The organism is Rhizobium sp. BR 250 (genome assembly GCF_047445855.1).
Lineage (GTDB): Bacteria > Pseudomonadota > Alphaproteobacteria > Rhizobiales > Rhizobiaceae > Agrobacterium > Agrobacterium tumefaciens_I.
Genome location: NZ_JARWKW010000004.1, coordinates 1 through 225,922, shown reverse-complemented (window position 1 = coordinate 225,922; position 225,922 = coordinate 1). Strand labels below are relative to the sequence as shown.

The window sequence follows — 225,922 nt, the reverse complement described above, 5'->3', positions numbered from 1 at the left end:
CCGGATTGGAATGGCATCGAACAGCTCATTGGCGACAAGCAGCAGGAAACCCTCCGGCACGTCGTCGAAACTGTCATGCCAGGTCAGCCGATCCGCATGCGCGGCCAGCGTTTCCTTCTGGATGGCGGAAAGGCGGGGGCTGGTCTCCACCAGATGCACTTGCATCGTTTCGTAAAGCGGCGGTGCGATGCGGCGGATGACACGCAGCATGTCCGACATCATGGTGCCGCGGCCGGGGCCGATTTCCACCAGCTGCGTTTGTGCCGGCGCGCCGTGCCGCTGCCAGGCGTGGACGACAAAAACACCGAGCATTTCGCCGAAAAGCTGGCTGACTTCAGGCGCGGTGATAAAGTCACCCGAGCGGCCGAAGGGCTCGCGGCTCTTGTAATAACCGTGCTCAGGGTCGGCGAGGCACAGCGAGAAAAAGTCGGTGACGCTGAGCGGACCGTTGAGCCGGATAAGGGATTTGATGCGTTGCGCGAGCGGCGTGGTCATGGGCGATCATACCGCTCAAGCGCTTTTTGTCGCGCTGCGTGCCCGCAGGATGGCCCAGAGGCCCAAAAGGAACATCGGCGTTGAAAGCACCATGCCCATGGTCAGCCAGTTGCCGGCGAGATAACCGATCTGGGCGTCCGGCTCGCGGAAAAATTCCACGAAGATACGCGACAGCGCATAACCGCACACGAAGATGCCGGTGACGGCGCCGGGCGTCTTCAATGCCCTGAAGGCATAGATGGCGATGGCCAGAAGGATGACGAGCACGAGACCTTCGAGGCCGGCTTCATAAAGTTGGCTCGGGTGCCGCGCAAAGGGACCACCGGTCGGGAAGACGACGGCCCATGGCACATCGGCGATGCGGCCCCACAATTCGCCGTTGATGAAATTGGCGATACGGCCGAACAGCAGGCCGATGGGCGCGACGGCGGCAACGACGTCGAACATGCTCCAGACGGGAATGCCGTTCCTGCGGGCGAAGAGGATCATGGCGATCGTCGTGCCGATCAGGCCGCCATGGAATGACATGCCGCCATTCCAGATTTCGATCGCCCTGATGGGATTGGCGGCGACGGCTGCCATATCGTAAAACAGGATGTAACCGATGCGCCCGCCAAGCACGATGCCGCCGGCTGCCCAAAGGATGAAATCGTCCAGATGCTGCGCCGAGATCGGCGAGGTGTCGTTCGGCCAGAGGCGATCCGTGCGGGCGAGGCGGCGGGCATAAAACCAGCCGAGCATGATGCCCGCGACATAGGCAATGCCGTACCAGTGGATCGCCAGAGGACCGATGGACAGCGCCACCGGATCAATATTGGGGAAAGGCATGATGGCGAGTTGGGTGGGAGCGGCTAACAATCCGTATATTCCGTCATCGTTGCTGGGCGGACAACGGAAGCATCCATTGCCTGAAGGGGGCCGGGCGATGATGCTCACCGGCCTCCTGACGCCAAGGAAAATGGCGATTGCGATGGCGGCGGTCAAGGTGATTCTTCAAGCTGCGACTTTAGATACCGAAGGCCTGCCAAGCTGTTGCGATTTTTCGATTTCGCTTGCAAGGCGGCAGTGGAGTGCCTACCTGAAGGCTAGCAACAGCGGGCCAGACGATGCCCCTGAACCGACGAAGGATGAGCGCCATGAGCACGACAGGCACCAATCGTTTTCTGGATGAATTCGCCAAGCTGATGACCGATGCGGCCGGCGCGGCGCAGGGCGTGCGCAAGGAGGCCGAGGCTGCTTTTCATGCGCAGGCGGATCGCTGGCTGAACAGTCTGGATGTCGTCCGGCGCGAGGAATTCGACGCCGTGCGCGAAATGGCCATTCAGGCGCGGGATGAAAACGACGCGCTGCGCGCCCGCATCGAGGCTCTGGAAGCGAAGCTCTCCGCCGCCAAGGACTGATTTTTTAGCTCTTTTTCTGAGAGGTCCCGGATCGCTTGCGATTCCGGGACCTTTTGTTTTCGGCGCGTTCTGCCCGAAATCACTCCCGGTTGTGAAAAACGGGCCTTCGGCACGAATTTTTCGGGCCTGTGGACACTTCCAAAAAACGCAATCGGCAGAGTCGCTTATGTATCTCGCCTGAGGTGATGGGGGAGAAGATATCCACTGCTCAAAAAGCAAAAATGGCGGGCGAGGGGTGGCAGCAGGACTCGGCCATTATACACTGATTTTAAATGATGATTCGAAAAGACCTGGTAAGCTCCAGACAGGGTGAATGCGTAATTCTGGTGGTGTCGGGCAATCGTCTCAAATGTTTATCCCGGTTTGTATGTGCGTTTTGTGCCCGGCGTTCAAAACAGGACATCCCTACCGGCTGAGAAGGTGCCGCATGAGTCTGATAGAATTTGAAATTGAGCGTCAGTCCAATCCCGTGGACATGATCGAGATTGTCGCCGCCTCCAACGATTGGTCCTTCGAGCGTTCGGGCGAAGACGAGATTGCCATGACGGTGGCTGGTCACTGGGCCGACTATCACGTCTCCTTTTCCTGGATGGAGGAATTCGAGGCGCTGCATCTGGCCTGCGCTTTCGATATCAAGGTGCCGGATCAGCGCGTCAATGAAGTCATTCGTCTGCTGTCGCAGGTCAACGGTCAGGTGCTGATGGGTCATTTCGATCTGTGGCGGCAGGAAGATGTCGTGATCTTCCGCCAGTCCCTGCTTCTGGCGGGCGGTGCAGAGCCGAACAACCAGCAGGTGGAAGTGCTGCTTTCCAGTGCGCTGGAGGCCTGCGAACAATATTATCAGGCATTCCAGTTCGTCGTCTGGTCGGGGCTGGATGCGAAAAGTGCAATCGAAGCGGTCATGTTCGAGACCGTCGGGGAAGCGTAACATGGTGTACAAGGCTTCGGGTCCGCTCGTCCTCGTGGGGGCCGGCAATATGGGCGGCGCCCTGCTTTCGGGCTGGCTGAAAAAGGGCGTTGCCGGATCGCAGGTCATCGTCCTCGATCCACGTCCTTCCGATGCCATGCGCACGACGATTGCGGAAGCCGGCGCTACCCATAGCGAAAGCGTGCCGGCTGGCATCAAGGCCGGCATTCTTTTTGTCGCGGTGAAGCCGCAGATGATGGATGCCGTGCTGCCGTCGCTGAAACCGCTGCTGGGCCCGGAAACGGTCGTCGTTTCCATTGCGGCAGGCACCACCATTGCCACCTTCGTTTCGCATTTCGGTGCGGTTGCTGCTGTCCGTGCCATGCCCAATACACCGGCGATGGTCGGGCGGGGCGTGACGGGCGCCTATGCCAACGATCTGGTGACGCCGGAGCTGAAAGCTATCGTGGACGGGTTGCTGAAGGTCAGCGGACCGGTGGAATGGGTGGAATCCGAAGGCGATATCGACGCCGTGACCGCGGTTTCGGGAAGCGGCCCGGCCTATGTCTTCTATCTGGTGGAATGCATGGCCGAAGCCGGCCGCAAGGCCGGTCTGCCGGCCGATGTCGCCATGCGTCTGGCGCGTGAAACCGTGGCCGGCGCCGGCGAATTGCTGCACCAGTCCTCCGACGAGGCGGCACGCCTGCGCCAGAATGTGACTTCGCCGGGTGGTACCACGGCTGCGGCGCTGTCCGTGCTGATGGCCGAAGACGGCATGCAGCCCCTGTTCGACAGGGCGGTTGCCGCCGCGAAAACACGCGCCGAAGAGCTGGCGGGCTGAAGCCATGAGCGGTGAAATTTCCTATGCCGATTTCGAAAAGGTCGATATCCGCGTCGGCACCATCATTGAGGTCGAGCCCTTTCCCGAAGCGCGCAAGCCGGCCTTCAAGGTGAAGATCGATTTCGGACCCGAGATCGGCGTCAAGAAGTCGTCGGCGCAGATCACGGTGCATTATACGCTGGAAAACCTTGTCGGCCGGCAGGTTCTGGGCGTGGTGAATTTTCCGCCGCGGCAGATCGGCCCTTTCCGTTCCGAGGTGCTGACGCTCGGTTTTGCCGATGCCAATGGCGATATCGTGCTTGCCGCGGTTGAGCGGCCGGTGCCGAACGGCGAGAAAATGTGCTGATAGAGTACGACAGCACGCAGCATAAAGACTAACGCAGACGGACATTTTTCTTCCGTCATACCGGCCTTGAGCCGGCATCCAGCCAGCCCCAAGTCCTTGGGTTGAAAAGAGTCCTGTCGTCTCGCGGACGCGCGTCGGCTGGATTCCGGCTCAGGGCCAGAATGGCGGAAACGGCAAGTCCGCGTCACACTTTTCGCTCCGCTGTTCTAAGCCGGAATTTTGACGATTACCCGCAATCCACCCATCGGGCTTTCATCCAGCGATACGTCACCGCCATGGCTGCGGGCGATGTCGCGGACGATGGAGAGGCCAAGGCCCGTGCCAGACGCATTGAGGTTACGCGCCTCGTCCAGCCGGAAGAAGGGCTTGAACACATCCTCGCGTGAGATTTCCGGAATGCCCGGGCCGTCATCGTCGAAGGTCATGATGATGGAGCGCGGCGCCTTGCGGATATCGACATGGAGATTGCTGGCGTAGCGCCGCGCATTCTCGGCAAGGTTGGCGACGAGCCGGGAAAGCGCATTCGGCCGCGCGATGATTCTCTCGATATTATAAAGCTCGTAACTGAATTTCTTGCCGTGCAGCTCGAAATCATGGCCGATCTTTTCGAGAAGTGCCGGAAGTTCCAGCGTGCCGACATCCTCCTCGACATCGGTGCGGGCAAAGGTCAGATAGGCCTCCAGCATCGATTGCATGTCCTCGACGTCCTTATCGAGCCCTTCGAGGTCGGGATTGTCACCGGCGAGCGCCAGTTGCAGCTTGAAGCGGGTGAGAATGGTGCGCAGATCATGGCTGACGCCATTCAGCATGGCGGTGCGCTGCTCCATCTGCCTCTCGATACGCTCGCGCATCAGGATGAAGGCGAGACCGGCACGCCGCACCTCATCCGCACCGCGCGGGGAATAACCGCTGATCTTCTGGCCCTTGCCGAAATTTTCCGCCGCCTTGGCAAGCGCTTCGATGGGTTTGATCTGCCCGCGCAGGAACAGGATGGAAATGGCGATCAGCACCAGCGACGCGCCGACCATCCAGACGAGGAAAATATGAGTATTGGAAGCATAGGCCGAACTGCGGCGGGTGAAGACCCGCAGCGTCTTGTCTTCCAGCTGGATGCGGACTTCCAACAGCGAGCCGTTGCCATAGGTATCGATCCAGAACGGCCTGCCGATCTGCTGTGTCAACTGATCGGCTAGAATCCTGTCGAGGATTGAAAATAGTGGTTCCGGTTTGGGGGCGGGCAGGTTCGTCTTCGGTTCGATATAGATGCTGAGATCGAGCTTGTCGCGGGCGATGCGGATGACGCGCTGATAATCGTCTTCTTCCGGATCCGTCTGCAGAAGCTCGATGATCGCGGCGATATCGCGCGTGACGGCGGCGGAAAGGCGATCCGTCACCAATTGCCAGTGGCGCTCCATGAAGACAGCCGCAACCACGGCCTGAAGCAAAATCATCGGCAGGATGATGATGAGCAGCGAACGGGTGTAAAGCCCGGTTGGCAGCCAGTGGCGTAGCCACCTGCCGGACATGCGCCAGACCTTGGCCACACTGCTTTTTTTGACCGTGCTGAGAAAATCGAGGCTCGCCATGGCCGTGCGTTGCCCTTCCTTGGTGTTCGTCAGTCCACGCTCAGGCGGTAGCCGATGCCGCGCACCGTTTGCAGATAGACAGGATTGGCAGGATCGTCCTCGATTTTGCGGCGAAGACGGTTGATCTGCACGTCGATGGTTCTTTCACCCACTTCCGATTCAGCCTCCACCAGCTCGTGGCGGGGAATGGTGTCGCCGGCGCGAAGTGCGAAAAGCAGCATGATTTCCTGCTCACGATCCGTCAGCCGGATTGTTTCTGGACCGCGCCGCAATTCCTTTTTCGGAATGGAGAAGCTGTAGGGGCCGAACATGATCTGCTCGATCTTGGGTGTATCGGGCGAGGTGTTGCGCCGCAGGATGTTGTTGATGCGCAGGACAAGTTCGCGTGGATCGAAGGGCTTGGCGAGATAGTCGTCAGCGCCGGCTTCCAGCCCCGCAATACGTGAGTCCGCTTCCGACCGGGCGGTCAGGAGGATGACCGGCACGGATTTGTTCTCGTTCAGCGAGCGGGTCAGCGAAAGCCCGTTTTCGCCCGGCATCATTACGTCGAGGATAAGCAGATCAAAACGGATGCCCACCATTTTGCGCCGGGCTTCGGCCGCATCGGCGGCGACGGAGATGCGGTAGCCCTTGTCCCCAAGGAAGCGCTGCAGAAGGTTGCGAATGCGGGCGTCGTCGTCGACGATCAGGAGATGGGCCGCATCGTCATCCGCCGGCGGGCGTTTTGTCGGAGCTGTTGACATCGTTATTCGCCCTCCACGGTCGTCGGGCTGCGCATCTGCGCCAGGAACTTGCGCACGCAGGCGCGTGCATCCGGCCCAAGCCCTTCCAGCGCGCGGTCGATGCGGCGCGATTGCGGTTCGCTTAGCGCCAGCGCCAGTTCGCGACCCGTCAGCGTCGGATAGAGCCGGCGCTGGCGGCGGTCTTCGGGACCGGCCATCTGGCGGATGTAGCCGTCGTCGATCAATTGCTTCAACACGCGGGCAAGGCTCTGTTTGGTGATCTGCAGGGTGTCGAGCAGATCCGCCACCGTCATGCCGGGCTGCCGGCTGACGAAATAGACCACCCGGTGGTGCGCCCGCCCGTAGTCCAGCTTCGACAGGATGACGTCGGGATCGGAGACGAAGTCGCGATAGGCGAAAAACAGCGCCTCGATCGTGTCGAAGTCGATCTTGCCGTCGTCAACCTTCGGGAGTGCCGGTGTCTGCCTGGCGGCGGCGGTTTTGAGCGATTGCGGTGGCACTGCGGTTCCTTCATATCCTGCGGCTGACATGCGTCGATGCGCCAATATTCTGTAAACATAGCCGAAAATGCGTCCGCTCGGGAGGATGCCGCCGATCATTTTCTGTTGCGGTGGATAATATGCTGCGGGTGCGGGTGCAACTGGAATCCTGAGCGGTCTTTACCGGAAACAGAAAGGGCGCGGAAAACCCGCGCCCTTCATTCGTTTCAGGCCACCCCGATCAATGGGCGAACTGCCTGAAGTGCCTACTGATAGACATAGACGATCCGTCGTGTCGAAGGCTCGACAAGAACCGGCACGTCGTTGATCCGAACATAACGATATTGATAGTCCGGGATTTCGACGAGACGTGTATCCGCCGGCAATACGCTGCCGATGACGACGTCGCCATCATAGGTGACGGTGTCTGCGGGATGCTCGTCAATATAGGTTATCACCGATTGCGGCGGGTTCACCTCGCCGACCTTGCCGAGGTTCGGATCGCCAGGATTGGGCTCTGCCCGCACGCTTGAGGTCTTTTCATAGGTCACGACCGGCACGCTCATGTCCGAGCGGCGCTGTTCGAGAACGACCGGAGACCCTTCATACATGACATTCAGATAGTCCGCCCGTGCCCAGCCACGCATGCCGTTGACTTCGATACGGCACCAGCTGCTGCCTTCCATGCAGCCATCCAGAACCGCGCTGCTGCCGCGGGTGGCCAATCCCAGTTCGGGATAGTCTTCACCGGGGCCCGAGCGAACGGAAACATCCGATGCGGTGGTGGCGACCATGGCGGCGTTCGCGTAACCGGCCATCAAGGCGAAGGCGCCGCCGGCGATCAGCATTTTAAGCGTCTTGTCCATGTGTCTCACTCCTTTCAAGACTGGAGCTACAACGTCGCAGCCACCCGGGCGTTCCACATTTTTCGCCGGAAATTGCCGCTACAGAGCAGCGGCGCTTTGTTACGTCCTTGTTTTTCATTGAGATTTTCAACGCTCTCGGGCGGCGGAAAGCGGGACCTTTTCCGCCGCCATTGTGCCGCCACCGGTCGCGGGCTATAGGAGGCGGAACCTTTCAGACAGGAGATACGGGATATGGGAAAGTTGCAGGCGGGTATTATTCCGGTCACGCCATTCGAGCAGAATTGCACCATCCTGTTCGATCAGGACACCAAGGAGGGAGTCGTCGTCGATCCCGGCGGGGATGTGGACGTCATTCTCCAGGTCGTCGCTGAAAACGGCATCACGCTGAAGGAAATCTGGCTGACGCACGGGCATCTCGACCATGCCGGCGGCGCTGACGAATTGCGCGAAAAGCTTTCCCTGCAGGTGATCGGGCCGCATGAGGATGACCGGCCCCTGCTGGAGCGGATCGAGGTGCAGGCGGAGAAATACGGTATCAGCGGCTTGAAGAACGTCGTGCCGGACAAATGGCTGAAGGATGGCGACAAAGTCTCCTTCGGGGATCACGTCTTCGAGGTCTATCATTGCCCCGGCCACGCGCCCGGCCATGTCATCTATTACAACCGCGACCAGAACTTCGCCCATGTCGGCGACGTGCTGTTTTCAGGCTCGGTGGGGCGCACGGATCTGCCGGGCGGAAACCATGAGCAACTGATGGCCTCCATTCGCGACAAGCTGCTACCGCTCGGCGATGATGTCGGTTTCATCTGCGGCCATGGCCCCGGTGGGCGGCTGGGTGAGGAACGGCTCACCAACCCCTATCTCAAGGGGCTCTGAGTGCCGGGCCTTTGAGGCCTGCGGGAGGCACAAAAAAACCCGGCATTCCTGCCGGGCTTCAACTAGAAAAGAAAGCCGTTATAGGGTCAGCCAGCAATCTGCAGATTGACTGCCTTCGGCCCCTTGCCGCGACGATCCGGTTCCGTGTCGAAGCTCACTTTCTGATTTTCTGAAAGTCCGGACAGGCCAGAAGCCTGTACGGCAGAGATGTGAACAAAGATATCAGCGCCACCATTGTCTGGCTTGATGAAGCCGAAGCCTTTGTCTGTATTGAAGAATTTTACGGTGCCAGTTTCGGCCATGCATCAGGTCCTTTTCGCTCTGCCCGCGTTCAGCTACAGGCAGCATTACAGTTTTGCCCCGCGTGGGCGTTGGCAGGCAGTTTTTGACTATTGAGAAAATGGACCTTCGCAGCGGGAAGTAATGGCGTTCTCATCCAACGTTTTTCGTCCCACCGCCCGAGGTTTATAGCGTCCCCAGTGCGCAAAATTATAGGCCTTCCCATGCTCGCAAATTGCCCGAACCGCAGTAGATTGATGCGTTTATCGAAAATTGGCAAGCAAAAGTTTTTACGGGCTTTTTGTCAGATAAAAAACCTGCGGTAGAATTACCGCCCGCAATCGCATATTTTTTCCGCACAAGCGATTATTGATGAAATAATTACCGGCCCTATCGGGCTTTCCCGGCAAAAATTTGAATGCAGGGCCGGAATTTCCTGCGAAAACAGAAAAATCAGTTCTTTTTGCGTCAGCTCGCTTCAGCCATGGATTTTTGCCGCTTGCGCGTCAATTCCGGCACCAGTTCAACGATCAGTATGGCGACGAAGATGATCAGGCAACCGATGTAGCCCGCGCCGGAAATGGTTTCCTTGAGGAAAATCGAGGCCAGCAAAGCGCCGAAAAGCGCCTCCGAGGACAGGAAAATCGCGGCCTGTGGCGCCGTGGTGTAACGCTGGCCAATCACCTGCAACACGAAGGCAAGGCCGGAGGAGACGAGGCCAACATAGAGAATTTCCGTCAGTGACCCTTCAATGGCAGCCATGCTGATGGGTTCGAATGCGACACCGATCATGCAACTAAGAAGGGAGCAAACCGCGAACTGGGTGCAGGAAAGCGCCAGCGGCCGTCCGCTTTCGGAAACGAAGCGGCCTGCGAGGGTGATCTGGATCGCCCAGAAGAAGGCGCAGACGATGCTGAGGATATCTCCCTTCGTCAGCGTCTCGAAGGCGCCGCCGGAGAGGAGAAATATGCCGCCCAGCATCATCAGCGCGCAGGGCCAGACGACCCAATGGGGATGACGGCGGTAAAGCACGACGGCGATGACGGGCACGAAGATGACGTAAAGCCCGGTCAGGAAGCTGGAATTGGTGACGGTGGTGGTCAGGAGACCGACCTGCTGGGTGGTGGCGCCGCCGAATAGCGCCAAGCCGACGAGGATGAAGCTGCCGATTTCACTGCGGCGCGGCGGCGATTTCAGCGATCGTGTTTCCATGAGCGCGAAGGGCAGCACGGCGATTGCGGCAATGGCGAAACGTAGTCCGACGAACCAGAAGGGGCCGATCGAAGCCATGGCGGAGGATTGCGCGACGAAGCCGCCTCCCCAGATTGCTGCGGCAAGCAGAAGCAGCATATTGGCCTGAACACGCGTCATGATTGGCACCAGCACAACAGGGGCCGGAAATTCATTCAGTCGCGGCCATGGTAATTCGGGGATTTTTTGAAATGTCGGTCTGACGGTTTCCCGGGGTGCTTTAGCAGCAACCTGCCGATGTCGCAAGTCAGGGTAGGGGCTGGCGCTGGTGGTGCCGAGGGCGTCTTTATCGCTGCGGCTTATTTGTAGCGGCGAGCCTCGTCCTTCAGGCTGCGCCGGGTCAGCGTCAGGCCGCCTATGCCGAGGCCGATGAAGGCTGCTGCCGACAGGACGATGAGCAGGATGTGAGGACCCGCCTCCGTCGTTGCCGCCACCTGCGGAATGGCGGATGTATGCAGGGTATCGACCGCCTGAGTGGCGGCATTGGCCGACGTTGCGATGCCGGCTGCCATGGTGACGATGACAAGAAAAGCCGCAATGGCCATCCAGAGGGAAAACAGCGTTCTCTGCGCCCTTAACCTTTCAACGGAAGTCCGGTCGTTGGTAAACATGGCTGTCGCCTCTTGTCCCTGTTCTTAAAGGATAAAAGAGGCTTCGAAATGGACGGCTTGGAGACCGAATTCTGGCGTTCCGCGGTATTTATTGCGGCAATATTGTGGCAAGGGCGATTATAGGGCCGGTTTCATCGCAAGCGGCGTCAGAGGCCACGTTTTCCGAAGGTCCGGGTCTGGCGCAGAGGATGTGTGTCGGCGGGCCGTTCCTCGCGGGGAAATGCCGGTGCAGCGCTTTTTTCAGGCCTTGCGGAAGGGGAGAAATAGGCGTTGCCGAGTTCGGGAAAGCGTGTGTCGAAACTGGTCGGCGCAAGTTCGGGTTTTGCCAGAACATAGCCCTGCATCAGAAAGACACCGAGTTCCTCGCACTGATCCACCTGCCAGCCGGTTTCCAGCCCTTCGAAGACCGGCTCTATTCCTTCTTCGCGAAACTGGCTGACGATGACGCGCAGAAGCGCGGCGCCCGCCGAATTCTGCATGAAATCGCGCACCCAGCCCGCTTCGAATTTCACATAGTCGGGCTTGATGAGCTTGACCCGGTCGATGGCGGAATCGCCGGCGCCATAGTCGTCCAGCGCCACGCGAAAACCGATATCGTGCATATGGTAAGCGAAGTCGGCGACCATCTGGGTGTCGGAGGCTTTTTTCTCCGAGATTTCGCAGACGATGCGGTCCGCCGTCATGCCGGCCTCGTGGGCGGCAAGCCGCATGCGCTCCACCTCCTGCCGCATCTTGGCCGGCGTCTGGAACAGGCCGGGATGGAAGTTGACGAAGATGCGGGCGCGGGAACGGTTGAGCCTGCCGGTGTTGAGAATGTGGATCGTGCGCAGGATGCTGTCGATATTCTCGATGTCTTCAGCCGCGACCAGCGAGAAAAACTCGCCCGGCGTCACCGGCTCGCCATTGCGATGCGGCCGCACCAGACCTTCGAAGGAATCGATGTCGAGCATGCCGCTCGTCGTTCGGCGGAAAATGGGCTGCAGGGCCGATTTCAGATTGAAGGTTTGATAGGCCGTGGACCATGTGCCATCGACCTCGCGGACAAGACTGGAAAAGATGCTTCTGGGCGCCATTTTTCAACCAGCTTTAGAGACACGACCCCTAGGCTCGCAAATGTAGCGTATCAAGCGTTACTTCCGGGTTAAGGAAGGTTTAAATTCTCCATTGCGGCAGATAAGCCGGCTTTTGACCTTGAAACTATGCCGGTCTTTCGACATAGAAAGTGCCGCAGCAGGCAAGTTTTCCAGCCTCTGCTGATGTCAACCCCAATAGGACCGATTAAAAATGGCCTTCCTTGCCGACATTCTCTCCCGCGTAAAGCCATCCGCCACCATCGCCGTTACCCAGAAAGCCCGCGAGCTGAAAGCGCAGGGCCGCGATGTGATTAGCCTTGGCGCCGGCGAGCCGGATTTCGATACGCCCGAAAATATCAAGGAAGCGGCCATTGACGCGATCAAACGCGGCGAGACCAAATACACGCCCATTTCCGGCATTCCGGAACTGCGCAAGGCGGTTGCCGACAAGTTCAAGCGTGAAAACGGCCTCGACTACAAGCCGGAACAGACGATCGTCGGCACCGGCGGCAAGCAGATCCTCTTCAACGCCTTCATGGCGACGCTGAACCCGGGTGATGAGGTCGTCATTCCCGCGCCTTACTGGGTCAGCTATCCGGAAATGGTGGCGATCTGCGGCGGCACGCCGGTTTTCGTTAACGCCACGCTCGAAGACAATTTCAAGCTGACGCCGGAAGCGCTGGAAAAGGCGATCACGCCGAAGACCAAGTGGTTCGTCTTCAACTCGCCTTCCAACCCCTCGGGTGCGGCCTATTCGCATGACGAGCTGAAGGCGCTGACGGATGTGCTGGTCAAGCACCCGCATGTCTGGGTGCTGACGGACGACATGTATGAGCACCTGACCTATGGCGATTTCAAATTCGTCACCCCGGTTGAGGTCGAGCCTTCGCTCTACGACCGCACGCTGACGATGAACGGCGTCTCCAAGGCCTATGCCATGACCGGCTGGCGTATTGGCTATGCCGCCGGCCCGCTGCCGCTGATCAAGGCCATGGACATGATCCAGGGCCAGCAGACCTCGGGCGCAAGCTCGATTGCACAGTGGGCAGCTGTCGAAGCTCTGAACGGCACGCAGGATTTCATTCCGGCCAACAAGAAGATCTTCGAAGGCCGCCGCGATCTCGTCGTTTCCATGCTCAACCAGGCCAAGGGCATCAGCTGCCCGTCGCCGGAAGGCGCGTTCTACGTTTATCCGTCCTGCGCCGGCCTGATCGGTAAGACCGCGCCTTCGGGCAAGGTCATGGAGACGGATGCGGATTTCGTCTCCGAACTTCTGGAAGCCGAAGGCGTTGCCGTCGTGCAGGGATCGGCTTTCGGCCTCGGCCCGAACTTCCGCATTTCCTACGCCACGTCGGAAGCGCTTCTGGAAGAGGCCTGCAAGCGCATCCAGCGCTTCTGCGCCGCTTGCCGCTGATCGGTTTGCGATCTTAAAAGAAAAAGCCCGGCAGCGATGCCGGGCTTTTTTGTTTCAACTAGAGCATCGCGCGTTCAATCGGAATGTAAATAATAATAAAGTATTTTTGGAAAATTACGGCAATTCATTCCTGTCTATGATGAGTTATTTAGGTTTTTGTTTAAGTGGAAATAATATAGTCTTTGGGTGTGGCGTAAGCCAAAAGGAGTTTCATCGGATGATTGATGAATTAATTATAGACGGACTGTCGGATAGAGATTTTTGTAAAGAAATTGAGGATTTACTTAGAAGAGACGAGGCTGATGCGGCTGCCGATCGCCTGAAGTCACTGCTTGGCGCAGTGTGCGGCCCAGATCGTCCGCTTCCGTCACGCTTTCTAACCGTCGACCCAAAAAGCATCGAGTTGATTGGGTGGTTAAATTTGCCAGCAAGCGTTACGAACTACGATCTTGGTGACAGCAAGATTAGTGCGATCGGAATCGATCTAAGCTGGCCAGGGCATATAGGGCGGGAGCCAAACGATGACGGATTGCTTGATCCCGTCGTCGAGACGAACTTCTATACGGACGACATGTGGCCTTTCTCTACTTCAGATCGCGCCGGTCTCCTTTCAGGATACGATCAATACTCATGCGCTTGGCAAGGGGGATTTGAGGGGATCGACGGCACAGTCCAGATCAACGGCATTTCCGACCTCTATGGCGCCGTTTATTTATTGAAGGGGATCACCGAACCGGGATTACAAACCGCAAGAGTGTTGGGGGCGTGCTATATCGTCGTTTTGATATACTTGGCATTGCGGGACTCTGCGTCTCGCGATGTACTGCCGCGGCCAATGGCTGTCATTTTGGGGAGCAATGAGGACTATCCGTATTTCAATGCGCCAGTCTTCGCCGCAAGATAAGCGAACACCCATCTTCGCAGGCATGACAGTCCTGTTTGTCGCAGGATATGAGAGAGTATAGACCGAAGATCGGTCGCTAAAGCCCCAGAAACAGCAGCATGATGAAGGTGGCGAAGAGGATGAAATGCGTCATTCCCTCGATCGCATTGGTCTCGCCGTCGTTGAGATTGATGGCGGCGGCGATGAGGGTGATGAAGACCATGACGGTCTGCACCGGGGTCATGGCCATGATGAAGGGCTGGCCGGTATAAAGCGCGATGCCCTCCATCACCGGCACGGTCAGGATCACCGTCGACAGTGATGCGCCCATGGCGATATTGACCACGGCCTGCATGCGGTTGCGTAGGGCGGATCGGAGCGCGGTAAGGATTTCCGGCGAAGCCGAGATGGTCGCCACCACCACCGCCATCAGTGCCGGCGGTGCGCTCGTGCCCTCGAGGCTTTCGCCAAGGAAGGCCGACATGAATTCCGCCAGCACGCCGATCATCACCACGCCGGCAATGATGAGGCCGATGGAGAGTGGTACGCTGCCTTCGTCTTCCTCCTCCGCATGGCCATCCGATGGCTGACCGGCCGGATGCGGTTTGCGGGGATAGGTGTAGCTGAAGAAATAGCTGTGCGGCCCGACCTGCATCTTGAGGAAAAGCGCATAGAGCGCGATCATCGCGACAATGGTGAAGGCGGAATAGACATGCCAGCTCTGTTGCGGAATGAATTCCGGCACGATCATCGAAATGCCCATGGCGGTGAGGATCATCACGCCGTAGGTCTTGCCGGAATCGTCATTATAAGGCTGCTCACCGTGGCGCAGACCGCCGAGCAGGGCGGCGAGGCCCAGAATGCCGTTGATGTCGATCATCACGGCGGAATAGATCGTATCGCGCACCAGCGTGGGAGAACTGGATTCGCTCATGATGATGGCAAGGATCAGCACTTCGACCGCGACCGCCGAGAGCGTCAGGATCATCGTGCCATAGGGATCGCCGACCTTGGTGGCGAGGATTTCGGCGTGATGGGCAACCCGCATCGAGACGAGAACGATAAGCCCGATGAGCATGATCGCGGCAATCAGCGCCGCCGTCTTTCCGGCTTCGAATATCGCATGTTCCGCCATATAGGCGGCAATTGCCGCCGGTATCGCCAGAAGCAACATGCGCTCCTGCTTCAGAATGGTAGCCGCCATCGATTTCCCTTCCCCGTGACAGGCCTAGGCTGTGACGTATCGTCCCTCAGATCAAGCAGGATTTGCGCTTGAGTGCTTTTGGTAGGATAGTGGTGTCGCAGGACATGCTGCTCATGCCGCGGTGTCCCATCGGGTGCAATGCTTGAAACGCGGTTGTGGTTGCCATGTCGCCTACCGAGACGGAGGACCATGCATGACCAAAGTGGTATATGAAATTGTCGAACATGACGGAGGTTTCGCCTACCGCATGAACGGCGCCTATTCCGAAACATTTCCTACCTATGCCGATGCCGTCGAGGCTGCGCGCATCGTTGCCGCCGAACAGCAGATTGGAGGCGATGACGAGGAAATCAGCTATCAGGACGAGCGCGGCCAGTGGCATGAGGAATATAGCCAGGGTGGCGACCGGCCGGAAGCCGAGGTGGTGGACAAGACGACGCAGCAGGCCAGACCCTTTTGATGAGCGGGGTCGGAATGTCAGGTGAAACCGGCATTGCCCTCCCATTTTCGCCGGCCTGTTCCGCGCAATCGCGTGTGCGGCCGGGCGCCGATGCTTGAGCAGCCCTAGCGCCGTTGCGGCGGGGCGTTCGGATCGGTCTCCTTGAGATGGGCTTTCAGGCCTTCGACCAGGGCGCTGAACACGGCCCGACATCGCGGCGAGGTCTTGAGGTTCTCGTGCATCGCGACCCAGGTGTGCAGCGGAATGTCGATTTTCGGAAGCACATGGACAAGCCGGGGGTCCTTGCGCGCCAGGCCGATCTGGCAGACGCCGATTCCCGCGCTGGCGCGGATCATGGCAAGCTGGGCAAGGTTGCTGTCGGCGCGGATTTCAAAGGAAATGTCTTCAATATCGGGTATTTCCGGATCGAGCGAACGCATCCGCTGGATGGCCGCCCGGATGAATGGCGTCTTGCGGTCGAAACCGACCATGCGGTGGTTGTCCAGTTCATCCATGCTCTCCGGGATGCCGGCTTTTGCCAGATAGTCGCGTGTCGCATGAAATCCCAGACGGAAATTGCCAATATAGCGCATGACGATCGCATCCTGCTGCGGCTCGGTCATGCGGATGGCGATGTCGGCCTCACGCCGCAGCAGGTCTTCCAGCGTATCGGACAGCGAAAGCTCGATTTCCAGCCGGGGGTGAACCTCCTGCATGGCGGTGATGATCGGCGGCAGCATCTCCACCCCGATAATATCCGACGCGCTGATGCGCACGGTGCCTTCGATCTTGCCAACCTCGCCGGAGGCCGCCCGCATGAGGGCCGCGGCCGTCGCCGACAGATTTTCCGCATAGGGCTTGAGCGCAAGCGCGGCCTCCGTCGGCATCAGCCCGTGCGGTGAGCGGATGAACAGCGGAAAGCCGATGGCCTCCTCCAGCGCGCCGATATGGCGCCCCGCCGTCGGCTGGGTGATGCCAAGTTCGCGCGCGGCGGCGGAAAGCGAGCCATCACGCAGCACGCTGAGGAAGGTACGGTAAAAATCCCAGCTGACATTCCGGCTTTTGATCATAAAATTTTGTATGGCCGCTACACCTATTTCGACAATTTCGTATATCGCGCATTGCGCCGATACTCCAGCTCACAAAAAGGAGCGACGGCCATGATATATGAAAACCATGCAAATACAGCAGAGAATAACCGGCCGCTGGCCCTGATCATTGGCGCGAATGGCGGTGTCGGCAGCCACGTCTCGAAGATGCTGCTGCAACGCGGCTGGCGGGTGAGGGCACTGACGCGCCAACCCGTATCGACAGGCGCGTCGGACGGCGTGGAGCGCGTGACGGGCGATGCGATGAACCGGCAGGATGTGGTGGAGGCCGCCAGGGGCGCCACGCTCGTCGTCCATGCGGTCAATCCTCCCGGATATCGCGATTGGGAGAGGCAGGTGCTGCCGATGCTCGACAACACCATCGCCGCTGCCGAAGCCTGCGGGGCGAGGATCGTGTTTCCGGGCAGCGTCTATAATTTCGGGCCGGATGCCTTTCCGCTGCTGACAGAGGACAGTCCGCAGAAACCCTTCACCCGCAAGGGCGCGCTGCGCGTGGAGATGGAGCGGCGGCTGAAAATGGCGTCGATGCGCGGTGTGCCGGTGCTGATTGTCCGTGCCGGGGATTTTTTCGGGCCGGATGCGAAAAATAACTGGTTTTCGCAAATGCTGGTGCGGCCGGGCAAACCGGTGCGCAGCGTCCAGAACCCCGCCGCACCCCATGCCGGGCATCAATGGGCCTATCTGCCTGACGTGGCGGAGACGATCGGACGGTTGCTGGATCGTTCGGGCGAACTTCCTGCTTTTGCCGTCTATCACATGGAGGGTTTCTGGGATTTCGACGGGCTGCAACTGGTCGCGGCAATCGAGCGTGCTGTAGGCCAGCCGGTCAAGATGCGACGACTGTCCTGGCTGGCGATAAGGCTCGCCGCCCCCTTCGTTCCCCTGTTCCGCGAAGTGCTGGAAATGCAATATCTCTGGCAGATGCCGATCCGCATGAGCAACGCCAAGCTTACGGATTTCCTCGGTGTGGAACCGAGGACACCGATCGATGTTGCGGTATCGGCGACATTGGCGAACCTCGGCTGTATCGAACAGGTGCGGGAACCGGCCAGCCTTCACCATCCGGCCGATGCCGGGGGGAGGGTGTGATGGCCACGGCAACGAGTGAACTATCTCGCCAACGCCGCATCTTCGCCGTGGTGTCGGCCGTGGTGCCGGTGCTGATTTTCGCGCAGGTGCTGCTGGCCGGGCTGTCGATCTATTATGACGGGTCGCTGCTTTCGGTGCACAAGGGGCTTGGCATCTTCATCGCCCTTCCCATCCTGTCGCTGGTGGTCCTTGCGCTGCGTTATGACGATCTACGGCCGAACCTTGGCCGTTCGCTGGTGCTGCTCGCCCTCTACTGTCTGCAGGTGGCACTGATAAGTATCGGCCGGGAAACGGGCAATGGCTTGCTGCAGGCGCTGCATGTGCCCAATGCCTTCATCATGGGCGCATTTTCAGATTTTGCCGCGCGGCAGGCACGAAGCCTGCGCTGAAAGAAAACGCCGCATTGCCATGGAGCAATGCGGCGTTTCGGTTTGTCAGGCGAGCGCCGGATAGTCGGTGTAACCTTCGGCTCCGCCGCCATAGAAGGTCGGCTGGTTCGGCTCGTTCAAGGGCGCGTTGTCCTTGAAGCGGCGCACCAGATCCGGATTGGCGATGAAGGCCTTGCCGAAGGCGACGGCATCGACCTTGCCGCTTTCCACGGCTTCGATGGCGCTCTCACGGTCGTAACCATTATTGGCGATCCACAGGCCCTTGCCACCGGCATTGCGATAGGCGGCCTTGAAGGCTGCGTAATCGAACGGCTTGTCGCCCTGCTTGAAATCACGCGGGCCACCCGTGGCACCCTCAACGACGTGGATGAAGGCGAGATTGCGCTTGCCGAGTTCTTCCACCACGTAATTGTAAAGCGGCTGCGGATCGGCCTCGAAAATATCGTTGGCCGGAGTGACGGGGGAGAGGCGGATGCCGGTGCGGCCGGCGCCGATCTCTTCCGCAACCGCATCGACAACTTCCAGCAGGAAGCGGACGCGGTTTTCGATCGAGCCGCCATATTCGTCCGTACGCTGGTTGGTGCTGGATTTCAGGAACTGCTCGATCAGGTAACCATTGGCGGCATGGATTTCGACGCCGTCAAAACCGGCTTCCAGCGCTGCGCGGGCACCGCTGCGGTAATCTTCAAGGATGAGGCCGATATCGTCGATGGTGAGCGCGCGCGGCTCGGAGGTCTCGGCAAAGGCGCCAGTGCCGTCATCATTGATGATATAGGTCTTCGACTTGGCCGGAATGGCGGAAGGAGCGACCGGCTGGCCGCCATGCGGCTGCAGCGAGGTGTGGGAAATGCGGCCCACATGCCAGATCTGCGCAACGATCTTGCCGCCGGCCGAATGTACGCCGTCGGTCACTTGTTTCCAGCCCGCGATCGCTTCCCGCTTGTAGAGGCCCGGAACGTCAGCGTAACCCTGACCCTGCTGGGAGATCGGCGTGCCCTCGGTGACGATCAGCCCGGCCGTGGCGCGTTGCTCGTAATAGGTGGCGTTGAGATTGTTGGGAATTGCCCCCGGCGAGCGGTTGCGGGTGAGGGGAGCCATGACGATACGGTTGGCGAGTGCGATATCGCCGGCCTGTGCCGGTTCGAAAAGACTGGTCATGCGACTTCACTTTCTGGTCGGTTGGCAGAGTTGCGCGGCAGGCGCGCTGTCCTTGTTCGGGTGCCGGAGTGAAACCGCGTTGCGGTTTCCAATCCGGCACCCCGGGGCTCAAAGCTTGGGAGGCTCAGAGATTGGCTTGCAGATAATTGCGGAAGGCGTCGATGGTTTCTTCGTCGCGTTCGAAAAACACCCATTGCCCGACCTTTTTCGACCTGATGAGGCCGGCTGCCTGCAACACCGCCAGATGTGACGAGACGGTGGATTGCGACAGGCCGCTGATCTGAAACTGGTTGGCGCATACGCCCATGCTGAGCGGATGCTCCTGGCAGAAGTGTTTCTCCGGGCACTTCAGCCATTCAAGAAATTTCAGCCTTGCGGGATGCGAAAGGGCCTTGAGGATTTCCTCCGGGTTCATCGATGTTTCTTCAATATCTGACATGTCCGATATTTATATCGGTCATTCTCGATATACAAGTCACGTCTCTGTGAGGATCGCGGGGAGCGGGCAGGCAGCTCCAAAAAAGAAGGCCGCTGGATATTTCCGCGGCCTGATAAGTTTGAAGGTCAAAACCTCCAGAGGGGAACAGCTGCCGCGGGCCTTGGGCGAACGTGACAGCTGACTAAAATATGGGAGCGGCAATAATGCAAAACAAGGTTGCATCATGCGATATTTCGCCAATTCGGAGAAAATTCTTGCGGGTAAAAAAAGAGGGCCGCCGGAAGGATCCAGGGCCCTTTAAGTGTGAAGGTCAAAAACCTCCAGAGGGGAACAGCTGATGCGGTGGAACTGGGAGGAAAAGCCACCGTGTGCATCAGCTGAGAGCGATATGGTGCTTTTTTGTGCACGAAACAACTCTTTTTTGTGCAGGTCAGGCATGCGTGCCGCGCAGCCCTCGATATTTCCGGTATATTTTATGTGCAAAGCTGGAGAAGGGCGCCTGCGCGCCCCTCTCGCTTCTGCCTTTGCAAGGCTTTGAATTTAAAAGATTATCTTTCAACGTCGATTATTTTAACGTCAGAAGTTCCAGTTCCGCGCTTTTGCAACGATGAAGTCGCGGAAGGCTTTCAGCTTTGCAGCGTTTTTCATCTCGTCCGGATAGCAGAAATAGGTATCGAAGGACGGAATGTCTGCGGCGAGCGATAGCTGGATAAGGCCCGGATCGCGGCCGACGATATAATCCGGCAAGCAGGCAATGCCTATCCCCAGCAGGCAGGCGCGCTTGATCGAGGTCTGGCTGTTGATCTGCAGATGCGGCGTGCGCGTATTGTCTGAGGAACGCCCGGCATTTTCCAGCCAGTTGACGTCCAAGAGGTAGTTGGGTGCCGGCTCACCGAAGGAGATGATGCGGTGATTGTCGAGATCCTCGACAGACTGCGGCTCACCATGGCGATTGATGTAGGACGGCGCGGCATAGACGTGCATGTGCACCGTGAACAGCTTGCGCTGGATAAGGTCCGACTGTTGCGGCTGGCGCAAGCGGATGGCGCAATCGGCATGGCGCATGTTCACGTCCAGCTCCTCATTGTCGAGGATGAGCTGGATCGACATTTCCGGATAGAGCTGCAGGAATTCCTGCACCTTGTCCGTCAGCCAGCCCTGGCCGAGACCGACGGTCGTCGTCACGCGCAGCTTGCCGCTCGGCTTTTCCGTCGTTTCGGTGAGCTGCATCTTCACCGTTTCGAGCTTCAGCAGCACGTCATGGGCGGTGCGATACAGCAACTCGCCCTGTTCGGTGAGAATCAGGCCGCGCGCATGGCGATGGAACAGCTTGACGCCGACATCCTGCTCCAGCGCGCTGACCTGACGGCTGATGGCCGACTGGGACAAATGCAGCTTGTCGGCAGCATGGGTGAAAGACCCTGCTTCGGCTGCGGCATGAAAAATGCGCAGTTTATCCCAGTCCAATGGCATTGCCATGCCTATCCTGCCTTTCGGTTATTCCGCTGCGACAGCAAGCGGTTGATGCGCGGTGAGATAACGTTCCGCTTCAAGGGCGGCCATGCAGCCCATGCCGGCGGCGGTGATTGCCTGGCGATAGATATCGTCGGTGACGTCGCCGGCCGCGAAGATGCCTTCCACGTCGGTGGCTGTGGAATCGGGAGCGGTCCACATGTAGCCGTTATCCTTGAGCTTCACCTTGCCCTTGAACAGTTCGACTGCCGGGGCGTGGCCGATGGCGACAAAGACGCCATCGATCGGCATTTCGCTGATCGCGCCCGTTTTGGTGTCGCGCAGCTTCACGCCGGAGACGGAAGGCGGCATTGGCGGCTTTGCCGGTGCGCCGGTGATCTCGGCGACTTCGGTGTTCCAGAGGATCTTGACGTTTTCCTTCGCGAACAGCCGTTCCTGCAGGATTTTCTCCGAGCGGAAGCTGTCGCGGCGGTGCACGATGGTGACCGACTTGGCGATATGGGCGAGGTACAGCGCTTCTTCCACGGCGGAGTTGCCGCCGCCGACCACGATCACATCCTTGTTGCGATAGAAGAAACCATCGCAGGTGGCGCAGGCGGAGACGCCGAAGCCCTGGAAATGCTGCTCACTCTCGATGCCGAGCCACTTGGCCTTGGCGCCGGTGGCGATGATCAGCGTGTCGGCAGTCCAGACCTGACCGGAATCGGTCCTGACCACGAAAGGCCGGACGTTGGTTTCAACTTCGGTGACGAGGTCGCTGACGATTTCCGCGCCCACATGGGTTGCCTGCTTCAGCATCTGGTCCATCAGCCAGGGGCCCTGGATCGGATCGGCGAAGCCTGGATAGTTCTCGACGTCGGTGGTGATCATCAGCTGGCCACCCTGTTCCATGCCGGCAATCAGCACGGGTTTCAGCATTGCGCGGGCCGCGTAGATCGCCGCGGTATAACCGGCGGGACCGGAGCCAATGATCAATACCTTCGTGTGGCGGGCAGACATGAAAACATTCCTTTCAGTAACGGGGTCTTTCGGTCGCAGTGCCTTTCGGCACCCGGGCCCTCCAGCCGCAAGACGGCGGACAGGCCGCAACCCCTTCATTGCCCGGTATTTAAGGTTGTCTAGTGTCTTTATTCAAGGGCAGCCTTGCGTTACCAACAAGGCAGTTGTGGATGCGCGCGCAATTTTGTGACCGGGCAGTGGCATAATGTTGCGAATCCCGTGCCGAATAGTACAAGGAAGTTCTCCAGCTTAACGAGGTACTTCTCCGTGACCAGCGTCGAACTCGATGCCATCGATCTGAAAATCCTGCGCGAATTGCAGCGCGACGGGCGTATGACCAATGTGGAGCTGGCCGAAAGGGTCGGAATTTCCGCGCCGCCCTGCCTTCGGCGTGTCCGCAAGCTGGAAGAGGCGGGTGTGATCGAGGGTTATCACGCCATGTTGAACGCGCCGAAGCTCGGTTTCGACCTCGTTGCCTTCTGCATGATTGGCCTCAAGCGCCAGTCGGACAGCAATCTCAAGGCCTTTGCGGCGGCAACAGCAGGATGGTCGCTGGTGCGGCAGGCCTGGATGGTGTCGGGTGAAAGCGATTTCCTGCTGCACTGTGTGGCGAAGAACCTGACGGAGTTTCAGGATTTCGTCATCGAGGTTCTGACGGCGGATGAGAATGTCGATACGGTGCGCACCATGCTGACCATCCGTCAGGTCAAGCGCGTCGGTCTGGTGGAAATCTAAGCAGCGGACGTCTTGCCGGTTTAGGGGGTATCACCCTCGCCGCAACGCATCATAGACGTCACCGAGACTTGTCGCTTCTTTTTCCAGCGGAAAAGTGCTGCGTACATGCGCCAGCCCGGCACTTGCATGGGCTTTGGCCAGAGCCGGATCGGCCAGATAGATTCCTATCGCATCTCTCAGCGATGTGTAGTCACCCGCATCCACGACGGCCCCGGTCTCGCCCCTGACGATCATTTCCTCATAGGCGCCGGCATTGCTGGCGACGACGGCCGTTTCCGAGGCCATGGCTTCGAGTGGCGTCAGGCCGAAACCTTCGTTGCGGGATGGAGCGACATAAAGCGTCAGCCGCCGGTACCACGGTTTGATGTCGTCAACTTCGCCCTGAAAGACGATGCGGTCGGCAAGGCCGGCCGCGACGACGTCAGCCTTGAGCGCATCACCAAAAGCCTTGTGTTCCGCCGTAACCCGGCCGGAAACCACGGCGGTCCATTGCGGATAGTGGGGCAAAAGCTCGATCATGGCGCGTACGAAGAGGTCGGTGCCCTTCTGGTGGCGCACCCGTCCAAAACAGCCGATCAGATACTGTCCGGGCAGGCCGGTTGCCTCGATCATGTCTTGGGGACCCGTCGCCGGGTGGAACAGCTCGGTATCGACGCCATGCATAACGACGCGATGGGGTACTTCGAGAAACGAACCGGAGCGGGTGCTGGTTGCGACTACCGCATCCATCTTCGAAATCAGAAAGCGTGTATAGCCGGAATGCCGTCTCTGTGCGGCCGAGGTGAAGAGCAGTTTCACCTTCATGCGCAGTACGTCACGCATCAGAATGCCCGGCAGCATTTCCAGATTGCGGCGGGCATGCCAGATGCGCGGGCCGCCGAGCGGGCCGTTCTGCCAGAGACGCCACAGATCACGGAAACGCACATGCGGCAGATGCGGCGGCAGGCCGGGGCCGATGGTAGCCACCTTCTGCCCAAGCCGGTTCTGCACCGGAATGAGCTGAACGATGGTGGAGGTGACGCCGGAGAGCCTGCGCTTGAAGTTCGGCGCAAGCACCTGCACATCTTTCAGACTGACGTGGGACAAGATGGGCTTCCGTCTTTGCGGCTAAAGAATTGATCAGTCAGAAGACGATGCGCCCGCATGGGGCGCATCGCATCGGGGCAATCAGCCCCACTGCACCGCGAGAATTTCGTAACCCTTGGCACCGCCCGGGGCGTTGACTTCGATGCTGTCGCCGACTTCCTTGCCGATCAGGGCGCGGGCAATGGGCGAGGAGATGGAAATGCGGCCGGCCTTCACATCGGCTTCCTGGTCGCCGACGATCTGATAGGTCTTTTCCTCGTCGCTATCTTCATCCACCAGCTTGACGGTGGCGCCGAACTTGATCTTGGAACCGGACATCTTGGAAAGATCGATGACTTCGGCACGCGCGGTCAGGTCTTCCAGTTCCGTGATGCGGCCTTCATTGTGGCTCTGGGCTTCCTTGGCAGCATGGTACTCGGCGTTTTCCGAAAGGTCGCCATGGGCGCGTGCTTCCGCAATCGCCTCGATGATACGGGGGCGTTCCTCCTGCTGGCGCCAGCGCAGCTCCTCCTGAAGCTTGACGAATCCACCCTGAGTCATCGGTACTTTTTCTACCATTTTTTTATCCTTCGCATTCCGGTCGCTTTACTTGCAGACACAAAAAGAAACAGGTTCCGGAGGGGAACTCCGGAACCATGCCAAAATCATAACTGAGCCGACTATATCAGAAGACGACAGCGAAATGCCAGTAAATTTGAGGCGCTGATATTTCTCTTTATATTCAATGTCGTGGTCTTATTTTCTGACGATTGTCAATGGAACATAGGGTAAACATAAGTCACGAAGATGTCGACGTCAGGCAGGCTGGCCATTCTCTCCGTCGCGGCAGGACACGATGCTTCGCACGCATCTCGACGGGATGGTGGCGGACATCACAAGATCCAGAAAGGATATGTTGTCTATGGAATGCTCGAATAGATTGTTGTATATATTAGAGTTTTATTGTGTATTTAGTGTTTATTCCCAATAATATTTATTTACTGAATATTAATTTGTTATTTTAATTAAAATTTTATACGGAATATTGTAATCCTTCTCACCGAATTCTATTCAAAAAACGGACATATTATGCTGGGCGAACTCGACCTTGCGACAGTCATACTGATGCAAAAATGTTCTTACATTGTTGGGTTGATGAGTTTTATCTACCTGAGGATGAGTAATCGCTATTTGCCTGGTCCGGTTGCGCTTGCGGCGGGTTTTGCGTCGATGACGATCGGTTCCACGCTTGCAGGTTACGGAGAATGGAACATCGTGTCGCCGGCCCTGTGGCAGCTCGGCAGCGTTGTGTTCGGTATTGCGGGTTATGCGCTGATCTGGCTCGGTTTGAAGGCGTTGAGCGACGGACGCTTCGTCAACCGCAAAACCACAATCCTTGCCTGTCTCGTTGCCGCCCTGGCGGTTGTCGTCGCGGTACAGGTGGCGGACAATAATGCCTTTCGCGCGGCGCTCTTTAATGGTTGTGCAACTCTGGCCTATCTCGGCGGGGCGGTCGTGCTTTTTGCCGGGTGGCGGAAGGAGCCACTTCTCTCCCGTCTGGCGCTGGGCGCGATTACCGGCATCTCCGGCCTGATTTCGCTGTCGGTGATGAAAAGCGTGCTTTTCCCCGACTATGCCACCATCAATCTGGTCAATGCATTTTTCTTCATCATCATGCTGAATTTCGCCATTGCCCTCTTCGTGATGGTGCTGGTGGCCGAGCGGTCCGAACGGAAATTGCTGCTTCTCGCAAATACCGATCCGCTGACGGGCGTCAAGAATCGACGCTTCTTCTTCCAGACCATGCCGGCGACGCCTGATCCCACCGATGCGGCCATGTTGCTGGATATCGATCACTTCAAGTCGATCAATGACCGTTTTGGCCACGCCGTCGGCGATAGTGTCCTGCAGGAGGTGGCAAAGCGCATCGGCGGCAGCATCCGCGGCGGTGATGTGCTGGCGCGTTACGGCGGCGAGGAATTCATCATCTTCCTGCCGGGCGCCGGGGTTCAGAAGGCCCGCATGATCGGCGAACGCATTCGCAGTGCCATCGCGGTGACCGAGGTGGATTGCGGCGGTTTGCGTGTCGGCGTGACGATCAGCATCGGCGTCGCCGCAAGCGGCGATATGAGCTGCGATTTCCTGACGCTTGCCGAAATGGCGGATCGTGCGCTCTACCGGGCAAAGACCGAAGGCCGCAATTGCGTGCGCGAGGCGCTCGCGGCTTAAATATCTGGCAAACCTGAGATCTTCCCGTTTTCCGACGCTGGAGCCCTGGGCTTAGCCCGTTGGCTCTTTCGTCGTATCCGCAGCGGCGCGATGCCGTAAGGCCTCTTTCAGCAGGATTTCGATCTGCGCATTGATGCTGCGCAATTCGCCACTCGCGGTGTGCCGGATTGCGTTCAATATTGCGGGTTCGATTCTAAGCGGAAAAGCCACCCTTTCCGGGCCTGGCGGACGTCCGACCATGACTTAACCCCGCCCGCTCGAGTTCAGGGGAGTGGCGTAGCTGACAGCGGAGGAGGGTTCTTCAGGAATGCAAAAAGACATTATCGGCCTCGGGTGCAAATGACGCCTTTTTGATACGGGGAATGGATTGCAGCGGGATTACGCAAAACAAAACGCCGCGGGCATGGCGACCCGCGGCGTTTTGCTGTCAATCTTGCGGGGGTTTCCCGCAGAAGGCTTAGTTGAAGTAGCTTTGCAGCGGCTTCACTTCCAGATTGCCGGCCTTCAGTGCCTTGATGGCGAGGGCGGCGGCTTCGGCGCCGGCCATCGTCGTGTAGTAGGGCACCTTCTGCATCAGCGTTGCGCGACGCAGCGATTTCGAGTCGGAAATCGCCTTGTTGCTGTCGGTGGTGTTGATGACCAGCTGGACCTGACGGTTGCGAATGGCGTCCTCGATATGCGGGCGGCCTTCCTGCACCTTGTTGATCTTCTCGGCATTGATGCCCTGTTCGGCGAGGAAACGCTGGGTGCCGCCGGTCGCCAGTACCTTGAAGCCGCTTTCCACCAGAATGCGGATGGCGGAAAGAACGCCTTCCTTGTCCTCGTCACGCACCGAAACGAAGACCGTGCCGGAGCGCGGCAGATCGACGCCGGCGCCGAGCTGGCTCTTGGCGAAGGCAAGCGCGAAATCGGTGTCGAGGCCGATGACTTCGCCGGTCGAGCGCATTTCCGGTCCGAGCAGGATGTCGACGCCGGGGAAGCGCGCGAAGGGGAAGACGGCTTCCTTGACAGCAATGTGCTTCAGGTTGCGCGGATCGGGCTTTTCGCCATAGGCGGCGATTGCCGAACCAAGCTTTTCACCGGCCATGACGCGGGCGGCGATCTTTGCGATCGGCGCACCGATGGTCTTGGCGACGAAAGGCACGGTACGCGAGGCGCGCGGATTGACTTCGAGAACGTAGATCGTGCCGTCCTTGATGGCATATTGAACGTTCATCAGGCCACCGACATTCAGCGCCTTGGCAAGAGCCGTCGTCTGGCGTTCCAGTTCGTCGAGGGTCTCCTTGCTCAGCGAACGAGACGGCAGCGAGCAGGCCGAGTCGCCCGAGTGGATGCCGGCTTCTTCGATGTGTTCCATGATGCCGGAAACGAAGACGTTTTCGCCGTCGCACAGCGCATCGACGTCCACTTCGACGGCGTTGGTCAGGTAGCTGTCGAACAGCAGCGGGTTCTTGCCGAGCAGGGTGTTGATCTGACCGGTTTTGTCGTTCGGGTAACGCTGCTTGATGTCCTCAGGCACGAGACCGGGAACGGTGTCGAGCAGATAGGTCTGGAGCTGGCCTTCCGAATGGATGATCTGCATGGCGCGGCCACCCAGAACATAGGACGGGCGCACGACCAGCGGGAAGCCGATTTCCGAGGCGACGAGGCGGGCCTGCTCGACCGAATAGGCGATGCCGTTGTTCGGCTGGGCAAGATCGAGCTTCATCAGCAGCTTCTGGAAGCGATCACGGTCTTCGGCAAGGTCGATCATGTCAGGCGCGGTGCCGAGGATCGGGATACCGTTCTTTTCAAGTGCTTCGGCCAGCTTCAGCGGGGTCTGGCCGCCGAACTGTACGATGACGCCGACCAGCTCGCCCTTTTCCTGTTCCGCACGCATGATTTCGATCACGTCTTCGGCCGTCAGCGGTTCGAAATAGAGGCGGTCGGAGGTGTCGTAGTCGGTGGAAACGGTTTCCGGGTTGCAGTTGATCATGATGGCTTCGAAGCCGGCATCCTTCAGCGCGAAGGCGGCATGGCAGCAGCAATAATCGAACTCGATGCCCTGACCGATACGGTTCGGACCGCCGCCGAGGATGACGACCTTCTTGCGGTCGGAAACCTGCGCTTCCGAGCGGGCGGCGCCGACGAAGGGAATTTCATAGGTCGAATACATGTAAGCGGTCGGCGAGGCGAATTCGGCCGCACAGGTGTCGATACGCTTGAAGACCGGGCGGACATTCAGGCTGTTGCGCAGCTCGGCCACTTCCTTCGGGCGCTTGGACGTCAGGCTGGCGAGGCGGGCGTCGGAGAAGCCCATGGCCTTCAGCGTGCGCAGGTTTTCGGCATCCTGCGGCAGGCCGTGCTCGCGGATGCGGGCTTCCATGTCGACAATGGCCTTGAACTGGGCGATGAACCACGGATCGATCTTCGAGTTTTCGTGGACTTCCTCTTCGCTCATGCCCATGCGCAGCGCTTGGGCGACCATGCGCAGGCGATCCGGCGTCGGCGTGCCGATGGCGGCGCGGATGGCGTTCTTTGAGCCTTCGCCTTCCTCGTAACCGGGAATTTCGATTTCATCGAGACCGGTGAGGCCGGTTTCCATGCCGCGTAGCGCCTTCTGCAGCGATTCCGCAAAGGTGCGGCCAATCGCCATGACTTCACCGACCGACTTCATGGCCGTGGTGAGGATCGGCGAGGCGCCCGGGAATTTTTCGAAGGCGAAACGCGGGATCTTGGTGACGACGTAGTCGATCGACGGTTCGAACGAAGCAGGCGTCGCGCCGCCGGTGATGTCGTTTTCCAGTTCGTCCAGCGTATAACCGATGGCGAGCTTGGCGGCGATCTTGGCGATCGGGAAGCCGGTTGCCTTGGAGGCCAGAGCGGACGAGCGCGATACGCGCGGGTTCATTTCGATGACAACGAGGCGGCCATCCTTCGGGTTGACGGCGAACTGCACGTTCGAGCCGCCGGTTTCCACGCCGATTTCACGCAGCACCGCAATCGAGGCGTTGCGCATGATCTGGTATTCCTTGTCGGTCAAGGTCAGCGCCGGCGCGACAGTGATCGAGTCACCCGTATGGACACCCATCGGATCGATGTTTTCGATGGAGCAGATGATGATGCAGTTATCCGCCTTGTCGCGGACGACTTCCATCTCATATTCCTTCCAGCCGAGGACCGATTCTTCGACCAGAACTTCGGTGGTCGGCGAGGCGTCGAGACCGCCCGAGACGATGTCGAAGAATTCCGAGCGGTTATAGGCAATGCCGCCGCCGGTGCCGCCGAGCGTGAAGGACGGACGGATGATGGCGGGCAGGCCGACATGGTCGATGGCCTGGGCGGCAATCGCCATGGCATGGGCCATGTAACGCTGCTTGCGGTCGGTTTCGCCGAGGTTCCACTGGTTTTCGAGGTCGTCCAGCGCCTTGTCGAGTTCCGGGCCGGAAAGCTTGCCCTTCAGTTCGGTGCGGGCGACTTCGTGCTTCTTGCGGTCGGCATCCTTGATTTCGGTGGCGTTGGCCAGCATGGATTTCGGCGTTTCGAGGCCGATGCGTGCCATGGCTTCGCGGAAGAGGGCGCGGTCTTCGGCCATGTCGATGGCTTCCGGCTTGGCGCCGATCATTTCCACATTGTAGCGGTCGAGAACGCCCATGCGCTTGAGAGAAAGCGCGGTGTTGAGCGCGGTCTGGCCGCCCATGGTCGGCAGAAGCGCGTCCGGACGCTCCTTGGCGATGATCTTGGCGACGACTTCAGGGGTGATCGGCTCGACATAGGTGGCGTCGGCAAGGCCCGGATCGGTCATGATCGTTGCCGGGTTGGAGTTGACCAGAATGACCCGGTAACCCTCTTCTTTCAGCGCCTTGCAGGCCTGCGTGCCGGAATAGTCGAATTCACATGCCTGACCGATGACGATCGGTCCCGCGCCGATGATGAGGATGGACTTGATATCTTGGCGCTTCGGCATGGGCTCTCTCGTTCCGCTTTTTGGTTGCGCAAAACACCGGCCAGGGTGGAAGATCACCGGCCGGGGAGCGCAATTCAAATGTTTTCAGGCTAGAAGCGGCTTATAGGCAAATGTTTTTGAGAACGGAACCCCATAAATTCCGGAATCGACAGAAACTCTTAACGGGCAGGGACAAGGGCGGCAAAACGAGCCTGTACCACTGCATTATAGGAGCGGCTGACGGGGATTTCCGATCCGTCTCTGGTGATGACATGCAGACGGCCGGCCTGTTTGCGCAGGGAGACGACGTCGGCATCGGCGATCCAGTGCGACCGGTGCACCTGCAAACCCGCCGTCTGGCCGATTTCTTTCAGCGCATCGGAAAAGCGCAGCAGAACGAGTTGCTGCCCGCGCGTGGTGACGATGTGCGTATAATGATCCTGCACCGATAGCCGCAGCAATTCTCCGCGCTTTTGCGGCGGCAGCCGCTCCAGCAAGGGGATGCTGCCTTTCACGTCCCAATCGGCATTTGCATTCGTGCCGGTTTCAGCGTCGGTCACTTTTTCGAAGGACTGGCGGGTCGTGAGATAACTCAACAGGCAAAAGATCGCGCAGAGGGGCAGGGATGAGAGGCTGCTCTTCAGAAACGGCGTGAAACCCATCTCCCTGCCGTAGAAGATTTGATTGGTGATGGTGAGCAGCAGCCCGATCGGCAGCGCCGCCGTCAGCGAGCCGATCATCATGCGCATCAGCAAGTGGCTGATGTGGTCTGCAAGGAGTATATTGGCGATGATTGAAAAGGAAATGGCGAGCATCCAGGCGCCTGCCTGCACGATCGTCCAGTAGAGCAGCCGATCGGCGAAGCTCATGGTCTCGCTGGTGCCGAAAGGTCCGGTCAGGATGAAGATCGCCAATATGGCGAGAAATGTCAGCCATAGCCGCCGCGATTGCAGGATGGCGTGCATTTCACGAAGCGTGGATTGCAGATACGGGTGATCCACGAAGTTTTCCTGCGGTTGGCGCCAATCCGTTTTTCTTGTCCGCATGTTTTGCCGAAATTGCCGGCGATTTCAACCGAGCCGAAACAGCGCCCATGTCATTTCAGCCTTTGTTAGATGCACCGCTTGCCGTGCAGTTCCATGTCGCCACCGTCGTGCCCGCAGCCATTCTCGGTGCCTTCATTTTTCTGCGCCCCAAGGGCACCGCCATCCACCGTCTGCTGGGCAAGATCTGGGTGGTGCTGATGGTTGCGACGTCCGTTTCAACCTTCTTCATCCATGAGCTGCGGATGTTTTACGTCTTCAGTCCGATCCATCTTTTGTCGATTTTCAGCATATATGGCTGTCTGCAATCAGTCTATTTCGCGCGCCGCGGCGATATCAGACGTCATATGCGCATCATGCAGAGCGTTTATCTCGGCGGCATCGTGATTGCCGGCGGCTTCACCTTCGTTCCGGGGCGAATCATGCATGCGGTTGCTTTCGGCGACGGCGAAGCCGGTTTTGCGGTCTTTTCCGCCGGTATTCTCCTTTTTGCCTTCCTGTTTCTGACCGTATTGAGACAGAGACGCAGGACCGCGTGAAAGCTTCGGCTCTTCCCCTCTGCTTTCTTCCGGAACAAGATGTATTATAGTGCCGTTATAAGGCAGCTTGTTAAGGCGGTATCGCCGGGAGAAGAGCATGGAATGGAGAGGGCGCCGCCAGTCGGACAATATCGAGGACCGGCGCGGCATGTCGGCGGGATCGGGGCCAGGCGGTAGCGATCCTTTTTCCCGTGGGGGCATGCGGGTGCCGATCGGGCGTCGCGGTGGCGGCATCGGCATTGGCGGCATTGTGGTCATCCTGCTGATAAGCTGGGTGCTTGGCATCAACCCGCTGACGCTGCTTTCGGGCGGCGATATTTCTCTGGATGGCGGCGGTACGACGCAGCAATCCGGTGGCCAGCAGGCGGGCACGCGTCCGCAAGGCCAATCATCGGACGAGACGACGGCTTTCGTGCGCACCGTGCTGGCCGAGACGGAAGATACATGGAGCGGCATTTTCCAGTCTGCCGGTGAGACCTATCAGAAACCGACACTGGTTCTGTTCTCCGGTCAGGTGTCTTCGGCTTGCGGTTATGCTTCCGCCGCCAGTGGCCCGTTTTATTGCCCGGGTGACCGCAAGGTCTATCTCGACACCAGTTTCTTCAACGAACTGGACAAGCGTTTCGGCGCCGCCGGCGATTTTGCGCAGGCTTACGTGATTGCGCATGAGGTGGGCCACCATATCCAGAACCTCACCGGCGTCCTGCCGGAGTTCAACCGCCGCCGCCAGTCCATGAGCCAGACGGATGCGAACAAGATGTCGGTGCGCGTCGAGCTTCAGGCCGATTGTTATGCCGGTATCTGGGGCAAGTTCACCGAGCAGAAGGGCATTCTCGAAACCGGCGACCTTGAGGAGGCGCTGAACGCCGCCCATCAGATTGGCGACGACACGCTGCAGAAGCAGACGCAGGGCTATGTGGTGCCGGACAGTTTCAACCACGGCACCTCCGCACAGCGCATGGAATGGTTCAAGCGCGGTTTCCAGAGCGGCCGTGTCGAAGATTGCGACACTTTCTCGGCGAATATCTGAGGATTGGACAGGAGAGGGGGCTTTTCAGCCCCCTTTTCATTTAGCGCATCAAAAGCGCCACGGCATACATGCCGAGGGCGAAAACCGTATGGGCCACAAGGTTGAGAAAGCGGACCTTTGTGGGGTTTGGCGTTTTCGACGCCGCCCAGCCGATGCCCAGCCCCGGCTGTAGCAGGAACCAGCCTGCACCGACCGTGACGATGCCGACGATCCACGGCGCGATGAAGGACGGATTGGCAAACCACGTGGCCGGAACGACCAATGCAAGAATGACGCCGTAAAGAATGCCGACGGCGTAGTGCGAAATCCAGCCGAGCGCCAGTTCGTATTCATAAGGTTCAGCTGTGGCGATGCTGTCGTGGAATATCCGGCCCTTCGGTACATGCCAGAACCAGCGGCCGACCGGCGCCCAGTTCGGTGCGGACTGGCCGAAAAACCGGTGCAGTATGATTGCCCAAATATCCATAAAGACGGTGCCGCCAATGCCCATGGCAATGCCGCGCCAAATCAGTTCCAGCATGAATCCCTCCGCATGATCATGATCGATCAAGCTCTAGCGGATTGGCACGATGGCGGGAACAGGCTTTTTCGATCGCAGGGATTGGACAAGAAAAATGGCTGGATTGCTCCGGCCATGAGGGAGGTTGCAACCTCCCCTCCGTCATGCTCTAGCTTGTCCCGAGCATCTGCAACGTATCCGTTGAATGAGAGGTGGTTGGATCCCCGGGACAAGCCCGAGGATGACGTCGAGAGTAGATGGCGGTTGGCCGTGATCTGGTTGCCATAGCGATCCGGCCAATGTCGTTCTTTCCCTTTAAGCAGCCCGCCCATATTCCGCCTGCCGCCGTGTGGCTGATGCAAGCTGGAACTGTGCGAGCAGCTCATTGAGCGCCGCCGCTTCCGAGGCGAGCCCGTGGCTTGCCGCCGTCTGTTCTTCGACCATGGCGGCATTCTGCTGCGTGCCCTGATCGATGGTGTTGATGGCGGTGTTGATTTCCTGAAGCCCGGTCGACTGTTCGCGCGACGAGGTCACGATGGCGTCGATATGGCGGTTGATCTCCTGCACTTCGCGGACGATGGTTTCCAGCGCCTTGCCGGCATTGCCGACGAGATCGACGCCGGACTGCACCTGCGATGTCGAGGCATTAATCAGTGTCTTGATTTCCTTCGCCGCATTGGCCGAGCGCTGGGCAAGTTCGCGCACTTCCTGGGCGACGACGGCAAAGCCCTTGCCGGCCTCACCGGCGCGGGCGGCTTCCACACCGGCATTCAGCGCCAGCAGGTTGGTCTGGAAGGCGATCTCGTCGATGACGCCGATGATGTTGCTGATCTCCGACGACGATTTTTCGATGCCTTCCATGGCGCGCACGGCGTCCTCGACGATGACGCCGGACTGTTCGGCATTGCTACGGGCGCGATCGACCAGACGACCGACCTCTTCGGCACGGCGGGCGGAATCTTTCACCGTCGTGGTGATTTCCTCGAGCGCCGCCGCGGTCTCTTCCACGGAGGCCGCCTGTTGCTCGGTGCGCCGCGCCAGATCGTCGGCGGACTGGCGGATTTCTCCGGCGCCGGCATCGATGGCGCGTGCATTCTGGCCGACGGTGCTGAGGGCGGCATTCAGCTTGGCGACGGAATTGTTGAAATCGTCGCGCAGGCGGTCGATGCGGGCCACGAAAGGCGTGTCGATGCGATAGTTGAGATCGCCATCCGAGAGATGCGCCAGCCCCCTGGCCAGCGAATCGACAGCGAACTGGATGTCCGCAGCGTCCTTTGCCGCCAGCCTTTCGCGCTGGTTGCGTTCCTGTTCGGAAAGCGTGCGGTTTTCTTCGGCATCGCCTTCAAGCCGCAGGCGCTCCATGGCGTTCGATCGGAACACGGCAACCGCCGCGGCCATCGAGCCGATCTGGTCGGTGCGTTCCTGGCCGGGAATGGCGACATCGAGATTGCCGGACGCAAGCCCTTCCATGGCCGAGGTCATCTGCGTGACCGGGCGGACGATAAAACGGGAGAGCACGGTCGCAAGCAGGCCGATCATGATCGCGGCGGCGAGAACGGTGGCGATGGTTGCCGCCAGCCGGAACTGGCCGATCGCGCTGTAGGCGACGTCGGAATCGACGACGAAACCGAGATACCAGTCGACCGAAGGCAGGCCGGCGACCGGAATGAAGCTGGTGATCTTGCCCTTGCCATCGATTTCGGTCTGCGAAATCGCCGAGGAAATCGCCGGTGTGTTGACCTGGAAGAGATCGGCCAGCGGCTTGTCGACGAATTTCGGATCGGGATGAATGAGGATCTTGCCGTCCTTGCTGACGAGAAAGGCATATCCGTCCGTGCCGGCATCCACCGACTTGATCATCTTCACCAGCGAATCCAGCGAAAAATCGCTGCCCGTCACGCCGGCGAGCTTGCCATTGATGGAGACGGGAATGGCGGCGGTGATGATGAGGCCGCCGGTCGATGCATCATTGTAGGGTTCCGTCAGAACCGTCTTGCCGGCTTTTACCGCATCCAGATACCACGGGCGCTTGCGCGGATCATAGCCTTCCGGCAGCGGCGTTTTCGGGAAGGTGGTGAAAGTGCCGGTTTCGGCATTGCCGAAATAGGTCGACATGAACTGCGCCGTCAGGACATCGTTTTCCAGAAAGTGCAGTTTCGCTTCGTCATCCGGAAGTTTGGCCAGCGTCTTTGCCACCGTTTCGGTCAGCATGATGCGGCCATTCAGCCAGTTGGCGATGCTTTGCGCGGCCTGCTTGCCGGAAGAATCGATGTTTTCCGCCACCGCTTCCGTCGTGACCCGGTGCTGGAGACTGTCAATGTAGAAAGAAAAGCCCGCAAAGGCGGCGACAACAAGTGACGACGCAGCAACGAGGATGCGCGTCATGAGGTTGGTTTTCTTGGGCAAGCTACAAATCCTTTGAGCCGGATGTACCCTTCAGGTCATCTCTGACAATGGTTGGGAAAACATGCCTCAAAGGCGGGAATATTCTGCGTCATGCAGCTTATGATTTAGAAGAACTATTCGATATTCTAATGAGTAAAGCGAAATGGTAAAATTCGGCTAAATTTGTCTTGTGTCATACCTTGCGGCGGCCCGGTCGCGCCTGCGCAAATTTTAATCATTGATCCGCAAAGGTTGCGTGCAGGAAGGGAATATTTTATTCATCACCGTGCTGCCGTTGCGCAATTCGCGGGCAACGGCCAAGGTTCAGGTGAATTACAATGTCTTCGTCGGTTGTTGCAGGAACCGTTCCTTCCGGATCGGGGTCGTGGTTTTCGCATTTCAAGGCTACGCTTGTGCTGGGAATTCCACTTATCGGCGCGCAGCTCGCACAGCTTGGCATCCACACCACGGATATGGTCATCGTCGGCCAGCTAGGTGCTGAAAAGCTTGCGGCCATGGTGCTGGCCGGGCAGTTCTTCTTCGTCGTCTTCATTTTCGGCTCGGGATTTTCGGTCGCCGTCGTGCCGATGGTGGCACAGGCCTATGGGCAGGGCGATGCAACATCTGCGCGCCGCTCGCTGCGCATGGGCATGTGGGTGGCGATTGCCTATTGGCTGCTGGCGCTGCCGATCTTCATGAATGCCGAGCGCATTCTGATTGCCCTTGGACAGAATCCCAATGTGGCGGCGCTCACCGGCCACTATCTCGCCATCGCCAAGTTCGGCCTTTTGCCGGCGCTGCTGTTTTATGTGCTGCGCGGGCTTGTCAGCGCCATCGGGCGGGCGGGCATCATTCTTTATGTCACCATCATCATGCTGGTGATGAACGGGATACTGGCTTATGCGCTGGTGTTCGGCCATTTCGGCCTGCCGGTTATGGGCATGAACGGTGCTGCCGTTGTTGCCGTCATCGTCAATGCCTTCAGCTTCATCTTCATCGTCGCTTATGTGCAGACGCGCGAGGAAACCAGGAAATACGAGCTGTTCGTGCGTTTCTGGCGACCTGACTGGCATGCGCTCTTCGAGGTGCTGCGTCTCGGCCTGCCGATCAGCATCACCATTCTTGCCGAAGTGACGCTGTTTGCCGCCGCTTCGATCCTGATGGGGCAGATCGGCACGGTGCAGCTTGCCGCCCACGGTATTGCCCTGCAGCTTGCCTCCATCGCCTTCATGATTCCGCTTGGTCTCTCCCAGGCGGCGACGGTTCGCGTGGGCGTGGCGCGGGGGCAGGGGGATTTTAAAAATCTCGTCCGCGCCTCGATCATGATTTACGCTATCGCCTGCGGCATCGCCATTTGCGGCGGTATCCTGTTTGCGGCGGTACCGGAATTTCTGGCGAAATGGTTCCTCGATCCGAAGTTGCCTGAAGCTGCGGAAGTACTTGCCTATGCCAGCAGTCTCGTGGTGATCGCCGGCATTTTCCAGCTGGTGGACGGTATTCAGGCCGTGACGGCGGGCCTGCTGCGCGGATTGAAGGATGCACGCATTCCGGCGATGCTGGCGCTGATCTCCTATTGGCCGATCGGGCTGGCGCTCGCCTGGACCATGGCTTTCCCGCTGGGCTTTGGCGGGCGCGGCGTCTGGTTCGGCTTTGTTATCGGCCTTTCGACGGCCGCCGTTCTTCTCACCATCCGCTTCGTGCTCTTGGTGAAGCGTGAAATGCAAACGGCCCGCTGAGAAGCGGGCCGCATGTAACTTCCGGATTTAAAAGGTATCAGCGCTCGGCGAGCGCTGCCTCACCCTTCTTTTCACGCAGCAGGTTGACGAAGCGGCGGAAGAGATAGTGGCTGTCCTGCGGGCCGGGCGATGCTTCCGGGTGGTGCTGGACGGAGAAGACCGGCTTGCCGACGATGCGTAGGCCGCAATTGGTGCCATCGAACAGCGAGATGTGGGTCTCTTCGACGCCTTCGGGCAGCGACTTGGTGTCGACCGCAAAACCGTGGTTCATCGAGACGATTTCCACCTTGCCGGTCGTGAAGTCCTTGACCGGGTGGTTGGCGCCGTGATGGCCCTGATGCATCTTCTCGGTCTTTGCGCCAACGGCAAGACCGAGCATCTGGTGACCGAGGCAAATACCGAAGATCGGCAGCTCGCTCTTGATGAGGTTCTGGATGACCGGTACGGCATATTCGCCCGTTGCGGCCGGGTCTCCCGGACCGTTGGAGAGGAAGACGCCATCCGGCTTCAGCGCCAGAATGTCTTCAGCAGAAGTCTGGGCCGGAACCACCGTCACCTTGCAGTCGAGACCGGCAAAGAGGCGCAGGATGTTGCGCTTGACGCCGAAATCGACGCAGACGACGTGGTACTTCGCATCGGCTTCGCCGAGCGTGCCGTAACCCTTGTTCCACACCCACGGTGTTTCCGTCCAGGTGGAGGACTGGCCGGAAGTCGCTTCGATGGCGAGATCGAGACCGACGAGGCCGCTCCAGGCTTTCGCTTCCGCCTTCAGCGCTTCGATGTCGAAGACGCCGTTCGGATCATGGGCGATGACCGCATTCGGCGCACCGTTTTCGCGGATCCAGGCCGTCAGCGCGCGGGTGTCGATGCCGCAAAGGCCGATGACGCCGCGCGCCTTCAGCCAGGCATCAAGATGCTTGGCGGCGCGGAAGTTCGACGGATCGGTGATGTCGGCCTTGAAGATGACGCCGACGGCGCCGCGGCGGGCGGCGGGTGTCAGGTCTTCAATGTCTTCCTCGTTGGTGCCGACATTGCCGATATGCGGGAAGGTGAAGGTGACGATCTGGCCGAGATAGGAAGGGTCCGTCAGGATTTCCTCGTAACCCGTCAGCGCCGTGTTGAAGCAGACTTCGGCCTGAACCTTGCCGGTTGCGCCGATGCCTGTGCCTTCAATGACGGTGCCATCGGCAAGAACAAGCATTGCGGTCGGTTTGCGGGTAGTCCAGGGCGCTGTCTCGGTCATCTCGTTCCGTTTCTGCCGCTTCGCACCCCGCCTCTTGAAAGGCAGGGGGTAAGGGGCCATTTTTGTCGCAGGCTTCGTGACATAAAGGGGCGCGCGATAAAGCTCGCGTTCCGACCCTTCGTTAAAATCTCGTGCAGGTGCCGGAAAATAACGAAAGCAACCCAAGCGGTCAACCGCAGGCCCAAGATTTACGCGGATTTAAGCTGTCGTAGATTCAAGGGCTTATGCAATTGATTTGCTTGAGCGTGTTTGCTCGTTTATGTCGTTGCGAAAAATAAGGCGGAAAGTTTGCCGATCAGGAAGCTGCGGAATGGGCTTTCCCAAGGAGAAGAAAAATGCTGCGCGACGTGTTCGCTAATACTTTGAAAGATGCGCTGAAGGCTCGTGATGCACGCCGCACCTCGACCGTGCGTCTCATCCAGACCGCTATCAAGGATCGCGATATCGCCAATCGCGGCGTGGGCAAGGACCCCGTCAGCGATGAGGATATCATGCAGATTCTGACCAAGATGGTGAAGCAGCGGGAAGAGTCCGCCACCATTTATGAAGGTGCCGGCCGTCCCGAGCTTGCCGCTCAGGAGCGCGAGGAAATCGTCATCATCAAGGAATTCATGCCGGAAGAAATCCCGGCCGAAAAAGTGCGCGAACTCTGCCAGGCCGTCATCACCGAGACCGGTGCCTCCGGCCTGCGCGACATGGGCAAGTGCATGAATGCGCTGAAAGAGCGTTATCCCGGCCAGATCGACTTCGCGAAGGCCTCGGGTGTCGTCAAGGATTTGCTGAAGTAAGTTCAAGCATCCGGCAAAAAGTAAAGGCAGGGCAGATGTGGGCTGCCCTGCCTTTTTTCTGCCGACGAAAGCGCATTCCAGCGGATCAGAATGCGGTCCGTCACAGGCTTTTCGGGGGGACGTGCCTGCGGGCGTCGGCAGATTTAGCGAATATTTATCGCGCTTTCTGTGGTTACATTTTTATATCGCTGACGCGTGCGGCTCAAATTACAAAAACATAATTTTTGGTGATGTTGCACTGCCATAAATTCGCCGGAAGCCGGCGCAATGGCGGCATCGGTTTTCATCTCTGTGACCTGTGAATATCGGGTATTGTCTTTCTTTGGGTTGGTGCTCACGCCTTTCTGCGCTTATATGAAAGACTGGCCTCGAACGGGTAACCCATGCGCTTTTCCAATTCTTTCCTCGATGAGATACGCGACCGCGTGCACATCTCTGATGTGATCGGTCGACGTGTGTCCTGGGACAAGAAGAAGACCAACACGTCGCGGGGAGACTATTGGGCCTGTTGCCCGTTCCACGGTGAAAAAAGCCCGAGCTTCCACTGCGAGGACCGCAAGGGCCGGTATCATTGCTTCGGTTGTGGTGTTTCCGGCGATCATTTCCGGTTTCTGACGGAGCTTGAGGGCCTGAGTTTTCCTGAAGCCGTGCAACAGGTCGCTGATATGGCCGGCATTTCCATGCCGCAGCCCGATCCGCAGGCGGAGAAGCGCGAACGTGAACGCACTTCGCTTCAGGACGTCATGGAAATGGCGACGCTGTTCTTTCAGGATCAGTTGCAGACGGCGCTTGGTGCGCGGGCGCGGGCTTACCTGCGCGATCGCGGGCTGACCGGGCGCACCATCGAGACTTTCCGGCTGGGTTATGCGCCGGATAGCCGCAATGCGCTGAAGGAGCATCTGGCGAGCAAGGGCGTGTCCAAGGAACAGATGGAAGCCTGCGGACTGGTGGTGCACGAAAACGTGCCGGTCTCCTATGACCGGTTTCGCGATCGCATCATGTTCCCGATCCTGTCCTCGCGGGAAAAGGTGATCGCCTTCGGCGGCCGCGCCATGGCGGCGGATGCGGTGGCGAAATATCTGAATTCCAACGAGACCGAACTCTTCCACAAGGGCAATGTTCTTTATAATTTCGCCCGGGCCCGCCGCGCTTCGCAGGCGGCCGGCGGTTCGGTCATCGCGGTTGAAGGTTATATGGATGTCATCGCGCTTTATCAGGCGGGTGTCGAAAATGCCGTCGCGCCGCTCGGCACGGCACTGACCGAAAGCCAGCTCGATCTCCTCTGGAAAATGTCGCCGCAGCCGATCCTCTGCTTCGATGGCGATGGCGCCGGCATCCGCGCCGCCAACCGTGCGGCTGATCTTGCCCTGCCGCATATCAAGCCGGACCGTTCCGTCAGCTTCGCGCTTCTGCCCGATGGCAAGGACCCGGACGATCTCGTGCGGCTGGAAGGGCGTGCGCCTTTCGACCGGGTGCTTTCGGAAGCCAAGCCGCTGGCGGCGATGATCTGGAGCCGCGAGACGGCCGGCGTCACATTCGATACACCGGAAAAGCGCGCGCAGCTTGAAAGCCGGCTGCGGCAGATCGTGGCCGTGATCGGCGACGAGACCGTGCGCCGTTTTTATCAGCAGGATATGCGCGACAGGCTGAACGGATTTTTCCAGCCGCGTTTCCAGTCGGGCGGCTCGCAGGGCGGGAATTTTCGCCGCGAGGGCGGTCAGGGCGCGGGACGCGGTTTCCAGCGTAATGCGCCGGGGCGGGGCGGGGCCATGGCCGCGCCCGCCAGCAGCATTTCCGACCGCCTGGCGCAGTCCGGCCTTGTCCGGGGCTATCAGACCAAGCCTTCGCTGCGTGAAAGCGTTCTTGCCATTACCATCGTCAACCATCCCGAATTGCTGCTCGAGGAATATGACGAGATCGCCGCCATCGATTACGAGAACCGTGATCTGCAACGCCTGTGGTCGACGGTGCTGACCTTTGCTGCGGAAAGTGCGGCGGAGGTATCGCGGGCCGGGCTGATCGAGCGTCTGTCGCAGCAGGGTTTCGAGGCGCTTTTGAAAGTCATGGACCAGCAGGTGCGCAATGCCCGCCTGTGGACCGCGACCGAACAGGCGGCGATGGAGGATGCGCGTGAGGGGTATGTGCAGGCGCTTTCCTTGCATAAGAGGACGAAATCGCTGCTCTGGCAGAAACGTGAACTGGAACGGGAAATAGCCGAGGCGACGGATGATGAGCGCGGCACGCTTCTGGTGCGGGCACTGGCCGAAGTGCAGCTTGAAATCGGCCGCATGGAAAATCAGGAAGCGATCATCGATGGTTTCGGTGTCATGTCCGGCCGGGTGAAGGGGCCTGCCTTCGGCCATGGCTGAGAGGGCTGGCCAAGAATTGAAAGACGTGTGGGGTTGCCTTTTGCGGCAAGCGTCCTAAATAGGGGATAGTCTGGTGATAACCGCAAAATGCGGCCTTTTTTGAGAATTTCCGTGGCTGTCTCGCTCTCAAAGGCTTGACGGGGCGGGAAATAGCGGGAATCACCATTTCAGGAAAAGTAAGGTGGAATGAGCCTTGGCGGATAGAAATTGCATGAGCAAGCATTTCCGGGTGCACTGTCTTTGCATTCTGCCTGAGGCTGCCGTGGTTAATCGGCAATTAAAGATCACTCCGTTAGGTGTCTGACAGTGATTCGCGGCAAACCGCTGGATGCTCAAGGGGCGGACGGCGATGCGGCGGAACAGGTGTTAGCGTCAGGGAAAGCGACGAGATAGATGGCAACCAAAGTCAAAGAAAACGAAGAAGCAGAAAACGAACGCGACGGTGCGACGGACGGCCCGCTTCTCGACCTTTCGGATGACGCGGTCAAGAAAATGATCAAGGCCGCCAAGAAGCGCGGCTATGTGACGATGGACGAGCTGAATTCCGTCCTGCCGTCCGAAGAGGTGACTTCCGAGCAGATCGAAGACACGATGGCGATGCTGTCCGACATGGGCATCAACGTGATCGAGGACGAGGACGCAGAAGAAGCCGCCAGCAGCGACGACGACAGCGATTCCGATGGTGACGATTCCGAGGGCGGCGAACTTGCCCCTTCCAGCGGCACCGCGCTTGCGACCGCCAAGAAGAAAGAACCGACCGACCGTACCGATGACCCGGTGCGCATGTATCTGCGCGAAATGGGTTCCGTCGAGCTTCTGTCGCGCGAAGGCGAAATCGCCATCGCCAAGCGCATCGAGGCTGGCCGCGAAACGATGATTTCGGGCCTGTGCGAAAGCCCGCTGACGTTCCAGGCACTGATCATCTGGCGCGACGAGTTGAACGAAGGCACGACGCTGCTGCGCGAGATCATCGATCTCGAGACGACCTATTCCGGTCCGGAAGCCAAGGCGGCCCCCCAGTTCCAGAGCCCGGAAAAGATCGAGGCTGACCGCAAGGCCGCCGAAGAGAAGGAAAAGACCCGCAAGCTGCGCGCGCCGACCGGCGACGAAGACGTGACTGACGTTGGTGGCGACGGCCTGCCGCCGGAAGAGGAAGAAGAGGACGACGACGAGTCCAACCTTTCGCTTGCCGCGATGGAAGCCGAACTGCGCCCGCAGGTCATGGAAACGCTCGACACTATTGCTGACACCTACAAGAAGCTGCGCAAGCTTCAGGATCAGCAGGTGGAAGCGCGCCTCGCCTGCACGGGCACGCTCTCTTCCGGCCAGGAACGCCGTTACAAGGAACTGAAGGATCAGCTCATCACGGCGGTCAAGTCGCTGTCGCTGAACCAGAACCGCATCGACAGCCTTGTCGAGCAGCTCTACGACATTTCCAAGCGCCTGATGCAGAATGAAGGCCGTCTGCTGCGCCTTGCCGAATCCTATGGCGTCAAGCGCGACAGCTTCCTTGAGCAGTATCACGGTGCGGAACTCGATCCGAACTGGATGAAGTCGATTGCCAATCTGGCCGCCCGCGGCTGGAAGGAATTCGCTCGCGAAGAAAGCAACACGATCCGGGAAATCCGTCAGGAAATCCAGAACCTCTCCACGGAAACCGGCATTTCCATCGCCGAATTCCGCCGCATCGTTTCGATGGTGCAGAAGGGCGAGCGCGAAGCGCGTATCGCCAAGAAGGAGATGGTCGAGGCCAACCTGCGTCTCGTGATCTCGATTGCGAAAAAGTATACCAACCGTGGTCTGCAGTTCCTCGATCTCATTCAGGAAGGCAATATCGGCCTGATGAAGGCGGTCGACAAGTTCGAATATCGCCGTGGTTACAAGTTCTCGACCTATGCCACCTGGTGGATCAGGCAGGCGATCACCCGTTCGATCGCCGACCAGGCCCGCACGATCCGTATTCCGGTTCACATGATCGAAACGATCAACAAGATCGTTCGCACCTCGCGTCAGATGCTGCACGAGATCGGCCGCGAGCCGACCCCGGAAGAGCTGGCCGAGAAGCTGGCCATGCCGCTTGAAAAGGTGCGCAAGGTTCTGAAGATCGCCAAGGAGCCGATCTCGCTCGAAACCCCCGTGGGTGACGAAGAAGATTCGCATCTCGGTGACTTCATCGAGGACAAGAACGCGCTGCTGCCCATCGACGCCGCCATCCAGGCGAACCTGCGCGAGACGACCACCCGCGTTCTGGCTTCGCTGACGCCGCGTGAAGAACGTGTTCTGCGCATGCGTTTCGGCATCGGCATGAACACGGACCATACGCTGGAAGAAGTCGGCCAGCAGTTCTCGGTCACGCGCGAACGTATTCGTCAGATCGAAGCGAAGGCGCTGCGCAAGCTGAAGCACCCGAGCCGCTCCAGAAAGCTCAGAAGCTTCCTCGACAGCTAAGCTCTCCGCTTCCTTTAAAATTGAACCCGGTCAGTCTGCTCTGGCCGGGTTTTTTGTTTCCCGCACTGGCGAACTCTGCGACAAGCCTTATGTGTGAAAGCAGGCATTCCGTCTTGGTCGGAAATGCTCGGGTTCTATTTGGTTCGATAAGATGCAACAGGCTTCGGCAAGCAAATGGCGGCGGGGAGGATGGGCTGTGCCCGTCTCCGTGTTGCTGCATCTTGTCGTCGTTGCGCTGTTCTTTTTCGAATTGCCGGAACGGATAGCGGAACCACAGGAGCCGGAAAGCATCAGCGTCGATCTGGTGCCGCCGCCCGAGGAGAAAAAGGCGGAAGAGGCCCCGCCGCCGGGCGAGGAGAAGGCGAAAGAGGAAAAACCGCAACCTCCGCCACCACCGCCCGCGCCGCCACAGGAAGAGGCGAAACCTTTGCCGCCGCCGCAGGCGACGCTGCCGGCCATCGCCATGCGGCCGGAGGAGACGCAGGCTGACCCCGCAGACAAGCCGGGTAAGACGGAAGAAGCGGAAAAGAGCGAGGCTTCCGAGGAACCGGCAAGCCAGCCTGAAAAGGCGGCTGAGGAGAAGCCCGCGCCACCTGCCGCCAACAGCGATCTTCAGGCTTCCGCGGAGCAGGGGGAGATTGCGGTTTCACCCGTGAAGGAAGAAAAACAGCCGGAACAGCCGCCGGTGCCACAGGCAAAGCCTTCCGAGGAAAAGCCTGCGGAGGTTGCGGAGAAGAAGCCCGCTAAGCTTCCTGCGGCCAAAAACCTGTTGTCTGCCTCCATGCTCTCGCCGGCCCAGAGACGGCAGATGTTCGGCGATCTGCCGCCCCGTCGCCGCATCGTGCAGCTTTGCAGCACTGAAGCTCTGGCCCAAATTCAGGGCGCGGGTTTTTCGGCTAGAGGCATGATCCCCTATTCGGACACGGGCGGCAGGATTTCCGGCAATTCGATCGACGCTTCCGGCGGTGCGTTCAACACGGGCAATGGCTGGCACGATGTTTCTTTCCAGTGCGAAGTCGATCTGGAAAATTACACCGTGACGGAGTTCCGCTTTAAAATCGGCAATGAGGTCAGCCCGGAAGAAGCGAAAAAGCGGGGCTTTACGAGATTTCAATGAGGGTGGGTTTCCTCGATTTTGACGATTGGCGGCCGGTCTGACAACCACCGTTCGTCATCCTCGGGATAGGCCCGAGGATGACATCGAGTATGGGGAGGTCTCCTTGCGGGTAACGCCTCCTATACCCGCTCCGTATTCCCCACCAGGATCCCGATCCCTGCCATCAGCGCATCCTCGTCATAGGGCTTCCTGATCACGGGCACATTGCCGAATTCATCCGGCACCATGCTGCCATCCGCATAACCGGTGGCGAAGAGGAAGGGGACGCCGCGGCGGTGGAGTTCGCGGGCGACGGGGATTGAGGTATCGGAACCGAGATTGATGTCGAGAATGGCCACATCCGGCACATAGCTCTTCAGCTTTTCAATCGCCATGGCCGACGATGTCGCCGTTTCGATTGCCTTGATGCCGTTGTCCTCCAGCATGTTCTCGACATCCATGGCAATCAGCATCTGGTCTTCGACAAGCAATATTTTCAACGGCTCCTCCCGGTTATAACGTCTGGGCTGCGGTGCGGTCCTGTCCCCGTCTTTTGTGTCGGAGGCTGTCGTGGCGGATGAAACATGGCGGGAGGGCAGGAGTATCTCCGCTTCCAGCCCGTCCGGCAAATAGCGTATCGTGCTGCGCCCGCCGAGATCGTAGGGAATGCTGCGGCTGATGAGCGCCGTGCCGAAACCGGCGCGCGACGGTGTCGGCAGCTTGATGGGCAGGGTTTCACGCCACTGAATTTCGCAATCGCGGTTGTCGTTGATCTGCCAGCGCACATGCAATTGCCCACCGGTTTGCGACAGCGCGCCATATTTGGCGGCATTCGTCGCTAGCTCGTGCAGAACCAGAGCCATGACGGAGAAAGCGCGCGAATCGAGCGTGATCTGTGGCCCGGTTAATTCCACCACGGTTTCGGGCGAACGATGCGGCGACAGTTCGGCATCCAGCAGATCGCGCAGCGCGCCGCCGCCTTCGCCGCGAATAATCTGGTCATGGGCAAAGGACAGCGCCTGAATGCGGCCCTTCAGCGCGGTGACATAATCCTGCAGCGTCTTGCCCTCCTGCGAGGGATTGCCGACCAGCGATTTGATGATGGCCAGAACATTCTTTACGCGGTGGTTGAGTTCCTCGTTCAGCATGCGCTGGCGCACTTCGGCGCGCTCCCTTTCGCCCGCCATCAGCTCGCTGTGATGGAGGGCAACCTCGACCAGCGCAATTCTGGCGGCTTCGGCAATTTCCCGGTCGGCTTCAGACCAGGGTTGCGCCTGCAGGCGAACGGTCTCCTTCCAGATCGCAAAACTCTTGCGCGGCGTGAGGCGGTCGCCCATCGGGCCGGTCTCATAGGATTTTTCCGGATTGCCGGCCCAGTTCAGGCTCTGCACGATCTCCTTGCGGAAAAACAGCAGATAGTTGTTTTTCACCTGTGACAGCGGGATGGCGAGCATGCCGGCGGCGGTGCCGGCATAGATCTCCGCTTCCGGTATGGCCTGTGAAAGGGCGTGCGTCGCCCAGACCTTGCCTTCCGATGCGGAGGCGACGAGACGCGCCAGTCTTGGAATGGCGTCATGCGGCGGCGTTGCCCCATGGCCATGCCAGTTGTTGCCGACCCAGAGCCCGACGCCATCACACGGCATCAGATCGGCAAAATCCTGAAAACTATCGACCAGCAATTCTTCAATGTTGGCGTGATGGGCGGCAAGCCGCAGAAAACGGTCGAGCGCGGCGTGGGCGTGGTTGACGGTATCGAGCCGCCGCTTCTGCTTCAGAACCTGCAGATGCATGGAGAAAAATTCTCCGAACATTTCAGCTGCGATCCGAACCGGCATGGTCAGCACACGCGGAGAATAATGGTGGCAGGCGATCAGCCCCCAAAGCGCGCCGTCGACAATCACCGAAATCGACATGGAGGCGGCAACCCCCATGTTGCGGAGATATTCGCAATGAATGGGCGAGACGCTGCGCAGATGCGCGTAAGAGAGGTCGAGCGGCTCGCCGGAGGCATCGAGGGCCGGCAGGACGGGAACGCGTGCGCCGCTGGCATCGGAGATGATGCGCAGCGTGTTCCTTAGATAAAGCGCGCGGGCCTGCTGCGGGATATCGCTGGCGGGGAAATATTGCCCGAGAAAGCTTTCCAGCTCTGGCTGCTTGGCTTCCGATACGACCTTGCCGGCGCCGTCTTCCTCAAAACGGTAGATCATCACCCGGTCGTAACCGAGCGTTGCCTTTATCAGCCGCGTCGTTCTGGAAATCAGGCTTTCGACGCTGTCCGCCTCGCGGATGCGGTCCACCATTTTCCGGGCGGTGCCGAGCGGCTGGGTTTCGCTTCGGGAGGGTTCAAATTCGATGATGGTGGTGGATTTGTAGCGATGGAGCGAAATATCGAAACTGCGGCCATCGCTTGTTTCGGTGTTGGGCAGCATGGCGGGGCGCGCGGTCCTGCCGGTGACGGTCAGCGCGTTGCGAAGATCGTGGACGAGCTTTTTGCCGAGCACATCCTCTGCGGTCCTGCCGTTGATATCGCCGTCAACGCCGAGCAGTTCGCGGCAGTTTTCAGAGTGCCGCAGCACCATGCGCATGGCATTGTCGCAGGCGATGAGACAGCCATGGGTTTGAATATAGCCCGGAATATGGATGGGTTCGCGGTCGCAATTGGTCAGGTCGACATGATAGTCAGTAGGTGCCATGAATCAGTCTTTCGCACCCTGTCTGTCTGTGCCGAGGATAATCTGTTGGTCGAGGGATGGGAAAGCCTGAATAATTCATTCTGATCGTGCCAACCCTTCCCCGTTTTCTGCAACTGTGACGCCGGTTTCCCGTTGTGTTCATAGAACACCGCCGTCACGCGATTGTCGTATCCCTGACGTCATCGGATACAATTTGACATGTTGCAACGTTGTCAAAGTCGATTTTGTTCCAGCTTGTTTGAAGGAAAAATTGTGCCGCAGAAGAAAATAATCATCGCCACCCGGGGGCAGGGTTTTTACGAGTTCACATCGGAGGCTCAGGGCCTTGTCAAACAGGCAGGGCTGGAGGAGGGCCTGCTGACGATCTTCGTTCGCCACACATCCTGCTCGCTGCTCATTCAGGAAAATGCCGACCCCGATGTCCGGCGCGATCTCAAGACATTTTTCTCGCGCCTCGTGCCGCCATCCAGCGATCCTTCCATGCGCTGGGTCGTTCACACGCTCGAAGGTCCGGACGATATGCCCGCCCATATCAAATCGGCGCTGACGACGGTTTCCATTGGCGTGCCGATCAGCGACGGGCGGCTCGTGCTCGGCACATGGCAGGGACTTTATCTTTTCGAACACCGCGACCAGCCGCACCACCGCGAGATCGTGCTGCATATCTCGCCCTGATAGACGGATCCGATCGCCGTCAACCGTGTTAATATCTCTGAACGCCTGCTGAACATTCGGTTCTGTTCATATTCAGGCAGGCGGCTCTAAGGTCTCGTCAATCGCCGGGGGATGTTCCTCTGTCGGCATAGAAACAAACGGAGTGAGTTCATGTTCAGCACCTTCGCAAAAGCCGGCCTGGCTGCCCTCATCGCCCTCGGTGGAATTTCCGTCACTGCGCCGGCGGCTTCCGCAGGCTCGGATGTTCAGTTCAGAGTTCAGGTTCAGGATGGTTATGGTCATCGTCCCGGCTGGGGTCGCCCGGATCGCCCGCGCCGCGGCTGCTCGCCCTGGCTTGCGGAAGAAAAGGCAAGCCGCATGGGCCTTCGCCGCGCCCGCGTGGTGGATGTTTCGCCGCGCCGTGTCGTGGTGGCAGGCTTCAACCGCTATGGCCGTGACCGCGTCGTTTTCGCCAATGAGCGCGGTTGCCCGGTAATCCGCCGCTAATAGCAGCGCCCTTTATTGATCTGCCAATATCCCCGTATGGCAGGTTGATCAAAAATGCCCCTCGCTTCCGCAATGGCAGCGAGGGGCATTTCTTTTTGCAATATGCTTTTGGCGGAACCGAAGATGGGGCAGGAGCGGCACCGGGGTGCCGCCCGCCGCCGATCTTACTGGTCGAGAGCGAAGGTGACGTTGACCAACACGCTGTAGCTGTTCTCGCCCGAAGCGATCGGCACGCTGTCGGCTTCCTTCATCATCGAAGCACGCATCATGCCCGCCGGTACCGGCATCGGGCGCTGCGAGTTTTCGCTGATCTGAATGACACGGCCAAGCTTCACGCCTGCCGCTTCCGTCAGCGTTTTCGCCTTGGCCAGAGCATCGGCAACGGCCAGCTTGCGGGCTTCGGTCACCGTCGCTTCGGGCTTGTCATTGGTGAAGGTGATATCGCCACCCTGGTTGATGCCGAGCTTGACGGAGGTATCGAGGATTGTGCCGAGCTTTTTCAGATCGCGCACCCGCACTGTCAGGCCGTTGGACACCTGATATCCGGTGATCTCAGGCGCGACATAAACGCCGTTCTTGGACTCGTTCTGCTTATAAATCGGTTGCAACGAGAAATTACTCGTCTGCAGGTCGCGGTCTTCGATGGAGGCCTCTTTCAGCGCCTTCAGAACATCGGCGAGCGCCTTGGAATTTTCAGTCAGCGCAGCCGCGGCGGTTTCCGCCTGCTTGACGACGCTGAAGGAAAGAATAGCCATATCGGGCGCGATGGCCGCCTGGCCTTCGCCGGAAACACTGATGGTGGCTTCGCGCAGGCTGGTATCCTGCGCAGATACCTGGGCGGCAAGCGGCATCATGGCCGCTGCGGTCAATGCGGTGAGTGCGAAAAGGCGGGCCGTTTTTGTCTTCATGGTGTTTCCTCTTTGATTGAGTCCCTTTGAAGGGTATTGCCTTAGATTGTGTAGCTAATACGGCGGCACTGCCTTGCGAAAGCATCATTGGCTTGTCGGGCTGTAAAAATTACGTTAGAGCGTGACCCCACCGGATTCGAGCCATTGCGAACCGGTATTTCGGATCATCTTTTCCGAAAAGGGCCTGTAGCTCAATGGTTAGAGCCGGCGGCTCATAACCGCTTGGTTGGGGGTTCGAGTCCCTCCGGGCCCACCATTTTCATCTAAGAGTCACAGCGTAGGTTATTGAAAATCTCAAGTTCGCATCTGGGATACTGCTGATGCGTTGCGAGCGGTTCATCCAGCAAAAATCCGACCAGCCGGTTAGACTGATCGGATCATCCTGCGCGAATCGTCGGCGATGCGGTCAGTTGCAGACCCGCATGCTCTCCGTATGCCAGCCGCCGTCATAGGAATTCGGCACGCGGCGGTCTTCGAACCAGCAGCGCGGCGGGGGCGGTGGTGGCGGTTCGTAGTAGCGGGGGCCGTTATTATTGGCGATGGCGCCGCCGATCAGGCCGCCGATCACGCCTGCGGCGAGGCCACCGGCGATCGCTGCGCCGTCATTGTGGCGGCGGTGTTCGCGGTAGGGCGGCGGGGGTGGGCCGCCGCGGTCGTAACCCCGGTCATAGCGCGGACGATAGGGATAGTCCTGCGCGGCAGCGGTGCCGTAGGATGCGAAGACGCTGCCGGTTGCGACCAGCGCGGCAATGGTGGAAAGAATTATCTTTTTCATCGGGGCTACTCCATAAGCCTGCTTCGGGAGATAGAGGCTCATTATGCCCGGATGATGGCACGGCACGGGTGAATGCCCTGTGAATATTCCGTTTTTCCGGGGTTCACATTCTCTCATACTTTTCAGGCGGACGCCCGGTGCCCGGCGCGGTCTTTCTGCCACGAAAAAACCCGGCGGATGGCCGGGCTTTTGCCGAGATCATCCGGTCAGGATCAGAACTTCACACCGAGACCGACCTTGACGGTGTGCTGGTCGACATCGGTGTTGATGCCGAAGATATCCTTGTCGCCATAGTCGTTATAGCGATATTCCAGCCTGCCGAACACATTGTCGGTGAAGGCATAGTCCAGACCCGCGCCAACGGTGTAACCGTTGAATGTGGTGCTGTCCTTGCCGGCGCCGGGCGCTTCGATGAAGCCGCGGGTGGCGGTCCAGCCGGCGGTGGCATAGATCAGGGCGTGGTCGAAGGCATAACCGACGCGGCCGCGAACGGAGCCCTGCCAGTCGGTGCCGATCTTGATCCCCGCATAATCATTGTCATTCCAGTTGTAATCGACATCGCCCTCGATGCCGAGGACCATATTATTGTCGAACTGGTAATTGTAACCCGCGAAGGCGCCCAGAATGCCGCCATCGAAATTATCGGAGGCCACGGGCCCGCCGGCCGAAAAATCGCCATTCGCCCAGCCCGCGCCGCCTTGAATACCAAGATAGGGGCCAGACCAGGTGAAGACCGGCAGGGTTTCCTGCGCAACCGGTGGTGCGGGCGTTTCGTAGACGGCATCCGCGGCCATTGCGGTGCTGGCCGACAGGGCCAGGAGTGACGTTACGATCAGCGTTTTCATCGTTTTTCTCCCTGAGCTGACTGACATCCATAGCATAGATTAGCTGCTTTTAATATGGGGCGGGGTTCGGCGGTTCCAAGAGGCGCTGTGTCCCTTGGGCGTTGCTGGCTGTCTTGCCCCGGATCGTGGCGCTTTTTACCGCCCCGCCATGCGGTTCTGATGCTGCGAACGCCTTCGGCGGCATTTGGTTCCCTCTGTCGTTTCATCGCGGGTCGGGCGGGGGGCCGGCGGGTGTCACGCTTGGTTGTCTTGACAGCGGGGGGAGCGACCATAGAGTTGTGGTTGACGGCGGCAATGCCGGTGCTTCGTGCCGCACGCCAAACGGTGCAAACCGCCGTTGAGACGATACCCTCGCGACCCTGCCGCAAGTGTGGTCGTTGCGGGCGGCAAGTGCATGGGAGGATGAGATCGCATGGGGTTTTGTTTTAGCGCGGGAGGAACGACGTGATTGTCGGAGCCGTTCTCAGCGCCATTCTTCTTCTCACCCTCATTGCGTTTCCGCGGCATCTGAAATCCGTTGTCATCTGCCTGCTCCTGATCTGGACGACGACCGCCGCCTTTGTCATCTATGACTGGTGGCGCGGCAGCAAGCGGCTTGAACATATCATCGCGACCGCGGATTTTGATGCCTCGTGCCCGGATGCGGCGCTGCCCATTCGTGTCAGCTTCCGCAACGATAATAATGTCGCCGTGCAGCGGCTGACCTATACGCTGGAAGGCTTCGAGCCCGCCTTCCGCGCCTCTGTCACCTTCGATCCCTATCAGGTGAGCGAAAGGCGGATCGAGGCCGGGGAGACATTTTCGGCCTGCCGCTCCTTCCGCCTGCGCGGCAATGAAAGGGCGGAGCCGCAGCGGCTGGAATGGCGCGTCACCGTCGTTTCCGCGGAATTCGACTGAGGGCTTCGCGCGGCTTCCGGCTATCACGGCATTTTGAAAAATTTCCGCGCCGGCGAGTGGTGGCCGAAAAATCCTTGCATCACAGCGGCTTCACGGCGGCAGGCCAGTTCCCATTGGCCGCACCGAAAGGTGTTCGGGCGGCGCCTGACTTGTTTTCGTCGGTTTGCGATGCCATCTCCCAGCCATTCGATGAATGTCGCGGGTTGATGTTTTGCGTATTGTTTTGAAGTTTCTGAAAATCACCGCCATCGGCCTTGTCGCCCTGCCGGTTCTGGCGGGCGCGCATATGGGCATCGGTCAGCTGACCGGAAATTTTCACGAAGTCATTCCCGGCGAGCTTTATCGTTCGGCCCAGCCGAGCGGCAAGGACATCACCACTTACGCCAAGACCTACGGCATCAAGACGATCATCAATCTGCGCGATGAAAAGCGCGAAGCCTGGTATGACGCCGAAAATCAGGCAGCAAAAAGCAATGGCATCCGGCTTGTCGATTATCCGCTGAGCTCAAGCGAAAGGGTTTCGGTGGAGGATTCGGAAACGCTGGCGGCTGTGCTGCGCAATGCCGAAAAACCGATCCTCATCCATTGTGAGCATGGCGCAAACCGCACCGGGCTTGCCTCCGCCATTTACGTGGCGGCCGTGGCCGGCAAGAGCGAGGCGGCCGCCGAGTTCCAGCTTTCGCCCTATTACGGGCATGTGCCGATCCCCGGCATCGGGCGGTATGAAATGTACCAGTCCTGGGATGATTTCGAGGAAACCATCGGGTTTTGAGGATTTCGGGACGCCTTTGATTTACCCCGGCGGTGTCCTTTCCGCGCGGCGTCATCCTCGGGCGTGTCCCGAGGATCCAACCACGTTGCGTCCAGCGGATAGGTAGCAGATGCTCGGGACAAGCCCGAGCATGACGGCAGAGAAGTCTTCGGCGCCGTCGTCAGCTGGCATTCGTTTCCCGCAATGCTGCTCAATAATCCCCGCCGCTCTCCTTGATCACCTTCGTCAGGCTTCCCGTCGCCGGGAAAAGCGGGATGAGGCAGGCCTGAAGCGCGTGGTAGATATCGCCCTTGCCGGGGAACAGCGTGTGGGCGGGAACCAGGTCTTCCGTCAGCTCCTCGTGCCAGCCGCCATTGGCGTGGTCGATGAAGCTGTTGGCGATGGTGCTCCAGATGCGGCGGTAGCTGTCTTCGTAGAACGGGTCTGCCGGCAGGTTTTCATTGAGGAAGTGGGCCGCACCCGCTGCCTCGCACATGGGCCACCAGAGCTTTGCCCGCTTGTCGGGATTGTCGTTCCAGTCAAGCGTATAAAAGAAGCCGCCCTTTTCCCGGTCCCAGCCGAGCGCCATGGATTGCACGAACAGCGATTTGGCGGCCACCGGCATCCAGTCGTGGCGGCGCTCGCCCAGCACCCATAATTGCAGGATGAGGCGCGCCCATTCCAGCCAGTGGCCGGGGGTGGAGCCAGAGGGGCGGAACATTTCGTTGCCGCGATAATCCTTGTCGAGCGTCCAGTTCTCGTCGAAATGTTCCGGCACGCGGAAATCCAGCTCGCCGGCGCGGCGGCGGATGACGAGATCGGCGATGCGTTCGGCCTTGTTGAGGTAATTGCTGTCGCCCGTCGCCTCATAAGCGGCCATCAGTGCTTCGGTCAAATGCATATTGGAGTTCTGGCCGCGATAGTTCTCGATAGGCGACCAGTCGCGATGGAATTCCTCGGCGATGGCGCCATGCTTTTCTTCCCAGAACCGGGTTTCCAGAACCTCGGTAATGTCGGCCAGCATCTTGTCAGCGAGAGGATGGCCGACGGTCTTGGCGGATGAGGCGGCCAGAAGCACGAAGGCATGGCCGTAGCCCTGCTTGGTGGCATCCACTGGGCCGGTATCGTTCACCTGCCAGAAATAGCCGCCATGCTCGCCATCGCGGTGCCTGTTCCAGAGATAGGTCATGCCGTGATCGACGATATCGCCGCACCCCGGGCGGCCGAGCAGGTGGCCGATGGAGAAGCAATGCACCATGCGGGCGGAGGCGTGGATGCCGCGCACGGGATCGTTTTTCTGCAGCGGTGCGCCCTTGGCGTCGAGATCGAAGAAACCGCCGGCGGGGTTGAGGGCGCGGTGCTGGAAGAAATCGAAAAGTCTCTCGGCCTGTTTCACCAGCCACTGGCGGTGCCAGGGCAGGGTGTTCCAGTTGCGGCTGTTGTGATCGTCTTCGGGCATCTCGTCCTCCATGCGGTTTGCTGCTTCGGCTTATATCCTTGCCGTATAAACCTGTCATCTGTCAGCGATATTTCGTAACGTCGTGCAATGGCGCAAAGCCATGCCTGTCCCTTGAAGATATATTGACATAAACATATCTTTATGTGACTTGACTGCTTGCGATCTTGCAAATCGAAATGAGGAGTATGCCCGTGTTTGACGATCTGTTTGGCCCCGAAGGGGCAAAGCGCGACGGCGCGGAAATTTTCAAGGCGTTGCGCGAAGCCGCCAGCGAACGCATCCTCATTCTCGACGGTGCCATGGGCACGCAGATTCAGGGTCTCGGTTTTGACGAGGATCATTTCCGCGGCGACCGTTTCATCGGCTGTGCCTGTCACCAGAAGGGCAACAACGACCTTCTGATCCTGACCCAGCCGGATGCCATCGAAGAAATCCATTATCGCTACGCCATGGCGGGCGCGGATATTCTCGAAACCAACACGTTTTCATCGACGCGCATCGCGCAGGCCGATTACGAGATGGAAAATGCCGTCTACGATCTCAACCGCGAAGGCGCGCAGATCGTCCGCCGCGCCGCCCAGCGCGCCGAGCGGGAAGATGGCCGCCGCCGTTTCGTGGCCGGCGCCATCGGCCCGACCAACCGCACAGCCTCGATTTCACCTGACGTCAACAATCCCGGTTTCCGCGCCGTCAGTTTCGACGATCTGCGTATCGCCTATGGCGAACAGATCGACGGCCTGATCGATGGTGGCGCCGACATCATCCTCATCGAGACGATCTTCGATACGCTGAACGCCAAGGCGGCGATCTTCGCCTGCGAGGAACGTTTCGAGGCCAAGGGCATTCGCCTGCCGGTGATGATTTCGGGCACGATCACCGACCTTTCCGGCCGCACGCTCTCCGGCCAGACGCCGTCTGCGTTCTGGAACTCGGTGCGCCATGCCAACCCCTTCACCATCGGCCTCAACTGCGCGCTGGGTGCGGATGCCATGCGTCCGCATCTGCAGGAACTGTCGGATGTGGCCGATACTTTCGTCTGTGCCTATCCGAATGCTGGTCTGCCAAACGAATTCGGCCAATATGACGAAACGCCTGAGATGATGGCGCGTCAGGTTGAGGGCTTCGTGCGTGACGGTCTCGTTAACATCGTCGGCGGCTGCTGCGGTTCGACGCCGGAGCATATCCGGGCGATTGCCGAAGCGGTCAAGGACTACAAGCCGCGCCCGATCCCTGAACACAAGCCCTTCATGTCGCTTTCGGGTCTTGAGCCCTTCGTGCTGACCAAGGATATTCCCTTCGTTAATGTCGGCGAGCGCACCAACGTCACCGGCTCTGCCCGCTTCCGCAAGCTCATCACCGCCGGCGATTATACGGCGGCGCTGGCGGTTGCCCGCGATCAGGTGGAAAACGGCGCGCAGATCATCGACATCAACATGGATGAAGGCCTGATCGATTCCGAAAAGGCGATGGTGGAGTTCCTGAACCTCATCGCCGCCGAGCCGGATATCGCCCGCGTACCTGTGATGATCGACTCGTCGAAATTCGAGATCATTGAGGCCGGCCTGAAATGCGTTCAGGGCAAGTCGATCGTCAATTCCATTTCGCTGAAGGAAGGCGAGGAGAAGTTTCTCCAGCAGGCGCGGCTCGTCCACAATTACGGTGCGGCGGTTGTCGTCATGGCCTTTGACGAGGTCGGGCAGGCGGATACCTATCAGCGCAAGGTGGAAATCTGCGCGCGTGCCTACAAGCTGCTGACTGAAAAGGCCGGCCTGTCGCCGGAAGACATCATCTTCGACCCCAACGTGTTTGCCGTGGCCACGGGCATCGAGGAGCACAATAATTACGGCGTGGACTTCATCGAGGCCACCAAAACCATCCGCGAAACCATGCCGCTCACGCATATTTCCGGCGGTGTTTCCAACCTGTCCTTCTCCTTCCGCGGCAATGAGCCGGTGCGTGAGGCGATGCATGCCGTGTTCCTTTACCACGCCATTCAGGTGGGCATGGATATGGGCATCGTTAATGCCGGTCAGCTTGCGGTTTACGATAATATCGATGCGGAACTGCGCGAGGCCTGCGAAGATGTGGTGCTGAACCGCCGCGACGACGCGACCGAACGGCTGCTGGAGGTCGCGGAGCGCTTCCGTGGCACCGGCGCCAAGGATACCAAGGTGCAGGATCTCTCCTGGCGTGAACTTCCGGTCGAGAAGCGGCTGGAACATGCGCTGGTCAACGGCATCACCGAATATATCGAGGCCGATACGGAAGAGGCGCGCCAGAAGGCGGAGCGTCCGCTGCATGTCATTGAAGGGCCGCTGATGGCCGGCATGAACGTGGTGGGTGACCTGTTCGGTTCCGGCAAGATGTTCCTGCCGCAGGTGGTGAAATCCGCCCGCGTGATGAAGCAGGCCGTGGCCGTGCTGCTGCCTTACATGGAAGAAGAAAAGCGCCAGAATGGCGGGGCCGAGCGTAGTGCTGCCGGCAAGGTGCTGATGGCGACCGTGAAGGGCGACGTGCACGATATCGGCAAGAACATTGTCGGCGTCGTTCTCGCCTGCAACAATTACGAGATCATCGATCTCGGCGTCATGGTGCCGACGACGAAAATCCTCGAAACGGCGATTGCGGAGAAGGTGGATGTGATCGGCCTTTCCGGTCTCATCACTCCCTCGCTGGACGAAATGGTGCATGTTGCTGCGGAAATGGAGCGGCAAGGTTTCGACATTCCGCTTCTGATCGGCGGCGCGACGACAAGCCGAGTGCATACGGCTGTAAAAATCCATCCGCGTTATGAGCAGGGGCAGGCGATCTATGTCACCGACGCCTCGCGCGCGGTCGGCGTTGTTTCCGCGCTTCTTTCCGAAGAGCAGAAACCTGCTTACATCGACGGCATCCGCGCCGAATATGCCAAGGTGGCCGAAGCCCATGCCCGCAACGAGCGCGAAAAGCAGCGCCTGCCGCTTTCCCGTGCCCGCGAGAATGCGCACAAGATTGACTGGACCGCTTACAGCGCCGTCAAGCCGAAATTCTTCGGCACCAGGGTATTCGAGACTTACGATCTGGAAGAGCTTTCCCGTTACATCGACTGGACGCCATTCTTCCAGACCTGGGAATTGAAGGGTCGTTTCCCGGCCATCCTCGAGGACGAAAAGCAGGGTGAAGCGGCACGGCAGCTTTATGCCGATGCGCAGGCCATGCTGAAGAAGATCATAGAGGAAAAGTGGTTCCGGCCGCGGGCGGTGATCGGCTTCTGGCCGGCCAATGCCGTTGGTGACGATATCCGTCTGTTCACCGATGAAGGCCGCAAGGAAGAGCTGGCAACCTTCTTCACGCTGCGCCAGCAGCTTTCCAAGCGCGATGGCCGTCCGAACGTGGCGTTGTCCGACTTCGTTGCGCCTGTCGATAGCGGCGTTGCCGATTATGTCGGCGGCTTCGTGGTAACGGCAGGTATCGAGGAAGTGGCGATTGCCGAGCGTTTCGAGCGGGCCAATGACGATTATTCGTCGATCCTCGTCAAGGCGCTGGCCGACCGTTTTGCCGAAGCCTTTGCCGAGCGCATGCATGAGCGGGTTCGCAAGGAGTTCTGGGGTTACGCGCCGGATGAGGCTCTTGGCGGTGACGATCTGATAGGCGAAGCCTATGCCGGCATCCGCCCCGCGCCCGGCTATCCGGCCCAGCCGGATCATACCGAAAAGAAGACACTGTTTGCCCTGCTGGACGCCACCAATGCGGCGGGTGTGGAACTGACGGAAAGTTATGCCATGTGGCCCGGCTCTTCCGTCTCCGGCCTCTATATCGGCCATCCGGAGAGCTATTATTTCGGCGTGGCTAAGGTGGAGCGCGACCAGGTTCTCGATTATGCGCGCCGCAAGGATATGCCGGTGGAAGAGGTGGAGCGCTGGCTCGGGCCGGTGCTGAACTATGTGCCGACCAATGGCGAGGAGAAAATCGACAGCGCGGCGTGATGTTTCACGCGGCGCCGTTTAGACAAGATTGCGCCGAGAGCCGGCGCTCGGCATGCACCCGAAGCTCTCACGGCTCTCATCCGTCATGCTCGGGCTTGTCCCGAGCATCTGCAACGTATCGATTTTGTTCGACGTGATTGGATCCTCGGCACAAGGCCGAGGATGACGCGGAGCGTAAGGTAGAGGTTGTCACTAAGCCAAAGCGCGGGCGGGTCCCGCGCTTTTTTGTGTTCAGGGTTTGACTTACGACCTTAGCGCCGCCAGTTCCTCGATGCCGACATGGCTCTCGACCTCGCTGCCGCGCAGATAGAGGTAAAGGCCAATGCAGAAGGCAAGCACGGCGATGAAGACCAGATACCAGGCATGGGCCATGGGATTGACGGCGAGCGCGGTCGTCACGCCGATCGGCGTCAGCCCGCCGAAGACGGCATAAGAGACGTTGTAGGCGAAGGAGAGGCCGGAGAAGCGTACCGATGCCGGGAAGGCCCGCACCATGACATAGGGCACCGCACCTGCCATGCCGACCGAAAGGCCCATCACGCCATAAAGCACGAACATGGTCTGAAGCGAGGTGCCGGCATAGCTGTAGAAGGCGAAGGTGGCGATGCCGAAGAAGATGCTGGCGCCCATGAAGAAGATGCCGGAGCCCATCCGGTCGATCAATGCGCCGGCGATGATGACGCCGAAGATCAGGAACAGCGTGCCGAAGCTGGTGCCAGCGAGTGCCTGCGTCGGGGTATAACCATAGAGCTTCTGCAGGAAGGTGGCCGTCATCAGCGTGGTGACGACGATGGCCGCTGACAGAACCCAGGTCAGCAGGGCGGAGATGATGACGCCGCGCATATGGTGCTTCAGCACGAGGCCGAGCGGCAGCTTGTCCGTGAGCGACTTCGACTTCTTCATTTCCATGAAGATCGGCGTCTCTTCCAGCCAGCGGCGCAGATAAACGGCGATCAGGCCGAAAATGCCGCCGAGCAGGAAGGGAATGCGCCAGGCGTAACCGGCAACATCTTCCGGCGAAAAGAGCGAGTTGATGGCAAAGGCGATGAGCGAGCCCAGCATGATGCCGAAGGAAAGGCCGGATGTGAGGAAACCGCAGGCGAGGCCAACGCGGCGGAAGGGCACATGTTCGGCAACGAAGGTCCAGGCGCCCGGCACTTCGCCGCCAATGGCGGCACCCTGCAGCATGCGCAGGACGATGAGCAGGATGGGGGCCGCCACGCCGATGCTGGCATAGGTCGGCATCAGCGCCATGCCGAGGGTGGAGAGCGCCATCAGGAGAATGGAGAAGGCGAAGACGCGCTTGCGGCCATACCGGTCGCCATAATGGGCCAGCACGATGCCGCCGAGCGGTCGGACCAGATAACCGGCGGCGAAAATGCCGAAGGTCTGGATCATCACCAGCCAGTCCGGCATTTCCGGCGGAAAGAACAGATGGCCGATGACGCTGGCGAAAAATACGAAAATGATGAAGTCGTAAAATTCGAGCGCGCCGCCCAGGGCCGAAAGTCCGAGCGTTCTGAAATCCTGGCTGTTGAGGGGACGGGCTGCCGCCGGTGTGGTGGTGGGAGACATAAGCCTGCTTCTTTTCTAAATTACGTATTACTTATGGGCATGCGGCAAGCGCGGCGGGATTTCAAGCCATATCGGTGCTCAATCGTTGAGGTATTTCGACGGACGGTCGAGAAAGCGCCGCAGGAAGGTGATGTTTTCCAGCTCGTCATAGAGACGTTCGGTGATGCCATCCTCATCGAAATAATAAATCGTCGCCTCTGGAATGGCCAAAAGCACGGGTGAGTGGGTGGCGATGATCAATTGCCCGCCGCTATCGGCCGCCTGTCGGATGATTGCCGCCAGTTCCAGCTGCTTTTGCGGCGAAAGCGGGCTTTCCGGTTCGTCGAGAAAATAGAGGCCGGCGCCGTGCAGCCGCCGGTGCATGATATCGAGAAAACCTTCGCCATGCGACCGCCGGTCGAGGCTGTTGTTCCTGACGATCCCGCGAAATGTATCCGGGGTTTCTTCCGGAAAATCCTCGCCTTTTTTCAGGGCCTTTTCCCGCTCCCAGCGAAAATCATCCAGCGTATCCTCATTCTGCCGGCGGATATAACCAAGCACGTCTTCCGCACGCAGGAACATGCGGATTTTCGGATATTTCTTGCGGGCGAAATAGAAGGCCTTCGCCACGGTTTCGGCATGCTGGAGATAGAGGTCGCCTTTAACCTCGCCATGATTGCCGATGGCATAGGCCGTCATTCCCGCCGCCAGCCCTTCCAGCAGCGTTGATTTGCCGGAACCGTTATTGCCGGCGAAAAAGGTGATCGGCGTCTTGAATTCGAGGCGTTCCAGATGGCGCATGGCCGGCACGGAAAAGGGATATTCCTCCTCTGTTCTTTCCGGTTTTTCCTTCATGGCTACGCTGTCGAGAAACAGCATGTCGCAGTCCTTGCCTATCCATCCTGTCCGGAGGTGTTGCGCCTCGGCCTGTCGTTGAGGCCGTGCACTGAGGTGAGTGAGTGTGCCCCGGAGATTAACGCGTCGTGTGGCCCGCGCCAATGGCATGAACCCTTGTCATTGCTGACTTTGCCGCAATGAACGCTTCAGTTTTTTATTGTATAATTATATTATAAATAATGTTATCTCTAATTATATCTCTTTACTTACTTATATAACTTTATATATTGTGTATTTAAAAGAATATATCGAATGTAAACTTGAAATTAATTTTGCAATGTCAATTGTACTTCATTTCAAATTTCTATTTTTGGTGGATGGATGAATTACATTGCGCTGTTTTCGGCTGCGATTTTGTTTTTCGCAATATGCGCGAGCGAGGCGGAGGCGCGGAAGTTTCGGCTATTTCCCATTTCCGGACTGGGCGGCGGCGAGACAATCGATCCCGTCTATAATCTGCCAAACACGGCAACTTTCCTTCGGGAAGGAAAAGCGTTTGATCTTGGCTATCTGAACAGCGGCGATGGCGGCGGTTATGTTCTCTATCACGGCGACCGCTATGCCAGGCTCAGCGAGGCGGATATTGCGAGGCTGAAGGTGACGCTCGGTTTTGATCCAACGACCAAGCACCGCACGGAGCAGGCAGGCCGTGACAAGCAGAACAGCGGTTGGAGTTTGGCGATCCTGGTCGCCGTGCTGGCGCTCGGCTCTTTTGTGTCCATCCATAAGGGGCTGCAGATTCTCCGTTGGCTCGGGCGAACCTTGACGACGCCGGCTGCTGTCAAAGTCGGCTCGGGGGACGTGGTTTCCGATCCATTGGCCGTCCGCAAGAAGCAATTGGTGAAACGCGAGCGGAGCGAGACTCAGTCGGATCATGCTGCGCGCAGCCCGGCGCCGGCGGCCGTGCAGGTCTCTCCCCGCACAGCCGGCCCGGCCCGGTCTTTCGGGCGCAGGAGCGGCTGAGCCGAAGTGGAATGGCCGCGACCGGCGCTTATTCGAACCGGTCGATGATGCTGATGCCGCTTTCCTTGAAACTGTCCATGGCGGGCAGGGCGGCTGCGGCCTCGGTCAGGGAGATATGGCGGCCGATCAGCTTTTCGGGCGCAAGCCTGCCGCTTTCGATCATGGCCAGCATGTCCTCATAACGCCATGCCTGCATGCCGTGGCTGCCGTAAATCTCCAGTTCATGGGCGATCACCCGGGCCATGGGAATGGCCGGCATGGCGTGGTCTGCCAGCATCAGCCCCACCTGCACATGGCGTCCGCGACGGCGCAGGTTGCTGATGGAATTGCAGCAGGTCTGCGGATGGCCAAGCGCATCAACCGACACATGGGCGCCGCCGCCGGTGACGTCTCGCACCGCTTCGGCAACATCGGCAACCGAGCGACTGTTGATGGTGGCAGTTGCACCGAGCTGCCGGGCAAGTTCCAGCTTGTCTTCGGCGATATCGATGGCGACGACCTGTGCACCGAGGCCCGCGCCGATCATGATTGCGGAGAGGCCGACACCACCACAGCCGTGCACCGCCAGCCATTCGCCACCCTTCAGGCGCCCCTGATCCGTCACGGCCCGGAAGGAGGTGGCGAAACGGCAGCCGAGACCGGCGGCGGTGGCGTAACTCATCGATTCCGGCAGGTGCACGAGGTTCTGATCGGCATAGTCGATGGCGACATATTCGGCGAAGGAACCCCAATGGGTGAAGCCGGGCTGGAACTGCGCCTCGCAGACCTGCTGGTTGCCGGAGCGGCATTCATGGCAATGGCCGCAGCCGGAGACGAAAGGCACGGTAACGCGATCACCGGTCCTGAAGCGGGTAACGTTCTTGCCAACTGCGGCGATGACGCCGGCGAATTCGTGGCCGGGAACGTGGGGCAGGCGAATATCCGGGTCATGTCCCATCCAGCCGTGCCAGTCGCTGCGGCAGAGGCCGGTCGCTTTCACCGCGATGACGACGCCGCCATCGGTCGGTTCCGGATCGGGCAGGGATGCGACAATCGGGGTCTCGCCGAATCGTTCGTAATAAAGCGCGCGCATCATGGCCTCACATCATTGGTCCGCAGGTTCAAATCTGAACCTGCTCTAGAGCATTCCAGCAAAAGTGCGAAGCCGTTTTACCTCTGGAGAAGCGCTTCAGTCCTTGATGAGCATCAGGTCGCCGGCTGCGAATTTCAGTGTCACCCGCTCACCGACGGCGGGCGGCGCGGTGCCGGGGTCGTTGAACATGTCGAAAGACAGCGTCGAACCACCGAGATCGAGGCGCGTGCGGATGACCGAACCGAGGAACTGGCTGGAGGTGACGAGGCCGGAAATGGCAACATCGTCTTTCGCGTCGCTGCCGAGGGAACCTGCTTCCGGGCGAAGCGCCAGCGTGATTTTTTCGCCATTGGCCGCATCGACCGGCTTCGGCAGGGTGATCTGCTGCTCGCCGACACGAATGGTGTTGGACGAGGAATCCACCACGGTGGCGTCGATGAGGTTCAGCGTGCCGACGAAGGAGGCGACGAAACGGGTGGCCGGCTTGTTGTAGATATCGAAGGGCGAACCGATCTGGTCGGCACGGCCGCCATTCATCACGACGATACGGTCGGAGATCGACAGGGCCTCTTCCTGATCGTGGGTCACGAAGATGGTGGTGATGCCGAGTTTCTGTTGAATCTGGCGAATTTCCTCACGCAGCGAGACGCGGATCTTGGCGTCGAGCGCGGAGAGCGGTTCGTCCAGCAGGAGCACTTCCGGCTTCGGGGCCAATGCGCGGGCGAGCGCCACGCGCTGCTGCTGGCCGCCCGACATCTGATAGGGATAACGGTCGGCCAGATGTTCCAGATGGATGAGCTGGAGCATTTCCTTCACGCGGGCGTCGATCTCGGCTTTTGGCTTGCCGGCGACCTTCAGACCGAAGGCGACGTTCTCATAGACATTCATGTTCGGGAACAGCGCATAGGCCTGGAACACCATGCCGATATTGCGCTGGTTGGGCCGCAGCGCCGTCTGGTCCTTGCCGTTGATGACGATCGACCCGCCGGTCGGGATTTCGAAGCCGGCGATCATGCGCAGCACGGTGGTTTTGCCGCAGCCCGATGGCCCGAGAAAGGAGACGAATTCGCCCTTTTCAATGGCCATGTTGAAATCATGCACGACCTGCACGGAGCCGAAGGATTTCTTGATGTTGCTAAGTGTCAAAAAGCTCATGAAAATCTTGTCCTCAGGCCTTGGGAGGCGCGCCCTTCTGATAGCGGGAAACGAGTTGGATCAGACCGAGGCAACCCCAGGTGATGCCGAAGGAGATCACGGCAAGCGCTGCCGGTTCATAGGCGCGGTTGGCGCCAAGCAGCTGCATATAGGGGCCAAAGGCCGGGCGGTTCAAAAGGGCCGCCATGGTGAATTCACCGATGACGATGGCGAAGGTCAAAAACGCGCCCGAGAGCACGGCGACCAGTACGTTGGGCAGGATGATGCGCGACAGGATGGTCGTCCATCCCGCGCCAAGGCTCTGCGCCGCTTCCGTCAGCGTCGAGACGTCGATGGTTCTAAGACCGGTGTCGACGGCGCGGTACATGTAGGGCAGGGCAAGCGTGGCATAACCGAACATCAGAAGCAGATTGGTGCCGAAGGTCGTGCCGGTCAGCGGCAGCCAGCTCGAGGTGTTGTAAAGCCTGATATAACCGAACACGATGACGATGGCGGGAATGACCAGCGGCAGGAGCGTGATGAATTCGATATAGGGGCGCAGGCCCGGCAGTTTCAGACGCACCCAATAGGCGGTGGGCACGACGAGCAGAACACCGAAGACGATGGTGAAGAGCGCCATCACCACCGAATAGCTGAAGGTTTCCTGAAAGCGCGGATCGGTTAGCACCCTTGCATAGGCGTCGAAGGAATATTCGCCGCGCCGCATCTTCAGTGAGAAGTTGGTCATGCCGATCAGCGGCAGGGCGAAATAAAGCAGGCCGAAAATCAGCGCGCCCCAGGCGAAGAAACGCTTCATTTCAGCCACCTTTCGCTGCGGGCGCGCAGCCAGATGTAAAGTGCATTGGCGATGCCGGTGACGACGATCATGCCGAAGGCGAGCGCGTAACCGAGATGCGGATTGCCGAGAACGTCGCCGCGAATCTGTGCGAAGAGCAGGATCGGGACGATGTTGAGCGAGGAGCCGGTGAGCGCGATTGCGGTGGCCACTGCACCGAAGGCATTGGCAAACAGGAGTGACATGGTGCCGAGCAGCGATGGCAGCAGGATGGGGAAGGCCACCATGCGCCAATATTGAAACCCGGTCGCGCCTAGAATTTCCGCCGCTTCGCGCCATTCGCGCTTCAGCCCGTCCAGCGCAGGCGTGATGATGAGGATCATCAGCGGTATCTGGAAGAACAGATAGGTGACGGTGAGGCCCCAGAAGGAGAGGATGTTGAAGCCGAGAAGCCGAAGATCGATGCCGACCTGCGTTTTCAAGAACACGGTGAGCAGGCCGACCGGGCCGAGCGTGGCGATGAAGGCGAAGGCGAGCGGCACGCCGGCAAATTGCGAGGCGACACCGGAAAAGGTGAGAAGCGGGCCGCGGATACGCTGCGGCAGGCCACCCAGCACGACGGCTGCGGCCACGGCAAACCCGATCAGGCAACCCAGCGCCGCGGAGGCGAGGCTGATCTTGATCGATATCCAGTAGGCGGCAAGGATCGACGAGGTGAAAAGCCCGGCAATGTTGTCCAGCGTGAAGCTGCCATCCGTCTGCTGAAACGCGCCGATGACGATCTTCATCGTCGGCAGGATCAGGAACAGCATAACAAAGACGGTAAAAGGTACGACGCCTATCCAGTGCAGCGGCAATCTTCTGCCCGCGTCGGATGGTCCGCCGGTGTTGGTTGATGACATGCCTTGTCCCCAAACGCCGTTTTCAAAACGGTCTGTCTATAAAGGTCTTTCTCGAGCACATCCGGTTAAAACGGAAATGTTGGACGCGCTCTCGATTTTGGTCTTGCGCATTTTCCGGACGTAAAACCGCTGCGCACTTTTACTGGAAATGCTTTTAAAGAAGCACCCCGGCTTTTGATCGGCCGGGGTGCGTTTTCAACAGTTTACTTCACGTTTGCGCCGACGACGCTGTCCCAGCCGCCGGTGACGGCAGCCTTGTTGGCATCAACTTCCTCGAGTGTCGGGAAGATCGCCTTTTCATAGGCTGCTGCCGGCGGCAGGCTGTCGATCAGCGCCTGCGGAACCTTGCCGGCCTTGACCATGGCGTTGAAGCGGATCGGGTGGCAATAGCCCTTCAGCCAGCCGAGCTGACCGTCGTCGGAGTAGAGGTGTTCCATCCACAGCTTCGCGGCGTTCGGATGCGGCGCGTAGGCGGAAATGCCCTGAACGTAAACGCCGGCGAGAACGCCCTTCTCAGGAACGACGACTTCGGTCGGCGGGTTGTCGTTCAGCGTCTTCTTCCAGGAAAGGGCGTTATAGTCCCAGGCGACGATGATCGGGGTTGCGCCCTGTGCCAGCGTGCCGGCCTTGCCGATGACCGGCAGGAAGTTGCCCGCCTTGTTGAGGTCGGCAAAGTACTTCAGGCCAGCTTCGCCGGCTTCCTTGCCGGACTTTGCGCCGGTGGAAAGACCGGCGGCGAGAACGCCGAGGATCGCCTGATTGGAGGCGCGCGGATCGCCGGCGAGCGCTACCTGACCGGAATATTCCGGCTTCAGCAGGTCGGCCCAGTCCTTCGGCGTGTTCTTGACGAGGTCCTTGTTCACGAACATCGACATGACGCCGTAATAGTCGCCGTACCAGTAGCCGTCGGCATCCTTGACGTTGTCAGGGATTTCGGCCCAGGTGGAGACCTTGTAGGGCTGCAGCAGGCCTTCGGCCTTCATCTGCGGGCCGAAGGCGAGACCGACGTCAACGACGTCAGGAGCCTGCGGGCCCTTGTTGTCCTTGTTCGCCTTGATGGCTTCGACTTCATCGGCAGAGCCGGCGTCCGGGTTCAGTTCGTTGACGGTGATTTCCGGGTACTTCGCCTTGAAAGCGGCGATGACGTCGCCGTAACCACACCAGTCGTGCGGCAGCGCGACGGTGGTCAGCATGCCTTCCTTCTTGGCGGCAGCGATCAGTTCGGCGCTCGGTTCAGCGGCGGCAATCGCGGTGGAGGCGATGACCAGTGCGGTGGTCGTAGCAAGCAGTCGGCGGCAGTGAGAGATCACTTTTTTCTCCTCTTCGTGTTCTCATATTGCGGACGCTGATACGGAGTCTCGATGAAGCTAATGTGACGGTTGGATTGCAATTTATTTATCCGGATTCCGCCACTTTACACTCGTTTTCCGCCATCATCAGGCTTTTAGGCCTGCAATTGCGGGAGATTCCCCTCGTTATCCGATTGTCCAGATATGTTCCCCAGCTTGGTCTATTATCCTGTTTTATCGTGCTGGTAGCGACTACAGGTATCCAATCAGCGTGTTGCATCCGCGTCAAGTAAGTTGCCGGCTAGATAGTTTCATGTTCTCTCCGGCCGGCGGAACAGCCGTGTCTGCTCGAACAGGCCTTCGAGCGCGTTCATGCGCTCCTTGGTTTCATCCCAGGTGCCGTTCTGCACCGCTTCGATCAGGGCTTCGACCACGAACAGGGTGACGACGGAGGAATCCCACGCCGAGGGAGCCTCGATCCGGACCCGGAAGGTGTGCAGCGCATGGCGCGCCACCGGCGATGTCCATTGATCGGTGAAGAGGATGATCTGCACGCCGTTGGCCTTCGCCACTTCGGCCAGCGTCGTCATATCGTGCTCGTAACGGCGGATGTCGAAAATGACCAGCACGTCACCGGCGCTCATGTTCAGCATATATTGCGGCCAGGCGCTGGAATTGGATGACATCAGCGTCGTTTTCGGCCGGATCACCTGCATGTGGGTGAAGAAATATTCGGCAATCGCGCCGGTGATGCGCCCGCCGACGAAATAGATGCTGCGCTTGCGGTCCGAAAGCAGAGCCGCGGCATTATCGAAGACGGCGGTGTCGAGATCGCTCAGCGTATCGCGCAGATTGCCGGTGATGGCGTCGGCGAAGCGGTTGAGAATGTGCAGGCCGGGGGCATTGGTCGCCCAGCGGTCATGTTTGGCAACCGGGCCTGATATTGTTGCTTCCAGTTCCTGGTGCAGATGCGCCTGGAATTCCGGATAACCCTTGTAGCCGAGCTTCTGCACCATGCGCGCCACCGTCGGCGTCGAAACGCCGGCATTTTCGGCGATGACGGTGATGCTGCCGAGACCGGAGACGGGGTAGTTGCCGAGCAGGCTCTCCGCCAGCCGTTTTTCCGAACGGGTCAGCGCATCGTAGTGGGCATGAATGACATCCGACACGGTCGCGGTCGTGCTGCGCAAATCTTTCCCCTTCCGGTCTTTCTGCCGGTGCATGGCTAAAATAAACATCTGTGCCAGCTATCGAGTCAATGGGGAAAATGAAGAGAAAATTTCAAAATTCCATTTGACACTCGCCACAATGTGAAGAATTCTTTTCGCCATTGCAGGGGATGACGGGTTTTCCGGGCGGGGTGCGTGCATGACGGTGCGTTCGCGGTTTTTCACAGAAGCGGAAGGGCAGGCCGTTGGCGTCGAAAACGCCATGGCGAAGGGCGACGTCCTTCTCGTCTGTGAACACGCTTCCGCGACCATCCCGCAAAAATATGGCACACTCGGCCTTTCACCGGACGTGCTTTCGAGCCATGCCGCCTGGGATCCCGGTGCTCTCGCCGTCGCCCGGCTGCTTTCGCAGAGCCTTGATGCCACGCTCGTTCACCAGCGGTTTTCGCGGCTCGTCTATGATTGCAACCGCCCGCCGGAATCGCCTTCCGCCATGCCGGTGAAGAGCGAGATTTACGATATTCCCGGCAATTTCGATCTCGGCGAAGCGGAACGTTTCGCCCGCACCTCAGCGCTTTACGTGCCGTTCCATGATCGGGTGAGCGAGATTATCGCAGAACGGCAGGCCGCCGGCCGCAATGTGGTGGTGGTGACCATCCACAGTTTCACGCCGGTCTATCACGGCCGGTTTCGCGAGGTTGAGGTCGGCATCCTGCATGATAGCGACAGCCGCCTGGCCGATGCGATGCTTTCGGGCGCCGAAGGGTCCTCGCTGAAGGTCAGGCGCAACGAGCCCTATGGCCCGGAAGACGGCGTGACGCATACGCTCCGGCTGCATGCGCTGCCGGACGGTCTTTTGAACGTCATGATCGAAATCCGCAACGATCTCATCGCCAATGAAGGAGAACAGGCGGCCATTGCCGGTTTTCTCCACGAGCTTATGGGGAAGGCGCTCTCATCGATTGAAGAGTGAGGGAGCAAGGGCTGGCCGATGGTGAAAGCACCGAGGCTGGCCGTCAAAAGGAGACTGCCGTCATTCAACAAAGCCGGAAAGGCGCGAAGCGGCAAGGGAACAGCAAAGTGCGTGCGGCAGAGCGCGGGAAGCACCCGCGTAACGCTGAAAACTGGGGCACAATCGGCCAATAATGGCTGACTGGCTTGTTTTTTTCTTATCAGGAGAGAAGGGCATGGACAGTTCATCGTCAGGCGTCAGCTACAAGAAGGCTGATGCATCCTATTTCGAAAAACGCGGACTATCCCGTTATGCGGGCGTGTGGTCCTTGTGGTCGCTCGGCGTCGGCGCGGTCATTTCCGGGCATTTTTCCGGCTGGAATTTCGGCTTTTCCACCGGCGGCTGGGGCGGCATGCTGGTGGCGGGCATCATCATCGCCATCATGTATCTCGGGCTGACATTCTCGATCGCGGAAATGAGCCCGGCCTTGCCGCATACCGGTGCGGCCTATTCCTTCGCCCGCACGGCCATGGGGCCATGGGGCGGCTTCATCACCGGGCTTTGCGAGAATGTGGAATATGTGCTGACGCCGGCGGTCGTCGTCACCTTCATCACGGCCTATGTGAACTCCATTCTCGGCCTCGATCCGGCCTATTCACCCTTCGTGTGGATAGCCTTCTATGCGATCTTTCTGGCGCTCAACGTCTTCGGGCTTGAGCTTTCTTTCAAAGTCACGCTGGTTATCACGCTGATTTCGCTTACCGTTCTGGTATTCTTCTGGATCAGCGCCATTCCGAATATCGATTTTTCGCGTTTCGCGCTCAATATCGGTGTCGGGCCGGACGGCAAGGCGGTGGAGTTGCCGGAGGGCGGCGGTTCCTTCTTCCCCTTCGGTTTTTCAGGCGTTCTTGCCACGCTGCCTTTCGCGGTCTGGCTGTTCCTCGCCATCGAGCAGCTGCCGCTGGCGGCGGAGGAATCGGTTGACCCGAAACGCGACATGCCGAAGGGCATCATCCTCGGCATGGTCACGCTGATGGTTTCGGCCTTCATGATCGTGCTGCTCAACCCGTCGCTTCCGGGCGTTGGCGCCTTCCATCTCAGCTCCTCGCTGGAGCCGCTGCTGGATGGCTTCAAGGCGATCTACGGCGATGGCGGCGTGGTGGTGCTCGGCCTCGTGGCGCTCACCGGCCTGATCGCCAGCTTCCATACGATCCTTTATGCCCAGGGTCGGCAGATCTATTCGCTGTCGCGTGCGGGTTATTTCCCGACCGTGCTGTCGATCACCCACTCGAAATATCGCACACCCTATGTGGCCAATATCACCGGCGCGATCGTCGGTCTTGCGGTCATGCTCGTCATCTGGTTCGCGCTGGGTGCGGAACAGGGCGGCAGCATCATCGGTAGCGTGCTTTTGAACATGGCCGTGTTCGGTGCGATGTTCTCCTACATCATGCAGGCGATTTCCTTCATCCTGCTTCGAAAGAACCTGCCGCATATCGAGCGGCCGTTCCGCTCGCCCTTCGGCATTCCGGGCGCGGTGCTGACGATCATCATCGCCATCGTCACGCTGCTTTACCAGATCCAGGATCCGAACTTCACCAAGGGCGTGCTCTGGGTCGCCGTTTGGTTCGCCGTGGCGATCGCCTATTTCGCCTTTGTTGGACGCCATCGCCTCATCCTGTCGCCAGAAGAGGAATTCGCGATGGAGCACAAACAGGCCGCCATGGCCGCGGCGGCCGCAAAGGCCTGATGCACAAACAAACGGGCGGCCGTCTGCCGGCCGCCCGCTCGCCACAATAAAAGGGAACGGACAAAAATGACGAGCTACACATTCGACGCGCTTAAAATGGATGTCGCCGAGGGGCGCATCGACACGGTTCTGGCCTGCCTTGTCGACATGCAGGGGCGTCTGATGGGCAAACGGTTCCAGGCCGAGTTCTTCGTTGAAAGCGCCTTTGAGGAAACCCATAGCTGCAATTACGTGCTTGCCACCGACATGGAGATGGAAACCGTTCCCGGTTACAAATCCTCGAGCTGGGAAAAGGGTTATGGCGACTATGTGCTGAAACCCGACCTCTCGACGCTGCGGCGCGTGCCCTGGCTGGAAGGCACGGCGCTGGTGCTGTGCGACGTGCTCGATCACCACACCCATGAAGAAGTGCCGCATTCGCCACGGGCGCTTTTGAAAAAGCAGGTTGCGCGGCTGGAGGCCATGGGGCTCAAGGCCTATATGGCGACGGAGCTGGAGTTCTTCCTGTTCGACCAGACCTTCGATGCGGCGCGCGCCAGCGGCTACAAGGGGCTGAACCTCGCCAGCGGTTATAATGAGGATTACCACATCTTCCAGACCACGAAGGAAGAGGATGTCATGCGGGCGCTGCGCAAGGGCCTGCAGGGTGCCGGCATTCCGGTCGAGAATTCCAAGGGCGAGGCGTCTCCCGGCCAGGCGGAAATCAACGTGCGTTATGCCGATGCGCTGACCATGGCCGATCGGCACGCCATCATCAAGAACGCCACCAAGGAGATCGCCTGGTCGAAGGGCAAGGCGGTGACGTTCCTTGCCAAGTGGAACTATAATGCCGCCGGCAGTTCCTCGCATATTCACCAGTCGCTGTGGACCGCCGATGGCAAGACGCCGGCCTTCCTCGACAAGGACGCCAAGCACGGCATGTCGGAGCTGATGCGGCATTATGTTGCCGGGCTTCTCGCCCATGCCAGCGAGATCACCTATTTCCTTGCGCCCTACATCAATTCCTACAAACGCTTCATGGCCGGCACGTTTGCGCCCACCAAGGCGATCTGGAGCCTCGACAACCGCACAGCGGGATATCGCCTCTGCGGTGAGGGCACGAAAGGTATTCGCATCGAGTGCCGTGTCGGCGGATCCGATCTCAATCCCTATCTCGCCATGGCGGCTCTTCTTGCGGCGGGCATTGACGGCATCGAAAATAAACTTGAACTTGAGCCCGCTTTTGTCGGCGATGCCTATGGCGGCAAGGACGTGCGCGAGATACCCAAGACCTTGCGTGACGCCACTGCGTTTCTGGATGGATCGACAATGCTGCGCAACGCCTTTGGCGATGATGTGATCGATCATTACGTCCACGCCGGACGGTGGGAACAGGAAGAATACGACCGCCGCGTGACCGACTGGGAAGTGGCGCGCGGTTTCGAACGAGCCTAATCATTACGGGAAAACATCATGACCATGATCCAGAATATCTCGCCCATCGACGGCTCGGTTTACGCCGAGCGGGAGGCGATGTCGCTGGAGGCGGCACGGGCCGCCGTTTCAAAGGCGCGCAAGGCGCAAAAGGACTGGGCGCGGCGTCCGCTTGAGGACCGTGTTCAGCTGGTTCTGAAGGGTGTGGCCCGCCTCAACGAAATGGTAGCGGACGTTGTGCCGGAACTGGCGCATATGATGGGCCGTCCGGTGCGTTATGGCGGCGAGTTCAAGGGCTTCAACGAGCGCTCCAATTATGTCGCGTCGATTGCGGCCGATGCGCTGGCGCCGCTCGTCATCGAGGAAAGCGGCAATTTCGAACGCCGCATCGAGCGTGAAGCGCATGGTGTGGTCTTCGTCATCGCGCCGTGGAACTATCCTTACATGACGGCGATCAACACCATCGCGCCCGCCTTGATGGCCGGCAATACGGTCGTCATCAAACATGCGGCGCAGACGCTGCTGGTGGGCGAGCGCATGGTGCGAGCTTTCGTCGAGGCCGGCGTGCCTGACGATGTCTTCATCAATGTCTTCCTCGACCATGGCACGACCTCGGCGCTGATTTCCGAAGGCCTGTTCAATTTCGTCAATTTCACCGGTTCGGTGGAAGGTGGCCGGGCCATCGAGCGCGCCGCTGCCGGCACCTTCACGGGTCTCGGGCTTGAGCTCGGCGGCAAGGACCCCGGTTATGTGATGGAAGATGCCGATCTCGACGCCGCCGTCGATACGCTGATGGATGGCGCGACCTATAATTCCGGGCAATGCTGCTGCGGTATCGAGCGCATCTACGTCAACGAAAACCTCTATGACGCCTTTGTCGAGAAGTCTGTGGCATGGGTATCCAACTACAAGCTCGGCAATCCGCTGGAACAGGAAACGACGCTCGGGCCGATGGCCAACAAGCGCTTCGCCAAGGTGGTTCGCGCGCAGATTGCCGATGCCGTCGCCAAGGGCGCCAGGGCGCTGGTCGATCCGAAGCTGTTTCCCGCCGATGACGGCGAGAGCGCTTATGTCGCGCCGCAGGTCCTCGTCAATGTCGATCATTCCATGGAATTCATGACCGAAGAAACCTTCGGCCCGGCCCTTGGCATCATGAAGGTCAAGAACGACGATGAAGCCATCGCGCTGATGAATGACAGCAAATATGGCCTGACCGCTTCGCTCTGGACGCAGGATGCGACGCGCGCTGGGCGCATTGGCCGTGAGATCGAAACCGGCACCGTGTTCATGAACCGCGCGGATTATCTCGATCCTGCGCTTTGCTGGACCGGCGTCAAGGAAACCGGCCGTGGAGGCTCGCTCTCCGTCCTCGGTTTCCAGAACCTGACCCGTCCGAAATCCTACCATCTGAAGAAAGTCACGAAATGAATATCGTCGCCAACTGGAGCTATCCCACCGCCGTCAAGCTTGGCCGTGGCCGGATCAAGGAACTGGCGGAAGCCTGCAAGACGCTCGGCATCAAAAAGCCGCTTCTCGTCACCGATCGCGGCCTTGCCAATATGGCGATCACCGCGCATGCGCTCGATGTGCTGGAAGAGGCGGGTCTTGGCCGGGCGATCTTCGCCGAGGTTGATCCGAACCCGAACGAAATCAACATGGAAGCCGGTGTTAAGGTCTATCGCGATGGCGGTCACGACGGTGTCGTGGCCTTCGGCGGCGGCTCGGGCCTCGATCTCGGCAAGACCATCGCCTTCATGGCCGGGCAGACGCGCCCGGTCTGGGATTTCGAGGATATCGGTGACTGGTGGACCCGTGCGGACGCTTCCAAAATCGCGCCCATCGTCGCCGTTCCGACGACGGCAGGTACCGGTTCGGAAGTCGGCCGCGCCAGCGTCATCACCAATTCGCAGACCCATGTGAAGAAGATCATCTTCCATCCGAAGCTCTTGCCGGGCGTCGTCATCTGCGATCCGGACCTCACGGTTGGCATGCCGAAGGTCATTACGGCCGGCACCGGCATGGATGCCTTTGCCCATTGCCTCGAAGCCTATTCGTCGCCGTTCTTCCATCCGATGAGCGCCGGCGTGGCGCTGGAGGGGCTGCGGCTCGTCAAGGAATTCCTGCCGCGCGCCTATAAGGACGGCACGGATATCGAAGCCCGCACCAACATGATGGCGGCGGCGGCGATGGGGGCGGTTGCCTTCCAGAAGGGTCTCGGCGCGATCCACTCGCTCTCGCACCCGATCGGCGCGGTTTACAACACCCATCACGGCATGACCAATGCCGTCGTCATGCCGGCGGTGCTGCGCTTCAACCGTCCCGCCATCGAGGACAAGATCGCCCGCGCGGCCGCCTATCTCGGCATTTCCGGCGGTTTCGATGGCTTTTATGACTATGTGCTGGAGCTTCGCAAGGAACTCGGTGTGCCGGAAAACCTGACCGCCATGGGCATCAAGCCGGACCGGATCGACGAGCTGGCAGCGGAAGCGATCAAGGATCCGAGCTGCGGTGGCAATCCGGTGCCGATGACGCTGGAGAATACTAGGAAGTTGTTTGAGGACTGCTTTTAAAGGGCAATTAGAGTGACCATGAGATTTTCAGTTTTTTCGCCATTGCTCGCCGTGGCTCTGCTGAGTTTGCCTGTCGCGGCGCAGGCTGCTTCCTTTAAGGAGCTTTCTGGCCAAGGTTACAAAGTCGGCGCTTTGTCGAGCAATAAGGCAGGAATCCGGGGCTGGAACCTGTCTAAAGGCTCCGACCGCTATTTCTGCGATATGCGCGCGACCATGGCGTATTCCGGAAAGAATGGCATGGTGTCCTTCACCAGCGCCGGGCGCATGATCACGCTCGATCGCGCTACCGTTGAGAAAAGGCTGGGCGGTTCCCTGGATTTGCCGAGATACGAGGATCTCAAGGCCGGTCGCCCGCGTGCGGATGACGTGGGCTCCTGCCGAAAGCTCACATAGTCCAAAAGATGGCAGAAGCCCGCGATACCGATCGCGGGCTTTTTGTTGCGCCGCATAACCGTTCTTAGTCTTTTCTTAACCATGTTCGTTAAGGTTATGGAAAGCACCATGTTTGGTTCGGTGCGCGAATGAGCATGAAACGGCTCTGGTCAATCGGGGATATCATGCCTGTCATTACTTTTGCCAACACCAAGGGCGGCGCCGGAAAAACGACTGCCGTGCTGCTTCTGGCAACCGAACTGGCCCGCAGCGGCCATCGCGTGACGGTTCTGGATGCCGATCCGCAATTGTGGATTTCCCGCTGGCACGAATTGTCCGGCGAGATCGAAAATCTCTCGGTGATTTCGCATGTGACCATGGCTTCGCTCGAAGGCCATATTCGCGAGAACAGAACCAATACCGACTGTTTCATCATCGACCTGCCGGGTGCGAAAACCCCGCTTCTGACCATGGCGCTCGGTATTTCCGATCATGTGCTGATCCCGGTTCAGGGTTCGGCCATGGATGCGCGGGGTGCTGCCGAAGTTCTTGATCACATCGAATTCCTGAACCGCAAGATGGGCAAGGGGATTGCCCATTCCATCGTGCTTACGCGGGTCAACGCCATGGTGGCAACGCGTTCGCTGCTGCTTGTCAAGATGCTGCTGGCAGAGAAGAACGTTTCGGTCTTGAACACGGCGATTGTTGAGCGGGCGGCCTATCGCGACATTTTCGATTATGGCGGCACGCTTCTCTGTCTCGATAAGGACAAGGTCAGCAATATCGACAAGGCGGTGGAGAATGCGAAAGCCTTCGCTGCGGAAGTTGCCGGCCTTCTGCCGAAACGCCTGTTGCGGCTCGGCACGCAGCCCGCGCGCCTTTTTACCCGCAAGGCTGCCTGAAAACCGGTCCGGCTATCACGCAAGGACCGGCTCCGGCCATCTGCTTCAGGCTGGAATGTGTTTTCCAGCCCGTTAAGGCGTATATCCGCGCAGCTTGTTGTAACGTGTGATCTGTTCCCTGGTCAGCAGCTTCACCGTTTCGAGGTGGGCGGCAAGGTGGATATATCTCAGCCGGGTGCGGCTTGCTTCGACGCGGGCGAGTTGCGTGCGCAGCCGATCCGCATCGATTGAGCCGTTGCGGAAACCGGCATCCAGTGCTGCTTCGCCCGCAATCATCTGGCTGCCTTCTGTCGCGGCGTCGTTTCGCATCGTCCGGAACAGGGATTGCACGGAGGCAAGCTGTTCCTTTGTCAGCTCCAGTTCCTTCGCCATCTTCTGGACATGTGAGGGGCCCGGCATACCGTTGAGATCGGCGGCTTTCGCAAAGCCCCATCCGCCTCCCTGTTCCAGTTCCGCAATATCCTCCGTTGAGAGGCTTTTGACGGTTCGGCTCTGCTGGCCCGCATAGGGCGACTGATGGAGATGCTGTTCCTCCGCGGCGGCGGAAAGGGGCAGAAAAGCGGTGAGAAATATAAGAACTGTGAATTTCATGGAAGCTGTCCGGCTTGTTGCGTTCGTTTGAGCTTGCCAGCCGGCCGATTTGCCGAACATGATAGAAATCATGTCCATTTCGATTTTTGACCATTTACGCCCGCAGGCCTCCGTCTCCAGATCCTTTGAAAAGGGCGAATATCTTTTCCATCAGAGCGATCCCGTTCACATGCTGGCGCTGGTCGTTGAAGGCTGTGTCCATCTGATGCGGTTTCAGGCGGATGGACATGGTGCGGTGTTGCAGCGGGCGGGACCGATGACGGTTCTCGCCGAAGCCTCGGTGTTTTCGGAGCAATATCACTGCGATGCCATTGCCGTGACGGCCGGGCGTGCCCTGTTTGTGCCAATTGGCACGCTGCGGCAATTGCTGGAGCGTGAACCCGCATTCGCGCTCGAATGGATAAATCATATCTCGGTCGAATTGAAAAAGGTCAGGACAAGGGCGGAAATACTTGCGCTGCGCTCGGTCAGCGCGCGGCTCGACGCATGGATCACCGTCAACGAAAGCGGGCTTCCGCCCAAGGGCTTATGGAAGAACCTCGCCGCCGAAATTGGCGTTTCTCCCGAGGCGCTGTATCGGGAAATAGCGAGACGTCCGGCGTCATCACGGTAGCTGAATGCGGGCGGCAAATTATTCGCTTGATTTGGAAATGATCGTTTCCTATATTGCGGCCATGACCAATACGACCCAAACCCATCCCCAGGAACAGCGCCATCGCGGCCGGCCACGCGAGTTCGATCTCGATCGCGCGCTGGATGGCGCGATCCGTGTGTTTTCCCGGCGCGGTTATCACGCCACCTCGGTCGGTGATCTCACCGATGCGATGGAGCTGGCACAGGGCAGCCTCTACAAGGCCTTCAAGGACAAGAAGGCGATCTTCATCGCCACGATGGAGCGCTACAGGATCGTGCAGACCGAGCGTTTCGAGGCGGCGGTGGCCGGTTGCGAGACCGGTTATGAGCGTCTGAGGGCGGGTCTGATGTTTTACGCGGAACGGTCCCATGGCGGTGTGGGCTCGGACGGATGTCTGGTGGTCGGTGCCGCTGCCGATCTGGCTGCCCTGGATGACGACATTGCCGTCGTGGTCGAGCGGGCGGTTAAGACGCGCGAACGGATCGTCGCCCGCATCATCACCGAAGGACAGAAGGATGGTTCGGTGCATTCGAAGGCCGACCCGGATGATCTCGCCAGGGCGATGCTGTGCATGATGTACGGCATGCGCGTGGTGGGAAAGACGGGGCGCAGCCTCAAGGACATGGTGGCTGTGGTGGATATCGCCATGAAGCTTGCTGCGTAATTTTGTGACTATTTAGGAAACATTCGTTTCCATATTGGAGAAAATGATGACGACGCGTGTAATTGATGGGGATGATGTTGAGGCAACATCCATTTCCCCGGCTCTGACATTTTTGCTGGCGACAGCCTGCGGGCTGATTGCAGCCAATCTTTATTATGGCCAGCCGCTTGCCGGCATCATCGGGGCCGAACTTGGTCTTTCCGCCGGTGCAACCGGCCTGATCGTGACGCTGACGCAGATCGGTTATGGTATCGGCCTGCTGTTCGTCGTGCCGCTCGGTGATCTCATCGAAAACCGCAAGCTGGTGGTCAGTTCGGTCTCGATGGCCGTGTTGTCGCTGGCCGCCGCGGCGTTTGCACCACATGCGGCGCCGTTCCTGATCGCCGCCTTCCTGGTTGGTGTCAGCTCGGTGGCGGTACAGGTCATTGTGCCTTATGCAGCCCATATGGCGCCGCACGCCATTCGCGGGCGTGTGGTCGGCAATGTCATGAGCGGGCTGATGGCCGGTATCATGCTGGCGCGGCCGGTTTCCAGCCTGCTGTCGGAAGTGGTGTCCTGGCGCGGCGTCTTCCTGACGTCGGCAGCCGTCATGGCGCTTCTTGCCGTGGTGCTTTTCCGGCTTCTGCCCGTCCGTATGCCCGAGGCGCGGCTGAGCTATGGCGCATTGATGCACTCCATGGGCAGGCTTGCCCTGCACACGCCGATCCTGCGCCGTCGGGCGATCTACCATGCTTTCCTCTTCGCCGCCTTCAGCCTGTTCTGGACCACGACGCCGCTTTATCTGAGCGGGCCGCATTTCAATCTCAGCCAGGGCGAGATCGCGCTCTTCGCGCTGGCGGGCGCAGCCGGCACCGTCGCCGCACCGATTGCCGGGCGGATGGCCGATCGTGGCTGGACCCGTGCGGCGACCTTCTTTGCGCTGGTGGCGGTGGCGCTCTCCTTCGCCGTCACACATCTTGCACCCGAAGGTTCACATCTGGCGCTCGCCATTCTGGTCGTCGCGGCAATCGTTCTGGATTTCGGCGTCACCACCAATCTGGTGCTTGGCCAGCGGGCGATCTTCACGCTCGGAGCGGAATTCCGCAGCCGCCTGAACGGCATCTACATGGCGACGTTTTTTATGGGCGGCGCGATCGGCTCTGCGGTCGGCGGCTGGGCCTATGCAGCCGGTGAATGGCAGGCCGCCTCGTGGATCGGTTTTGCCCTGCCGGTAGCGGCGCTGCTCTATTTCCTGACGGAAAAGCGCGGATAAAGCCCATCAACGAAAAAGCCCGGCGGATGACCATCCGCCGGGCTTTTCTTTTTCTTGCCGTCGATTTATTCGGCGAATTCGACCACGACGCCGGGGCGGACCATTTTCGCCAGTTCCGTCGCGTCCCAGTTGGTCAGGCGGATACAGCCGTGGCTGTTGGTCTTGCCGATCTTGGACGGTTCCGGCGTGCCGTGAATGCCGTAGGTCGGCTTCGACAGGGCGATCCAGACCGTACCGACCGGGCCGTTCGGACCCGGCGGGATCTGCAGGATCTTGTCGTTCTGGCCCTGCTTGAAGTTGATCTTCGGATTATAGGTGTAGCCGGGATTAAGCGCGATGCGCTCGACCGTATGTGTGCCGCTCGGCGAGGGCGTATCCGTGGAACCGATGGTGGCGGGATAGGCGGCGATCAGATTGCCATCCTGACCGTAAGCAAAGACCTGCTTGATGCCCTTATGGGCAACGATGCGGGCGACCTGTCCCTTTTTCGGCTCACCGGGATTAACGACCTTGATGATGGTACCGGGTACGGTGAAGTCGATGCCGGGGTTCAGTTCCTTCAGGTAGTTCTCATCCATATGGAACCGTTCGGCGAGCGCTTCCGAGGTGGACGTGAAGGAGAGGGCCGGCAGCTGCGATTTCGCAGCATAGTCGTCGGGAATGGAGGCGACATAGGGGCCGGCGGCATCGGCGGCGGTGATCGTATAATCCACGATCGGCATGCCGCCGGAGGCGCGCAGCCGCTCCAGAATATCGTCGGAATTGTTCGGATCGAGCTTTTCGCCCGTCATGTCCTGCCAGGCGGCAATCGCCTTGTTGACGTTGTCGCCCATCTTGCCGTCGATGACGCCGGGTGAAATGCCCTCGCGATCGAGGAAGGTCTGCAGCGCGACGATCTCCTGCCGGGAGCGGTTGACCGGCGTGGTCACCGGTGTGTGGCGCTCGATCAGGTGTTCCGGTTGCGGAACGGCCGCCGTGGTGCTTTCGCCCGGCATCGGTTGTCCGAGCGGCCCGCTTTCGACCGCGCCGGGGGCGGGAACGGAGCCAGTGTAGAAATTATCGTCGGAACCGTCGCCGCGATATTCGCGGTAATCGCGCACGCTGCCATTGTCCTGATAGCCGTAGTCGCGCTGTGGCTCACGGTACTGGCCGCCGGGGGCGGGCGGATAATAGGTGGTGTCGCGCTGCTGGCGCGCCTGCTGCCGTTGCTGCTGGTAACCGGAGGGCATTTCGGTGGCCAGCAGATTGCCGTACTGGTCGTAAAACACCGTGCGTCCCATGGAATCGCGGCTGATGACGATATCGCCGCGCTCCGGCATGAAGTCGAGCACGCGGCCATCTGGGGTCACCAGCATCGTCTGCTGATCGCCATAACGCTGCTGTGCGCCAGCCTGTAGCGGGGCGAAAACCGACGCCAGCGCGACCGTCAGACCCAGAGCTGCGTTAAGAAACTGTTTCACGATTCTGCTATCCCTTACTTGTTCACCGATAAACACACCGCAATCTTGACCCTATTGTGAAAAAGGTGAATTCGCGGTTAATGCAATCTTAATTTCCGTCACTGTTAGTAGCGTTTCCGTGAACCGTGCGTTTTTACTGCCACAGGGAGGTTGTCTTGCGTTCATTTCAGGCTGGCAGATCGCCACGTATTTTCCTCGATGAAACCTCCGTTTTCGATATCGGCGCCTGCGTCGTTGACGGCGTCGACATCGCACCTGGCCGCGCCATTCCCGACGATGGCGATGCGCGCATCGATCATTCGCTGGAAGGTTTTCTCTTCACCTGCGGTCCCGACCATATTCGCCATCCCGAGCCGATCGAGGGTGAGGTTGAGGGGCGCCGATACCCGTTGCATGGCTCCTTCTCCTCACATCCCGCAACCATCATCACCTTCGACGTTCAGGAGACCAATGCGCTGGCGCGCGTCGAGGTTCCCGTGAAGCTTGCCGATGGTGGCGAAGCACTTCTGGAGCGGACATGGCGTATCGATGGTGAAAGCGGCGAAGTCAGCCTCGATGACAGGATCGTCAACATGTCGGGGCGGCCGATCCCGGTGTTCCTGATGTATCACATGAATATCGGTGCCCGCCTGTTTGACGATGCCGTGCGGCTGGAAGGCGCGATGCTGGATGGCGGCGGCCATGGCTGGCGTTTCGGTGAGGAGCCGGGCAATGTTTTCTGCGTTTCCGCAGGCAATGATGAATGGGCGGAACTGAAGCTCGGTCCGATTGCGGCCATCGGCGGAAAGACGCTGACCGTCGGTTTTCGCACCGGGACCTTGCCCTATCTGCAGATGTGGCGGAACCAGCAGGACCCGGCCAATGTGCTCGGCATCGAGCCGGTTTCGCATCGCTGGGTGGGGCGGAGCGAGCTTGAGGCGGCCGGCGAGTTCAATATTCTCCAGCCGGGCGAAAGCCGTTCCTTCGGCCTGCGCTTTTCCATCCTATGAGCCGTACCGAATGAAGATGTCCCGTCATTGACGCAGGGGTTTTGACCGCTTACATCGAATGCGGATTTAAAGGGTGACGGCCAGCGGCGCGGACGCCGGTTTCAGCGGAGGCATGATATGGATATCAGGCGCATAGACGACGAATATTCGGTAACGGGACAGATCAGCGTCGCCGATCTGGATGAGGTGAAGGCACTCGGCTTCAAGTCGATCGTCTGCCACCGCCCTGACGGCGAAGAAGACGGCCAGCCGCTTTTCGCAGATATTGCCGAGCGTGCCGAGCAGCTCGGCCTCACCATCATGCATGTGCCGGTCGGCCGTTATGGCGTCGACGCCGATGCCGTTGCCGGCATGGTGGACGCGCTTGATGAATTGCAGCGCCCGATGCTCGGCTATTGCCGTTCCGGCGCGCGTTCCACGGCGATCTACGAAAAGACCCATCACCTGCGCGGCTGATATTCCGCGCATCTTCGATTTTTAATGCCAATCAACAGGAGTTTTCCATGACCATCAAGCGTATCGAGCCCGGCAAGCGCATGAGCGGCGCCGTCGTTCACGGCAACACCGTTTATCTGGCCGGCCAGGTTGGCGAAGGCAAGAGTGTTACGGAACAGAGCAAGTCGGCTCTCGCTGAAGTCGACCGCCTGCTGGCCGCTGCCGGTTCCGACAAGTCGAAAATCCTGCAGACCATCATCTACCTCTCCGACATGTCCACCTTCGGCGAAATGAACGCGGTCTGGGAAGGCTGGATCGACCCGGCAAACCCGCCGGCCCGCGCCACCAGCGAAGCAGCGCTTGCTACGCCGGACTACAAGGTTGAGTTCATCGTGACCGCTGCTCTCTGAGCAATGGACTGATTTATGAAAAAGGCCGGGTCGCGGAGTGCGCCCCGGCCTTTTTTTGATGGGAAATTCTGCTGGTAAACTCGAGCTTTCGTCTCACCCGACGTCATCCTCGGGCTTGACCCGCGGATCCACGACACGGCCCGGCGATGGATCCTCGCCTCAAGGGCGAGGACGACGGAGGAGAGCTAGGGTAAAGATGGACAGTAAGGGCGACGCAAGAGAGTTCAGTATGCCGGATTGCCTTGCCCAAATTGCTTGCCAACTTCATTTCGAAATTTGAGCAAGCGCCTTCTCAAACTGTTTCAACGTCTCCACCCGCTCCGCAAACCATAGCCGCGCCAGATCATTTGCCGAAGCGAGATCGATGCCATCAGGGTCGATGGAAGTGATCGTCCAGCGGCCGGCCTTTGCGCCGGCGAGAACTGCCAACCGCGATGCTTCGCCCTTGATGGCGTTGAGGCGGGTTGCTTCGCTTTCCGTCGCAGTCATCAGTTCCTCCGCGCCGGAAAGATCGGTGCGCAGATCGGCGGGCATGATGTTGCTGGCATTGCGGGCCGGGCCGCCATTGATCTGCACGCCTTCCGTCCGCAGACGGTAAAGCTTGGTGTCGGGAAGGGAGAGGTAAAGTTTGGCCTTGGGGTAACGGGCAATGTAGCGCCCGATGGCGCGTGGCGTCTCATCCGCGCCGATCTGTTCCGCCCTGCCCACCAGTGTCAGCCGCGGCAATGTCAGCGCATCGCCCTTGCCGAAGGGCGCGAGCGTCAGCGAGATGCGCGGGTCGGCTTCCATGTTGCGGGCATGCAGCGTCAGCCCGGCCGCGAAGAAGAATGGCGTGCCATCCGGCTCGATGCCGATATTGGTTGCTGTCGTATAGGGATAACCGCTGACCGGATCGAGCGTGGCGAGCGCTGCCGTGCGGGATGTGTGCAGCACATCGCGGGCCACGCGCACCGCCTCGAAAGGCGCGCCGGCTGAGGGCTCGATCTTTGCGCCGCGTGGGGTGATGACGGGAGGGGCAACGTCCGGCATGTCTTATCCTAAGCTGTAAGTTTCAGTCAGGATTTACACCATGCCGGAGCCATGTCCATCACCAATATCGGCGGGCAATATCAGGCCCGGGTTCTGATCTGCGTCAGCGTGCGCGTCGGTGTGATCGCTTCCGCATCCAGCTTCACCTCGATGATGGCCGGCTTGCCGCTTGCCCGCGCCCGCTCGAAGGCAGCGGCGAAGTCTTCGGTTTTCTCCACCGTTTCGCCGTGGCCGCCATAGGCCTTGGCAAAGGCGTTGAAATCCGGATTGACGAGATCGGTACCGCTGACACGGCCGGGATATTCCCGCTCCTGATGCATGCGGATCGTGCCATAGGTGCCATTGTTGACCAGCACGGTGATGATCGGCAGGCCGTAACGCACGGCGGTAATGAATTCCTGCCCGTGCATCATGAAGCAGCCGTCACCGGCAAAGCAGATCACCTCGCGCTCCGGGAAAAGGTGCTTGGCGGCAACTGCCGCCGGCAGGCCATAGCCCATAGAACCGGAAGTCGGAGCCGATTGGGTGTTGTAACGGCGGAAGCGGTGGAAGCGGTGCAGCCAGGTGGCATAATTGCCGGCGCCATTGGTGAAGATCGCGTCCTCCGGCACATTGGCCTCGATCCAGTCCATGATCGGGCCCATCTGCACCGCGCCGGGGCCGGTCTGCGGCGGCGTCGACCAGCTGAGATAAGCCGCGTGCATGGCGGCGGTGCGCTCCGCCCATGCGGCGTTGCCGGAAAGCGTGAGCGAGGAGAGGGCGGCGACGAAATCATCCGGCGCAGCACAGATTGCCAGATCAGGGCGATAGACGCGGCCGAGTTCTTCGGCTTCCGGATAAATATGGACGAGTTTCTGCGACGGGTAGGGGATGTCGAGCAGTGTATATCCGGAAGACGGCATTTCGGAAAGGCGGCCGCCGAGCAGAACCACCAGATCGGATTCCTTGATCTCTTTCGCCAGCGCCGGGTTGATGCCGATGCCGACATCGCCCGCATAGGAGGGGCTCAGATGATCGAACAACATCTGGCGGCGGAAGGAGCAGCCGACCGGCAGCCTGTTCTTTTCCGCGAAAGCCCGGAAGCCCGCGACGCTTTCCTCGGACCAGCGCGTGCCGCCGAGAATGAATACCGGCCGTTTCGCGTCACCCAGCATTTTTGCGAAGGTGGACATTTGCGATGGGCCGGGATGCGCTTCGACCGGCATATAGGGCTTTGCCTCGGGCGCTTCGACCTCTTCCACCAGCATGTCCTCGGGCAGCGTCAGAACCACCGGACCGGGGCGGCCGGAGGTGGCGACGGCAAAGGCGCGGGTGACGAATTCGGGGATGCGGCGCGCATCGTCGATCTCGCCCACCCATTTGGCGAATTCGGTGAAGGCGCGGCGATATTCCACTTCCTGAAAGGCCTCGCGCTCGCGGGCCTCACGCTGCACCTGGCCGATGAACAGGATCATCGGAATGGAATCCTGCCGTGCGATGTGTAGGCCGGCCGAGGCATTTGTCGCGCCCGGACCACGGGTGACCATGCAGATGCCGGGTTCGCCCGTCAGCCGGCCCCATGTGTCGGCCATCATCGCCGCGCCGCCTTCCTGGCGGCAGACGACCGTTTCGATGCCGCTTTCATATAGCGCATCCAAAACGGCCAGATAGCTTTCGCCGGGAACGCAGGAAACGCGGGAGACGCCATTGGCCTTCAGCGCTTCGACGATCAATTGCCCGCCTGTTCTTTTCTTTCCGGCTGCTTTCATGGCGTCGTGGTCCTTTCGATGTTTTCCAGTTCGGCCAGCACCTGCGCCTGGTGTTCGCCGAGCTTCGGGCTCGGGCGTTCATAACGCAGCGGCGTCTGTGACATGATAATGGGTGTGCGAACACCGGGGGTGACGGTGCCATCTTCCGCCTCGAGATTGACGCGCAGGCCGCGTGCCTGAACCTGCGGGTCGGCGAACATTTCCTCGATGGAGTTGATCGGCCCGGCCGGCACGGCGTTCTGTTCACAGACGGTCAGGAGATCGCGCTTGTTCCATTTCAGCGTCTCGGTGGAAACAATCTGCCGGACTTCCATCTTATGCGCCACACGCGCCTTGTTCGTCGCGTAACGTTCGTCATCGGCGATAGTGCCAATGCCAAGAATGTTGCAGAGGCGGCGGAACTGGCCGTCATTGCCGATCGCGAGGATGAGGAAGCCGTCGGCCGTTGGCACCACCTCATAGGGCGAAATATTGGGGTGCGCGTTGCCCAGCCGGACGGGCGGCTTGCCGGAGATCAGGTAATTCATGTTCTGGTTGGCGAGCACGGCCGATTGCACATCGAGAAGAGCCATGTCGATATGCTGGCCCTCTCCGGTGCGGATGGCATGGATCAGCGCGGCCTGAATGGCGCTGACGGAATAGATGCCGGTGAAGATATCGGCGACAGCCACGCCGGCCTTCATCGGCTGGCCATCCGGCTCGCCCGTGATTGACATGAAACCGGACATGCCCTGCACGATATAATCATAACCGGCGAAATCGGCATAAGGCCCGGTCTGGCCGAAGCCGGTGATGGAACAATAGATCAGCTTCGGATTGAGCACCCTCAGGCTCTCGTAATCGAGGCCATATTTGGCAAGCCCGCCGCGCTTGAAGTTTTCGATGACGACATCGGCGGTGCGTACCAGCCGACGTACCAGCGCGCAGCCCTCGGGCGTCTTCAGATCGGCGACGATGGAGCGTTTGCCGCGATTGGTGGCGTGGTAATAGGCGGCGGAAAGGTTTTCTCCATCTGCGCCTTCGACGAAGGGCGGCCCCCATGTGCGGGTGTCGTCACCGCCTTCAGGGTTTTCCACCTTGATGACGTCCGCGCCCATATCAGCCAGCATCTGCCCCGCCCAGGGACCGGCCAGAACACGCGCAAGCTCAATGACGCGAATGCCGGAGAGCGGCGGTTTCCTGTTCGGCATGTCGGTCATTTGTCCCCCGGGATTTTCTGCTTGCCGGTTTATAGACCGCCGCTTGCCGCGCCGCATGTGATTTTATCTCATGGACTTATTCCGTTTTGGAACGGTATAGCCTGGACAGATGCCGCGTTCGTAACGTTCCCTATTCCGTCATTCCGGCTCAAGGCCGGAATGACGGGGAGGGCGTTTGGCTGCCACCCACCACCCGGCCGCACCAGGCGGCGAAATCCGCCGCCGCGGCCTGCCAGCCGATTTCGTTCAGCGTTTCGTGCCGCATGCCGCGGTAGATCGTGTGCTCGACATGGCTGAAGCCTGCCTCTCGGAAACGTTCGGCGAGCCAGACGATCTCCCTGCCATCATTGGTGGCGGCATCCTGATCGCCGCTGACGAGGAGAAGCGGCAGGGTCTTCGGCAGGCGTTCGATGAGTTTTGGCGCGCGATAGGAGAGTTCGAAGACATCCTGCCAGAGCGAAACGCTGGCCTCGAACTGGCAGAGCGGGTCTTCCACATAGGCGTCCACCGCCGCCTTGTCGTGGCTCAGCCAGTCGGCATGGGTGCGCTTTTCCGGCATTTTTGCGTTCCAGGAACGGAAGGTCGCTTTTGGCAGGATGGCGCTCGGCACGTCCGAGCCCTTCAGCATCTTTTCAAGCCGCAGCACGACCTGCGCGATGCGGCCCATGAAGCCGGGATTGAGATTGGAATTCCAGATGGACAGGCCATCGAAGGCTTCCGGATGGCTGACGGCAGCGTTGAGCGCCACGAGGCCACCCATGGAATGGCCGAACAGGATGACCGGAAGGCCGGGATGTCTTTCTCCGACCATCACGCGCATCGCCATGACATCGGCGACGACCTTTTCCGCGCCATCCTTGCAGCCGAAGCGGCCGATGGGCGCGTCCGCCGTCTTCGTGCGGCCATGGCCACGGTGGTCATGGGCATAGACCTCGAAACCCTGTTTCGCCATGACATCGGCAAAACGGCGGTAACGGCCGGCATGCTCCACAAGGCCGTGGCAGATCATCAGCACGCCGCGCGCCGGCGAAAGGGCGGAGGGTAGATGGCGATAGGCCAGCGATGCGCCGGAAGGGGCCTCGAGCCTCTCGATCCGGCTGAAGGCCAAGTCGTCCGTCGTGTCATTCATCGTCGCACCCACCGTGTCACCATGCGCCTTGTCATAATCATGGGGTCATAATCGTGCCAGAGGTTGCCCCAAGGTCCTATTTACCCTACATAGCGGCAAATTTCCCGATACGTACTCTTAAAAATCCGATGTGGAGCATTCGCTACAATGGCACGTCAATTCATCTATCACATGGCCGGGCTGAACAAGGCCTATGGCGCGAAGAAGGTTCTGGAGAATGTGCATCTCTCCTTCTACCCCGACGCCAAGATCGGTATCCTCGGCCCGAACGGCGCCGGTAAGTCGACCGTTTTGAAAATCATGGCCGGCCTCGACAAGGAATATACCGGTGAGGCCTGGCTTGCTGAGGGTGCGACGCTCGGTTACCTCGAGCAGGAGCCGAAGCTCGACGAAAACAAGACCGTGATGGAAAACGTCATGGAAGGCGTGGCGAGCAAGACGGCGATCGTTGACCGTTACAACGAGTTGATGATGAACTATTCCGACGAAACGGCGGAAGAGGGCGCAAAACTCCAGGACATGATCGACAGCCAGAACCTGTGGGATCTGGAAAATCAGGTTGAAATGGCCATGGATGCGCTGCGTTGCCCGCCCGGCGACTCGGCCGTGACAGGCCTTTCGGGTGGTGAGCGCCGCCGCGTTGCGCTGTGCCGCCTGCTGCTGTCGCAGCCGGACCTGCTGCTGCTCGACGAACCGACCAACCACCTTGACGCGGAAACGATCGCCTGGCTCGAAAAGCACCTGCGCGACTATCCCGGCGCCGTGATGATGATCACCCACGACCGCTACTTCCTCGACAACGTCACGGGCTGGATTCTTGAGCTCGACCGTGGTCGCGGCATTCCTTACGAAGGCAACTACTCCGCTTACCTGCAGGCGAAAGCCAAGCGCATGCAGCAGGAAGCCCGCGAAGATGCTTCCCGCCAGAAGGCCATCAGCCGCGAAAGCGAGTGGATCGCTTCCAGCCCCAAGGCACGCCAGACCAAGTCCAAGGCCCGTATCAAGGCCTATGACGAGCTGGTGGAAGCGGCGGAAAACCGCCGTCCCGGCGACGCGCAGATCGTCATTCCGGTTGCCGAGCGTCTTGGCCGCGTCGTCATCGAGGCCGAGAACCTCACCAAGTCCTACGGCGACCGCGTGCTGATCGAAAACCTGTCCTTCAAGCTGCCGCCCGGCGGTATTGTCGGCGTCATCGGTCCGAACGGTGCGGGTAAGTCGACGCTGTTCAAGATGATCACCGGTCAGGAACAGCCGGATAGCGGCTCGGTGACTGTCGGCGAGACGGTTCAGCTCGGTTATGTCGATCAGAGCCGCGATACGCTGGCGGGCGACAAGACCGTCTGGGAGGAAATCTCCGGCGGCAACGACATCATCAAGCTCGGCAAGTTCGAAGTGAACTCACGTGCCTATTGCGGCGCCTTCAACTTCAAGGGCGGCGATCAGCAGCAGAAGGTCGGCAATCTCTCCGGCGGTCAGCGTAACCGCGTGCACCTCGCCAAGATGCTGAAGGCCGGCGGCAACGTGTTGCTGCTCGACGAACCGACCAACGACCTTGATACGGAAACGCTGGCAGCGCTCGAAGAAGCGCTGGAAGCCTTCGCCGGCTGCGCCGTTATCATCAGCCACGACCGCATGTTCCTCGACCGTCTGGCCACCCACATCCTCGCTTTCGAGGGTGACAGCCATGTGGAATGGTTCGAAGGCAACTTCGAAGACTACGAAAAGGACAAGGTCCGCCGTCTCGGCCCGGAAAGCATCAAGCCCGGCCGCGTGAGCTACAAACGCCTGACGCGCTGATCCTTTTCCCGCATTTCTCAGAAAGGCCCGCCGCAAAGCGGGCCTTTTTTCGTGCAATAATTCGACTTCAAGACCGCGCAGGACACTTTGCGCTTGCATCGAACGTCACATCGACATAAAGATATCTTTATATCTTGATTAGCTTGCGAGGCGCGGCAGAGTGTCGTTCGGTCTGGACAAATTGGTGGATCTCCTGAAGGCGGCGGGCGAGCCGACGCGCTTCCGTTTGCTGGCGCTTCTTGCGGCCGGCGATCTGACCGTTACTGATCTTACCGAAATCCTCGGCCAGTCGCAGCCGCGTATCTCCCGTCACCTCAAGCTTTTGACGGAAGAGGGGCTGATCGAGCGGTATCAGGAAGGGGCTTGGGCCTATTTCCGTCTAAGGCAGGATGGTGAGCCCGCCGTTGTCGTCCGGCAACTGCTTGGCGCGGCATCGCCTTCTGACGCCGTTCTCCAGCGTGACAGTGAGCGGCTTGCCACCGTCAAGCGGGTGCGGGCCGAGCGGGCGCAGGATTATTTCAGCCGGAATGCATCCGCCTGGGACGAACTGCGCCGCCTGCATGTCAGCGATGAGGCCGTGGAAGGCGCACTGCTGAAGCTGGTGGGCACCACGCCGATCGATTCGCTTCTTGATCTCGGCACGGGCACCGGCCGCATCCTTCAGCTTTTGAGCGGCATCTATCGCCGTGCGATCGGCGTGGACGCCAGCCGCGACATGCTCTCGGTGGCACGCGCCAATCTCGACAAGGCGGGCGTCGTCAATGCCTCGGTTCGCCATGGCGATATTCTCAACCTGCCGCTGGAGGGACAGGATTTTGATCTGATCGTCATCCATCAGGTCCTGCATTTTCTCGACCAGCCGGAAATCGCGCTGGCCGAAGCCGCGCGCATGCTGCGACCCGGCGGGCGGTTGATCGTCATCGATCTCGCGCCGCATTCCTTTGAATATCTGCGCGATGAACATGCGCATGTGCGGCTCGGCTTTTCGCATCCGCTGATGGAAGAATGGCTGAAAAAGGCCGGACTTTCTCTGGAGCGCGCCGTCGATCTTCATTCTGAAAAAGCGTCCGACGAAGCTCTGGACGTGACGATATGGGTCGCCCGAGACCAGCGGCTGCTGATGGCAGACGATGTGGTGCAAGAGGTGGTTTTACTTGGCTCCGGGAGGGCATGATATGTTGAGGTCGGAAACCGCGCGCCGCGATGGCGATATCCGGTTGTCTTTCGAATTTTTCCCGCCCAAGAATGCCGAGATGGAAGCCCAGCTCTGGGAAACGGTTGCCGAGCTGAAGAAGTGGGATCCGGATTTCGTGTCCGTCACCTATGGCGCCGGCGGTTCCACCAAGGCGCCGACGCTGGATGCCGTGCGCCGCATGATCGGTGACAGCCATCTGCCGACCGCGGCACATCTGACCTGCGTTGATGCCAGCCGTGAGGATGTGCATCAGGTCATCGAAGAGTTCCGTAACGCCGGCGTTCGCCATTTCGTGGCGCTGCGCGGCGATCCCTCGACGGGCATCGGCACGGCCTATAAGCCGCATCCGGAAGGTTACGAAAATGCCGCCGCTTTGGTGCGGGGGCTGCGGGAGATCAGCGATTTCGAGATTTCCGTTTCGGCCTATCCGGAAAAACACCCGGAAAGCGCCAGCGAAGCGATCGATATCGATATGCTGAAGCGCAAGGCGGACAATGGTGCGACCCGGGCGCTGACGCAGTTCTTTTTCGATAATGATGTATTCGAGCGCTACATGGAGCGCGTGACGGCGGCGGGTATCACCATTCCGGTGGTTCCGGGCATCATGCCGATCCAGAATCTCACCCAGTTGAAGCGTTTCGCCGGCCGTTGCGGCACCAGCATTCCCGGCTTCCTGGATGAGCGTTTCGAAGGCTATGACGAGGATCTGGAAGGCCGCGCCCGCGTGGCGGCGGAGGTTGCCGCCGAGCAGATCGCCGATCTTCAGCGGCGCGGTATCAACGAGTTCCACCTCTACACCATGAACCGCGCTCCGCTGGTCGACGCCGTGCTGGAAAACCTCGGGCTGGAGCGTCTGCGCCGCAGCGCCGCCTGATCTCAGACAAGCGGATTATCGACATGAAAAAAGCGCAGGTCCCTCGGGGCCTGCGCTTTTTAAACTCGTGTCATCTACGGTTTTTATCTGCGTTTGGTCTTCACGTCTCGTCAGATGAAAAGCATCATCGCTACGAACAAAAACGCCAAACCGACTGCCAAGGCATTGAGAGATTTTGTAAGTCCCATGGGTGCCTCCTCTTGTTGACAGTTTCGATAATATGACCGTTTTGTGGCAGTTGAAAAGCGGTTTTTATAATGCGGCGCAGCATGTTTGGGCGCGGCGTAAAAATGAAAATTCTTTAATTGTTTGAAAATAAAAGACTATTTTAAAATCACGCAGTGCGTCATATGTTTAAAAAAAGTAAATGACCGGGGTGTTATCCCCAGTCATCAGGTCGAGATTAACAGATTTGCCCTGATTCCGGCCGATAGATTAAAGGCCGGAAGACGCCGTTAAGATTGCTTAAAGCGCCTGCAGAAGTGCCGTCGACGGCCAGCCATCGGCGGGCAGTCCGAGACGCTGCTGCTCCTTCTGGATGGCGACGCGGGTGCCGGAACCGAGAATGCCATCCACCTTGCCGACATTGTGTCCGCGCGCTTCGAGCTTGGTCTGAAGCTCTTTCATCGTCGCGTCATCGAAGCCCGGTTCGGGATTGCCCTTGTTGTACACGGGGGCGCCCATCAGGCGGGTGGCGAAATAGGCGGCCGACGTCGTGTAGATGAACGACTGGTTCCATTCGAGATAGATGTTGAAGTTCGGATAGGTGATGAAGGTCGGTCCCTTGCGGCCCTGCGGCATGATGAKGGCAGCGGGCAGGGAAGAGAAGTTCTTGTTGCCGTCGCGCGGGGTGACGCCGAGCGCGAACCAGTCGGCGGCGGTCAGCGGGCCGCCGAGGCCGGATTTTTCCCAGGGGAGGTTTTCCGGCAGGGAAACTTCCTGAATCCAGGGTTCGCCCTTCTTGAAACCGAGGTGCTGGATGAATTTCGCGGCCGTCAGGATGGCATCCGGGGCGCTGCTCTTGACGTTGACGTGGCCATCGCCATCACCATCGACGCCGAAGGCGATGATGTCCTTGGGCAGCATCTGCACCTGACCGATTTCGCCGGCCCAGGCACCCGTATTGGCGGCGGGGTCGAGATCGCCATGCTGGACCATTTCGATCAGTGCCAGCAGCTGCGGACGGAAGAGTTCCGGGCGGCGGCAATCATGCGAGAGCGTCACCAGCGCGTTGCGGGTGTTGAAATCGCCCTGAACGGCGCCGAAATCCGTCTCCATTGCCCAGAAGGCGGCGATGACGCCGGCCGGTACGCCGAATTCGTTTTCGGCGCGGGCGAAGGTGGAGGAGAGTTCCTGCAGCTTCTTGCGGCCGATATCTAGACGGGCCTGGCTGACGGTGCGCTGGGAGAATTCCAGGAAGGTCTGGCGGAAGACGCCCTGGGCGCGGTCACGCGAGAGCACTTTCGGGTCGATCTGCGCGCCGGCAAGCGCCTTCTGGATCGCGTCGGCCGGAACGCCCTTGGCGAGCGCATCGGCTTTTACGCCTTCGAGAAACGCGCCGAGATCACCGCCGCAGGCAACCTGCTTGGGATCGTCAGGCGAAGCGACGGGCGGCGTTGCGAAGGCGGAGCCGGTGGAAAGAAGCGACAAAGCGGCGGCAAATACGATGCTGCGCGACCGGAAGGTGGGCATGGGAATTTCCTCGATAGGTTGTTGGCCCGCTTTACCCATATGTTTGCGACAAAAAAACGGACCGGGCGATCTGCTGATGCGAAAGAACGCCGATTTTTCGAAAGTGTTGCTTCTTGGCCGTGTTATTTGGCGGAAGCAATCCATTTTCGCCAGTTTTTCTCCGTGCCGGCAAAGACATTGATGTCGGTCGGGCCGTTTACGCCGGGCACTACGCCGGTTGCCGTATATTGCCAGAAGGCCCATTTCCGGTCTTCGTAAATCTTGGCCGGATGGGCGGCAACGGAACGCACCCAGAAATGATAGTCCTTGAACTGGCCGACAAGATTGTCGCGGTGGAAATCCACCGAGGTATAGATGATCGGGCGCTTGCCGTAATGGGCCTCGATGCGGTCGAGGAAACGCTGCATTTCGGCGCGCACGATGCCGGGTGCCGGGCGCGTCTTGCAGGTGGGCGAGGAGGGGTTCCACTCCACATCGAGAACCGGCGGCAGGGTAACGGCTTCTTTCGGCACGTTGCGAATGAACCAGTCGGCCTGCGCATCTGCCGTCGAGCAGAAATAATAGAAGTGGTAGGGCGCATGCAGAATATTGGCTGCCGCCGCGCTGCGCCAATGATCGCCGAATTTCGGATCGATGCGGTCGGACCCTTCCGTCGCCTTGACGAAGACGAAGGAGACGCCGGATTTGCGCACGGTCTGCCAGTCGACATCGCCATTCCATTTGGACACGTCGATGCCGTGTACCTCGTGGCGGTGCGGGTTGTTCGTGCCGAAATCCTGCGGGTCGGTATCGGAGAACTTCGGCTTGGAAACGGATGCGGTTTCCAGCAGGTCGTAACTGGTGGACGTGCAGCCGCTGATCAACAGCAAAGCCGACATTAGTGCCGAAAAACGCAGCCGCATTGGAACCCTGATGAAAATGTTGCCCATCCCGCGGCCGCAAAATGGCGTGCCGCATCTCCCGATCTACGCATAACATGGTAAACAAGCGGTTATGGCAAGGGGAAATGGCTGATTTCGGCCTTGCAAGCCGCTGAATATTAAGCGATTTGCTGTTTTGCGGATCGGAAAATGCCGGAGCGCGCCAAAGCGGTTAACGGCAATGATGCCGATGGCAGTGCCGCGCCCGCCCTCGAATCGGCAAGTCGAATCGGTAAGGCGCGATGCCAGATAGATCAGGCGTCCGCCAGTATCCGGCTGATTTTCGGCTGTGCTTCGATGACCGGAAGCGTGATGACGGCCCGCCAGGCATAACCCCGGGCAATCTCCTCGAACTCCAGATTGCCTTCAAACCGGCCTGCCATATTGGCAAGCACATAACGAAGGTTGGCGCGGGGTGTGACGTGGAAGCGGGTGAGCCAAGCCCTGAGGAGGCTGCGGAACCATTTCGGCAATTGCTCCTGCTGGCCGAAATCGACGATATGCAGCGAACCGCCGGGTTTCAGCGCGGTGAGCGCCTGTTCGATCGCCTTTTCCCAGTCCGGTATCATCGACAGCGCATAGGGGATCATCACACGGTCGAAACCGTCAGGCTGGCCGAATTCGGCGGCACGGAAAGCGGTGGCGTCGGCCACGCGCAGGACCGGGCGTTCTGCCTTGCCGTTAAAATTCTCGGAAGCCGTCAGCAGCATTTCGGCGGAAATATCGAGGCCGAACAGCTTTGCCTGCGGAAATTTCCGGCTGGCCAGCAGCAGGTTGCGGCCGGTGCCGCAGCCGACTTCAAGCAATGTGCCGCCCTTCGGCACGTCGAGGCCGGAAATCGTCCGGTCGCGGCCGAGAAGGTAATATTTGCGGGTGATATCGTAGATATGCCGCTGGTGGCGATACATGCGGTCCATCAGGCTCGCATGCGCGCTGTCTGCAAGGCCCACATTCTCGCCGATGGTTTTCATGCCATAGCCCTCTGGTAGATATGGAAGCCGCCATAAATGGCCGAGCGATCCATGGCGTTGAGCGCGTTGGAGCGCTCTTCGAGATAGACCCACTGGTTACGGATATCAGGAGAGAGACGACCTTCGATGACGCTCTTTTCGGCGGCGGTGCGGAAGATGACACGCGCGCCAGGGGCGGCGGTGCGGCTGATCTGCGACCACAATTCGTTGAGCTGCGTATCCGTCATCCAGTCCTGGGCGTCGAGCAGGATGTAGCGGTCGACGGCGCTGGCCGGCTTTCTGGAAAGAAGCTCGGTATAGGTGGCGTGGTGCACCGCCACGCGGGCCGTGTTGTTGCGGATCGTCTCATAATATTCCGGCTTGAGATAAGCGGGCAGGGCGCCCTCATGCGGCTCGGGATAACGGCGTGCAAAAGCCTGCCAGGCAAAATAATTGTCGCTGAGCGGGAAGTTGCAAGCCAGCTTCTCCAGCCGCTCCTTGAGCACGGAGGCGACCGTGCCGTCGTTGGAAAGGCTCGCCAGCTCGTCATATTGGCGCGGAGGAATGCCGAGGCCGAAAAGCGAGCTCTTGCGCTTCGTCAGCCAGCGTACCACCGGCTTGTCGAACAGCGGTGCGACCTTGCTGTCAAAAAACTGGCGCTGTTCGTCCAGCGTCCGGGTCTTGGCCATTTCGGTGAGTTTCACGCCGTGCAGGCGGGCCATGAGGTGGCCGGCGCCGATGAAGCGGCCGAGCAGGCCGGTGCGGTAGATGTTCCTGTCGAACACCGAAATGCGGCGGCGGCCGGAAAGGGTGCGCTTCGACCAGTAAGCCTTGGTGGTGGCGTCGAGATGTTCGGCGATGAAACGGTCATAACCGACGCTGTTGCTGCGCGTATTGGCGCGGCCGAAGTGGCGCACCACGTCCTGATGGGCGGGCAGATGGCGGAAGGCGGCGAGCTTCAGCTTGTTCAGCGCAATGTGATGCGGGTTGAGGTCCACGACATCGATGCTGGCCGGGTTGCGCGAGAGATAGGCCAGCATGTTGCAGCCGCCCGAGCCGATGGTGACGATGCGATGGCCTTCGCCAAGCTCCATCGCTTCCATGTCGATTTCCGGGTCTTCCCAGATCTGCGGATAGACGAGGCCGGAAAAGAGGACGCCGAAGAACCGTTCGGAAAGTCCACTTTTGGAGAGTGCCTTGTGCTGGAGCAATGCGGACTTCAGTTTCGTGTTTTTGCTGAAGCCGGTCTTGGGTGCCGCACTCGTCATATGTTCACCTCTCAGTCGATTGAGAGGCGTCTACAGCCGTGACACTACAGTTTGATGACAGGGGCTGTGGGTGAAAGCAACGAATCAAAGAGACTGTGGGAAACCATCGGCGTCTAAGTTGCGAGCGAGACCTCGTCACACACGACGTCATCCTCGGGCTTGACCCGAGGATCCATAACGCATTGCAATCGTGGATTCTCGGGTCACGCCCGAGGATGACGGAGAGAAAATTTCAGGCGCTTTTGTCACCGGTCTCGAGAAGCCGAACAAATTCAGGCGGCATTCCCAATGCAGCCGGAGCTATTACTTGCGCAGGACGTGCAGCATGCCCTTGCGCTTGGCGTCGTAATAATAGCCGCGCGCATAAAGCCGGACGGCATTGTCACGGTCGTTACCCGCCACAACCCATGCGCCGCGCAGGTATTTGACGGCGTATTTGAGATTGGTTTCGGCATCGAACAGGCCGGAGGCGGGGCCATCGAAGCCCATGGAGCGGGCCGTGGCATGCCGGATTTGCATCAGGCCGAAATTGCCGCTGCTATAGGCACCGGGATTATATCGGCTTTCGCGCTGCACCACGCGGTGAACCAGATCTTCCGGTACATCATACATGGTGGCGTATTTGGTAATCAGTCCGCTCAGCTTTTCGCGCCCGGCCGGTGCGGAATTGAGCGGCGCCGTCATTGATTCGTTCTGCCGGATGGCGGCAAGCGCGGCATTGGTGGGGCCTGCGGCATAAGCGAGGACCGTGCTGTCCGGCTTCGGCAGGGGAATGACTTTCCGTTCCGCCGTCAGTTCGGTGCCGATGGACGGCGTGCCGGGCGGTGGCGGCGCGGGCGGGAAGCTGCCCTTGACGGCAACCACCTGCGGCAGGTCGGCCGCTGCATTGTGGGTGGTGGGCTTCGCCCCCATGCTCGCCGTTTCGATGGCTGCCGCCGCCGGGGTGGCGCTTGTCGGTGCCAGAGCCGCAGCCGTGGTCGGCGCGGATGTCGTTACGGCGGCTTGCGCCACGTCGGTCTGTTGCGGCTGCATCTGCGCGGCAATAGCTGCGGCGGCTGCGATTTCTGAAGCCGGCGGCAGGGCCACGCGTCCGCCCTTGACGGCGACGGCGGTGGGAAGTGCTGCAGGCTGAGAAGATGTTGCGGCTTGGGCGGTCTGGGCCGCCGGTGCGGCCGGGGTGGCGCTGGCTGCGGCCTCAGCCGTTACCGGCTGTGTCGATGCCTGGGCAGGAGCGGTGGGGCTGACCGTTGCGATTTTCGGACCATTCGGCCCTTCCTTCGCGGTATATTCGACGCTGGTGCATGCGCTCAATGCCAGTGCCAGACCCACGGTGGAAGACAGAAGAAGTGCACTTCTTCCGCGGAATTTTCCCGAATTTCGCATGTTGCCGCCTTCGTTATGCCTGTCTTTCGATACCCCCGCGTCGAGCGAAGCAGGCAGTGTCCCGTCGCGCCTTCATTAACCTATTGTAAGGAAAGCGGCAAGCCGGGACGTGGCGCCCCGGTTTTCAGGCCGCGATGCGCCTGTATCCGGCACTGACGGCGCGGCCGGAAATGAAGTGGGTGCGGTATTTCGGCCGGATTTTTTTATCACCGGACATGCGGCGCACCAGCGCCAGAGTCCGGCCGGCAAACAGCGCCTGCGCGGTCAGAATCACAAACGTCAGAATCAGGATCGCGGCCTGTGCCATGGCGAGGGTTTCAACGGCGTTGCCCGTGGTGGAAATAAATTGAGGCAGCAACGCCAGAAAGAAAGCGAAATAGCGTGGGCGCAGGGCCGCGATGGCGTAACAATCGCGGAAGATACCGCTCCAGGATTTGCCCGGCAGATTGTCATTATCGGCATTGGCCGCCTGTGCGGCCGGCGTGGCGAAAGTCCACAGGACAAACAGCATCAGCCAGCCGATGCCTGCCCATTGCACGATTTCAAGGAAGGCTTGTGGCAGATAGGCAAGACCGGCCACCGGAATGGCGGAAATCGTCATGGCAGTGACGATGCCGAGTGCGCCGCCGCTGACGGAGGCGAAGACCGTCTTCCTGCCGCGGATGGCGGCATAGGAGGCGACAGAGAATACAAGGGGAGAGGGGAGTGCGAACACAACGGCACATGCTGCACAAAAAATCAGCCAGGCCTGTCCAGACATTCTCTTCCTCCTTGCCCTCCCTGTCGCCGTCTTATTTTAGACTATCGTAAAATCAGGCCGCTGTGAACGGCTGACCGACGTGTTCCATCACTTCGGTAAACCATTTTGCAGAGAGGTCGAAATGCTTTCCGCCCTTGATACGCGGAAACTCGATGGTTCGCAATTTGCCATTCTGGTCTTCGTCATGGCCGGTGACACCGGAGACCTTGTTGAGCGCGCTTTCGACCGCCAGATCGACCATGCCCTGGATGAGGCGCAGGTCGTCGCCATTGGCGGCGGCGGAACGGGCGAAATAGCCCGATTTCTGCACCATGGAACGCTCTGCGCCGATGAGGCTGGCAAACTGCTTCTGGAACCAGCCGCCGACATTGATGGTGTCGATCTTCACATGGCCGAAGGCATCGCGCTTCACGGCCTCACCCGAGGCTTCGCGTTCGGCGACGATGGCGTCGAGGCCTGCACCTTCGGAAACGAACAGCGTGACATAGCCGTTCTTGTCCATGACTTCCTTGAGTCGCTCGGCTTCCGCCTCGATGTCGAAGGCCATTTCCGGCAGGTAGATGCCGTCAATGTTCTTCATCTGCGTGTTCATCATCAGGCCTTCGACATATTCATTGCCGCTGGTCTTCTGAATATAGGCGCGGGCGGTGGCGGCCGTCAGCCAGCCGCAATGGCGGCCCATGACTTCGTGGATGACGAAGGTCTTCGGCGCCGCACTCTGCTCGTTGCTGACATTGTCAAAGAAGGAGGCGCCGACTTCGGCGGCCGTCCAGGCACCGAGCGACTGCTTGATCGGCACGACGTCATTATCCACGGTCTTCGGCAGGCCAACGACGGTGAGGTTGTAGCCGTTGGCGCCGAGATAGGCGGCAAGGTCGGCGGCGGTCGTATTGGTGTCGTCACCGCCAATGGTGTGGAGAATGGTGACGCCGTCAGCCGCCAGCCGGTCAGCGGCGACGCGCAGCGGATTGTCGCCTTCCTTGACGAGACCGCGCTTGGCGCAATCGGCGGCATTGGTGAGCTTGACGCGGCTGTTGCCGATCGGCGAGCCGCCGTAACGGTGCAGCAGATGCGCCTTTTCGCGCATATCCTTCGTGATCTCGATGCGGTCGCCCAGAAGCACGCCCTGATAACCGGAACGGTAAGCGATGATGTCGATCTCAGGCGCGATGTCGCTGTAGCGTTCGATCAGGCCACCCACGGCCGAAGAGAGACAGGGCGCAAGGCCACCCGCGGTCAGCATTGCGACTTTCTGTTTGGCCATCATGGCTCTCCTTTTCACATATATCCAAAGACATGTCTGGCAAATGGATGCGACAGCCGCGTGTAGGTGTAAAGTGAATTTATCAAGAAAAACGCCGATTTCTCGCGGTTTTTCAGCGGCTTGACAAAACTGGCCGAATATAATCGTTTCAATCCGCATCAGGGCTGCCGCGCGGCCGTGTCCGTCTGCGGCATCTGTGGAAAACCGGGCTTGCGCCGTTCGCCTCGCTCTTGTTCCTGCAGTAAAACTGTCGCAAAGATGAATAAAAGTTAATGCCGCTGGGCCGCCGGGCGTCTTGCATTCCCGGTAATATCCCGTCATGCTTGTCGCATGATGTTCGATTTCGCCTGTCTGCAAATTTCATCCCTGTGGGAACGACTGCTCGGCGCAATCGGCGACGCGGCAGGCGGCGCACTCGGGCGCGTGGTGGAAGCTATCCGCACCCTGTTCGAGGGTGACCCGGAAACCCGCCGCAAGGTTTCCTTTTCCGTGGCCATCATCGCACTTTCCGCCAAGATGGCGAAGGCCGATGGCGTCGTGAACGATGCCGAGGTTCGTGCCTTCCGGCAGATTTTCGATTTCCCGGAAGAAGAAGCCAAGAACGTCGCCCGTCTTTATAACCTCGCACGTCAGGATGTTGCCGGTTACGAGGCCTATGCGGAGCGGCTGGCTGGTCTGTGCGGTTCCGGCCACGCCAATTGCGAGATGCTGGAAAGCGTCATCGACGGCCTGTTCCACATTGCCAAGGCCGATGGGCTGATCCACGAGCGGGAGCTGGCCTTCCTCGGCCGGATCGCGGAAATCTTCCGTATCACCGAAGATCATTTCGAAACGATCATGGCGCGGCATGTGCATATGGACGGGCGCGATCCCTATCGTGTGCTCGGCGTTTCGCCCTCCGACGATTTTTCCGACATTCGCCGGCGCTACCGTTCGCTGGTGGCAGAACACCATCCGGACAAGCTCATCGCACGCGGCGTGCCGATGGAATTGCATGCCGCCGCAAATGAGCGTATGGCGGCTCTCAACGCCGCCTATGCGGCCATCGAGAAAGAACGCCGCGTCGCATGAGTGAATGTCTGCCGGATTTTACCCCGGATTTCGGGGGCGCAACTGTTGCGCCTTCGCCTAACCATGGCGAAAGACTGGGCGTGGACGGCCCCGATATCATTCTTCTCCATTATACCGGCATGACGACGGCGGATGGTGCCCTTTCGTGGCTTTGCAATCCGGAAAGCCAGGTTTCCAGCCATTATTTCATCTTCGAGGACGGGCGCGTCATCCAGCTCGTGCCGGAAACCCGCCGTGCCTGGCATGCCGGTAAAAGTATCTGGGCGGGGGATGAGGACATCAATTCCCGCTCCATCGGCATCGAGATCGCCAATCAGGGCCATCCCGGCGGACTGCCGGAATTTCCGAAGAAACAGGTGGAAGCCGTTATCGAATTGTGTCGCGATTGCGGCCAGCGCTGGAATATCGCCGCTGAAAGGGTGCTGGCGCACTCGGATGTCGCGCCGATCCGCAAGGTCGATCCGGGTGAAAAATTCCCGTGGGACATCCTGTCGCAGCACGGTGTCGGCCATTGGGTGGAGCCCGCGCCGATCCGTGGCGGACGCTTTTTCCAGCGTGGCGACCACGGCCAACCGGTCGAAGCGTTGCAGTCGATGTTGTCCATCTATGGATACGGCGTTGAAATTACAGGCGCTTATTGCGAAAAAACCGAGGGCGCCGTGGCCGCCTTCCAGCGGCATTTCCGCCCCACCCTGGTGGACGGCATCGCGGATTTCTCCACCATCGACACGCTGCACCGGCTGATCGCCAGCCTGCCGAGATTTTCGGCCGCCTGAGCGGCGATTCTGGAAAAGCATTCCCGCTTTTCCGACGTGTTCAAGTCGCTTTTTTTGTTGTGCCACAGTTAATCCGCATTGAGGAAGTTTAAGAACGTCACTGCATGCGGTGTCGTTCTTCAGGGGAACCTGCCGTCAATATCAATCAAGGAGACTGGACAGCGGGAAGTCGCGATCGACTTTCCGGGCGTTGAATATTTGTGCCGCTTCATTGTTCTGGTCATCCGATCTGGAGACTTTTTCTACATATGAACAGGGTTGTTGTTGCTGTCGTGGCGGGCGTTGTTGCGCTTGCTTCGCAGGTGGGGATTGCTTTTGCCAAAGACGAAGACGTGAAGACCAAGACCGTGACGCTGGAGACCTTCTTCCGCAAGCCCGGTTATCCCATTCCCGAAAAAAGCCTGCCTACCTCTCTCAAGAACGGCTATTCCGAGCTGATCGTCAAATATGCCAAGCGTTACGGCGTTCCCACCAATCTGGCGCATGCCGTGGTTTCGGTGGAAAGCAAGTTCAACCCCAAGGCCCGTGGCAGCGCCGGCGAGGTCGGACTGATGCAGATCAAGCCGGCAACGGCGCGGATGATGGGCTATCGCGGCACGACCAAGGCGCTCTACGATCCCGAGACCAATATTCGCTGGGGCATGCAATATCTGGCGACGGCGCATCAGCTTGGCGGCGGCGAAGTTTGCAGCACCATCCTGCGGTACAATGCCGGCCACGGTGCCACCCGTATGAACCCGGTGTCCAAGCGTTATTGCGGCAAGGTGCAGGCACTGCTGGCAAGCTAAGGCCGGTATCGATCGTCTGCGGAATTGCGAAAAGCGATTCCGGTTTGGGCCGGCATGCTGTAGTCAGAAACAAATCTGATACGGAGCATGACATGCCGGATTTCAAATATATCGTGGTCGGGGCCGGGATGATGGGAGCGGCCGCGGCGCGGCATCTCTCAGTGCAAACGGATGGCGTGGCGCTGATCGGGCCGGCTGAGCCGGCCGACCGCAAAACGCATCAGGGTGTGTTTTCAAGCCATTACGACGAAGCGCGTATCACCCGTGGGTTTGACGGTGATCCGGTCTGGGCCGAACTCGCGTTGCGCTCGATCCGGCGTTATGCCGAGATCGAGGCGAAAAGCGGCATCCGGTTCTTCACCGAAGCGGGCTGCCTGTTCACCGGCAACGGCAAGGGGCTTGCGGGAGACTATGTATCGCGGGCGCTTTCCTCGGCGGATCGTCTCGGTCTTGAGGTGCAAATACTCGGTAGTGCTGCGCTGGCCGACCGATTTCCAATGTTCTCGCTGCCTGCCGATCACGGTGGTTATTTCGAGGCCAGCAATGCCGGCCACATCAATCCGCGGGCGCTGGTGAAGGCACAATGCGTGATTGCCGAAGCGCAGGGCGCCCGGCTTTTGCGCGAGACGGCGGCGCATATCCGCGATACCTCCCGTGGCGTCGAAGTCATGACACGGGAAGGGGCCACCTATACGGCCGAAAAGATCATCGTCGCGGCGGGTGGTTTCACCAACATGGCGGAGCTTCTGCCATCGCCGGTCGATATGGCGGCGACAGGCCGTACCATTGTGTTTTTCGAGCTGGATGAGGCAAGGCAGGCGCTGTTTGGCGCGATGCCCTCGACGATCGTGCTGGCGGAAACCGAGGACGATATCGTCTATATCCTGCCGCCGGTGCGATATCCCGATGGCAAGGTCTATCTGAAGATCGGTGGCGAAAGCGAAAAGGGCAGGCTTGAAACGCTTGCCCAAGCGGTGGACTGGTTCCACTCGGATGGGACGCCGGGTGAGGTGGATTTCCTGACGAAAAAAGCCTTGTCGCTGATGCCGGAGCTGGCCGGCTGCCCGGTCACGTCCGGTTCCTGTGTCGCTTCGATCACCCGCAGCGGTTATCCCTATATCGGCTATACGCAATCCTCCAATATCGCGGTTCTGACCGGCGGCAATTTCGTTTCGGCCAAGTCTTCGGACGAGATCGGGCGACTGGGTGCGCAGCTGCTTCTGAACGGCCAGCTCACCGAGGATGAATTCGCCGCCGAGATGTCACCGGTTTTCGTCTGACATTGCCCGGCGAAGCGGCTACAAGAGTGTGGCTGAATGGAACGGGTAAAGAGGGCGGCATGTCGGGGCATTTCAACTATATCGTCGTCGGTCGCGGCATGATGGGTGCGGCCGCTGCCCGCCATCTGGCGGAAACGGTGGAGGGCGTGGCGCTGATCGGTCCCGGTGAGCCTGCCGATATCAAAACCCATCAGGGCGTCTTCGCCAGCCATTACGATGAAGCGCGGATTACCCGCACCATCGATGGCGATGCCGACTGGGCTTTGCTCGCCAACCGTTCCATCGCCCGTTATGCCGATATTGCCGCACGCAGTGGCGTCGCGTTTTACGCGCCGGTCGGTTGCCTGATGGTGGGGCCCGAACGGGGCGGTGCCAATCCCTTTGTCGACGATGTTCTCAAGGCGGCGGATCGGCTCGGCGTTTCCACGGAACTGCTGGATGACCAGAGCCTGAAAAGCCGCTTTCCCTATTTCTCCTTCGAACCGGATTGCGAAGGCGTCTTCGAAAGGGACAATGCTGGTTACGTCAACCCGCGCGCGCTGGTGAAAGCGCAGGCCATACTGGCGGAAAAGGCCGGCGTTACGCTGATCGATGATATCGTCGTCTCGACGCGGGAAGAGGGTGGTCGCGCCTCGGTGCAGACGGCTTCTGGCGCGGTTTATACCGCAGACCGGGTGCTGGTGGCGGCCGGTGGCTTCTCCATCACCAAGGATTTGCTGCCGCAGCCGGTCGGGCTTGATGTTTATGCCCGCACCGTCGCTTTCTTCGAGATAGATGAGGGCGATCTCGCTCAATATGCAGACATGCCGTCGCTGATCTATGAGCCGCGTGATACCACGAAACATATCTATCTCCTGCCGCCGGTGCGGTATCCCGACGGCAAATTTTACCTGAAGATCGGCGGTGATCCCGACGATAAAAGGGTCGGCAGCGACCCGGAAATCCGCGAATGGTTCCGTTCCGGCGGACGCGAGAGTGTGCGTGACCATCTTTCGGAGATAGTGGACAAGCTGGTGCCTTCCGTTGATCTCTCTCGTGTCTCGATGGCCGCCTGCGTCGTCTCAAAAACGCAGAGCGGTTACCCGGCCATAGGCTTCACCGCCTCGTCGCGCATCGCGGTTCTGACTGGCGGTAACGGTACGGCGGCGAAGAGTTCCGATGAGATCGGGCGGCTGGGTGCTCTGCTGCTGCGCGACGGAAAAATCGCCGATGACGCCTTCTCGACGGATTTCACACCGGCATTTCTTTGATCTTTCACGTCGCTTTTCGGTGGCTTTCGCTGCGGAACATGGTTATGGAGCCCATGCCAGTTGGCCGGGCAGCCGCGCTTTACCAATGTCGAAAGACGGTAAGGTGAGGAAAGTCCGGGCTCCACGGAAATACGGTGCCGGATAACGTCCGGCGGGGGTGACCCCAGGGAAAGTGCCACAGAGAGCAAACCGCCATGCTTTGCATGGTAAGGGTGAAAGGGTGGGGTAAGAGCCCACCGCGCCGCTGGTGACAGTGGTGGCAAGGTAAACCCCACCGGGAGCAAGACCGAATAGGGATGACACGGGGCGGGCGAAAGCCCGTTCACAGCCGGTTTCCGGGCCCGTCATCCGGGTGGGTTGCGCGAGGCGGCATGCAAATGCCGTCCCAGATGAATGGCTGCCACGTTCCGGGTCAAACCGGGGCCATACAGAACCCGGCTTACAGGCCAACTGGCGAATTTTCCTGCCGACCTTTCGGCGAGGATCACCCCTCGATGATATGGGGAACGTAGCGGGAGAGATTGGCGGTGATGGGCGATGCGTCCTCGCGAATGCCGAGCCCGCAGGGCCGATCGGCGACGATCCAGCTTCCGAGCACTGCATATCCGAACTCGCTCTTGAACAAGGGCGCGTAGGCCTGGAAAACATACCCCTCTTTGCCATAGCTGCCCGGGGCCGATAAAATTTCGCGCCGGTTTAGGTAAAGGCTGACATTTTCGCCTTCACGCGACAGAAGCGGCTTCACCACGTAATCCTGTAATTCGTATATTTCCGGATCGTCGGGAAAGAAACTCGGGAGCAGGTTTGGGTGGTTGGGATGCCGCTGCCAAAGCATGGGCAGCAGGCCCTTGTTCGACAGCACGGCTTTCCAGGCCGGCTCGATGAAAATGCCGCTCTCCGCAGGCAGATGTGCCCCAAAGGATTCCCGTAACATGAATTCCCAGGGATAAAGCTTGAAGCAGCGCTCGATGACGCGATTCTGGAGGTCGGCATAACGTCCGTTCGCATCGATGCCGATGTCTCGGATATCGAGAAACTGGGCGCGGTGGCCAGCCTGAATGGCGCAGTCCATGAGATAAATCGTCGTGCCGCAATCTTCGGCACTGTCGCTCACCGCCGCAAAATGGAAAATCCTGTCCCGCGAGAATTGCCCGAAGGCTTCGATCAAGGCTTCCTGAACCGAGTTGAACTGGTCGGTTTGCGCCGGGAACGTTCCAAGGGCAACCTGATCCGTCAGCCAGTTATATTGGAAATATCCCGTTTCGAAGACGGAAGTGGGTGTGTCGGCGTTGTATTCGAGCAGCTTTGCGGGGCCATGTCCGTCATAGGCAAGATCGAAGCGGCCATACAGGTGGCGGTCACCCCGCCGCCAGGAATTTCGGATCACATCGTGATAATCGCGCGGGATGGCAAGGCGGGTGAGCGCCTCCTCACTCTTGACGATGTCGGCGACGAGATCCATGCACATGTCGTGCAGGACCTGGCTCGGTTCTTCGATGTTGCGTTCGATTTCATCTAGTCCAAAGCAATAGGCCGCATCGTCCACCCAGTAAGGTTCGCCGTGCATTTCATGGAAGGAGAAACCCACGGCATTGGCTTTTTCGCGCCAATCCGGGCGCGGGGGTACTGTGATGCGGCGCATGTCAGCTTCCGGAAGAGGAGTGGCCGCCAAATCCGCCGCGGCCCCTTACGTTCGTTTTGGCGTTGAGCGGTTTGACGTCACTCACCAGCGCGTCGCCTCCAGCACTGCCTCTGCCTGAAGAGCCTCCGTTCTGTTGGTCGGTGCGCACATCCGGTGTGACGAGGTCGCCATTGCCTTTTCGATAGGCCGACATCGCACCGGTGGAACCCGACTCGCTGTTTTGCTGATGGCGACGATATTTGCTGTAGTCTGCAAAGTTTTCGACGGACCGGGGCATGACAAATCCGACCGGTGACGGTGCGAAGACGCTCATGCCTGTGGAATTGCCGGAATCGACGCTTTGTCGCAGCTGAGCGCAATTACCCGCACCATATTCCATTTCGCATGCGACCATGTTGCGAAATCTCGGCGCGGTGGCGAGGTGATGCTGGCTGGCGTCTTCGGATGCCGCCTGGCAAGCCTTGGGATAAACTCCTGAGGCGACGCATTTGTCAACGGAGGTGTAGAGGACATCTTCCTCCGGTGAAAAAGCCATAAAAAGGCCTATCGCGGCAATCGTTCCGAGGGCGAGACGCGGATGTTCTGTCACGTCCAGATACATGTCTGTTCCTCAATACACCATGCAGGCGGCGTTCAAGGTCCCGATGACCACGGCGATGCCGCCGCTCCAGAGCCCGGCCGCGACGTTACCCTCGGTGATTTTCAGATGCAGGTCGGTCATGGAGAGCTTGGCGATGTAGAATGCAAGAACTTGCACCAGCAGGCCGATCACCGCCCAGATCACGTAGTCGGGAAGGCTGACGGAATGGGCCGCAGCCGAAGCCAGCGGAAGGCTGAAGCCGATCAGGGCGCCGAGAAAGGCGACCACCGCCGAAATGTTTCCGGCCTTGATGAGTTCAACTTCTTCGTGTGGCGTCAGGCGTGTGTAAATGGCGGAAAAAATCGCAAAACAAACCAGGCCAATACCAAAATAACTTAAAAATGCGGGTAAACCTGTCGCGTATATCGCCATCATTACATCTCAATAAAGATCAATTTGAGGTGCATAAAATCAATTGAAAGTTTAAAAAGTCAAGCTCTGATACGGCCGTATTCGACGTCAACGTGGTTGGTATTGTCCGAGCGGGCCGGACAGGGCGCAAGGTCATCGTTGCTGTAAAGGAAGTCCGGCGGCGCGCCTTTTGCCGTCAGTGGGATGTCCCAAATCATTTCCTTGTTTTCACGCGAAAAACGTCGATTTCATCGCGCCTTTCCGTGCCGTGAAAGCGCAGCCGCGCGTCTGAAGTAAACCATTCGTTAAACTTAACGGCTTATGAATTTCCGATGCGAAGTCGGTATCGTGCCGGCTTCTCCCATTGACGCCCATAGTGTCCCATGATATCCCAAATGCACACCACATTGGGTCGTGTTTTTGACCCGCAATCGCTGAAACGAGTGAGGAGCCTACGAGGGGCTGCTGCAGGGCACGTCGCCCTGGCGCTTGGCGATGTGTCGTGCGTACCGGTGTCGTCTGTGAAGTGGATGGTTCGCTTTGCGGAATGCGGTTTTGGCGAGTTGAGTAATGGACCGCTTTTTATCGAACGTGACGAACAGGATCGACGCCAAGGGGCGCGTTTCGGTTCCGTCTCCGTTTCGTTCGGTGCTGGTCAGGCGCGGCATTCAGGAGCTTTATTGTCTCCAGGATTTCGCCTTTCCGGCAATCAGTGTCGGCGGTCTGGATCTTTTGGAGCGCTACGAGCGGCAGATCGCGTCCATGGATGCCTTCTCGCCGGAGGCGAACGCAATGTCGCTGCTGGTTCACGGTGGCGGCGTTTTCATGAAGCTCGACCAGGAAGGTCGATTGATGGTGACGGATTTTGTGCGGGAATTCACCGGCATATCCACCGAGGTCACCTTCGTCGGACGGGCGGATCATTTTCAGCTTTGGCAACCGAATGCGTTTCTGGCGGCGCAGGCGGAAGCAAGAGCGGGGCGCGGTTTTTCGGCTGCTCGCCCCGCCTAGGACGGGGATACGGGATGGCGGCGAATTCTGGCGGACGATCTTCTGATGCCGATGGCGGACCTCAGCGTCACATCCCGGTCCTGCTTCGCGAAGTCATTGCGGCGCTGGAGCCTGCACCTGGCAAGATCATTCTCGACGGCACGTTCGGCGCCGGCGGTTACACTCAGGCCATTCTCGATCAGGGTGCCAATGTCATTGCGCTTGACCGCGATCCGACCGCGATCACCGGCGGTCAGGCGATGGTTGCCGCCAATGGCGGCCGGCTGAGCCTCATCCAGTCGCAATTTTCGGATCTCGCAAAACACGCGCCCGAGGGCGGGCTTGATGGCGTCGTTCTCGATATCGGCGTTTCTTCCATGCAGATCGACGAGGCCGAGCGCGGTTTTTCTTTCCAGAAGAACGGTCCGCTTGATATGCGCATGTCCGCTTCCGGCGTTTCGGCGGCCGATGTCGTCAACCGCGCGAAGGTTGGCGATCTCATTCGCATCTTCGGTTTTCTCGGTGAAGAAAAGCAGCCGGGTCGCATTGCCCGCGCCATCGAGAAGAGAAGGGCGGAAGAGCCTTTCCGCACCACCCGCGATCTGGCAGGTCTCATCGAGATCGTCACACCGCGCAAAGCCAAAGACAAGATCCACCCCGCAACGCGGGTGTTCCAGGCGCTGCGTGTTTTCGTCAATGACGAGCTGGGCGAACTGGCGCAGGCGCTGTTCGCTGCAGAGCGGTCCTTGAAGCCCGGTGGCCGGCTGGTCGTCGTCACCTTCCATTCGCTGGAAGACCGCATCGTCAAGAAATTCTTCTCCGACCGTTCCGGCAAGGCTGCCGGTTCCCGGCATCTGCCGATGGTCGAGGACAAGCCCGCCATTTTCGATGCTATCGGCAAGCCGATGATCGCTGCCAGCGACGAGGAGGCGGAGCTCAATCCGCGTGCCCGTTCCGCCAAGCTGCGGGCTGGCCTGCGCACCACCGCACCGGCGCGGGCGGCGGATTTCTCGATCTTCGAACTTCCCGATCTCGCCAGCCTTGAAAAGATGGGAGGCTGATATGCTGCGCACTTTCGATGTCATCTTGATGGGTGTGATGGTCGCCGCGGCGGTCGTCACCTATTCGATCAAGCACAAGGCCGATCTGAAGCTTGAGGAGGTCCGCAAGCTCGAGGCCGAGATCAAGCTTGAAAAGGATACGATCGATCTCCTGAGGGCAGACTGGGCGCTGCTGACGCAACCGAACCGTCTGCACCGTCTGGTCAATGCCTATCAGACGGAACTTGGCCTTTCGCCGACGCTGCCGACGCAACTGGCGCAGCCGCGTGAAATGCCCATGCTGCGTTCGCAATTGCCGCAGCCGCCTGAGCCTGAAGGCATGAGCGTCGAGGATGTCATCGCCGCCGCCGTCAACGGTTCCAAGCCGGGCGCCACGCTCGGTGGCACTTCGAAGCCCAAATCGCCGCCTGCGGGCCAGATCGCTGTGAACGGTGTTCCGGTTCCCACGCCCCGCGCACGCGTTTCACGTCCGACGCCGGCACCTGTACCGGTCGCTTCCGCCACCGCTGGTGATGAAACCGGCGAGATGGATGAAACCATAACAGGATCGGTGAACCGCTGATGTCTTTTCTCTCCCGCGTCATGGTTTTGAAGAGCAAGGCTCACTTTTCCGCCAGCACCACCGGTGTCTATACGGATCATGCGGCTTTTGAGGGCGCGCGCAAGAAACGCGCGGCCCAGGCGAAAAGCCGCGTCGGCCTTCTCATTTTCGGTTTTGTCGCCTTTTACGCCGTCGTGGGCGGCCGTCTCGTGCAATATGGCATGGCGCAGCAGGAAACGGTTTCGAGCATTGCGCCCGCAGACCGGCTGATGGCATCGCGCCCCGATCTTCTCGACCGTAACGGCGAGGTGCTGGCCACTGATATCCGCACCGTCTCGCTGTTCGCCGAGCCGCATCGCATCGTGGATATCGATGAGGCCATCGAAAAGCTGCGCACGGTCCTGCCCGATCTCGACCAGCGCAGCACCTATCAGAAGCTTTCTTCCAATTCGCGTTTCCAGTGGCTGCGCCGCCAGCTGACGCCGAAGCAGCAGAGCCAGATTCTGGCGCTCGGCATTCCCGGCGTTGGGTTCCGCCCGGAAAAGCGGCGCTTTTACCCCGGCGGGCCGACCGCGGCCCATGTCGTCGGTCATGTTAATATCGACAATCGCGGCGTTGCCGGCATGGAACGTTACGTCGACAGCCAGGGGCTTGCCGATCTGACGGCGCTCGGCATGACCAGCGACCAGCCGCTGGAGCCGGTGAAACTTTCCATCGATCTGCGTGTGCAGTCCATCGTGCGTGAAGTCGTGACCGCGGCAATTGCCAAGTTCCAGGCGATCGGTGCGGGTGCCGTGGTTCTGGATGTGCATACCGGTGAAGTTCTCGCCATGGCCTCGGTGCCGGATTACGATCCGAACAACCCGGCCGAAGGCGCCAAGGAAGGCTGGCTCAACCGCATGTCGAACGGCACGTTCGAAATGGGCTCCACCTTCAAGTCCTTCACCATCGCCATGGGTCTCGATTCGGGCCGCGTGCGTCTCGGCGATATGTTCGATGCGCGTTACCCGATCCGCATCGGCGGCTTCACCATCAAGGACTTCCACGGCAAGGGCCGAATGCTTTCGGTGCCGGAAATCTTCCAGTATTCATCGAATATCGGCACGGCCAAGATTGCCGACACTGTTGGTACCGAAGGCCACAAGGAATTCCTCACAAGGCTTGGCCTCCTGACCCGTATGCAGACCGAGCTGCCGGAAGTGGCGTTGCCGTCGCAGCCGCGTGAATGGAAGAAGATCAACTCCATCACCATCTCCTTCGGTCACGGCGTTTCCACGACGCCGCTGCAGACGGCGGTTGCCGGTGCGGCACTCGTCAATGGCGGCAAACTGATCGAGCCGACATTCTTGCCGCGTACCCGCGAACAGGCGGATCAGGTGGCGAAGCAGGTTCTGAAACCCGGCGCCAGCAAGGATATGCGTTTCCTGTTCGAATGGAACGGCGTCAACGGTTCCGGTCGTAATGCGCGCGTCGACGGTTTCAACGTCGGCGGCAAGACCGGCACGGCCGACAAGGTCGTCAACGGACGTTACGTGCATGACAAGAACTTCAACGCCTTCCTGTCGGCCTTCCCGATGGACGACCCGCAATATGTCGTGCTGTCCTTCATCGACGAACCGAAGACCGACAAGGGCAATGGCGCAGCACTCGCCGGCACATCCGCAGCACCGATGGTGCACGATATCATCACCCGCACGGCGGCGGTGCTGGGCGTGAAGCCGAAGTTCGGCAAGGATGGCTCGGCCTTGCTCGTGTCTTATTGATTGTTAGCTTATGATGTTCCGGCGATTCGCGCCGGGGGGACAAGACGGAAACAGTCGATGAATTTGCGAGATATATCCGGAAATGCGTTTCCGGAATTGAAAGAATTGCTCCTGTCTCAGATCGGGGCGATCGAAATCGGGGGGATCACCGCAGACAGCCGCAAGGCTGCGCCCGGCAGCCTTTTCGTGGCAGTTGCGGGCACCAGGGCGGACGGCGCGACCTATGTGAAGGACGCGGTTGCCAAAGGTGCGGTCGCCGTTGTTTCCGGACATGCGGTAGAAGCCGATGTGCCGGTGCTGGTCGTCCCGGACCCGCGGCTTTATCTCTCGCTTGCCGCTTCCCGTTTTTATGGAAAACAGCCGGAAACCATGGTTGCCGTCACCGGCACCGCAGGCAAAACGTCGGTCGCCTCCTTCGTGCGGCAGATCTGGGCTTTTGCCGGCCATGCCGCCGCACAGATCGGCACCACGGGCGTCATCGCTCCCGGCCGCGAGGATTATGGCGCGCTGACGACACCTGATCCGGTGACGCTGCACGCGCTTCTGGCCGAACTTGCCGCCGAAGGCGTCACGCACGCGGCGATGGAGGCGTCCAGCCACGGCCTCGACCAGCGCCGTCTCGACGGTGTCAGGCTTTCCGCCGCCGGTTTCACCAATCTTGGCCGCGACCACATGGATTACCATCCGACCGTCGAGGATTATATGGCCGCGAAGATGCGGCTCTTCGATACGCTGATGGAGAAAGGCGCTCCGGCGGTGATCTTCGCCGACGATCCATGGTCGGACAAGGCAATCCAGGCAGCGCGCGCAGCGGGTCTCGATGTGCGCACCGTCGGCCGCAAGGGCCAATATCTGACGCTGAAGCGTGTCGAGCATTTCCGTCACAAGCAGATGATCGAAGTGCATCATGACGGCGTGATCTTTGAAGTCGATATCCCGCTGGCGGGTGATTTCCAGGTTGCGAATGCGCTTGTTGCCGCTGGTCTGGCCATGTCCACCGGTGTTGCCGCGGCAACCGCGCTGAAGGCGCTTGAAAAGCTGATCGGCGCTGCCGGTCGTCTCGAACTCGTCGGCCAGACGAAGAACGGCGCGCTTGCCTATGTAGATTACGCCCACAAGCCCGATGCGCTAGAAAACGTGCTGACCTCGGTCCGACCCTTCACCTCCGGCCGCATCATCACGGTCTTCGGTTGCGGCGGCGACCGCGACAAGGGCAAGCGCCCGATCATGGGTGAGGTTGCGACGCGGCTTTCCGACGTGGTCATCGTCACTGATGATAATCCGCGTTCGGAAGATGCCGCAACGATCCGTTCCGAGGTCATGGCGGCGGCGGCCGGCGCGTTGGAAATCGGCGACCGGGCAGAGGCGATCCGTCATGCGGTGTCGATGCTGTCGCATGGCGATACGCTGATCGTCGCGGGCAAGGGGCACGAAGAAGGGCAGATCGTCGGCTCCGTGACGCTGCCGTTTTCCGATCATGAACAGGTGCGCTCTGCACTGGCAGGGCTGGAAGGATCGAAGATTTGAGCTGGTTATGGACAGTCGCCGACATGATCGCCATCACGGCAGGCCGCCCCGTGGGCAACCTGCCAACCGGTATCACAGGCATTTCCATCGACAGCCGGACGGTCAAACAGGGTGAGGCCTTCTTCGCGATCAAGGGTGATCGGGTGGACGGCCATGACTATACCAGCTTCGCCGTTGCCAACGGCGCCGGTCTTCTGGTGGTTGCCGAAGCCAAGCTGCCGGCGCTTGGTCGCCTGACCGTGCCGATGATCGTGGTCGAAGACGTGCTCGCAGCACTTGGCAAGCTTGCCCTTGCGGCGCGCGAAAGAACGTCGGCGCGCATCATTGCGGTGACCGGCTCTGTCGGGAAGACGACGACCAAGGAAATGCTGCGGCAGGCTCTGGCCCCTTCGGGCCGGGTGCATGCGGCGGTAGCGTCCTTCAACAATCATTGGGGCGTGCCGCTGACGCTTGCGCGCATGCCGGCCGACACGGAATTCGGCGTGTTCGAAATCGGCATGAACCATTCCGGCGAAATCCGGCCGCTGGTGAAGATGGTGCGCCCGCATGTGGCGATCATCACCACGATTGCGCCGGCGCATCTCGGCAATTTCAAGAACATCGAAGAGATAGCCGCCGCCAAGGCGGAGATTTTCGAAGGTGTGGAGGAGGGCGGTTCCGTCATCCTCAACCGCGACAATGCCCAGTTCGAGCAGCTTGAAGAAGCGGCACAGGAGCAGGGTATCGAACACATCCTCACCTTCGGGCAGCACGCCAAGGCGGATTTCCGCCTTGCGGATTTCGAGAGCACGACGACGGGTTCGACGATCTGGGCGATCCTGAACGGTGAAACCAGCGAGCTGCACATCAATATTCCCGGCCGGCACATTGCCGACAACGCCATGGCGGTTTTGGGCGCTGTGGCCGTCACCGGCGCCAATCTCGACCGCGCTTTCGAGGCGCTCGGAACCCTCGAGGCAGTGAAGGGACGTGGCCAGCGTCATCACCTGACGATCAATGGCGGCTCTTTCCTGCTGATCGATGAAAGCTACAACGCCAACCCCGCTTCCATGCGGGCAGCGATTGCCGTGCTGGCAGAAACCGAAACGCAGGGTCACGGCCGGCGCGTGGCGGTTCTTGGCGACATGCTGGAGATGGGTGAATTTTCCGCGCAGTTGCACGAGGAACTGGCCGGGCCACTGCTCGCAGCCGGTATCGAACATGTGTGGCTCGCGGGGGAGGCCATGGCCGCGCTGCGCGATGCGCTGCCGGACAGCGTCACCGTCATCTGGTTCCCGACAACGGCGGAACTCACCGATTTTGCCCTGCAATGGGTGCAACCGGGAGACGCGCTGATGGTAAAATCGTCACTTGGGCTTGGTTTCGGCAAGATTGTCGCCGCCCTGCTTGACAAGTATCCGGCATTCCCCGAGACGGAACGCCAAGTCTGAAATAGCCTTTTGAAAGGGCAATTATGCTGATCTGGCTCGTCGAACTGTCGGATAAAATTCAAATCTTCAACCTCTTCCGGTACATCACATTCCGGGCGGGTGCGGCGATGTTCACCTCTGCGTTGATCGTCTTCCTGTTCGGACCGGCGATCATCAACTCGCTGCGCGTACGTCAGGGCAAGGGCCAGCCGATCCGCGCTGATGGGCCGCAGACCCATTTCAAGAAGGCCGGTACGCCGACCATGGGCGGGCTGATGATCCTTGCCGGTATTCTCGGCGGTTCGCTGCTCTGGGGTGACCTGTCGAATGTCTATGTCGTCGCTGTTCTGATGGTGACGCTCGGTTTCGGCGCCATCGGCTTTTACGACGATTATCTGAAGGTGACGAAGCAGAGCGACAAGGGCTTTTCCGGCAAGGCCCGTCTCGGCATCGAATTCCTGATCGCGGCGATCGCCGTGTTCTTCATGATGAAGATGGCGCTTGCCTCCGCACCGCATGGCGGCACGCTCGGAAGTTCCATCGCCTTTCCTTTCTTCAAGGAATTCGTGCTCAATCTGAGCTATTTCTTCGTGCTGTTCGGTGCTTTCGTCATCGTTGGCGCGGGTAATGCGGTGAACCTGACGGATGGCCTCGACGGCCTCGCCATCGTGCCGGTCATGATCGCCGCCGCCACTTTCGGCGTGATCGCCTATCTCGCCGGTAATGCGGTTTTCGCCAATTACCTGCAGATCAATTTCGTGCCCGGCACGGGTGAGCTCGCCGTCATCGTCGGCGCGGTCATCGGCGCGGGCCTCGGCTTCCTGTGGTTCAACGCGCCGCCCGCCGCTATCTTCATGGGCGATACGGGTTCGCTGGCGCTCGGTGGCCTCATCGGCTCCATCGCTGTCGCCACCAAGCACGAGATCGTCATGGTTATCGTCGGCGGTCTCTTCGTCATGGAAACGCTGTCGGTCATCATCCAGGTCTTCTGGTTCAAGCGCACTGGCAGGCGCGTTTTCCTGATGGCGCCGATCCACCACCATTTCGAGAAAAAAGGCTGGACGGAAAGCCAGGTGGTCATCCGTTTCTGGATCATCTCCGTGGGCCTCGCGCTGCTCGGCCTCGCCACCCTGAAGCTGAGGTGAGCGATGATCCCGGTCACGTCGTTTAAAGGTAAGAAAGTCGCTCTCTTCGGGCTCGGCGGTTCCGGTCTCGTGACTGCCCGGGCGCTGGTTGCCGGCGGTGCGGATGTCGTTGCTTTCGACGACAATCCCGACAGCGTCACCAAGGCTGAGGCTGAGGTCATTACGACTGCGGACCTTCACACGATTGACTGGTCTTCGTTTTCCTCCTTCGTGCTGGCTCCGGGAGTCCCGTTGACGCATCCGAAGCCGCACTGGTCGGTGGACCTTGCGAAGGCGGCGGGTGTCGAAGTGATCGGCGATATCGAGCTTTTCATCCGCGAGCGCCGGGCCCATGCGCCGGATTGCCCTTTCATTGCGATTACCGGCACCAACGGCAAATCCACGACGACGGCGCTGATCGCCCATATCCTCAAGGCTTCGGGCCGTGATACGCAGCTCGGCGGCAATATCGGCACGGCGGTGCTGAGCCTCGATCCGCCGAAAGCCCAGCGTTTTTACGTGGTCGAGTGCTCGTCCTACCAGATCGATCTGGCGCCGACGATCAATCCGACGGCCGGCATCCTGCTCAACCTGACGCCTGACCATCTCGACCGTCACGGGACGATGCAGCATTATGCCGACGTCAAGGAACGGCTGGTCGCGGGCAGCGGCACGGCCATTGTGGGCGTTGATGACAGCTATTCGACGCTGATTGCCGACCGTATCGAACGCGCCGGCGTCAAGGTGGAGCGCATCTCCAAGCGCAATGTCGTTTCCGAAGGTCTTTATGCCGAAGGCAGCCGCATTTTGCGGGCGCATGGCGGCACGTCTTCGTTGCTGGTCGATCTGGCCGGTATCCAGACGCTTCGCGGTAGTCACAATGCACAGAATGCTGCGGCAGCGATTGCGGCCTGCCTTGCGGTCGGTGTTTCCGAAGATGAAGTTCGCGCTGGTCTTAAATCCTTCCCCGGCCTCAAGCATCGCATGCAGCCGGTGGGCCGGCGTGGCAATGTCACCTTCGTCAATGACAGCAAGGCCACCAATGCCGATGCGGCAGCGCCCGCACTTTCGAGTTTCGACCGCATCTACTGGATCGCCGGCGGCCTGCCAAAGGCCGGCGGCATTGCAAGCCTTTCGCCGCTTTTCCCGCGCATCGCCAAGGCCTATCTGATCGGCGAGGCGGCGGCCGAATTTGCCGCGACGCTCGGCGAGGCTGTGCCTTACGAAATATCCGGCACCCTGGACAAGGCCGTGCAGCATGCGGCGGCGGATGCGGAAAAAGACGCGACGGCCGGCAATATCGTGATGTTATCCCCGGCTTGCGCAAGCTTCGATCAATATAAGAACTTTGAGATCAGAGGTGATTCGTTCGTCGCGCAGGTTGCGGCGCTCGATGGCATGACGATGCTGGTTGACTCTGGAAAAGGGGGCTGAAGGCCATGGTAAGCCGAGTTGATCGCGGTCCGGTCGCGGAATGGTTCTGGACCATTGACCGTTTCTTTCTGGCGGCGTTCATCGCACTGATGGGCATCGGCCTGATGCTGTCCTTCGCGGCGTCGCCGGCGGTTGCCGAGCGCATCGGTCTCAACAGCTTCTTCTTCGTCGAGCGTCAGGCGATGTTCATGGTGCCGTCACTGGCGATCATGGTCGGCCTTTCCTTCCTGTCGCCCCGTCAGGTCAGGCGTGTGGCGGTCATCATGCTGATTGCCGCACTGTTGATGATGATCTTTGCGCTGTTTTTCGGCATCGAGGTCAAGGGCGCGCGGCGCTGGATCTCCATCGGCAGTTTCTCGATCCAGCCTTCGGAATTCATGAAGCCGGCCTTCGTCATCGTCTGCGCATGGCTGTTCGCCGAACGGGCGCGTCATCCTGAGATTCCGGGCAATCTCTTTGCCATCATCACCTTCGGCATCGTGGCAGCACTTCTGATCGCCCAGCCGGACTTCGGCCAGACGATCCTGACATCGGTGGTCTGGGGCGGCATGTTCTTCATGGCTGGCGTGCCGTGGTTCTGGATCATCATGCTCGGCGGCCTCGGCGTCGGCGGCATTGTAACCGCCTATCTCATGTTGCCGCACGTTGCGGGCCGTATCGACCGGTTCTGGACGGGTGAGGGCGATACGTTTCAGGTGGATACGGCGCGCGAGGCGATCATTCGCGGTGACTGGTTCGGTCGTGGACCGGGCGAAGGTATCGTCAAGCGCATCATTCCCGACAGCCATACCGACTTCATCTTCTCGGTGGCAGCGGAAGAGTTCGGCATCGTTTTCTGCATGTTCCTTGTCGCGATCTTCGCCTTCATCGTGCTGCGCGGCCTGTCGCACGCCTTCAAGGAAAAAGACGATTTCTGCCGTTTCGCCGTGGCAGGCCTTGTGCTCCAGATCGGCATGCAGTCGATGATCAATATCGGCGTCAATCTGGAGCTGATGCCCGCCAAGGGCATGACATTGCCGCTGATTTCCTATGGTGGTTCGTCGATGATGGCGATCTGCGTGACCGCCGGCTTTCTTCTGGCACTGACACGCCACAGACCCGAAAAGCGGGCGCAGGAGCGGAGTTTCTTCCGCGTCGGTTCCGGCGTTCCCGCGGAGTAAACGATCATGAGCAAGGGTATTGTTCTTCTTGCCGCCGGGGGTACCGGCGGCCATGTGTTTCCGGCAGAGGCGCTTGCGCATACGCTGAAAGCGCGTGGTTATTCGGTGCATCTCGTCACCGACAGCCGCGCCGAGCGTTATGCGGGCAAGTTCCCGGCCGATGAAATCCATGTCGTGCCGTCCGCCACTATCGGTTCGAAAAACCCGATTTCCGTGGCGCGGTCGCTCTGGAAGCTGTGGGTGGGTCTGCGTGCCGCGCGCCGGCTGGTGACGAAACTGAAACCGGTCGCAGTTGTCGGTTTCGGCGGTTATCCCACCGTGCCGCCGTTGCTAGCCTCGACCGGGCTAGGCGTCCCCTCGATCATTCACGAGCAGAACGCGGTGATGGGCCGCGCCAACAAGGCGCTGGCTGCCCGCGTGAAGGCGATCGCTGGCGGTTTTCTGCCGCCTGCCAATGGCCAATATTCCGACAAAACGGTGGCAACCGGCAATCCGGTGCGCCCGGCGGTGCTGGCGGCGTCCGAAATTCCCTATACGCCTTCACAGACGGGCGAGACCTTCCAGCTCGTCGTTTTCGGCGGCAGCCAGGGCGCGCAGTTCTTTTCTAGCGCCGTTCCGGCTGCGATCTGCCTGATGAAGGATGAGCAGCGCAAGCGTATCGTCGTGACCCAGCAGGCGCGCCCCGAAGACAAGGACAGCGTCATCGCTTCCTACCAGAAGCTTGGTGTGAAGGCTGACGTTTCGCCCTTCTTTGGCGATATGGCCTCGCGTATCGGTGAGGCCGATCTCGTCATCAGCCGCTCGGGCGCCTCGACCGTATCGGAGCTTTCGGTGATCGGCCGTCCTTCGATCCTCGTGCCTTATCCGCATGCGCTGGACCATGATCAGGCGGCGAATGCGGCCGCACTTTCGGCAGCGGGCGGGGCAAGCGTCATCAAACAGGCGGAGCTGTCGCCGCAGAAGCTTTCCAGCCTGCTGTCGTCGGCGCTTACGGAACCCGATCGTCTTTCGGCAACGGCAGCAGCGGCCAAGGCGACCGGAAAACCGCATGCGGCGGATGTGCTGGCCGATCTGGTGGAGGCGATTGCTTCCGGCGGGTCCGTACAGGAATTCAAGAAGAAGAATGAAGGAGTTGGGGCATGAAGATGCCGAAAGCCATAGGCCTTGTCCATTTCATCGGCATAGGCGGGATCGGCATGAGCGGCATTGCCGAGGTGCTTCACAATCTCGGCCACCGCGTTCAGGGGTCGGACCAAGCAGACAGCGCCAATGTGCAGCGACTGCGCGACAAGGGTATCGAGGTTTTTGTCGGCCACACGGCTGACAATCTCGGTGATGCCGAGGTCGTGGTCGTTTCCACTGCCATCAAGAAGAACAATCCGGAACTCATTGCCGCCCGCGAAAAGCATCTGCCCATCGTTCGCCGTGCCGAAATGCTGGCCGAGCTGATGCGTTTCCGTAATGCCATCGCCATCGGCGGCACCCACGGCAAGACCACGACCACCTCCATGGTCGCGACGCTGCTCGAAGCCGGCAATCTTGATCCGACCGTTATCAATGGCGGCATCATCAATGCCTATGGCACCAATGCCCGCATGGGCGAGGGTGAGTGGATGGTGGTGGAGGCCGACGAATCCGACGGCACCTTCCTGAAACTGCCGGCCGATGTGGCCGTCATCACCAATATCGATCCGGAACATCTGGATCATTACGGCAATTTCGATGCCGTGCGCGCCGCTTTCCGGCAGTTCGTCGAGAACGTGCCGTTCTACGGTTTCGGCGTCATGTGCCTCGATCATCCCGAGGTTCAGGCGCTGGTCGGTCGGATCGAGGACCGCAAGGTCATCACATACGGTGAGAATCCGCAGGCGGATGTGCGTTTTTCGAATGTCCGTATCGATGGCACGCGGTCGATCTTCGACGTGGAAATCCGCCGTCGCCGCACCGGCAAGATATTCTCTTTCAAGGATCTCGTCCTGCCGATGCCCGGCCGTCACAATGTGTCGAATGCGACGGCGGCGATTGCTGTCGCCAATCGTCTCGGCATTTCGGAAGCCGACATCAAGAAGGGCCTCGTCTCCTTTGCCGGCGTCAAGCGCCGTTTCACGCTGACGGGCGAAGCCAATGGCGTCCAGGTCTTCGACGATTACGGCCATCATCCGGTCGAGATCAAGGCCGTGCTGGCGGCAGCGCGGGAAGCCTGCAAAGGCCGCATCATTGCCGTGCACCAGCCGCATCGTTACAGCCGTCTTTCCAGCCTGTTCGATGATTTCGCGCATTGTTTTAACGATGCCGATACGATTATTCTTGCTCCGGTCTATGCTGCGGGCGAAGATCCGATTGAAGGCGCAAGCTCGGAAGCGCTGGTTTCGGCCATCAAGGCAGCCGGCCACCGCGATGCCCGTTTCCTCGAAAAACGGGAAGACCTTGCGTCGCAGGTCGCAGCCATTGCGAAGCCGGGTGATTTTGTGGTTCTCTTGGGGGCTGGAAATATCACACAATGGGCAGCCGCGCTGCCTTCGGAATTGAAGAGCATATCAGGAAAGTCTGAATGAGACAGGTCGATGGGGTTAAATTGCTGGGGAGGCTCGGCGACGGGGTAAAGGAATTGCGGGGACGTCTGACACCGGATGCGCCCATGGACCGCGTGACGTGGTTCAGAGCCGGCGGTCTTGCGGAGGTCATGTTCCAGCCGCACGATACCGACGATCTGATCGCCTTCCTGAAAATTCTGCCGGAAGATGTGCCACTCACCGTGGTTGGAGTCGGCTCCAACCTGCTGGTGCGTGATGGCGGCATTCCGGGTGTAGTCGTGCGCCTGTCCGCCAAGGGTTTCGGCCAGGTGGAGCTTGCGGGCGAAAACCGTATCAAGGCCGGTGCGATCTGCCCGGACAAGCATATTGCGGCCATGGCCATGGATAATGGCATCGGCGGGTTCCACTTCTATTACGGCATTCCCGGCTCCATCGGCGGCGCGCTGCGCATGAATGCGGGCGCCAATGGTGGCGAGACGCGTGAACGTGTGGTGGAAGTCTATGCGGTCGACCGTCAGGGCAACCAGCATGTGCTTTCCAATGCGGATATGGGCTACAGCTACCGCCATTCGGGCGCTGATGCGGGTCTGATCTTCACCGGCGCGCTGTTTGAGGGTTACCCGGAAGACAAGGCGAAGATTCGCGCCGATATGGACGCCGTGCGTCATCACCGCGAAACCGTGCAGCCGATCCGCGAACAGACCGGCGGTTCCACCTTCAAGAATCCTGAAGGTCATTCCGCCTGGGAACTGATCGACGAAGCGGGCGGCCGTGGTCTGGTCATCGGCGGGGCGCAGATGTCGTCGTTGCATTGCAATTTCATGATCAATACCGGCCATGCGACCGGCTATGATCTGGAATATCTGGGCGAAACAATCCGCAAGCGCGTGTTCGAAAAGTCGGGTATCCGGCTGGAATGGGAAATCAAGCGCCTTGGCCTCTTCATGCCGGACCGCGAGGTTGAGCCGTTCCTCGGAGCGTGAGCCGGGCTTTCCGCCATAATTTGTGATAAATAGCTATTGATCGAACCGTCGCCTTTATCGTAACGGTCGATCAATAGTTTTTCCCCATAATTAAGGGGAATGAGCGAGCGGGCGAGGCAAGTCTCGTCCCACCGATATTCAATGCGTTTTTATTAGGGAATACCAACGACGTTACGTGATTTAGGCACTTTTGAGCATGATGTTGGGTCTTTGGAAAAAACCGATCGAGATGATGAGTTTTTCGGTCGCGACGCCGGAGGACCGCCGGCGGCTTGAACCGCTGGAATTCTCCATTCGCATTGCATGCCTTGTGACAATCGTCGTCGTGGTGATGTGTACGGGCGGCCTCGTGCTCCTGTCGCAGTTCGGGCTGGTGACCGATCTCGTCAACGGGATCATGTTGAGCGTGACGCTCGGCGGGGCCGTAGCGTTCACGGTGACGCTGCTGGTCTGCTGGCTGAATGCCAGGGAAGTGCAAATTCTGGTGCAGTCCCATGAGCGCTTCCTGCATCTGAGCCATACGGATGCCCTGACGAGCCTGAGCAACCGGCTCGGGCTTTATGCCGGGTGCGCCAATCTCGGCACCGAATATTGTGTCGCCTTTCTGGATATCGATCACTTCAAGTCGGTAAATGACCGGTACAGCCATCTCGCCGGCGATCTTGTCATTGCAAGCGTGGCGCGCAGGATCAGCGACCATTTCGGTCCGCCGGCCCATGTCGCCCGTCTGGGTGGTGAGGAATTCGTCGTTGTGCAGGAAACCAGTCCGCTGGCCTTTCTGCAGATGTGCGAGAAGGTTCGCGCGGCAATCGAGGCCATGTCGGTGGAGTATCAGGGTCTGCGAATCGCCGTGACGATTTCGATTGGCGTGGCCTTCAGGGGCGACGCCGAGATTTTCGACAAGGTCATGCACAATGCCGATCTGGCGCTCTACCGGGCAAAGGACGGAGGGCGCAATCGCGTCTGCATGAGCGGTCATGTCGAGCGGCGCCAGGCCGTGGCGTAAGCGCGCAATTGAGTGAGCAAGTGAGCAAGAAAGAAAAAGCCCGCGAAACGGAGGTTTCGCGGGCTTTTTGCTGTCAGTATTCCTGCGGCTCAGACTTCGTCCTTGCGGGACAGAAGAATGCAGGCCAGCGTGATGAGCGCGGATACGCAGAGGTAATAACCGACATAACCCATACCGTAATTCACCTGCAGCCATGTGGCGATGTAGGGCGCCAGCGATGCGCCGAAGATGCCGGCCATGTTGAAGGTGATGGACGAGCCGGTGTAGCGCACGCGGGTCGGGAAGGGTGCGGCGAGCGCCGTGCCGATCAGGCCGTAGGTCATGCCCATCAGCATCATGGCCAGAGCCGCGAAGACGAAGATCGAGCCTTCGCTGCCAGTCATCAGGCCGGGCAGCAGGAAGGAGAACAGGCCGATCAGCACCGTCGTCAGGATCAGGATTTCACGACGGCCGAATTTCTCGGCGAGCTTGCCCGCGATCGGGATGAAGATGCCGAAAACGATGGAGCCGAGAATCTGCACTTCCAGTGCGTCGAGGAACGGGATTTTCAGAACCTTGACGTTGTAGGAGAGCAGATAGGCGGTGCCGATATAGAAGAGCACGAAGGTGGCCAGCGCCACGAAGGTGCCGAGCACGAGGCTGCGCTTGTGGTTGCGGAACAGTTCCGCGACCGGCACGGCCACACGTTCTTCCTTTTCGATCGCCTTCTGGAAATCGGGCGTTTCGGTAATCGACAGGCGAACCCACATGCCGACTGCGATCAGGATGATCGACGCGACGAAGGGAATGCGCCAGCCCCAGCTGAGCAGCGCTTCCTGCGACATGAAGTGCAGGAGAATCCAGAAGACGCCGGAAGAGAGAAACAGGCCGACAGGCGCGCCAAGCTGCGGGAACATGCCGTACCAGCTGCGTTTGCCCGGAGGTGCGTTTTCCGTCGCGAGCAGAACGGCGCCGCCCCACTCACCACCAAGGCCGAAGCCCTGGCCGAAGCGGCAAAGTGCCAAGAGCAGCGGCGCCAGAACGCCGGCGGTCTCATAGGACGGCAGCAGGCCGATCACGACCGTCGAGACACCCATGGTCAGCAGCGCTGCGACAAGCGTCGTCTTGCGGCCGACGCGGTCGCCATAGTGACCGAACACGACGGCACCGAGCGGACGGGCGAAAAAGGCGATGGAGAAGGTGGCGAAGGAGGCGAGAAGCGCCGTCATCGGGTCGTTGTTCGGGAAGAACAAGGTGGGGAACACGAGCACTGCGGCCGTGGCATAAACGTAGAAATCGAAAAACTCGATGGTCGTGCCGACCAGGCTGGCAGTGAGAACTCGTGCAGGCGAATTTGTCTTTACAACGTTCGAATTGTCAGCGGTCGGCGATACCGGAGATATCGCGTCGGTCATGGTATTGGTTCCATTTTGGATGATTGCAATGTCATGCCTTGGGAGGCGATGACTGCGTTAACGCAATTTTTGTTCCTATGGAATGCTAAAAAAGAAATAATGCAAATAATGTGATTGATGAATGCGACAGGCTTCGCATCCTGTTGCCGGATGCCGTTCCGGCGATTGAGAGACTGATTCAGGTCGTGGATTTAAAACGCTGAAACGCCAGATAATTTTCCCTGGGGAATAATCCGGCCTGTTAACGTTTCGACCTTGCCTTCATCACGGATTGTCGGGCGCGCCAGCGCGGTTTTATTTCCGATCATTGAAAACCTGCATGTTGCAATCCGCGCAACTCTCTGATTCCAAGGAGGGAATCCGGATCGATGCTGATTCTTTAACGGAACTCGGCATGTTGGACGCGGCGGTTAACGAAAGTAAACGATTCATTAACCTTAATGGCGTTTAACTGATCTCAAGGGTCATGTGCCAGAATCACCGTTCGTTTAATTCGGTCGGTTCGCGCGTGGTCCGTAACGGAGAGTTGGTGTCAGAGGGTTCTATGAGCGGCAAGCACGTAGCTGTTCTTTTGGGTGGGTTTTCGTCAGAGCGGCCGGTCAGCCTGTCGTCGGGCAATGCCTGCGCGCTCGCGCTTGAGGGTGAGGGCTACAAGGTCACCCGTGTCGATGTGGGGCGCGATGTCGCCGCCGTACTCGACGAGCTGCGCCCGGATGTCGCCTTCAATGCGCTGCACGGTCCCTTTGGCGAAGATGGCACCATTCAGGGCATCCTCGAATATCTCGCCATTCCCTATACACATTCCGGCGTGCTGGCTTCCGCACTTGCCATGGACAAGGCGCAGGCCAAGAAGGTCGCCGCCGCTGCCGGCATTCCGGTGGCTGCCGAGCGCGTCATGAACCGCTTCGATTTTACCAGCGAACATCCGCTTGCGCCGCCCTATGTGGTGAAGCCGGTGCGTGAAGGCTCGAGCTTCGGTGTCGTGATCGTCAAGGAAGACCAGTCGCATCCGCCGCAGATCCTCACCTCGTCGGAATGGCGTTATGGCGATCAGGTCATGGTCGAACGCTACATTCATGGCCGCGAACTGACCTGCGGTGTGCTGGATGGTGAGGCGCTGGGCGTCACCGAAGTGGTGCCGCTCGGTCACAATTTCTATGATTATGATGCGAAATACGCTGCCGGTGGCTCGAAACATGTCATTCCCGCAGAAATTTCACCGAAAATTTACCAAAAAATTCAAACACTGGCGGTTATGGCGCATCGGGCGATCGGGTGCCGTGGCGTAAGCCGTTCAGACTTTCGTTACGACGACCGCTTCTCAGAAGATGGCGAAGTTATCTGGCTTGAAGTGAATACGCAGCCGGGCATGACGCCGACCTCCCTGGTGCCGGAAATGGCGGCCCATGCTGGCCGCTCCTTTGGTAACCTTGTCAGCTGGATGGTGGAGGACGCTTCGTGTTTGCGGTGACCGGCAAAAAGTCGACGGCAAAAAAGCGCGAGCAATACGCGGCGGCGGCCAATGCCGACGATCGCAGGGTGCTGCCGCGTCCGCTGCGTCGCTTCGTGCGTTTCGGTGTCAGCCTCGCGACCGGACGCATTCACATTCCCGCCCATACCGGCACGCTTTCGGCCGTCGCTTTTTATGCGGTGATCGGGCTTTACGGCATGTCGCTCGGCGGCCACACCAACATCGTCACCCAGACCACGACATCGGCTGCTGGTTTTGCGGTTGAGGATGTGAAGGTTTCCGGCAATCTGCAGACTTCGGAAATCGATGTCTTCCAGCTTCTAGGCCTCGACGGCAGCACCTCGCTGATCGCACTCGATATTGACGCGGCGCGCCGCAAGCTCGTCCAGCTTCCCTGGGTGGAGGACGTCGATATCCGCAAGGTCTATCCGAAGACGGTGGAAGTTCGCCTGAAGGAACGTCAGGCCTTCGGCATCTGGCAGCACGGCTCGGAACTGTCGCTGATCGAAAAGAGCGGCAGCGTCATCGCGCCGCTGCGCGACAATAAATTCGCTTCCCTGCCACTCTTCGTTGGCCGTGATGCGGAAACGGGGGCTGCCGGTTTCGTCGAGCAGCTGGCCGACTGGCCGGAAATCCGCAACCGCGTCCGCGCTTACGTGCGCATTGCCGGCCGCCGCTGGGATCTGCATCTCGACAACGGCATCGTCGTCAAGCTGCCGGAAGAAAACCTGCCGCAGGCACTGCAATTGCTGGCGCGGCTCGATCTCGAAGAAAAGGTCCTGTCGCGCGATGTCGCAGCGGTGGACCTGCGTTTGTCCGATCGTACGACCATTCAACTGACCGAAGGCGCTGCCGAACGCCGCCAGGCTGCCGTCGATGCGCGCACCAAGGCTCTCAAGAAAGCGGAGAAGAACACATGAGCTTTTTCGGTTCTTCCCATTTCGGCCTGCCTCGCCTGAAGCCGCTTTCTTCCAAGCGCAGCCACATCGTTTCGGTGCTCGACATCGGCTCGACCAAGGTCGTGTGCATGATCGGCCGGCTGACGCCGCGTCAGGAAAGCGAAATCCTCCCAGGTCGCACCCACAAGGTTGAAATCATCGGTATCGGTCACCAGCGTTCGCGCGGCGTGAAATCCGGCGTGATCGCCGATCTCGACGCGCTGGAAGGTGTGATCCGCCTTGCAGTCGATGCGGCCGAGCGCATGGCGGGTCTCACCGTCGACAGCCTGATCGTCAATGTTTCGGCCGGACGGCTGGCGAGCGATATCTACACCGCGAGCATCGATCTCGGCGGTCAGGAAGTGGAAGCAAGCGACCTGCGCAAGGTTCTGGTGGCGGCAAGCCAGCAGTCCATGCGCCAGGACCGGGCTATCCTGCATTCGCTGCCGACGGGTTATTCGCTGGATGGCGAACGCGGCATCCGCGATCCGCTGTCGATGTATGGCGACCTTCTCGGCGTCGACATGCATGTGGTGACGGTCGAACGCACGGCGCTGAAGAACCTCGAGCTTTGCGTCAATCGTGCGCATCTGTCCGTCGAAGGCATGGTGGCGACACCCTATGCCAGCGGTCTTGCGGCTTTGGTCGACGACGAAGTTGAACTCGGCTGCGCGGCCATCGACATGGGCGGCGGCACCACGACGATCTCGGTTTTCGCCGAAGGCCGTCTCATCCACACCGATGCGATCGGCCTTGGCGGCCATCATGTTACGACAGATCTTGCACGAGGCCTCTCGACACGAATCGAAGATGCGGAGAGACTGAAGGTGGTGCATGGTTCGGCTTTGCTGAATGGCGCGGATGAGCGCGACATGATTTCGATCCCGCCGATTGGCGAAGATGATCGCGATCAACCATCGCAAGTTTCAAGAGCCCTTGTAACCCGCATCGTGCGGGCGCGTATCGAAGAGACGCTGGAATTGATCCGTGATCGTATCCAGAAGTCCGGCTTCAGCCCCATCGTCGGCAAACGCGTTGTCCTGACCGGCGGCGCAAGCCAGCTGACGGGGCTGCCGGAAACGGCACGGCGCATTCTCGCCCGCAACGTTCGCATCGGCCGACCCATGGGTGTGGCCGGTCTTCCTGTGGCGGCGAAGGGACCGGCATTTTCAACCGCCTGCGGACTGATGATCTATCCGCAGGTGGCGGATATCGAAATTCATGCGGCGCAAGGCGGAATGTTCTCGCCGTTTGGTACGGGTAGCGGCCGGATAGCCCGGGTGGGGCAATGGCTGAAAGAGAGTTTTTGAGTAGCCTCGTGGCGCAAGCCGGAGGTTTCAGAGTTGAGTTTCAAGAATCGGCCAGCGGGGCGATGCGGCCAGAGAAAGAAGGAATGTTAAAATGACGATACAGCTGCAGAAGCCTGATATCACAGAGCTGAAGCCACGCATCACCGTCTTCGGTGTCGGCGGCGGTGGTGGTAACGCTGTCAACAACATGATCACGGCCGGTCTCCAGGGCGTCGACTTCGTCGTCGCCAACACGGATGCTCAGGCGCTGACCATGACGAAGGCAGACCGGGTCATTCAGCTCGGCGTCAACGTCACCGAAGGCCTCGGCGCCGGTTCCCAGCCGGAAGTTGGCCGTGCCGCCGCTGAAGAATGCATCGACGAGATCATCGATCACCTGAACGGCACCCACATGTGCTTCGTCACCGCCGGCATGGGCGGCGGCACCGGCACGGGTGCTGCACCCGTCGTCGCGCAGGCTGCGCGCAACAAGGGTATCCTCACGGTCGGCGTCGTCACCAAGCCTTTCCACTTCGAAGGCGGCCGCCGCATGCGTCTTGCCGAACAGGGCATCGAGGAACTGCAGAAGTCCGTCGATACGCTGATCGTCATTCCGAACCAGAACCTCTTCCGTATTGCCAACGACAAGACGACCTTCGCCGACGCATTCGCCATGGCCGACCAGGTTCTCTACTCCGGCGTTGCCTGCATCACCGACCTGATGGTGAAGGAAGGTCTCATCAACCTCGACTTCGCCGACGTCCGCTCGGTCATGCGTGAAATGGGCCGCGCAATGATGGGCACCGGCGAGGCTTCCGGTCCGGGCCGCGCAATGCAGGCTGCGGAAGCGGCAATCGCCAACCCGCTGCTCGACGAAACCTCGATGAAGGGCGCGCAGGGCCTGCTGATCTCCATCACCGGTGGTCGCGACCTTACCCTGTTCGAAGTCGACGAAGCGGCAACCCGTATCCGCGAAGAAGTCGATCCGGATGCCAACATCATCCTCGGCGCGACCTTCGACGAAGCGCTTGAAGGCCTCATCCGCGTCTCCGTCGTTGCTACCGGCATCGACCGTGTTGCGGGCGTTGGCGAACAGAACATCGCCGAGATGCGCGCCGCAGCTGCCGTTGCCAAGCCGCTTATCCGTCCTTCCGCGGCCGTTGCTCCCGCTCCGGCCGCAGTACAGCCTGCAGCAGTCTCGCAGGCACCGAAGGCCGTAGACCCGATCGCCCAGACCATCCGTTCGGCAGAAGCCGAAATGGAACGTGAACTTGGTTTTGCAGCGCACCAGCAGCCGGCCCAGGACTTCCGTCCGCAGAGCAAGCTGTTCGCGTCTTCTCCGGCTGAAGCTCCGGTTCTGCGTCCGGCCCAGCCGGTTCAGCAGGCTGCTCCGGCTCCGGTTGCCCAGGCACCGGTCTATCACGCTCCGGAACAGGTCGCCGCTCCGGCACCGCGCATGCAGCAGCCGCAGGCTCCTGTCTATCAGGAACCCGCACCGGTTGCCCGCCAGCCTGAGCCGGTCCGCATGCCGAAGGTCGAAGACTTCCCGCCGGTCGTCAAAGCCGAGCTGGACCACCGCACCCACGCCGCTCCTGCCGCCCAGGAAGAGCGTGGCCCGATGGGTCTTCTGAAGCGCATCACCAACTCGCTTGGCCGCCGTGAAGAGGAAGAAGTTCCCTCCGACATGATGGATGCGCCGAGCATGGCACCGCAGCAGCGCCGCGCCCCGCTTTCGCCGGAAGCAAGCCTCTACGCACCGCGTCGTGGCCAGCTTGACGACCACGGCCGCGCAACGCCTGCCTCGTCCAGCCATCACGATGACGACCAGCTGGAAATCCCGGCCTTCCTGCGCCGCCAGTCCAACTGAAGGCGATTCCATACACCCTTCGAAACGCCCGGATCTCACGATCCGGGCGTTTTGTTTATTTTACGTTATTAACACTAAATTAATTCGCGTTTTCAACGGCTTGCGCATGTAACAATCCGAAACGAACAGTGATTTGTCGTGGCACGTACATGTGCGTATGTATGAGGCTGGGTAAGGGAAAAGATTGACTTTGCCGGTCGTTAAAAACCGGCTTGAAAACTTGAACGGCGCTGGCCCAGGGCGGCGCGGTTTGCAAAACAAGGCATAGACGCATGACTATCGGACTGCTCGGATTTCAGACAACTATCGCACATGCTGTTCAGCTCAAAGGCATTGGCGTGCATTCCGGCAATCCGGTCTCGATGACCTTCCAGCCCGCAGAAGCCGGAACGGGCATCGTCTTCCACCGCCTTCATGACAATGGCAGCGTTACCGAGTTGAAGGCGGTTTCGGCCAATGTCGGCAATACCGATCTGTGCACCGTGCTCGGCCGTTCGCTTTCCCAGTCGGTAGCGACGATCGAGCACGTCATGGCCGCCATCTACGCCATGGGCCTCGACAACCTCATCGTTGAGGTTGACGGCCCGGAAGTGCCGATCATGGATGGCAGCTCCGCGCCTTTCATCGAGGCGATCGAATCGGTCGGCATCAAGAACCTCGGTGCGAAGCGCCGCTATATTCGCGTCACCAAGCCGGTGCGTATCGATTCGGGTGCCTCCTGGGCGGAGTTCCGTCCCTATGACGGCACACGCTTCGAGGTCGATATCGATTTCGACACGCCGCTGATCGGCAGACAGTCCTGGAAGGGCGACCTGACGGCGGAGACCTTCAAGAAGGAATTGTCGCGCGCCCGCACCTTCGGTTTCATGCGCGATGTCGAGCGTCTGTGGGCCGCCGGTTATGCGCTGGGTTCCTCGCTTGAGAATTCGGTCGTCATCTCCGACGACAACAGCGTCATCAACATGGAAGGCCTGCGTTACGCCAAGGACGAGTTCGTCCGTCACAAGACGCTGGACGCCGTGGGCGACCTGGCGCTTGCCGGCGCGCAGTTCATCGGCTGCTACCGCTCCTATCGCGGCGGCCACAAGGTCAATGCGAATGCGCTGAAGGCTCTGCTGAGCGACCGCACGGCCTATGAGATCGTCGAAGCGCCGGCTGCCCGCAACCAGATGGTTCGCGCCCGCGAATTCGTGGCGGTCAACATGCCGGAATTTGCGCCCTGGTCTGCGTAAGTTTGTTTGCAGGCTATCAATTGACAGGAGAAGCCGCTCCCTTTCGGGGCGGCTTTTTCGCGAGGCGGGGCGGGAAGTTGCATATTATCGCCCGATAATCGTGCGATTGCATGGGCCGATGCCATAAAAATGCGTTAATGCGTCATCATTGCGTTGCCCTGCGGATGCTTTTATGGCTAGAAACGCCAGTGCAAAGCCGATGCTTATGTATTTGCGCGGGAAGTGGGAACTGTCGAATGAAGCATGTAGGGTCTGGTGCAATGAAGGGTACGATGCGGGGGATCGCCGTTTCGTTGATGTTGGTCGGCGCAAGTGTCGTCGTCACGGCCTGCCAGTCCGATCCGGATATCGACATCACCAAGCTCGGCGTCGAAACCGATCCGCCGGATGTTCTGTACAAGCAGGGCCTTGCCAACATGAACGCCGGCAACATGACGGAAGCCTCACGCAAGTTCGAGGCGATCGACAAGCAATATCCCTTTACCGAATGGGGCCAGAAGGCGCTGGTGATGCAGACCTTCATCGCCACGCGCACCAACAAGAACGATGTGGCGATCACAACCGGCAGCCGGTTCCTGCGGCAATATCCGCGTTCCAAGGATGCCGCTTACGTTCAGTACATGATCGGCCTTGCCTATTCGAAGCAGATTTCCGACGTGACGCAGGACCAGCGCGCCGCGCAGCGCACTGTCGAGGCGATGAACAAGGTCGTCAACGACTATCCCGATTCGGAATATGTCGCCGACGCGCAGGCCAAGATCCGTTTCGCCCGCGACCAGCTCGCCGGCCGTGAAATGCAGGTCGGCCGTTATTACCTTGAGCGCAAGGAATATCTCGCCGCCGTTTCGCGTTTCCGCATCGTCGTCGAGCAGTACCAGAACACCAACCAGATCGAGGAAGCGCTGGCGCGTCTGACGGAGGCCTATTACGCAATGGGTCTGACGGACGAGGCGCAGACCGCGGCCGCCGTTCTCGGCAACAACTATCCCGACAGCCAATGGTATTCGGATTCCTACAAGCTGCTGAAGGGCAGCGGGTTGGAGCCACGTGAAAACAAGGGGTCCTGGATTTCGCGCGCCGGCAAGAAGCTCATCGGCGCCTGAGACGGGGCATAGGCCATGCTGGTCCAGCTCTCGATTCGCGATATCGTCCTGATTGAAAGGCTTGACCTCGGTTTCGAGGCGGGCCTTTCCGTGTTGACGGGGGAAACGGGTGCGGGCAAATCCATCCTGCTCGACAGTCTCTCGCTGGCGCTTGGTGGCCGCGGCGATGGCGGCCTGGTGCGCCATGGCGAGGACAAGGGGCAGGTGACCGCCACTTTCGAAGTCCCGAACAATCACCCCACACGGCTGCTCCTGCGCGAAAACGGCCTCGATGACGATGGCGACCTGATTTTCCGTCGTGTCCAATCCGCCGATGGCCGGACCAAGGCCTATGTCAACGATCAGGCCATCAGCGTGCAGATGATGCGCCAGCTCGGGCAATTGCTGGTCGAAATCCACGGTCAGCATGATGATCGCGCCCTTGTCGATACCGATGCCCACCGCACGCTACTCGATGCCTTTGCCGGGCTGAGCGATGAGGCCCGCACCGTTCAGGGCCTTTACCGCACCTGGAAGGACGCCGAGCGCGCCCTGAAGACCCACCGCGCCAAGGTGGAAGCGGCGGCGCGTGAGGCGGATTACCTGCGCTCTTCCGTCGAGGAGCTTGAGACGCTCTCGCCACGGGATGGCGAAGAGGATGAGTTGGCTGAGCGCCGGGCGGTGATGCAGAAATCCGAACGCATCGCCGGTGATATCGCCGAAGCCAGCGAGTTCCTGAACGGCAATGCATCGCCCGTGCCGATGATCGCCTCGATGATGCGCAGGCTTGAGCGCAAGAGCCACGAAGCGCCGGGATTGCTGGAAGACACCGTGCAATTGCTGGATGCCGCGCTCGACAGCCTTTCCAATGCGCAGATGGAAGTGGAGGCGGCTCTGCGCCGCACGGAGTTCGATCCGCGTGAGCTGGAGCGGGTGGAGGAGCGGCTGTTTGCGCTGCGCGCCGCCGGCCGCAAATACAATGTTGCCGTGCCTGACCTGCCGGCGCTCGCCGAAAAAATGGTGGCCGATCTCGCCGATCTTGATGCCGGTGAAGAAAAACTCGGCAAGCTCGAGGCTAATCTCGGTGTCGCGAAAGCCGATTTCGACCGGGCTGCCCAGTCGCTTTCCGAAAAACGCCGCCACGCGGCGGATGCGCTTTCGAATGCCGTCATGGCCGAGCTTCCGGCGCTGAAACTGGAGCGGGCGCGGTTTACCGTCGAAGTGACCGCCGATCCCGAGCAGGCGACGGCGGATGGCATCGATACGGTGGAATTCCACGTCCAGACCAATCCGGGCACACGGCCGGGGCCGATCATGAAAGTGGCATCGGGCGGCGAATTGTCCCGCTTCCTGCTGGCCCTGAAAGTGGCGCTGGCGGATCGCGGTTCGGCACCGACCCTGGTGTTTGACGAAATCGATACGGGTGTTGGCGGCGCTGTGGCGGATGCCATTGGCCAGCGGCTGCGCCGCCTGTCGAAGACGGTGCAGGTTCTGTCGGTTACCCATGCGCCGCAGGTGGCGGCGCGGGCGGCGACGCATCTTCTCATTTCCAAAGGCCCCACCGGTGACGGCAGCGAGCGCATTGCCACCCGCGTCGCCACCATGGAGCCGAACCACCGCACCGAAGAAATCGCCCGCATGCTTGCCGGCGCCTCGGTGACGGACGAGGCACGGGCTGCGGCCGCGCGCCTCTTGGCCGCCAAGGACTGACCGCTCGCCTTGGCTGCCTTTTGGCGCTGTGAGTCCAGCGGCAAAACTGTTTTTAATGTTCTCTATTTCGGCTAAAAGCGTTCGGTAATTCCGAAACGAGGCCGCCATGTCGAAAGACCAGAAATCCGTCGAAAACCTCACCGAACTCGAAGCCTCTTCCGAGCTTGCATTTCTGGCGGCCGAGCTTGCGCGTCACGACGCGCTTTACCACGGCAAGGATGCGCCGGAGATTTCGGATGCGGAATATGACGCGCTGAAGCGGCGCAATGATGCCATCGAGGCGGCTTTTCCGGCACTGGTGCGGGCCGACAGCCCGTCAAAGAAAGTCGGCTTCGCGCCGCTCCCCACTTTCGCGCCGATTGTGCATGCCCGGCCGATGCTCTCGCTCGACAATACGTTTTCGGAAGAGGATCTGCGCGACTTCGTGAGTTCCGTTTATCGCTTTCTCGGGCATCTGCCGGATGATTCGATTGTCTTTACCGCGGAGCCGAAGATTGACGGGCTTTCCATGTCCATCCGTTACGAGAACGGCCGGCTGAAGACTGCGGCGACGCGCGGCGATGGCACAACGGGCGAAAACGTCACCGCCAATATCATGACCATCAAGGAAATCCCCAACACCTTGCCTGCCGATGCTCCCGATGTGGTGGAAGTGCGCGGCGAGGTCTATATGGCCAAGAGCGACTTTCTGGCGCTCAACGCCCAGATGGAGGCGGAAGGCAAGCAGACCTATGTGAACCCGCGCAACACGGCATCCGGTTCGCTGCGCCAGCTCGACCCCAATGTGACGGCCCGACGCAAATTGCGTTTCTTTGCCTATGCGCTGGGCGAGGTCTCGAATGGCGGCCAGCCCGGGCGGATCGCCGATACGCAATATGGCATTGTCGAGAAGTTCCGGGAGTGGGGTTTTCCGGTCAATCCGTTGATGAAGCGATTCACCTCCGCCCAGCAATTGCTTGAGCATTATAATGAAATCGGCGTCGCGCGGCCTGATCTCGATTACGATATCGATGGCGTGGTCTATAAGGTCGACCGGCTCGATCTTCAGGAACGGCTGGGTTTCCGCTCGCGCAGCCCGCGCTGGGCCACCGCGCACAAGTTTCCGGCCGAGCAGGCTTTCACCACGGTCGAGAATATCGAAATCCAGGTGGGGCGCACGGGTGCGCTGACGCCGGTCGCGCGTCTCACCCCGATCACCGTCGGCGGCGTGGTCGTCACCAATGCGACATTGCACAATGCCGACTACATCGAAGGCATCGGCAATAGCGGCGAGCGCATTCGCCCCGAGGATCATGACATTCGCATCGGCGACACGGTCATCGTGCAGCGTGCCGGGGATGTCATTCCGCAGGTGCTGGACGTGCTGTTGGAAAAACGTCCGGCCGAGGCGGTGAAATACCCGTTCCCGGAAAAATGTCCGGTCTGCGATAGCCATGCGGTGCGGGAGCGCAACGAAAAAACCGGCAAGCTCGATTCGGTCACGCGCTGTACGGGCGGTTTCGTCTGCAGGGCGCAGGCGGTGGAGCATCTCAAACATTTCGTTTCACGCAATGCCTTCGATATTGAAGGGCTCGGCACCAAACAGATCGATTTCTTCTTCGAAAGCGACGATCCGGCACTCTCGATCAAGACCGCGCCTGACATCTTTACGCTGAAGGCGCGGCAGGAAGCATCCCATCTGACCAAGCTCGAAAATATCGACGGCTTCGGCAAGGTCAGTGTCAAGAAGCTGTTCGACGCCATCGATGCCCGCCGCGAGATCGATCTTCACCGCCTGATCTTTGCGCTCGGTATCCGCCATGTGGGCGAGACGACGGCGAAACTTCTGGCGCGCTCCTATGGCACCTACGAACATTTCGAAGAGAGCATGAAGGCGGCGGCGGACCTGGCAAGCGACGCCTGGGCCGAACTCAACAGTATCGACGGCATCGGCGAGGTAGTGGCCCGCGCCATCATCGAGTTCTACAAGGAACCGCGCAATCTCGATGTCATCGATCGGCTGATACGCGAATTGCAGCCGAAGGAGGCTGAAAAGCCCTCGACTGAAGGCAGCCCGGTGGCGGGCAAGACCGTGGTTTTCACCGGCTCGCTGGAAAAATTCACCCGTGACGAGGCCAAGGCCCGGGCCGAAAGCCTCGGCGCGAAAGTGGCCGGTTCCGTCTCGAAAAAGACCGATATCCTCGTAGCCGGGCCGGGAGCCGGTTCCAAGCTGGCCAAGGCGACGGAACTGGGTGTGCAGACCATGGATGAGGACGAGTGGCTGGCGTTGATCGGCGGCTGATGGGCCGTCATGGCCGTGTTGTTCTGCACAGCTAGAGCTTTGCGGCCGAAACGGAGAACGCAGCATGGATGACCGCATCGTCGTCACTACACAGCAGGCCCGGGCGCTGATCGCCAGCCAGTTTCCGCAATGGGCGGCGTTCAACATCCGGCCGGTGGAACTGAGCGGCTGGGACAATCGCAGTTTTCGCCTCGGTGATGACATGCTGATCCGTATGCCAAGCGCCGCCCGCTATGTGGCGCAGGTGGAAAAGGAGCACCGGTGGCTGCCGGTGCTTGCGCCGCTGCTGCAGGTTCCGATACCGGTGCCTTTGGCGCTGGGGCAACCGGGAGAGGATTATCCGTACCCTTGGTCCGTTTATCGCTGGCTTGAAGGCGAACCTCTCGCCCGGCATCTGGACAGCACCGATCTTTCGGCCATCGCTGTCGATGTCGCCACCTTCCTGAAAGCCCTGCACGGTATCGATGCTTCCGATGGCCCGCTTGCGGGCGCGCATAATTTCCATCGTGGCGGGTCGCTTGCGGTTTATGACGGAGAGACAAGGGCTTCTGCGGCGCGGCTTGCCGATGAGGTGGATCAGGCGCTGGCCATGGAGATATGGGAGCTTGCGCTTTCCAGTAGATGGCAAGGGCAGGGTATCTGGGTGCATGGCGATATTGCCGAAGGCAATCTGCTGGTGAAGAACGGGAGGCTGGCGGCCGTCATCGATTTCGGCAGTTCCGGCATCGGCGATCCATCGTCCGATCTCATTCTTGCGTGGAATGTGCTCGATGCGCAAAGCCGGGATGTTTTTCGTCGGGCGCTGGATCTGGATGAGGCCACATGGCAGCGCGGGCGCGGCTGGGCGCTATGGAAGGCGTTGATCGTGCTGGATGCCGAGCGGGGGCATAACGAAAAAATGGCCGAATGGTCACGGCGGACCATTCGGGAAGTGTTTGCCGATCACCTTGAAAGCTGAAAGCGCCTATCGAAGCCGTGCCATTACATGGGCGTCGACGTATTTTCCGTCACGATAGGCATCGTTGCGCAGGGTGCCTTCACGTTCGAAACCGAATTTCTCATAAAGCCGGATTGCCGGGAGATTGTCGGTAAAGACGTTGAGCTCGATGCGGCGGATATCGTGCCAGTTGTCGGCCGTATCGACCAGCGCTCCAAGAAGATGTGAGCCCACGCCTTTGCCCGCGAAATCGTCATGAACGCTGATTACCAGATCGGCGATGTGGGCCTGCCGTCCCGCCCGGCGATACAGTCCGCCATTGGCGACGATCTTTCCGCGCCATTCGCCGATGATCGCAATATCGTTCGGACCGCGATTTTCCATCGCCTTCCTGGTCTTTTCCACCGACTGGAAAGGTTGCCGCAGCGTGCCGTGGCGGACACCGGGCAGGTTGAACATTTCGGTCAAGGCTTCGGCGTCCTCCAGACGTGGAGCGCGCACGCGGATGTCGCTCAACCGGAACTGAGCATCTTCATTATCGGCAAATTTCGCATTCTGCATACCTGTCTCCTTGGGCGTGTGCGGAGCAGGTGTCCGAACCCTGCTCTAGCTGGCAGGGTGGAAATGGATCGCTTAACGCGACGACATACCTTTCCCTGCCGAACGGCCGGTCATGGTATGGCGACGGGTGATGTACTGTGTCGTTGCGATCATGGGCGCAGAATGCTTTTGCCCCGTGTCCCTGTCAAGCGGGCGCGTTGCGCAGCATGCTTCGGAGCTTGGCTGGCAATCTGCCATCGATGGCAGCCAGTCCTGCGGCAATCATCGCCATGCCGGCGAAATGCTTGAATTCCAGTTGCTCACCGAGAAGCAGCGAACCGAGCAAAATGGCGCTGACGGGGATGAGGAAGGTGACGAGCGCGAGATTGGTGGCGCCGGCGCTGGCGAGAATGCGAAAGAAGATCAGATAGGCGAGCGCGGTGGACAATAGCGCGATGCCGATCAGCGCCCCCCAGGTTCCAAGGCTTGGCATGGCGAGCATCCACGGCTTGTCGATGAAGAAGGCCGCAGGGATGAGCATCAGCGTCGAAGAGGATATCTGGCCGGTGGCGGTCATCAGCGGCGGTACGCCCATGGCCTTGAAACGGCGGCCGAATATGCCGGCGAAGGAATAGGAGATGGCCGCGCCGAGAATGGCGATCTGGCCCCAGAGACCGGATGAGCCGCCAAAGGCCGCCGGTCCGATCATGGTCGCCACGCCGACAAAACCGATCAGCACGCCGGCGAGCTTGTTGCCGGTCATCTTCTCGTCGGCGGTCAGAAAATGGGCGACGATGACGGTGAAGAGCGGTGTCGTGGCATTGAGGATCGAGGCGAGCCCGCTGGCGATCTGGGTCTGGCCCCAGACGATCAGGCAGAAGGGGATGATGTTGTTGAGCAGGCCCATGCCGAAAAAGGCGCGCCACACCGCCCATTCCCGTGGCAGGCGAAGACCCATGATGCGGCAGACAACCAGCAGCGCCATGGCCGCAAGACTGACCCGCAGCGTGACGATGGTGACAGGCGGCAGCTCCTTGACCGCGACACCGATGAAAAAGAACGATCCGCCCCAGAGCAGCGAAAGTGCCACCAGCATTGCCCATTCGCTGGCATCCATCTGTTTCTGTATCGCCATTTTCGTCTCCCACGGGGTATGAATATCGCTATTGTTGCAGACAGGGCTGTCGCCATCCACCCGATATCGGTTGAGTTTATCTGAAGTGGATATTGTTGGCCTGTCGCGGCCTTTTCTGTCCCATTGCGTCTATTTACGCCCTGTTTTATGGTTCTTTCAAACGATAGTTTCTCGTCAGGTAATTGAGCTGGGCTAAATCATGGCGGCTGAACTTCCATCGCTCAAGGGGCTGCAGGCCTTTGAAGCCGCGGCGCGGTATCGCAGCGTGACGCTTGCCTCCAACGAATTGAACGTCACGCCCGGCGCGGTCAGCCTGCAAATCCGGGAGCTGGAGGCGCGCCTTGGTGTGCAGCTGTTTTTCCGCAGGCCGCGCAGCATCCAGCTGACACGGGAGGGCGAGCGTTATTACGGTGCGCTTCGCACCGCCTTCCGGATGATGCGCGAGGCGACGGCGGAGCTGACGGCGCGATCCGAGATCACGGTTCTGACGCTGAGCTGCACGCCGACTTTCGCCGTGCAATGGCTGATGCCGAGATTGCCGGCCTTCCAGCAGCAGCACCCGCATGTGGATGTCCGCATCAGCGTCACCAACCGGCTGGTGGATTTTTCGCGCGACGATGTCGATCTGGCGGTGCGGCATGGCTTCGGCCGTTACGAAGGGCTGGAGAGCATCCGCTTCATCGATGACAGCACCCTGCCGGTCTGCGCGCCGCAGCTGCTCGAAAAATACGGGCCGCTTCGGGAGGCGGGAGACCTGAAATCCGTGCCTCTGCTGCATGATGAAAACCGCAATGAGTGGCGACGCTGGCTGGAGGCGGCGGGCGCATCGGAAGTCGACGCCTCCGGCGGCACCGTCTTCATCGACAGCAATGGCGCGCTGGATGCGGCCAAGGCCGGGCACGGCATTGCGCTGACCCGGCGTTCCCTCGTTTCCCGCGAGCTGGCTGAAGGCGCATTGATTGCGCCCTTCGGGAAAGACATGGCCAGCACACTTGCCTATTTCATCGTTTATCCGCGGCGCATGCTCGATAATCCCGATCTGGTGATGCTCATCGACTGGATGCTTTCGGAAGCGGGTTCTGCCGAGGCCGGTTCTCTTTGAGGTCAATCCGGTCTATGCCGGAATGAAACAACGGGAATCACTCTTGAAAACCATCGCCATCGATTTCGAAACCGCCAATGAGGAACGGGGCAGCGCCTGCTCCGTGGGGCTTGCGTGGATAGAAGAGGGTGAGATCGTTCGCGTCGAGGAACGTCTCATTCGGCCGAAGGACATGCGGTTTTCGCCCTTCAACATTGCCGTGCACGGCATTCGCCCGGCCGATGTCGAGGATGCGCCGGAATTTCCCGAGGTGATGGAGGAGTTCATCGACGACTTCCAGGGCGCCACCATGATCGCCCATAATGCCGCCTTCGATTTCAGCGTCATGCGGGCTTCCTTCGATAAATACCGGCAATCCTATCCGGACCTGTCCTATCTGTGCAGCGTCAAGATTGCCCGGCATGTCTGGCCCCAGCTCGAGTCGCACAAGCTGAATGTCATTGCTCATCACCTCCAGCTTCGTTTCGTGCACCATAACGCGGCGGAAGATGCCGTTGTCTGCGCGGCCGCTTCGATTGCCGCCGCCAGGGCGCTGCGCGTCGCGCATATTCGCGACCTGCCGGAAAAGATCGGTATGGTTGCCGGTCGTCTCACCTCCACGGGTTACCAGCCCTGCAGCATGAAAAAACGCGCCGCCTCCCGGCTTGCGTAACGCTTGCTCCCACCTATGTTTGAAGCAGCGTAACGGAGAAGATGCGATGAGGATGAAAACTCTCTCGGGTTTGTTTGCGGGCTTTCTGGCATTGCTTCCGGTGACAGCGGCGCATTCGCAGGTCGTCGGCGAGGTCGGTGTCGACTGGATCGGCAATGACATCGTCATCGAGGCGATCGCCGATCCGAAGATCAAGGGCGTGACCTGCCACGTCACCTATTTCGAGCGCGGTGTCATCGACCGGCTGAAAAACGGCAACTGGTTCGAAGACCCTTCCAACAACGCCATTTCCTGCAGCCAGACGGGGCCGGTGGAGATCGGCGACATTGATCTCTCCAAGGGTGGGGAAGAAGTGTTCCGGCAGGGCATGTCGCTGGTCTGGAAGAAACTCGTCGTCAGCCGTGTTTATGACAAGGCGAATGACACGCTGATCTATCTGGTGCATGCGCGGGAGCTGACGGATGGTTCGGCCAAGATGGCGATATCGACGGTGCCGCTCTATAACCAGCAGGTGACGTGGCAGAAGGGCAAGCCGTGAGGGCGCCATCGGGGCTGCTGCACCATACGCTACGCGCAACGTCATCCTCGGGCCTGTCCCGAGGATCCAATCACGTATCGTAAGAGCGATAGGTTGCAGATGCTCGGGACAGGCCCGAGTATGACGGAGGAGCGATTTCCGATCTTGTCGTGATCCTCAGGGCAAGCCGTAAGACCTGCCCGTCATATTATCAATGAAAGCCTTGGTAGCCTGGATCAGGCCGCTTCGCGTGCCAGCTCGTCCGCGATAACCGTGTCGAGGTTGAGGAAGCAGACCATGCTCTTTTCCAGCGCCACGATGCCACGGCAGAAGCTGCGCTGTTCTTCCGGAATGATATCCGGCGCGGGCTGCAGGTCTTCCGAGCGGATGGTCATCATGTCGGAGACCTGTTCCACCAGCAGGCCGACCAGTTTGCCGCCGATATCGGTGACGATGATGGCGGAGCGTTCGGAAGGTTCGGTCATCTTCATGCCGAGGCGGCCGGCCATGTCGATGACGGGAATGACGGCGCCGCGCAAGTTGATAAGGCCGAGAACATAGGGCGGCGTGTGCGGCATCGGGGTGACCGGCGCCCAGCCGCGGATTTCGCGGATCGCCATGATGTCGATGCAGAATTCCTGATCGCTCAGATGGAAGGAAACGATTTCGAGATATGCGCCGGATTGCTTGATGGCGTTGGACATGACGGCAGGTTTCCTCTGATGGCTCTCTAACAGGCCCGCGCAGGATTGAGCTTTATGCGGTGGCCGGAATGGACCGGGAGACATCATGTCGAGGCTTGAAAAACCGCTGCGGTCATCATGCGCAGCAAGATTTTAAACTTTCCCTAACAATTACCGCCGCTGGACCGCGAAAACCCAGTATTTTGGCGGTTTTCGCGCCTGCGCAAACAGGTTATAACAGGGATATGAAGGCACTGACGTCCCATCCGCTGAAGTTTATTCTGGCAAGTCTTGCCGCGGCGGCTTCGCTTGCCATCGTGCTTCTTGCCTTTGACGGCTGGGTGCGGCACGGCACGGATATCTTCCTGTCCGCCGTACAGAGTGGCATCGCCTGGTGCCTGTGATCCTTTTGGTCACTGCGGCTTTGTGACAAATCAGCGCGGTCGGCCCAAATACGGCCAGTTGATTTGCCGTCGCCGCTGCCGTTCGCTATCAGTCGGGGCAGGGCCTGCGATATGCCGTGGCTTCCGGGGTAGGATTGGACAATGAGAAATATTCGCATCGTATTGTGGGCCGTGGTGGTCGTTCTTGCCGGTGTCGTCAGCTGGTTGACGATCGAGATGACGAAAACCCGTGAGGAGATGGTGGAGACGGCCTATGGCGTTCCGTTCCAGCTTACCGCGCAAAATGGCCAGCCGATCACCGAAAAGGCGTTTCAGGGCAAGCCGACGGCGCTGTTCTTCGGCTTCACCCATTGCCCGGAAGTCTGCCCGACCACCCTGTTCGAGCTGAACGGCTGGATGGAGAAGGTGGACCCGGCCGGCGATAAGCTGCAGGCCTATTTCGTGTCCGTCGATCCCGAGCGCGATACGCCTGAGATCATGCAGCAATATGTCTCCAACGTCTCGAAGCGGATCACCGGCATCACCGGCCCGGCTGACAAGATTGCCGAAACGCTGAAGGGCTACCGCATCTACGCCAAGAAGGTGCCGGTGGACGAGAAGGATCCGAACGGCGATTACACCATGGATCACACGGCGTCCGTGATCCTGCTCGATGCCAACGGTCGCTTTGCGGGAACGATCGCTTATGGCGAAAATCCCGATGTCGCCGAGCAGAAGCTCCAGAATCTTCTTAAAGGCGCGAAGGCATAATTACGCTAGGCTTATTGGACTGGTGAAGGTTTTGTGGCAAAGGCAGATTGAGTAAGCCCTAGCCAGAGAAAGCAGCCGCCGTGAGCGAAATCCGCCTCTATGTCACCACGACCGAAATCAAGGCCGGTGAAATCCTCGATCTCATGTCGGACTATTTCGGCGAGGAGGACGTCGCGATCGCCACGACCGAGGTGGATGAGAAGCGCGATATCTGGGAAGCCTCCGTCTATTTGATGGCCGAACAGGAAGAGGAGTTCCGCGAGCGCGTCGAAGCGCTGCTCGCGCCCGCCTTTCCCGGTCTCGTCATTGAGAAGGAAATCGTTCCTGATGTCGACTGGATTGCCAAGTCGCTCGAGGGGCTGAAGCCGGTGCGGGCAGGGCGGTTCATCGTTCATGGCGCGCATGACCGCGACAAGGTGCAACCCCACGATCTCGCAATCGAGATCGAGGCGGGTCAGGCTTTCGGTACCGGCCATCACGGCACGACGGCCGGTTGCCTTGAAATGATCGAGGAGGTGCTGCGGGCGCGCACCGTGCGCAATGCGCTCGATCTCGGCACCGGCAGCGGTGTTCTCGCCATTGCCGTGCGCAAGATGCGCCCCATCCCCGTGCTGGCGACGGATATCGATCCCATCGCCGTCAAGGTGGCGAAGGAGAATGTGCGGCTGAATGGCATCGTTTCCGGGCTGGCGCTGGAAACGGCGCCGGGTTTCCACTCGGATGCCTTCCGCAAGCACGGGCCGTTCGATCTCATCATCGCCAATATTCTGGCGCGGCCGCTCATCAAGATGGCGCCGCAGCTCGTTACGCATCTGGCACCCGGCGGTACCGTCATTCTTTCGGGTATTCTCGCATCGCAGCGTTGGAAGGTGCTTTCCGCCTATAATGGCGCAAGGCTTTCCCATGTCCGCACCATCTGGCGTAATGGCTGGGTGACGCTGCATCTGCGCAAGGACTGAGGTTTTCCGGACATCTCTTTCGGGCAAAAGAAAAGGCGGCGCTTTCGCGCCGCCTGGAAACCCGCGAGCATGGGAGGAGCTTGCTCAAGCGGGTCGACGTATTCCTGTTCAGACGCGGGGGAGGGAGGATCGCCGCGCCCGACGTGATCAGAATACGTAGCTGGAATTTGCCTTGCGGCGGAGATCGGCGCGGTTCATGCCAAGCGCTTCGAGCGACTTGTCGTCGAGGTTCAGAAGGGCGGCGTTGACATGACGGCTGACCTGACGCTCGCGTGCTTCAATGACGCGATCGAAGGCGGTGCGGAGGAAAGATTTTGCCATTGCTTCAAATCCTTGTTTGCCAGGAGAGTGTCTCTCTCGCTGTGTTGACCTGAAGATAAGCGATGTGTTTTTGTTTGGTTAGAGGGGATGTTTCAGGGTAGGTGTGCGTTTTATGCATATCACTGTGCCTTCAGTATTACTTAATTTGCGGATTATGCACAATTTATCGCCGTATTCCGGTCTGTCATATATGGCTTGAAACCGGCTTTGTCGGCATGGCATTGTCGTTGCGCGCCAATGATTTGACGGCGCGGCCGAATAGCTTTCCTCACGACAGTTCCTGAAAGACACCCATGTTCCAGACCTTCGAAAACAAATCCGCGCCGCAATTCGGCAAGGCCCGCGTCGAGGCGCTGCGTGCCGGTTTTGATGCCCTCGGTATCGACGGTTTTCTCGTGCCGCGCGCCGATGAATATCAGGGGGAATATGTGCCGGAATGCGCCGAGCGCCTGTCCTGGCTGACCGGCTTTACCGGCTCGGCGGGKATTGCGCTGGTGACGCGCAACGAGGTCGTGGTGTTTGTCGATGGCCGTTATACGACGCAGCTCAAGTCGCAGGTCGATCAATCGATCTTTAGCGGCGGCGATCTGGTCGGTGCACCGCCGTCCGTCTGGCTTGCCGAACATGCTTCACAGGGGTTCCGGCTCGGTATCGATCCTTGGCTGCACACCGGCGCCGAGTTGAAGCGGCTGGAAAAGGTGCTGGCCGGCAAAGGCGGCTCGGTCGTCCTCCTGGAAAAGAACCCGCTCGATGCCCTCTGGCAGGACCGTCCCGCCGAGCCGCTGGAACCGGTCGTCATCCAGCCCGAAGCCTTTACCGGCAAGCTTTCGAAGGAAAAGATCGCCTCGCTCGCGGAAACGGTCTCGGCCAAGGGCGCGGATGCCCTGCTGGTCACCGACCCGTCCTCCATCGCCTGGATTTTCAATATTCGCGGCAATGATGTGCCGCATACGCCGCACCCGCTCGCCCGCGGTATCATTTATGCGGACGGCAAGGCGGATATTTTTCTCGATAAACGCAAGACCGGCATCGAGACCGAGGCCTATCTGGCGCAGCTTGCGACACAGCTGCCGCCTTCGAAGATCGCCGACCGTCTGCACGCCATTGCCAGTGCCAAGGGCCGGGTGATGGTCGATGCCGAGCTGACGCCGGTGGCGCTGACGGGTGCGGTAACGGCGGCTGGCGGTTCGCTCATCGAGGAGGCCGATCCTGTCCGTCTGCCGCGTGCGCGCAAAAATCAGGCGGAACTTGCCGGCTCGGCTGCCGCCCATGTGCAGGATGGTGCGGCCATGGTCGAATATCTCAGCTGGCTGGACCGCCAGCAGCCGGGCAGCGTCACCGAAATCGCCGCGGTCAAGGCGCTGGAGGCGGCACGCGCCAAAGTGGGGCAGGTGATGCAGAACCCGCTGAAGGATGTGTCGTTCGACACGATTTCCGGCGCTGGCGAACATGCCGCCATCATCCATTACCGCGTCACGACGGACACGGACCGCACACTCGCGGACGGCGAGATGTTCCTCGTCGATTCCGGCGCGCAATATGTCAACGGCACCACGGATATTACCCGTACCGTTGCGATCGGTGCGGTGCCGGAAGAGCAGCGGCGCTTCTTCACGCTGGTGCTGAAGGGCGTGATTGCCATCAGCGCTGCTCGGTTTCCCAAGGGAACGCGCGGCTGCGACCTCGATCCGCTGGCCCGTATCGCGCTGTGGAAGGCAGGCGCCGATTACGCCCATGGCACAGGCCACGGTGTCGGCTCCTATCTCTCCGTGCATGAAGGGCCGCAGCGTATCTCACGGCTTTCGACGCAGGAGCTCTTGCCCGGCATGATCCTGTCGAACGAGCCCGGCTATTATCGCCCCGGTGCTTTCGGCATCCGTATCGAAAACCTGATCTATGTGCGCGAGGCGGAAGAGGTGACCGGCGGCGACCAGCCGATGTTCTCTTTCGAGACACTGACCTGGTGCCCCATCGACAACAGGCTTGTCGTCGTGTCCCTGCTGACCGACGAGGAACTCAACTGGCTTAATGCCTACCACGCCAGCGTTCTGGAGAAGCTGTCGCCCCTGATCACCGATGAAGAGGTGAAGGCGTGGCTCGTTGCGGCGACGAAGCCATTGGAGCGGGCCGCTTAAAGCAGCCCGAAATGCCTGATGGCGATGACGATGGCCCAACCGATGGCGAGCATCGTCAGGCCGGGAAAGCGCAGGCAGACCAGAAGGGCTGCCGCCATGCCGATCTTCACCTCGTATCCGCCTTCAAAAAAGGCGGGTGCGACGAGCGTGGTCAGAACCGCAACGGGCACGGCATTAAGTCCCGCCTCCATGCGTGGCGGGATGGATTTCATCCGCGTCATCAGCACATAACCGCCGATGCGGGTGAAATAGGTGGCGATGGCGGCCAGCGCGATCAGGAACAGCGTATCGGCGTGAAGCATATCGTTCATGGTGTTTCCGCCCCGCTTTCGGAGGTCATCCCGGCCTTTGGTTTCGGCGGATAGAGGACCGCGACGATAATACCGGCAACCGCGCCCAGGCTGACATGCCAGGGCGAGCCAACGAAATGATAGGCCGCCGTCGCGCCGGCAGCGCTTGCCAACATGACAGGGTAGAAATTCTCCCGCTGGCGGAAGCTCAGGACCATGCCCATGAAATAGATCGGCAAAAGCACGTCGAGCCCGATGGCTTTCGGATCGCCGACGAGATTGCCGAGCGAGGCGCCGAGAATGGTCATGGCAAGCCACAGCACATAAACGGGTGCGGCAAAGCCCATGTACCAGGAAAAACCGACCGTGCCGGTGTTTTCGTATTTCCTGACCGATTCGGCGAATTGCGGATCGACCAGCACGAAGAAGCCTGCGGCTTTTTGCAGGAGCGACCAGTTCGAGATCATCCGGGCGATGGCGGCCGAATAGAGGATATGGCGGAAATTGACCGCGAAGACGGAAAGAACGATCAGCCAGGGGGCAACCTTCTGGCCGAACAGTTCGATACCGACCAGCTGGCTTGCACCGGCATAGACGGCGCCGCTCATGATCGTGGCTTCGGTGACGCTCAGGCCGTTATCGACCGCGACCGCGCCGAACAGCGCACCGAAGGGCGCGGCGGAGAGGGCGATCGGGAAACCGCTCTTCAATCCCTCGCGAAAATCTGCATTGAACATGTCTGGAAACTCCTTGCCGTCGCTCTATCGCCGCACCGGCCGGCTGGCAAACGAATTGCATGAATGGATCGATTGATTCCTTTGAACCTTCCGTTACGGTGACGCCTCATGCGGCGGCGCCGTGAGGAGAGGACCTACCGCTTTCTTCGCGCTTGCCCTCATGCGCAGACCATGGAGGATCGATGCTGGAAAAGCAGGAAAAGGCCGCTCTGGCCGCACGTATCAGGGACTATCTCGCCCGTGAGACAGAAACCGAGATCGGGCTATTGCAGGCGGAAATCTTCGTGGATTTTCTGGCCGAGGAAATGGGATACGTGTTTTACAATCAGGGGCTCGGGGATGCCCATGCGGCGATCCTGAGGCGGCTGGAGGATGCGGCTGCTGATATCGACGTGCTGGAGAAGGCTAAGCCGCGCTAAGGGCGCGACCTCCTCATTCCTGTGACAAGCACAGAAATGAGGAGAGCGGTAAGCCCAGTGCTGTTCAGTCCCGCAATATGTCGCGGCTCCTGAGAATGATCGCACCCTTCTCACGCATGGTCGCCACCGCGGCCTTGATGCCCTGCGGGTCGATGCCGCGGCTGGCATCCTCGATGAAGCGAACCTTGACGCCGGGCAGCATGTCGAGGGCGTCGAGCACCGAAAAACTGACGCAATAATCGGTCGCGAGGCCGCAGACGTCGAGTTGCGTCACGCCCTGGCGGGCCAGATAGTCTGCCAGTCCGGTCGTGGCCACCTGGTCATTGTCGCGAAAGGCGGAATAGCTGTCGATGGCGGAGTTTTCGCCCTTCTGCTGGATGTAATCGAAGGCTTCCGTCTTCAGGTCGGGGTGAAATTCCGCATCCGGCGTGCCTTGCACGCAATGGTCCGGCCACATCATCTGTGGCTTGCCGGAGAGTTCACCCATGTCGAAGGGCTTCTTGCCGGGATGCTGCGAGGCGAAGCTGCCGTGATTTTCCGGGTGCCAGTCCTGCGAGGCGACGATGAGATCGTAGCCGCCATTGTCGATCAGGGCATTGGCAATGGGCACGACCCGGTCTCCATCGGCAACGGCCAGATTGCCGCCCGGGCAAAACCCGTTCTGGATATCGATGAGCAGCAGCGCCTTCATGATGTGCCTCCCTTTTTGGCTCAGGATGCCAAGCCGGCTTTGGCGGATCAAGCCCCTTTTGATCTGTCGGGCCGGCGCGGGTGTTTCCGGCAAGGGGTTGGCCTGTCGCAGTCCTGCCGCATTTGCAGCAAATTTCCGGCCAAGTCGGAATTTACCTGACAATGCGGCGACGGAAATTTTTTAGGCCGATGACGCCCCTTCAAGGGGCATTTCCCGGGACGATGCGGTGCTGATGCACGCAGTACCCGCGCAAGTCATTGTTTTGCCTTCGCCTTACAATGCGCAGACCTTAACGAAAGATTTTTGCAGGGACTCGTAAACACTTTGGTTACCATAATTCGTCATGCTTCGAACCAGTCAATTCCGAAACCGGCGTGGTGTTTGCCCGCTCTTCGGATGTCCCAAAATCCCTCCGGCATCGGCCGGGTATGCGTGAACGGTTCGAGTAACGAGTATCATGGCGTTTTCTGCTGCGGCCTATAATGGTGCCGGCTTTGCCGGTTCGTCTTCCGCCAAGAGAGGCAAATCCTCTTCGCTCGGACGGATGTCCGCACTTCTCGGCGGTGGCGTCTTCGCTGGCCTCTTTGCAGTCGCTGCCTTTGCGTCGCTGCACAGCATGGCTGCCGCCTCGCATGGTGTCGGGCAATTTGAAAAGACCCTCGTAACGCGACTGGATTCCGCCGAAATGGCGGTTGCCCGCTCGGCCGCGCGCGATATTCACGTCCGCAAGTTTTCCCGCCTGAGCGACCACAGCCATGGCCAGCAGAAGGCCGTTCGCCTTGCCGGCATCATGCCCGAAATCGGCGCGAAGGAATTTGGCGAGCGATTTGGCGCGGTTGCGAATGCCAAGGGGCAGGCCACGGTGAAGGAGTTTGCAGCTCTCAAGCCGTCGGCAATCGTCGATTCGGCGCTGGGACGCACGTCCGAGGTCGCTTATCAGGGCGCGGTTCCGCAGCATCCGGCATTTGAAGTGGCGCTGGCGCGGCCGCAGATCGAAGAAGAGGCAAGCAGCCTGCTTCCCGACGATGTGCCGCTGCCAAGCTTCAGGCCTGAAGTCGCGACGGCTCAGGCCGTCGAACCGTCGCCGCGCCCCGCCACGCCCTCCAAGGCCGAGGAACATGTTCCCGCTGTTGCTTCCGCACCCGCGTTTGATGCGCCGGTTCCGCTGCGGGCACCTGCGCCGCCGAAGCAGAGCACCGGCGCCATGCTCGCCTTTGCGAAACCCGACAATCCGATGCGTGAGCCGAGCAAGATGGATGCGGTTCCCTGGCCGGACCGCGGTAATGGCACGGCGATCTACGATATTTCCTCCGGCGTGGTGCATATGCCGAATGGCGAGAAGCTGGAGGCGCATTCCGGCATCGGCAAGATGCGCGACAATCCCGACTATGTGCATGTGAAGATGCGCGGCTCGACGCCGCCTTCCAGCTATCGCCTGACGATGCGCGAGGCCCGCTTCCATGGTGTGGAAGCCATTCGCCTGACCCCGGAAAATGGCGTCAACCCGCATGGCCGCGACGGCCTTCTTGCCCACACCTACATGCTGGCGAAACGCGGCGAATCGAATGGCTGTGTCGTGTTCCGCGATTACCCGCGTTTCCTCGCGGCGTTCAAGCGCGGTGAGATCAAGCGCATGGTGGTGGTGCCGAAGCTGAACGGCAACCGCCCGACGCTTGCGAGCAGTGGCGGTAAAAGCGGTGGCAAGACGCTGCTCGGCATGTTCTCGCGCGGCAGCGATTCCTGAGCGGATTTGATTTTAGCGGAATGCCCTAGCGGCGGCGCTGTGTCAGCACCATGCCGCCAAGGATGAGCAGGATGCCAAGCGCGCTTGCCCAGATTTTCGGCGGGTGATCGCTGAAAAGATCAAGAACGACGCCCGATACCATCTGGCCGCTGATGACGAGAAGGGCCGTATTGACCGCGCCGATGCGGGGAATGAGCCAGCTTCCCGAAGCGATGAAAACGACGCCGATGGGGCCGCCGATAAAGGCAAGCCAGGGCGCGTCGGCAGCACCCGGCGGAATGAGGCCGCCGACGATGAGGCCGATGACGGTCAGCACCGCGAAACCAACGATATGGTTCCAGAAGGAAGCGATCAGCGGCGAGTTGGACAGGCTGAGGCGGCCATTGATCTGCCGGCTCAGCGCCACGAAGACACCGCCGGCAAAGGCCATGGCGATCCAGACGATCATGCCGCTCTCCCGACAAGAATGATGAGCGCGCTGCCGCAGAGAATGAGGGCCACCGCCGCCATGTCCTGCAAATCCGGTCGCCGTTTTGGCAGCCCGAAGAGGCCGAAGAGATCAGCCAGAAGGCTGAAGATCACCTGCCCGCCAAGCCCGAGCGCAATGGTGCCGGAAAGCGCCAGCGGCGAATTGACCGCCGTGGAGGTGAGGATGACGATGGCGGCACCCACGACACCACCGCAATAGGCCCAGAGCGGCGCTTTTGGTTTTTCTGTCGGGCCCGCATCCTTTTTCGGGCGCATGATCGCCAGATAGAGCAGGGCTGCAACAGTGCCGGTGCCGTGCGCCGTCCACGAGGAAAACAGCGCATTGCCATAATGGGCAAGCTGACCGTTGAAATGCACCATCAGCGTCAAAAGGCAGCCGCTTGCGAAGGCGGCGGCGAGATGCAGTGGGTTCAGGCGGGGATGCGTCGTTTCTGTCATGGCGGGCCGGGAAAGCTGAAGATGAAAACGAGCTTTAGCCGATATGTGCCTGAAGCGGAATCGAATTGCGCCGATGCAAGGCTTCAGGCGACATTATCCTGTGTGTCGAGGAACAGGCGACGCCGTCGCGCATTATTCCACCATGAGGAAAACGACCCGCAAACCATTGAACCGGATGACGATTTTCGTCATTTCGATCGTCATTCCCGCAGCCGTGATTGCGGCTGTCTATCTCGTTGGCTTCACACCCGGCGAGGTGTAAGCCGCAGGTTCAGTTGCTGGCAGGAATTGCTTTGGTCTTGCCGCGTTCCATTGCCACCTTCGCCTTTGCTATTAAAAAGCGGATGCCGCGCAGCAGGAACCGGCTGGTTTCCAGATAGGCGCGATAGGGCAGAACGGTGAAATACCGCCAGCGCGGCAGGCGGTAGATGCGCAGATTGTTCTGGATCTGGCTTTCGCCATCCGCATCCTGCGTGGCGCAGAGCGGATAGATGAAGGCCGCCTTCAGGCCGGCGAGATATTCCAGATCGAAGGCAATGTCATAAGCGAGCCGCATGGGAATGAGTTTCGATATCCATTTCCCGGCACGGCGGTTGACGAGGTAGGCCCCCGATCCCTTTTCGCGGGTGAGTGCCACTGCCAGCGAACGGCCATTGGACAACGGGCGGAATGCAAATTTGCGGCCGTTGCTGACCGTCGTCAGCCGCAGCAGATCCCAGTCGCCGCCGTTCAGCACCGCTTCGTCGATGGCGTTCAGAAAATCATTCTCGAAGACAACATCGTCTTCGAGAATGAGGGCGATATTGGCATCGCTCGCCATGAATTTATTGGCGCAGGTGACATGGCTGAGATAGCAGCCGATCTCCGGCGGCGAGGTGCGGCGGCCATGCATGAGCATGTAGGAAATTTCACTGAATTCCGGGATCGGGTAATTCAGCTCCCTGCCATTGACGCCGGCTACACGCTCCGCCTTCAGCCCCAAAGCGTCGAGGCGGGCGTTCATATCGGCGAGGCGCTTGGTGGCGCTATCCATATTGATCAGGAAAACGGCAAGCTTGCGCCGGCTTTTCGGTAATATATGCAAAGCAGTCCTCGCCCGGTTTTTACACCCCTGTTGCAACTCCTTTATTGCAACGACATGACGCGGGCTACGGAAAAAAAGCGGGCTTCAGGCACCTATAGTTGCCGAATCAGGCCTTTTCCACAAATCCATCCAGCACGCGCTTTTGCCCGGCGCGGTCGAAGTCGATGGTCAGCTTGTTGCCTTCGATGGCGGAGATATTGCCATTGCCGAATTTGAGATGGAAAACGCGGTCGCCGACGAAGAATTTCGAGGGCGTGTCGGCCACGGATTTCGCCACCAGCTCGCCGTCGATGGTGCGGGTGCGCGGGCCGCTTTCGCCATAACCGATCCGTTCCACCGCATGGCCGGAGCGGGTGCCCCAATTGTCGCGGGTGGCGTCGCTGCGGTTCTGCTGCGCGCGCTTCCAGCCGGGGGTGGAATAATTGTTGGTAAAGGGATCGGCCTTGTCGAAACGTGACTGGCCATAGCCGCCGCGTCCGCCATAACCGCCGTAATTGCTGTCGGAAGCCGCCACATCAACATGCGCGGGCGGTAGTTCGTCAAGGAAGCGGGAGGGCAGGGTGGATTGCCACAGCCCGTGAATGCGGCGGTTCGACACGAACCAGATATGGCAGAGCTTCTTGGCGCGGGTGATGCCGACATAGGCCAGGCGGCGTTCTTCCTCCAGACCGGAGCGGCCGCCTTCATCCAGCGCCCGCTGGTGCGGGAACAGGCCTTCTTCCCAGCCGGGCAGGAAGACGGTGTCGAATTCCAGACCCTTGGCGGAATGCAGCGTCATGATGGAGACGGCGTCGAGATTCTCGTTCTGCTCGGCATCCATGACGAGCGCGACATGCTCGAGGAACCCGCGCAGGCTTTCGAAGGCTTCCATCGAGCGGATGAGTTCCTTGAGGTTCTCCAGCCGTCCGGGCGCTTCGGCCGTCTTGTCGGCCTGCCACATGGCGGTATAGCCGCTTTCGTCGAGGATTTGTTCGGCGAGCGTGGTGTGTTCGGTGTTTTCCAGCAGGCCCTGCCAGCGGCGGAAATCCTGCACCACGTCGAACAGCGCCTTGCGGGCCTTGGGCTTCAGCTCATCGGTCTCGATGATGTCGGCGGCTGCCGCCAGCATCGGAATATCGCGGGCACGAGCATAGTCGTGCAGGTTACGGATCGTCGTATCGCCGAGGCCGCGCTTCGGCGTGTTGACGATCCGCTCGAAGGCGAGATCGTCGGCCGGCTGGCAGACGAGGCGGAAATAGGCCATGGCGTCGCGGATTTCGAGGCGCTCATAAAAGCGCGGGCCGCCGATGACGCGGTAATTGAGGCCAAGCGTGACAAAACGATCTTCGAATTCGCGCATCTGGAAGGAGGCGCGAACGAGGATGGCCATATCGTTCAGCTTGTGGTTCTTGCGCTGAAGCTGCTCGATCTCCTCGCCGACCGCGCGGGCTTCTTCTTCGGAATCCCAGGCGGCATGCACCACGACCTTTTCATCGTCGGGGCTGCTGCGCTCGGTGAACAGTGTCTTGCCGAGACGGCCCTCATTATGGGCGATCAGATGGCCGGCCGCACCGAGAATATGTTCGGTGGAACGATAGTTGCGTTCGAGCTTGATGACCTTGGCGCCGGGGAAATCTTTGTCGAAACGGAGGATATTGTCCACTTCCGCGCCGCGCCAGCCATAGATTGACTGATCGTCGTCACCGACGCAGCAGACGTTCTGCGGTTCGCCCTTGGCGCGCTGGGCAAGCAGCCGCAGCCACATATATTGCGCCGTATTGGTGTCCTGATATTCGTCCACCAGAATATAACGGAACTTCTGGTGATACTCCTTCAGGATATCCGTATGGCGGCGGAAGATGCTGATCGGATGCAGCAAAAGATCGCCGAAATCGCAGGCGTTCAGCGTTTTCAGCCGGGCCTGATAGGCGGCGTAAAGCTCACGGCCCTTGCCGTTGGCGAAAGCACGGCTGTCACCCTCCGGAATATCCGGCGGCGTCAGTCCCTTGTTTTTCCAGCCGTCGATCATGCCGGCGAACTGTTTGGCCGGCCAGCGTTTGTCATCCAGACCTTCGGCCTGAATGAGCTGCTTGATCAGCCGCACCACATCGTCGGTATCGAGAATGGTGAAATCCGATTTCAGGCCGATGAGTTCGGCGTGGCGGCGCAGCAGCTTGACGCCGATGGAGTGGAAGGTGCCGAGCCAGGGCATGCCCTCGACGGCGCCGCCAATCAGAACGCCGATACGTTCCTTCATCTCGCGCGCGGCCTTGTTGGTGAAGGTCACGGCAAGAATCTCGCGTGGGTAGGCGCGACCGGTGGCAATTATATGGGCGATGCGGGTCGTCAGAACGCGGGTCTTGCCGGTGCCGGCGCCGGCGAGGACGAGAACCGGGCCATCCAGCGTTTCCACGGCTTCGCGCTGTTCCGGGTTGAGACCGGAAAGATACTCGGGGGCGGGCCGTGCCTGATCACGCGCCGCCATGGCGCGGGCAGCAATGCCAAGCCCGCCGCTGCTTTCCGCACCGGCATTGTTCGTCGCCCTGCGCGGCGCCACGGGTTCTTCATCGAAGAACGGCATATCGTCAAAACTGTTGCTCATGCGGCCCAATGTAGTGATTCGGGATATAAAGGCCAGAACCGTGTTCTGCTTTTATTCCGGTATCAACCGTCAAAACGCCTATTCCAAGGCATTTTTTAAGGCTCATGCCTTCCTGTCGGCGTCGAAAGCGGCATCCACGGGCACTTGCAGCGCCACCGCAAGCTGGTTGGTCCTGGCGGCGAGCGCGATCACCCGCATCAGATCGGCGTGCTGTTCCCTGGTCATGCCCTTGGCTTTTGCGGCCGCCGTGTGGGAATGGGCGCAATAGGAGCAGCCATTGGTGACGGACACCGCGATATAAAGCATTTCTTTCACCAGTGGATCGAGCGCCGAAGGTGTGGCCATCACTTCCTTGACCTCGGCCCAGGTTTTTTCCAGTAATTCGGGGTCGAAGGCGAGGTAGAGCCACATATTGTTGATGAAGTCCGATTTGCGGGTAGTGCGGATATCATCGAACACGGCCTTGACGCGTGGATCGGTTTCGGGATTTTGCGTTTTCGTTACGGTGCTCATGGCTTCCTCCGGCTCATTTTCCGGGGGCAGATTATCGCGTTGAAGAATATTTGCGATAAAAATGGCCTTCGCCGTGCCTTCGACGAGAATCCATCACAAATTACAATTACGTAAGAAACGGATTTGTGCGTTGCCTCGTTTCAGACGAGCGGGAATACTGCGCATGTTCCGAAGTGAGTGCTTCAGGGGCGGCTTTGTGCTGCGATGATCGACCGGAGAAATATATGCGGGTCTGGAAACAGGTGGGTGTCAGTCTTGCCGTGGTAGGGGCGGGTCTCTGTCTTTGGGGCGTTTATTCGTCCGAAGGCCGCAATCTGCTTGCCGGCATGGGGCTCGGCAAAACGCCTGCCGGTGCTATTGAACTCGCCGCATCCGGCGCGGGGACACCCGCATCGTCGGGCCAGAATGCCGGCGGCAACCGCCGTAACGGCAATGCCACGCTGGTGGTCACCGCTCCGGTAAAGACAGGCACGGTCAACGACAGGCTGAATGCCATCGGCAATGGCGAGGCGATCCAGTCGGTCGTCGTCATGCCGCAGACCTCCGGCACGCTTTCGGAAATCCGCACATCGTCCGGCGCACGCGTCGTGAAGGGGCAGGTGCTCGCCCGGCTGGATGACGAGGAGCAGGTGATCGAGCGCGACAAGGCGCAGGTCTCGCTGCGCAGCGCCGTTGAAAAATCCAACTCCTACAAGAACCTGAAATCCGTCTCCCGCCTCGATGTGCTGGATGCACAGATTGCCGAAGAGGCCGCCAAGCTTGCGCTGAGCACCGCCGAACTCAACCTCAGGCGCCGCGATATCGTCGCGCCCATCGAAGGCGTGGCCGGTATCGTCGCCGCCAATATCGGCGACAACGTCACCACACAATCAACCATCGTCAGCATCGACGACCGCTCCGAGATTCTCGTTAATTTCTGGGCGCCCGAACGGTTCGTGACTGCGATCAAACTCGGCATGTCGGTGGAGGCGACCTCCATTTCCCGCCCCGGCGAGACCTTCAGGGGCGAGGTCGAGGCAATCGACAACCGCGTCGATGAGGCAAGCCGCACCATCCGCATCCGGGCGAAGTTCGGCAATGAGAAGGACGAGCTCAGGGCCGGCATGTCCTTCGGTGTTACCATGCGTTTTGCCGGGGAGACCTATGCCTCGGTCGATCCGCTCGCCGTGCAATGGGATGCGGAAGGGGCCTATGTCTGGCGCGTCGTCGACAACCGCTCGAACAAGGTGCGGGTGCAGATCGTGCAGCGCAATCCCGATGCGGTTCTCGTCAAGGCCGAGCTGGCGGAAGGCGAGCCGGTGGTGATCGAGGGCCTGCAGCGCGTCAGGGAAGGCGGCGCGGTCCGTGTCGGCAATCAGCCGAAATCGGAGGAGGTTGCCAGCCAATGACGACGCAGCCGCCTTCCGGTCAGGATTCGAAGCTCGCCTTCACCGCACTCTTCGTGCGCCGGCCCATACTGGCAGCGGTTCTCAACACGCTGCTGGTCGTTGCCGGCCTTGCCGCGCTGGTGGGCGTTGAAGTGCGTGAATTGCCGGATGTCGACCGGCCATCGATCAGCGTCAGAACCACCTATGACGGGGCGGCTCCGGAAACCATCGATCAGGAGGTGACGCAGACCATCGAAGGCGCTGTCGCCCGCGTCAGCGGTGTCAAATCCATTGCGTCCAATTCGCAATTCGGAACCAGCCGCGTGACGATGGAATTCGGCGACAATGTCGACATGGCCGTGGCCGCGAACGATGTGCGCGACGCCATCGGCCGCATCGCCGACCAGTTGCCGGACGATGCCGACGAACCGCAAATCATCAAGGCGGATTCCGACAGCCAGCCGATCATGCGCCTTGCCGTCACCTCGTCCACGCTCAGCATGGAGGATCTGACCAAGCTGGTGGATGACGAAATCATCGACCGCCTGGCCGCCGTCGATGGCGTTGCCGATGTGGAGCTTTACGGCGATCAGGAAAAGGTTTTTCGCGTCGATCTCAACCAGGCTGCGCTCGCCAGCCGTGGTTTGACGGTGACCGATGTTTCCAACGCGCTCGCCAGCGCCGCACTGGACGTGCCGGCAGGATCGCTGAAAAGCACGACGCAGGACATCGTCGTGCGCGCCACGGCCAGCCTGACGAAGCCGGAAGATTTCTCCAACCTTCTCATCAAGAACAATATCCGCCTTCGCGACGTGGCGACCGTCATGCTGGGTGCGGACGATGAATCCACCTCGCTGCGCTCCAATGGCGTGCAGGGCGTCGGTCTCGGTATCATCCGCCAGGCGCAATCCAACACGCTCAATATTTCCACCGGCGTGAAAGCGGTCGTCGACACCATGACGGCCAATCTGCCGAAAGGCACGCAGGTCGTCGTCACCAGCGACGATGCCGTCTTTATCGAGGGCGCGCTGCACGAAGTGGAGCTGGCGCTCGGTCTTTCGGCGATCATCGTTGTCGTCGTGCTTTATCTGTTCCTGCGTGACTGGCGCGCCACCCTCATTCCGGCAATCACCATGCCGGTGGCGCTGATCGGCACCATCGTTGCCATCTACATGGTCGGCTTCTCGGTCAATATTCTGACGTTGCTCGCCATCGTTCTGGCGACGGGTCTCGTTGTCGATGATGCCATCGTGGTTCTGGAAAATATCGTGCGCCGCCGGGCGGAAGGCATGGGGCCGCGCGCCGCCGCGGTTCTCGGCACCCAGGAAGTCTTCTTCGCCGTCATCGCGACGACGGCCACACTAGCCGCCGTCTTCATTCCGCTCTCCTTCCTGCCGGGCCAGCTTGGCGGTCTGTTCCGCGAATTCGGTTTCGTGCTCGCCTTCGCCGTGGGCTTGTCCTCGATCGTGGCGCTGACGCTCTGCCCGATGCTCGCCTCGCGCATGTTGAAGCAGGGGCTGAAGGAACCGACAGGACCGCTCGCATGGTTCGGCAATGTCTTTGCTTCCACCTACAAGACGACCCTTGCCGCCTGCCTCAACAATCCGCTGATCGTTATCGTCGTTGCGCTGATCTTTTCGGGCCTGTCGTGGATCGCCTTCGGCATGATCCAGAACGAGCTGACGCCGCGCGAGGACCGCGCCTCGATCATGATGCGCATCACCGCGCCGCAGGGTGTCAGCCTCGAATATACGCGCGACCAGTTGCAGCGGATCGAGGAAAACCTGCAGCCGCTGCGTGACAGCGGTGAAATCCGCAATATCTACTCCATCACCGGTATGAATGGTTCGTCCAATACCGGTTTCATGGTGCTGACGCTCGCCCCCTGGGCGGATCGCGAGCGCACGCAGAACCAGATTGCCGCCGATGTCACCTCCGCCGCCAACAAGGTGCCGGCGCTGCGTGGCAACGCAGCGCAGCCGAACAGCTTGCGCATTCGCGGTGCCGGCAACGGGCTGCATATGGCAATGGTCGGCAGCAACTATGGAGCGCTGACCGCCGCGACGCAGAAACTGCTGCTTTCCATGGAGGAGAGCGGCCTGTTCGATACGCCGCGTTTCGATAACGAGCCCAACCAGGCGCAGCTTTCCGTCTCCATCGACCGCGAGCGCGCTTCCGATCTCGGCATCGACATCACCGGCCTGTCGCGCGCCATGCAATCGCTTCTGGAAGGGCGCTCGATCGTGGATGTCTTCGTGGATGGCGATGCGATCCCGGTCAGGCTCCTGTCCTCCACCCGGCCGATCAACGATCCGACCGATCTTGAAAACGTCTTCCTGAAAACGGGCGACGGCAAGATCGTGCCGATGTCGGTCATCGCGACGTTGAAGGAAAATGCGGTCGCGCCGCAGCTCAATCGTGAACAGCAGCTTCCCTCCGTCGGCTTCACCGCCAACCTGAAGGACGGTGTTTCGCTCGGCGAGGCGTTGCAGAAGGTCAATGAGCTGTCGCAATCGGTCCTGCCGCCGGGCGCCCGCCTGCTGCCGCTCGGCGAGGCCGCGACGCTCGAGGAAAATTCCAGCGGCATGCTGCTGACCTTCGGTTTCGCCATCGCCATCATCTTCCTCGTGCTGGCCGCACAGTTCGAAAGCGTTCTTAGTTCGGTCATCATCATGACCACGGTGCCGCTCGGCCTTGCCTGCGCGGTCATCGCGCTGCTGGTCACCGGATCGAGCCTCAATGTCTACAGCCAGATCGGGCTTGTGCTCCTCGTCGGCGTGATGGCCAAAAACGGCATTCTCATTGTTGAGTTCGCCAACCATCTGCGTGATCAGGGTGCGACCGTGCGCGAGGCCATCGAAAAGGCCACCAGCATCCGCCTGCGCCCGGTGATGATGACGATGATCGCCACCATTCTGGGCGGCGTGCCGCTGGTTCTGGCGCAGGGGGCGGGTGCGGAAGCGCGCATCGCGCTCGGCTGGGTCATCGTCGGCGGCCTCGGCTTCGCGACGCTGGTGACGCTTTACATCACCCCGGTCTCCTATCTGCTGATCGCCCGCTTCGCCAAACCGCAGGCGGATGAGGAAATTCATCTGCACCGCGAACTGGAACTCGCCGCCCGCCGCAAGGCGCTGGAGGAAGACAAGCCGCTGCTCGCTGCGGAATAGGAAGGGGTTTTCGCCAAACCGCATCCGGCGCAATCGCGATGCTGGACAAAGCGTTAACCTTATCCCATACCACCTGACGAAATTTCGCAACGGATCGAATCCGTTACGGGTGAATGTTGCGGTGGAGATGCATGATGGCGCTGAAAGATGTGGTGGCGGGTGAGCGGAACGAAGAGGGCATAGCCTCAGTGCTTGCCGTGCTGAAGCAGCAGCTTGGTGACAGGCTCCAGACCGGACAGGCGTTTCGCGAGCAGCACGGGCACACCACCACCTACCTGACCCTGCAGGCGCCTGATGGCGTTGTCTTTGCCGAAAGCGCCGATGATGTGAAAGCCGTGGTTAAGGCCTGCGCGCAGTACAGGGTGCCGGTCATTCCCTTCGGCACGGGGTCTTCGCTGGAAGGGCAGGTCAATGCGCCAAATGGCGGAATCTGCATCGATTTCAGCCGGATGAATCGCATCATTGAGGTGAATGCCGAAGATCTTGACGTGACGGTGGAGCCGGGCGTGACGCGCGAGGACCTCAATGTCTATCTGCGCGATACCGGCCTGTTCTTTCCGATCGATCCCGGCGCCAATGCCTCCATCGGCGGCATGGCCTCGACGCGGGCTTCCGGTACCAATGCCGTGCGTTACGGCACGATGAAGGACAATGTGCTGGCCGTTACCGCCGTTGTCGCCAATGGCGAGGAAATCCGCACGGCGCGGCGTGCCCGCAAGTCATCCGCCGGTTACGACCTGACCCGGCTTTTTGTCGGTGCCGAGGGTACGCTCGGCGTCATCACTTCGGTGACGTTGCGCCTGCAGGGCATTCCGGAAAAGATCGCCGGCGGCGTCTGCACCTTCGACAGTATCAAGGCGGCCTGCGATGCCGTGATCATGACGATCCAGATGGGCGTTCCGGTTGCCCGTATCGAATTGCTTGACGAGGTGCAGGTGCGCGCCTGCAACGCCTATTCCGGCCTGAACTACGCGGAAAAACCGACGCTCTTCGTGGAGTTTCACGGCACGGAGGAGACGGCGGCGCTGCAATCGCAGCAATTCGCCGAGATTGCGGCCGAATGCGGCGGCGTCGATTTTCGCTGGACGAGCGATGCGGCCGAGCGCAACAAGCTCTGGAAAGCGCGGCATGACGCCTATTGGGCCTCGCGCGCACTCGCCCCGCATCTCGACGGGCTTTCCACCGATGTCTGCGTGCCGATTTCGCGGCTTGCGGATTGCGTGGTGGAAACGCAGCGTGACATTCAGGAAAACGGCTTTCTTGCGCCGATCGTCGGCCATGCGGGCGACGGTAATTTCCATGTCCTTATCCTTTTCGACGGCAAGGATGCCGAAAGTGTCGCGAAAACCGAAGCCTTCGTCGCCCGTCTCAATCGCCGCGCCATCGCCATGGACGGCACCTGCACCGGCGAACATGGCATCGGCCAGGGCAAGATGAGTTTTCTGGCCGAAGAGGCGGGAAATGCGCTCGACGTGATGCGTGCCATCAAAACGTCGCTCGATCCGGATAACATCTTCAATCCGGGCAAATTGTTCCGTCTTGTCTGATCATTCTCATATTTGATTGGTACAAAAGGCTGCTTGCCGTTAAGGCAGAAAAGAATAGGTTTGCTGCGTTCGCGAAGGGAGATGCAGGTCAGTGCTCGGGCGTATTCTGGTTTTTCTGGGCGGACTGCTGGCCGTGGTGCTGTTTTCGGCGCTGCTCATTCCCTATTTTGTCGACTGGACGGATTTCCGACGCGATTTCGAGGACCAGGCCAGCCGCATTCTGGGCAAGAAGGTTGTGGTGCATGGCCGTGTCGAGGCACGTATCCTGCCTTTCCCGTCTGTGACGCTGCATGATGTGCGCGCCGGAACCGATGCGGATGGATCGCCGCTCATTCAGGTCGCCCGTTTTTCCATGGATGCCGAGCTTGCGCCGTTCCTTTCGGGCGAAGCGCGCATCTTCGACATGCGTATCGAGGAGCCCAAGGCCAAGATCCGGCTGCTGAAGGACGGCACGCTGGACTGGATGCGCGGCAGCCGCGCGGAAATTCCCGCCCGCACCGTGGTTCTGGAAAGCGTGCAGATCGAAGGCGGGCAGATCGAATTCATCGACGAGCAATCCGGTCGCAACCGTGTCGTGACGGGTCTCAATGCCGACATGTCCGCCAATTCGCTGGCCGGACCGTGGAAAGCGGAAGGGCGTGCTGCCGTCGACGGGCATCCGGGCTCATTCTCGCTCTCCAGCAGCGAGCCGGATTATGCCGCCGGTCGCATGGGGCTCCGGGTCCGCGTGGTGCCGGATGAACATCCGGTCGAGGTTGATCTCGATGGCGCGATTGCCGCGACAGCGGGAAAGCCCGCCTATAGCGGCTCCTTCTCTTTCAGTTTCCGTGAGGATGAAAAGCAGAAGCAGCAGGCCGGGCAATCGCTCTTTTCCTCGCCGCGCACCCGCGGCAGTTTCGAACTGACCAATGAAAGCGTGCGCATACCGAGCTACCGCATGGAACTCGGCGGCAGCGAAAATCCCTATGTCGTGACCGGCGAGGCAACGCTGGACACCGGCGCGAAGCCGGAATTCCTGCTGACGGCCGACGGCCAGCAGATCGATGTCGCCCGCTTCGCGCCGCCCGTCGTGCAGGCGGGCAAGACCTCGCGCCAGCCCACCGTCTCGGTGCGCCAGCGCATCGAAGCCTTCGCCGCCATGGTGGCCCGCATTCCCGTTCCGCCGGTGCCGGGCAAGGCAAGCATCAGCCTTCCCGCACTCGTTTCCGACGACACGACCATCCGCGATATCAGGCTGGATGTGCGCCCGGAGGGGACTGGCTGGCAGGTGGTGAATGCCGTGGCCACATTGCCCGGCAGGACGCAGCTCGAAGCCAAGGGATCGCTGACGCTGCTCGGCGGCCCCGCTTTCAACGGCAATCTGCTTCTCGCCTCCAATCAGCCCTCGGGTCTGGCGAACTGGCTTTCCGGTTCCGTCGATCCGGCGATCCGGCAACTCAATGCCGCCGGTTTTTCCGCCGATGTCTCGCTGACGACGCTCAACCAGCGTTTCGATAATCTGGAGCTTGCCATTGGCGACGCGTCGCTGAAGGGTGAGCTGGAGCGGCGCTCCGACGGCAAGACCTCCAATCTTTCCATCGATCTTGCCGGCAACGAAATCGATCTCGATGCGCTGAAGGCGCTCGGCAGCCTGGCGCTTGGTGATCAGGTCGGAAGTTCGGTCCTCGACCATCGCATCACCGCGAAATTCAAGGCCGACCGTTTCAACATGGCCGGGGTGACCGCCAATCACGTCGAGACCGCCTTCACCATGGCGGGCGGCATTCTCTCGCTTGAAAACATGACGGCTGGCGACATTGCCGGCGCGGAGGTGCGGGCGAGGGGGCAATTGCAGGGTTCATTGCTGAAATATGCCGGCAAGGGCACGGTGAACCTGCATGCGGCGGATATGCAGCCGTTCTTCACCATGCTGCAGCAGAAATTGCCGAACCATCCGTTCCTCGGCCGTCTGGCGGCGAGCGCGCCATGGTATGCCAATTCCGACCTTGCAGTGGATGTTTCGGTGAACAGCGAAAATGGCGGCGCCAATGTCGCCGTCTCCGGCACGGTCAATGGCAGCCGCCTGTCGGCCGTTGCCAAGATGCCGGATTTCCTGTCGATCACGGACGATACGGCCATGTCGCTGGAAGCGGTGCTGAAAAACCAGTCGACGGCCATCCTGTTCGGGCAGGCGGGGCTTGATCCGCTACCCTTCGATGCGGATGGCGAGGGGCTTTTATCCGTCAAGCTCAACGGCACGCTTGGTTCACCGGCCCAGACCGAACTCCGCTTTTCGACGGAACGCACGCATTTTTCGATGAATGGCTCCTTCGCCGTTTCGGCCGCCAATTTTGGCGAGGGCAGCGCCGATGTGGCGCTCGAAAGCGCGGATATCGAACCATATCTCATCATGAACGCCGTTGGCCTGCCGCAACTCGGCGGCGGCATGGCGTTGAAGGCCAATGCGAAAGTGGCGGTGGATGGGCAAAAGATCGCCCTTTCCTCCATAGGCGGGCAGGCGGGCGGCAATCCCTTCTCGGGCAATCTGACGTTCCAGCGTGCCGCGCCCTATCCCGTCGACGGCGATCTTGCGGTCAGAACGGTCGACCTCGCCTGGCTCGGGGATGCGATCTACGGCCCGGTGATCGATCCGGAAACCGGTGCGCTCAACGCCAAGCCTCTGGCCATGGCCGCTTTCCCGCAGCTCAAGGCTTCGCTTGCCTTGAAAGCGGAGAGCTTCGAGGCAGGCCCCTTCGGAACGGTTACGGGTGTTTCGGCCAGGGTCACGCATGATTCGGGCAGTCTCGCGCTGGATGATGTTGCCGGCACCTTCATGGGCGGTACGTTGACGGGGCGGCTTGCCATGTCCACCGGCGAAGGCGCCGGTATCTTCCGCACCAAGATCGCGGTGGCTGACGCCAATCCGGAGCCGATCCTGTGGGCGAATGCCAACGGGCCGGTTGCGACAGGCCGGGTCGCGATTGATCTCACGGCCGAATCGACCGGCAAAAGTGTCGGTGAAATGCTGAAATCTGCCGGTGGTTCGGGTGAAATCCGGGCAGCCGGGCTGGTGCTGAAGGGGCTCAATCCCGGTGCCCTGACGCCGGTGCTGCAGGCGGCGGATGGCTTGCAGCAGCCGATCGATGCACCCAAGGTGCGCCCGCTGGTCGACCAGAGCCTTTGGCAGGGTGAAATAGCGCTCGGCGATGTGGCGCTGCCGTTCTCGTTGAATGGCGGTGCGCTTCATTTCCAGAATTTGCGTGCGGGGATCGATCCGTTGACGCTGACCGCCGATGCGACGGTCGATCTTGCGGCCTCGACTGTGAATGGCGACCTCAATCTCCTGTTTAATCCCGGTACTGAAACGGTTGCCGGCGCTGAACCGTCGGTGCGTCTGAATTACAACGGTCCGCTTGCCGCGCCGGCTTTGACGACCGATGTTTCGGCGCTCAGCAATTACCTGTCGCTCCGGGCATTCGAAAAGGAACGCCGCCGGGTGGAGGCCATGCAGGCCAGCGTTCTTGAAAAGCAGCGCCTGCGCCGCGAAGTCGCGCTTTATCGCTCCCAGGCAGCCGAGCGGCAGGCCGAGAAGGAACGGGCCGAGGCGGAAGCCAAGGCCAAGGCCGAAGAAGAGGCACGATTGAAGGCTGCGGCCGAAGAGCGTCTGCGCCAGGAAAAGGAACAGCAGGAGCGGTTGCAGCAGCAACAACAGCAGGAACAGGGACAGCAGCCGGCACCCGAGCGGCAGTCCATGCCGGCCCTGGTGGTGCCGCCGACGGAAAACGCGATCCGGCAACTGGCGCCGGAAAACGCTCCGGCTCAGCAGTAACAAGGGCTGGGCGGAGGAGACCATTCTCGGCTTGCTGAAGGGTGGAACCATTCCCTGAATCCGGAATGGTTCGTTGCGTCCGATTGGCAGGTCACATCAAGAGCGAAGAGGTAATCCGTACTTTCAGCTCCGAAACACCTGCCCCCTATGGCGGATGCGGATCAGCACACATGTTGTGCGTTTCCCGGGCGGCAGAAGCCGCCGATCTGTCTCGTGACGGGTCGGGGAATGAGGGGGCCAAAATACTGGTTGAAAGCAAGGCTACGCAATACGGGAATGCCTTGCAGCGCAGATTAGGCCGCCAATGTTTAATGAATACTTTCACGGCGTTACGAGTTTTTGGCAGGAATATTTGTAGTCGCGGATGGCGGGGCGGGCGCGGGGCATCGCAGATTGCGATCGGTTGCGCATGGCAGCGGGATGATGTCGTGGGGTGTGCCGGCCAGTGTCAGCGGCTTTTCAGCCAGTTCAGCACATAAACCCGCAGGGATGAGGACAGATTGCTGTCGGCCGGGCGGTTGTCGTCAATTTCGGCCAGCAGGGCGGCGAAACTGATCTTGCGCCTTTCCGCGATGGTTTTCAGCTCGTCCCAGAACGCATCCTCCAGCGAAATGCTAGTGCGGTGGCCGTGCAGGGTCGCGGAGTGCTTGCGGATCATCAGACTGGTCTCCGGCTGGAAATCTCACGCATATTTCGCCGGCAAACCCCTGTTTTGCGATTCTCTTCAGGGTGCATCGGCAGCCTCACCCGGCGGGGCGGATCGTCAGTCGCCGTCGGTCCTGTCATCGCCTTTTTCGAGCCGTCCCTGATCGAGCGCTTTTTCGGCTTTTTCATTCAGGGCAGAGGTGAGGTTTTTTTCCGCCTTGGTGCGGCCGAAGGACAGGCGGTTCTGTTCCGCCTGTTTTTCTTTTTCGCTACGGGCTTTCTGTTTCCGAAACTGACGCAGATTGACGATATCGGCCGCCATGGGGATATGTCTCCTCGGGTCTTGCGGTCAGGCAGGCCGTTACTGCTTCTTGCGGAAGGCATCCAGCGAAACGACAGAGCCTTCCTTCTTTTCCTCGCCGGATTTGGGCGTCTCGGAAGCGGGCTTTGCTTCCTGGGAAACGGGGTAGGCGGTGATTTCGGCGTCTTCCAACTCTTCTTCGTCCGCCAGGGGCACATCGAACTCAAGTTCGAAATTGACGGAAGGATCGTAGAAACCGCGAATGGCGTTATAGGGAATAACCAGCTTTTCCGGCGTATCGGAGAAGGATAGGCCGATTTCGAAGCCGATTTCCGTCACCTTCAGATCCCAGAACTGATGCTGGATAACAATCGTCATCTGCTCGGCATATTTCGCCTTGAGGTGCTGGGAAATCCGCACGCCCGGTGCGCCGGTCAAAAAGGTAATGAAGAAGTGGTGGTCGCCGGGCAGGCGGCCGGTTGCGGCCACTTCACCCAAAACCTTGCGAATAACGCCGCGAAGGGCATCCTGTGCGAGAATGTCGTAACGGATATGATCCTGCCCCATGCGGTCCTGTCTTTCCCTTATTCGAACGTCTTTTCATGCACGGCGCGGCTTGCGCGCCAAGGACGCTGTAACACTTTGAATCTTCGCGCAATCCTCAAGCCGGGATCAATCCCGATGCCGATGCCTGCGCGTTGGCCAAGTATACGCAATGTCCCGAACGGCAGCAACGGAAAAGCCGACGCCGTCCGCAAGTCAGCTATCATATAATCAATTCAGGCAAAATGGAGAAGGTGGAGGTTTCTGTTGCCAGGTACCTCCGAACCCCGCCTTACGGGGCTAACCGTAAGGACTTTAGAGCGGAATTCCCGCACCGCCATTAGGCAGCGAGAGCATATTCCTTAGCGTTGTTGTCGTTTGCAACTACACTTGTGACCCGATAACGGCGGTATCATGCCGAGCAAAAGTTCGATCTTTACGCCCTTGTCGATCCTATTTCGCCCCCATCAAAAGCCGGCCTGTTTTGAAGAAGCCGCCGGTTTTTGGTGGAGGCGCCGGGTACCGCCCCCGGGTCCAATAGGTTTATTACACCGACCGTTTATCGCCATAGCCGGGTTGCCCCGGCAAGGCTCATATAGGCGTTTCGGCCGCCTGAGAAAAGGGGGGCGATGACAATTCCATGAAAAGGTTTCGTGATTGCGGCCCGCAATTTAGACTATTCTTGACGACGAGGGATTGCTGTCCCATTCTCCCTGCAACCGGTCACCAGAAGCAACACCGGGCCGGGGACACACGAAGGAGTGGACATGACCGACTATCTCGCAGATGTGAAGAAATACGATGCAGCAGCCGATGAAGCCGTTGTTGGCAAGATCGTCAAGCATCTCGGCATTGCCTTGCGCAACCGGGATTCATCGCTGGTGTCCGCTTCCGATCCGGAAGAGCTTGCACGTGTCAAGGCGAGCTGGTGCGGCAAGAAGCTCGGCGTGACCGATGGTACAGCCGATCAGGCGATCGACGCCGTCGCAAAAGCCATGGCCGCCGACCGCTCCAAGTCGCGCGTGACCTTTTATTATCTGGTCGCCAAGGAACTGGGTAAGCTCCAGTCGCTTTGATTTGAGCCGGGGATAGCCCGCAATAGGTGATTGGTTCTGCCGCCCTGTGCTATTATATTCCCTGAACTTCTGGAGCGTTGTGTATCCCTGCGGACGCGTAACGCTCCAGTTTCGTGAGGAAATTCATCGTGCTTTCCGAAAATCGATTCGGTTTTCGGGCCGGTGCTTTGAGAATCGGCGGCAGAACGCATGAAACAATATCTCGATCTTCTCCGGCATGTGATGGAAACCGGCTCCGACCGCGGAGACCGCACCGGCACCGGCACGCGCTCGGTCTTCGGTTACCAGATGCGTTTCGACCTTTCCGAAGGCTTTCCGGTTCTCACCACCAAGAAGCTGCATCTGCGCTCCATCATCCATGAGCTGCTGTGGTTCCTGAAGGGCGACACCAATATCGCCTATCTCAAGGAAAACGGCGTTTCCATCTGGGATGAATGGGCCGATGAGAACGGTAATCTCGGCCCGGTCTATGGTGCGCAATGGCGCTCCTGGCCGGCACCGGACGGCCGCCATATCGACCAGATCGCGCTTCTGATCGAGGCGCTCAAAACCAATCCCAATTCCCGCCGCCACATTGTTTCGGCCTGGAACCCGGCGCTGGTGGATGAGATGGCGCTGCCGCCGTGCCATTGCCTGTTCCAGTTCTATGTTTCGGACGGCAAGCTCTCCTGCCAGCTTTACCAGCGCTCGGCCGATATTTTCCTCGGCGTGCCCTTCAACATCGCCTCCTACGCGCTGCTGACGCTGATGGTGGCGCAGGTGGTGGGCCTGAAGCCCGGCGATTTCGTTCATACGCTGGGCGATGCGCATATCTATGCCAACCATTTCGAACAGGCGCGGCTGCAGATGACGCGCACGCCAAAGGCCCTGCCGACCATGCGCCTCAACCCGGATGTGAAGGACCTTTTTGCCTTTAAGTTCGAGGACTTTACGCTGGAAAACTACGAAGCCGATTCATCCATCAAGGCGCCGATCGCGGTATGAGCGGGCCACGCCTCACCCTCATCGTTGCGGTCTCTGAAAACGGCGTCATCGGCCGCGATCTCGACATGCCGTGGAAGCTCTCCACCGATCTGAAGCGCTTCAAGGCGGCAACGATGGGCAAGCCGCTCATCATGGGCCGCAAGACGTTTCTCTCCGTCGGCGAGCGCCCCCTTCCGGGTCGCCCGCATATCATCGTCAGCCGCAATCCCGACTACCGGCCCGAAGGCGTGGATGTCGTGTCGTCGCTGGACGAGGCCCTGAAGCTTGCAAAAACGAAGGCTGCGGAACTGGGCGTTGACGAGGTTTTCGTCGCCGGTGGCGGCGAGATTTACCGTCAGGCCATGCCCTTTGCCGATCAACTTTCCGTCACCCATGTGGCCGTAAAACTCGACGGCGACACTTTTTTCCCGGAAATTGATCCTGCCGTTTTTGAGAAAACCGAAGAAATCCCCGCTCCCGCAGGGGAAAAGGACAATTATCCGGTTCTGTTCACCACTTATGTGAGAAGAGCCGCGTCAAAGTGAACTATTTACCCTGATTGGGTATTTAGTTACCACCTCTGCGTTGAAACGGGCGCTTCTCCTTCCTATAACGGGTCGATATTCCCGCCGCACGCGAGCAATCGCTTTCGAACGGGACCGGGAGAGGCTTTTATAAAGAGGTATTGATGCCCTGGAGCAATCAGAATGGCGGCGGCGGCCCTTGGGGCGGCGGCGGTGGCGGAAACAACCAGGGCGGCGGTGGCGGCCCGTGGGGGCAGGGGCCTAACCGGCCTCGCGGCGGTGGCGGCGGCAATGGCGGCCCACCCGATCTGGAAGAGATCATCCGGCGCAGCCAGGACCGTTTCAAGAATGTGCTGCCCGGCGGCTTCAATGGCGGCGCGGTTGCCATCGTGGTTCTCGTCGTACTGGTTTTCCTCGGCATCCAGTCCATCTATACCGTCCAGCCGGACGAGCGCGGCGTCGAGCTGCGTTTCGGCCGCCCGAAGGACGAAATCTCGATGCCCGGCCTGCATTTCCATCTGTGGCCGATCGAGACGGTTGAAATCGTCAAGGTTACCGAGCAGCAGCAGAATATCGGCTCGCGCGCTTCGTCCTCTTCTTCGAGCGGCGTGATGCTGACGGGCGACCAGAACATCGTCAACGTGCAGTTCTCGGTGCTCTATACGGTTTCCGATCCGAAATCCTATCTCTTCAACGTCGACAGTCCGGCAGAAACCCTGCAGCAGGTTTCCGAAAGCGCCATGCGCGAAGTCGTCGGCCGTCGTCCGGCGCAGGATATCTTCCGCGATAACCGTCAGGCGATTGCGGCGGATGTGCGCGCCATCATTCAGTCCACCATGGACGGTTATGGCGCCGGCATTTCCATCAACGCCGTGGCCATCGAAGATGCGGCACCGCCGCGCGAAGTGGCCGACGCCTTCGACGAAGTGCAGCGTGCTGAACAGGACGAAGACCGATTCGTTCAGGAAGCCAACCAATACGCCAACCAGAAGCTCGGTGCCGCCCGCGGTCAGGCCGCGCAGATCCTCGAAGAAGCGAACGCCTACAAGTCGCGCGTCGTCAACGAGGCACAGGGTGAGGCGCAGCGCTTCATCTCCATCTATGACCAGTATCGCACGGCGCCGGATGTGACCCGTCAGCGCATGTTCCTGGAAACGATGGAGCAGGTTCTGAAGGGTTCCAACAAGATCATCATCGATGAGAAACAGGGCGTGGTGCCTTATCTGCCTCTGAACGAGATCATGCGCAACAATCCGGGCGCAGCACAGCAGGGAGGCAACTGATATGAACAACCGTCTTACGGCCGTTCTCATCGGTCTCGCCCTCGTGTTTTTCTTCGCCTATTCCTCGATTTTCGTCGTCAACGAGCGCCAGCAGGCCATCGTCGTCCGCTTCGGTGAAATCCAGGATGTGAAAACCGCGCCGGGCCTCTATTTCAAGCTGCCCTTCGCCTTCATGGATGCCGACCGGGTCCAATATATCGAGAACCGGGCGCTGCGCTTCGATCACGACAATATTCGTGTTCAGGTGTCCGGCGGCAAGTTCTATGAGGTCGATGCCTTCGTGGTCTATCGCATCACGGATGCACGCCGCTTCCGGCAGACGGTCTCCGGTGACCAGATGTCGGCGGAATCGCGCCTGCGCACCCGTCTCGACGCATCGCTGCGCCGGGTCTACGGTCTGCGCGGCTTCGAATCGGCGCTTTCGGATGCGCGTGCATCGATGATGCAGGAAGTGCGTGACGATCTGCGTCCCGATGCGGAATCGCTCGGCATCAGCATCGTTGACGTCCGTATCCGCCGCACCGACCTCACGCAGGAAGTCTCGCAGCAGACCTTCGAACGCATGAAGTCGGAACGTCTGGCCGAGGCCGAACTGATCCGTGCCCGCGGTAACGAAGAGGCACAGCGCCGCCGCGCCATCGCCGACCGTCAGGTCGTGGAACTGGAATCCGACGCCCGCCGTCAGTCCGAAGTTCTGCGCGGTGAAGGCGATGCCGAACGTAACAAGGTGTTCGGTGAGGCTTTCCAGCGTGATCCGAACTTCTTCGAGTTCTATCGCTCCATGTCTGCTTATGCCAATGCGCTGAACGGCAACGGCACGACGCTGGTCCTGTCCCCGGATTCGACCTTCTTCCGTTATTTCAACAATATCGACGGCGCGGCCCCCGCCGCTCCCGCCGCGCCTAAGCCGGCGCCGGCGAACTGATAACGGATCGAATGATTTTGAAGGGGCCGGTTTTTACCGGCCCTTTCTTTTTACTCCGTTTTCGTGCCAAAGCTTCAGCAATGGATGAGCGCCCGCCCGCCTGTTCACGAAAAGGTATTTTTACACTTCATCATTCCGCCTTATGCTTTGACGATATATGCAGGGCATGACGATTTGAAACGCGAGGACGCTTATGGCCGTGACCCTTCTTTCGCCTTTTCGCAGCAGCATTGCCGCAGTTGCGGGCATTGCGCTTGTGGCGGGCAGCCTTTCGGCGCCGGTTGCGGCAAGAGCGCAGAGCCATGGGCCGGAATCGGTGGCCGATCTTGCCGAGCCGCTTCTTGATGCGGTGGTGAATATTTCGACGTCGCAGAACGTCAAGACGGAGGGCAAGGGCCCGGTTCCGCCGAAGCTGCCGGAAGGCTCGCCCTTCCAGGAATTTTTCAAGGATTATTTCGACAGCCAGAAGCCGGAAGGTGGCGAAAAGGTCAATTCGCTCGGGTCAGGTTTCGTGATCGATCCGGCCGGTTATGTCGTGACCAACAACCACGTCATTGAGGGTGCCGACGCCATCGAGGTGATTTTCCCGAATGGCTCGAAGCTCAAGGCGACGCTGGTTGGCACCGATACGAAGACCGACCTTTCCGTCCTGAAGGTGGAGCCGAAAACGCCGCTGAAGGCCGTCAAGTTCGGCGATTCGCGCAGCATGCGCATCGGCGACTGGGTGATGGCGATCGGTAACCCCTTCGGGCTCGGCGGCTCGCTGACCGTCGGTGTCATTTCCGCGCGCGGACGCAATATCAATGCCGGCCCCTACGACAATTTCATCCAGACGGATGCGGCCATCAACAAGGGCAACTCCGGCGGCCCGCTCTTCAACATGAAGGGCGAGGTGATCGGCATCAATACGGCGATCATTTCGCCGAGCGGTGGTTCGATCGGTATCGGTTTTGCCGTGCCGACGGAGCTTGCCCAGAATATCGTGCAGCAGCTCATCGAATTTGGTGAGACCCGTCGCGGCTGGCTCGGCGTTCGTGTCCAGCCCGTCACCGATGACGTAGCCGCGAGCCTCGGCATGGACAGCGCCAAGGGTGCGCTGATCTCCGGCGTGGCGAAGGGCGGCCCGGTGGAGAACGGCCCGATCCAGGCCGGCGATGTCGTGTTGAAATTCGACGGCAAGGATATTCACGAAATGCGCGACCTCTTGCGCATCGTGGCGGAAAGCCCGGTCGGCAAGGAAGTCGATGTGGTCGTCTATCGCGATGGCAAGGAAGAGACCGTGAAGGTCAAGCTCGGCCAATTGCAGGATACGACCGACGAAAAGGCCTCGACCGAGGATCAGCAAAGCGAAGACGGCGATGGTGGCGTGGTCGCCCCTGAAGACAATGACGGTGGCGACGATCAGGCGCAGGACCAGACGCCGGAAGTGCGCGAAGCGCCGCAGAGCGTGCTCGGCATGAACCTCGTGGTGCTGAGCAATGAGCTGCGCGCGGAAAAAGGCATTGCCGAAAGCGTGGAAGGCGTGCTGGTCGCAAGCGTCGATACCGGTTCTCCCGCCGAACAGAAGGGCATGAAGGCCGGCGACGTCATCGTTGAGGTCGGGCAGGATTTCATGGAAGTTCCCGGCGACGTGCTGGTGCGTGTGAACGGCCTGAAATCCGAAGGCCGCAAGAATGCGCATATGATGGTGGCGGATGCCCAGGGCAATCTGCGCGTGGTGGCGCTGCCGCTGGAATAAATGCTTTTCGCCCGATCCGTCAGGAATCGGGTGGTCGCGGCCCCGTTAGCTCTTTATCCTTTGGTCTCCAGCAAAGGAGGCCAAGGATATGAAATTACTCGAAAACAAGGTTGCCATCATCACCGGCGCGTCATCCGGCATCGGCCGGGCGACGGCGATGCTGTTTGCCGCTCAAGGCGCGGCAGTCGTCATCAATGCGCGTGGCGAAAAGGCGCTGCAGGAGGTTGCGGCAGATATTCGCGAGGCGGGTGGCCGTGTCCACACGGTTGTGGGCGATGCCATTGTGGCGGAAACCCATTCCCGGTTGGCGGATGCGGCCGTGAGCGTTTTCGGTGGCCTTGATATCGCCGTCAACAATGCCGGTGCGGTGGGGGCCATGAAGCCGCTGGCGGAGATTTCGCCCGAGGAATGGGAGCATGTGCTCACCGCCAATCTCACCTCCGCTTTTCTTGGCGCACGTTGCCAGATCCCGCCGATGCTGACGCGGGGTGGCGGTTCCATTGTCTTTACGTCAAGCTTTGTTGGCACCAGCGTCGGCATACCGGGCATGGCGGCTTATGGAACGGCGAAAGCGGCGCTGATGGGGCTGGTGAAAGGCATTACCGCCGATTATGCCGTCAGCGGTATTCGCGCAAATGCGCTTCTGCCTGGCGGGGTCGATACTCCCATGGCCGGAGATGCGGCCCAGAAGGAATGGGCCGCCGGCCTGCATGCGATGAAACGCATCGCTGAGCCGGAGGAAATTGCGCAGGCAGCGCTTTTTCTCGCCAGCCCGATGGCGAGCTTCGTGGCCGGTGCCGCATTGTTTGCCGATGGTGGCAATGCCGCGGTGAAATGACTTTCGGAACTGGCGGGCAGGCGTCTTATCGCGCCCGCCATTCCTCCAGCGTCAGCGCATAGGTGACGTGTGGCCGCAGATGCGGGTGCGTCTCTTCCGGCACGCGCGGATGGTCGAAATCACGGGAAGGGTCACGCTTCAGGCCGATGCGTTCCATCACCGCCGTCGAACGGTGGTTGTTGTGGACGGCGAAGGAGACGATCTCCGGCGTCTCCTTTTCATCGAAAGCCATGACGAGCAGCGATTGCGCGGCCTCGGTGACATAGCCATGCCCCCAGAAGCGGGTGGCAAGCCGCCAGCCGATTTCCATGGTGCCGATCGGGAAGGGCGGATCGAGGTTCAAGACGGGCGATATGCCGCAGAACCCCATGACTTCGCCGGTCTCGCGCAGTTCCATGGCATAAAAGCCGTAACCGCTGCCGCGGATCATGCCATTGATGGTTTCCAGCACCGCATCCGCTTCCGCATGGCTGCGGCGGAAGGGGAAAAATTCCATGACCTTCTCGTCCGCATTGATTTCGCGGAACAGGTCGCGGTCGCTCTCCTTCCACTCGCGCAGAATGAGCCTCTGTGTTTCGCGGATGATCATGGAGTGACAAAATCCGTCTTGCGGTAGCCCTGAATGTAAAGAAGCGCGGTCAGGTCGCCATGGTCGATGCGCATCTGTGCTTCTGCGGCCACGGCCGGCTTGGCGTGAAGGGCAACACCGGCACCGGCCAGATGCAGCATGCCGAGATCGTTGGCGCCATCGCCCACTGCCATTGCCTCTTCCGGCGAAATGCCGAGCGTTGTGGCGATGTCGTTCAGCGCGTCCACCTTGGCCTGTTTGCCGAGGATGGGTTCGGCAACGGTTCCGTCAAGCGCGCCATTGGCTTCGCCGAGCAGATTGGCGCGGTTCTCATCAAAACCGAGCATCGCAGCGACACGGCCGGTGAAGACGGTGAAACCGCCGGAGACGAGGGCCGTGTAATAACCCTTTGCCTTCATGGTGGCGATCAGCTCCTTGCCACCTGGTGTGAGGGTGATGCGCTTTTCGATGACGTCATCAATGACGGAGACCGGCAGGCCCTTCAGCAGCGCCACGCGCTCGCGCAGAGCCGGCTCAAAAGCGATCTCGCCATTCATGGCGCGGGCGGTGATGGCGGAGACCTTGTCCTTCAGCCCGACTTCGGCGGCCAGCTCATCGATGCATTCCTGGCCGATCATGGTCGAATCCATGTCGGCGATCAGCAGCTTCTTGCGCCGCTGGTCCTGTTCCTGAATGACGATATCGATGGGTTGGCCGGCAAGCGTGGCTACAATCGCGCTGCGTGCCTGTTCGGCTGCGGTGCCGGAGGGCAGGGAGATATCGCAGGCTATGCCATCGGCCAGCCAATAAAGGCCCGATGCATTGACGGCCTTTGCGGCGGCTTCGCCGAGGGCCGGTGTCAGAACAGGATTTGACGGATTGGCGATAAGCGTGGCAACGAGAGCCATGATGAAAAACCTTGATCAGAATTTTGATGCGATCCTGATAACCGGCCCGACGGCAAGCGGCAAGTCCGCGCTTGCGCTTCGTCTGGCGAGGGAGCGGAACGGTGTCGTCATCAATGCCGACAGCATGCAGGTTTACGACACGCTGCGGGTACTGACCGCCCGGCCTTCCGAGGACGAAATGCAGGGTGTGCCGCACTGTCTTTATGGCCACGTGCCGGCCAGCAGCGCCTATTCAACCGGCGAATGGCTGCGGGATATTTCCAGCCTGCTTTCGAAACTGCGCGGTGAGGGGCGTTTCCCGGTCATCGTTGGCGGCACGGGGCTTTATTTCAAGGCGCTGACCGGTGGCCTTTCCGACATGCCCGCCATTCCCGATGACATCCGCGAGGGGCTGCGCGCCCGGCTGATCGAAGAGGGGGCGGCAAAGCTGCGTGCCGAATTGGTGAACCGCGATCCGTCCATGGCGGAGACGCTGCAGCCGGGAGATGGCCAGCGTATCGTGCGGGCGCTGGAAGTGCTCGAGGCGACGGGAAAATCGATCCGCGATTTCCAGCGTGCCAGCGGCCCGGTGATCGTCGATCCCGAGCGGGCGCAGAAATTTGTCGTGCTGCCGGAGAGGCCGGTGCTGCATGACCGTATCAACCGCCGCTTCGAAGCGATGATAGAAAGCGGTGCGGTGGAGGAGGTGCAGGCGCTTCTCGCGCTCAATCTAGCACCCGATGCAACGGCGATGAAGGCGATCGGCGTTGCCCAGATCGCCGACATGCTGGCCGGACGCATGAGCGAGGCGGAGGTGATCGAAAGATCGGCGGCCGCGACCCGTCAATATGCCAAACGGCAGATGACCTGGTTCCGCAACCAGATGGGCGACGACTGGACGCGTATCCAGCCGTAAATGGGCTCAATCCTTGCGGTAGAGGCTGCCGAGCGGCTTCTTCAGCAGGCTTTCGCGCAGCGAAGGGCGTGTCTCGCCAGATGGCGGGCCATTCTGCGCCTGCATCTGGAAACCGGCCCTGCGCAATTCGTTGACGGCGCCGGAGGCGGTGTCGGTTGGCGCCGGGTTTGGTGAGGCGGAGAGTGCGCGTCCGGGCAGCATGTCCGGCCGGTAGGGTTCATAGCCCTCCGTTGCGCCCGTGCCCGGCTCCCGACCCAGTTCCCGCTTCCAGCTGTCGATCTCCTCCGTCGCCCGGCCTGGGGCTGCCGGCTCCGGCAGATCGGAAAAGGCCGCCTCGACGCTCTGCTGGAAGCCGGTGATGACCGGCTTGGCTGCGGCGCGCATGCGGGTGACGATGCTGTTCAGGTCGACCGTATCGGGTGTTTCATGGTTCGCGTGGCTGGCGGTGCCGCTTGCCTTCGGCAATTTGACCGTAGGCACGCGGTCGAAACGCATGCGCATCGGCACGTTCACGGCCTCGCCGAAAGCGATGGCTTCGCCATTGCCGATGGACGAGAGAAAACTCGTGGTCGAGGTCGATGCGTTCGGCACGGCGGAGAGAATGATCTTCTGGTCGATCTCGTTCGAGAGCCGCATGGCAAACACGGTCGAGCATTGCGAGAGGATCGTCTGGTCCAACTCGCTGGGGCGTTGGCTGATGACGCCGAGTGAAATGCCGTATTTGCGGCCTTCCTTGGCGATCTGGGCAATGGATTGCCGGGTGGGGAAAAAGCCGCGCTCCGGGTCGGCCGGGACATAACGATGCGCTTCTTCGCAGACGACGAGCATATGCAGCGAGCCGCGCGCCAGCACCGCCAGTTCGAAGGACATGCGGCAGAGCACCGAGACCACCGAATTCACCACTTCGGAGGGGATGCCGGAGAGCTGGAAAACCGAAATCGGCTTGCCATCCCCCGGGATGCGGAAGATATGCGCGACCGTCTCCAGAATATTGTCGTTGATCGTATTGCTGGAGAACATGAAATTATAGCGCGTATCGTTGATGGCCGAGAGAATGCGGCCTTTCAGCGTGCGCAATGCGGGTTTTTCACCGCGCCCTTCCAGTCGGCCGATACGCTCGTCAATGAGGGCGAGAAGATCGGCCATGCGGTATGGCACAGGCGTATCCGGCGTGATCGCACTCTTGTCTGAGGTGCGGCGAACGGCGGAACCTTCCGTGCCGCGAAATGCCTTTTTCGCTTCCGGAACGAGATCGCGAAGAACATCCATTTCTTCCGGCGCCGGCTTGCGGCCGCGGAAAATGACTTCTGCGAACTCCTCGAGACGCATTAGCCAGAAGGGAAGGTCGAGCGTATCGGTATCGATGACGACGGAATGATCTGGAAAGGCGGCGGCGAATTCATTGTGCGGATCAAGAATAAGGACACGCAGCTTCGGATCGGTCTCGATCGCCTTGTTCAGCAGCAGCGAAACGGCGGTGGTCTTGCCGACGCCGGTCGAGCCGACGACGGCGAAATGTTTGGCGAGCATCTGCGGAATGCTGATGCTGGCGTTGATGGTTTCGTCCTGTGTCAGCTTCCCGACGACGCAGGCATCGCGCTTGCCGCTGTCGTAAATCTTCACGAGGTCGCCGGTGCGGATGCGATGCGCCACCGCGCCGAGATAGGGGTAACGGGAGATGCCGGTGGAAAAGCGTTCACTGCCGTCTTCGGTACGATAGACCTCACCCACGAGTTCAACGTCGATCAGCAGCCTGTTCGGCTTGTCCGCTGCCCAATGGTCCTCGCCGGTACGCATGGAAAAGACCAGTGCGGCGACACGGCTTGTACCCATCTCGATGGAAATCAGGCGTCCGACGGACCAGAGCTGCGACACATCGGTGGAGCCGGGTTCCGTTTCGGCGGCAATGGTGGCGTGCGCGCCGTTACAGGCGATGACGCGGCCCAGCATTCGGTTCGCCGGCTGCTGGCTGGCGCGCCGTTCGTTTTCGTCCGTGCGGGACGCATTATGAAGCGGGTCGTTATTCACATTTTTTCCCGGTACTTGCAGATGATCGCGGTGGTTCGGGCAGCTTCTGCGGCTGCCATGTTAAAAGATTATGCTTAACAACATGTGTACTGAGTGCGTTCGAAAATTTCGCCGAAACGCCCTTTCGAGTAATAAAAGAAGGCCGGGCGGATTTTTTCCTGCAATATGCGTTGACGGCTGGGGCTTTTGTAGCTAACACTCCGGCCCATGAAAAATCTTAACGTACTTATCGTGGTGGGACGGCGCATGGGCAGGATGGTGTAACCATCCGGCGAAAGCACCCATGCGCTGAACGAGGCTCCTCTAGGGGCCTTTTTTTATGTCTTCAAACAGGCCCTCGGGCTCCTCGATATCCAAAGCCAAAGCGGGATGGAAACAGGCAATGACGGATAAGGACAATACGGAAAACAGCAATCGCATGACAGGTGCGGAGATCGTTCTGCAGGCGCTGAAGGACAATGGCGTCGAGCACATCTTCGGTTATCCGGGCGGTGCCGTACTTCCGATCTATGACGAGATTTTCCAGCAGGAAGACATCCAGCACATTCTCGTGCGCCATGAGCAGGGCGCCGGCCACGCGGCTGAAGGTTATGCCCGCTCCACCGGCAAGGTCGGCGTGATGCTCGTCACCTCCGGTCCCGGCGCGACGAATGCGGTCACCCCGCTGCAGGATGCGCTGATGGATTCCATTCCGCTCGTCTGCCTGTCCGGCCAGGTTCCGACATCGCTGATCGGTTCCGACGCGTTCCAGGAATGTGACACCGTCGGCATCACACGCCCCTGCACCAAGCACAACTGGCTGGTCAAGGACGTCAACGAGCTGGCCGGCATCATCCATGAGGCCTTCCGTATTGCGCAGACCGGCCGTCCCGGTCCCGTCGTCGTTGATATTCCGAAGGACATCCAGTTCGCCACCGGTACCTACACGCCGCCTTCCGCTGCCATCCAGCAGAAGAGCTACAAGCCGAAGGTCCAGGGCGATCTCAACGCGATTCACGCCGCCATCGAGCTGATGTCGAAGGCGAAAAAGCCCGTCTTCTATACCGGCGGCGGCGTTATCAATTCCGGCCCGGAGGCAACCCGCCTGCTGCGCGAACTGGTCGAGCTGACCGGCTTCCCGATCACTTCGACGCTGATGGGTCTGGGCGCCTATCCGGCTTTGGGCAAGAACTGGCTCGGCATGCTGGGCATGCACGGTTCTTACGAAGCCAATATGACGATGCATGATTGCGATGTCATGGTCTGCGTCGGCGCGCGTTTCGACGACCGTATTACCGGTCGCATCAATGCGTTTTCGCCGAATTCCAAGAAGATCCACATCGACATCGACCCGTCCTCGATCAACAAGACCGTTCGTGTCGACGTTCCTGTTATCGGTGATGTCAGCCATGTTCTGGAAGATATGGTTCGCCTGTGGCGCGCTCTGCCGAAGAAGCCGGAAAAAGCACAGACGGCCGACTGGTGGTTGCAGATCGAGCGCTGGCGCGCCCGTAATTCCTTCGCCTACAAGAACTCCAACGATGTCATCATGCCGCAATATGCATTGCAGCGGCTTTATGAGGCCTCGAAGGGACGCGACACCTACATCACCACCGAAGTTGGCCAGCACCAGATGTGGGCGGCGCAGTTCTTTGGCTTCGAGGAGCCGAACCACTGGATGACCTCGGGTGGCCTCGGCACCATGGGTTATGGCCTGCCGGCAGCGATCGGCGTGCAGGTTGCGCATCCGGAAGCACTGGTCATCGACATTGCCGGTGATGCCTCGATCCAGATGTGCATCCAGGAAATGTCCTGCGCCATCCAGTACGGTCTGCCGGTGAAGATCTTCATCCTCAACAACCAGTATATGGGCATGGTGCGGCAGTGGCAGCAGCTGCTGCACGGCAACCGCCTGTCCAACTCCTATACGGAAGCCATGCCCGACTTCGTCAAGCTGGCGGAAGCCTATGGCGCGGTCGGCATGTATTGCGACGATCCGAAGGAACTGGACGACAAAATCGCCGAGATGATCGCCGTCAACAAGCCGGTCATCTTCGATTGCCGTGTCGCCAATCTTGCCAATTGCTTCCCGATGATCCCGTCTGGTAAAGCCCATAACGAGATGCTGTTGCCGGATGAGGCGACGGATGAAGCTGTTGCCAACGCCATTGACGCCAAGGGCCGTCAGCTAGTCTGAGCCGGGAGAGGAAAAGGACATGAACGCACACCTACAACCCACCGGCTCGGCCTATTTCATCCAGAAGGAAACGGCTGCCGTTGAAAATCACACGCTGTCGGTTCTCGTCAGCAACGAACCGGGCGTTCTCGCCCGGGTCATCGGCCTGTTTTCCGGCCGTGGCTACAACATCGAAAGCCTGACGGTTTCGGAAACTGAACATGAGGCGCATCTGTCGCGCATCACCATCGTGACGCGCGGCACGCCGATCGTGCTGGAGCAGATCAAGGCGCAGCTGGAACGTATCGTGCCCGTGCACCGGGTTCTCGATCTCACCGTTCGCGCCCGCGAACTGGGGCAGGAGCGGCCGATCGAGCGCGAAGTGGCGCTCATCAAGGTTGCCGGAACGGGCGAAGTCCGCGCCGAAGCGCTGCGCCTTGCCGATGCGTTTCAGGCCAAGGTGGTGGATGCGACGGTGGAGCATTTCATCTTCGAGATCACCGGCAAGTCATCCAAGATCGACCAGTTCGTGGCGATCATCAAACCGCTCGGCCTGATCGAAATCTGCCGCACGGGCATTGCCGCCATGAACCGCGGTTCGCAGGGGATGTAATCTCCGCCTCCAAAGCGTAACCTTCAATAAAGCCCGCGGTTCGCCGCGGGTTTTTTTATGGAATCCACCTGGGATCAATATTCAACCATATGGTTGACATTCCGCGACGGCGAGTTATATTCAACAACATGGTTGAATTATCCGTTTCACATCTCGACACCGTCTTTCATGCCCTTGGTGACGCAACGCGACGCACGATGCTGCGTGATCTTTCCCGTGGCGAACGCACGGTGAGCCAGTTGGCTCAACCCTTCGACATATCGCTTGCCGCGGCCTCGAAACACATCAAGGCGCTGGAAAATGCGGGGCTTATCCACCGTGAGGTGAGGGGGCGAACCCATGTCTGCCGCCTTGCGCCGGAGCCGTTGGCAGAGGCGCATGAATGGCTGGATTTCTACCGGCGGTTCTGGGGCAATCGCCTCGATATTCTTGAGCAGATGCTCAGGGAGGAAGATCAGGGAAAAATCCCTGCAGATGGAGGAAATGACAATGGCTGATATCGCAATGCCTGACACCTATGGCCGTCTCGTCGAGCCCACGACCCTGAAGATCGAGCGGCTGTTGCCCGGACCGATCGAGCGGGTCTGGGCCTATCTGACCCAAAGCGAGCTTCGCCGCCGCTGGCTGGCTTCCGGCGAAATGCGGCTTGCGCCCGATGCGCCCTTCGAACTGGTCTGGCGCAACGACGAGCTTTCCGATCCGCCGGGCCATCGCCCGGAAGGTTTTTCCGAAGAACACCGGATGGCCTCGCGCATCATCACCGTTATTCCGCCGCATCGGCTCGTCTTCACCTGGGGCGAGGGGGCGGAGGTGTCGATCGAGCTTCAGGCTCTAGGCAAGGAAGTGCTTCTGACGCTCATTCACCGCCGGCTGGCCGAGCGGACAACCAGGCTCAATGTCAGCGCCGGCTGGCACGTGCATCTCGATATTCTTGCTGCCCGCCTTCAGGAAAAGGAACCGGGACCTTTCTGGGATACATGGCTGGCGCTGAAGGAGGAATACGAGCCCCGCATACCGTCATGAAACCGCCACTGGCTATCTGACCGACGGCGCGGCTTGCCGCGCCGTTATCGTGATTCCGATGGCGGTCGTTTCTCACATTCGGATTCAACCGCTTCAGCGCCTGATTCCGAAATGTCTCTTAACGTCCTGTTCCGTCAGAGCATTTCCAAAGCCGTCTTGCGCGTCGGCGGCGGGAAGGCGACGTCGAGGGCGGTCCAGTCTTCCTCGGTTATTTCAAGATCGGTGGCGCCGCGATTTTCCTCGATACGGGATACGCTGGCGGATTTCGGAATGGCGATGACTCCATCTCTGTCCAAAAGAAAGGCCAGAGCCAGCTGCGCCGGGGTTGCCTGATAGGCCTTGGCGATGCGGATGAGTTCGTGGTTCTTCAGGATACGACCCTGCTCGATGGGGGAATAGGCCATTAGCGGCACGCCGTGCTCCTGGCACCAGGGCAGAAGGGAAAATTCCGGTCCGCGCCGGGAGAGGTTATAAAGCACCTGATTGGCGGCGCAGTTTTTACCTTCGGGAACGGCGAAAAGCTCCTCCATGTCGTCAGTATCGAAATTGGAGACACCCCAGTTGCCGATCTTGCCGTCGCTCTTCAGCCTTTCGAAGGCAGCCACGGTTTCCGCAAGCGGGTGCTCGCCACGCCAGTGCAACAGATAGAGATCGATATGGTCGGTGCCGAGCCGTGCAAGGCTGCGCTCGCAGGCCTCCGCCGTGCCTCTCGCGCCGGCATTCCACGGATAGACCTTGCTGACCAGAAACACCTCGTCGCGGCGGCCGGCGATTGCCGTGCCGACCACCTCTTCCGAGCGGCCATCGGCATACATTTCCGCCGTGTCGATCAATGTCATGCCGAGATCGATCGCCTTGCGGATGCTTTCAACCTCATGGCTCGCCGATGATCTCGTCTCGCCCATGTTCCAGGTGCCAAGGCCGAGGGCTGGCACCTCTTTTCCGGAGGGCAGGGTGACGGAAGGAATATCCTCATGCATGGTTTTGCTCCAGCGATTGTCGATTGGACAATAGTCCTTTGTGCCGACTTCTCAAACCCACGGTGGAAACGATTGATCCATCAAAAAATTTGACCTCGCCCATCGGTGCGTCGGGATGGTTCGATGGCCGGGCGGCGGATAGGGTTTGTGCTCAAGGAGAGATCATGACCATCGAAACCTTCGCCGCGCTGGTGCTGTTTGCCTTCACCACCTCCATCACGCCCGGCCCCAACAATATGATGCTGTTTGCTTCCGGTGTGAATTTCGGTTTCCGCCGCACCATCCCGCATATGCTGGGCATTGGCGTCGGGTTTCTGTCGCTGCTGATCGGGGTGGGGTTTGGCCTTGGTGCATTGCTGCATTCCGTGCCTGCGCTTTATACGGGGCTGAAATTCGCGGGTGGGCTCTATCTCGTCTGGATTGCTTGGAAGATCGCGACGTCGCGCAGCCTCGGCGAAGGTTCGGCCGCATCCGAGCCGATGAGTTTCCTTGCCGCTGCCGCCTTTCAATGGGTCAATCCCAAGGCCTGGGTGATGGCGGTGACGGCGATGGCGACCTATACGGATGAGGCAATATTTCCTCACCGTTCTCGTCGTCGGCCTGGCCTTTGCCGCCGTCAATCTTCCCAGCGTTTCCACCTGGGCGGGCTTCGGCTCCGCCCTTCGGGATTGGCTGTCGGTACCCGTCCGGCTCAAATGGTTCAACATCAGCATGGCCGTGCTGCTGGTCATCAGCCTCTGGCCCATGCTGAAGTAGGCGTTCTCTTTCCCTCATTCCAGTGACGAGCGCAGGAATGGGGAAAGAGATAGGTGGCTACGAAAAATCCTTGCCCGTGCATCGTGGTCATACTTTTCAGTCCGACACTCTATGTCGGAAACTGCCGGTAACATTCTTCGGCGATTGCCTGCACTTCGTCCCGCGTCAGTTCGGCGGAAACGGCATAACCCAGTTCGTTGTCGATCCAGTAGAAGGTCTCGATGCCGTCGGCGCTCGCCATGCGGAAGCTGGTGGTGCGGTTTTCCTCGTTATGGCCGATCAGCACCGTCACCCGGCGACCGGTCTTGTCCTGATACATCAGCATCGCGCCCGGCTTGCCACTGACGGGAATGAGCCGACCGCCGACGAGGTCATATCCGATCTTCGAGAGATCAGGGATGGCGAAGGGATAACCCAGCCGCTTGCCGAGCCATGTCGCAAGATGCTGCTGTTCGCCGGCGCCGACTTCGACGGGATGGCGCACCTCGCTTGCATAGATGAGATAGGCGGATTTCGCCTGTGCGGGAATATCCGTTGTCAGTGATGCCAGGGTCACGTCCTGCGGCGTGGAAAAGGACGTGGGCAGCAGCCTGCCGGCTGCACCGCCCGCAACGAAGATCAGCAAGGCCGCCGCCGTTTGCAGGAGAGCCGGTTTCAGCCGCCATGTGCGATCCCTCTTCTGCGGGCCGAGCATCGATGCGTCATGGGGATGCGCGGCGGCATAGGAGGCAAAGGCATTACGCAGAATGTCAGCCTGTTTTTTCCAGGCCTCCACCCGGCTCTGGTCTTCCGGTCTTTCAGCCAGCCAGGCCTCGACAGCCGCGCGATCATCGTCGGAGAGAAGCCCGTCGACATAGGCGTGCAGATCGTCTTCGGTTATGGCATCGGGCCGTTTCATCGTGGTCTCCGCAGGGGTATGATATTGTCCGCCGCCAGATGCTGGCGAAGGGTTTCGCGGGCGCGGGACAGTCTGGACATGACGGTACCGAGCGGGATCGACAAGGTCGCGGCCGCCTCCTGATAGCTGTAACCTTCCACCGTCACCAGCATCAGCACCGCCCGCATATCCGGTGAAAGAAGTGCCAGCGCACCGTGCAGCCGGTCGTTCTCCAGCGTATCGGAGAGCGTATCCGTGACGGCGATGGTCTCATGGCCGTCGAGGCTTTCGGACGGATGACGTTTCTCGGCGCGGTGGCGGTTGCGATAAAGATTCGTCATTATCGTGTAAGCCCATGTTTTCAAACCCGTTCCGCGCCATTGCCTTTTATTGGCAAGTGCCTTCTCCACGCAGTCCTGCAGAAGGTCCTCGCCATCGGCGTCGGAGCGGGAAAGGCTGCGGGAATAACGGCGCAGCATGGGTATCAGCGCCAGCATCTCCGCTTCGAAGCTGCCGGCTGCGGGGGAATGGCTCCCCCGCTTGTCGTCATTCATGCCATCATGGTTTTGCGGCATCCCATACACCGTTCACGCCGTCGCCGGTGGCATCGCCCTTCTTGGTATCCTTGACCCAATAATAGAGCGGCATGCCGTCCTTCGCCCACTGCATCTTGCCGTCCTTGCGCTTCACGAGGGAATAGGCGCCCTCGGCCTTGTCACTGGCGGCTGCGAAAAACGGCGGCCAGTTCACCGCGCATTTGTCGTAACAATTGGATACGCCCTTCTTGTCGTTCTTGAAAGTGTAGAGCGTCATGCCTTTTTCGCCCGCCAGCACATCGCCTTTGTCAGTCTTGACCGTTTCGACCGCAGGCGCGGCATAGGCCGTTCCGGCAAACGCCAGAACGAGGGCGGGAACGATAAAGCGGATCTTCATGGACATATCCTCCTTGGTTCGGGCGGGCTCAAGCCGCCAACACATCAAGAGACACCGTTGCCCGGTGATTTATTCCCGTCTCGACAGAAAAAATGGCGCTTTATCCCGGTGGCGCTTTCGAGACCTGTAACGGCGAGAATGGCGCGCCATTCGGCCCGCATATCAGCGGCTGATTTCCGATCCTCCACTCACCCCGTCCCTGACCGCCGTCATGCAGTCAGCCGAACAGGGGAATATCCGGCTTGTTGAGCATCAGCCAGATGATGCCGAGAACGGCGAAGAAGGCGGGGAAACCGCAGACGAACCAGATGCGGTAAAGGCGGAACCATTGCGCCGGCAGGTCTTGTCCCTTGGCGGCGCAATCACGGGCGATATCCCGCAGCCGAATCTGGATCCAGACGACCGGCAGCCAGAAAATGCCGGTGAAGACATAAAGGCCAAGCGAAAGGGCGATCCAGCCTTCGCTGAGCGGCCAGCCGATGATGCGTGCGAGAAAATAGCCGGTCACCGGTTGGATGATTGCGGCCGTCGCGGTGAAGATCGTGTCGGCGATGACGACCGTACCCGCGACATGCGCGATCAGCGCCGGGTTTGCCGTTCGCCGCGCCATGACCATGAAGAAGGCGATGCCCGCGCCGGTGCCGAACAGCACCGTTGCGCCGATGACATGCGCAAGCCGCAACAGGTCCTCAAGCGTCATCAGCGTTCATCCAGGGTGGCGAGGGCAACAAGGGTCAGGGCGAGGGAAGGCAGAACCTTGACGAGGGGCCCGAGCGGATCGAGCCACAGGCCCGGCTCCAGCAGAGTGCCACCCGTCAGATAGGCGCCGCTGACCAGCAGCATGCCGATGAGCGCCTTTCTGGCGAGTGGTCGCAGCAGGACGGTGACGCCAAGGGCTATATCGATGAGGCAGGTGGCGAGCGTGAGGGCGATGGCCGAAGCTTGGGGCATGAAGGGCAGAAAATGCGCCGCTGCTCCATTGATGTTCAGCAGCGGCACGAGGCCGGATAACAGCCAGAATAACGATAAGCAGAGAATGACGATGGGTTTCAGGAAATAGGATCTGGCAAACCACAGGTCCTGCACGCCGGAGGGGTGGGCGGCCAGCGTCTGTTTCAGGCTCTTGAGCGATGTCGTCCCTGATCGCGCCTCACCCTCCGTGACGATGCCTTCCGACATGACCGTCATGGCGGTTGAACGGAGAGGCGAGCGCCAGCCCAGCGCGCCTGCGGCATCCGCCATCAGACTGACAGGGCGCATGAGGGCCGCCGGAAGGTTGATAACGGGAGCGGTGGGCAGGCCAAGCCATTGCCGGTGCGTGGTGACGACGTCCTGCAATGTCAGCGTTTCTTCCGCGGCGAGCTCGAGATCGCTACCCGGCGGAATTTCACCATCGATGGCCGCGCAGACGGCCGCCGCCACATCCTCGACCGCGACCGTTCGAACCGGCATTGCGCCATTGACGAGTGGCAGCATGAGGGGAAAGCCGGCAAGCGCGCGCACCAGCGCCGTGCCGCCATGGGCATTGCGGCCGACAACAAGGGCGGGGCGGAAGATGACGTAGGGCAGGCCGCTTGCAGTAAGTGCCTCATCGGCGCGGCGTTTGGTGGCGAGGAAGGGCAGGTCGGCTGCGGTTCCCGCCGTACGGGCCGATATCTGGATCAGAATCCTGCCGCCCGCCTTTGCCGCCGCCTCGTAAAGCGCCAGCATGGCTTTTTCCTGTGTCGCCGCCAGATCGTCCGACAGGCCGTCCTGAAGCGCGCCGGCGCAATTGACGATGGCATCGTGATCCCTGACCAGCGCGTCCCAGTCCGATGCGCGTGTCATGCGGGCGAGATCGGCGGAAACCCAGTTCGCGAAGGGCCATTTGTCTGTGGCGCGTGTAACGGAACGTGCCAGCCCGGTGACGACGTGGCCTCTGCCGTGAAGGCCGCGCACGACCTCCGAGCCGATGAAACCTGATGCGCCGAGAATCAATATCTTCATGCGCGGCATGATAGCTGCCGCGGTTTAAAAACCAGCCGTGTTTTATTGCCGCATTCTCACCCGGCGATTCATCTTTCGTTCTTTTTCTGTTGCGCATCAGGCTCGAATCCTGCGATGAGGGCGCATGTTATTTTCACCGCAACAGGACGAAGCGCTCAAGGCTGTTTCTCGCTGGCTGAAGGAAGGCCGGACGCCGGTTTTCCGGCTGTTCGGTTATGCCGGAACCGGCAAGACGACGCTTGCCAAGCATTTTGCGGAAAATGTCGATGGCGAGGTGCTGTTTGCGGCCTTCACCGGCAAGGCCGCGCAGGTGCTGCGTTCGCGCGGGGCAACCAATGCCCGCACTATCCATTCGCTGATCTACCGCCCGCGCGGCGAAGAAACTGTCGAAGACGAGGAAACCGGCAAGACCTCGATCGCGCCGATGTTCTCCATCAACCGCCAGAGCCCGCTCGCCAAGGCGGCGCTGATCATCATCGATGAATGTTCGATGGTGGACGAGCAGCTCGGCAAGGATCTGATGAGCTTCGGCACGCCGATCCTCGTGCTTGGCGATCCGGGGCAGCTGCCACCGGTTTCGGGTGGTGGCTTCTTCACCGAGCAGGAGCCAGACTATCTGCTGTCGGAAATTCACCGCCAGGCCAAGGACAATCCCATCATCCATCTGGCCATGGATGTGCGCGAAGGCCGCGAGATCATGCGCGGCGACTATGGCTCCGCACAGGTGATTTCCAAATCCGAAGTGACGCAGTCGCTGGTGCTCGATGCCGACCAGGTGCTGGTCGGCACCAATCGCACCCGCCGCCGCTATAATCAGCGGCTTCGCGAGCTGAAGGGTTTCTCCGCCGATTATCCGCAGTCCGGCGACAAGCTGGTCTGCCTGCGGAACGATCCGGCCAAGGGCCTGCTCAACGGCTCATTGTGGCAGGTGATGAGTTCTTCGCGCGAGACGGTGAAGCCCGGTATCAACCTGATGATCCGGCCCGAAGATGACGATATGGATCGCGGCGCGGCCAAGATCAAATTGCTGAAGGCGGCCTTCGAGGATGTGGAGACCGAAATTCCGTGGTCGACCCGCAAGCGCTACGACGAGTTCGATTTCGGTTATGCGCTGACCGTGCACAAGGCGCAGGGTTCGCAATGGAACAATGTGGTTCTCTTCGACGAGAGCTATGCCTTCCGGGATTCCCGCGAAAGGTGGCTTTACACCGCCATCACCCGCGCGGCGGAAACCCTGACGATCGTTCGTTGATCAGGCGCGGATAACGCCCAGCAGAACCGCCTTGGCGACCGCCTGAAAGCGGTTGCTGGCGTTGAACTTGCCTATGATCTTTGCCTCGAGGATGTTGAGATCGCCGCCTGAAAGGCCAAGGGCACGGGCAAGCCGCACCGGCGCATAACCCTCCGCCATCAGTTCCAGGCATTTGCGTTCTGTGTCGGTGAGGGCGATGTCCTTTGCCGGCGCTCGTTCGCTGCCATCCATGCCGTCCGCATCCGTCTCCGTCACCAGCAATTCCTCGATCTGCTGGGCCTGGCGCTGGAGCGTGGAAAGCTCGGCGGTCAATTCCCTCTTCCGCTGCCGCAGGGCGGCGTGGAATATGTCGTCCGCCTCTTCCTGCGAAAGCGAACGGACGAGTTTTTCCATGATCTCGGTAATCGCGGCGACGGAAATGCCCACTTCGCGACAGACGTTGATGACAGCCATGCGCTGGACGTTGCGGTGGCTATAAACGCGCATCTGGCCGATACGCTTCGAGGTCAGCAGCGCCTTTTCCTCGTAAAAATGCAGTGTTCGGTGGGTTACCCCGAAGATATTGGCCATGTCAGCGATGGGGACCGGTTCGGCGGGCAGGGAGGAAGGCAGGCTCACATCCGGTAGAAAGCTGCTGATCCTTAGATTGGGTTTGTCCTCGTCGCCGTGTTCAAACGGCATCCTGCCATCCTGCATCGTCTCCCCCTTCACGCTTTTTGACAGTGTGCCTGCTTTTTATGGCATCCGTTACTTGTTCCCCTGTCACGGGCCTGTCTTCTGATCTAGACATCATGCCAAACGCAGCAAAAAAACCATAACGTGTATTGCCTGCTTTCGTTCCCGCACCTTTAAAAAATTTTATCGGCCTCCTTGCGGTCGGCGTCAACCTGCGTGAAACAAGGTGTCAATTCCGAACCGGAGCTCCGATGCCATGCCTGCAAAACTTTCCGTCAATTTGAACGCAATTGCCATGTTACGCAACCGCCGCGATCTTCCCTGGCCGGATGTCGCGCATTTCGGGCAAATTGCGCTCTCGGCGGGTGCAAGCGGGCTGACTGTACACCCTCGGCCCGACCAGCGCCACATCCGCTTTTCGGACCTGCCGGTGCTGCGGGCGCTGATCGATGACCGTTTCCCCGGCGCGGAATTCAACATCGAAGGTTATCCGACCGAGGATTTTCTGGTCCTTTGTGAAAAGACGCAGCCGGAACAGGTGACGCTGGTGCCGGATGATCCGTCGCAGGCGACCTCCGACCATGGCTGGGATTTCCGCAAACATGCCGTTTTCCTGAAGGACGTCGTTGGACGCCTGAAGGCCGGCGGCATGCGCGTTTCGCTGTTTGCCGATGGCGACGGGGAACGCGAGCCCGTGGAACTGGCAGCCGAGACGGGGGCTGCCCGCATCGAGCTTTATACCGGCCCTTATGGTGGCTGTTTTGACGATCCGCAAAAGGCTGACGTGCTTGTCGAGCAGCTGGGGCAGACGGCGGATCATGCCGCCGCACTCGGGCTTGCGGTCAATGCCGGCCATGATCTGACGGTGGCGAACCTGCCCAGGCTGATGAAACGTATTCCCAATCTTGCCGAAGTCTCGATCGGGCACGGGCTGACGGCAGATGCGCTTGAGTATGGCATGGCTGAAACAGTCCGGCGTTTTTGTCAGGCCTGCGGTCAGCCTAATTCATAACCAAAGTCAATTTTTTCGCCTATGCTCTGCCTTGCGCATGCTCCGTGCGCGAGCTTTGGAAGGCAGAGACATATGCAAGAACATCATGTTGTCGTCGTGGGTGGAGGCTTCGGCGGTTTGCAACTGGTTCACGGGCTGGAGGGGGCCCCTGTCCGCATCACATTGATCGATCGTCGCAATCATCACCTGTTTCAGCCCCTGCTGTATCAGGTTGCGACGACGGCGCTGGCGACATCCGAAATCGCCTGGCCGATCCGCCATCTTTACCGCGACCGCAAGGAGGTGACGACCCTGCTTGCGGAGGTGACCGGTGTGGACCGGGTGGCGAGAACCGTGCATCTCAACACCGGCGAGAGCATCGGCTTTGATACGCTGGTACTGGCCACTGGCGCGCGCCACGCCTATTTCGGCCGCGACGAGTGGGAGCGTTCCGCACCCGGCCTCAAGACGCTGGAAGATGCAACGACGATCCGCCGCCGCCTGCTTCTCGCCTTTGAAAGAGCCGAACTCGCCACCAGTGAAGAGGAACGGCAGGCGCTTCTCACCTTCGTCATCATCGGCGCGGGCCCGACGGGCGTGGAAATGGCGGGCATGATCGCCGAACTGGCCAACAAGGTGCTACCGGCGGAATTTCGCAATGTCGATACCACAAAGACCCGTGTTCTGCTTGTTGAGGCCGGGCCTCGTGTCCTGCCGGTCTTTACGGAGGATCTTTCGACCTATGCCAAAGAAGCGCTTGAGAAGCTTGGCGTCGAGGTTCTGCTCGGCACGCCGGTGACGGCCTGCAACGATGAGGGTGTGACGGTGGGTGAGAGCTATTATCCCTGCCGCACCGTCGTCTGGGCCGCCGGTGTGCAGGCCTCTCCCGCCGCGAAGTGGCTGAATGCCGCCGGCGACAGGGCCGGGCGTGTCATCGTCGGGCCGCAGCTTCATCTCGAAGACGATGCTGATATCTTCGTCATCGGCGATACCGCCGCCGTCAATCAGGAAAACGGCAAGCCGGTGCCGGGCATCGCGCCCGCGGCAAAGCAGCAGGGCGCTTATGTGGCGAAGGTCATCAAGGCGCGGCTGGAGGGCAAGCCGTCGCCGGCACCCTTCCGCTACAGCCATCAGGGTAATCTCGCCACCATCGGCAAACGCGCGGCGGTGATCGATTTTGGTCGGTTCAAGCTGAAGGGCGTGCTGGCGTGGTGGATATGGGGGCTTGCCCATATCTACTTTCTGATCGGAACGCGCTCGCGGCTGGCCGTGGCGTGGAGCTGGCTGTGGATTTATCTGAGCGGCCAGCACAGCGCGCGGCTGATTACCCAGAAAGAGACGCTGAAGGACGAGGCCTGAAGTAACAAAGAAAAGGGCGGGAAGCATGGCTTCCCGCCCTCGTTTATTTGGTCGTCTCTGCGCGTATCAGGCGTCGAGCGAGGCCATGTCGATGACGAAGCGGTAACGCACGTCGCTCTTCAGCACGCGCTCATAGGCTTCGTTGACGTCCTTGATGTCGATCTTTTCGATTTCCGAAACGATGTCGTGCTTGCCGCAGAAATCCAGCATTTCCTGGGTTTCCTTGATCGAACCGATCATCGAACCGGCGAGCGAACGGCGGCCGGGAATGACCGAGAAAGCATGAACCGGGATCGCATGTTCCGGCACGCCAAGCAGAACCATCGTGCCATTGACCTTGAGCAGGTTGAGATAGGCGTTCCAGTCGATTTCAGCCGAAACGGTGCACAGGATCAGGTCGAAGGTGCCGGCGAGCTTCTCGAAGGTCGAGGCGTCGCTGGTGGCGTAATATTCCTTCGCGCCGAGCTTGAGGCCGTCTTCCTTCTTCGACAGGGACTGCGAGAGAACGGTGATATCAGCGCCCATGGCCGAGCCGATCTTCACGCCCATATGGCCAAGGCCACCCATGCCGAGGATCGCGACCTTCTTGCCGGGGCCGGCATTCCAGTGGCGCAGCGGCGAATAGAGCGTAATGCCGGCGCAGAGAAGCGGCGCGGAGGCATCGAGCGGAAGATTGTCCGGGATGGACAGGACGTAGTCTTCCCTGATGACGATATGGTCGGAATAACCGCCCTGCGTCGCGGTCTTGCCATCGCGCTCTACTGAATTGTAGGTCTGCACGAGGCCCGGCAGGTACTGCTCGTTATCGACATCGCGCGTGGCGCAGCCGACGCAGGAATCGACGAAGCAGCCGACGCCGACATGGTCGCCGACCTTGAACCGGGTGACCTTGGAGCCGACGGCCCGCACGACACCGGCGATTTCGTGGCCTGGCACGATCGGGTAAACGGCATTGTGCCATTCGTTGCGGACGGTGTGGATGTCCGAGTGGCAGATGCCGGCATATTTGATATCGATGACGACGTCGTCATCATTCGGCTCGCGGCGTTCGAAGGTGAACGGGGTAAGCGGCTTCGACGCGTCGGTCGCAGCGTAACCTCTTGCAATAGCCATCTGAATATCCTTTCGGGAGTTGGGGACGGCGGAATATGCAATGGAAGCGTCAAGGGGCGTTAGAGCGATCCTCCGAGCTTCTTGCACGATCCTGCAAAAAATACCCGCGTGCTCTTTGCGGATGGCGGGCGGCCTTCTAGATAAGAGACATCCAATATGTCTCTTCCTTCAGCCAGGGGATTTTCCCTCATGTCCTTGCCGTTCAATGTCTATCAGGAGATCGCTTCCATCGCCGCGCGGCACGCCACCCAGGACGGTGAGGTGCGCACGGCGATCGAATCCCTCGGCATCAGTCGGCGCACGATACCCAGCGCGCCGTGCCACGGCAGCTACCGTCCCTCTCTCGCACTCGTGATCCAGGGCTCGAAAAGCGTTCAGTTGGGCACGGACACCATCAATTACGGTGCCGGTGACTATCTCCTGACCTCGCTTGACCTGCCGGTTGCCTGGCGGGTGGTGGAGGCGAGCAGGGAGGTGCCGCACTTCTGCATCGCCCTTGCCATAGACAGTGAAAAGCTGCTCGATCTTATGAGCCGCGTACCGATCGATCCACCTTCGGAGCCGGCGAATGGGCAGCGCGGCATCGTCGTTAACAAGGCCACACCGGAGCTTCTCGATGCGGCCATCCGGCTTCTGCGCTTGCTCGATCGTCCAGCCGACATTGCCGCCATGGCACCGCTGATCGAGCAGGAAATCCTTTATCGCATCCTGACCGGACCGGCCGGCGGGCAGCTGATGAACATCATCGCGGCAGGCAGCCATGGCAATCGCATCGCCCGCGCCATCGCCTGGTTGCGCGAGAATTTTGCGCGCCAATTGCGTATCGAAGAGCTGGCTGAGCAGATCGGCATGAGCGTCTCGTCCTTCCACCATCATTTCAAGACGATCACGGCCATGACGCCGGTTCAATATCAGAAGCAGCTGCGCCTGCATGAGGCGCGTCGGCTGATGCTTGCGGAGCGGCTGGATGCGGGTACCGCCGGACATCGTGTCGGTTACCAGAGCCCGTCGCAGTTCAGCCGTGAATATAGCCGGTTTTATGGACTGTCGCCGTCGCGTGATGTGGATGCATCGCGTGAGATGGCGGCGGGGTAGATGTCCATTCAAGGCGGAGCGGTGGCGCGTGGGGCTTACCCCCCTCTGCCCTGCCGGGCATCTCCCCCACAAGGAGGGAGATCGGCAAGCAGCTTTGGCCCTGCTTCATTCTCTGTCCTCGAGATGGGCGAAGCGTAGCGGCATATCGATCTCCCCACCTGTGGGGGAGATGCCCGGCAGGGCAGAGGGGGGTAAGCCCCACGCGCCATCGCTCCGTTATCAACGCACAACCGCCTAAAGAACCCTACCACGCTTCCATCCCCAATACGCCGCACCGCGTCAATTCTCATCTCCCTTTAAAGAATCCGCTTGACGCCCAAGCTGCCTCCGCTTAAATGGCGCTCGAACCGTACCGTACGGTACATTAATCAAGCCCCTGGAGTGGAAAAGACTTGGCTTCCGACCCGATCACAGCGCAGGAATTTTCGCCGCGCCAGAACGCCGTTCTGGATCAGGCATTGCGTCTTTTGGTCGAGGGCGGCGAGAAAGCGCTCACCACATCCGGGCTGGCGCGCGCCGCCAACTGTTCGAAGGAAAGCCTCTACAAGTGGTTCGGTGATCGCGACGGCCTGCTGGCGGCGATGATCACCTTCCAGCAGAGCAAGGTCCGCACCTTCGAGAAGGCGGGTGACCGTGTTTCTGCGCCGCAGCTTGCCGATCACCTCGAGGTTTTCGCGCATGATCTGCTGGACGTGCTGGCGGGCGATGTGTCGCTGGCGCTCAATCGTCTGGCCATCGGGCAGGCGAGCCGGGATGGTTCGAAGCTTGGCGATCTGCTGCTGGAACGCGGCCGCCGCCAGATCGATCGCCGCGCCCGCGGACTGATCGAGGCGGGTCGCCGTTCCGGCTACCTGCGTTTCGATGACGCCGAAGAGGCGTATCGCAGTTTTTACGGCCTCATCGTTTCGGATCTGCATGTGCGCATGCTGCTGGGCGAGGCGCCGGACAAGGATTTTTCCGCCCGGGCAAAGAAGGCGGTCGTCGCCTTTCTGACGCTCTACGGGACGGAAAAGGTACATTCGGAACTCAGCGGCAAGCCCGCCTGAGTTTCCGGTTCAGACAACCGAGAGACAAGCATTAGGGAAGGACCATAAAATGCGCGTTTATTATGATCGTGATGCCGATCTCAATCTCATCAAGTCCAAGAATGTCGTCATCGTCGGTTACGGTTCCCAGGGCCGCGCCCATGCGCTGAACCTCAAGGATTCCGGCGCCAAGAACGTCGCCATTGCACTCAAGGCCGGTTCGCCGACCGTCAAGAAGGCCGAAGCCGATGGCTTCAAGGTCATGACCGTTGCCGAAGCCGCCAAGTGGGGCGACCTCATCATGATGGCAACGCCTGACGAACTGCAGGCCGACATCTACAAGGCCGACATCGCCGGCAACATCCGTGATGGCGCAGCGATCGCCTTCGCACACGGCCTCAACGTTCACTTCGGCCTTATCGAGCCGAAGGCTTCGCTCGACGTCGTCATGATCGCACCGAAGGGCCCCGGCCATACGGTTCGCGGCGAATACCAGAAGGGCGGCGGCGTTCCCTGCCTCGTTGCCGTTCACCAGAACGCTTCCGGCAACGCGCTTGAACTCGCTCTCTCCTACGCCTGCGGCGTTGGCGGCGGCCGTTCGGGCATCATCGAAACCAACTTCAAGGAAGAGTGCGAAACCGACCTCTTCGGCGAACAGGTCGTTCTGTGCGGCGGTCTCGTCGAACTGATCCGCGCTGGTTTCGAAACGCTGGTCGAAGCCGGTTACGCTCCGGAAATGGCCTATTTCGAGTGCCTGCACGAAGTGAAGCTGATCGTCGACCTGATCTATGAAGGCGGCATCGCCAACATGAACTACTCGATCTCCAACACGGCCGAGTGGGGCGAATACGTCACCGGTCCGCGCATCATCACCGCCGACACCAAGGCTGAAATGAAGCGCGTCCTGCACGACATCCAGACCGGCAAGTTCACCTCCGAGTGGATGCAGGAATGGAAGGCCGGCGCCGCCCGCTTCAAGGGCATTCGCCGTAACAACGACGCCCACCAGATCGAAGAAGTCGGCGCCAAGCTGCGCGGCATGATGCCCTGGATCGGCAAGAACAAGCTGGTCGACAAGGCCGTCAACTAAGCTTCATTGCTTGGTGGAAGATATGGAGGCCGGGGCGAAAGCTCCGGCCTTTTTCATTGACGGTCGCACCGATATGTCTTGACTCACTATTTTTTGTACGTACATAAATCTGTACATGTTTGCGGAAAGGCAATTCTCATGGCGAATGTGCGATTTACCGAGTTCCGGCAGAACTTCGCGACCCATTTCGACCGGGTGCTGGAAACCCGCGCGCCATTGCTTGTCACGCGGCAGGGCAAAGAGGCGGTGGTCGTGCTCGCCGAAGGGGAATATGAGAGCATGCAGGAAACGCTGCATCTCTTGTCCAACCCGGCAAATGCCTCACGGCTTCGCGCATCCATGGACGAACTTGAGCGGGGTGATACCGTCGAGCGGGATCCGACCGAAGAATGAAGCTCGTCTGGACGCTAAGTTCATGGGACGATTATGAGTTCTGGCAAAGAACCGATGCCCGCATGGTCGAGAAAATAAACGACCTTATCCGAAATGCCAAACGCACGCCCTTTGCAGGGCTTGGAAAACCGGAGCCCCTGAAGGGCGATATGGCAGGATATTGGTCTCGGCGGATTACCGCCGAGCATCGGTTTGTCTATCGTGTATCCGGGTCCGGAAGCGAGCAGAGGCTGGAAATCATCCAGTGCCGCTTCCATTACCAGTAACCGCTCACTTCGGCGGGATGACGCCCTTGGTCAGCAGGAAGCAGCCGTAGAAGCGCGTCTCTCCAGTCGTGATGACGCAATAGGCCTGCTTGGCTTTTTCGTAGAAGGCGAAGCGTTCGATGCCATACATGGGGGCTGATTTTCCCTCGGCCGCGTCGATTTCCTTCTGCACTTCGGCCTGCACCGGTTCCAGCTGATCGGGCGCACCCATCACTTCCATGCGGCCGACCGAAGGCTGCAGCGGGGTGTCGAGCGGCAGCACCGAGAGGATCGCCTTCATCGCGCGGGCCGCCGAGACATTGTCGATATGCAGCACCTTGCCGACAGCCGTGTGCCGGGCAACCGAATCGGACGGGAAATTGGTGTCGGATATCACCAGCGTATCACCGTGACCCATGGCGCGCAGCGCGTGCAGAACATCGGCATTCAGCGCCGGGTCGATATTTTTCAACATGTCTTCTAACTCCCATCATCGTCATGCCGTCCGCGGCACCGGCGCGCAATCCAGCCGGAAAAGCGCGCGGCGTCAATCGCAAACGGAAGATTGTTAAGCCTTCTCAGAGGGTGTATCTGGCTTTGTCCGCAAAAACGGCCGCGAATGTGGGGCTGTGGCGGACACCGTGCAGGGAGGCAGAAATAATTCGAAAAACTGATAAGTCAGTATTGCTGACATATCGACATTTCTGTAAAGATGCACGCATAAAAACGACACAAGAGGAAACGTACCCATGCTTAATTGGGAACAAATTTTCGCCACGCGCTCTTCGCGCATGAAAGCGTCTGAAATCCGCGAGCTGCTGAAGCTGCTCGAACAGCCCGATATCATCTCCTTTGCCGGCGGTATTCCGGATCCGGCTCTCTTCCCCGCAGAGGAGTTCCAGCAGGCTTATGCGGAAATTTTTTCCGGCGCGCAGGTCAACGCCGCCCTGCAATATTCGGTGAGCGAGGGTTACAAGCCGCTGCGCGAATGGCTGGCGGGCGAGATGGACAAGATCGGCATCGAATGCACCGCCGACAACGTCTTCATCGTTTCCGGTTCGCAGCAGGGTCTCGATTATCTCGGCAAGCTGTTCCTGTCGCCGAAGGATACGGCGCTGGTCACCTGGCCGACCTATCTCGGCGCGCTTTCCGCCTTCAACGCCTATGAGCCGAATTACGACCAGCTGAACCCCGGCGGCAACCGCACGCCCGAGGCTTACCGCGAAACAGCCGCCAAGCTCGGCGGCGCGGTGAAGTTTGCCTATCTCTCGGCCGATTTCTCCAATCCGACTGGCGAAACCGTCGATCTGGCTGGCCGCGAAAAGGTTCTGGCGCTGGCCGACGAGCTGGATATCGCCGTTATCGAAGACGCCGCCTATCAGTCGCTGCGTTACGATGGCGAAGCGGTGCCGCCGATCATGGCGCTCGATATTGCCCGCTCCGGCGGCATCGAGAACACCCGCACCATCTATTGCGGTAGCTTCTCCAAGACGCTGGCACCCGGCCTTCGCGTCGGTTACATCGTTGCTTCCGCACCGGTTATCCGCAAGCTGGTGCTGATGAAGCAGGCGGCCGATCTGCATTCCTCCACCATCAACCAGATCGCCATCGAACGCGTGGCCTCGCGCGGCTTCGACAGCCAAGTCGCCAAGATCAAGGCAGCCTACAGCGCACGGCGTGATGCGATGCTGGCCGCGCTTGAGAAGTACATGCCGAAGACCACCAGCTGGACCAAGCCGGAAGGCGGCATGTTCATCTGGGTCACGCTGCCTGAGGGTATGGATGGGGCCGCACTTCTGGCAAAATCCATCGCGACGGAAAAGGTAGCCTTCGTTCCCGGCCGCGCTTTCTTTGCGGATGGTTCGGGTACGAATACGCTGCGCATCAGCTTCTCCTGCGCCAATGAGGCGATGATCGAGGAAGGCATGAAGCGACTTGGCCGGTTGATCACGAGGGCGCAGGCGGAAACGAGCGAGGCGATCGCGGCGATTTGAGGAGCTTTCCCGTGGCGGGGGAGGGTGTGGCTTTACCCCCCTCTGTCCTGCCGGACATCTCCCCCTCAAGGGGGGAGATCGACTCGTGGTTAGGTCTCGCCCATCTCGGCGTCTGCAAATGAAGTGAAAGCAGAGCCTCTTGCCAATCTCCCCCCTTGAGGGGAAGATGCCCGGCAGGGCAGAGGGGGTAAGCTGCAAGTGCCAAGGGAGTTCTCAATCCCAACGGCCCCCAAGAGATCATCCCTCAAAAATCCTGCCTGTCACATACATGTTATGCAATCATGTTTTAGCGGTCCCACCGAACAACAGGGACTGGACCCATGAAAACGCTGCTCTCCGCTTTCACCGCCATCGTATCGCTCGGCTTCATCGCCACCGCCGCCAATGCCGCCGATCTGGTGCTTTACACCAGCCAGCCGAACGAGGACGCGCAGGCGACCGTTGATGGTTTCAAGGCCGCCAATCCGGGCCTTGAAGTCGAATGGGTGCGTGACGGAACGCCGAAGATCATGGCCAAGCTGATGGCCGAAATCAATGCCGGCAATCCGGTTGCCGACGTGCTTCTGATCGCCGATACGGTGACGCTGGAGCGCATGAAGCAGGCCGGCCAGCTTCTCGCCCACAAGTCTGCCGAAGCCAAGAATATCGATGCCTCGCTTTATGATGCGGACGGTTATTATTACTCCACCAAGCTCATCACGACCGGCATCATGTACAACACCGCCGCCGCGATGAAGCCGACGAGCTGGAAGGATCTGGCCAAGGCGGAAGCCAAGGGTCTCGTGACCATGCCAAGCCCGCTCACCTCGGGTGCGGCGCTGATCCACGCGCAGACGCTCGCCGCCGCAAACGGCCTCGGCTGGGATTATTACAAGCAGCTGAAGGCCAACGAAGCCATTGCCGGTGGCGGCAACGGTGCGGTTCTGAAGTCCGTCGCATCCGGCGAGAAGGCCTATGGCGTCGTTGTCGATTACATGCCGATCCGCGAAAAGGCCAAGGGCGCGCCGGTCGAGTTCGTCTTCCCGGAAGAAGGCGTTTCGGCCGTCACCGAGCCGGTTGCGATCATCAAGGGCACCAAGCACGAGGAAGCCGCCAAGAAGTTCGTTGACTACGTGCTTTCGGAAAAGGGCCAGCAGGGCTTCGTCAAGCTCGGTTACATCCCCGTGCGTGCAGACGCCGGCATGCCGGAAGGTTTCCCAGCCCGCGACAAGATCAAGGTTCTGCCGCTCAGCGCTGCCGATGCGCTGAAGAACTCCGAACAGGACCTCAAGACCTTCTCCGATATCTTCGGCTCCAAGGGCTGATATAGCGGAATGACCCGTTCCAAGGCTTATGGAAGCAGCCAGCCGCGCTGGCTGTTTCCTTTTGTGGTGAGTGTCGTTTTTGCACTCAGCGCCCTGCCGCTCGGCCGGCTCGCCTATACCGGCATCATCTCATCACTGAATGGTGACATATGGCGGCTTCTGGCCGATCCCGCTCTCTGGGATGCGGCGCTGAACACGCTCTCCACCTCGTTTTCCGGCATGCTGATTTCACTCGGCATCGGCGGCGCCTTTGCGCTTGCACTGACGCTTTGTGATATTCGCGGCAAGTCGATTTTGAGCTTCCTGTTCATGCTGCCGATGATGATCCCGCCGCAGGTGACGGCGCTGTCGTGGATTGGCATGACCGGCCCATCGAGTACGCTTTTGAAGGCGATCGGCCTTGCGCCGGCGATGGGATCGCCGCAGCCGCTTTATTCCATTGCCGGCCTCGCGTTGTTGCTCGGTGTGCAGCACGCGCCGCTCGTCTATCTGTCGCTGCGCGCCGGCCTGCTGGCCTTGCCGCAGGACGGCATCGAGGCCGCCAAGCTTTCCGGTGCTTCACCACGCCGCGTGCTGTTCGATATCATCCTGCCGCTATCGACGCCCGGATTGATTGCCGGTGCGGCGATCTCCTTTGTCTCCAATGTCGGCAATTTTGGCATACCGGCGATCCTCGGCATTCCGGCCTCGATCTTTACCCTGCCGACGCTGATCTACAGCCGTTTTGCCAGTTTCGGCACCAGCACCTTCGGCGACATCGCCATTCTCTCCACCATGATCGCCATCATTTCCGTGGCCGGGCTGGCGCTGCAGGAACGGGCGATGAAGGGCAGGGATTATCGCATCATCGGACTTTCCGGCAAGGCGGCGACTTTCGGGCTGGCGCGGTGGCGGGTGCCGGCGGAGCTTGCCCTGTGGCTCGTGCTGTTCTTCATGCTGATGGCGCCATTGACGGCACTGGTGGCAAGTTCGCTCGCTCCCGCCTATGGCGTGCCGCTCAGCCTCAAGACCGCGACGCTGCATGCCTATGAGGAGTTGCTTTACCGGCAGAGTGTGACCCGTACGGCCTTCCGCAATTCGCTGTTTCTGGCGACGGCGACCTCGCTTTGCCTGCTGGCGGTGACGGTGCTGACGGCTTACTTTCTGGTGCGCGGCAAGAGCCGCTTCATGTTCCTGCTCTCGGCGCTGGTGGATATTCCCTATGCGCTGCCGGGCGTGGTGATTTCCGTTTCCTTCGTGCTGCTCTTTGCTGCCCCCATTCCGCTGCTGGGCGTGACGCTCTACGGTACGATCTGGATCATATTGCTCGCCTATTTTTCCTCCTTCTTCGCCGTCAGCCTCAAACCCATGGTCAGCGCTTTCCTGCAATTCGATCCGTCGCTGGAAGAGGCAGCAAGGCTCTCCGGCGCCGGCTTCTGGCGGCGGCTGAAGGATATCATCCTGCCGCTGGTCGGGCCTGCAGCGGGCGCGTCCGTCATTCTGGTTTTCCTGATCGCTTGCAATGAGCTGACGGTCTCCGCGCTCCTCTGGTCCGCCGGCACGCAGACGCTCGGCGTCCTCATCTACAATCTCGATGACAGCGGCAGTTTCGATCTCGCCTCCGCACTTTCGGTGCTCGTCGTCATCATGGTCATTATCCTCATGCTGCTGCTCGAAATTCTGGGGCGCTATCTGCCGAAAGGAGTCGTCCCTTGGCGAAACTGATCCTCAACCGCTTGTCGAAAAGTTTCGGGGCGGGTTCCCGGCCCGCCGTCGACGATGTGTCGCTGACGGTGCGTGACGGTGGTTTCCTGGCGCTGCTCGGGCCTTCCGGCTGCGGCAAGACGACAGTGCTGCGCATGATCGCCGGTTTCGAACAGCCGACCGATGGCTCCATCCTGCTTGGCGAGCGGGTGCTGGCCGATGCCGGCAGCATGGTGCCGCCGGAGCGGCGCAACATGGCGATGGTGTTCCAGTCTTATGCGCTCTGGCCGCATATGTCGGTTGCTGACAATGCCGGTTATCCTCTCAAGGTGCGCGGCGTTACCGGCGAAAGATACCGCGAAAAGGTGCGTCAGGCGCTTGCAGCCGTCCGTCTCGAGAGCTTCGCCGACCGCCGTCCTGCCGAATTGTCCGGTGGCCAGCGGCAGCGCGTGGCGCTCGCCCGCTGCCTCGTCACCGAGCCTGACGTGGTGTTGCTCGATGAGCCGCTCGCCAATCTCGATCGGCATCTGCGGCAGGAGATGGAGGAGACGTTTCGCGATTTCCACGCCCGTTCCGGCGCGACGATGATCTATGTCACCCATGATCAGGCGGAAGCCATGGCGCTGGCGACCGATGTCGCCGTCATGTCGCAGGGCAAGCTGCTGCAGGTCGCTGCGCCGGCGGAGCTTTATGCGCGGCCGGAGGGCAGGCTGGTCGGTTCACTGGTGGGGCAGGGGGCGATCCTCACCCTGCCGGTCTCGGAAGGGGCATCGCGCGATCTCGACTGGGCGGGGCTTCGGGCGGCGATGGAGGGCGGCAGGCAATTGCCGCAGGCGGATATTCTCGTGCGGCCGCAGGATGTGGTGCGGGATGCGGACGGAATTGCCTGTACCGTTACCTCGGTTCTTTATGAGGGCGAGCGTTATGCCCTGCGGCTCGATCTGCCAGACGGGCAGGCGCTCCGGGCCTATTCGCGTGAAGCGGTTGCAGTCGGGGACCGGCTGCCGGTCGCCATTCGTGCGGGGTGGCGACTTTAGATAAGGGCGTCAGTGCGGCAGGTCCGATTTTTCCTGTCCTGAAGCTTTTCTCCCGTCATTCCGGCCTTGAGCCGGAACGACGGAAAAAGATGTGGCTGTGGGTAAGAGGCTTGCGTCACCTTACCTTCGTTCGTCTTATGAGAACTCCACTGGCGATGCTGAGTTGGAATCGCTAATCTCGGCCTGCAAAACAGGAATGACCCATGTCGCTTCGGCTCGCCACCTTCAATATCGAAAATCTTCTCACGCGTTTCGATTTCACCGGCTTTCGCAACCAGACGCGGCGCGACAGGGCGATCCAGCTTTTCGACATTCGCGACGAGGCGACCTATCAGGCGCTGGAAAGCGCGCGGATGGTGTCTTCCACCGACGATACACGCCAGCTTTCGGCGCTCGCCATTGCGGATGCGGATGCCGATATTCTCTGCCTGCAGGAAGTCGACAACATGGCTGCCTTGCAGGCCTTCGAATATGGCTATCTCTATCGCATGGTCGGCAATGGCTATCTGCAGAAATATCTGGTCGAGGGCAATGACAGCCGCGGCATCGATGTTGCCGTCGTCATGCGCGAGGAGACGCGGGATGGCGACCGGATCGAGGTCGTGGACATCAAAAGCCATGCGGCGCTGACCTATCGCAATCTCGATCTCTTCAATGCCGATCTTGCCGCTACCAACCAGATCGATGACAAGATTTTCAAACGGGACTGCCTGGAAATTGACCTCAGGATCGGCGGCAAACCGCTGACGCTCTATGTCACGCATTTCAAATCCATGACCAATGCCCGCGACGCGGTCGACGCCCGGATCGCCACCATGCCGATCCGCGAGGCGGAGGCCATGGCCGTTCGCCGCATCATCGAAAACCGCTGGGGCGTGGGCAATACCCGCAACAAGAATTTCGCGATCTGCGGTGATATGAACGACTATCAGGAGCGTGTTGCCATTTCCGGCGACCGGCGCAATGGCTACAGCTTCGCGCCGGTCGAGGAGGAGCGCAGCGCGCTTGATATCTTCACGGCCGATGGTTTCGTGGTCAATCCGATGATGCGCCGCGACGTCATGGATCGCTGGACGCTTTATCATTCGCGCGGGCCGCAGGAACAGCATCTGTGCCAGCTCGATTATATCTGGCTGTCACCGCGTCTGGCGGAAACCAATGCCTCGCATGTTCCCGAAATCATCCGCAACGGACAACCTTTCCGCACGGTTTTCCCGCCGGGGCAGGAGGTGGAGCGTTATCCCCGCACCGGCTGGGATCGCCCGAAGGCGTCCGATCATTGCCCGGTGGTGATGACGCTGGATCTGGTGTGATCAGCCCTCTTTGCCGGCTGGAAGACTTTCCGCCTAGCCGTTTGCCACCTTCGGGAAATAGGTGGCCCAGACACGGTTGCGGCCGGCGCGTTTGGCCTCGTAGAGCCGGTCGTCGGCAATTGCGATCAACTCGTCCCAGCTGTTGACCGCGCGCGCTTCCTGCCAGACCACCCCGAAACTCGCCGTCAGCGACAGTCCGCTCTGTTCATCGATCGTCTGGGCTTCGATCATGCGGCGAAGACGGTCGGCCGTGGCAGTCGCCGTGGCGTGGCTGACATCCTGCAGCACGACGACGAATTCCTCACCGCCGTAGCGGGCGAGAATATCGTTCTTGCGCAAGGCGTTTCGCAAAAGCCCCGCCGTCTTTTGCAGCGCTATATCGCCCATGGCATGGCCATAACGGTCGTTGATCGATTTGAAGTGGTCGAGATCGACAATCATCACGCCGAGCGACTGACACTGGCCCTCGCCGGTCAATATGGAATGAACGGCCTTTTCGAGGGCGCGGCGGTTGAAGACGCCCGTCAGGGCATCGGTTTCGGAAAGAGCGCGCAACTGTTCGGCCAGCGCACGCTGCTGATCCTCCATTTCGCCCTTCTGGCGAAGCTGTTCGCGCAGGAAATCGAGTTCCTGGAACATCTTCCGCACTTCCGGGGCCACCCTGTCCTCATGCTCACCTTCGGAAAGATCACCGGCGGCGATCGCCGCGATCTGCGCCCGGACGGATTGCATGGGGCGGAACAGCGCCGTCTTGTAGACAGATGTGAGCCGCAACAGGACGAGGACCGCGATACCGGCCAGCAACAGCGACGCTCCGCCGTAAACCAGGGCTTCCTGTTTCTTCTTTTCGATTCTCGCGCGGGTTTCTGCCAGAATGAGGTCGCGCAACGTATCGGACGACCGCATGCCGGAAATATAGTTCCGGGAGAACTCCAGAACGCTAGGCTGGGCGGATGGCATGGCCATCACGATCGTATTTTGCGCGTAACGCAGCGCCTGACCGAAATAATGGGTCTCCAAGTCGAGCAATGCCGCATCCAGCCGCGGCGTTGACAGATAAGCCGCGGTATAGTTGGTCAGCGATGCCTTCAGCGACAGCAGGCTCTGCAACTCGGTATCGAATTTGGTGCGATAGCCCAGCTTTTCCTGCCGGTTGGCCCGCAGGCTCATGATCACATAGGAACCGAGGCGGCCGATCCTGTCCCGCATCACGCCCGCCGTGCCCGTCATCGCGATGTCTATCGCCACATCGGGCGTTTTCTTGATGATGGCGCGTGCGGCCCTGCCGCGAAGCAGGTTAACGCTGTCCGCCGCCTTGAACATTGCTGAAATCGCGTTGGACATGGCGCTGTGGTTACGCGCCTGAGGGGGGAGTGCTGCAACCTGATCGACCAACTCGCGTGACTGCGCGAGCTTCTGACGGGTTTCGGCAAGGGATTTCGCCAGTTCAGGCTGCGTCCTTATATCCTCGGCGAAGGATGCTTCCAGTTCCAGCAACTTGTCGTCCGTCGCCTTGCGTGCGGAGGCAAGCCCTTCAACCAGCATTGCTTCCGGTGCGGATGCGCCCATCAGATTATTGGCGGGGCCCCGCTCGGCCGATACCAGCCATGCGGACTGGAGAGCTGTTTCAAAACGGGTGAGCTGCGCCGCATTGGTGCGATAACGCAGATAGTTGTGAACGCTGGGCAGCGCGGCAAGGGTGGCCAGCAGGATGGAGCTTGCGGCGATGATGATCGTGCCTGTCAGCTGGGTTTTCTGTATGCTCGCGCGCATCTGGTGCGTTGTTCTCACTGAAATGGTTATGTTTCATTGTCATTTTAGCGGTACTGCGTAAATACTTCGCTTATTTCGCAGGCTATTTGCTTTAATAGTGATCGTGCGGATAAGTCGGTGGGCACGGTGTGGAAAAGAAGCCGGCTGATGATAAGCAGACAGTTTTTGCTTTACACCAAGTCAGAATCTGATAGTTGGCAAGGCACTGGCTTGCCCTTGTAGCTCAGTTGGTAGAGCACCTGATTTGTAATCAGGGGGTCGCGGGTTCGAACCCTGCCGGGGGCACCAGTATTTTCAAAGGCTTGGCCTTTTCCCCTTTATATTCTTGCGGCAGTTTCGGTGATGCTTACGGCTTTATGTGATAAAGCTTGTGCACGATCGACCAATTGCCGTCGCGTTCCAGCAAAGACAGATATTCGTAGAAATCCATACCGTCGAAACGGGTCGTCAGCTTCACGGAAGCGCTGTCGCCCTCCTTGTCGATGCCCATGATTTCGAAGGCGGGATCGTGATTGGGGAGGCCGCGGTCGCTCTTGCGCATCTGGTCGACGAAATCCTCCAGCGACAGCCATTCGATCTCGCCCTCGAAGGTGCCGACGATGCTGGCGCGCGGGTCGAAAACGTCACGCATCAGGCTCTCATCCGCATAGGCCATGGCATGAACATAGTCCGTGACGGTCTGGGTAATGGTTTGAGGCATAGGATCGTCCTCCCTTCGGATCCAAAAGCCGAGCTTACACCCATTGGGGAGGTTCCACCATAACCCGCTGAAAATGCGCGGGTTACTCTTCCCTTCAGGGTGCTTTCCGGCTGCCCGAAGCAAGCGCTGCGCAGAATGATGCGGCATGTTTTGCCGCAGCTTTCCACAATTTTGTCCCGCCCGTCATTATAGTCGCCTTCTGTCCGACAAATTTCGGCAGCAAGGGCTTTTCCGGCCGTTGCGCCGCGAGGCTTTGTGTGGGCTTTGCCGGTTTAAAAGCCGGAGCGGGGTGCCGCACGGGGCGGAATTGGCTTATGATCCGCCCGCAGGCCTCTTGAGCGTGGCATCAGGCATGCGGGTAACAGTTTGCGTTTGAAGGTGTTTTTGTGATTGATCCCTATGTTTTGCTTGGCGTGGAGCGCGATGCCGACGAGGCGGCGATCAAGACGGCTTACCGCAAGGTGGCCAAGGCCGCGCATCCCGACAGCGGCGGCGATGCCGAGCAATTCGCGCGCCTGCAAACGGCTTACGAGCTTCTGAAGGATCCGGTGCGCCGCAAGGTGTTCGACGATACCGGTTACGATCCGCAGCTTGCCGACGCCAAGGACCTCAAGGGTCTGCTGATGCTTGAAACGCTGGTCAATGAATTCATTCTGGACGAGCGCGAACCCGGCAGTTTCGACCCCGTGGCGGCCATGCGCCGCAAGCTGACCGACGATATTCTGAAGAGCCGTTTCCATATTCTTGAGCTCGAGCGGCACCGCACCCGGGTCCGCAAACACATGGATCGTCTGGGCCGCAAGCCGGAAACCGATGTGCTGAGTTCCATGCTGCGTGCCCGCAGCCAGTCCATCGCCGAAGCCATCCGCAACGCGGAAACCCAGATCGAGGCGATCGAGCAGGCCTATACGATGCTGGAAGGTTATTCCTACGAGCTGGAGAGCGTGACACTCGCCGAACCACTGCTGAAGGGCGAAGCGGCGGAATAGGCCGGTCGTTCAGGGACCGTTGGCCAGCGCCAGGATGAGCTGGTGCACCCGCCCGCCGGGAGAAAGCTCGTCCCGGTCGAAATCGCGGCCGCGCTGGCGTTGCTCGTTGGAAAGCTCGCCGAGGCGCTCTTGCAGAACGGCACGCACTTTCTGGCATTTGGGATCGTTCTCCGCCCTCAGCCCGGTGCTGAAGGCTTCGATCTTCTTGACCATGTCGAGAATATGTTCGCCATGCACGCGCTCATGGGTTTCCACGCCGGAAATGAAAGTCTTCCAGCTGGCGGCGACGGCCGGCGGCAGGTTGGCCGGGGCTTTCGGCCAGGTATAGATGATGGTGAGGTTGGGCCTTGCAGTGGCCAGCACGCAGGCGCCATCCGGCTGCGGACGATAATCCCGCCGCCATGTCAGCTTGAAGGTGGTGTGGGCGATCGCCTGCACGCCGGCCGTCGGGCCACGTTCGCCGATGGACTGGTAAAGCGCGCCCCCGGAATTGCCGCTGATGGCATAGGTCTTGATCTGTTCGGCGGGTTTCCAGCCGGCGGATTGTGCTGACAGCGGAAGGGCGCTCAGCAACAGGGCGGCACTGACGGAAAGGGAAAAGAGACTATGGGCGGGCACGCATCGATCCTTGGTGGTTTGCGTGCCGAAGATAGGCGAGGGGCAGGTCGTCAGGCAAGGGGTTGCCGGGCGCGGACTGTCGGCTGTTGCATCAATAGTTCATACGAAAACCCCCGCGCCTCGGCGCGGGGGAGACAAGTGTCCGACTGCAGGGGTAATCAGTCGTCCAGCTTGTCGTAATCGAGCTTCGGCGCGGTCTGCAGCGCGTCCTTGGTGGTGTCGACATAGGCCTTCCAGGTGCCGTTGTCGTTGTGAACCGCAACGGATGCCGGGTCGAGCACCACATAACTCTTGTCGATGCCGAGGAAGCCGCCGACGCTGGCAACCAGACCGATCACCGACTTGCCGTCGCCAATCACCACATCCTCGATCTCGCCGATGTTTTCGTTCTGGGCATTGTAGATGTCCATGCCGTCAAGCTGGGAGGCGGTGAGATCGGTCTTCTGGACATTGACGAACTTCAGCGGCCCGCTGGCCTTGGTGCCCATGGTGATGCCGGGGCCGGACAGGGTGGCATCCGCGCCGGCGGCAGGGGCCGTGGTCGCCGTCTGGGCAAAGGCCACGGAGGAGGAGAGCGCCGCCGCGGCAGCGAGAGCGATGACATTGATTTTCATGATGTTTCTTCCCTTTGCATGCTGAACGTTGCGTTCGGGGAGGAAACGGTGACAGGCGAATTTGGTTCCGCATGGGAGGACCGGAAAATTTGGTCTATGTTGAAAGCCGGAACAGAGACGCAGCAGGCCGGGAGTGGCGGCGCGGTGAAAATCGGGAGGACATCATGGCAAAAACGCTTACGGAAAAAGACGCGGAAGCGACCGCAGCATCTGACGCCATCGATCGTAAAATCGCGGAGCTGGGCGACTGGCGCGGCGAGATGCTCGCGCGCATCCGCGCGGTGATCCTGAAGGCCGATCCGGAGGTGATTGAAGAGGTGAAATGGCGCGGCGTGCCGGTCTGGTCGCATGCCGGCATTCTCTGCACGGGGGAAACCTACAAGAGTGCCGTGAAGATGACATTTGCGAAGGGCGCTTCGCTTGAAGACCCGGCGGGCCTGTTCAATTCCAGCCTTGAGGGAAACACGCGGCGGGCAATCGATTTTCACGAGGGGGATGTGGTGGATAAGGCGGCGCTGGTAGCGCTCATCCGGGCTGCGGTGGCGTTGAACGTGGCGGGGAAAAGCGGGAAGAAGCGGACCGGAAATTAATGCGTTTTATTCAGTGGCGAAAAGAGCGCCATGCCTCAGTCCCTGGCGACATCCGCGGCCTTGTCCCACTCCCCGTCGATGAATTTCAGCGCATCGATGATCGAAACCTTCCATACCGACCAGACGTGATCACCATCCGTCACCCGCAATTCTGATTTGCGTTTGTCGGCCTGCAACGTCTCGTAAAGGGCGATGGCGCCGCGCCAGAGGAAGAAGCCGTCGTCATCACCGACCGTCAGATAGGTGGCGGGCAAATCCTGGCTTTCGGCGACATGCTGGGCAACGAGGGTGAAGACGTTCTTTTCATTGAAGAGCCGCGCATCAAAAGGCGTGCCGAAAGCGCTGGAGAAATGATCGCCGGTTGAAGGCAGCACGATGCCGCTGGTGATGGTGGTGCGGTCGACCTGATGGAAAAAGGCGCTGTCCTGAATGAGTTTGAGTTCGGCGGGCGTCTTGTCGAGATCGGCGGCCGGGACGTTCTGCCAGATGGCGCCGGACAGGCTGGCGACGGCGCCATAGAGGTCCTCATGGCCATAGGCGAGATGCAGGGCGCCGAAACCGCCCATGGAAAGACCGGCTATGGCGCGGCCTTGCCGATCCTTGCGCACCGGCAGGGTTTTTTCGATCTGGTGGCGCAGATCGCCGGTCAGCGCCGTTTCATAATCGCCGGGGCCGCCGACGGCGGCGGAATCCACATACCAGCTGTTCTTGACGCCGGGCATCACCACCACCAGCGGGCGGATGGCGCCGGCCTCGATAAGCGTATCGAGTGTCTTTTCGATATTGCCGAGATCGCGCCAGCTGTTCTGGTCGCCATCATGGCCATGCAGAAGGTAAAGCACGGGCCAGCCATTGTCCGGCGGTGCGCCATCCGGGCGGTAGATGTTGACGGGAAGCGGCGCGTTCAGGGCTGCGCTGTGGAAGGTAGCGTCTTCGATTTGCCCGGCGAGGGCAGAACCGGAGGACATAAGCAGGCAGAAGGCCATAAGGTTTTTCCGGCACATATGGGGTCTCCTGTCATCATTCCCGAAACGATCAACGTTCCTCGGAGCTACGCGTTCCGGAACCCATAATGTTGCGGCAATGCCGCTCGCGCAAGTTTGTGCGCGGCGTGGCGCTTCAACGTCGCAAACGTAATTTCATATCGCGGTGCTTTTTTCAGGTTTTAATATGATGACATTGCCATTATCGCATTTTGCCCGCCTGCCGGTTCTGCTGCTCTTCCTCTCCGGTTGCATGACCGTGCCGATTTCCAGCATTCCCAAGCTGATGCAGCAGGATTTTCTGACGATGAATTTCGAGCATGTGCGGGTCGGGTTACAGTTCCCGGCCTATCTTTCCCTGCGTTCCGGGGATGCGGTGATGATTACCCGCAGCAAGATAGATGGCGCGACAGGCGAAACCGTCGATACCTATGCGCTGGTGGCGGATACGGATGCCGCAGCCCTTGGGAAATTCCGGCCGGAAAGGCGGGAAGGAATGTTGGCGAGTGTGTGGCGGGTCAAACCTGAAGACGTCGGGAGGCTGACGGAGTTGCAGGAGCGGGTGCGCCGTTCCCGTGTCCAGGGACCGCGTATCAGGGGCAGCACCGAGATCAAGATCGTGAAAGCTTGCTTTATCGGCGCGTTTCCCGCCGGCCCGATCTATTCCTCGATCTATATGAAGCCCGCGGAAAACGAAGACTATATTCCCACATCGATTGATGCGGATCTGGTCAAGCTGTTCGGGCCGGCCGAGATCAGGTCGCTGATCACGCCATGCCAAAATTGACGGGTGCTACCGGAGTGTCCGCATGTCCCGTGACGCGTTTGCGGCTTCCCGCCGGCAATCCTGATAAAAACGGCGGTAACTTAACCCGCCGACCTGTCACGCCGACCCGTCAGGCCGGGCTTGCACGCCGGACATCACTGCCCCGGCCGGCCCGTCTTGCCCTTCGTCCGGCCCTTGCGCTTCTGCTCGCCGGCATCCTCATAGGAGCCCGCACCGATCTTGCCGCGCACCAGAGGTCTCGGGTCATCGGTCGTCCGTTCGGGCTGGCCTTCCAGCAGTGGCGAGAACCGTTTGCCGGATTCGGTTTCGGGCTTGTCGGGCACGGCGCCGCGCACGGGCTTTTCGGTTCGGCCCACCGTCATCTCGTCCAGCGTGTTCCTGCGGAACAGTGGCTTTCCGCCATCCGAGCCGGGGCCCATTTCGTCGAGTGAGGGTTTGGCGAAGAGGGATTTTCCGCTTTCGTTTGCGGTGGCACTCCCCTCTGTCCTGCCGGACATCTCCTCCTCAAGGGGGGAGACCGACTCGTGGCGGGCGCTCGTCCCGCTTTTCCTGCCCTTGCCACCACCCTCAAGCGATTTCGCCTCTTCCTTGGCCATGGGGTCATCCATGGTGGCGAGTTCGGCGGCCTTGAGACGCTTGATCTCGTCGCGCAGGCGGGCGGCTTTTTCGAAGTCGAGGTCGGCTGCGGCGTCGCGCATGGATTTTTCCAGCGCGTTGAGATGGGCCTGGAGATTGTTGCCGACCAGATGGCCGCCATCGGCGAAGCCCTTGCCGGAAACGCCGGATATATCGGCCCTTACGTGATCGCGCTCATAAACAGAATCAAGAATGTCAGAGATCTTCGCCTTGACCGATTCCGGTGTGATGCCGTGTTCGGTATTATAGGCCATCTGCTTTTCGCGGCGGCGGGAGGTTTCCTCCATCGCCCGCTTCATCGAGCCGGTGACATTGTCGGCGTAAAGTATGACCTTGCCGTCGACGTTACGGGCGGCGCGGCCGATGGTCTGGATCAGCGAGGTTTCCGAACGCAGGAAACCTTCCTTGTCGGCATCGAGGATGGCGACGAAACCGCATTCGGGAATGTCGAGACCTTCGCGCAGCAAGTTGATACCGACAAGCACGTCAAAAGCGCCAAGGCGCAGGTCGCGGATGATCTCGATGCGCTCCAACGTGTCGATGTCCGAGTGCATGTAACGCACGCGAACGCCCTGTTCATGCAGATATTCAGTCAGGTCTTCGGCCATGCGCTTGGTCAGCACGGTGCAGAGCGTACGGTAACCCTTGGCGGCGGTTTCGCGGATCTCACCGAGAACATCGTCCACTTGGCTGCGGGCGGAGCGCACCTCCACCGGCGGATCGATGAGGCCGGTCGGGCGGATGACCTGTTCGGCGAAGACGCCGCCGGACTGTTCCATTTCCCACGATCCGGGGGTGGCCGAAACCGCCACCGTCAGCGGCCGCATCGCATCCCATTCCTCGAAGCGCAGCGGGCGGTTGTCCATGCAGGAGGGCAGGCGGAAGCCATATTCGGCCAGCGTCGCCTTGCGCCTGAAGTCACCGCGATACATGCCGCCGATCTGGCTGACGGAGACGTGGCTTTCGTCGATGAACAGCAGCGCGTTGTCAGGAATATATTCGAACAGGGTCGGCGGCGGCTCGCCGGGATTGCGGCCGGTCAAGTAACGCGAATAGTTCTCGATGCCGGCGCAGGAGCCGGTCGCTTCCAGCATCTCGATATCGTAGCGGGTACGCTGCTCCAGCCGCTGGGCTTCCAGCAGTCGTCCGGCCTTTTCCAGCTCGGCGAGACGGACTTTCAGTTCTTCCTTGATCGACTTGATCGCGCCATTCAGCGTCGGGCGCGGCGTGACATAGTGCGAATTGGCGTAAATCTTGACGGATTGCAGATCGCCGGTCTTCTGGCCGGTCAGCGGGTCGAATTCGGTGATGGAATCGATCTCGTCGCCGAACATCGAGATGCGCCAGGCGGCATCTTCAAGGTGGGCAGGGAAGATTTCGATGGTATCGCCGCGCACGCGGAACGAACCGCGCTGGAAATCCATGTCGCGGCGTTTGTATTGCTGGGCCACGAGGTCGGCCAGAAGCTGGCGCTGGTCCAGCCGATCGCCCACCTGCATCTGGAAGGTCATGGCGGTATAGGTTTCCACCGAGCCGATACCGTAGATGCAGGAGACGGAGGCGACGATGATGCAGTCATCACGCTCCAGCAGCGAGCGGGTGGCGGAGTGGCGCATCCGGTCGATCTGTTCGTTGATCGAGGATTCCTTCTCGATGAACGTGTCGGAGCGCGGCACATAGGCTTCCGGCTGGTAATAATCGTAATAGGAGACGAAATATTCCACCGCATTGTCGGGGAAGAAGTTCTTGAATTCGGAATAGAGCTGTGCGGCCAGCGTCTTGTTGGGTGCGAGGATGACAGCCGGGCGCTGCGTGGCTTCGATCACCTTGGCCATGGTGAAGGTCTTGCCCGAACCGGTAACACCGAGCAGAACCTGGCTGCGCTCGCCGGAATTGATACCCTCGACAAGATCGCTGATGGCGGTCGGCTGGTCGCCGGCTGGCTGGTAATCCGAAGCCATGCGGATGGCGACGCCACCTTCCGATTTCGGCGGACGGGCGGGCCGGTGCGGTGTCCACATCTTGCCGTCCTTGAACAGCGGATTGCCGCTCTCGATCAGCTTGGACAAGGCGTCCACGGTGGCGGTGACGGCCCCCGGCGCGAGGTTTGCGGCCTCCTCCAGCGAGACATCCAGACCGGCAACCGGATTGAGGCCGGCCGCCGCGCGGGTCTTCGGATCGCTCGACCCGCCGATGGAAACGCCGCGCGCCGTCTTGGACGCGGTGGTGTTCTTGGTCGTTTTGGTGGCGGCCTTCTCCGTTTCCTTGCGCGCCTCGATCTCGATCTTCTTGCGGTGCTTGCCCGCCTTGGAAGCGATTTCGCGCTGGGTTTCGACGGAGGATGCCTCCGCCTCCGCCTCAAGCTGCTTCACCCAGTCGGCAACGCTGCCGCTCAGCGGTGCGCCTTCGAATGACGATTGCGGGGCTTCCTCGAAGCCCGAGGGCGAGGAGGTGGAGTTTTTCGGTGATCTGGCCATGCGCGAAATATGGAGGGAGTCACGCGCAAAGGGAAGGGGAGGCGGCGAAAAAATGAGTACAAAAAGGAAACGAAGCACGAGGAACAAAATTCGGCCGGATGCGTTGCGTAGCGGCTGAAGCGAGCTTTACGGAAACCCCTCAAAAATCCATTCCGGTTTTTGTTGCGATACGCTAGAGCAATCCCCACGGGCAGAATGATGGTTGCGTTTTCAAACTGCCTTTTAATGACCTCCCTTCTTATTTTTCAGGAACCATCATGCCGTTCTCGATCAGTCCCGCCCACATCTGGCCTGTCCTGATGCTTATTGTCTCCAATGTTTTCATGACCTTTGCCTGGTACGGCCATCTCAAGCACAAGGGCAGCGCGCTCTTCCTGGCGATCGTTGCGAGCTGGGGTATCGCCTTCTTCGAATATGTGCTCGCCGTGCCGGCGAACCGTATGGGATCGGAAGTTTATTCCACGGCACAGCTCAAGACCATTCAGGAAGTCATCACGCTCGCGGTCTTCGCGCTGTTCTCGATCTTCTGGCTGAAGGAAAGCATCACCATCAACCATGTGATCGGTTTCGCGCTGATCGCTTTCGGCGCTTCCTTCATTTTCCGGTCCTGAACCCGCATTCTCCAGCCGTGGCGGAGCGTTCCGCCGCGGCTGGCGCATTTCATTTTATGACGAGGTTCTAGGCGTTGGCGACGTAGTCCAGCCGCGCCTTGCAGATGCGGACATGGTTCTCATCGGCCCATTGCACCAGCAATTGCATGGGCACCAGAAACGAGCGGCCGAGATTGGTCAGCTCATATTCCACGCGCGGGGGCACCTCCGCATAGAGCGTGCGGCGGATGAAGCCATCCTCCTCCAGCCGTTTCAGCGTGCGTGACAGCATCTGCTTGGAAATATCGTCGATCCTGCGGTTCAACTCGTTAAAGCGAAGCACGCCACCCTGCAGGGCTTCGAGTACCAAGAGGCTCCATTGATCGCCGATGCGGTCCAGCACATCGCGGATGGGGCAGGGCTGGTCGAAGGCGAATATTTCTTTCGTTTGCATATCCGGCATTTTTCTTACCCCTTGCCTGTTTTTACCCTTGCAGGTCATCGCCATGTGACCAGATCAGCCGCCGCTGACTTCTTGCGGTTATGGTTGCGATACCATAGCTCTTCCTCGCGGTCTATTATTTAGACCAATGAAGATATCAATAAGAGGAAAGAAGCCATGGCTAACATCGCGCTCATCGGCGCTTCCGGCAATGCCGGGTCCCGTATTCTCAAGGAACTCTCCGATCGTGGGCGTCAGGTGACCGCGATTGCCCGCAATCCCGAAAAGATCGCCAAGCTGCCGAATGTGGTGGCAAAAAAGGGCGATGTCTTCGATCAGGCGGGGCTTGCGGACCTGCTGAAGGGTCACGATGCCGTGATCAGCTCGGTTCACTTCACCGCCAGCGATCCGGTGACGCTGATCGAGGCCGTGCGCGCCTCCGGCGTTCAGCGTTATCTCGTGGTCGGCGGCGCCGGCAGCCTTGAAATCGCACCGGGCCAGCGTGTGGTCGATCTGCCGAATTTCCCCGCTGCCTACAAGGAAGAAGCGACCAAGGGCGCAGCGTTCCTTGACCTGTTGAAACAGGAAAAGCAGCTCGACTGGACCTTCCTGTCGCCTTCGGCCGAATTCGTGCCGGGCGAAAGAACCGGTAAATTCCGGATCGGCAAGGACAGCCTTCTGAGCAACGACCAGGGCAGCCGTATTTCTTTCGAGGATTACGCCATCGCGCTTGCCGATGAAATCGAGAAGCCGCAACATTCCCGCCAGCGTTTCACCGTCGGTTATTGAGAGGTATCACCCATGAATTTCGTAACACGCCGTCTCGCCATCGCCACGCTTGCGCTCGCACCCGCGCTGATGGCCGCCCCCGTTCTGGCGCAAACCGCCAAACGTGATCTGACGCAGGAAGAAGCCAACCGCAAGCTGGTGATCGAGTTTTACGACACCGTCTTCAACAAGCATGAGGTGGAGAAGGGCGCGGCCGTCATCGTCGACAGCTACAAGCAGCACAATCCCATGGTGCCCGATGGCAAGAAGCCCTTCGTGGATTATTTCACCGGCCACTTCAAGGAAAACCCGCAGTCGAAGGCGCGGATCGTCCGCAGTGCGACCGATGGCGATCTCGTTTATCTGCATATTCATTCGACCGAAAAAGACGGCGATTGCGGCACTGCCATCGTCGATATTTTCCGGGTCACGGATGGCAAGATCACCGAACACTGGGACGTGATCCAGCCCGTGCCGGAAAAGGCTGCGAACAACAATACGATGTTCTGAGCAGCCTCCCATCGCAACGCCGATAGCCAGTGTGACAGCCGGGATTTTCCCGGCTGTTTGCATTTTCAGAGGGCTCGCCGTTTCTGACGGGATTGTATGACCAGATCCAGTACGAGCATCGCCAAAAGGCTCGCACCCACCAGCGGGAAAATGATACCACCAATGGCGAGCATGGCGAGCAGACTGCGCAGGACGCGTTTTTCCTGCGGCAGGGGCGGTACGCCGAGCGACCCCTTGGGGCGGCGTTTCCACCACATGATGCCGGCGGACACGGCAAGCAGGACGATGCCGATACAGACCACCAGCAGAACGATCTGGTTGGCGAGGCCGTATTGCTGGCCGAGATGCACGTTGATGCCCCATTCCAGCGCCCTGCCGAGCGGGCCGTAATCGGCGTAGCTCATGTCGATCAGCGGCTCGCCGCTATATTGATCGAGATGAACGACACGCTGCTGCTCGAGATCGTCGGGATAAACCGAGCCGCTATAAACACCGGTCGATTTCCCCGGCAGGGCAACGGTGTAACCGGCGGCAAGGCCGAGCGTATCGAAACGCGCGATTGCGGCATCAATGCCGATCGGCCGGGTTTCGGTGGAGACGGTGGATTCGGGGATTTTTGCCTGTTCCAACGACCAGCTGGTCTTGGCGACGTGGTCGAGATGCTCACCGGACATCGGAACAGCGGTGCGCAGGCCGGCCGGATATCCGAAATTGCTGCCATTTGCCCATTCATTGACCTTCGCGCCCCAGACGCCGGACCAGGGCATGCCGGTGACCGCAAGGAAGACGATGAAAAAGCCCACGAAAATGCCGGTGACGGCATGGGTATCGCGCCAGAACACGCGTTTCTTCGGCGTGCCGCGCACGGTGATGACACCACCTGTCTGCTTGCGCGGCCACCAGAGATAAATGCCGGTGGCGACGAGAAGGATTGACCAGCCCGCGGCGATCTCGATCAGATAACGGGCATAGGTGCCGAAATATTTCAGGCTGTGGAGATAGCGGATCGTCCACATGACAGTGCCGCGATCCGGCAGGGAGCCGGCAACCTCAGCCGTGTAGGGATTGACGTAAACCGCCCGCTTTCCTTCTACCGTATTGACGGTGATTTCCGTGGAAGCACCCGGATCGGCGGGTGTCGTATATTTGACGGCGGTACCCGGTACGGCCGCCAGCGCCGCAGAGATGATTTCCGAAGGAAGCGCTTTCGGCGCGTTCTGCGCCACCTCCACCCGTTTCAGATCGGAATGGATGAGATTGTCGAATTCATCCCGGAAGAGATAAAGCGCGCCGGTGACGGCAAGCGATATCATGAAGGGCAGGACGAGGAGGCCAGCGTAAAAATGCCAGCGCCACACGGCGCGGTAAAGATTGATGGACGAGGACTGCGCAGGCGCGCGCTCGTCCTCGAAAGAGGTCGTGACGGACATGAATGTCTCCGCAAAAGGGTTGATTTCCGGCGGGCCGGGAAGGTTTCAAGCGTGCGGAGAAGCGGGTGGTGCGCGCGGGCGCGATTCCAGATTGGGCGGCGATGGCGGTGACGCGGCATCGAGGTTCACAAAAGCGACTTCGCCACTCTGGATGATCCGGTCCGCACGCTCGACAGGCGTAATCGGAAGAGCAGCGATTGTGGCCGATGCCAGTCGGCAGAGCGTGCCGCAGCAGTCGGCGGCGATCTTGTCTGCCGGGTCCTGCTTGCCTGCGCCGCCATCAGGCATATGGGTGGAGCAGATGACCTCATCCGCCGCAAGCGCGGCCATTGCCATATTGCCGCTGGTCAGGCCATTGGCGAGACCCTGCAACAGGAAAAGCAGGATCGCCAGCGTGGCGATGGCGCCCGCCGAACTCCTGTCCTGCATGATCCTGCGAGTGAATCCCATGCAATCGCAATGTCATATTCGCGGCGAAATGTCACCGCGACACAATGACGGTGGACGGGCGGGTGTTCCTCAGGCCAACAGGTCGTAGGTGCGGAAAATCCAGGCGATCTGGTAGACCAGCGCGAAGATCACGAGAAACCGGTGAAAACGGCGATTGTCGATGAAGACCGCAAGCGTGAAGAGAACGACGTAAATGGCGGTGCGGATGAGATATTCCGGGCCGAGCGAGGCGAGGTAATCCTGCCCTTTCAGCAGGGTGTCGCCGACATCCGTGACGAAAAGCGCGGCCAGAAAGGCGAAGAACCAGCTTTTGCGGGAAAAGAAATAATCCTCATATCCCTTATATTCCTTCATCTCCGTGGGAAACAGCAGCACGCAGAGGAAATAGAACAGCGAGCAGAACAGGATGAGGAAAAGGAAGGCACCGAAATCCAGCACATGACCGGTGGCGGAAAGCCGGTGCTCCCACCACCAGAAATGCACCAGCATCAGAAACAGGAACGCCACCCAGCCGAGATGCAGCGGATAGATGCGCTCCTTCTTCGGGTGCTGCACGAAACCGGCAAGGCCGGTCAGCAGGCGCGCGAGGCTGAGGCCGACCACCATGCCCATGACCGCGCGGATGTGCGAATAGGCTTCTGCGGCGTTGACGGCGGCCTCCATCGTGTTCACTCCGCCGGAGGAATGGGCGTCGGCTGCCCGTTCTCGTCCATCGCCACCATGATGAAGGTGCCGGCGGTAACCTTTTCCAGCTTGTCGAAACGCGACCGTTGCGCCCAGGCTTCTACCGTCAATGTGATCGAGGTGCGGCCGACGCGGGCGATATCGGTATAGATGGACAGCGTGTCGCCGATCTTCACCGGCAGTTCGAAGGCCATTTCCTTGACCGCCGCAGTGACGACGCGACAGCGGGAGCGTTCGGCGGCGCGGATGCCGCTTGCCAAGTCCATCTGTGACATGACCCAGCCGCCGAAAATATCACCGGCCGGATTGGCGTCGGCCGGCATGGCGAGCGTCCTGAGCGTCAGCTCGCCGGTCGGTTTGATGGTCTGCTCGGTCATGTTGAGATGTGCTCCATGCGAATGACAAAGGCGCAGCATGCGATGCGCTTTGCGATTTCGCAAGGAAAGGAAAGCCTCAGGACGAGGCTTTGCCCAGAAATTGCTGCGTTGCGTAAAGGGCAATGGCCGCCGCATTCGAAACGTTGAGCGATTTGATCTCGCCCGGCATGTCGAGACGGGCGAGTGCCGAGACCGTTTCGCGGGTCTTCTGGCGCAGCCCCTTGCCTTCGGCGCCCAGCACCAGCGCGATCTTGTCGCCGCTGAAGGTCTGTTCGATGGGGGCGGGGCCTTCCGAATCCAGGCCGACAGAGAAGAAGCCGAGCTTGTGCAACTCGCCCAGCGCATCGGCGAGATTGGTGATCTGTATATAAGGAATGAGTTCCAGCGCGCCGGAGGCGGATTTCGCCAGTACGCCGGACTCCGTCGGGCTGTGGCGCATGGTGGTGATGACCGCGCCGGCGTTGAAGGCGACGGCCGAGCGCATGATAGCGCCGACATTGTGTGGATCGGTGACCTGATCGAGCACCAGGATGAGCGGGCTGTCCTTCAGCGCGCCGAGACGCTTGACCGGCAGCGGTTTCGTTTCCAGCATCACGCCCTGGTGGATGGCCTCGGGGCCGAGTACCCGGTCGATATCCTGCGGGGAAACCATCTCGACGGGGAAGGGCTGGGCATCCGCCTCGCCAATATCCAGACGCGCAAAGGCGTTCTGGGTGACGGAGAGCTTGACGATCTGCCGTTCGGGATTGGCGAGTGCCGCGCGCACGGTATGCAGGCCGTAAAGATGCACCTGATCGGGCGCAAGCTGCGGCGGCTTCCAGTCGTCAGCGCCACGGTTGCGGCGTTTCGGCTGCGGCGGGGTCGGAATTTCACCGCGCTCGCGCTTGGCATCGCGCACGGCACGGCGCAGGGTGGCGTAATGCGTGTCGCGGGTGGATTTGTTCTTGGGATCGTCTTTGCTCATGGCGCCTTATATCTCCGGCAAGAGCCGCGCACCAGCCCCTGCGATAATCCACAGGGCCGCAAAGGGGTTTGAATTTTTTCCCGAAAATTCGTGAAAGGGCGTGTTGACAGAAACGAACGAGGCCGTCATATACGCGCCACAGACGACGCAACGGCGCTTCGCCGCAGCGAAATCTGAAGAGCTTGGTCGCTCGATCCTAGCAGAAAGCTGGAGGGATGCCCGAGTGGTTAAAGGGGACGGACTGTAAATCCGTTGGCTACGCCTACGTTGGTTCAAATCCAACTCCCTCCACCATTCTGCACGGATCGAAATCACCACCGCGGGTATAGCTCAATGGTAGAGCAGCAGCCTTCCAAGCTGAATACGCGGGTTCGATTCCCGCTACCCGCTCCAGCGACCTCCCAATAAAATCAATAATGTCCGCTTAGCGCCTATCTATCAGCCCCCTGGCTCGATGGCGAGTTGTGTCCGCCTTCCGATGTTTTAGCAGTCTTGCGAAGGCCTTCTGGCCTGCCTGCATGTTCCTGACTGCGTTAGGCAGCATCAATAGGGAGAACGGCACTGGGTGCGCGTGCCTGCCGGCGCGATATAACTGTTATCGGTCGGATGATAGGAAGCGTAACGCGCTGCGCACCACTTTACATGATTTATTTCGGCCTGCGACAGGGCGTATCCGCCGGACGTGGCTTCTTTGCCGGTTCCGGCGGCGAAGGCGGATGCGGGGTAGCTGCGTCCGTTGGAATTCTGCGCCTGTTCCTGCGGCGCATAAGCCGGTTGTATGAGGCTCAGCGCATGGGCGGGCACGACGGAAGCGGCAGATAAGGCGACGCCAAGAGCGAGCGCGCAGATGGTCTTCGGCATCCTCAACATCGGTAAATCCTCGTTATTCGTTCGGGACGTTAACGAAAATTCAGGACATTCGTTCCGGTGGAAGGTTGACGCCACACACACAGACGTGATTCTTGGGGCCGCAACTGATCCATGTATGGCGCCGGCCGGCCCGATGCCGCTTTCGCCGGGAAAATGTCGTGAGCGATGAGCCGCTTATTGCCGTTTAACGGGACTTTTCGTCCTTATTGCACTGCTCGTTGACAAGCGGAAAATCCGGTCGGATAGTCGGCCCGCAATCATGCAAACGGGAGTCTTCAATGATTAACAGGGTTGTCATTCTCTCATCCTTTGCGCTGCTGGCATCGGCGGCGTTTGTCTCCCCCGCAGCCGCACTCACCATGAAGGAGTGCAGCGTGAAGTATCAGGCGGCGAAAGCCGACGGGTCTGCCAAGGATATCAAGTGGAACGACTATCGCGCCAAGTTCTGCGGCAGCGAGGCGGCCGCTGAAGATGCGGCCGACGACAAGCAGGTCGCGGCCACCAGCGAAAAAGAACCCGCAAAAGCAACGATCAAAGCTCCGAAGGGCGTCGCTTTTCCGAGTGCTGTCGATAAGAAATATTCAAGCGAGACGCCCGGAAAGGCCCGCCTGAAGACCTGCGTCGACGCCTACCACAAGAACAAGAATGACGGCACGCTCGGTGAACTGAAGTGGATCCAGAAGGGCGGCGGTTATTGGAGCCTGTGCAACACAGCCCTGAAGAGCTGAGACCGGCAGGGGCGTCGGTTGATTGCCGTTTGCCCGACATTGGGGCGTTATCCGAATAACATCGGATAACGCCCGTGCCGATTCGTCTGGCAGCTATGCGGCCAGGGTGCTTTGCCGCCAACGCCAGGCATGAGCGGACCGGTTCTTCAAGCGGAACTGCCCTGTTTGGGTGAAGGGCCGGCCCTTTGACGGGGCGGTGTCGCGTGCCATGGGCAACCCCGTTTTCGGGCGGGTAAAATCTGTGAATGGTTTATGATTCAGTCTCTTGCTAGAAACGGCTGATCATGCGGTTTGATCCGCATCCAGCAATTTAACGGCTTACCGCTCCTGTGCTGCGGTCGGCCGCAATGTGGGCGGATGACCAGACGATTTAGAAATTATCTCGCTGTGCTGGCCATATCATTGTTGATGTGGACGGTCATTCTTGGCGTCGTTTATTGGCTGTTTCGCTAGGGCCTTTCCCTTTTCCGCGAATCGCGAGAGCGAGCTGGTTCCCTGTCTTGTCGCATCTCCGGACGAAAAATCAGGCTCCGCCTTTCCCGAAAATGCCCGGTTTTTCTGCGGCTTGCCGGTCAAAATGAAAGTGCTGTGCTGCATCTGCCGCGATAAAGACGACATGCTTCCGCGGCCTTGTTCCTGAAAATTTGATATGTGGCAGGCGGCCGCCCCATTTCGGCTTTGCCGGCATGGCCTTATGGTTCGGCGCAATCAGCAAAGGGCTATCATGAAAAAATCCGTTGCCGCCACAAGCCTTGCATTCTTCCTGTCGATCGCGACCGGCGCCCTTGCGGAGGATCTGGTGATTCCGCTGCCGAACGATACGACCGTCGAAAAGGTGGAGAACGTCTATCAATGCGGCGCCGACAGGGTGGAGGCCGTTTATTTCAATGCCGGTGATGTCAGCCTCGTGCGGCTGGGGCTGAAGGATGGCGTCACCGTTGCCGCGAACGTCATTTCAGGGTCGGGCGCCAAATATCAGGGCGGTGTTTATGTCTGGTGGTCGAAGGGTGATGAAGCGGATCTCTATGACTTGATGGCGGATCCGGAGATGAAGCAGCCGGTTCATTGTGTTGAGGCCGGGAAATCCTGATCGCCGGTGATTCTCCCGAAGGAGCGGCGGCAGGGCGGTGTGGGAAACCTTGCCATGCCGCCGGTCAGCGTTGGATTGCGCGCGTGGCGCGTTCAGCCAAGAACGAGCGACGCAAGAAGCGCCAGCAGGATGAGAGAGCTGGCGACGACGCCAAATTTCATCCGGCGAAGGCGGCGGGTGCGACCGCCGCTCCAGTCATAAGCCATTGGCAGCTTTACCTTTCTTTTTATTATTATGACTTATTGCCTAGCTCCCTAGGCTTGCCCGTGGCTGACCTCAATTGCCAGAAACCATAGGCGAAAAATCACGATTTCCCTGTCTTCTCCAGATGTTGCAGCGAGGATGGCGATTGATTCTCGTTCTCTGCCAGCGGCGGGGGCAGGCGCTGCGGGCGAGGCGGCCGGATGATACGAAAAAGGCCCGGAAACGGGCGTTTCCGGGCCTTCTGAAGAAACATTGCTGCCGGTGATCTTAGCCGAGGTAGGCCTGGATATGGGGCAGAACTTCGAGCGTGCCGTGATACAGCATGTTGAGCGCCACATAGATGATGACCATCAGGCCGAGATAGGAAATCCAGCGATAGCGGTGCAGCAGCTTGGCGACGAAGTTGGCGGCGAGGCCCATGAGGGCGATCGAAACGACGAGGCCGATGATCAGCACCGTCACATGTTCCTGCGCGGCGCCGGCGACGGCAAGCACGTTATCCAGCGACATGGAGACGTCGGCGATGACGATCTGGGTTGCGGCCTGGAAGAAGGTCTTGTGACCCTTGGTCAGATCGGCCTCTTCGTCCGTCACCTCGTCTTCGATGGAGCCTGCGGCCTCGCGCAGTTCGGTCCACATCTTCCAGCACACCCAGGCGAGCAGCAGACCGCCGAACAGTTGCAGGCCGACGATGGCGAGAAGCTGCACGGTGACGGCGGCAAAACCGATGCGCAGCACCGTTGCGGCGATGATGCCGACCAGGATCGCCTGGCGGCGCAGATGGGCGGGAAGGCCGGCGGCGGCAAGGCCGATGACGATGGCATTGTCGCCCGCCAGAACGAGATCGATCGCTATGACCTGTAAGAATGCCGTGAAACCGGCGGCTGTAAAGATTTCCATGGAATGGTCCTGAAACGGATAGAAAGATAGCGCGGGGAAAGCGGCGGAGCGGGATATGTTGGTTGGGACGGCGCGACCGCGCCTCGTTCCACTCGCCCGTCTCCCCCCGGCGATGAAATGTCCTTAAGCCATCATGCCGGTGCAGGTAAAGAAGTTGTGATGGAAATATCTTGATTAGTGATCGGAAATGGTGGGAGGAGGTCCTCTCCGGACCTGCGTCGACTTTGCCATTCGGAGGGTTTAAATGTCGAAAACCATACACCATATACGCGGCTCAGGGCACGCTTTGGACGCGCGCGCAGGCGGTTTCACAATTAAGTCTTGCGCATTCGCTTACAAAGCCTTAAACGGCGACACCAAACCGGTTCGCCGGGGAAACTACTTCACGTTCACAGGAAGCAATTCACATGGCAAAGAGCAAGTTTGAGCGGACGAAGCCGCACGTCAACATTGGCACGATCGGTCACGTTGACCATGGCAAGACGTCGCTGACGGCAGCAATCACGAAGTTCTTCGGCGAGTTCAAGGCGTATGACCAAATCGACGCTGCTCCGGAAGAAAAGGCTCGTGGTATCACGATTTCGACGGCGCACGTTGAGTATGAGACGCCGAACCGTCACTACGCTCACGTTGACTGCCCCGGCCACGCCGACTACGTGAAGAACATGATCACCGGTGCTGCGCAGATGGACGGCGCGAGGCGCGA

At 59.9% G+C, this 225,922-nt stretch carries 210 protein-coding genes, 4 tRNA genes, 2 other RNA genes and 1 pseudogene (1 of these 217 cut by a window edge); 122 read left to right on the top strand and 95 right to left on the bottom strand.

From position 1 onward, the window contains the following. Nucleotides 1-495, bottom strand: partial view of a class I SAM-dependent methyltransferase gene (locus QD336_RS08470; RefSeq protein ID WP_269340540.1) — the start only. Its footprint begins 606 nt before the window's first position; 495 of the gene's 1,101 nt are visible here — the first part of the coding sequence; it begins with the start codon at nucleotides 493-495; the stop codon falls past the left edge of the window. Nucleotides 496-510: 15 nt separating this feature from the next. Further along, complete coding sequence (gene lgt, locus QD336_RS08465) at nucleotides 511-1,323, bottom strand: prolipoprotein diacylglyceryl transferase (protein ID WP_499170365.1); 813 nt, start codon at nucleotides 1,321-1,323, stop codon at nucleotides 511-513. 97 nt (nucleotides 1,324-1,420) lie between these two features. On the opposite strand from lgt, the gene QD336_RS08460 reads away from it, so the two are divergent. The 5 genes from QD336_RS08460 to QD336_RS08440 all read left to right on the top strand — a co-directional run bounded on the left by QD336_RS08460 (nucleotide 1,421) and on the right by QD336_RS08440 (nucleotide 3,989). Further along, nucleotides 1,421-1,666, top strand: coding sequence for a hypothetical protein (locus tag QD336_RS08460; RefSeq protein WP_269340541.1), 246 nt, complete (start codon nucleotides 1,421-1,423; stop codon nucleotides 1,664-1,666). After that, complete coding sequence (locus QD336_RS08455) at nucleotides 1,632-1,895, top strand: accessory factor UbiK family protein (protein WP_003522871.1); 264 nt, start codon at nucleotides 1,632-1,634, stop codon at nucleotides 1,893-1,895. The genes QD336_RS08460 and QD336_RS08455 overlap by 35 nt, the downstream gene beginning before the upstream one ends. A 427-nt stretch (nucleotides 1,896-2,322) precedes the next feature. Continuing rightward, nucleotides 2,323-2,823 carry a type III secretion system chaperone family protein gene (locus QD336_RS08450; protein ID WP_003522870.1) on the top strand — a complete coding sequence of 167 codons (501 nt, stop codon included), beginning with the start codon at nucleotides 2,323-2,325 and terminating at the stop codon, nucleotides 2,821-2,823. A gap of 1 nt (nucleotide 2,824) precedes the next feature. Further along, a complete protein-coding gene (proC, locus tag QD336_RS08445; RefSeq protein ID WP_499170214.1) occupies nucleotides 2,825-3,643 on the top strand; it encodes a pyrroline-5-carboxylate reductase in 819 nt (272 codons plus the stop codon). Nucleotides 3,644-3,647: 4 nt separating this feature from the next. Beyond that, complete coding sequence (locus QD336_RS08440) at nucleotides 3,648-3,989, top strand: tRNA-binding protein (protein WP_499170212.1); 342 nt, start codon at nucleotides 3,648-3,650, stop codon at nucleotides 3,987-3,989. Between the two features lie 206 nt (nucleotides 3,990-4,195). Here the strand turns inward: QD336_RS08440 and QD336_RS08435 are convergent, their stop codons facing one another. From QD336_RS08435 to QD336_RS08420, 4 genes are all read right to left on the bottom strand, one after another. Then, nucleotides 4,196-5,575, bottom strand: a complete 1,380-nt coding sequence (locus QD336_RS08435; protein WP_269340544.1) for an ATP-binding protein — start codon at nucleotides 5,573-5,575, stop codon at nucleotides 4,196-4,198. Nucleotides 5,576-5,604: 29 nt separating this feature from the next. Beyond that, entirely contained in the window at nucleotides 5,605-6,318 is a 714-nt protein-coding gene (locus QD336_RS08430; protein WP_269340546.1) for a response regulator, read from the bottom strand. 2 nt (nucleotides 6,319-6,320) lie between these two features. Further along, a complete protein-coding gene (locus tag QD336_RS08425) occupies nucleotides 6,321-6,848 on the bottom strand; it encodes a MarR family winged helix-turn-helix transcriptional regulator (RefSeq protein ID WP_269340548.1) in 528 nt (175 codons plus the stop codon). Between the two features lie 215 nt (nucleotides 6,849-7,063). Continuing rightward, nucleotides 7,064-7,663: a DUF1236 domain-containing protein gene (locus tag QD336_RS08420; RefSeq protein WP_499170210.1), complete on the bottom strand. Its 600-nt coding sequence runs from the start codon at nucleotides 7,661-7,663 to the stop codon at nucleotides 7,064-7,066. Nucleotides 7,664-7,894: 231 nt separating this feature from the next. On the opposite strand from QD336_RS08420, the gene QD336_RS08415 reads away from it, so the two are divergent. Continuing rightward, nucleotides 7,895-8,539 carry an MBL fold metallo-hydrolase gene (locus QD336_RS08415; RefSeq protein ID WP_499170208.1) on the top strand — a complete coding sequence of 215 codons (645 nt, stop codon included), beginning with the start codon at nucleotides 7,895-7,897 and terminating at the stop codon, nucleotides 8,537-8,539. Between the two features lie 86 nt (nucleotides 8,540-8,625). Here QD336_RS08415 and QD336_RS08410 read toward each other — a convergent pair whose 3' ends face one another. From QD336_RS08410 to QD336_RS08395, 4 genes are all read right to left on the bottom strand, one after another. Beyond that, entirely contained in the window at nucleotides 8,626-8,841 is a 216-nt protein-coding gene (locus tag QD336_RS08410; RefSeq protein ID WP_003494703.1) for a cold-shock protein, read from the bottom strand. 445 nt (nucleotides 8,842-9,286) lie between these two features. After that, nucleotides 9,287-10,189, bottom strand: coding sequence for a DMT family transporter (locus QD336_RS08405; RefSeq protein ID WP_499170207.1), 903 nt, complete (start codon nucleotides 10,187-10,189; stop codon nucleotides 9,287-9,289). Nucleotides 10,190-10,368: 179 nt separating this feature from the next. After that, on the bottom strand, nucleotides 10,369-10,680 hold the full coding sequence (locus QD336_RS08400; protein ID WP_269340554.1) for a hypothetical protein: 312 nt from the start codon (nucleotides 10,678-10,680) through the stop codon (nucleotides 10,369-10,371). Between the two features lie 146 nt (nucleotides 10,681-10,826). Continuing rightward, nucleotides 10,827-11,753 (bottom strand): EAL domain-containing protein, encoded by a 927-nt coding sequence (locus QD336_RS08395; RefSeq protein WP_269340555.1) that lies wholly within the window; start codon nucleotides 11,751-11,753, stop codon nucleotides 10,827-10,829. Between the two features lie 211 nt (nucleotides 11,754-11,964). Between QD336_RS08395 and QD336_RS08390 the strand changes: the two genes are divergently transcribed. Together QD336_RS08390 and QD336_RS08385 are read left to right on the top strand one after the other, a co-directional pair. Then, nucleotides 11,965-13,167 (top strand): pyridoxal phosphate-dependent aminotransferase, encoded by a 1,203-nt coding sequence (locus tag QD336_RS08390; protein ID WP_499170205.1) that lies wholly within the window; start codon nucleotides 11,965-11,967, stop codon nucleotides 13,165-13,167. 217 nt (nucleotides 13,168-13,384) lie between these two features. Continuing rightward, nucleotides 13,385-14,071, top strand: a complete 687-nt coding sequence (locus QD336_RS08385) for a hypothetical protein (RefSeq protein ID WP_499170204.1) — start codon at nucleotides 13,385-13,387, stop codon at nucleotides 14,069-14,071. Between the two features lie 76 nt (nucleotides 14,072-14,147). On the opposite strand, the gene QD336_RS08380 is transcribed toward QD336_RS08385, so the two are convergent. Next, nucleotides 14,148-15,254 carry a calcium:cation antiporter gene (locus QD336_RS08380; protein ID WP_499170203.1) on the bottom strand — a complete coding sequence of 369 codons (1,107 nt, stop codon included), beginning with the start codon at nucleotides 15,252-15,254 and terminating at the stop codon, nucleotides 14,148-14,150. Between the two features lie 193 nt (nucleotides 15,255-15,447). Between QD336_RS08380 and QD336_RS08375 the strand changes: the two genes are divergently transcribed. After that, nucleotides 15,448-15,714 (top strand): DUF2188 domain-containing protein, encoded by a 267-nt coding sequence (locus tag QD336_RS08375; protein ID WP_269340561.1) that lies wholly within the window; start codon nucleotides 15,448-15,450, stop codon nucleotides 15,712-15,714. Between the two features lie 104 nt (nucleotides 15,715-15,818). On the opposite strand, the gene QD336_RS08370 is transcribed toward QD336_RS08375, so the two are convergent. Then, the gene (locus QD336_RS08370) at nucleotides 15,819-16,763 is read right to left on the bottom strand and encodes a LysR family transcriptional regulator (protein ID WP_269340562.1); all 945 of its coding nucleotides are present in this window, start codon (nucleotides 16,761-16,763) and stop codon (nucleotides 15,819-15,821) included. 90 nt (nucleotides 16,764-16,853) lie between these two features. On the opposite strand from QD336_RS08370, the gene QD336_RS08365 reads away from it, so the two are divergent. Both QD336_RS08365 and QD336_RS08360 read left to right on the top strand, forming a co-directional pair. Then, complete coding sequence (locus tag QD336_RS08365; protein WP_499170202.1) at nucleotides 16,854-17,891, top strand: NAD-dependent epimerase/dehydratase family protein; 1,038 nt, start codon at nucleotides 16,854-16,856, stop codon at nucleotides 17,889-17,891. Continuing rightward, nucleotides 17,891-18,280, top strand: a complete 390-nt coding sequence (locus QD336_RS08360) for a DUF6220 domain-containing protein (RefSeq protein WP_499170200.1) — start codon at nucleotides 17,891-17,893, stop codon at nucleotides 18,278-18,280. The genes QD336_RS08365 and QD336_RS08360 overlap by 1 nt, the downstream gene beginning before the upstream one ends. Before the next feature lie 45 nt (nucleotides 18,281-18,325). Here the strand turns inward: QD336_RS08360 and QD336_RS08355 are convergent, their stop codons facing one another. From QD336_RS08355 to trxB, 4 genes are all read right to left on the bottom strand, one after another. Continuing rightward, entirely contained in the window at nucleotides 18,326-19,438 is a 1,113-nt protein-coding gene (locus tag QD336_RS08355) for an alkene reductase (protein WP_499170198.1), read from the bottom strand. 124 nt (nucleotides 19,439-19,562) lie between these two features. After that, nucleotides 19,563-19,853: an ArsR/SmtB family transcription factor gene (locus QD336_RS08350; RefSeq protein ID WP_269341382.1), complete on the bottom strand. Its 291-nt coding sequence runs from the start codon at nucleotides 19,851-19,853 to the stop codon at nucleotides 19,563-19,565. A gap of 600 nt (nucleotides 19,854-20,453) precedes the next feature. Further along, nucleotides 20,454-21,350, bottom strand: coding sequence for a LysR family transcriptional regulator VtlR (locus QD336_RS08345; RefSeq protein WP_034498849.1), 897 nt, complete (start codon nucleotides 21,348-21,350; stop codon nucleotides 20,454-20,456). A 24-nt stretch (nucleotides 21,351-21,374) separates the two neighbouring features. Further along, a complete protein-coding gene (trxB, locus tag QD336_RS08340; protein WP_499170196.1) occupies nucleotides 21,375-22,349 on the bottom strand; it encodes a thioredoxin-disulfide reductase in 975 nt (324 codons plus the stop codon). Between the two features lie 267 nt (nucleotides 22,350-22,616). Between trxB and QD336_RS08335 the strand changes: the two genes are divergently transcribed. Next, nucleotides 22,617-23,084, top strand: coding sequence for an Lrp/AsnC family transcriptional regulator (locus QD336_RS08335; protein ID WP_004430414.1), 468 nt, complete (start codon nucleotides 22,617-22,619; stop codon nucleotides 23,082-23,084). A gap of 30 nt (nucleotides 23,085-23,114) precedes the next feature. Here QD336_RS08335 and QD336_RS08330 read toward each other — a convergent pair whose 3' ends face one another. Further along, a complete protein-coding gene (locus QD336_RS08330) occupies nucleotides 23,115-24,170 on the bottom strand; it encodes a glycosyltransferase family 4 protein (RefSeq protein WP_499170194.1) in 1,056 nt (351 codons plus the stop codon). Between the two features lie 81 nt (nucleotides 24,171-24,251). Then, complete coding sequence (gene greA / locus QD336_RS08325) at nucleotides 24,252-24,728, bottom strand: transcription elongation factor GreA (RefSeq protein ID WP_003522847.1); 477 nt, start codon at nucleotides 24,726-24,728, stop codon at nucleotides 24,252-24,254. Between the two features lie 510 nt (nucleotides 24,729-25,238). Between greA and QD336_RS08320 the strand changes: the two genes are divergently transcribed. Then, a complete protein-coding gene (locus QD336_RS08320; RefSeq protein ID WP_499170193.1) occupies nucleotides 25,239-26,378 on the top strand; it encodes a GGDEF domain-containing protein in 1,140 nt (379 codons plus the stop codon). A gap of 457 nt (nucleotides 26,379-26,835) precedes the next feature. On the opposite strand, the gene carB is transcribed toward QD336_RS08320, so the two are convergent. Together carB and QD336_RS08310 are read right to left on the bottom strand one after the other, a co-directional pair. Beyond that, nucleotides 26,836-30,324, bottom strand: a complete 3,489-nt coding sequence (carB, locus tag QD336_RS08315) for a carbamoyl-phosphate synthase large subunit (RefSeq protein WP_269340569.1) — start codon at nucleotides 30,322-30,324, stop codon at nucleotides 26,836-26,838. 158 nt (nucleotides 30,325-30,482) lie between these two features. After that, nucleotides 30,483-31,349: a LytTR family DNA-binding domain-containing protein gene (locus QD336_RS08310; protein WP_499170191.1), complete on the bottom strand. Its 867-nt coding sequence runs from the start codon at nucleotides 31,347-31,349 to the stop codon at nucleotides 30,483-30,485. 47 nt (nucleotides 31,350-31,396) lie between these two features. Between QD336_RS08310 and QD336_RS08305 the strand changes: the two genes are divergently transcribed. After that, complete coding sequence (locus QD336_RS08305) at nucleotides 31,397-31,885, top strand: DUF2306 domain-containing protein (RefSeq protein ID WP_269340571.1); 489 nt, start codon at nucleotides 31,397-31,399, stop codon at nucleotides 31,883-31,885. Between the two features lie 97 nt (nucleotides 31,886-31,982). Next, nucleotides 31,983-32,915: a KPN_02809 family neutral zinc metallopeptidase gene (gene ypfJ, locus QD336_RS08300; protein ID WP_269340572.1), complete on the top strand. Its 933-nt coding sequence runs from the start codon at nucleotides 31,983-31,985 to the stop codon at nucleotides 32,913-32,915. Between the two features lie 40 nt (nucleotides 32,916-32,955). Here the strand turns inward: ypfJ and QD336_RS08295 are convergent, their stop codons facing one another. Together QD336_RS08295 and mcpU are read right to left on the bottom strand one after the other, a co-directional pair. Continuing rightward, nucleotides 32,956-33,435, bottom strand: coding sequence for a DUF2938 domain-containing protein (locus QD336_RS08295; RefSeq protein WP_269340573.1), 480 nt, complete (start codon nucleotides 33,433-33,435; stop codon nucleotides 32,956-32,958). Nucleotides 33,436-33,729: 294 nt separating this feature from the next. Next, nucleotides 33,730-35,820 carry a methyl-accepting chemotaxis protein McpU gene (gene mcpU / locus QD336_RS08290; protein ID WP_499170188.1) on the bottom strand — a complete coding sequence of 697 codons (2,091 nt, stop codon included), beginning with the start codon at nucleotides 35,818-35,820 and terminating at the stop codon, nucleotides 33,730-33,732. Between the two features lie 317 nt (nucleotides 35,821-36,137). Here mcpU and QD336_RS08285 point away from each other — a divergent pair, with 317 nt between their 5' ends. Continuing rightward, nucleotides 36,138-37,535 carry an MATE family efflux transporter gene (locus QD336_RS08285; protein WP_269340576.1) on the top strand — a complete coding sequence of 466 codons (1,398 nt, stop codon included), beginning with the start codon at nucleotides 36,138-36,140 and terminating at the stop codon, nucleotides 37,533-37,535. A 37-nt stretch (nucleotides 37,536-37,572) separates the two neighbouring features. On the opposite strand, the gene carA is transcribed toward QD336_RS08285, so the two are convergent. Next, complete coding sequence (gene carA / locus QD336_RS08280) at nucleotides 37,573-38,778, bottom strand: glutamine-hydrolyzing carbamoyl-phosphate synthase small subunit (protein ID WP_269340577.1); 1,206 nt, start codon at nucleotides 38,776-38,778, stop codon at nucleotides 37,573-37,575. A gap of 335 nt (nucleotides 38,779-39,113) precedes the next feature. On the opposite strand from carA, the gene QD336_RS08275 reads away from it, so the two are divergent. From QD336_RS08275 to QD336_RS08260, 4 genes are all read left to right on the top strand, one after another. Continuing rightward, entirely contained in the window at nucleotides 39,114-39,566 is a 453-nt protein-coding gene (locus tag QD336_RS08275; protein WP_004430448.1) for a GatB/YqeY domain-containing protein, read from the top strand. Between the two features lie 383 nt (nucleotides 39,567-39,949). After that, complete coding sequence (gene dnaG / locus QD336_RS08270) at nucleotides 39,950-41,935, top strand: DNA primase (RefSeq protein ID WP_269340579.1); 1,986 nt, start codon at nucleotides 39,950-39,952, stop codon at nucleotides 41,933-41,935. A 393-nt stretch (nucleotides 41,936-42,328) separates the two neighbouring features. Beyond that, nucleotides 42,329-44,383 carry an RNA polymerase sigma factor RpoD gene (rpoD, locus tag QD336_RS08265; protein WP_269340580.1) on the top strand — a complete coding sequence of 685 codons (2,055 nt, stop codon included), beginning with the start codon at nucleotides 42,329-42,331 and terminating at the stop codon, nucleotides 44,381-44,383. 196 nt (nucleotides 44,384-44,579) lie between these two features. Next, complete coding sequence (locus QD336_RS08260; protein ID WP_499170186.1) at nucleotides 44,580-45,500, top strand: DUF930 domain-containing protein; 921 nt, start codon at nucleotides 44,580-44,582, stop codon at nucleotides 45,498-45,500. A 119-nt stretch (nucleotides 45,501-45,619) separates the two neighbouring features. On the opposite strand, the gene QD336_RS08255 is transcribed toward QD336_RS08260, so the two are convergent. Next, nucleotides 45,620-48,172, bottom strand: coding sequence for an HWE histidine kinase domain-containing protein (locus tag QD336_RS08255; RefSeq protein WP_499170185.1), 2,553 nt, complete (start codon nucleotides 48,170-48,172; stop codon nucleotides 45,620-45,622). 252 nt (nucleotides 48,173-48,424) lie between these two features. Here QD336_RS08255 and QD336_RS08250 point away from each other — a divergent pair, with 252 nt between their 5' ends. Then, the gene (locus QD336_RS08250; protein WP_499170184.1) at nucleotides 48,425-48,847 is read left to right on the top strand and encodes a secondary thiamine-phosphate synthase enzyme YjbQ; all 423 of its coding nucleotides are present in this window, start codon (nucleotides 48,425-48,427) and stop codon (nucleotides 48,845-48,847) included. Nucleotides 48,848-48,997: 150 nt separating this feature from the next. Next, nucleotides 48,998-49,333 carry a hypothetical protein gene (locus QD336_RS08245; RefSeq protein WP_499170183.1) on the top strand — a complete coding sequence of 112 codons (336 nt, stop codon included), beginning with the start codon at nucleotides 48,998-49,000 and terminating at the stop codon, nucleotides 49,331-49,333. 164 nt (nucleotides 49,334-49,497) lie between these two features. Here QD336_RS08245 and QD336_RS08240 read toward each other — a convergent pair whose 3' ends face one another. Beyond that, on the bottom strand, nucleotides 49,498-50,241 hold the full coding sequence (locus QD336_RS08240; RefSeq protein ID WP_499170182.1) for an SIMPL domain-containing protein: 744 nt from the start codon (nucleotides 50,239-50,241) through the stop codon (nucleotides 49,498-49,500). Between the two features lie 180 nt (nucleotides 50,242-50,421). Between QD336_RS08240 and QD336_RS08235 the strand changes: the two genes are divergently transcribed. Beyond that, nucleotides 50,422-50,497, top strand: a tRNA-Ile gene (locus QD336_RS08235). A 150-nt stretch (nucleotides 50,498-50,647) separates the two neighbouring features. On the opposite strand, the gene QD336_RS08230 is transcribed toward QD336_RS08235, so the two are convergent. Beyond that, on the bottom strand, nucleotides 50,648-51,016 hold the full coding sequence (locus QD336_RS08230; RefSeq protein ID WP_499170180.1) for a hypothetical protein: 369 nt from the start codon (nucleotides 51,014-51,016) through the stop codon (nucleotides 50,648-50,650). A gap of 212 nt (nucleotides 51,017-51,228) precedes the next feature. Then, nucleotides 51,229-51,861: an outer membrane protein gene (locus tag QD336_RS08225; protein ID WP_499170179.1), complete on the bottom strand. Its 633-nt coding sequence runs from the start codon at nucleotides 51,859-51,861 to the stop codon at nucleotides 51,229-51,231. A 444-nt stretch (nucleotides 51,862-52,305) separates the two neighbouring features. Here QD336_RS08225 and QD336_RS08220 point away from each other — a divergent pair, with 444 nt between their 5' ends. Both QD336_RS08220 and QD336_RS08215 read left to right on the top strand, forming a co-directional pair. Then, the gene (locus tag QD336_RS08220) at nucleotides 52,306-52,758 is read left to right on the top strand and encodes a hypothetical protein (protein ID WP_269340587.1); all 453 of its coding nucleotides are present in this window, start codon (nucleotides 52,306-52,308) and stop codon (nucleotides 52,756-52,758) included. Nucleotides 52,759-52,969: 211 nt separating this feature from the next. Continuing rightward, nucleotides 52,970-53,530 carry a dual specificity protein phosphatase family protein gene (locus tag QD336_RS08215; RefSeq protein ID WP_269340589.1) on the top strand — a complete coding sequence of 187 codons (561 nt, stop codon included), beginning with the start codon at nucleotides 52,970-52,972 and terminating at the stop codon, nucleotides 53,528-53,530. A gap of 190 nt (nucleotides 53,531-53,720) precedes the next feature. Here the strand turns inward: QD336_RS08215 and QD336_RS08210 are convergent, their stop codons facing one another. Beyond that, the gene (locus tag QD336_RS08210; RefSeq protein WP_499170177.1) at nucleotides 53,721-54,980 is read right to left on the bottom strand and encodes an AGE family epimerase/isomerase; all 1,260 of its coding nucleotides are present in this window, start codon (nucleotides 54,978-54,980) and stop codon (nucleotides 53,721-53,723) included. A 179-nt stretch (nucleotides 54,981-55,159) separates the two neighbouring features. Between QD336_RS08210 and metH the strand changes: the two genes are divergently transcribed. Then, the gene (gene metH / locus QD336_RS08205; protein ID WP_499170175.1) at nucleotides 55,160-58,933 is read left to right on the top strand and encodes a methionine synthase; all 3,774 of its coding nucleotides are present in this window, start codon (nucleotides 55,160-55,162) and stop codon (nucleotides 58,931-58,933) included. Between the two features lie 243 nt (nucleotides 58,934-59,176). Here the strand turns inward: metH and QD336_RS08200 are convergent, their stop codons facing one another. Further along, the gene (locus QD336_RS08200) at nucleotides 59,177-60,508 is read right to left on the bottom strand and encodes an MFS transporter (protein WP_499170174.1); all 1,332 of its coding nucleotides are present in this window, start codon (nucleotides 60,506-60,508) and stop codon (nucleotides 59,177-59,179) included. Between the two features lie 78 nt (nucleotides 60,509-60,586). Further along, nucleotides 60,587-61,366, bottom strand: a complete 780-nt coding sequence (locus QD336_RS08195; protein ID WP_499170173.1) for an AAA family ATPase — start codon at nucleotides 61,364-61,366, stop codon at nucleotides 60,587-60,589. Nucleotides 61,367-61,705: 339 nt separating this feature from the next. On the opposite strand from QD336_RS08195, the gene QD336_RS08190 reads away from it, so the two are divergent. Then, nucleotides 61,706-62,347: a hypothetical protein gene (locus QD336_RS08190; RefSeq protein WP_499170171.1), complete on the top strand. Its 642-nt coding sequence runs from the start codon at nucleotides 61,706-61,708 to the stop codon at nucleotides 62,345-62,347. A 28-nt stretch (nucleotides 62,348-62,375) separates the two neighbouring features. On the opposite strand, the gene QD336_RS08185 is transcribed toward QD336_RS08190, so the two are convergent. The 6 genes from QD336_RS08185 to QD336_RS08160 form a co-directional block, all read right to left on the bottom strand. Further along, nucleotides 62,376-63,419 carry a zinc-dependent alcohol dehydrogenase family protein gene (locus QD336_RS08185; protein ID WP_269341383.1) on the bottom strand — a complete coding sequence of 348 codons (1,044 nt, stop codon included), beginning with the start codon at nucleotides 63,417-63,419 and terminating at the stop codon, nucleotides 62,376-62,378. 96 nt (nucleotides 63,420-63,515) lie between these two features. Beyond that, nucleotides 63,516-64,574, bottom strand: a complete 1,059-nt coding sequence (locus tag QD336_RS08180; RefSeq protein ID WP_499170169.1) for an ABC transporter ATP-binding protein — start codon at nucleotides 64,572-64,574, stop codon at nucleotides 63,516-63,518. Nucleotides 64,575-64,587: 13 nt separating this feature from the next. After that, a complete protein-coding gene (locus tag QD336_RS08175; RefSeq protein WP_269340599.1) occupies nucleotides 64,588-65,370 on the bottom strand; it encodes an ABC transporter permease in 783 nt (260 codons plus the stop codon). Next, nucleotides 65,367-66,251 carry an ABC transporter permease gene (locus QD336_RS08170; RefSeq protein WP_499170167.1) on the bottom strand — a complete coding sequence of 295 codons (885 nt, stop codon included), beginning with the start codon at nucleotides 66,249-66,251 and terminating at the stop codon, nucleotides 65,367-65,369. The genes QD336_RS08175 and QD336_RS08170 overlap by 4 nt, the downstream gene beginning before the upstream one ends. Nucleotides 66,252-66,454: 203 nt before the next feature. Then, nucleotides 66,455-67,561 carry an ABC transporter substrate-binding protein gene (locus QD336_RS08165; protein ID WP_269340603.1) on the bottom strand — a complete coding sequence of 369 codons (1,107 nt, stop codon included), beginning with the start codon at nucleotides 67,559-67,561 and terminating at the stop codon, nucleotides 66,455-66,457. A 290-nt stretch (nucleotides 67,562-67,851) separates the two neighbouring features. Further along, the gene (locus QD336_RS08160; protein ID WP_499170166.1) at nucleotides 67,852-68,730 is read right to left on the bottom strand and encodes a MurR/RpiR family transcriptional regulator; all 879 of its coding nucleotides are present in this window, start codon (nucleotides 68,728-68,730) and stop codon (nucleotides 67,852-67,854) included. A gap of 178 nt (nucleotides 68,731-68,908) precedes the next feature. Here QD336_RS08160 and QD336_RS08155 point away from each other — a divergent pair, with 178 nt between their 5' ends. The 7 genes from QD336_RS08155 (at nucleotide 68,909) to QD336_RS08125 (ending at nucleotide 76,668) form a co-directional block, all read left to right on the top strand. Then, complete coding sequence (locus tag QD336_RS08155) at nucleotides 68,909-69,682, top strand: N-formylglutamate amidohydrolase (RefSeq protein ID WP_269340606.1); 774 nt, start codon at nucleotides 68,909-68,911, stop codon at nucleotides 69,680-69,682. A gap of 214 nt (nucleotides 69,683-69,896) precedes the next feature. Further along, the gene (locus QD336_RS08150; RefSeq protein ID WP_269340608.1) at nucleotides 69,897-71,411 is read left to right on the top strand and encodes an amino acid permease; all 1,515 of its coding nucleotides are present in this window, start codon (nucleotides 69,897-69,899) and stop codon (nucleotides 71,409-71,411) included. Nucleotides 71,412-71,477: 66 nt separating this feature from the next. Then, nucleotides 71,478-72,845, top strand: a complete 1,368-nt coding sequence (locus tag QD336_RS08145) for a glutamine synthetase family protein (RefSeq protein WP_499170165.1) — start codon at nucleotides 71,478-71,480, stop codon at nucleotides 72,843-72,845. Nucleotides 72,846-72,863: 18 nt separating this feature from the next. Then, nucleotides 72,864-74,252: an aldehyde dehydrogenase family protein gene (locus QD336_RS08140; protein WP_499170163.1), complete on the top strand. Its 1,389-nt coding sequence runs from the start codon at nucleotides 72,864-72,866 to the stop codon at nucleotides 74,250-74,252. After that, nucleotides 74,249-75,394 carry an iron-containing alcohol dehydrogenase gene (locus tag QD336_RS08135; RefSeq protein WP_499170161.1) on the top strand — a complete coding sequence of 382 codons (1,146 nt, stop codon included), beginning with the start codon at nucleotides 74,249-74,251 and terminating at the stop codon, nucleotides 75,392-75,394. The genes QD336_RS08140 and QD336_RS08135 overlap by 4 nt, the downstream gene beginning before the upstream one ends. Nucleotides 75,395-75,412: 18 nt before the next feature. Beyond that, nucleotides 75,413-75,787 (top strand): hypothetical protein, encoded by a 375-nt coding sequence (locus QD336_RS08130; protein WP_269340614.1) that lies wholly within the window; start codon nucleotides 75,413-75,415, stop codon nucleotides 75,785-75,787. 164 nt (nucleotides 75,788-75,951) lie between these two features. Next, a complete protein-coding gene (locus tag QD336_RS08125; protein WP_269340616.1) occupies nucleotides 75,952-76,668 on the top strand; it encodes an AAA family ATPase in 717 nt (238 codons plus the stop codon). A 72-nt stretch (nucleotides 76,669-76,740) separates the two neighbouring features. On the opposite strand, the gene QD336_RS08120 is transcribed toward QD336_RS08125, so the two are convergent. After that, nucleotides 76,741-77,259 carry a Spy/CpxP family protein refolding chaperone gene (locus QD336_RS08120; RefSeq protein WP_499170159.1) on the bottom strand — a complete coding sequence of 173 codons (519 nt, stop codon included), beginning with the start codon at nucleotides 77,257-77,259 and terminating at the stop codon, nucleotides 76,741-76,743. 58 nt (nucleotides 77,260-77,317) lie between these two features. Here QD336_RS08120 and QD336_RS08115 point away from each other — a divergent pair, with 58 nt between their 5' ends. Genes QD336_RS08115 through QD336_RS08105 form a run of 3 tightly spaced genes read left to right on the top strand, consistent with a single transcriptional unit; the run spans nucleotide 77,318 to nucleotide 79,809 of the window. Continuing rightward, complete coding sequence (locus QD336_RS08115; RefSeq protein ID WP_499170158.1) at nucleotides 77,318-77,872, top strand: Crp/Fnr family transcriptional regulator; 555 nt, start codon at nucleotides 77,318-77,320, stop codon at nucleotides 77,870-77,872. Nucleotides 77,873-77,909: 37 nt separating this feature from the next. Continuing rightward, entirely contained in the window at nucleotides 77,910-78,557 is a 648-nt protein-coding gene (locus QD336_RS08110) for a TetR/AcrR family transcriptional regulator (protein WP_269340621.1), read from the top strand. 46 nt (nucleotides 78,558-78,603) lie between these two features. Continuing rightward, complete coding sequence (locus QD336_RS08105; protein ID WP_269340623.1) at nucleotides 78,604-79,809, top strand: MFS transporter; 1,206 nt, start codon at nucleotides 78,604-78,606, stop codon at nucleotides 79,807-79,809. A gap of 65 nt (nucleotides 79,810-79,874) precedes the next feature. Here QD336_RS08105 and QD336_RS08100 read toward each other — a convergent pair whose 3' ends face one another. Then, complete coding sequence (locus QD336_RS08100) at nucleotides 79,875-81,269, bottom strand: L,D-transpeptidase family protein (protein WP_499170157.1); 1,395 nt, start codon at nucleotides 81,267-81,269, stop codon at nucleotides 79,875-79,877. 155 nt (nucleotides 81,270-81,424) lie between these two features. On the opposite strand from QD336_RS08100, the gene QD336_RS08095 reads away from it, so the two are divergent. From QD336_RS08095 to QD336_RS08085, 3 genes are all read left to right on the top strand, one after another. Then, nucleotides 81,425-82,258 carry an aldose 1-epimerase family protein gene (locus tag QD336_RS08095; protein ID WP_499170156.1) on the top strand — a complete coding sequence of 278 codons (834 nt, stop codon included), beginning with the start codon at nucleotides 81,425-81,427 and terminating at the stop codon, nucleotides 82,256-82,258. Nucleotides 82,259-82,375: 117 nt separating this feature from the next. After that, entirely contained in the window at nucleotides 82,376-82,714 is a 339-nt protein-coding gene (locus QD336_RS08090) for a protein tyrosine phosphatase family protein (RefSeq protein WP_046798035.1), read from the top strand. A gap of 47 nt (nucleotides 82,715-82,761) precedes the next feature. Further along, nucleotides 82,762-83,103 carry a RidA family protein gene (locus tag QD336_RS08085; protein ID WP_269340627.1) on the top strand — a complete coding sequence of 114 codons (342 nt, stop codon included), beginning with the start codon at nucleotides 82,762-82,764 and terminating at the stop codon, nucleotides 83,101-83,103. Nucleotides 83,104-83,367: 264 nt separating this feature from the next. On the opposite strand, the gene QD336_RS08080 is transcribed toward QD336_RS08085, so the two are convergent. The 4 genes from QD336_RS08080 to QD336_RS08065 form a co-directional block, all read right to left on the bottom strand. Beyond that, complete coding sequence (locus QD336_RS08080; RefSeq protein ID WP_499170155.1) at nucleotides 83,368-84,132, bottom strand: HugZ family pyridoxamine 5'-phosphate oxidase; 765 nt, start codon at nucleotides 84,130-84,132, stop codon at nucleotides 83,368-83,370. An 80-nt stretch (nucleotides 84,133-84,212) separates the two neighbouring features. Beyond that, entirely contained in the window at nucleotides 84,213-85,880 is a 1,668-nt protein-coding gene (locus tag QD336_RS08075; RefSeq protein ID WP_499170154.1) for a thiamine pyrophosphate-binding protein, read from the bottom strand. Then, the gene (gene caiB, locus QD336_RS08070; RefSeq protein ID WP_499170152.1) at nucleotides 85,877-87,079 is read right to left on the bottom strand and encodes a succinate--glutarate CoA-transferase; all 1,203 of its coding nucleotides are present in this window, start codon (nucleotides 87,077-87,079) and stop codon (nucleotides 85,877-85,879) included. The genes QD336_RS08075 and caiB overlap by 4 nt, the downstream gene beginning before the upstream one ends. Before the next feature lie 148 nt (nucleotides 87,080-87,227). After that, nucleotides 87,228-88,208 (bottom strand): alpha/beta fold hydrolase, encoded by a 981-nt coding sequence (locus QD336_RS08065; RefSeq protein WP_499170150.1) that lies wholly within the window; start codon nucleotides 88,206-88,208, stop codon nucleotides 87,228-87,230. 147 nt (nucleotides 88,209-88,355) lie between these two features. On the opposite strand from QD336_RS08065, the gene ettA reads away from it, so the two are divergent. The 3 genes from ettA (at nucleotide 88,356) to metF (ending at nucleotide 92,074) form a co-directional block, all read left to right on the top strand. Then, on the top strand, nucleotides 88,356-90,005 hold the full coding sequence (gene ettA / locus QD336_RS08060; protein ID WP_499170148.1) for an energy-dependent translational throttle protein EttA: 1,650 nt from the start codon (nucleotides 88,356-88,358) through the stop codon (nucleotides 90,003-90,005). 160 nt (nucleotides 90,006-90,165) lie between these two features. Then, entirely contained in the window at nucleotides 90,166-91,179 is a 1,014-nt protein-coding gene (locus QD336_RS08055; protein WP_269340635.1) for an ArsR/SmtB family transcription factor, read from the top strand. Between the two features lies 1 nt (nucleotide 91,180). After that, on the top strand, nucleotides 91,181-92,074 hold the full coding sequence (gene metF / locus QD336_RS08050) for a methylenetetrahydrofolate reductase [NAD(P)H] (protein ID WP_269340637.1): 894 nt from the start codon (nucleotides 91,181-91,183) through the stop codon (nucleotides 92,072-92,074). A 465-nt stretch (nucleotides 92,075-92,539) separates the two neighbouring features. Here the strand turns inward: metF and QD336_RS08045 are convergent, their stop codons facing one another. The 7 genes from QD336_RS08045 to QD336_RS08015 form a co-directional block, all read right to left on the bottom strand. Beyond that, nucleotides 92,540-93,766, bottom strand: coding sequence for a lytic murein transglycosylase (locus tag QD336_RS08045; protein ID WP_499170146.1), 1,227 nt, complete (start codon nucleotides 93,764-93,766; stop codon nucleotides 92,540-92,542). 122 nt (nucleotides 93,767-93,888) lie between these two features. Next, a complete protein-coding gene (locus tag QD336_RS08040; RefSeq protein WP_269340639.1) occupies nucleotides 93,889-94,668 on the bottom strand; it encodes a glycoside hydrolase family 25 protein in 780 nt (259 codons plus the stop codon). 272 nt (nucleotides 94,669-94,940) lie between these two features. Continuing rightward, complete coding sequence (locus QD336_RS08035) at nucleotides 94,941-95,657, bottom strand: class I SAM-dependent methyltransferase (protein ID WP_269340641.1); 717 nt, start codon at nucleotides 95,655-95,657, stop codon at nucleotides 94,941-94,943. Next, nucleotides 95,654-96,904, bottom strand: a complete 1,251-nt coding sequence (locus QD336_RS08030; RefSeq protein ID WP_499170144.1) for a BtaA family protein — start codon at nucleotides 96,902-96,904, stop codon at nucleotides 95,654-95,656. The genes QD336_RS08035 and QD336_RS08030 overlap by 4 nt, the downstream gene beginning before the upstream one ends. Nucleotides 96,905-97,207: 303 nt before the next feature. Further along, complete coding sequence (locus QD336_RS08025) at nucleotides 97,208-98,287, bottom strand: transglycosylase SLT domain-containing protein (protein ID WP_499170142.1); 1,080 nt, start codon at nucleotides 98,285-98,287, stop codon at nucleotides 97,208-97,210. 124 nt (nucleotides 98,288-98,411) lie between these two features. Next, complete coding sequence (locus tag QD336_RS08020; RefSeq protein ID WP_269340645.1) at nucleotides 98,412-99,047, bottom strand: LysE family translocator; 636 nt, start codon at nucleotides 99,045-99,047, stop codon at nucleotides 98,412-98,414. A gap of 52 nt (nucleotides 99,048-99,099) precedes the next feature. Beyond that, nucleotides 99,100-100,311, bottom strand: a complete 1,212-nt coding sequence (locus tag QD336_RS08015; RefSeq protein ID WP_269340646.1) for a pyrophosphate--fructose-6-phosphate 1-phosphotransferase — start codon at nucleotides 100,309-100,311, stop codon at nucleotides 99,100-99,102. 330 nt (nucleotides 100,312-100,641) lie between these two features. Here QD336_RS08015 and QD336_RS08010 point away from each other — a divergent pair, with 330 nt between their 5' ends. The 6 genes from QD336_RS08010 (at nucleotide 100,642) to rnpB (ending at nucleotide 105,934) form a co-directional block, all read left to right on the top strand. After that, nucleotides 100,642-101,382, top strand: a complete 741-nt coding sequence (locus QD336_RS08010) for a J domain-containing protein (protein WP_003522185.1) — start codon at nucleotides 100,642-100,644, stop codon at nucleotides 101,380-101,382. Then, the gene (locus QD336_RS08005) at nucleotides 101,379-102,158 is read left to right on the top strand and encodes an N-acetylmuramoyl-L-alanine amidase (RefSeq protein ID WP_499170141.1); all 780 of its coding nucleotides are present in this window, start codon (nucleotides 101,379-101,381) and stop codon (nucleotides 102,156-102,158) included. The genes QD336_RS08010 and QD336_RS08005 overlap by 4 nt, the downstream gene beginning before the upstream one ends. A gap of 248 nt (nucleotides 102,159-102,406) precedes the next feature. Then, entirely contained in the window at nucleotides 102,407-102,946 is a 540-nt protein-coding gene (locus QD336_RS08000; RefSeq protein WP_499170139.1) for a lytic transglycosylase domain-containing protein, read from the top strand. 92 nt (nucleotides 102,947-103,038) lie between these two features. Next, a complete protein-coding gene (locus QD336_RS07995; protein WP_499170138.1) occupies nucleotides 103,039-104,226 on the top strand; it encodes an NAD(P)/FAD-dependent oxidoreductase in 1,188 nt (395 codons plus the stop codon). Between the two features lie 59 nt (nucleotides 104,227-104,285). Further along, nucleotides 104,286-105,476 carry an NAD(P)/FAD-dependent oxidoreductase gene (locus tag QD336_RS07990; protein ID WP_499170137.1) on the top strand — a complete coding sequence of 397 codons (1,191 nt, stop codon included), beginning with the start codon at nucleotides 104,286-104,288 and terminating at the stop codon, nucleotides 105,474-105,476. A 56-nt stretch (nucleotides 105,477-105,532) separates the two neighbouring features. Then, nucleotides 105,533-105,934, top strand: an RNA gene (gene rnpB / locus QD336_RS07985) — RNase P RNA component class A. Nucleotides 105,935-105,960: 26 nt separating this feature from the next. Here the strand turns inward: rnpB and QD336_RS07980 are convergent. From QD336_RS07980 to QD336_RS07970, 3 genes are read right to left on the bottom strand one after another with little or no spacing between them, the layout of a single operon-like run. After that, nucleotides 105,961-107,118: a glutathionylspermidine synthase family protein gene (locus QD336_RS07980; protein WP_499170135.1), complete on the bottom strand. Its 1,158-nt coding sequence runs from the start codon at nucleotides 107,116-107,118 to the stop codon at nucleotides 105,961-105,963. A gap of 1 nt (nucleotide 107,119) precedes the next feature. Next, entirely contained in the window at nucleotides 107,120-107,719 is a 600-nt protein-coding gene (locus QD336_RS07975) for a DUF1190 domain-containing protein (protein ID WP_499170134.1), read from the bottom strand. Between the two features lie 9 nt (nucleotides 107,720-107,728). Further along, a complete protein-coding gene (locus QD336_RS07970) occupies nucleotides 107,729-108,130 on the bottom strand; it encodes a DUF350 domain-containing protein (RefSeq protein ID WP_269341384.1) in 402 nt (133 codons plus the stop codon). Between the two features lie 549 nt (nucleotides 108,131-108,679). Between QD336_RS07970 and mraZ the strand changes: the two genes are divergently transcribed. The 13 genes from mraZ (at nucleotide 108,680) to QD336_RS07905 (ending at nucleotide 123,641) form a co-directional block, all read left to right on the top strand. Beyond that, nucleotides 108,680-109,120 (top strand): division/cell wall cluster transcriptional repressor MraZ, encoded by a 441-nt coding sequence (mraZ, locus tag QD336_RS07965; RefSeq protein ID WP_269340659.1) that lies wholly within the window; start codon nucleotides 108,680-108,682, stop codon nucleotides 109,118-109,120. 14 nt (nucleotides 109,121-109,134) lie between these two features. Beyond that, on the top strand, nucleotides 109,135-110,160 hold the full coding sequence (rsmH, locus tag QD336_RS07960) for a 16S rRNA (cytosine(1402)-N(4))-methyltransferase RsmH (RefSeq protein WP_499170132.1): 1,026 nt from the start codon (nucleotides 109,135-109,137) through the stop codon (nucleotides 110,158-110,160). A gap of 1 nt (nucleotide 110,161) precedes the next feature. Then, nucleotides 110,162-110,722 carry a cell division protein FtsL gene (ftsL, locus tag QD336_RS07955; protein ID WP_499170131.1) on the top strand — a complete coding sequence of 187 codons (561 nt, stop codon included), beginning with the start codon at nucleotides 110,162-110,164 and terminating at the stop codon, nucleotides 110,720-110,722. Then, a complete protein-coding gene (locus QD336_RS07950) occupies nucleotides 110,722-112,464 on the top strand; it encodes a peptidoglycan D,D-transpeptidase FtsI family protein (protein WP_269340663.1) in 1,743 nt (580 codons plus the stop codon). Before ftsL ends, QD336_RS07950 begins: the two co-directional genes overlap by 1 nt. A 57-nt stretch (nucleotides 112,465-112,521) precedes the next feature. After that, the gene (locus QD336_RS07945) at nucleotides 112,522-113,991 is read left to right on the top strand and encodes a UDP-N-acetylmuramoyl-L-alanyl-D-glutamate--2,6-diaminopimelate ligase (protein WP_269340664.1); all 1,470 of its coding nucleotides are present in this window, start codon (nucleotides 112,522-112,524) and stop codon (nucleotides 113,989-113,991) included. Continuing rightward, the gene (locus QD336_RS07940) at nucleotides 113,988-115,421 is read left to right on the top strand and encodes a UDP-N-acetylmuramoylalanyl-D-glutamyl-2,6-diaminopimelate--D-alanyl-D-alanine ligase (RefSeq protein ID WP_269340666.1); all 1,434 of its coding nucleotides are present in this window, start codon (nucleotides 113,988-113,990) and stop codon (nucleotides 115,419-115,421) included. The genes QD336_RS07945 and QD336_RS07940 overlap by 4 nt, the downstream gene beginning before the upstream one ends. A gap of 23 nt (nucleotides 115,422-115,444) precedes the next feature. Beyond that, the gene (mraY, locus tag QD336_RS07935; protein ID WP_269340667.1) at nucleotides 115,445-116,545 is read left to right on the top strand and encodes a phospho-N-acetylmuramoyl-pentapeptide-transferase; all 1,101 of its coding nucleotides are present in this window, start codon (nucleotides 115,445-115,447) and stop codon (nucleotides 116,543-116,545) included. Nucleotides 116,546-116,548: 3 nt separating this feature from the next. Further along, entirely contained in the window at nucleotides 116,549-117,958 is a 1,410-nt protein-coding gene (gene murD, locus QD336_RS07930) for a UDP-N-acetylmuramoyl-L-alanine--D-glutamate ligase (protein WP_499170129.1), read from the top strand. A gap of 5 nt (nucleotides 117,959-117,963) precedes the next feature. Then, on the top strand, nucleotides 117,964-119,118 hold the full coding sequence (gene ftsW, locus QD336_RS07925; RefSeq protein ID WP_269340670.1) for a putative lipid II flippase FtsW: 1,155 nt from the start codon (nucleotides 117,964-117,966) through the stop codon (nucleotides 119,116-119,118). A 6-nt stretch (nucleotides 119,119-119,124) separates the two neighbouring features. Next, complete coding sequence (gene murG / locus QD336_RS07920) at nucleotides 119,125-120,261, top strand: undecaprenyldiphospho-muramoylpentapeptide beta-N-acetylglucosaminyltransferase (RefSeq protein ID WP_499170128.1); 1,137 nt, start codon at nucleotides 119,125-119,127, stop codon at nucleotides 120,259-120,261. Continuing rightward, nucleotides 120,258-121,673, top strand: a complete 1,416-nt coding sequence (gene murC, locus QD336_RS07915) for a UDP-N-acetylmuramate--L-alanine ligase (RefSeq protein WP_499170126.1) — start codon at nucleotides 120,258-120,260, stop codon at nucleotides 121,671-121,673. The genes murG and murC overlap by 4 nt, the downstream gene beginning before the upstream one ends. Then, a complete protein-coding gene (gene murB, locus QD336_RS07910) occupies nucleotides 121,670-122,635 on the top strand; it encodes a UDP-N-acetylmuramate dehydrogenase (protein ID WP_269340673.1) in 966 nt (321 codons plus the stop codon). Before murC ends, murB begins: the two co-directional genes overlap by 4 nt. Before the next feature lie 196 nt (nucleotides 122,636-122,831). Continuing rightward, nucleotides 122,832-123,641, top strand: a complete 810-nt coding sequence (locus tag QD336_RS07905; RefSeq protein ID WP_499170125.1) for a GGDEF domain-containing protein — start codon at nucleotides 122,832-122,834, stop codon at nucleotides 123,639-123,641. Nucleotides 123,642-123,730: 89 nt separating this feature from the next. Here QD336_RS07905 and QD336_RS07900 read toward each other — a convergent pair whose 3' ends face one another. After that, nucleotides 123,731-125,035 carry an MFS transporter gene (locus tag QD336_RS07900; protein ID WP_269340677.1) on the bottom strand — a complete coding sequence of 435 codons (1,305 nt, stop codon included), beginning with the start codon at nucleotides 125,033-125,035 and terminating at the stop codon, nucleotides 123,731-123,733. Nucleotides 125,036-125,579: 544 nt separating this feature from the next. Between QD336_RS07900 and QD336_RS07895 the strand changes: the two genes are divergently transcribed. The 9 genes from QD336_RS07895 (at nucleotide 125,580) to QD336_RS07855 (ending at nucleotide 137,863) form a co-directional block, all read left to right on the top strand. After that, entirely contained in the window at nucleotides 125,580-126,506 is a 927-nt protein-coding gene (locus tag QD336_RS07895; RefSeq protein WP_269340678.1) for a D-alanine--D-alanine ligase, read from the top strand. Further along, entirely contained in the window at nucleotides 126,494-127,426 is a 933-nt protein-coding gene (locus QD336_RS07890) for a cell division protein FtsQ/DivIB (protein ID WP_442864851.1), read from the top strand. Before QD336_RS07895 ends, QD336_RS07890 begins: the two co-directional genes overlap by 13 nt. Next, nucleotides 127,423-128,754: a cell division protein FtsA gene (gene ftsA / locus QD336_RS07885; protein ID WP_080856566.1), complete on the top strand. Its 1,332-nt coding sequence runs from the start codon at nucleotides 127,423-127,425 to the stop codon at nucleotides 128,752-128,754. The genes QD336_RS07890 and ftsA overlap by 4 nt, the downstream gene beginning before the upstream one ends. Nucleotides 128,755-128,845: 91 nt before the next feature. After that, a complete protein-coding gene (ftsZ, locus tag QD336_RS07880; protein ID WP_499170124.1) occupies nucleotides 128,846-130,600 on the top strand; it encodes a cell division protein FtsZ in 1,755 nt (584 codons plus the stop codon). Nucleotides 130,601-130,872: 272 nt separating this feature from the next. Next, complete coding sequence (gene lpxC, locus QD336_RS07875) at nucleotides 130,873-131,832, top strand: UDP-3-O-acyl-N-acetylglucosamine deacetylase (protein WP_269340684.1); 960 nt, start codon at nucleotides 130,873-130,875, stop codon at nucleotides 131,830-131,832. A gap of 236 nt (nucleotides 131,833-132,068) precedes the next feature. Further along, nucleotides 132,069-132,935, top strand: coding sequence for an outer membrane protein assembly factor BamD (locus QD336_RS07870; RefSeq protein ID WP_269340685.1), 867 nt, complete (start codon nucleotides 132,069-132,071; stop codon nucleotides 132,933-132,935). A gap of 15 nt (nucleotides 132,936-132,950) precedes the next feature. Further along, the gene (gene recN / locus QD336_RS07865) at nucleotides 132,951-134,624 is read left to right on the top strand and encodes a DNA repair protein RecN (RefSeq protein ID WP_499170123.1); all 1,674 of its coding nucleotides are present in this window, start codon (nucleotides 132,951-132,953) and stop codon (nucleotides 134,622-134,624) included. A 106-nt stretch (nucleotides 134,625-134,730) separates the two neighbouring features. Next, nucleotides 134,731-136,905 (top strand): NAD-dependent DNA ligase LigA, encoded by a 2,175-nt coding sequence (ligA, locus tag QD336_RS07860; RefSeq protein WP_499170122.1) that lies wholly within the window; start codon nucleotides 134,731-134,733, stop codon nucleotides 136,903-136,905. A gap of 64 nt (nucleotides 136,906-136,969) precedes the next feature. Further along, the gene (locus tag QD336_RS07855; RefSeq protein WP_499170121.1) at nucleotides 136,970-137,863 is read left to right on the top strand and encodes an aminoglycoside phosphotransferase family protein; all 894 of its coding nucleotides are present in this window, start codon (nucleotides 136,970-136,972) and stop codon (nucleotides 137,861-137,863) included. A gap of 6 nt (nucleotides 137,864-137,869) precedes the next feature. Here the strand turns inward: QD336_RS07855 and QD336_RS07850 are convergent, their stop codons facing one another. Both QD336_RS07850 and QD336_RS07845 read right to left on the bottom strand, forming a co-directional pair. Then, a complete protein-coding gene (locus QD336_RS07850; protein ID WP_499170120.1) occupies nucleotides 137,870-138,403 on the bottom strand; it encodes a GNAT family N-acetyltransferase in 534 nt (177 codons plus the stop codon). A 184-nt stretch (nucleotides 138,404-138,587) separates the two neighbouring features. Next, nucleotides 138,588-139,517 carry a DMT family transporter gene (locus QD336_RS07845; RefSeq protein ID WP_269340691.1) on the bottom strand — a complete coding sequence of 310 codons (930 nt, stop codon included), beginning with the start codon at nucleotides 139,515-139,517 and terminating at the stop codon, nucleotides 138,588-138,590. A gap of 199 nt (nucleotides 139,518-139,716) precedes the next feature. On the opposite strand from QD336_RS07845, the gene gcvA reads away from it, so the two are divergent. From gcvA to QD336_RS07830, 3 genes are read left to right on the top strand one after another with little or no spacing between them, the layout of a single operon-like run. After that, a complete protein-coding gene (gene gcvA / locus QD336_RS07840) occupies nucleotides 139,717-140,619 on the top strand; it encodes a transcriptional regulator GcvA (RefSeq protein WP_499170119.1) in 903 nt (300 codons plus the stop codon). Nucleotides 140,620-140,662: 43 nt separating this feature from the next. Next, a complete protein-coding gene (locus QD336_RS07835) occupies nucleotides 140,663-141,271 on the top strand; it encodes a 3'-5' exonuclease (RefSeq protein ID WP_499170118.1) in 609 nt (202 codons plus the stop codon). 46 nt (nucleotides 141,272-141,317) lie between these two features. Beyond that, complete coding sequence (locus QD336_RS07830) at nucleotides 141,318-141,809, top strand: CreA family protein (protein ID WP_269340696.1); 492 nt, start codon at nucleotides 141,318-141,320, stop codon at nucleotides 141,807-141,809. A 215-nt stretch (nucleotides 141,810-142,024) separates the two neighbouring features. Here the strand turns inward: QD336_RS07830 and QD336_RS07825 are convergent, their stop codons facing one another. Continuing rightward, complete coding sequence (locus QD336_RS07825; protein ID WP_004430791.1) at nucleotides 142,025-142,492, bottom strand: chemotaxis protein CheW; 468 nt, start codon at nucleotides 142,490-142,492, stop codon at nucleotides 142,025-142,027. A 224-nt stretch (nucleotides 142,493-142,716) separates the two neighbouring features. Here QD336_RS07825 and QD336_RS07820 point away from each other — a divergent pair, with 224 nt between their 5' ends. From QD336_RS07820 to QD336_RS07810, 3 genes are all read left to right on the top strand, one after another. Further along, nucleotides 142,717-142,875, top strand: coding sequence for a hypothetical protein (locus QD336_RS07820; protein WP_173987260.1), 159 nt, complete (start codon nucleotides 142,717-142,719; stop codon nucleotides 142,873-142,875). Nucleotides 142,876-143,016: 141 nt separating this feature from the next. Next, nucleotides 143,017-143,625: a cytochrome oxidase assembly protein Sco gene (sco, locus tag QD336_RS07815; protein WP_499170116.1), complete on the top strand. Its 609-nt coding sequence runs from the start codon at nucleotides 143,017-143,019 to the stop codon at nucleotides 143,623-143,625. Between the two features lie 80 nt (nucleotides 143,626-143,705). Next, entirely contained in the window at nucleotides 143,706-144,584 is an 879-nt protein-coding gene (locus QD336_RS07810; protein ID WP_269340703.1) for a 50S ribosomal protein L11 methyltransferase, read from the top strand. A 147-nt stretch (nucleotides 144,585-144,731) separates the two neighbouring features. Here QD336_RS07810 and QD336_RS07805 read toward each other — a convergent pair whose 3' ends face one another. Continuing rightward, nucleotides 144,732-144,905 (bottom strand): hypothetical protein, encoded by a 174-nt coding sequence (locus QD336_RS07805; protein ID WP_269340705.1) that lies wholly within the window; start codon nucleotides 144,903-144,905, stop codon nucleotides 144,732-144,734. A 293-nt stretch (nucleotides 144,906-145,198) separates the two neighbouring features. Between QD336_RS07805 and QD336_RS07800 the strand changes: the two genes are divergently transcribed. Then, nucleotides 145,199-147,040, top strand: coding sequence for an aminopeptidase P family protein (locus QD336_RS07800; RefSeq protein WP_499170113.1), 1,842 nt, complete (start codon nucleotides 145,199-145,201; stop codon nucleotides 147,038-147,040). On the opposite strand, the gene QD336_RS07795 is transcribed toward QD336_RS07800, so the two are convergent. Then, nucleotides 147,037-147,351 carry an AzlD family protein gene (locus QD336_RS07795; protein ID WP_499170112.1) on the bottom strand — a complete coding sequence of 105 codons (315 nt, stop codon included), beginning with the start codon at nucleotides 147,349-147,351 and terminating at the stop codon, nucleotides 147,037-147,039. The two genes, QD336_RS07800 and QD336_RS07795, sit on opposite strands and share 4 nt — an antisense overlap. After that, nucleotides 147,348-148,067, bottom strand: a complete 720-nt coding sequence (locus QD336_RS07790; RefSeq protein WP_269340709.1) for an AzlC family ABC transporter permease — start codon at nucleotides 148,065-148,067, stop codon at nucleotides 147,348-147,350. Before QD336_RS07790 ends, QD336_RS07795 begins: the two co-directional genes overlap by 4 nt. A 182-nt stretch (nucleotides 148,068-148,249) precedes the next feature. Here QD336_RS07790 and QD336_RS07785 point away from each other — a divergent pair, with 182 nt between their 5' ends. Beyond that, a complete protein-coding gene (locus tag QD336_RS07785) occupies nucleotides 148,250-148,486 on the top strand; it encodes a DUF2164 domain-containing protein (protein WP_269340711.1) in 237 nt (78 codons plus the stop codon). Between the two features lie 64 nt (nucleotides 148,487-148,550). On the opposite strand, the gene pncA is transcribed toward QD336_RS07785, so the two are convergent. Then, a complete protein-coding gene (pncA, locus tag QD336_RS07780) occupies nucleotides 148,551-149,177 on the bottom strand; it encodes a bifunctional nicotinamidase/pyrazinamidase (protein WP_499170110.1) in 627 nt (208 codons plus the stop codon). A 457-nt stretch (nucleotides 149,178-149,634) separates the two neighbouring features. On the opposite strand from pncA, the gene QD336_RS07775 reads away from it, so the two are divergent. Then, nucleotides 149,635-150,921, top strand: coding sequence for a DUF2778 domain-containing protein (locus QD336_RS07775; RefSeq protein WP_499170109.1), 1,287 nt, complete (start codon nucleotides 149,635-149,637; stop codon nucleotides 150,919-150,921). Between the two features lie 25 nt (nucleotides 150,922-150,946). Here the strand turns inward: QD336_RS07775 and QD336_RS07770 are convergent, their stop codons facing one another. From QD336_RS07770 to QD336_RS07750, 5 genes are all read right to left on the bottom strand, one after another. Beyond that, a complete protein-coding gene (locus QD336_RS07770; protein WP_499170107.1) occupies nucleotides 150,947-151,369 on the bottom strand; it encodes a DMT family transporter in 423 nt (140 codons plus the stop codon). Then, on the bottom strand, nucleotides 151,366-151,848 hold the full coding sequence (locus tag QD336_RS07765; protein ID WP_499170106.1) for a DMT family transporter: 483 nt from the start codon (nucleotides 151,846-151,848) through the stop codon (nucleotides 151,366-151,368). Before QD336_RS07765 ends, QD336_RS07770 begins: the two co-directional genes overlap by 4 nt. 271 nt (nucleotides 151,849-152,119) lie before the next feature. Continuing rightward, on the bottom strand, nucleotides 152,120-152,932 hold the full coding sequence (locus QD336_RS07760; protein ID WP_499170104.1) for a glycosyltransferase family 25 protein: 813 nt from the start codon (nucleotides 152,930-152,932) through the stop codon (nucleotides 152,120-152,122). A gap of 106 nt (nucleotides 152,933-153,038) precedes the next feature. Further along, nucleotides 153,039-155,513 (bottom strand): ATP-dependent helicase, encoded by a 2,475-nt coding sequence (locus tag QD336_RS07755; RefSeq protein ID WP_499170102.1) that lies wholly within the window; start codon nucleotides 155,511-155,513, stop codon nucleotides 153,039-153,041. Between the two features lie 102 nt (nucleotides 155,514-155,615). Beyond that, nucleotides 155,616-156,026, bottom strand: coding sequence for a carboxymuconolactone decarboxylase family protein (locus QD336_RS07750; protein WP_269340723.1), 411 nt, complete (start codon nucleotides 156,024-156,026; stop codon nucleotides 155,616-155,618). 224 nt (nucleotides 156,027-156,250) lie between these two features. On the opposite strand from QD336_RS07750, the gene QD336_RS07745 reads away from it, so the two are divergent. The 4 genes from QD336_RS07745 to QD336_RS07730 all read left to right on the top strand — a co-directional run bounded on the left by QD336_RS07745 (nucleotide 156,251) and on the right by QD336_RS07730 (nucleotide 165,915). After that, nucleotides 156,251-157,414 (top strand): efflux RND transporter periplasmic adaptor subunit, encoded by a 1,164-nt coding sequence (locus QD336_RS07745; RefSeq protein WP_269340725.1) that lies wholly within the window; start codon nucleotides 156,251-156,253, stop codon nucleotides 157,412-157,414. Continuing rightward, complete coding sequence (locus tag QD336_RS07740) at nucleotides 157,411-160,560, top strand: efflux RND transporter permease subunit (protein ID WP_499170101.1); 3,150 nt, start codon at nucleotides 157,411-157,413, stop codon at nucleotides 160,558-160,560. The genes QD336_RS07745 and QD336_RS07740 overlap by 4 nt, the downstream gene beginning before the upstream one ends. A gap of 134 nt (nucleotides 160,561-160,694) precedes the next feature. Continuing rightward, nucleotides 160,695-162,107, top strand: coding sequence for an FAD-binding oxidoreductase (locus QD336_RS07735; RefSeq protein ID WP_499170099.1), 1,413 nt, complete (start codon nucleotides 160,695-160,697; stop codon nucleotides 162,105-162,107). Between the two features lie 91 nt (nucleotides 162,108-162,198). Continuing rightward, complete coding sequence (locus tag QD336_RS07730; RefSeq protein ID WP_499170098.1) at nucleotides 162,199-165,915, top strand: AsmA family protein; 3,717 nt, start codon at nucleotides 162,199-162,201, stop codon at nucleotides 165,913-165,915. Nucleotides 165,916-166,363: 448 nt separating this feature from the next. On the opposite strand, the gene QD336_RS07725 is transcribed toward QD336_RS07730, so the two are convergent. The 4 genes from QD336_RS07725 to ssrA form a co-directional block, all read right to left on the bottom strand. After that, nucleotides 166,364-166,573, bottom strand: a complete 210-nt coding sequence (locus QD336_RS07725) for a ribbon-helix-helix domain-containing protein (protein WP_499170096.1) — start codon at nucleotides 166,571-166,573, stop codon at nucleotides 166,364-166,366. Nucleotides 166,574-166,678: 105 nt separating this feature from the next. Further along, nucleotides 166,679-166,882: a DUF4169 family protein gene (locus tag QD336_RS07720; protein ID WP_499170094.1), complete on the bottom strand. Its 204-nt coding sequence runs from the start codon at nucleotides 166,880-166,882 to the stop codon at nucleotides 166,679-166,681. A 39-nt stretch (nucleotides 166,883-166,921) separates the two neighbouring features. Continuing rightward, the gene (locus tag QD336_RS07715; protein WP_269340732.1) at nucleotides 166,922-167,428 is read right to left on the bottom strand and encodes an SspB family protein; all 507 of its coding nucleotides are present in this window, start codon (nucleotides 167,426-167,428) and stop codon (nucleotides 166,922-166,924) included. A gap of 229 nt (nucleotides 167,429-167,657) precedes the next feature. Further along, nucleotides 167,658-168,029, bottom strand: a transfer-messenger RNA (tmRNA) gene (ssrA, locus tag QD336_RS07710). A gap of 142 nt (nucleotides 168,030-168,171) precedes the next feature. Between ssrA and QD336_RS07705 the strand changes: the two genes are divergently transcribed. The 7 genes from QD336_RS07705 (at nucleotide 168,172) to QD336_RS07675 (ending at nucleotide 174,751) form a co-directional block, all read left to right on the top strand. Beyond that, nucleotides 168,172-168,480 carry a DUF2853 family protein gene (locus QD336_RS07705; RefSeq protein WP_003522365.1) on the top strand — a complete coding sequence of 103 codons (309 nt, stop codon included), beginning with the start codon at nucleotides 168,172-168,174 and terminating at the stop codon, nucleotides 168,478-168,480. Nucleotides 168,481-168,669: 189 nt separating this feature from the next. Further along, nucleotides 168,670-169,464, top strand: a complete 795-nt coding sequence (locus tag QD336_RS07700; RefSeq protein WP_269340734.1) for a thymidylate synthase — start codon at nucleotides 168,670-168,672, stop codon at nucleotides 169,462-169,464. Continuing rightward, nucleotides 169,461-169,988 carry a dihydrofolate reductase gene (locus tag QD336_RS07695; RefSeq protein ID WP_499170093.1) on the top strand — a complete coding sequence of 176 codons (528 nt, stop codon included), beginning with the start codon at nucleotides 169,461-169,463 and terminating at the stop codon, nucleotides 169,986-169,988. Before QD336_RS07700 ends, QD336_RS07695 begins: the two co-directional genes overlap by 4 nt. A 143-nt stretch (nucleotides 169,989-170,131) precedes the next feature. Continuing rightward, the gene (gene hflK / locus QD336_RS07690) at nucleotides 170,132-171,250 is read left to right on the top strand and encodes an FtsH protease activity modulator HflK (RefSeq protein WP_269340737.1); all 1,119 of its coding nucleotides are present in this window, start codon (nucleotides 170,132-170,134) and stop codon (nucleotides 171,248-171,250) included. A 1-nt stretch (nucleotide 171,251) separates the two neighbouring features. After that, complete coding sequence (gene hflC / locus QD336_RS07685; protein ID WP_499170091.1) at nucleotides 171,252-172,175, top strand: protease modulator HflC; 924 nt, start codon at nucleotides 171,252-171,254, stop codon at nucleotides 172,173-172,175. A gap of 193 nt (nucleotides 172,176-172,368) precedes the next feature. Next, complete coding sequence (locus QD336_RS07680) at nucleotides 172,369-173,913, top strand: Do family serine endopeptidase (RefSeq protein ID WP_499170089.1); 1,545 nt, start codon at nucleotides 172,369-172,371, stop codon at nucleotides 173,911-173,913. An 88-nt stretch (nucleotides 173,914-174,001) separates the two neighbouring features. Further along, nucleotides 174,002-174,751, top strand: coding sequence for an SDR family oxidoreductase (locus tag QD336_RS07675; RefSeq protein ID WP_269340740.1), 750 nt, complete (start codon nucleotides 174,002-174,004; stop codon nucleotides 174,749-174,751). A gap of 25 nt (nucleotides 174,752-174,776) precedes the next feature. Here the strand turns inward: QD336_RS07675 and QD336_RS07670 are convergent, their stop codons facing one another. After that, complete coding sequence (locus QD336_RS07670) at nucleotides 174,777-175,340, bottom strand: GNAT family N-acetyltransferase (protein ID WP_269340741.1); 564 nt, start codon at nucleotides 175,338-175,340, stop codon at nucleotides 174,777-174,779. Next, nucleotides 175,337-176,227, bottom strand: a complete 891-nt coding sequence (serB, locus tag QD336_RS07665) for a phosphoserine phosphatase SerB (RefSeq protein ID WP_499170088.1) — start codon at nucleotides 176,225-176,227, stop codon at nucleotides 175,337-175,339. The genes QD336_RS07670 and serB overlap by 4 nt, the downstream gene beginning before the upstream one ends. Here serB and miaA point away from each other — a divergent pair. After that, complete coding sequence (miaA, locus tag QD336_RS07660) at nucleotides 176,226-177,122, top strand: tRNA (adenosine(37)-N6)-dimethylallyltransferase MiaA (RefSeq protein ID WP_499170087.1); 897 nt, start codon at nucleotides 176,226-176,228, stop codon at nucleotides 177,120-177,122. The genes serB and miaA overlap by 2 nt on opposite strands. Nucleotides 177,123-177,128: 6 nt before the next feature. Here miaA and QD336_RS07655 read toward each other — a convergent pair whose 3' ends face one another. After that, complete coding sequence (locus QD336_RS07655) at nucleotides 177,129-179,150, bottom strand: ATP-binding protein (protein ID WP_499170085.1); 2,022 nt, start codon at nucleotides 179,148-179,150, stop codon at nucleotides 177,129-177,131. A 382-nt stretch (nucleotides 179,151-179,532) separates the two neighbouring features. Between QD336_RS07655 and QD336_RS07650 the strand changes: the two genes are divergently transcribed. The 4 genes from QD336_RS07650 (at nucleotide 179,533) to QD336_RS07635 (ending at nucleotide 182,941) form a co-directional block, all read left to right on the top strand. After that, nucleotides 179,533-181,326, top strand: a complete 1,794-nt coding sequence (locus tag QD336_RS07650) for an acetolactate synthase 3 large subunit (protein WP_499170084.1) — start codon at nucleotides 179,533-179,535, stop codon at nucleotides 181,324-181,326. A 19-nt stretch (nucleotides 181,327-181,345) separates the two neighbouring features. After that, nucleotides 181,346-181,918, top strand: coding sequence for an acetolactate synthase small subunit (ilvN, locus tag QD336_RS07645; RefSeq protein ID WP_003507555.1), 573 nt, complete (start codon nucleotides 181,346-181,348; stop codon nucleotides 181,916-181,918). A 128-nt stretch (nucleotides 181,919-182,046) separates the two neighbouring features. Beyond that, the gene (locus tag QD336_RS07640; protein WP_499170082.1) at nucleotides 182,047-182,415 is read left to right on the top strand and encodes an ArsR/SmtB family transcription factor; all 369 of its coding nucleotides are present in this window, start codon (nucleotides 182,047-182,049) and stop codon (nucleotides 182,413-182,415) included. Continuing rightward, nucleotides 182,408-182,941 (top strand): SRPBCC family protein, encoded by a 534-nt coding sequence (locus tag QD336_RS07635; protein ID WP_499170081.1) that lies wholly within the window; start codon nucleotides 182,408-182,410, stop codon nucleotides 182,939-182,941. Before QD336_RS07640 ends, QD336_RS07635 begins: the two co-directional genes overlap by 8 nt. A gap of 134 nt (nucleotides 182,942-183,075) precedes the next feature. Here the strand turns inward: QD336_RS07635 and QD336_RS07630 are convergent, their stop codons facing one another. Beyond that, on the bottom strand, nucleotides 183,076-183,921 hold the full coding sequence (locus QD336_RS07630; RefSeq protein WP_499170080.1) for an aldo/keto reductase: 846 nt from the start codon (nucleotides 183,919-183,921) through the stop codon (nucleotides 183,076-183,078). A 164-nt stretch (nucleotides 183,922-184,085) separates the two neighbouring features. Between QD336_RS07630 and QD336_RS07625 the strand changes: the two are divergent. Then, nucleotides 184,086-184,677 (top strand): annotated as a pseudogene (locus tag QD336_RS07625) (LysE family translocator). Between the two features lie 109 nt (nucleotides 184,678-184,786). On the opposite strand, the gene QD336_RS07620 reads toward QD336_RS07625, so the two are convergent. From QD336_RS07620 to QD336_RS07600, 5 genes are all read right to left on the bottom strand, one after another. Next, nucleotides 184,787-185,575 (bottom strand): anti-sigma factor family protein, encoded by a 789-nt coding sequence (locus QD336_RS07620; protein ID WP_269340758.1) that lies wholly within the window; start codon nucleotides 185,573-185,575, stop codon nucleotides 184,787-184,789. Continuing rightward, on the bottom strand, nucleotides 185,572-186,129 hold the full coding sequence (locus QD336_RS07615) for an RNA polymerase sigma factor (RefSeq protein WP_499170078.1): 558 nt from the start codon (nucleotides 186,127-186,129) through the stop codon (nucleotides 185,572-185,574). The genes QD336_RS07620 and QD336_RS07615 overlap by 4 nt, the downstream gene beginning before the upstream one ends. Next, entirely contained in the window at nucleotides 186,113-186,493 is a 381-nt protein-coding gene (locus QD336_RS07610) for a COG4315 family predicted lipoprotein (RefSeq protein WP_499170077.1), read from the bottom strand. Before QD336_RS07610 ends, QD336_RS07615 begins: the two co-directional genes overlap by 17 nt. Nucleotides 186,494-186,704: 211 nt before the next feature. Continuing rightward, complete coding sequence (locus QD336_RS07605; protein ID WP_499170076.1) at nucleotides 186,705-187,187, bottom strand: DUF2269 family protein; 483 nt, start codon at nucleotides 187,185-187,187, stop codon at nucleotides 186,705-186,707. After that, nucleotides 187,187-188,473, bottom strand: coding sequence for an SDR family oxidoreductase (locus QD336_RS07600; RefSeq protein WP_499170075.1), 1,287 nt, complete (start codon nucleotides 188,471-188,473; stop codon nucleotides 187,187-187,189). Before QD336_RS07600 ends, QD336_RS07605 begins: the two co-directional genes overlap by 1 nt. 124 nt (nucleotides 188,474-188,597) lie before the next feature. Between QD336_RS07600 and QD336_RS07595 the strand changes: the two genes are divergently transcribed. Next, nucleotides 188,598-189,725, top strand: a complete 1,128-nt coding sequence (locus QD336_RS07595; protein WP_269709379.1) for an ATP-dependent DNA helicase — start codon at nucleotides 188,598-188,600, stop codon at nucleotides 189,723-189,725. On the opposite strand, the gene QD336_RS07590 is transcribed toward QD336_RS07595, so the two are convergent. Next, nucleotides 189,726-190,421 carry a MerR family transcriptional regulator gene (locus QD336_RS07590; RefSeq protein ID WP_499170074.1) on the bottom strand — a complete coding sequence of 232 codons (696 nt, stop codon included), beginning with the start codon at nucleotides 190,419-190,421 and terminating at the stop codon, nucleotides 189,726-189,728. 235 nt (nucleotides 190,422-190,656) lie between these two features. Here QD336_RS07590 and QD336_RS07585 point away from each other — a divergent pair, with 235 nt between their 5' ends. Both QD336_RS07585 and QD336_RS07580 read left to right on the top strand, forming a co-directional pair. Further along, the gene (locus tag QD336_RS07585; RefSeq protein ID WP_499170073.1) at nucleotides 190,657-191,412 is read left to right on the top strand and encodes a pyridoxine 5'-phosphate synthase; all 756 of its coding nucleotides are present in this window, start codon (nucleotides 190,657-190,659) and stop codon (nucleotides 191,410-191,412) included. A 72-nt stretch (nucleotides 191,413-191,484) separates the two neighbouring features. Then, nucleotides 191,485-192,750: an NAD(P)/FAD-dependent oxidoreductase gene (locus QD336_RS07580; protein ID WP_499170072.1), complete on the top strand. Its 1,266-nt coding sequence runs from the start codon at nucleotides 191,485-191,487 to the stop codon at nucleotides 192,748-192,750. Nucleotides 192,751-192,816: 66 nt separating this feature from the next. Here the strand turns inward: QD336_RS07580 and QD336_RS07575 are convergent, their stop codons facing one another. Then, nucleotides 192,817-193,863: an NAD(P)-dependent alcohol dehydrogenase gene (locus QD336_RS07575; RefSeq protein ID WP_499170071.1), complete on the bottom strand. Its 1,047-nt coding sequence runs from the start codon at nucleotides 193,861-193,863 to the stop codon at nucleotides 192,817-192,819. Nucleotides 193,864-194,052: 189 nt separating this feature from the next. Here QD336_RS07575 and QD336_RS07570 point away from each other — a divergent pair, with 189 nt between their 5' ends. The 5 genes from QD336_RS07570 (at nucleotide 194,053) to QD336_RS07550 (ending at nucleotide 197,732) form a co-directional block, all read left to right on the top strand. Further along, on the top strand, nucleotides 194,053-194,958 hold the full coding sequence (locus QD336_RS07570; protein ID WP_499170070.1) for an AraC family transcriptional regulator: 906 nt from the start codon (nucleotides 194,053-194,055) through the stop codon (nucleotides 194,956-194,958). A 392-nt stretch (nucleotides 194,959-195,350) separates the two neighbouring features. Further along, entirely contained in the window at nucleotides 195,351-196,004 is a 654-nt protein-coding gene (locus tag QD336_RS07565; protein WP_003507581.1) for a TetR/AcrR family transcriptional regulator, read from the top strand. A 49-nt stretch (nucleotides 196,005-196,053) separates the two neighbouring features. Continuing rightward, on the top strand, nucleotides 196,054-197,073 hold the full coding sequence (gene ilvC / locus QD336_RS07560) for a ketol-acid reductoisomerase (protein WP_269340770.1): 1,020 nt from the start codon (nucleotides 196,054-196,056) through the stop codon (nucleotides 197,071-197,073). A gap of 138 nt (nucleotides 197,074-197,211) precedes the next feature. Next, nucleotides 197,212-197,466, top strand: coding sequence for a type II toxin-antitoxin system Phd/YefM family antitoxin (locus QD336_RS07555; protein WP_269340771.1), 255 nt, complete (start codon nucleotides 197,212-197,214; stop codon nucleotides 197,464-197,466). Beyond that, the gene (locus QD336_RS07550; RefSeq protein WP_174008824.1) at nucleotides 197,463-197,732 is read left to right on the top strand and encodes a Txe/YoeB family addiction module toxin; all 270 of its coding nucleotides are present in this window, start codon (nucleotides 197,463-197,465) and stop codon (nucleotides 197,730-197,732) included. The genes QD336_RS07555 and QD336_RS07550 overlap by 4 nt, the downstream gene beginning before the upstream one ends. 4 nt (nucleotides 197,733-197,736) lie before the next feature. Here QD336_RS07550 and QD336_RS07545 read toward each other — a convergent pair whose 3' ends face one another. Continuing rightward, nucleotides 197,737-198,186, bottom strand: coding sequence for an RbsD/FucU family protein (locus QD336_RS07545; RefSeq protein WP_209087637.1), 450 nt, complete (start codon nucleotides 198,184-198,186; stop codon nucleotides 197,737-197,739). 274 nt (nucleotides 198,187-198,460) lie between these two features. Here QD336_RS07545 and QD336_RS07540 point away from each other — a divergent pair, with 274 nt between their 5' ends. The 5 genes from QD336_RS07540 to QD336_RS07520 all read left to right on the top strand — a co-directional run bounded on the left by QD336_RS07540 (nucleotide 198,461) and on the right by QD336_RS07520 (nucleotide 205,042). Continuing rightward, a complete protein-coding gene (locus QD336_RS07540; RefSeq protein ID WP_499170068.1) occupies nucleotides 198,461-199,705 on the top strand; it encodes an aminotransferase-like domain-containing protein in 1,245 nt (414 codons plus the stop codon). A gap of 320 nt (nucleotides 199,706-200,025) precedes the next feature. Beyond that, nucleotides 200,026-201,009: an ABC transporter substrate-binding protein gene (locus tag QD336_RS07535; protein ID WP_499170066.1), complete on the top strand. Its 984-nt coding sequence runs from the start codon at nucleotides 200,026-200,028 to the stop codon at nucleotides 201,007-201,009. Between the two features lie 9 nt (nucleotides 201,010-201,018). Continuing rightward, a complete protein-coding gene (locus QD336_RS07530; protein WP_499170065.1) occupies nucleotides 201,019-202,713 on the top strand; it encodes an ABC transporter permease in 1,695 nt (564 codons plus the stop codon). Next, the gene (locus QD336_RS07525) at nucleotides 202,701-203,729 is read left to right on the top strand and encodes an ABC transporter ATP-binding protein (RefSeq protein WP_269340782.1); all 1,029 of its coding nucleotides are present in this window, start codon (nucleotides 202,701-202,703) and stop codon (nucleotides 203,727-203,729) included. The genes QD336_RS07530 and QD336_RS07525 overlap by 13 nt, the downstream gene beginning before the upstream one ends. 203 nt (nucleotides 203,730-203,932) lie before the next feature. Then, nucleotides 203,933-205,042 (top strand): endonuclease/exonuclease/phosphatase family protein, encoded by a 1,110-nt coding sequence (locus tag QD336_RS07520; RefSeq protein ID WP_499170064.1) that lies wholly within the window; start codon nucleotides 203,933-203,935, stop codon nucleotides 205,040-205,042. Nucleotides 205,043-205,075: 33 nt separating this feature from the next. On the opposite strand, the gene QD336_RS07515 is transcribed toward QD336_RS07520, so the two are convergent. Further along, nucleotides 205,076-206,815 carry a GGDEF domain-containing protein gene (locus QD336_RS07515; protein ID WP_499170062.1) on the bottom strand — a complete coding sequence of 580 codons (1,740 nt, stop codon included), beginning with the start codon at nucleotides 206,813-206,815 and terminating at the stop codon, nucleotides 205,076-205,078. A 212-nt stretch (nucleotides 206,816-207,027) separates the two neighbouring features. Between QD336_RS07515 and QD336_RS07510 the strand changes: the two genes are divergently transcribed. After that, nucleotides 207,028-207,103, top strand: a tRNA-Thr gene (locus QD336_RS07510). Nucleotides 207,104-207,161: 58 nt separating this feature from the next. On the opposite strand, the gene QD336_RS07505 is transcribed toward QD336_RS07510, so the two are convergent. Next, entirely contained in the window at nucleotides 207,162-207,515 is a 354-nt protein-coding gene (locus QD336_RS07505) for a nuclear transport factor 2 family protein (RefSeq protein WP_269340786.1), read from the bottom strand. A 386-nt stretch (nucleotides 207,516-207,901) separates the two neighbouring features. On the opposite strand from QD336_RS07505, the gene QD336_RS07500 reads away from it, so the two are divergent. Further along, complete coding sequence (locus tag QD336_RS07500; RefSeq protein WP_269340788.1) at nucleotides 207,902-208,504, top strand: J domain-containing protein; 603 nt, start codon at nucleotides 207,902-207,904, stop codon at nucleotides 208,502-208,504. A gap of 9 nt (nucleotides 208,505-208,513) precedes the next feature. On the opposite strand, the gene QD336_RS07495 is transcribed toward QD336_RS07500, so the two are convergent. Both QD336_RS07495 and QD336_RS07490 read right to left on the bottom strand, forming a co-directional pair. Then, entirely contained in the window at nucleotides 208,514-209,122 is a 609-nt protein-coding gene (locus QD336_RS07495; protein ID WP_269340789.1) for a DUF922 domain-containing Zn-dependent protease, read from the bottom strand. A gap of 158 nt (nucleotides 209,123-209,280) precedes the next feature. Continuing rightward, a complete protein-coding gene (locus tag QD336_RS07490) occupies nucleotides 209,281-209,736 on the bottom strand; it encodes a PRC-barrel domain-containing protein (protein WP_499170059.1) in 456 nt (151 codons plus the stop codon). A gap of 164 nt (nucleotides 209,737-209,900) precedes the next feature. On the opposite strand from QD336_RS07490, the gene QD336_RS07485 reads away from it, so the two are divergent. Next, the gene (locus QD336_RS07485) at nucleotides 209,901-210,326 is read left to right on the top strand and encodes a DUF1801 domain-containing protein (RefSeq protein ID WP_499170058.1); all 426 of its coding nucleotides are present in this window, start codon (nucleotides 209,901-209,903) and stop codon (nucleotides 210,324-210,326) included. A gap of 35 nt (nucleotides 210,327-210,361) precedes the next feature. Here QD336_RS07485 and QD336_RS07480 read toward each other — a convergent pair whose 3' ends face one another. Continuing rightward, entirely contained in the window at nucleotides 210,362-211,330 is a 969-nt protein-coding gene (locus tag QD336_RS07480; RefSeq protein ID WP_499170056.1) for an alpha/beta hydrolase, read from the bottom strand. Nucleotides 211,331-211,499: 169 nt separating this feature from the next. On the opposite strand from QD336_RS07480, the gene QD336_RS07475 reads away from it, so the two are divergent. Further along, complete coding sequence (locus QD336_RS07475) at nucleotides 211,500-212,096, top strand: hypothetical protein (protein WP_499170054.1); 597 nt, start codon at nucleotides 211,500-211,502, stop codon at nucleotides 212,094-212,096. A 134-nt stretch (nucleotides 212,097-212,230) separates the two neighbouring features. Here the strand turns inward: QD336_RS07475 and uvrB are convergent, their stop codons facing one another. After that, nucleotides 212,231-215,209, bottom strand: a complete 2,979-nt coding sequence (gene uvrB / locus QD336_RS07470) for an excinuclease ABC subunit UvrB (protein ID WP_499170052.1) — start codon at nucleotides 215,207-215,209, stop codon at nucleotides 212,231-212,233. 257 nt (nucleotides 215,210-215,466) lie between these two features. Between uvrB and QD336_RS07465 the strand changes: the two genes are divergently transcribed. Further along, nucleotides 215,467-215,820, top strand: a complete 354-nt coding sequence (locus QD336_RS07465) for a DMT family protein (protein WP_269340797.1) — start codon at nucleotides 215,467-215,469, stop codon at nucleotides 215,818-215,820. Nucleotides 215,821-215,887: 67 nt separating this feature from the next. Here QD336_RS07465 and QD336_RS07460 read toward each other — a convergent pair whose 3' ends face one another. After that, nucleotides 215,888-216,262 (bottom strand): winged helix-turn-helix transcriptional regulator, encoded by a 375-nt coding sequence (locus tag QD336_RS07460; protein ID WP_269340798.1) that lies wholly within the window; start codon nucleotides 216,260-216,262, stop codon nucleotides 215,888-215,890. A gap of 156 nt (nucleotides 216,263-216,418) precedes the next feature. Between QD336_RS07460 and QD336_RS07455 the strand changes: the two genes are divergently transcribed. Continuing rightward, nucleotides 216,419-217,030, top strand: a complete 612-nt coding sequence (locus tag QD336_RS07455; protein WP_499170049.1) for an NAD(P)-dependent oxidoreductase — start codon at nucleotides 216,419-216,421, stop codon at nucleotides 217,028-217,030. Between the two features lie 12 nt (nucleotides 217,031-217,042). Further along, nucleotides 217,043-217,519 (top strand): nuclear transport factor 2 family protein, encoded by a 477-nt coding sequence (locus tag QD336_RS07450; protein ID WP_499170048.1) that lies wholly within the window; start codon nucleotides 217,043-217,045, stop codon nucleotides 217,517-217,519. A gap of 65 nt (nucleotides 217,520-217,584) precedes the next feature. On the opposite strand, the gene QD336_RS07445 is transcribed toward QD336_RS07450, so the two are convergent. The 5 genes from QD336_RS07445 to rlmB all read right to left on the bottom strand — a co-directional run bounded on the left by QD336_RS07445 (nucleotide 217,585) and on the right by rlmB (nucleotide 221,424). After that, nucleotides 217,585-218,949: a PepSY-associated TM helix domain-containing protein gene (locus QD336_RS07445; protein ID WP_499170046.1), complete on the bottom strand. Its 1,365-nt coding sequence runs from the start codon at nucleotides 218,947-218,949 to the stop codon at nucleotides 217,585-217,587. A gap of 45 nt (nucleotides 218,950-218,994) precedes the next feature. After that, nucleotides 218,995-219,399 (bottom strand): DUF2946 family protein, encoded by a 405-nt coding sequence (locus QD336_RS07440; protein ID WP_499170045.1) that lies wholly within the window; start codon nucleotides 219,397-219,399, stop codon nucleotides 218,995-218,997. A gap of 69 nt (nucleotides 219,400-219,468) precedes the next feature. Beyond that, nucleotides 219,469-220,062, bottom strand: a complete 594-nt coding sequence (locus QD336_RS07435; protein ID WP_269340804.1) for a hypothetical protein — start codon at nucleotides 220,060-220,062, stop codon at nucleotides 219,469-219,471. A 5-nt stretch (nucleotides 220,063-220,067) separates the two neighbouring features. Further along, on the bottom strand, nucleotides 220,068-220,460 hold the full coding sequence (locus tag QD336_RS07430) for an acyl-CoA thioesterase (RefSeq protein WP_046798149.1): 393 nt from the start codon (nucleotides 220,458-220,460) through the stop codon (nucleotides 220,068-220,070). A gap of 76 nt (nucleotides 220,461-220,536) precedes the next feature. Beyond that, complete coding sequence (rlmB, locus tag QD336_RS07425) at nucleotides 220,537-221,424, bottom strand: 23S rRNA (guanosine(2251)-2'-O)-methyltransferase RlmB (RefSeq protein WP_269340805.1); 888 nt, start codon at nucleotides 221,422-221,424, stop codon at nucleotides 220,537-220,539. A 209-nt stretch (nucleotides 221,425-221,633) separates the two neighbouring features. Between rlmB and QD336_RS07420 the strand changes: the two genes are divergently transcribed. Next, nucleotides 221,634-221,718, top strand: a tRNA-Tyr gene (locus QD336_RS07420). A 25-nt stretch (nucleotides 221,719-221,743) separates the two neighbouring features. After that, nucleotides 221,744-221,817: transfer RNA gene (locus QD336_RS07415), tRNA-Gly, on the top strand. Nucleotides 221,818-221,967: 150 nt separating this feature from the next. On the opposite strand, the gene QD336_RS07410 is transcribed toward QD336_RS07415, so the two are convergent. Next, nucleotides 221,968-222,294, bottom strand: a complete 327-nt coding sequence (locus QD336_RS07410; protein WP_499170044.1) for a BA14K family protein — start codon at nucleotides 222,292-222,294, stop codon at nucleotides 221,968-221,970. A gap of 278 nt (nucleotides 222,295-222,572) precedes the next feature. Here QD336_RS07410 and QD336_RS07405 point away from each other — a divergent pair, with 278 nt between their 5' ends. After that, nucleotides 222,573-223,022, top strand: coding sequence for a hypothetical protein (locus QD336_RS07405; protein WP_499170043.1), 450 nt, complete (start codon nucleotides 222,573-222,575; stop codon nucleotides 223,020-223,022). Nucleotides 223,023-223,746: 724 nt separating this feature from the next. Next, nucleotides 223,747-224,112 (top strand): MliC family protein, encoded by a 366-nt coding sequence (locus tag QD336_RS07400; protein WP_499170041.1) that lies wholly within the window; start codon nucleotides 223,747-223,749, stop codon nucleotides 224,110-224,112. 471 nt (nucleotides 224,113-224,583) lie between these two features. On the opposite strand, the gene QD336_RS07395 is transcribed toward QD336_RS07400, so the two are convergent. Further along, nucleotides 224,584-225,216, bottom strand: coding sequence for a TerC family protein (locus QD336_RS07395; protein ID WP_269340810.1), 633 nt, complete (start codon nucleotides 225,214-225,216; stop codon nucleotides 224,584-224,586). Nucleotides 225,217-225,623: 407 nt separating this feature from the next. On the opposite strand from QD336_RS07395, the gene QD336_RS07390 reads away from it, so the two are divergent. Further along, a partial coding sequence (locus QD336_RS07390) for a GTP-binding protein (protein WP_499170039.1) occupies nucleotides 225,624-225,922 on the top strand: 299 nt, incomplete at its 3' end.

What these genes read in the sequence shown, in the direction of transcription:
- lgt (WP_499170365.1), bottom strand. Translation starts at nt 1,323, where the DNA reads ATGCCTTTCCCCAATATTGATCCGGTGGCGCTGTCCATCGGTCCTCTG.
- QD336_RS08460 (WP_269340541.1), top strand. Translation starts at nt 1,421, where the DNA reads ATGATGCTCACCGGCCTCCTGACGCCAAGGAAAATGGCGATTGCGATG.
- QD336_RS08455 (WP_003522871.1), top strand. Translation starts at nt 1,632, where the DNA reads ATGAGCACGACAGGCACCAATCGTTTTCTGGATGAATTCGCCAAGCTG.
- QD336_RS08450 (WP_003522870.1), top strand. Translation starts at nt 2,323, where the DNA reads ATGAGTCTGATAGAATTTGAAATTGAGCGTCAGTCCAATCCCGTGGAC.
- proC (WP_499170214.1), top strand. Translation starts at nt 2,825, where the DNA reads ATGGTGTACAAGGCTTCGGGTCCGCTCGTCCTCGTGGGGGCCGGCAAT.
- QD336_RS08440 (WP_499170212.1), top strand. Translation starts at nt 3,648, where the DNA reads ATGAGCGGTGAAATTTCCTATGCCGATTTCGAAAAGGTCGATATCCGC.
- QD336_RS08435 (WP_269340544.1), bottom strand. Translation starts at nt 5,575, where the DNA reads ATGGCGAGCCTCGATTTTCTCAGCACGGTCAAAAAAAGCAGTGTGGCC.
- QD336_RS08430 (WP_269340546.1), bottom strand. Translation starts at nt 6,318, where the DNA reads ATGTCAACAGCTCCGACAAAACGCCCGCCGGCGGATGACGATGCGGCC.
- QD336_RS08425 (WP_269340548.1), bottom strand. Translation starts at nt 6,848, where the DNA reads ATGTCAGCCGCAGGATATGAAGGAACCGCAGTGCCACCGCAATCGCTC.
- QD336_RS08420 (WP_499170210.1), bottom strand. Translation starts at nt 7,663, where the DNA reads ATGGACAAGACGCTTAAAATGCTGATCGCCGGCGGCGCCTTCGCCTTG.
- QD336_RS08415 (WP_499170208.1), top strand. Translation starts at nt 7,895, where the DNA reads ATGGGAAAGTTGCAGGCGGGTATTATTCCGGTCACGCCATTCGAGCAG.
- QD336_RS08410 (WP_003494703.1), bottom strand. Translation starts at nt 8,841, where the DNA reads ATGGCCGAAACTGGCACCGTAAAATTCTTCAATACAGACAAAGGCTTC.
- QD336_RS08405 (WP_499170207.1), bottom strand. Translation starts at nt 10,189, where the DNA reads ATGACGCGTGTTCAGGCCAATATGCTGCTTCTGCTTGCCGCAGCAATC.
- QD336_RS08400 (WP_269340554.1), bottom strand. Translation starts at nt 10,680, where the DNA reads ATGTTTACCAACGACCGGACTTCCGTTGAAAGGTTAAGGGCGCAGAGA.
- QD336_RS08395 (WP_269340555.1), bottom strand. Translation starts at nt 11,753, where the DNA reads ATGGCGCCCAGAAGCATCTTTTCCAGTCTTGTCCGCGAGGTCGATGGC.
- QD336_RS08390 (WP_499170205.1), top strand. Translation starts at nt 11,965, where the DNA reads ATGGCCTTCCTTGCCGACATTCTCTCCCGCGTAAAGCCATCCGCCACC.
- QD336_RS08385 (WP_499170204.1), top strand. Translation starts at nt 13,385, where the DNA reads ATGATTGATGAATTAATTATAGACGGACTGTCGGATAGAGATTTTTGT.
- QD336_RS08380 (WP_499170203.1), bottom strand. Translation starts at nt 15,254, where the DNA reads ATGGCGGCTACCATTCTGAAGCAGGAGCGCATGTTGCTTCTGGCGATA.
- QD336_RS08375 (WP_269340561.1), top strand. Translation starts at nt 15,448, where the DNA reads ATGACCAAAGTGGTATATGAAATTGTCGAACATGACGGAGGTTTCGCC.
- QD336_RS08370 (WP_269340562.1), bottom strand. Translation starts at nt 16,763, where the DNA reads ATGATCAAAAGCCGGAATGTCAGCTGGGATTTTTACCGTACCTTCCTC.
- QD336_RS08365 (WP_499170202.1), top strand. Translation starts at nt 16,854, where the DNA reads ATGATATATGAAAACCATGCAAATACAGCAGAGAATAACCGGCCGCTG.
- QD336_RS08360 (WP_499170200.1), top strand. Translation starts at nt 17,891, where the DNA reads ATGGCCACGGCAACGAGTGAACTATCTCGCCAACGCCGCATCTTCGCC.
- QD336_RS08355 (WP_499170198.1), bottom strand. Translation starts at nt 19,438, where the DNA reads ATGACCAGTCTTTTCGAACCGGCACAGGCCGGCGATATCGCACTCGCC.
- QD336_RS08350 (WP_269341382.1), bottom strand. Translation starts at nt 19,853, where the DNA reads ATGAACCCGGAGGAAATCCTCAAGGCCCTTTCGCATCCCGCAAGGCTG.
- QD336_RS08345 (WP_034498849.1), bottom strand. Translation starts at nt 21,350, where the DNA reads ATGCCATTGGACTGGGATAAACTGCGCATTTTTCATGCCGCAGCCGAA.
- trxB (WP_499170196.1), bottom strand. Translation starts at nt 22,349, where the DNA reads ATGTCTGCCCGCCACACGAAGGTATTGATCATTGGCTCCGGTCCCGCC.
- greA (WP_003522847.1), bottom strand. Translation starts at nt 24,728, where the DNA reads ATGGTAGAAAAAGTACCGATGACTCAGGGTGGATTCGTCAAGCTTCAG.
- QD336_RS08320 (WP_499170193.1), top strand. Translation starts at nt 25,239, where the DNA reads ATGCTGGGCGAACTCGACCTTGCGACAGTCATACTGATGCAAAAATGT.
- carB (WP_269340569.1), bottom strand. Translation starts at nt 30,324, where the DNA reads ATGCCGAAGCGCCAAGATATCAAGTCCATCCTCATCATCGGCGCGGGA.
- QD336_RS08310 (WP_499170191.1), bottom strand. Translation starts at nt 31,349, where the DNA reads ATGCGGACAAGAAAAACGGATTGGCGCCAACCGCAGGAAAACTTCGTG.
- QD336_RS08305 (WP_269340571.1), top strand. Translation starts at nt 31,397, where the DNA reads ATGTCATTTCAGCCTTTGTTAGATGCACCGCTTGCCGTGCAGTTCCAT.
- ypfJ (WP_269340572.1), top strand. Translation starts at nt 31,983, where the DNA reads ATGGAATGGAGAGGGCGCCGCCAGTCGGACAATATCGAGGACCGGCGC.
- QD336_RS08295 (WP_269340573.1), bottom strand. Translation starts at nt 33,435, where the DNA reads ATGCTGGAACTGATTTGGCGCGGCATTGCCATGGGCATTGGCGGCACC.
- QD336_RS08285 (WP_269340576.1), top strand. Translation starts at nt 36,138, where the DNA reads ATGTCTTCGTCGGTTGTTGCAGGAACCGTTCCTTCCGGATCGGGGTCG.
- carA (WP_269340577.1), bottom strand. Translation starts at nt 38,778, where the DNA reads ATGACCGAGACAGCGCCCTGGACTACCCGCAAACCGACCGCAATGCTT.
- QD336_RS08275 (WP_004430448.1), top strand. Translation starts at nt 39,114, where the DNA reads ATGCTGCGCGACGTGTTCGCTAATACTTTGAAAGATGCGCTGAAGGCT.
- dnaG (WP_269340579.1), top strand. Translation starts at nt 39,950, where the DNA reads ATGCGCTTTTCCAATTCTTTCCTCGATGAGATACGCGACCGCGTGCAC.
- rpoD (WP_269340580.1), top strand. Translation starts at nt 42,329, where the DNA reads ATGGCAACCAAAGTCAAAGAAAACGAAGAAGCAGAAAACGAACGCGAC.
- QD336_RS08255 (WP_499170185.1), bottom strand. Translation starts at nt 48,172, where the DNA reads ATGGCACCTACTGACTATCATGTCGACCTGACCAATTGCGACCGCGAA.
- QD336_RS08245 (WP_499170183.1), top strand. Translation starts at nt 48,998, where the DNA reads ATGTTCAGCACCTTCGCAAAAGCCGGCCTGGCTGCCCTCATCGCCCTC.
- QD336_RS08240 (WP_499170182.1), bottom strand. Translation starts at nt 50,241, where the DNA reads ATGAAGACAAAAACGGCCCGCCTTTTCGCACTCACCGCATTGACCGCA.
- QD336_RS08230 (WP_499170180.1), bottom strand. Translation starts at nt 51,016, where the DNA reads ATGAAAAAGATAATTCTTTCCACCATTGCCGCGCTGGTCGCAACCGGC.
- QD336_RS08225 (WP_499170179.1), bottom strand. Translation starts at nt 51,861, where the DNA reads ATGAAAACGCTGATCGTAACGTCACTCCTGGCCCTGTCGGCCAGCACC.
- QD336_RS08210 (WP_499170177.1), bottom strand. Translation starts at nt 54,980, where the DNA reads ATGGAGGACGAGATGCCCGAAGACGATCACAACAGCCGCAACTGGAAC.
- QD336_RS08200 (WP_499170174.1), bottom strand. Translation starts at nt 60,508, where the DNA reads ATGTCTCCCACCACCACACCGGCGGCAGCCCGTCCCCTCAACAGCCAG.
- QD336_RS08195 (WP_499170173.1), bottom strand. Translation starts at nt 61,366, where the DNA reads ATGCTGTTTCTCGACAGCGTAGCCATGAAGGAAAAACCGGAAAGAACA.
- QD336_RS08190 (WP_499170171.1), top strand. Translation starts at nt 61,706, where the DNA reads ATGAATTACATTGCGCTGTTTTCGGCTGCGATTTTGTTTTTCGCAATA.
- QD336_RS08185 (WP_269341383.1), bottom strand. Translation starts at nt 63,419, where the DNA reads ATGCGCGCGCTTTATTACGAACGATTCGGCGAGACCCCGATTGTCGCA.
- QD336_RS08180 (WP_499170169.1), bottom strand. Translation starts at nt 64,574, where the DNA reads ATGAGCTTTTTGACACTTAGCAACATCAAGAAATCCTTCGGCTCCGTG.
- QD336_RS08175 (WP_269340599.1), bottom strand. Translation starts at nt 65,370, where the DNA reads ATGAAGCGTTTCTTCGCCTGGGGCGCGCTGATTTTCGGCCTGCTTTAT.
- QD336_RS08170 (WP_499170167.1), bottom strand. Translation starts at nt 66,251, where the DNA reads ATGTCATCAACCAACACCGGCGGACCATCCGACGCGGGCAGAAGATTG.
- QD336_RS08155 (WP_269340606.1), top strand. Translation starts at nt 68,909, where the DNA reads ATGACGGTGCGTTCGCGGTTTTTCACAGAAGCGGAAGGGCAGGCCGTT.
- QD336_RS08150 (WP_269340608.1), top strand. Translation starts at nt 69,897, where the DNA reads ATGGACAGTTCATCGTCAGGCGTCAGCTACAAGAAGGCTGATGCATCC.
- QD336_RS08145 (WP_499170165.1), top strand. Translation starts at nt 71,478, where the DNA reads ATGACGAGCTACACATTCGACGCGCTTAAAATGGATGTCGCCGAGGGG.
- QD336_RS08140 (WP_499170163.1), top strand. Translation starts at nt 72,864, where the DNA reads ATGACCATGATCCAGAATATCTCGCCCATCGACGGCTCGGTTTACGCC.
- QD336_RS08135 (WP_499170161.1), top strand. Translation starts at nt 74,249, where the DNA reads ATGAATATCGTCGCCAACTGGAGCTATCCCACCGCCGTCAAGCTTGGC.
- QD336_RS08130 (WP_269340614.1), top strand. Translation starts at nt 75,413, where the DNA reads ATGAGATTTTCAGTTTTTTCGCCATTGCTCGCCGTGGCTCTGCTGAGT.
- QD336_RS08125 (WP_269340616.1), top strand. Translation starts at nt 75,952, where the DNA reads ATGCCTGTCATTACTTTTGCCAACACCAAGGGCGGCGCCGGAAAAACG.
- QD336_RS08120 (WP_499170159.1), bottom strand. Translation starts at nt 77,259, where the DNA reads ATGAAATTCACAGTTCTTATATTTCTCACCGCTTTTCTGCCCCTTTCC.
- QD336_RS08115 (WP_499170158.1), top strand. Translation starts at nt 77,318, where the DNA reads ATGATAGAAATCATGTCCATTTCGATTTTTGACCATTTACGCCCGCAG.
- QD336_RS08110 (WP_269340621.1), top strand. Translation starts at nt 77,910, where the DNA reads ATGATCGTTTCCTATATTGCGGCCATGACCAATACGACCCAAACCCAT.
- QD336_RS08105 (WP_269340623.1), top strand. Translation starts at nt 78,604, where the DNA reads ATGACGACGCGTGTAATTGATGGGGATGATGTTGAGGCAACATCCATT.
- QD336_RS08090 (WP_046798035.1), top strand. Translation starts at nt 82,376, where the DNA reads ATGGATATCAGGCGCATAGACGACGAATATTCGGTAACGGGACAGATC.
- QD336_RS08085 (WP_269340627.1), top strand. Translation starts at nt 82,762, where the DNA reads ATGACCATCAAGCGTATCGAGCCCGGCAAGCGCATGAGCGGCGCCGTC.
- QD336_RS08080 (WP_499170155.1), bottom strand. Translation starts at nt 84,132, where the DNA reads ATGCCGGACGTTGCCCCTCCCGTCATCACCCCACGCGGCGCAAAGATC.
- QD336_RS08075 (WP_499170154.1), bottom strand. Translation starts at nt 85,880, where the DNA reads ATGAAAGCAGCCGGAAAGAAAAGAACAGGCGGGCAATTGATCGTCGAA.
- caiB (WP_499170152.1), bottom strand. Translation starts at nt 87,079, where the DNA reads ATGACCGACATGCCGAACAGGAAACCGCCGCTCTCCGGCATTCGCGTC.
- QD336_RS08065 (WP_499170150.1), bottom strand. Translation starts at nt 88,208, where the DNA reads ATGAATGACACGACGGACGACTTGGCCTTCAGCCGGATCGAGAGGCTC.
- ettA (WP_499170148.1), top strand. Translation starts at nt 88,356, where the DNA reads ATGGCACGTCAATTCATCTATCACATGGCCGGGCTGAACAAGGCCTAT.
- metF (WP_269340637.1), top strand. Translation starts at nt 91,181, where the DNA reads ATGTTGAGGTCGGAAACCGCGCGCCGCGATGGCGATATCCGGTTGTCT.
- QD336_RS08040 (WP_269340639.1), bottom strand. Translation starts at nt 94,668, where the DNA reads ATGCGGCTGCGTTTTTCGGCACTAATGTCGGCTTTGCTGTTGATCAGC.
- QD336_RS08035 (WP_269340641.1), bottom strand. Translation starts at nt 95,657, where the DNA reads ATGAAAACCATCGGCGAGAATGTGGGCCTTGCAGACAGCGCGCATGCG.
- QD336_RS08030 (WP_499170144.1), bottom strand. Translation starts at nt 96,904, where the DNA reads ATGACGAGTGCGGCACCCAAGACCGGCTTCAGCAAAAACACGAAACTG.
- QD336_RS08025 (WP_499170142.1), bottom strand. Translation starts at nt 98,287, where the DNA reads ATGCGAAATTCGGGAAAATTCCGCGGAAGAAGTGCACTTCTTCTGTCT.
- QD336_RS08020 (WP_269340645.1), bottom strand. Translation starts at nt 99,047, where the DNA reads ATGTCTGGACAGGCCTGGCTGATTTTTTGTGCAGCATGTGCCGTTGTG.
- QD336_RS08015 (WP_269340646.1), bottom strand. Translation starts at nt 100,311, where the DNA reads ATGGCCAAACAGAAAGTCGCAATGCTGACCGCGGGTGGCCTTGCGCCC.
- QD336_RS08010 (WP_003522185.1), top strand. Translation starts at nt 100,642, where the DNA reads ATGATGTTCGATTTCGCCTGTCTGCAAATTTCATCCCTGTGGGAACGA.
- QD336_RS08005 (WP_499170141.1), top strand. Translation starts at nt 101,379, where the DNA reads ATGAGTGAATGTCTGCCGGATTTTACCCCGGATTTCGGGGGCGCAACT.
- QD336_RS08000 (WP_499170139.1), top strand. Translation starts at nt 102,407, where the DNA reads ATGAACAGGGTTGTTGTTGCTGTCGTGGCGGGCGTTGTTGCGCTTGCT.
- QD336_RS07995 (WP_499170138.1), top strand. Translation starts at nt 103,039, where the DNA reads ATGCCGGATTTCAAATATATCGTGGTCGGGGCCGGGATGATGGGAGCG.
- QD336_RS07990 (WP_499170137.1), top strand. Translation starts at nt 104,286, where the DNA reads ATGTCGGGGCATTTCAACTATATCGTCGTCGGTCGCGGCATGATGGGT.
- QD336_RS07980 (WP_499170135.1), bottom strand. Translation starts at nt 107,118, where the DNA reads ATGCGCCGCATCACAGTACCCCCGCGCCCGGATTGGCGCGAAAAAGCC.
- QD336_RS07975 (WP_499170134.1), bottom strand. Translation starts at nt 107,719, where the DNA reads ATGTATCTGGACGTGACAGAACATCCGCGTCTCGCCCTCGGAACGATT.
- QD336_RS07970 (WP_269341384.1), bottom strand. Translation starts at nt 108,130, where the DNA reads ATGGCGATATACGCGACAGGTTTACCCGCATTTTTAAGTTATTTTGGT.
- mraZ (WP_269340659.1), top strand. Translation starts at nt 108,680, where the DNA reads ATGGACCGCTTTTTATCGAACGTGACGAACAGGATCGACGCCAAGGGG.
- rsmH (WP_499170132.1), top strand. Translation starts at nt 109,135, where the DNA reads ATGGCGGCGAATTCTGGCGGACGATCTTCTGATGCCGATGGCGGACCT.
- ftsL (WP_499170131.1), top strand. Translation starts at nt 110,162, where the DNA reads ATGCTGCGCACTTTCGATGTCATCTTGATGGGTGTGATGGTCGCCGCG.
- QD336_RS07950 (WP_269340663.1), top strand. Translation starts at nt 110,722, where the DNA reads ATGTCTTTTCTCTCCCGCGTCATGGTTTTGAAGAGCAAGGCTCACTTT.
- QD336_RS07945 (WP_269340664.1), top strand. Translation starts at nt 112,522, where the DNA reads ATGAATTTGCGAGATATATCCGGAAATGCGTTTCCGGAATTGAAAGAA.
- mraY (WP_269340667.1), top strand. Translation starts at nt 115,445, where the DNA reads ATGCTGATCTGGCTCGTCGAACTGTCGGATAAAATTCAAATCTTCAAC.
- murD (WP_499170129.1), top strand. Translation starts at nt 116,549, where the DNA reads ATGATCCCGGTCACGTCGTTTAAAGGTAAGAAAGTCGCTCTCTTCGGG.
- ftsW (WP_269340670.1), top strand. Translation starts at nt 117,964, where the DNA reads ATGGTAAGCCGAGTTGATCGCGGTCCGGTCGCGGAATGGTTCTGGACC.
- murG (WP_499170128.1), top strand. Translation starts at nt 119,125, where the DNA reads ATGAGCAAGGGTATTGTTCTTCTTGCCGCCGGGGGTACCGGCGGCCAT.
- murC (WP_499170126.1), top strand. Translation starts at nt 120,258, where the DNA reads ATGAAGATGCCGAAAGCCATAGGCCTTGTCCATTTCATCGGCATAGGC.
- murB (WP_269340673.1), top strand. Translation starts at nt 121,670, where the DNA reads ATGAGACAGGTCGATGGGGTTAAATTGCTGGGGAGGCTCGGCGACGGG.
- QD336_RS07905 (WP_499170125.1), top strand. Translation starts at nt 122,832, where the DNA reads ATGATGTTGGGTCTTTGGAAAAAACCGATCGAGATGATGAGTTTTTCG.
- QD336_RS07900 (WP_269340677.1), bottom strand. Translation starts at nt 125,035, where the DNA reads ATGACCGACGCGATATCTCCGGTATCGCCGACCGCTGACAATTCGAAC.
- QD336_RS07895 (WP_269340678.1), top strand. Translation starts at nt 125,580, where the DNA reads ATGAGCGGCAAGCACGTAGCTGTTCTTTTGGGTGGGTTTTCGTCAGAG.
- ftsA (WP_080856566.1), top strand. Translation starts at nt 127,423, where the DNA reads ATGAGCTTTTTCGGTTCTTCCCATTTCGGCCTGCCTCGCCTGAAGCCG.
- ftsZ (WP_499170124.1), top strand. Translation starts at nt 128,846, where the DNA reads ATGACGATACAGCTGCAGAAGCCTGATATCACAGAGCTGAAGCCACGC.
- lpxC (WP_269340684.1), top strand. Translation starts at nt 130,873, where the DNA reads ATGACTATCGGACTGCTCGGATTTCAGACAACTATCGCACATGCTGTT.
- QD336_RS07870 (WP_269340685.1), top strand. Translation starts at nt 132,069, where the DNA reads ATGAAGCATGTAGGGTCTGGTGCAATGAAGGGTACGATGCGGGGGATC.
- recN (WP_499170123.1), top strand. Translation starts at nt 132,951, where the DNA reads ATGCTGGTCCAGCTCTCGATTCGCGATATCGTCCTGATTGAAAGGCTT.
- ligA (WP_499170122.1), top strand. Translation starts at nt 134,731, where the DNA reads ATGTCGAAAGACCAGAAATCCGTCGAAAACCTCACCGAACTCGAAGCC.
- QD336_RS07855 (WP_499170121.1), top strand. Translation starts at nt 136,970, where the DNA reads ATGGATGACCGCATCGTCGTCACTACACAGCAGGCCCGGGCGCTGATC.
- QD336_RS07850 (WP_499170120.1), bottom strand. Translation starts at nt 138,403, where the DNA reads ATGCAGAATGCGAAATTTGCCGATAATGAAGATGCTCAGTTCCGGTTG.
- QD336_RS07845 (WP_269340691.1), bottom strand. Translation starts at nt 139,517, where the DNA reads ATGGCGATACAGAAACAGATGGATGCCAGCGAATGGGCAATGCTGGTG.
- gcvA (WP_499170119.1), top strand. Translation starts at nt 139,717, where the DNA reads ATGGCGGCTGAACTTCCATCGCTCAAGGGGCTGCAGGCCTTTGAAGCC.
- QD336_RS07830 (WP_269340696.1), top strand. Translation starts at nt 141,318, where the DNA reads ATGAGGATGAAAACTCTCTCGGGTTTGTTTGCGGGCTTTCTGGCATTG.
- QD336_RS07825 (WP_004430791.1), bottom strand. Translation starts at nt 142,492, where the DNA reads ATGTCCAACGCCATCAAGCAATCCGGCGCATATCTCGAAATCGTTTCC.
- QD336_RS07820 (WP_173987260.1), top strand. Translation starts at nt 142,717, where the DNA reads ATGAAGGCACTGACGTCCCATCCGCTGAAGTTTATTCTGGCAAGTCTT.
- sco (WP_499170116.1), top strand. Translation starts at nt 143,017, where the DNA reads ATGAGAAATATTCGCATCGTATTGTGGGCCGTGGTGGTCGTTCTTGCC.
- QD336_RS07805 (WP_269340705.1), bottom strand. Translation starts at nt 144,905, where the DNA reads ATGGCAAAATCTTTCCTCCGCACCGCCTTCGATCGCGTCATTGAAGCA.
- QD336_RS07795 (WP_499170112.1), bottom strand. Translation starts at nt 147,351, where the DNA reads ATGAACGATATGCTTCACGCCGATACGCTGTTCCTGATCGCGCTGGCC.
- QD336_RS07790 (WP_269340709.1), bottom strand. Translation starts at nt 148,067, where the DNA reads ATGTTCAATGCAGATTTTCGCGAGGGATTGAAGAGCGGTTTCCCGATC.
- QD336_RS07785 (WP_269340711.1), top strand. Translation starts at nt 148,250, where the DNA reads ATGCTGGAAAAGCAGGAAAAGGCCGCTCTGGCCGCACGTATCAGGGAC.
- pncA (WP_499170110.1), bottom strand. Translation starts at nt 149,177, where the DNA reads ATGAAGGCGCTGCTGCTCATCGATATCCAGAACGGGTTTTGCCCGGGC.
- QD336_RS07775 (WP_499170109.1), top strand. Translation starts at nt 149,635, where the DNA reads ATGGCGTTTTCTGCTGCGGCCTATAATGGTGCCGGCTTTGCCGGTTCG.
- QD336_RS07770 (WP_499170107.1), bottom strand. Translation starts at nt 151,369, where the DNA reads ATGATCGTCTGGATCGCCATGGCCTTTGCCGGCGGTGTCTTCGTGGCG.
- QD336_RS07765 (WP_499170106.1), bottom strand. Translation starts at nt 151,848, where the DNA reads ATGACAGAAACGACGCATCCCCGCCTGAACCCACTGCATCTCGCCGCC.
- QD336_RS07755 (WP_499170102.1), bottom strand. Translation starts at nt 155,513, where the DNA reads ATGAGCAACAGTTTTGACGATATGCCGTTCTTCGATGAAGAACCCGTG.
- QD336_RS07750 (WP_269340723.1), bottom strand. Translation starts at nt 156,026, where the DNA reads ATGAGCACCGTAACGAAAACGCAAAATCCCGAAACCGATCCACGCGTC.
- QD336_RS07745 (WP_269340725.1), top strand. Translation starts at nt 156,251, where the DNA reads ATGCGGGTCTGGAAACAGGTGGGTGTCAGTCTTGCCGTGGTAGGGGCG.
- QD336_RS07740 (WP_499170101.1), top strand. Translation starts at nt 157,411, where the DNA reads ATGACGACGCAGCCGCCTTCCGGTCAGGATTCGAAGCTCGCCTTCACC.
- QD336_RS07735 (WP_499170099.1), top strand. Translation starts at nt 160,695, where the DNA reads ATGGCGCTGAAAGATGTGGTGGCGGGTGAGCGGAACGAAGAGGGCATA.
- QD336_RS07725 (WP_499170096.1), bottom strand. Translation starts at nt 166,573, where the DNA reads ATGATCCGCAAGCACTCCGCGACCCTGCACGGCCACCGCACTAGCATT.
- QD336_RS07720 (WP_499170094.1), bottom strand. Translation starts at nt 166,882, where the DNA reads ATGGCGGCCGATATCGTCAATCTGCGTCAGTTTCGGAAACAGAAAGCC.
- QD336_RS07715 (WP_269340732.1), bottom strand. Translation starts at nt 167,428, where the DNA reads ATGGGGCAGGATCATATCCGTTACGACATTCTCGCACAGGATGCCCTT.
- QD336_RS07705 (WP_003522365.1), top strand. Translation starts at nt 168,172, where the DNA reads ATGACCGACTATCTCGCAGATGTGAAGAAATACGATGCAGCAGCCGAT.
- QD336_RS07700 (WP_269340734.1), top strand. Translation starts at nt 168,670, where the DNA reads ATGAAACAATATCTCGATCTTCTCCGGCATGTGATGGAAACCGGCTCC.
- QD336_RS07695 (WP_499170093.1), top strand. Translation starts at nt 169,461, where the DNA reads ATGAGCGGGCCACGCCTCACCCTCATCGTTGCGGTCTCTGAAAACGGC.
- hflK (WP_269340737.1), top strand. Translation starts at nt 170,132, where the DNA reads ATGCCCTGGAGCAATCAGAATGGCGGCGGCGGCCCTTGGGGCGGCGGC.
- hflC (WP_499170091.1), top strand. Translation starts at nt 171,252, where the DNA reads ATGAACAACCGTCTTACGGCCGTTCTCATCGGTCTCGCCCTCGTGTTT.
- QD336_RS07680 (WP_499170089.1), top strand. Translation starts at nt 172,369, where the DNA reads ATGGCCGTGACCCTTCTTTCGCCTTTTCGCAGCAGCATTGCCGCAGTT.
- QD336_RS07675 (WP_269340740.1), top strand. Translation starts at nt 174,002, where the DNA reads ATGAAATTACTCGAAAACAAGGTTGCCATCATCACCGGCGCGTCATCC.
- QD336_RS07670 (WP_269340741.1), bottom strand. Translation starts at nt 175,340, where the DNA reads ATGATCATCCGCGAAACACAGAGGCTCATTCTGCGCGAGTGGAAGGAG.
- miaA (WP_499170087.1), top strand. Translation starts at nt 176,226, where the DNA reads ATGATGAAAAACCTTGATCAGAATTTTGATGCGATCCTGATAACCGGC.
- serB (WP_499170088.1), bottom strand. Translation starts at nt 176,227, where the DNA reads ATGGCTCTCGTTGCCACGCTTATCGCCAATCCGTCAAATCCTGTTCTG.
- QD336_RS07650 (WP_499170084.1), top strand. Translation starts at nt 179,533, where the DNA reads ATGACGGATAAGGACAATACGGAAAACAGCAATCGCATGACAGGTGCG.
- ilvN (WP_003507555.1), top strand. Translation starts at nt 181,346, where the DNA reads ATGAACGCACACCTACAACCCACCGGCTCGGCCTATTTCATCCAGAAG.
- QD336_RS07640 (WP_499170082.1), top strand. Translation starts at nt 182,047, where the DNA reads ATGGTTGAATTATCCGTTTCACATCTCGACACCGTCTTTCATGCCCTT.
- QD336_RS07635 (WP_499170081.1), top strand. Translation starts at nt 182,408, where the DNA reads ATGGCTGATATCGCAATGCCTGACACCTATGGCCGTCTCGTCGAGCCC.
- QD336_RS07630 (WP_499170080.1), bottom strand. Translation starts at nt 183,921, where the DNA reads ATGCATGAGGATATTCCTTCCGTCACCCTGCCCTCCGGAAAAGAGGTG.
- QD336_RS07620 (WP_269340758.1), bottom strand. Translation starts at nt 185,575, where the DNA reads ATGAAACGGCCCGATGCCATAACCGAAGACGATCTGCACGCCTATGTC.
- QD336_RS07615 (WP_499170078.1), bottom strand. Translation starts at nt 186,129, where the DNA reads ATGCCGCAAAACCATGATGGCATGAATGACGACAAGCGGGGGAGCCAT.
- QD336_RS07610 (WP_499170077.1), bottom strand. Translation starts at nt 186,493, where the DNA reads ATGTCCATGAAGATCCGCTTTATCGTTCCCGCCCTCGTTCTGGCGTTT.
- QD336_RS07605 (WP_499170076.1), bottom strand. Translation starts at nt 187,187, where the DNA reads ATGACGCTTGAGGACCTGTTGCGGCTTGCGCATGTCATCGGCGCAACG.
- QD336_RS07600 (WP_499170075.1), bottom strand. Translation starts at nt 188,473, where the DNA reads ATGAAGATATTGATTCTCGGCGCATCAGGTTTCATCGGCTCGGAGGTC.
- QD336_RS07595 (WP_269709379.1), top strand. Translation starts at nt 188,598, where the DNA reads ATGTTATTTTCACCGCAACAGGACGAAGCGCTCAAGGCTGTTTCTCGC.
- QD336_RS07590 (WP_499170074.1), bottom strand. Translation starts at nt 190,421, where the DNA reads ATGCAGGATGGCAGGATGCCGTTTGAACACGGCGACGAGGACAAACCC.
- QD336_RS07585 (WP_499170073.1), top strand. Translation starts at nt 190,657, where the DNA reads ATGCCTGCAAAACTTTCCGTCAATTTGAACGCAATTGCCATGTTACGC.
- QD336_RS07580 (WP_499170072.1), top strand. Translation starts at nt 191,485, where the DNA reads ATGCAAGAACATCATGTTGTCGTCGTGGGTGGAGGCTTCGGCGGTTTG.
- QD336_RS07575 (WP_499170071.1), bottom strand. Translation starts at nt 193,863, where the DNA reads ATGGCTATTGCAAGAGGTTACGCTGCGACCGACGCGTCGAAGCCGCTT.
- QD336_RS07570 (WP_499170070.1), top strand. Translation starts at nt 194,053, where the DNA reads ATGTCCTTGCCGTTCAATGTCTATCAGGAGATCGCTTCCATCGCCGCG.
- ilvC (WP_269340770.1), top strand. Translation starts at nt 196,054, where the DNA reads ATGCGCGTTTATTATGATCGTGATGCCGATCTCAATCTCATCAAGTCC.
- QD336_RS07555 (WP_269340771.1), top strand. Translation starts at nt 197,212, where the DNA reads ATGGCGAATGTGCGATTTACCGAGTTCCGGCAGAACTTCGCGACCCAT.
- QD336_RS07550 (WP_174008824.1), top strand. Translation starts at nt 197,463, where the DNA reads ATGAAGCTCGTCTGGACGCTAAGTTCATGGGACGATTATGAGTTCTGG.
- QD336_RS07545 (WP_209087637.1), bottom strand. Translation starts at nt 198,186, where the DNA reads ATGTTGAAAAATATCGACCCGGCGCTGAATGCCGATGTTCTGCACGCG.
- QD336_RS07540 (WP_499170068.1), top strand. Translation starts at nt 198,461, where the DNA reads ATGCTTAATTGGGAACAAATTTTCGCCACGCGCTCTTCGCGCATGAAA.
- QD336_RS07535 (WP_499170066.1), top strand. Translation starts at nt 200,026, where the DNA reads ATGAAAACGCTGCTCTCCGCTTTCACCGCCATCGTATCGCTCGGCTTC.
- QD336_RS07530 (WP_499170065.1), top strand. Translation starts at nt 201,019, where the DNA reads ATGACCCGTTCCAAGGCTTATGGAAGCAGCCAGCCGCGCTGGCTGTTT.
- QD336_RS07520 (WP_499170064.1), top strand. Translation starts at nt 203,933, where the DNA reads ATGTCGCTTCGGCTCGCCACCTTCAATATCGAAAATCTTCTCACGCGT.
- QD336_RS07515 (WP_499170062.1), bottom strand. Translation starts at nt 206,815, where the DNA reads ATGCGCGCGAGCATACAGAAAACCCAGCTGACAGGCACGATCATCATC.
- QD336_RS07505 (WP_269340786.1), bottom strand. Translation starts at nt 207,515, where the DNA reads ATGCCTCAAACCATTACCCAGACCGTCACGGACTATGTTCATGCCATG.
- QD336_RS07490 (WP_499170059.1), bottom strand. Translation starts at nt 209,736, where the DNA reads ATGAAAATCAATGTCATCGCTCTCGCTGCCGCGGCGGCGCTCTCCTCC.
- QD336_RS07485 (WP_499170058.1), top strand. Translation starts at nt 209,901, where the DNA reads ATGGCAAAAACGCTTACGGAAAAAGACGCGGAAGCGACCGCAGCATCT.
- QD336_RS07480 (WP_499170056.1), bottom strand. Translation starts at nt 211,330, where the DNA reads ATGTGCCGGAAAAACCTTATGGCCTTCTGCCTGCTTATGTCCTCCGGT.
- QD336_RS07475 (WP_499170054.1), top strand. Translation starts at nt 211,500, where the DNA reads ATGACATTGCCATTATCGCATTTTGCCCGCCTGCCGGTTCTGCTGCTC.
- uvrB (WP_499170052.1), bottom strand. Translation starts at nt 215,209, where the DNA reads ATGGCCAGATCACCGAAAAACTCCACCTCCTCGCCCTCGGGCTTCGAG.
- QD336_RS07465 (WP_269340797.1), top strand. Translation starts at nt 215,467, where the DNA reads ATGCCGTTCTCGATCAGTCCCGCCCACATCTGGCCTGTCCTGATGCTT.
- QD336_RS07460 (WP_269340798.1), bottom strand. Translation starts at nt 216,262, where the DNA reads ATGCCGGATATGCAAACGAAAGAAATATTCGCCTTCGACCAGCCCTGC.
- QD336_RS07455 (WP_499170049.1), top strand. Translation starts at nt 216,419, where the DNA reads ATGGCTAACATCGCGCTCATCGGCGCTTCCGGCAATGCCGGGTCCCGT.
- QD336_RS07450 (WP_499170048.1), top strand. Translation starts at nt 217,043, where the DNA reads ATGAATTTCGTAACACGCCGTCTCGCCATCGCCACGCTTGCGCTCGCA.
- QD336_RS07445 (WP_499170046.1), bottom strand. Translation starts at nt 218,949, where the DNA reads ATGTCCGTCACGACCTCTTTCGAGGACGAGCGCGCGCCTGCGCAGTCC.
- QD336_RS07440 (WP_499170045.1), bottom strand. Translation starts at nt 219,399, where the DNA reads ATGGGATTCACTCGCAGGATCATGCAGGACAGGAGTTCGGCGGGCGCC.
- QD336_RS07435 (WP_269340804.1), bottom strand. Translation starts at nt 220,062, where the DNA reads ATGGAGGCCGCCGTCAACGCCGCAGAAGCCTATTCGCACATCCGCGCG.
- QD336_RS07430 (WP_046798149.1), bottom strand. Translation starts at nt 220,460, where the DNA reads ATGACCGAGCAGACCATCAAACCGACCGGCGAGCTGACGCTCAGGACG.
- rlmB (WP_269340805.1), bottom strand. Translation starts at nt 221,424, where the DNA reads ATGAGCAAAGACGATCCCAAGAACAAATCCACCCGCGACACGCATTAC.
- QD336_RS07410 (WP_499170044.1), bottom strand. Translation starts at nt 222,294, where the DNA reads ATGTTGAGGATGCCGAAGACCATCTGCGCGCTCGCTCTTGGCGTCGCC.
- QD336_RS07405 (WP_499170043.1), top strand. Translation starts at nt 222,573, where the DNA reads ATGATTAACAGGGTTGTCATTCTCTCATCCTTTGCGCTGCTGGCATCG.
- QD336_RS07400 (WP_499170041.1), top strand. Translation starts at nt 223,747, where the DNA reads ATGAAAAAATCCGTTGCCGCCACAAGCCTTGCATTCTTCCTGTCGATC.
- QD336_RS07395 (WP_269340810.1), bottom strand. Translation starts at nt 225,216, where the DNA reads ATGGAAATCTTTACAGCCGCCGGTTTCACGGCATTCTTACAGGTCATA.